The organism is Parafrankia irregularis (assembly GCF_001536285.1).
Taxonomy (GTDB): domain Bacteria; phylum Actinomycetota; class Actinomycetes; order Frankiales; family Frankiaceae; genus Parafrankia; species Parafrankia irregularis.
The window spans coordinates 57,672-288,357 of the sequence record NZ_FAOZ01000001.1; the positions used below are offsets into that span (position 1 = coordinate 57,672).

Annotated in this window: 191 protein-coding genes and 3 pseudogenes (2 of these 194 only partly in view); 84 read left to right on the forward strand and 110 right to left on the reverse strand. The window is 71.2% G+C overall.

Annotated features, from left to right (window positions below; all coding sequences use genetic code 11):
• The 6 genes from AWX74_RS00235 to AWX74_RS00260 form a co-directional block, all read left to right on the forward strand.
• Window positions 1–1,656, forward strand: partial view of a class I adenylate-forming enzyme family protein gene (locus tag AWX74_RS00235; protein ID WP_091270318.1) — the 3' portion only. It extends 360 nt beyond the left edge of the window; 1,656 of the gene's 2,016 nt are visible here — the last part of the coding sequence; its start codon lies off the left edge, out of view; its stop codon occupies window positions 1,654–1,656.
• Window positions 1,653–2,384: a carboxymuconolactone decarboxylase family protein gene (locus tag AWX74_RS00240; RefSeq protein ID WP_091270320.1), complete on the forward strand. Its 732-nt coding sequence runs from the start codon at window positions 1,653–1,655 to the stop codon at window positions 2,382–2,384. The genes AWX74_RS00235 and AWX74_RS00240 overlap by 4 nt, the downstream gene beginning before the upstream one ends.
• A 101-nt stretch (window positions 2,385–2,485) precedes the next feature.
• The gene (locus AWX74_RS00245) at window positions 2,486–3,415 is read left to right on the forward strand and encodes an NAD(P)-dependent oxidoreductase (protein ID WP_091270322.1); all 930 of its coding nucleotides are present in this window, start codon (window positions 2,486–2,488) and stop codon (window positions 3,413–3,415) included.
• 656 nt (window positions 3,416–4,071) lie between these two features.
• Complete coding sequence (locus AWX74_RS00250; protein ID WP_131799370.1) at window positions 4,072–5,421, forward strand: hypothetical protein; 1,350 nt, start codon at window positions 4,072–4,074, stop codon at window positions 5,419–5,421.
• A gap of 70 nt (window positions 5,422–5,491) precedes the next feature.
• Window positions 5,492–7,723 (forward strand): AfsR/SARP family transcriptional regulator, encoded by a 2,232-nt coding sequence (locus AWX74_RS00255; protein WP_091270327.1) that lies wholly within the window; start codon window positions 5,492–5,494, stop codon window positions 7,721–7,723.
• A 72-nt stretch (window positions 7,724–7,795) separates the two neighbouring features.
• The gene (locus AWX74_RS00260; protein WP_091270330.1) at window positions 7,796–9,361 is read left to right on the forward strand and encodes an amidohydrolase family protein; all 1,566 of its coding nucleotides are present in this window, start codon (window positions 7,796–7,798) and stop codon (window positions 9,359–9,361) included.
• A gap of 116 nt (window positions 9,362–9,477) precedes the next feature.
• Here the strand turns inward: AWX74_RS00260 and AWX74_RS00265 are convergent, their stop codons facing one another.
• Both AWX74_RS00265 and AWX74_RS00270 read right to left on the reverse strand, forming a co-directional pair.
• Window positions 9,478–11,280 carry an ABC transporter ATP-binding protein gene (locus AWX74_RS00265; RefSeq protein ID WP_091270332.1) on the reverse strand — a complete coding sequence of 601 codons (1,803 nt, stop codon included), beginning with the start codon at window positions 11,278–11,280 and terminating at the stop codon, window positions 9,478–9,480.
• Between the two features lie 44 nt (window positions 11,281–11,324).
• On the reverse strand, window positions 11,325–13,199 hold the full coding sequence (locus AWX74_RS00270; protein ID WP_091270334.1) for an ABC transporter ATP-binding protein: 1,875 nt from the start codon (window positions 13,197–13,199) through the stop codon (window positions 11,325–11,327).
• Between the two features lie 577 nt (window positions 13,200–13,776).
• On the opposite strand from AWX74_RS00270, the gene AWX74_RS00275 reads away from it, so the two are divergent.
• Window positions 13,777–14,652 carry a PAS domain-containing protein gene (locus AWX74_RS00275; RefSeq protein WP_091270336.1) on the forward strand — a complete coding sequence of 292 codons (876 nt, stop codon included), beginning with the start codon at window positions 13,777–13,779 and terminating at the stop codon, window positions 14,650–14,652.
• Between the two features lie 50 nt (window positions 14,653–14,702).
• Window positions 14,703–15,698 (forward strand): non-homologous end-joining DNA ligase, encoded by a 996-nt coding sequence (gene ligD, locus AWX74_RS00280; protein ID WP_091270338.1) that lies wholly within the window; start codon window positions 14,703–14,705, stop codon window positions 15,696–15,698.
• A 118-nt stretch (window positions 15,699–15,816) separates the two neighbouring features.
• On the opposite strand, the gene AWX74_RS00285 is transcribed toward ligD, so the two are convergent.
• From AWX74_RS00285 to AWX74_RS00350, 14 genes are all read right to left on the reverse strand, one after another.
• On the reverse strand, window positions 15,817–16,170 hold the full coding sequence (locus tag AWX74_RS00285; RefSeq protein ID WP_091270340.1) for an antibiotic biosynthesis monooxygenase family protein: 354 nt from the start codon (window positions 16,168–16,170) through the stop codon (window positions 15,817–15,819).
• A complete protein-coding gene (locus AWX74_RS00290; RefSeq protein ID WP_006538104.1) occupies window positions 16,167–16,490 on the reverse strand; it encodes an antibiotic biosynthesis monooxygenase family protein in 324 nt (107 codons plus the stop codon). Before AWX74_RS00290 ends, AWX74_RS00285 begins: the two co-directional genes overlap by 4 nt.
• A complete protein-coding gene (locus AWX74_RS00295) occupies window positions 16,490–17,227 on the reverse strand; it encodes an SDR family NAD(P)-dependent oxidoreductase (protein ID WP_006538103.1) in 738 nt (245 codons plus the stop codon). Before AWX74_RS00295 ends, AWX74_RS00290 begins: the two co-directional genes overlap by 1 nt.
• A gap of 75 nt (window positions 17,228–17,302) precedes the next feature.
• Window positions 17,303–18,610: a beta-ketoacyl synthase N-terminal-like domain-containing protein gene (locus AWX74_RS00300; protein WP_091270343.1), complete on the reverse strand. Its 1,308-nt coding sequence runs from the start codon at window positions 18,608–18,610 to the stop codon at window positions 17,303–17,305.
• Entirely contained in the window at window positions 18,607–19,899 is a 1,293-nt protein-coding gene (locus AWX74_RS00305; protein ID WP_091271052.1) for a beta-ketoacyl-[acyl-carrier-protein] synthase family protein, read from the reverse strand. Before AWX74_RS00305 ends, AWX74_RS00300 begins: the two co-directional genes overlap by 4 nt.
• 50 nt (window positions 19,900–19,949) lie before the next feature.
• On the reverse strand, window positions 19,950–20,381 hold the full coding sequence (locus AWX74_RS00310) for a cupin domain-containing protein (RefSeq protein ID WP_091270346.1): 432 nt from the start codon (window positions 20,379–20,381) through the stop codon (window positions 19,950–19,952).
• A gap of 11 nt (window positions 20,382–20,392) precedes the next feature.
• Window positions 20,393–20,881 (reverse strand): SRPBCC family protein, encoded by a 489-nt coding sequence (locus AWX74_RS00315; protein ID WP_091270348.1) that lies wholly within the window; start codon window positions 20,879–20,881, stop codon window positions 20,393–20,395.
• Window positions 20,882–20,923: 42 nt separating this feature from the next.
• The gene (locus tag AWX74_RS00320) at window positions 20,924–21,181 is read right to left on the reverse strand and encodes an acyl carrier protein (RefSeq protein ID WP_091270350.1); all 258 of its coding nucleotides are present in this window, start codon (window positions 21,179–21,181) and stop codon (window positions 20,924–20,926) included.
• Window positions 21,182–21,676: 495 nt separating this feature from the next.
• Entirely contained in the window at window positions 21,677–22,054 is a 378-nt protein-coding gene (locus AWX74_RS00325; RefSeq protein WP_054567153.1) for a TcmI family type II polyketide cyclase, read from the reverse strand.
• A 324-nt stretch (window positions 22,055–22,378) separates the two neighbouring features.
• Window positions 22,379–23,377: a LuxR family transcriptional regulator gene (locus tag AWX74_RS00330; protein ID WP_091270353.1), complete on the reverse strand. Its 999-nt coding sequence runs from the start codon at window positions 23,375–23,377 to the stop codon at window positions 22,379–22,381.
• 63 nt (window positions 23,378–23,440) lie between these two features.
• On the reverse strand, window positions 23,441–24,064 hold the full coding sequence (locus AWX74_RS00335) for a GTP-binding protein (protein ID WP_054567152.1): 624 nt from the start codon (window positions 24,062–24,064) through the stop codon (window positions 23,441–23,443).
• Window positions 24,045–24,416, reverse strand: a complete 372-nt coding sequence (locus AWX74_RS00340; protein WP_006538094.1) for a DUF742 domain-containing protein — start codon at window positions 24,414–24,416, stop codon at window positions 24,045–24,047. The genes AWX74_RS00335 and AWX74_RS00340 overlap by 20 nt, the downstream gene beginning before the upstream one ends.
• Before the next feature lie 259 nt (window positions 24,417–24,675).
• Entirely contained in the window at window positions 24,676–25,095 is a 420-nt protein-coding gene (locus AWX74_RS00345; RefSeq protein WP_006538093.1) for a roadblock/LC7 domain-containing protein, read from the reverse strand.
• A complete protein-coding gene (locus tag AWX74_RS00350) occupies window positions 25,095–28,409 on the reverse strand; it encodes a sensor histidine kinase (protein WP_091270355.1) in 3,315 nt (1,104 codons plus the stop codon). Before AWX74_RS00350 ends, AWX74_RS00345 begins: the two co-directional genes overlap by 1 nt.
• 1,167 nt (window positions 28,410–29,576) lie before the next feature.
• Here AWX74_RS00350 and AWX74_RS00355 point away from each other — a divergent pair.
• The 6 genes from AWX74_RS00355 to AWX74_RS00380 all read left to right on the forward strand — a co-directional run bounded on the left by AWX74_RS00355 (window position 29,577) and on the right by AWX74_RS00380 (window position 39,179).
• The gene (locus tag AWX74_RS00355) at window positions 29,577–31,952 is read left to right on the forward strand and encodes a WD40 repeat domain-containing serine/threonine protein kinase (RefSeq protein ID WP_242666001.1); all 2,376 of its coding nucleotides are present in this window, start codon (window positions 29,577–29,579) and stop codon (window positions 31,950–31,952) included.
• A gap of 154 nt (window positions 31,953–32,106) precedes the next feature.
• Window positions 32,107–33,144: a hypothetical protein gene (locus AWX74_RS00360; RefSeq protein WP_091270360.1), complete on the forward strand. Its 1,038-nt coding sequence runs from the start codon at window positions 32,107–32,109 to the stop codon at window positions 33,142–33,144.
• A 328-nt stretch (window positions 33,145–33,472) separates the two neighbouring features.
• The gene (locus AWX74_RS00365) at window positions 33,473–33,823 is read left to right on the forward strand and encodes a DUF6343 family protein (protein ID WP_242666002.1); all 351 of its coding nucleotides are present in this window, start codon (window positions 33,473–33,475) and stop codon (window positions 33,821–33,823) included.
• A 161-nt stretch (window positions 33,824–33,984) separates the two neighbouring features.
• Window positions 33,985–35,289 carry a DUF445 domain-containing protein gene (locus AWX74_RS00370; RefSeq protein WP_091271058.1) on the forward strand — a complete coding sequence of 435 codons (1,305 nt, stop codon included), beginning with the start codon at window positions 33,985–33,987 and terminating at the stop codon, window positions 35,287–35,289.
• 213 nt (window positions 35,290–35,502) lie between these two features.
• Window positions 35,503–37,074, forward strand: coding sequence for a glycosyltransferase family 87 protein (locus AWX74_RS00375; protein WP_091270362.1), 1,572 nt, complete (start codon window positions 35,503–35,505; stop codon window positions 37,072–37,074).
• A gap of 665 nt (window positions 37,075–37,739) precedes the next feature.
• Complete coding sequence (locus AWX74_RS00380) at window positions 37,740–39,179, forward strand: DEAD/DEAH box helicase (RefSeq protein WP_091270364.1); 1,440 nt, start codon at window positions 37,740–37,742, stop codon at window positions 39,177–39,179.
• Window positions 39,180–39,389: 210 nt separating this feature from the next.
• On the opposite strand, the gene AWX74_RS00385 is transcribed toward AWX74_RS00380, so the two are convergent.
• Complete coding sequence (locus AWX74_RS00385; protein ID WP_165615411.1) at window positions 39,390–39,566, reverse strand: hypothetical protein; 177 nt, start codon at window positions 39,564–39,566, stop codon at window positions 39,390–39,392.
• A gap of 191 nt (window positions 39,567–39,757) precedes the next feature.
• On the opposite strand from AWX74_RS00385, the gene AWX74_RS00390 reads away from it, so the two are divergent.
• The 6 genes from AWX74_RS00390 (at window position 39,758) to AWX74_RS00415 (ending at window position 47,843) form a co-directional block, all read left to right on the forward strand.
• On the forward strand, window positions 39,758–41,176 hold the full coding sequence (locus AWX74_RS00390; RefSeq protein WP_091270366.1) for a pyridoxal phosphate-dependent decarboxylase family protein: 1,419 nt from the start codon (window positions 39,758–39,760) through the stop codon (window positions 41,174–41,176).
• A 343-nt stretch (window positions 41,177–41,519) separates the two neighbouring features.
• Window positions 41,520–45,056 (forward strand): DNA polymerase III subunit alpha, encoded by a 3,537-nt coding sequence (dnaE, locus tag AWX74_RS00395; RefSeq protein ID WP_091270368.1) that lies wholly within the window; start codon window positions 41,520–41,522, stop codon window positions 45,054–45,056.
• Window positions 45,057–45,129: 73 nt separating this feature from the next.
• Complete coding sequence (locus AWX74_RS00400) at window positions 45,130–45,915, forward strand: class I SAM-dependent methyltransferase (protein WP_091270370.1); 786 nt, start codon at window positions 45,130–45,132, stop codon at window positions 45,913–45,915.
• A gap of 16 nt (window positions 45,916–45,931) precedes the next feature.
• A complete protein-coding gene (locus AWX74_RS00405) occupies window positions 45,932–46,366 on the forward strand; it encodes a PPOX class F420-dependent oxidoreductase (protein WP_091270373.1) in 435 nt (144 codons plus the stop codon).
• Between the two features lie 49 nt (window positions 46,367–46,415).
• Window positions 46,416–47,351 (forward strand): NAD(P)-dependent oxidoreductase, encoded by a 936-nt coding sequence (locus AWX74_RS00410; protein ID WP_091270375.1) that lies wholly within the window; start codon window positions 46,416–46,418, stop codon window positions 47,349–47,351.
• Window positions 47,352–47,429: 78 nt separating this feature from the next.
• Complete coding sequence (locus tag AWX74_RS00415; RefSeq protein ID WP_091270378.1) at window positions 47,430–47,843, forward strand: VOC family protein; 414 nt, start codon at window positions 47,430–47,432, stop codon at window positions 47,841–47,843.
• A gap of 30 nt (window positions 47,844–47,873) precedes the next feature.
• Here the strand turns inward: AWX74_RS00415 and AWX74_RS00420 are convergent, their stop codons facing one another.
• The 5 genes from AWX74_RS00420 to AWX74_RS00440 all read right to left on the reverse strand — a co-directional run bounded on the left by AWX74_RS00420 (window position 47,874) and on the right by AWX74_RS00440 (window position 54,756).
• Window positions 47,874–48,464: an HAD family hydrolase gene (locus tag AWX74_RS00420; protein ID WP_207550223.1), complete on the reverse strand. Its 591-nt coding sequence runs from the start codon at window positions 48,462–48,464 to the stop codon at window positions 47,874–47,876.
• A 111-nt stretch (window positions 48,465–48,575) separates the two neighbouring features.
• Window positions 48,576–50,075 (reverse strand): AAA family ATPase, encoded by a 1,500-nt coding sequence (locus tag AWX74_RS00425; protein WP_091270380.1) that lies wholly within the window; start codon window positions 50,073–50,075, stop codon window positions 48,576–48,578.
• A gap of 204 nt (window positions 50,076–50,279) precedes the next feature.
• Window positions 50,280–53,078: an ABC transporter permease gene (locus AWX74_RS00430; RefSeq protein WP_091270381.1), complete on the reverse strand. Its 2,799-nt coding sequence runs from the start codon at window positions 53,076–53,078 to the stop codon at window positions 50,280–50,282.
• Window positions 53,075–54,016, reverse strand: coding sequence for an ABC transporter ATP-binding protein (locus tag AWX74_RS00435; RefSeq protein ID WP_091270384.1), 942 nt, complete (start codon window positions 54,014–54,016; stop codon window positions 53,075–53,077). Before AWX74_RS00435 ends, AWX74_RS00430 begins: the two co-directional genes overlap by 4 nt.
• Window positions 54,013–54,756, reverse strand: coding sequence for a PadR family transcriptional regulator (locus AWX74_RS00440; protein ID WP_091270386.1), 744 nt, complete (start codon window positions 54,754–54,756; stop codon window positions 54,013–54,015). Before AWX74_RS00440 ends, AWX74_RS00435 begins: the two co-directional genes overlap by 4 nt.
• 1,035 nt (window positions 54,757–55,791) lie before the next feature.
• Between AWX74_RS00440 and AWX74_RS00445 the strand changes: the two genes are divergently transcribed.
• Window positions 55,792–57,210 carry a class I SAM-dependent methyltransferase gene (locus tag AWX74_RS00445; protein ID WP_226930737.1) on the forward strand — a complete coding sequence of 473 codons (1,419 nt, stop codon included), beginning with the start codon at window positions 55,792–55,794 and terminating at the stop codon, window positions 57,208–57,210.
• 27 nt (window positions 57,211–57,237) lie between these two features.
• Here the strand turns inward: AWX74_RS00445 and AWX74_RS00450 are convergent, their stop codons facing one another.
• Both AWX74_RS00450 and lat read right to left on the reverse strand, forming a co-directional pair.
• Window positions 57,238–58,839, reverse strand: coding sequence for an aldehyde dehydrogenase family protein (locus tag AWX74_RS00450; protein WP_091270388.1), 1,602 nt, complete (start codon window positions 58,837–58,839; stop codon window positions 57,238–57,240).
• Window positions 58,836–60,377, reverse strand: a complete 1,542-nt coding sequence (gene lat, locus AWX74_RS00455; RefSeq protein WP_091270391.1) for an L-lysine 6-transaminase — start codon at window positions 60,375–60,377, stop codon at window positions 58,836–58,838. Before lat ends, AWX74_RS00450 begins: the two co-directional genes overlap by 4 nt.
• 242 nt (window positions 60,378–60,619) lie before the next feature.
• On the opposite strand from lat, the gene AWX74_RS00460 reads away from it, so the two are divergent.
• Entirely contained in the window at window positions 60,620–62,335 is a 1,716-nt protein-coding gene (locus AWX74_RS00460; RefSeq protein WP_091270393.1) for a protein kinase domain-containing protein, read from the forward strand.
• Between the two features lie 304 nt (window positions 62,336–62,639).
• Window positions 62,640–64,739: a serine/threonine-protein kinase gene (locus tag AWX74_RS00465; RefSeq protein WP_091270395.1), complete on the forward strand. Its 2,100-nt coding sequence runs from the start codon at window positions 62,640–62,642 to the stop codon at window positions 64,737–64,739.
• Here the strand turns inward: AWX74_RS00465 and AWX74_RS00470 are convergent.
• The 3 genes from AWX74_RS00470 to AWX74_RS00480 form a co-directional block, all read right to left on the reverse strand.
• Window positions 64,726–65,214, reverse strand: coding sequence for an Rv3103c transmembrane domain-containing protein (locus tag AWX74_RS00470; RefSeq protein ID WP_131799371.1), 489 nt, complete (start codon window positions 65,212–65,214; stop codon window positions 64,726–64,728). The two genes, AWX74_RS00465 and AWX74_RS00470, sit on opposite strands and share 14 nt — an antisense overlap.
• 11 nt (window positions 65,215–65,225) lie before the next feature.
• Window positions 65,226–66,134, reverse strand: a complete 909-nt coding sequence (locus AWX74_RS00475) for a mechanosensitive ion channel family protein (protein WP_193209623.1) — start codon at window positions 66,132–66,134, stop codon at window positions 65,226–65,228.
• 544 nt (window positions 66,135–66,678) lie between these two features.
• Window positions 66,679–68,340, reverse strand: coding sequence for an acyltransferase family protein (locus tag AWX74_RS00480; RefSeq protein WP_091270399.1), 1,662 nt, complete (start codon window positions 68,338–68,340; stop codon window positions 66,679–66,681).
• A 409-nt stretch (window positions 68,341–68,749) separates the two neighbouring features.
• On the opposite strand from AWX74_RS00480, the pseudogene AWX74_RS00485 reads away from it, so the two are divergent.
• Window positions 68,750–69,850, forward strand: a pseudogene (locus AWX74_RS00485) (ATP-binding protein); the annotation flags it as partial.
• Between the two features lie 125 nt (window positions 69,851–69,975).
• Here AWX74_RS00485 and AWX74_RS00490 read toward each other — a convergent pair.
• Window positions 69,976–70,869 carry a LysR family transcriptional regulator gene (locus tag AWX74_RS00490; protein WP_091271062.1) on the reverse strand — a complete coding sequence of 298 codons (894 nt, stop codon included), beginning with the start codon at window positions 70,867–70,869 and terminating at the stop codon, window positions 69,976–69,978.
• A 222-nt stretch (window positions 70,870–71,091) separates the two neighbouring features.
• On the opposite strand from AWX74_RS00490, the gene AWX74_RS00495 reads away from it, so the two are divergent.
• From AWX74_RS00495 to AWX74_RS00505, 3 genes are all read left to right on the forward strand, one after another.
• Entirely contained in the window at window positions 71,092–72,027 is a 936-nt protein-coding gene (locus tag AWX74_RS00495; protein ID WP_091271064.1) for a TIGR03564 family F420-dependent LLM class oxidoreductase, read from the forward strand.
• A gap of 98 nt (window positions 72,028–72,125) precedes the next feature.
• A complete protein-coding gene (locus AWX74_RS41065) occupies window positions 72,126–72,353 on the forward strand; it encodes a carboxymuconolactone decarboxylase family protein (RefSeq protein WP_226930735.1) in 228 nt (75 codons plus the stop codon).
• Window positions 72,308–74,155 (forward strand): recombinase family protein, encoded by a 1,848-nt coding sequence (locus tag AWX74_RS00505; RefSeq protein ID WP_091270401.1) that lies wholly within the window; start codon window positions 72,308–72,310, stop codon window positions 74,153–74,155. Before AWX74_RS41065 ends, AWX74_RS00505 begins: the two co-directional genes overlap by 46 nt.
• Before the next feature lie 887 nt (window positions 74,156–75,042).
• Here AWX74_RS00505 and AWX74_RS00510 read toward each other — a convergent pair.
• The 3 genes from AWX74_RS00510 to AWX74_RS39380 form a co-directional block, all read right to left on the reverse strand.
• On the reverse strand, window positions 75,043–75,846 hold the full coding sequence (locus AWX74_RS00510) for a hypothetical protein (RefSeq protein ID WP_091270403.1): 804 nt from the start codon (window positions 75,844–75,846) through the stop codon (window positions 75,043–75,045).
• A 234-nt stretch (window positions 75,847–76,080) separates the two neighbouring features.
• A complete protein-coding gene (locus AWX74_RS40590) occupies window positions 76,081–76,293 on the reverse strand; it encodes a hypothetical protein (RefSeq protein ID WP_131799372.1) in 213 nt (70 codons plus the stop codon).
• A 131-nt stretch (window positions 76,294–76,424) separates the two neighbouring features.
• Window positions 76,425–76,634, reverse strand: coding sequence for a hypothetical protein (locus AWX74_RS39380; protein WP_131799373.1), 210 nt, complete (start codon window positions 76,632–76,634; stop codon window positions 76,425–76,427).
• 1,491 nt (window positions 76,635–78,125) lie between these two features.
• Between AWX74_RS39380 and AWX74_RS42330 the strand changes: the two genes are divergently transcribed.
• Window positions 78,126–78,581 (forward strand): HNH endonuclease, encoded by a 456-nt coding sequence (locus AWX74_RS42330; protein WP_091270407.1) that lies wholly within the window; start codon window positions 78,126–78,128, stop codon window positions 78,579–78,581.
• Between the two features lie 440 nt (window positions 78,582–79,021).
• Window positions 79,022–79,717, forward strand: coding sequence for a recombinase family protein (locus AWX74_RS00525; RefSeq protein ID WP_165615413.1), 696 nt, complete (start codon window positions 79,022–79,024; stop codon window positions 79,715–79,717).
• A 163-nt stretch (window positions 79,718–79,880) separates the two neighbouring features.
• Here the strand turns inward: AWX74_RS00525 and AWX74_RS00530 are convergent, their stop codons facing one another.
• Together AWX74_RS00530 and AWX74_RS00535 are read right to left on the reverse strand one after the other, a co-directional pair.
• A complete protein-coding gene (locus AWX74_RS00530) occupies window positions 79,881–80,147 on the reverse strand; it encodes a hypothetical protein (RefSeq protein WP_091270412.1) in 267 nt (88 codons plus the stop codon).
• Between the two features lies 1 nt (window position 80,148).
• Entirely contained in the window at window positions 80,149–80,382 is a 234-nt protein-coding gene (locus AWX74_RS00535; RefSeq protein WP_091270415.1) for a hypothetical protein, read from the reverse strand.
• 86 nt (window positions 80,383–80,468) lie between these two features.
• On the opposite strand from AWX74_RS00535, the gene AWX74_RS00540 reads away from it, so the two are divergent.
• Entirely contained in the window at window positions 80,469–80,765 is a 297-nt protein-coding gene (locus tag AWX74_RS00540) for a helix-turn-helix transcriptional regulator (protein ID WP_242666003.1), read from the forward strand.
• 1,139 nt (window positions 80,766–81,904) lie between these two features.
• Window positions 81,905–82,399: a NucA/NucB deoxyribonuclease domain-containing protein gene (locus tag AWX74_RS42335; protein WP_423212957.1), complete on the forward strand. Its 495-nt coding sequence runs from the start codon at window positions 81,905–81,907 to the stop codon at window positions 82,397–82,399.
• Window positions 82,400–84,355: 1,956 nt separating this feature from the next.
• On the opposite strand, the gene AWX74_RS00555 is transcribed toward AWX74_RS42335, so the two are convergent.
• Both AWX74_RS00555 and AWX74_RS00560 read right to left on the reverse strand, forming a co-directional pair.
• On the reverse strand, window positions 84,356–84,727 hold the full coding sequence (locus AWX74_RS00555; protein ID WP_091270419.1) for a hypothetical protein: 372 nt from the start codon (window positions 84,725–84,727) through the stop codon (window positions 84,356–84,358).
• The gene (locus AWX74_RS00560) at window positions 84,724–85,590 is read right to left on the reverse strand and encodes a DUF2637 domain-containing protein (RefSeq protein ID WP_207550224.1); all 867 of its coding nucleotides are present in this window, start codon (window positions 85,588–85,590) and stop codon (window positions 84,724–84,726) included. The genes AWX74_RS00555 and AWX74_RS00560 overlap by 4 nt, the downstream gene beginning before the upstream one ends.
• Before the next feature lie 199 nt (window positions 85,591–85,789).
• Here AWX74_RS00560 and AWX74_RS00565 point away from each other — a divergent pair.
• Window positions 85,790–86,095 (forward strand): annotated as a pseudogene (locus AWX74_RS00565) (carboxymuconolactone decarboxylase family protein); the annotation flags it as partial.
• A 55-nt stretch (window positions 86,096–86,150) separates the two neighbouring features.
• On the opposite strand, the gene AWX74_RS00570 reads toward AWX74_RS00565, so the two are convergent.
• Window positions 86,151–86,333, reverse strand: a complete 183-nt coding sequence (locus tag AWX74_RS00570; RefSeq protein ID WP_091270424.1) for a hypothetical protein — start codon at window positions 86,331–86,333, stop codon at window positions 86,151–86,153.
• A gap of 43 nt (window positions 86,334–86,376) precedes the next feature.
• Here AWX74_RS00570 and AWX74_RS00575 point away from each other — a divergent pair, with 43 nt between their 5' ends.
• Together AWX74_RS00575 and AWX74_RS00580 are read left to right on the forward strand one after the other, a co-directional pair.
• Window positions 86,377–87,897, forward strand: coding sequence for an MFS transporter (locus tag AWX74_RS00575; RefSeq protein ID WP_207550225.1), 1,521 nt, complete (start codon window positions 86,377–86,379; stop codon window positions 87,895–87,897).
• Window positions 87,898–88,003: 106 nt separating this feature from the next.
• On the forward strand, window positions 88,004–88,453 hold the full coding sequence (locus AWX74_RS00580; protein ID WP_091270427.1) for a peroxiredoxin: 450 nt from the start codon (window positions 88,004–88,006) through the stop codon (window positions 88,451–88,453).
• Window positions 88,454–88,557: 104 nt separating this feature from the next.
• Here AWX74_RS00580 and AWX74_RS00585 read toward each other — a convergent pair whose 3' ends face one another.
• On the reverse strand, window positions 88,558–90,072 hold the full coding sequence (locus AWX74_RS00585; protein ID WP_091270430.1) for an MFS transporter: 1,515 nt from the start codon (window positions 90,070–90,072) through the stop codon (window positions 88,558–88,560).
• The gene (locus tag AWX74_RS00590; protein ID WP_091270433.1) at window positions 90,069–90,452 is read right to left on the reverse strand and encodes a cupin domain-containing protein; all 384 of its coding nucleotides are present in this window, start codon (window positions 90,450–90,452) and stop codon (window positions 90,069–90,071) included. The genes AWX74_RS00585 and AWX74_RS00590 overlap by 4 nt, the downstream gene beginning before the upstream one ends.
• A gap of 194 nt (window positions 90,453–90,646) precedes the next feature.
• On the opposite strand from AWX74_RS00590, the gene AWX74_RS00595 reads away from it, so the two are divergent.
• From AWX74_RS00595 to AWX74_RS00605, 3 genes are all read left to right on the forward strand, one after another.
• On the forward strand, window positions 90,647–91,348 hold the full coding sequence (locus AWX74_RS00595; RefSeq protein WP_242666004.1) for a TetR/AcrR family transcriptional regulator: 702 nt from the start codon (window positions 90,647–90,649) through the stop codon (window positions 91,346–91,348).
• Between the two features lie 143 nt (window positions 91,349–91,491).
• Complete coding sequence (locus AWX74_RS00600; RefSeq protein WP_091270439.1) at window positions 91,492–93,909, forward strand: protein kinase domain-containing protein; 2,418 nt, start codon at window positions 91,492–91,494, stop codon at window positions 93,907–93,909.
• Window positions 93,910–94,072: 163 nt separating this feature from the next.
• A complete protein-coding gene (locus AWX74_RS00605; RefSeq protein WP_091270441.1) occupies window positions 94,073–95,875 on the forward strand; it encodes a multicopper oxidase family protein in 1,803 nt (600 codons plus the stop codon).
• A gap of 54 nt (window positions 95,876–95,929) precedes the next feature.
• Here the strand turns inward: AWX74_RS00605 and AWX74_RS00610 are convergent, their stop codons facing one another.
• Window positions 95,930–96,121 (reverse strand): hypothetical protein, encoded by a 192-nt coding sequence (locus tag AWX74_RS00610; protein ID WP_091270442.1) that lies wholly within the window; start codon window positions 96,119–96,121, stop codon window positions 95,930–95,932.
• 22 nt (window positions 96,122–96,143) lie between these two features.
• Here AWX74_RS00610 and AWX74_RS00615 point away from each other — a divergent pair, with 22 nt between their 5' ends.
• Together AWX74_RS00615 and AWX74_RS00620 are read left to right on the forward strand one after the other, a co-directional pair.
• On the forward strand, window positions 96,144–96,764 hold the full coding sequence (locus tag AWX74_RS00615) for a GNAT family N-acetyltransferase (protein WP_091270444.1): 621 nt from the start codon (window positions 96,144–96,146) through the stop codon (window positions 96,762–96,764).
• Between the two features lie 6 nt (window positions 96,765–96,770).
• Window positions 96,771–97,259 (forward strand): hypothetical protein, encoded by a 489-nt coding sequence (locus tag AWX74_RS00620; RefSeq protein ID WP_091270446.1) that lies wholly within the window; start codon window positions 96,771–96,773, stop codon window positions 97,257–97,259.
• 69 nt (window positions 97,260–97,328) lie between these two features.
• Here the strand turns inward: AWX74_RS00620 and AWX74_RS00625 are convergent, their stop codons facing one another.
• A complete protein-coding gene (locus AWX74_RS00625; RefSeq protein ID WP_091270448.1) occupies window positions 97,329–98,558 on the reverse strand; it encodes an MFS transporter in 1,230 nt (409 codons plus the stop codon).
• A gap of 207 nt (window positions 98,559–98,765) precedes the next feature.
• Window positions 98,766–100,112 carry an erythromycin esterase family protein gene (locus AWX74_RS00630; protein WP_091270450.1) on the reverse strand — a complete coding sequence of 449 codons (1,347 nt, stop codon included), beginning with the start codon at window positions 100,110–100,112 and terminating at the stop codon, window positions 98,766–98,768.
• Between the two features lie 131 nt (window positions 100,113–100,243).
• Between AWX74_RS00630 and AWX74_RS00635 the strand changes: the two genes are divergently transcribed.
• A complete protein-coding gene (locus AWX74_RS00635; protein WP_091270453.1) occupies window positions 100,244–100,729 on the forward strand; it encodes a MarR family winged helix-turn-helix transcriptional regulator in 486 nt (161 codons plus the stop codon).
• 31 nt (window positions 100,730–100,760) lie between these two features.
• Here the strand turns inward: AWX74_RS00635 and AWX74_RS00640 are convergent, their stop codons facing one another.
• The 7 genes from AWX74_RS00640 to AWX74_RS00670 all read right to left on the reverse strand — a co-directional run bounded on the left by AWX74_RS00640 (window position 100,761) and on the right by AWX74_RS00670 (window position 110,521).
• On the reverse strand, window positions 100,761–101,168 hold the full coding sequence (locus AWX74_RS00640) for a type II toxin-antitoxin system VapC family toxin (RefSeq protein WP_091270455.1): 408 nt from the start codon (window positions 101,166–101,168) through the stop codon (window positions 100,761–100,763).
• Entirely contained in the window at window positions 101,165–101,410 is a 246-nt protein-coding gene (locus tag AWX74_RS00645; RefSeq protein ID WP_091270457.1) for an AbrB/MazE/SpoVT family DNA-binding domain-containing protein, read from the reverse strand. Before AWX74_RS00645 ends, AWX74_RS00640 begins: the two co-directional genes overlap by 4 nt.
• 221 nt (window positions 101,411–101,631) lie before the next feature.
• A complete protein-coding gene (locus tag AWX74_RS00650; protein ID WP_242666005.1) occupies window positions 101,632–103,971 on the reverse strand; it encodes a diguanylate cyclase domain-containing protein in 2,340 nt (779 codons plus the stop codon).
• 259 nt (window positions 103,972–104,230) lie between these two features.
• Window positions 104,231–105,583, reverse strand: a complete 1,353-nt coding sequence (locus tag AWX74_RS00655) for an FAD-binding protein (RefSeq protein WP_091270462.1) — start codon at window positions 105,581–105,583, stop codon at window positions 104,231–104,233.
• A complete protein-coding gene (locus AWX74_RS00660) occupies window positions 105,580–107,496 on the reverse strand; it encodes a ferritin-like domain-containing protein (protein ID WP_091270464.1) in 1,917 nt (638 codons plus the stop codon). The genes AWX74_RS00655 and AWX74_RS00660 overlap by 4 nt, the downstream gene beginning before the upstream one ends.
• 134 nt (window positions 107,497–107,630) lie before the next feature.
• On the reverse strand, window positions 107,631–109,109 hold the full coding sequence (locus tag AWX74_RS00665) for a radical SAM/SPASM domain-containing protein (protein WP_207550227.1): 1,479 nt from the start codon (window positions 109,107–109,109) through the stop codon (window positions 107,631–107,633).
• A complete protein-coding gene (locus AWX74_RS00670; RefSeq protein ID WP_091270466.1) occupies window positions 109,106–110,521 on the reverse strand; it encodes a hypothetical protein in 1,416 nt (471 codons plus the stop codon). Before AWX74_RS00670 ends, AWX74_RS00665 begins: the two co-directional genes overlap by 4 nt.
• 959 nt (window positions 110,522–111,480) lie before the next feature.
• Here AWX74_RS00670 and AWX74_RS00675 point away from each other — a divergent pair.
• Together AWX74_RS00675 and AWX74_RS00680 are read left to right on the forward strand one after the other, a co-directional pair.
• Window positions 111,481–112,797, forward strand: coding sequence for a hypothetical protein (locus AWX74_RS00675; protein WP_091270469.1), 1,317 nt, complete (start codon window positions 111,481–111,483; stop codon window positions 112,795–112,797).
• Window positions 112,798–113,079: 282 nt separating this feature from the next.
• The gene (locus tag AWX74_RS00680; RefSeq protein WP_207550229.1) at window positions 113,080–114,432 is read left to right on the forward strand and encodes an APC family permease; all 1,353 of its coding nucleotides are present in this window, start codon (window positions 113,080–113,082) and stop codon (window positions 114,430–114,432) included.
• A 149-nt stretch (window positions 114,433–114,581) separates the two neighbouring features.
• Here the strand turns inward: AWX74_RS00680 and AWX74_RS00685 are convergent, their stop codons facing one another.
• From AWX74_RS00685 to AWX74_RS00700, 4 genes are all read right to left on the reverse strand, one after another.
• Window positions 114,582–115,577 carry an aldo/keto reductase gene (locus AWX74_RS00685; RefSeq protein ID WP_091270471.1) on the reverse strand — a complete coding sequence of 332 codons (996 nt, stop codon included), beginning with the start codon at window positions 115,575–115,577 and terminating at the stop codon, window positions 114,582–114,584.
• A 400-nt stretch (window positions 115,578–115,977) separates the two neighbouring features.
• Window positions 115,978–116,511 carry an NADPH-dependent FMN reductase gene (locus AWX74_RS00690; RefSeq protein ID WP_091270474.1) on the reverse strand — a complete coding sequence of 178 codons (534 nt, stop codon included), beginning with the start codon at window positions 116,509–116,511 and terminating at the stop codon, window positions 115,978–115,980.
• Window positions 116,512–116,810: 299 nt separating this feature from the next.
• Complete coding sequence (locus tag AWX74_RS39790) at window positions 116,811–118,292, reverse strand: hypothetical protein (protein WP_091270477.1); 1,482 nt, start codon at window positions 118,290–118,292, stop codon at window positions 116,811–116,813.
• Window positions 118,289–120,517 (reverse strand): hypothetical protein, encoded by a 2,229-nt coding sequence (locus AWX74_RS00700; protein ID WP_091270479.1) that lies wholly within the window; start codon window positions 120,515–120,517, stop codon window positions 118,289–118,291. The genes AWX74_RS39790 and AWX74_RS00700 overlap by 4 nt, the downstream gene beginning before the upstream one ends.
• A 369-nt stretch (window positions 120,518–120,886) precedes the next feature.
• Between AWX74_RS00700 and AWX74_RS00705 the strand changes: the two genes are divergently transcribed.
• The gene (locus AWX74_RS00705; RefSeq protein ID WP_226930733.1) at window positions 120,887–121,435 is read left to right on the forward strand and encodes an SRPBCC family protein; all 549 of its coding nucleotides are present in this window, start codon (window positions 120,887–120,889) and stop codon (window positions 121,433–121,435) included.
• A 168-nt stretch (window positions 121,436–121,603) separates the two neighbouring features.
• On the opposite strand, the gene AWX74_RS00715 is transcribed toward AWX74_RS00705, so the two are convergent.
• Window positions 121,604–122,149: a MarR family winged helix-turn-helix transcriptional regulator gene (locus AWX74_RS00715; protein ID WP_091270481.1), complete on the reverse strand. Its 546-nt coding sequence runs from the start codon at window positions 122,147–122,149 to the stop codon at window positions 121,604–121,606.
• A 118-nt stretch (window positions 122,150–122,267) separates the two neighbouring features.
• Between AWX74_RS00715 and AWX74_RS00720 the strand changes: the two genes are divergently transcribed.
• Both AWX74_RS00720 and AWX74_RS00725 read left to right on the forward strand, forming a co-directional pair.
• The gene (locus tag AWX74_RS00720; protein ID WP_091270484.1) at window positions 122,268–122,795 is read left to right on the forward strand and encodes a hypothetical protein; all 528 of its coding nucleotides are present in this window, start codon (window positions 122,268–122,270) and stop codon (window positions 122,793–122,795) included.
• Window positions 122,796–122,884: 89 nt separating this feature from the next.
• Window positions 122,885–123,130, forward strand: coding sequence for a hypothetical protein (locus AWX74_RS00725; protein WP_131799376.1), 246 nt, complete (start codon window positions 122,885–122,887; stop codon window positions 123,128–123,130).
• Here AWX74_RS00725 and AWX74_RS00730 read toward each other — a convergent pair.
• The 3 genes from AWX74_RS00730 to AWX74_RS00740 form a co-directional block, all read right to left on the reverse strand.
• Window positions 123,115–124,266 carry an Rv3169 family protein gene (locus AWX74_RS00730; RefSeq protein ID WP_091270488.1) on the reverse strand — a complete coding sequence of 384 codons (1,152 nt, stop codon included), beginning with the start codon at window positions 124,264–124,266 and terminating at the stop codon, window positions 123,115–123,117. The two genes, AWX74_RS00725 and AWX74_RS00730, sit on opposite strands and share 16 nt — an antisense overlap.
• Before the next feature lie 87 nt (window positions 124,267–124,353).
• Entirely contained in the window at window positions 124,354–125,346 is a 993-nt protein-coding gene (locus AWX74_RS00735) for a phosphotransferase family protein (RefSeq protein ID WP_165615416.1), read from the reverse strand.
• A 135-nt stretch (window positions 125,347–125,481) separates the two neighbouring features.
• On the reverse strand, window positions 125,482–126,708 hold the full coding sequence (locus AWX74_RS00740; protein ID WP_091270492.1) for an amidohydrolase family protein: 1,227 nt from the start codon (window positions 126,706–126,708) through the stop codon (window positions 125,482–125,484).
• A gap of 256 nt (window positions 126,709–126,964) precedes the next feature.
• On the opposite strand from AWX74_RS00740, the gene AWX74_RS00745 reads away from it, so the two are divergent.
• The 3 genes from AWX74_RS00745 (at window position 126,965) to AWX74_RS00755 (ending at window position 128,267) form a co-directional block, all read left to right on the forward strand.
• Window positions 126,965–127,612 (forward strand): TetR/AcrR family transcriptional regulator, encoded by a 648-nt coding sequence (locus AWX74_RS00745; protein ID WP_165615417.1) that lies wholly within the window; start codon window positions 126,965–126,967, stop codon window positions 127,610–127,612.
• A gap of 218 nt (window positions 127,613–127,830) precedes the next feature.
• The gene (locus AWX74_RS00750; protein ID WP_091270497.1) at window positions 127,831–128,049 is read left to right on the forward strand and encodes a type II toxin-antitoxin system HicB family antitoxin; all 219 of its coding nucleotides are present in this window, start codon (window positions 127,831–127,833) and stop codon (window positions 128,047–128,049) included.
• Window positions 128,049–128,267: a type II toxin-antitoxin system HicA family toxin gene (locus AWX74_RS00755; RefSeq protein WP_091270500.1), complete on the forward strand. Its 219-nt coding sequence runs from the start codon at window positions 128,049–128,051 to the stop codon at window positions 128,265–128,267. Before AWX74_RS00750 ends, AWX74_RS00755 begins: the two co-directional genes overlap by 1 nt.
• Before the next feature lie 13 nt (window positions 128,268–128,280).
• On the opposite strand, the pseudogene AWX74_RS00760 reads toward AWX74_RS00755, so the two are convergent.
• The 8 genes and pseudogenes from AWX74_RS00760 to AWX74_RS00795 all read right to left on the reverse strand — a co-directional run bounded on the left by AWX74_RS00760 (window position 128,281) and on the right by AWX74_RS00795 (window position 132,567).
• Window positions 128,281–128,496, reverse strand: a pseudogene (locus AWX74_RS00760) (flavodoxin).
• A gap of 51 nt (window positions 128,497–128,547) precedes the next feature.
• Window positions 128,548–128,889, reverse strand: a complete 342-nt coding sequence (locus AWX74_RS00765; protein WP_091270501.1) for a hypothetical protein — start codon at window positions 128,887–128,889, stop codon at window positions 128,548–128,550.
• A gap of 263 nt (window positions 128,890–129,152) precedes the next feature.
• On the reverse strand, window positions 129,153–129,725 hold the full coding sequence (locus tag AWX74_RS00770) for a hypothetical protein (protein WP_193209621.1): 573 nt from the start codon (window positions 129,723–129,725) through the stop codon (window positions 129,153–129,155).
• A gap of 317 nt (window positions 129,726–130,042) precedes the next feature.
• Window positions 130,043–130,444 carry a type II toxin-antitoxin system VapC family toxin gene (locus AWX74_RS00775; RefSeq protein ID WP_091270504.1) on the reverse strand — a complete coding sequence of 134 codons (402 nt, stop codon included), beginning with the start codon at window positions 130,442–130,444 and terminating at the stop codon, window positions 130,043–130,045.
• Window positions 130,441–130,686: a hypothetical protein gene (locus AWX74_RS00780; protein WP_091270507.1), complete on the reverse strand. Its 246-nt coding sequence runs from the start codon at window positions 130,684–130,686 to the stop codon at window positions 130,441–130,443. Before AWX74_RS00780 ends, AWX74_RS00775 begins: the two co-directional genes overlap by 4 nt.
• 288 nt (window positions 130,687–130,974) lie before the next feature.
• A complete protein-coding gene (locus tag AWX74_RS00785; protein WP_091271077.1) occupies window positions 130,975–131,379 on the reverse strand; it encodes a flavodoxin family protein in 405 nt (134 codons plus the stop codon).
• Window positions 131,380–131,483: 104 nt separating this feature from the next.
• Window positions 131,484–132,137 carry a formylglycine-generating enzyme family protein gene (locus AWX74_RS00790; protein ID WP_207550236.1) on the reverse strand — a complete coding sequence of 218 codons (654 nt, stop codon included), beginning with the start codon at window positions 132,135–132,137 and terminating at the stop codon, window positions 131,484–131,486.
• Between the two features lie 61 nt (window positions 132,138–132,198).
• Complete coding sequence (locus tag AWX74_RS00795; RefSeq protein ID WP_091270511.1) at window positions 132,199–132,567, reverse strand: diguanylate cyclase domain-containing protein; 369 nt, start codon at window positions 132,565–132,567, stop codon at window positions 132,199–132,201.
• Between the two features lie 29 nt (window positions 132,568–132,596).
• Between AWX74_RS00795 and AWX74_RS00800 the strand changes: the two genes are divergently transcribed.
• From AWX74_RS00800 to AWX74_RS39795, 5 genes are all read left to right on the forward strand, one after another.
• A complete protein-coding gene (locus tag AWX74_RS00800; protein ID WP_242666008.1) occupies window positions 132,597–133,877 on the forward strand; it encodes a CoA transferase in 1,281 nt (426 codons plus the stop codon).
• A gap of 420 nt (window positions 133,878–134,297) precedes the next feature.
• Window positions 134,298–135,626: a wax ester/triacylglycerol synthase domain-containing protein gene (locus AWX74_RS00805; protein ID WP_091270516.1), complete on the forward strand. Its 1,329-nt coding sequence runs from the start codon at window positions 134,298–134,300 to the stop codon at window positions 135,624–135,626.
• Between the two features lie 387 nt (window positions 135,627–136,013).
• The gene (locus tag AWX74_RS00810; protein WP_165615418.1) at window positions 136,014–138,149 is read left to right on the forward strand and encodes a bifunctional phosphatase PAP2/O-acyltransferase family protein; all 2,136 of its coding nucleotides are present in this window, start codon (window positions 136,014–136,016) and stop codon (window positions 138,147–138,149) included.
• Window positions 138,150–138,234: 85 nt separating this feature from the next.
• The gene (locus AWX74_RS00815; protein ID WP_091271079.1) at window positions 138,235–139,122 is read left to right on the forward strand and encodes a DMT family transporter; all 888 of its coding nucleotides are present in this window, start codon (window positions 138,235–138,237) and stop codon (window positions 139,120–139,122) included.
• A gap of 350 nt (window positions 139,123–139,472) precedes the next feature.
• The gene (locus tag AWX74_RS39795) at window positions 139,473–139,640 is read left to right on the forward strand and encodes a hypothetical protein (protein ID WP_165615419.1); all 168 of its coding nucleotides are present in this window, start codon (window positions 139,473–139,475) and stop codon (window positions 139,638–139,640) included.
• Between the two features lie 107 nt (window positions 139,641–139,747).
• Here the strand turns inward: AWX74_RS39795 and AWX74_RS00820 are convergent, their stop codons facing one another.
• The 4 genes from AWX74_RS00820 to AWX74_RS00835 all read right to left on the reverse strand — a co-directional run bounded on the left by AWX74_RS00820 (window position 139,748) and on the right by AWX74_RS00835 (window position 144,284).
• Window positions 139,748–140,047 carry a hypothetical protein gene (locus AWX74_RS00820; protein ID WP_054567085.1) on the reverse strand — a complete coding sequence of 100 codons (300 nt, stop codon included), beginning with the start codon at window positions 140,045–140,047 and terminating at the stop codon, window positions 139,748–139,750.
• Window positions 140,048–140,671: 624 nt separating this feature from the next.
• Window positions 140,672–141,757, reverse strand: a complete 1,086-nt coding sequence (locus AWX74_RS00825) for an AIM24 family protein (RefSeq protein WP_091270522.1) — start codon at window positions 141,755–141,757, stop codon at window positions 140,672–140,674.
• 28 nt (window positions 141,758–141,785) lie between these two features.
• Window positions 141,786–142,463: an AIM24 family protein gene (locus AWX74_RS00830; protein ID WP_091270524.1), complete on the reverse strand. Its 678-nt coding sequence runs from the start codon at window positions 142,461–142,463 to the stop codon at window positions 141,786–141,788.
• A 111-nt stretch (window positions 142,464–142,574) separates the two neighbouring features.
• Window positions 142,575–144,284 (reverse strand): TerD family protein, encoded by a 1,710-nt coding sequence (locus AWX74_RS00835; RefSeq protein WP_091270526.1) that lies wholly within the window; start codon window positions 144,282–144,284, stop codon window positions 142,575–142,577.
• 261 nt (window positions 144,285–144,545) lie between these two features.
• On the opposite strand from AWX74_RS00835, the gene AWX74_RS00840 reads away from it, so the two are divergent.
• Window positions 144,546–145,562, forward strand: coding sequence for an aldo/keto reductase (locus tag AWX74_RS00840; protein ID WP_091270528.1), 1,017 nt, complete (start codon window positions 144,546–144,548; stop codon window positions 145,560–145,562).
• 80 nt (window positions 145,563–145,642) lie between these two features.
• Here the strand turns inward: AWX74_RS00840 and AWX74_RS00845 are convergent, their stop codons facing one another.
• Together AWX74_RS00845 and fdhD are read right to left on the reverse strand one after the other, a co-directional pair.
• The gene (locus tag AWX74_RS00845; protein WP_091270530.1) at window positions 145,643–146,221 is read right to left on the reverse strand and encodes an Ntn hydrolase family protein; all 579 of its coding nucleotides are present in this window, start codon (window positions 146,219–146,221) and stop codon (window positions 145,643–145,645) included.
• A gap of 127 nt (window positions 146,222–146,348) precedes the next feature.
• Window positions 146,349–147,209 carry a formate dehydrogenase accessory sulfurtransferase FdhD gene (gene fdhD, locus AWX74_RS00850; protein WP_091270533.1) on the reverse strand — a complete coding sequence of 287 codons (861 nt, stop codon included), beginning with the start codon at window positions 147,207–147,209 and terminating at the stop codon, window positions 146,349–146,351.
• Between the two features lie 333 nt (window positions 147,210–147,542).
• Between fdhD and AWX74_RS00855 the strand changes: the two genes are divergently transcribed.
• The gene (locus tag AWX74_RS00855; RefSeq protein ID WP_054567078.1) at window positions 147,543–148,322 is read left to right on the forward strand and encodes a sporulation protein; all 780 of its coding nucleotides are present in this window, start codon (window positions 147,543–147,545) and stop codon (window positions 148,320–148,322) included.
• 35 nt (window positions 148,323–148,357) lie between these two features.
• On the opposite strand, the gene AWX74_RS00860 is transcribed toward AWX74_RS00855, so the two are convergent.
• Window positions 148,358–149,005 carry a LuxR C-terminal-related transcriptional regulator gene (locus tag AWX74_RS00860; RefSeq protein ID WP_091270536.1) on the reverse strand — a complete coding sequence of 216 codons (648 nt, stop codon included), beginning with the start codon at window positions 149,003–149,005 and terminating at the stop codon, window positions 148,358–148,360.
• Entirely contained in the window at window positions 148,996–150,921 is a 1,926-nt protein-coding gene (locus tag AWX74_RS00865; protein WP_226930730.1) for a sensor histidine kinase, read from the reverse strand. Before AWX74_RS00865 ends, AWX74_RS00860 begins: the two co-directional genes overlap by 10 nt.
• 346 nt (window positions 150,922–151,267) lie before the next feature.
• On the opposite strand from AWX74_RS00865, the gene AWX74_RS00870 reads away from it, so the two are divergent.
• Entirely contained in the window at window positions 151,268–152,503 is a 1,236-nt protein-coding gene (locus AWX74_RS00870; RefSeq protein WP_242666010.1) for a lipase family protein, read from the forward strand.
• Between the two features lie 400 nt (window positions 152,504–152,903).
• Here AWX74_RS00870 and AWX74_RS00875 read toward each other — a convergent pair whose 3' ends face one another.
• Window positions 152,904–153,656: a DUF5317 family protein gene (locus tag AWX74_RS00875; RefSeq protein ID WP_131799377.1), complete on the reverse strand. Its 753-nt coding sequence runs from the start codon at window positions 153,654–153,656 to the stop codon at window positions 152,904–152,906.
• Window positions 153,657–153,948: 292 nt separating this feature from the next.
• Between AWX74_RS00875 and AWX74_RS00880 the strand changes: the two genes are divergently transcribed.
• Window positions 153,949–155,265, forward strand: coding sequence for an HNH endonuclease signature motif containing protein (locus tag AWX74_RS00880; RefSeq protein ID WP_091270544.1), 1,317 nt, complete (start codon window positions 153,949–153,951; stop codon window positions 155,263–155,265).
• Between the two features lie 82 nt (window positions 155,266–155,347).
• Here the strand turns inward: AWX74_RS00880 and AWX74_RS00885 are convergent, their stop codons facing one another.
• From AWX74_RS00885 to AWX74_RS00905, 5 genes are all read right to left on the reverse strand, one after another.
• Complete coding sequence (locus AWX74_RS00885; RefSeq protein ID WP_050795763.1) at window positions 155,348–155,773, reverse strand: GNAT family N-acetyltransferase; 426 nt, start codon at window positions 155,771–155,773, stop codon at window positions 155,348–155,350.
• A 111-nt stretch (window positions 155,774–155,884) separates the two neighbouring features.
• A complete protein-coding gene (locus tag AWX74_RS00890; protein ID WP_091270546.1) occupies window positions 155,885–158,242 on the reverse strand; it encodes a S9 family peptidase in 2,358 nt (785 codons plus the stop codon).
• Window positions 158,243–160,024, reverse strand: coding sequence for an N-acetylglutaminylglutamine amidotransferase (locus AWX74_RS00895; protein WP_091270548.1), 1,782 nt, complete (start codon window positions 160,022–160,024; stop codon window positions 158,243–158,245). It lies immediately after the preceding gene.
• Window positions 160,025–160,263: 239 nt separating this feature from the next.
• Window positions 160,264–162,906: a carboxylate--amine ligase/circularly permuted type 2 ATP-grasp protein gene (locus AWX74_RS00900; RefSeq protein WP_091270550.1), complete on the reverse strand. Its 2,643-nt coding sequence runs from the start codon at window positions 162,904–162,906 to the stop codon at window positions 160,264–160,266.
• A 705-nt stretch (window positions 162,907–163,611) separates the two neighbouring features.
• A complete protein-coding gene (locus AWX74_RS00905) occupies window positions 163,612–164,559 on the reverse strand; it encodes a LysR substrate-binding domain-containing protein (RefSeq protein ID WP_091270551.1) in 948 nt (315 codons plus the stop codon).
• A gap of 112 nt (window positions 164,560–164,671) precedes the next feature.
• Here AWX74_RS00905 and AWX74_RS00910 point away from each other — a divergent pair, with 112 nt between their 5' ends.
• The 4 genes from AWX74_RS00910 to AWX74_RS00925 all read left to right on the forward strand — a co-directional run bounded on the left by AWX74_RS00910 (window position 164,672) and on the right by AWX74_RS00925 (window position 168,191).
• Entirely contained in the window at window positions 164,672–165,232 is a 561-nt protein-coding gene (locus AWX74_RS00910; RefSeq protein ID WP_091270553.1) for a peroxiredoxin, read from the forward strand.
• A complete protein-coding gene (gene ahpD, locus AWX74_RS00915) occupies window positions 165,232–165,771 on the forward strand; it encodes an alkylhydroperoxidase, AhpD family (RefSeq protein WP_091270555.1) in 540 nt (179 codons plus the stop codon). The genes AWX74_RS00910 and ahpD overlap by 1 nt, the downstream gene beginning before the upstream one ends.
• Before the next feature lie 747 nt (window positions 165,772–166,518).
• The gene (locus AWX74_RS00920) at window positions 166,519–167,343 is read left to right on the forward strand and encodes a FadR/GntR family transcriptional regulator (protein ID WP_091270557.1); all 825 of its coding nucleotides are present in this window, start codon (window positions 166,519–166,521) and stop codon (window positions 167,341–167,343) included.
• A gap of 209 nt (window positions 167,344–167,552) precedes the next feature.
• Window positions 167,553–168,191 (forward strand): hypothetical protein, encoded by a 639-nt coding sequence (locus AWX74_RS00925; protein WP_091270559.1) that lies wholly within the window; start codon window positions 167,553–167,555, stop codon window positions 168,189–168,191.
• Here AWX74_RS00925 and AWX74_RS00930 read toward each other — a convergent pair.
• The 4 genes from AWX74_RS00930 to AWX74_RS00945 all read right to left on the reverse strand — a co-directional run bounded on the left by AWX74_RS00930 (window position 168,137) and on the right by AWX74_RS00945 (window position 173,116).
• Window positions 168,137–168,712 (reverse strand): hypothetical protein, encoded by a 576-nt coding sequence (locus AWX74_RS00930; RefSeq protein WP_091270562.1) that lies wholly within the window; start codon window positions 168,710–168,712, stop codon window positions 168,137–168,139. The two genes, AWX74_RS00925 and AWX74_RS00930, sit on opposite strands and share 55 nt — an antisense overlap.
• A 240-nt stretch (window positions 168,713–168,952) precedes the next feature.
• Entirely contained in the window at window positions 168,953–170,119 is a 1,167-nt protein-coding gene (locus AWX74_RS00935) for an alpha/beta hydrolase family protein (RefSeq protein WP_091270564.1), read from the reverse strand.
• 266 nt (window positions 170,120–170,385) lie between these two features.
• Window positions 170,386–172,335 carry a bifunctional diguanylate cyclase/phosphodiesterase gene (locus AWX74_RS00940; RefSeq protein ID WP_091270566.1) on the reverse strand — a complete coding sequence of 650 codons (1,950 nt, stop codon included), beginning with the start codon at window positions 172,333–172,335 and terminating at the stop codon, window positions 170,386–170,388.
• Between the two features lie 214 nt (window positions 172,336–172,549).
• Window positions 172,550–173,116 carry a pyridoxamine 5'-phosphate oxidase family protein gene (locus AWX74_RS00945; RefSeq protein ID WP_091270568.1) on the reverse strand — a complete coding sequence of 189 codons (567 nt, stop codon included), beginning with the start codon at window positions 173,114–173,116 and terminating at the stop codon, window positions 172,550–172,552.
• 105 nt (window positions 173,117–173,221) lie between these two features.
• Here AWX74_RS00945 and modA point away from each other — a divergent pair, with 105 nt between their 5' ends.
• From modA to AWX74_RS00965, 4 genes are all read left to right on the forward strand, one after another.
• Window positions 173,222–174,055: a molybdate ABC transporter substrate-binding protein gene (modA, locus tag AWX74_RS00950; RefSeq protein WP_054567299.1), complete on the forward strand. Its 834-nt coding sequence runs from the start codon at window positions 173,222–173,224 to the stop codon at window positions 174,053–174,055.
• 41 nt (window positions 174,056–174,096) lie between these two features.
• Entirely contained in the window at window positions 174,097–174,918 is an 822-nt protein-coding gene (locus AWX74_RS00955) for an ABC transporter permease (RefSeq protein ID WP_091270570.1), read from the forward strand.
• Window positions 174,915–176,042: an ABC transporter ATP-binding protein gene (locus AWX74_RS00960; RefSeq protein WP_091270572.1), complete on the forward strand. Its 1,128-nt coding sequence runs from the start codon at window positions 174,915–174,917 to the stop codon at window positions 176,040–176,042. The genes AWX74_RS00955 and AWX74_RS00960 overlap by 4 nt, the downstream gene beginning before the upstream one ends.
• Before the next feature lie 99 nt (window positions 176,043–176,141).
• Entirely contained in the window at window positions 176,142–176,921 is a 780-nt protein-coding gene (locus AWX74_RS00965; RefSeq protein ID WP_091270574.1) for a CAP domain-containing protein, read from the forward strand.
• 90 nt (window positions 176,922–177,011) lie between these two features.
• On the opposite strand, the gene AWX74_RS00970 is transcribed toward AWX74_RS00965, so the two are convergent.
• From AWX74_RS00970 to AWX74_RS00985, 4 genes are all read right to left on the reverse strand, one after another.
• Window positions 177,012–177,338 (reverse strand): Rdx family protein, encoded by a 327-nt coding sequence (locus tag AWX74_RS00970; RefSeq protein ID WP_091271082.1) that lies wholly within the window; start codon window positions 177,336–177,338, stop codon window positions 177,012–177,014.
• Window positions 177,339–177,482: 144 nt separating this feature from the next.
• The gene (locus tag AWX74_RS00975) at window positions 177,483–178,193 is read right to left on the reverse strand and encodes an MBL fold metallo-hydrolase (protein ID WP_091270576.1); all 711 of its coding nucleotides are present in this window, start codon (window positions 178,191–178,193) and stop codon (window positions 177,483–177,485) included.
• A gap of 137 nt (window positions 178,194–178,330) precedes the next feature.
• A complete protein-coding gene (locus AWX74_RS00980) occupies window positions 178,331–178,705 on the reverse strand; it encodes a thioredoxin family protein (RefSeq protein ID WP_226930729.1) in 375 nt (124 codons plus the stop codon).
• Window positions 178,706–178,898: 193 nt separating this feature from the next.
• Window positions 178,899–179,501, reverse strand: coding sequence for a MerR family transcriptional regulator (locus AWX74_RS00985; protein ID WP_091270578.1), 603 nt, complete (start codon window positions 179,499–179,501; stop codon window positions 178,899–178,901).
• Between the two features lie 204 nt (window positions 179,502–179,705).
• Here AWX74_RS00985 and AWX74_RS00990 point away from each other — a divergent pair, with 204 nt between their 5' ends.
• The 3 genes from AWX74_RS00990 to AWX74_RS01000 all read left to right on the forward strand — a co-directional run bounded on the left by AWX74_RS00990 (window position 179,706) and on the right by AWX74_RS01000 (window position 183,753).
• Entirely contained in the window at window positions 179,706–180,353 is a 648-nt protein-coding gene (locus tag AWX74_RS00990) for a hypothetical protein (protein ID WP_091271085.1), read from the forward strand.
• 176 nt (window positions 180,354–180,529) lie between these two features.
• Complete coding sequence (locus AWX74_RS00995; RefSeq protein WP_226930728.1) at window positions 180,530–182,257, forward strand: NAD(P)/FAD-dependent oxidoreductase; 1,728 nt, start codon at window positions 180,530–180,532, stop codon at window positions 182,255–182,257.
• A gap of 20 nt (window positions 182,258–182,277) precedes the next feature.
• Entirely contained in the window at window positions 182,278–183,753 is a 1,476-nt protein-coding gene (locus AWX74_RS01000; RefSeq protein WP_091270581.1) for an ATP-binding protein, read from the forward strand.
• A 33-nt stretch (window positions 183,754–183,786) separates the two neighbouring features.
• Here the strand turns inward: AWX74_RS01000 and AWX74_RS01005 are convergent, their stop codons facing one another.
• Window positions 183,787–184,197: a winged helix-turn-helix transcriptional regulator gene (locus AWX74_RS01005; protein ID WP_091270583.1), complete on the reverse strand. Its 411-nt coding sequence runs from the start codon at window positions 184,195–184,197 to the stop codon at window positions 183,787–183,789.
• Between the two features lie 111 nt (window positions 184,198–184,308).
• Between AWX74_RS01005 and AWX74_RS01010 the strand changes: the two genes are divergently transcribed.
• Window positions 184,309–185,766, forward strand: coding sequence for a DHA2 family efflux MFS transporter permease subunit (locus tag AWX74_RS01010; protein ID WP_091270585.1), 1,458 nt, complete (start codon window positions 184,309–184,311; stop codon window positions 185,764–185,766).
• Window positions 185,767–185,786: 20 nt separating this feature from the next.
• Here the strand turns inward: AWX74_RS01010 and AWX74_RS01015 are convergent, their stop codons facing one another.
• The 7 genes from AWX74_RS01015 to AWX74_RS01045 form a co-directional block, all read right to left on the reverse strand.
• A complete protein-coding gene (locus AWX74_RS01015) occupies window positions 185,787–186,032 on the reverse strand; it encodes a DUF2630 family protein (RefSeq protein WP_006539263.1) in 246 nt (81 codons plus the stop codon).
• Between the two features lie 141 nt (window positions 186,033–186,173).
• Entirely contained in the window at window positions 186,174–188,714 is a 2,541-nt protein-coding gene (locus AWX74_RS01020; RefSeq protein ID WP_091270587.1) for an MMPL family transporter, read from the reverse strand.
• A 199-nt stretch (window positions 188,715–188,913) separates the two neighbouring features.
• Complete coding sequence (gene bfr / locus AWX74_RS01025) at window positions 188,914–189,393, reverse strand: bacterioferritin (RefSeq protein WP_054567060.1); 480 nt, start codon at window positions 189,391–189,393, stop codon at window positions 188,914–188,916.
• A 183-nt stretch (window positions 189,394–189,576) separates the two neighbouring features.
• Entirely contained in the window at window positions 189,577–189,771 is a 195-nt protein-coding gene (locus tag AWX74_RS01030) for a (2Fe-2S)-binding protein (protein ID WP_091270589.1), read from the reverse strand.
• A gap of 571 nt (window positions 189,772–190,342) precedes the next feature.
• On the reverse strand, window positions 190,343–191,572 hold the full coding sequence (locus tag AWX74_RS01035; protein WP_091270591.1) for an OmpA family protein: 1,230 nt from the start codon (window positions 191,570–191,572) through the stop codon (window positions 190,343–190,345).
• Window positions 191,573–191,721: 149 nt separating this feature from the next.
• Entirely contained in the window at window positions 191,722–192,771 is a 1,050-nt protein-coding gene (locus AWX74_RS01040; protein ID WP_091270594.1) for a phosphatase PAP2 family protein, read from the reverse strand.
• 234 nt (window positions 192,772–193,005) lie between these two features.
• Window positions 193,006–194,340 carry a L,D-transpeptidase gene (locus tag AWX74_RS01045; RefSeq protein ID WP_091270596.1) on the reverse strand — a complete coding sequence of 445 codons (1,335 nt, stop codon included), beginning with the start codon at window positions 194,338–194,340 and terminating at the stop codon, window positions 193,006–193,008.
• 838 nt (window positions 194,341–195,178) lie between these two features.
• Here AWX74_RS01045 and pucL point away from each other — a divergent pair.
• On the forward strand, window positions 195,179–196,087 hold the full coding sequence (gene pucL / locus AWX74_RS01050) for a factor-independent urate hydroxylase (protein WP_091270599.1): 909 nt from the start codon (window positions 195,179–195,181) through the stop codon (window positions 196,085–196,087).
• 12 nt (window positions 196,088–196,099) lie between these two features.
• Here pucL and AWX74_RS01055 read toward each other — a convergent pair whose 3' ends face one another.
• From AWX74_RS01055 to AWX74_RS01065, 3 genes are all read right to left on the reverse strand, one after another.
• Entirely contained in the window at window positions 196,100–197,110 is a 1,011-nt protein-coding gene (locus AWX74_RS01055; RefSeq protein ID WP_226931448.1) for an SAM hydrolase/SAM-dependent halogenase family protein, read from the reverse strand.
• A gap of 25 nt (window positions 197,111–197,135) precedes the next feature.
• Complete coding sequence (locus AWX74_RS01060; protein ID WP_091270602.1) at window positions 197,136–198,317, reverse strand: CaiB/BaiF CoA transferase family protein; 1,182 nt, start codon at window positions 198,315–198,317, stop codon at window positions 197,136–197,138.
• Between the two features lie 219 nt (window positions 198,318–198,536).
• Complete coding sequence (locus AWX74_RS01065) at window positions 198,537–199,475, reverse strand: RNA polymerase sigma-70 factor (RefSeq protein ID WP_091270604.1); 939 nt, start codon at window positions 199,473–199,475, stop codon at window positions 198,537–198,539.
• Between the two features lie 215 nt (window positions 199,476–199,690).
• On the opposite strand from AWX74_RS01065, the gene AWX74_RS01070 reads away from it, so the two are divergent.
• Window positions 199,691–200,176 carry a carboxymuconolactone decarboxylase family protein gene (locus tag AWX74_RS01070; protein ID WP_054567292.1) on the forward strand — a complete coding sequence of 162 codons (486 nt, stop codon included), beginning with the start codon at window positions 199,691–199,693 and terminating at the stop codon, window positions 200,174–200,176.
• A 136-nt stretch (window positions 200,177–200,312) separates the two neighbouring features.
• On the opposite strand, the gene AWX74_RS01075 is transcribed toward AWX74_RS01070, so the two are convergent.
• Window positions 200,313–200,903 (reverse strand): DUF3099 domain-containing protein, encoded by a 591-nt coding sequence (locus AWX74_RS01075; RefSeq protein WP_091270607.1) that lies wholly within the window; start codon window positions 200,901–200,903, stop codon window positions 200,313–200,315.
• A 316-nt stretch (window positions 200,904–201,219) separates the two neighbouring features.
• On the opposite strand from AWX74_RS01075, the gene AWX74_RS01080 reads away from it, so the two are divergent.
• The 4 genes from AWX74_RS01080 to AWX74_RS01095 are packed head-to-tail and all read left to right on the forward strand — an operon-like array spanning window position 201,220 to window position 205,185.
• Window positions 201,220–202,365: a glycosyltransferase family 4 protein gene (locus AWX74_RS01080; protein ID WP_054567291.1), complete on the forward strand. Its 1,146-nt coding sequence runs from the start codon at window positions 201,220–201,222 to the stop codon at window positions 202,363–202,365.
• Window positions 202,362–203,549: a glycosyltransferase gene (locus AWX74_RS01085; protein WP_054567052.1), complete on the forward strand. Its 1,188-nt coding sequence runs from the start codon at window positions 202,362–202,364 to the stop codon at window positions 203,547–203,549. The genes AWX74_RS01080 and AWX74_RS01085 overlap by 4 nt, the downstream gene beginning before the upstream one ends.
• A gap of 13 nt (window positions 203,550–203,562) precedes the next feature.
• Window positions 203,563–204,387: an SGNH/GDSL hydrolase family protein gene (locus tag AWX74_RS01090; RefSeq protein WP_091270608.1), complete on the forward strand. Its 825-nt coding sequence runs from the start codon at window positions 203,563–203,565 to the stop codon at window positions 204,385–204,387.
• 30 nt (window positions 204,388–204,417) lie between these two features.
• The gene (locus AWX74_RS01095; protein WP_054567290.1) at window positions 204,418–205,185 is read left to right on the forward strand and encodes a hypothetical protein; all 768 of its coding nucleotides are present in this window, start codon (window positions 204,418–204,420) and stop codon (window positions 205,183–205,185) included.
• A 68-nt stretch (window positions 205,186–205,253) separates the two neighbouring features.
• Here the strand turns inward: AWX74_RS01095 and AWX74_RS01100 are convergent, their stop codons facing one another.
• The 4 genes from AWX74_RS01100 to fabG all read right to left on the reverse strand — a co-directional run bounded on the left by AWX74_RS01100 (window position 205,254) and on the right by fabG (window position 208,576).
• Window positions 205,254–205,769, reverse strand: coding sequence for a DUF3090 family protein (locus tag AWX74_RS01100; protein WP_006539249.1), 516 nt, complete (start codon window positions 205,767–205,769; stop codon window positions 205,254–205,256).
• 18 nt (window positions 205,770–205,787) lie between these two features.
• The gene (locus tag AWX74_RS01105) at window positions 205,788–207,137 is read right to left on the reverse strand and encodes a ferrochelatase (protein ID WP_091270610.1); all 1,350 of its coding nucleotides are present in this window, start codon (window positions 207,135–207,137) and stop codon (window positions 205,788–205,790) included.
• A gap of 56 nt (window positions 207,138–207,193) precedes the next feature.
• A complete protein-coding gene (locus AWX74_RS01110) occupies window positions 207,194–207,499 on the reverse strand; it encodes a hypothetical protein (RefSeq protein ID WP_091271090.1) in 306 nt (101 codons plus the stop codon).
• A 360-nt stretch (window positions 207,500–207,859) separates the two neighbouring features.
• The gene (gene fabG / locus AWX74_RS01115) at window positions 207,860–208,576 is read right to left on the reverse strand and encodes a 3-oxoacyl-ACP reductase FabG (RefSeq protein ID WP_091270613.1); all 717 of its coding nucleotides are present in this window, start codon (window positions 208,574–208,576) and stop codon (window positions 207,860–207,862) included.
• 96 nt (window positions 208,577–208,672) lie between these two features.
• Here fabG and AWX74_RS01120 point away from each other — a divergent pair, with 96 nt between their 5' ends.
• The 3 genes from AWX74_RS01120 to AWX74_RS01130 all read left to right on the forward strand — a co-directional run bounded on the left by AWX74_RS01120 (window position 208,673) and on the right by AWX74_RS01130 (window position 212,927).
• Window positions 208,673–208,981, forward strand: a complete 309-nt coding sequence (locus tag AWX74_RS01120) for a DUF167 domain-containing protein (protein ID WP_054567046.1) — start codon at window positions 208,673–208,675, stop codon at window positions 208,979–208,981.
• Between the two features lie 30 nt (window positions 208,982–209,011).
• The gene (locus tag AWX74_RS01125; protein WP_091270615.1) at window positions 209,012–211,936 is read left to right on the forward strand and encodes a thiamine pyrophosphate-dependent enzyme; all 2,925 of its coding nucleotides are present in this window, start codon (window positions 209,012–209,014) and stop codon (window positions 211,934–211,936) included.
• A 265-nt stretch (window positions 211,937–212,201) separates the two neighbouring features.
• Window positions 212,202–212,927 (forward strand): DUF5701 family protein, encoded by a 726-nt coding sequence (locus tag AWX74_RS01130; protein ID WP_091270617.1) that lies wholly within the window; start codon window positions 212,202–212,204, stop codon window positions 212,925–212,927.
• A 136-nt stretch (window positions 212,928–213,063) separates the two neighbouring features.
• Here the strand turns inward: AWX74_RS01130 and fabI are convergent, their stop codons facing one another.
• The 3 genes from fabI to AWX74_RS01145 all read right to left on the reverse strand — a co-directional run bounded on the left by fabI (window position 213,064) and on the right by AWX74_RS01145 (window position 215,625).
• Entirely contained in the window at window positions 213,064–213,837 is a 774-nt protein-coding gene (gene fabI / locus AWX74_RS01135; RefSeq protein ID WP_091270620.1) for an enoyl-ACP reductase FabI, read from the reverse strand.
• Window positions 213,838–213,904: 67 nt separating this feature from the next.
• A complete protein-coding gene (locus AWX74_RS01140) occupies window positions 213,905–215,119 on the reverse strand; it encodes a cation:proton antiporter (protein WP_091270623.1) in 1,215 nt (404 codons plus the stop codon).
• A 23-nt stretch (window positions 215,120–215,142) separates the two neighbouring features.
• A complete protein-coding gene (locus AWX74_RS01145; protein ID WP_006539240.1) occupies window positions 215,143–215,625 on the reverse strand; it encodes a cation:proton antiporter regulatory subunit in 483 nt (160 codons plus the stop codon).
• Window positions 215,626–216,063: 438 nt separating this feature from the next.
• Between AWX74_RS01145 and AWX74_RS01150 the strand changes: the two genes are divergently transcribed.
• A complete protein-coding gene (locus tag AWX74_RS01150; protein WP_091271095.1) occupies window positions 216,064–216,594 on the forward strand; it encodes a PGPGW domain-containing protein in 531 nt (176 codons plus the stop codon).
• Here the strand turns inward: AWX74_RS01150 and AWX74_RS01155 are convergent.
• Complete coding sequence (locus AWX74_RS01155) at window positions 216,588–216,989, reverse strand: hypothetical protein (protein ID WP_054567041.1); 402 nt, start codon at window positions 216,987–216,989, stop codon at window positions 216,588–216,590. The two genes, AWX74_RS01150 and AWX74_RS01155, sit on opposite strands and share 7 nt — an antisense overlap.
• 212 nt (window positions 216,990–217,201) lie before the next feature.
• On the opposite strand from AWX74_RS01155, the gene AWX74_RS01160 reads away from it, so the two are divergent.
• Both AWX74_RS01160 and lhgO read left to right on the forward strand, forming a co-directional pair.
• Entirely contained in the window at window positions 217,202–219,091 is a 1,890-nt protein-coding gene (locus AWX74_RS01160; protein WP_054567040.1) for a glycoside hydrolase family 15 protein, read from the forward strand.
• A gap of 223 nt (window positions 219,092–219,314) precedes the next feature.
• Window positions 219,315–220,598, forward strand: a complete 1,284-nt coding sequence (gene lhgO / locus AWX74_RS01165; RefSeq protein ID WP_091271098.1) for an L-2-hydroxyglutarate oxidase — start codon at window positions 219,315–219,317, stop codon at window positions 220,596–220,598.
• 21 nt (window positions 220,599–220,619) lie between these two features.
• Here lhgO and AWX74_RS01170 read toward each other — a convergent pair whose 3' ends face one another.
• Window positions 220,620–221,645, reverse strand: a complete 1,026-nt coding sequence (locus tag AWX74_RS01170) for a 2-dehydropantoate 2-reductase (protein ID WP_091270626.1) — start codon at window positions 221,643–221,645, stop codon at window positions 220,620–220,622.
• Between the two features lie 233 nt (window positions 221,646–221,878).
• Between AWX74_RS01170 and AWX74_RS01175 the strand changes: the two genes are divergently transcribed.
• Both AWX74_RS01175 and AWX74_RS01180 read left to right on the forward strand, forming a co-directional pair.
• Window positions 221,879–223,267, forward strand: a complete 1,389-nt coding sequence (locus AWX74_RS01175) for an aminotransferase class V-fold PLP-dependent enzyme (protein WP_091270627.1) — start codon at window positions 221,879–221,881, stop codon at window positions 223,265–223,267.
• A 207-nt stretch (window positions 223,268–223,474) separates the two neighbouring features.
• A complete protein-coding gene (locus AWX74_RS01180) occupies window positions 223,475–224,116 on the forward strand; it encodes a response regulator transcription factor (RefSeq protein WP_091270630.1) in 642 nt (213 codons plus the stop codon).
• 396 nt (window positions 224,117–224,512) lie between these two features.
• Here the strand turns inward: AWX74_RS01180 and AWX74_RS01185 are convergent, their stop codons facing one another.
• Entirely contained in the window at window positions 224,513–225,295 is a 783-nt protein-coding gene (locus AWX74_RS01185; RefSeq protein ID WP_091270631.1) for a hypothetical protein, read from the reverse strand.
• A gap of 220 nt (window positions 225,296–225,515) precedes the next feature.
• The gene (locus AWX74_RS01190) at window positions 225,516–226,439 is read right to left on the reverse strand and encodes a hypothetical protein (RefSeq protein ID WP_165615421.1); all 924 of its coding nucleotides are present in this window, start codon (window positions 226,437–226,439) and stop codon (window positions 225,516–225,518) included.
• 2,893 nt (window positions 226,440–229,332) lie between these two features.
• On the opposite strand from AWX74_RS01190, the gene AWX74_RS01195 reads away from it, so the two are divergent.
• Entirely contained in the window at window positions 229,333–229,839 is a 507-nt protein-coding gene (locus tag AWX74_RS01195; protein ID WP_006545339.1) for a pyridoxamine 5'-phosphate oxidase family protein, read from the forward strand.
• A 296-nt stretch (window positions 229,840–230,135) separates the two neighbouring features.
• Here the strand turns inward: AWX74_RS01195 and pyk are convergent, their stop codons facing one another.
• Window positions 230,136–230,686: the 3' end of a pyruvate kinase gene (gene pyk, locus AWX74_RS01200; RefSeq protein WP_076825605.1), read on the reverse strand. Its footprint extends 865 nt past the window's final position; 551 of the gene's 1,416 nt are visible here — the last part of the coding sequence; the start codon falls outside the window, past its right edge; the stop codon is at window positions 230,136–230,138.

A 230,686-nucleotide genomic window follows, 5' to 3' on the forward strand; every position in this document is an offset into this window, starting at 1 on the left:
GCCATCCTCAAACGGAACCATCTCGACATTCACCTGCTGCACCTCGGCGTCGTGCGGGCCGGTGGCGTCGCCTGCCCCATGAACGGCGCGTTCGCCGCGGGCAAGGTCGCGCCCTACCTGCTCAACATCGACGCCCGGATCCTGTTCGCGGACGTCCCGACCCTGCTGCGGGTGCTGCGGGAGGGCGGAACGCCCGGCGGCGTCGACGCCGTCGTGCTCGTCGGGCGGGCCGCCGACGTCCCCGCGGCGGACGTGCGGGAACTGACCGCGGCGCTGGGTGGCGTCACGGCGGCCGCCGTCCACTGGATCGAGGACCTGCTCGCCGCGGCCGGCGAGCCCGCCGCCGCGGTCCACCGCGGACCCCGGGAGCCGCTCCTGCTGGTGCACACGTCCGGGACGACCGGGTTCCCCAAGGCCGTGATCCTGCGCAACGGTCCACAGTCCCGCGCCGTGCGGGGCTGGCTGTGCTACGTCCACGTCTCGCCGCGGCGTGACCGTGGGTATCTGGCCGTCCCGAACAACCACCAGGCGGTCATCCTCACCTTCAACTCGATGCTGCTGCTGGGGATCCGGGCGCACTGGACCACGGCGACCGGACGCGACTTCGACGCCCACCGCGTCGTCGAGGAGCTGGCCCGGGAGCGGTACACCGGCTTCTTCGGCTTCCCCATCACCTACACCCAGCTCAAGGAGGTGCCCCTCGCCGCCCATGACCTGCGTGCCATGCGGTTCTGGGCGAGCACCGCCGACGCCGCGCACGAGGAGATGATCCGGCCGTGCGTGCGGGTGGGTGGCACCTTCCGCCGGCTGGGACTGCCCATGCGCGGATCCGTCTACCTCGACGCGCAGGGCTCCAGTGAGGTCGGGACCCCGTCGGTCCTGCGGTACTACTCGCCCGTCACCCGGCGATACGACCGCCGGATCGGCCGACGGCACTCGGCTCCCTTCGGGCCGAAGGTGCGCATCGCGCGCGACGGCGTGCCGGTCGGCCGCGGGGAGGTGGGACGGCTCGAGGTACGTGGGAAGACGCTGTTCGAGGCCTACTGGAACAACCACTCCCTCACCTACGAGGCGGTCCGGGACGGCTGGTTCTTCACCGGGGACGTCGCCCGCTGGTCGGGTGGTCACGTCGTCCAGCTCGACCGCGAGGTCGATGTCATCCACACCGGTGACGGCGACGTCTACAGCCTGCCGATCGAGGAGCGCGTCCACCGACACAGTGCCGTGTTCGACGTCTGCGTCTACGGGGCGCGCCAGCCCGACGGAACGCAGCGGCCCGCCGCGGCGGTGGCCCTTCGGCCCGGCGTCGAGATCGGCGCCGAGCGGCTGCGGGAGGAACTGAACGCGCTGCTCAGCCCGGCGGAGGAGCTGGTCGCGCTGCAGATCATGCCGTGGTCGGAGTTCCCGATCGGTGTCACCGGCAAAACCCTCAAGCGGGAGTTCCGGGATGGGACGGAGCCGTCGCCGGTGCCCGAGGCGAACCGCCCGGTCACCTTGCGGACCTCCCCGCCGCCTCCGCCATCGTCCCCGCCGTCCCCGCTGGCGATGGCGGTCCCCGCAGCGGGTGCGGCCGCTGGGACCGCCCGGTCCGAGGGGGCCGTCTCGCCGGCCCAACCCGCCGGCCAAGCCCTCGTCGCCAGCAGGTCGGACCGGTGACCGCGGCGCCGCCCGCCCAGAGCGGGGAGAGGACGGAGGAGCCGACTGCCGCGGCCACCGGTCGCGGGGGCCTCGGGGCTCGGGACCGGCACCTGGTGCGGCTCGTGTGCCTGGCGTCGTCCGGGGCCACCGAAGCGCTCGCCGCCAGGGTGCGCGAGGTCCTGGAGCGGGAGGAGATCGGCCTGGGCGATCTGCTGGAGTTCGTGCTGCACTACGCCGTCTACGCGGGCTGGCCGCGCGGATCCGAGCTCGAGGCGATCGTGCGGCTCCAGTGGGCGTCCGTGCACGGCGAGGGCTCGGAGCACCGGGCGACCTGGCCGGTGCTCGAGTCCGACACCCCGCTGAACGAGGAGACCACGCGGGAACGTGTTCGGGCGGGCGAGGAGGCGTTCCGCACGGTGAACCGCGTCGAGGCACCACGCCCGGACAGCCCCTTCGTCGAGGCCGGCATGCTCGCGTTCGTGTTCGGGCACGTGTGGCGCAGACCGGGCCTGACCGTGCGCGAGCGCCGCCTCGTGGCGATCAGTGCCTGCGCGTCCGCGGGCGCGGTCCATCCGCTGCGGCACCACCTGCGCTCAGCCCTCGCCTCCTCGGACCTGTCCACCGCCGACCTGCGGGAGCTGATCGCGGAGATCGACGGCCAGGTGCCCGCCACCGCCACGGCCGCTCTGCGGGACGGGCTCCGAGACGGGCGGCCGGACAGGCCGCGCGGGCCCGACCACCGCTGAGGCCCGATCACCACTGAGGCCCGACCACCACTGAGGCCCGACCACCACTGACGAAACTCCGCCAGGCCCCTGACCAGAAACCATCTTGAGGAGAGCCCGCCATGCACACCGCGCACACCGCCGCGCAGGGAGACGGTCCGTCGGACACCGAAAGCTACGGTTTCGTCGGCCTCGGGCACCAGGGTGCCCAGATCGTCCAGGCCTGTGTGGCGGGCGGACTGCGGCCGATCGTGTACGACCTGCGAGCCGACCGGGTCGAACAGGTCCGCTCCGCACGCGTCGAGGTGGCCGGGAGCCTGTCCGACCTCGGCCGCCGGGTCACGATCGCGTCCGTGTGCGTCTTCTCCGACGACGACGTCCGCACGGTGGTCGCCGGGCCCGGCGGCCTGCTGGAGACGATGCCCTGGGGCGGCCTGATCGTCATCCACAGCACCTGTTCGCCCGGGACCTGTGCCGAGCTGGCCGCCCTCGCCCACGAGCGCGGACTCGTGCTGCTCGACGCACCGGTCAGCAACGGAGCGCGCACGGAGTCCGGCCGGGCGCTCGTGGTGCTGGCCGGTGGTGACGAGGAGCAGGTACGTCGGTGCGCCCCGATCTTCGATCTGTTCGCGCACACCGTGCTGCACACCGGCGAGGTGGGCAGCGCCCAGCTCGTGAAGCTGCTGAACAACGCCGTGTTCGTCGTGCACCGGGGCGCGACGGTCGACGCGCTGCGGGCCGCGCGCGAGCTCGGCCTGGACCCGGACCGGGTGCGGCTCGCCCTGCAGGCGTGCAGCGCCAGCGCCCGGGCGCTGCCCCCCGGCGACCGGCCACTGGGTCTCGCCGGCGGCGGGCCCGATCTGAGCGCACTCGCCGCGCTGCTCCGCAAGGACCTGTCGCTTCTCGGCTCGGCCCTGGCCGACGTCCGCCAGGACGCCGGCCCGTTGGGCGCGCTCGCCCGGCAGGCCCTCGACACGCTGCTCGACCCGCTCGCCGCCACGGCTCGCCCCGACCCGTCGTCGCGGCTGGCCGTCGCGGAGCTTCCGGGCTGATCACGGACGCGGTGGGAGCACCCGGGGAGACCTGACCGTCGTCCCGGCGATCGCGGCGCGGGCCGGGCACCGGACATCCGCTTCCGCCCACGCCGGTCAACCGATTTCGCGGATAACCGCGAGATCGCACGCCGCCCCACGGGCCGGTGGTTTTCCGATACGGACATCCGCAGAACCCGACAGTAACCGAAACGGAGAACAACACCCCCCGGGCGGCGTCATTCGCTGCGACGCGGGCGGTCTGACGAGTTGACAGCTATGCGCACACAGATGAAACTCCTAGTCGACTGACGGGAGAAAGCCGATTCACGACCGGCTGGGCGGACCTTCGACGGCAGGCCGGAATGCGGGCCGATTGCGCCTCTGGCGGTCCACGAACAGGCACCGCAGGAACCATAGTAGGAAGGGTGGACTCGCCCGTGTCGCAATGCGGCGACTGCCAGAACACGGCCCATTTCACCTCGACACCGCCCGGCACCACGTGGAATCGGGGCGGACGACGGCCGGCAGGACGGGCCTTGTTATTAGATTTGCGACGGCGAAAACCGCCGGCCCGGGAAAGAAAGGCGACCCGACTGCTGCAGAAGGCCCGGCTCGCGCAGAACACCGGAGACACGAACCGGGCCGTGGAACTCCAGTCGGCGGCCGCACAGGTTATGGCAGAACTGCACGCGGAATCGCCGGACGACCAGCGGTGCACACGGATTCTCGGTGGCATCAGCTACGACCTGGCCGGTTTGTGCCATCGGGCCGGTGACGCGTCAGCCGCGATCCGGGCGCTGGACACCGGCGAGCGGCTCTACGCCGCTCTCGCCGACCGGGCACCGGCAGCAGCCGGCCAGCTCGCCGACGTGCGCGTGCGGCGCGGCCTGATCCACGCCGGGCAGGGGCACGGCGCCTCCGCACTGGCGGACGTGCAGGCGGTGTTCCACCCATGGTCGCGGCCGGGCGGGTCCTGCCGGCGAGGCGGCTCCTGCCAGCAGGAAGGGGCGCGCCCGCCGGACCCGCCCGCCGTGCCCGACGGGCCTGACGGGGCGCGGGTGCTCGCTCTCGCCAGTGACGTGCTCGCGGCGTTCGGGGACCCGGACCTGGCACTCGTGGCGGCCGACCTCGCGATCCGCGCCGGGCTCGGCACGCTCACGCCGGGCGGCACCGCTGCCCCGGCGATCATCTCCAGTCACCCTGCCCATCCCGGCCATCTCACGCATCCCGGCTATCTCGCGCGCGCCTGCCGGGTGGCGGCGGTCATCAGGCAGGCCCGCGGTCCCGCCGAAGCCGACCGGGCCGAACGGCTGGCGGCCGCCGCCGCACATCTCGGCGTGCCGCCGGCCGTGACCGTGGTGGAGCGTCGGCTCGCGACGCGGAACCCACCGGACCTCGCCCTCGGTCTGGCGGGCGCCCTGCGGGCCGCCCGGCGCCATGGCGACCGACATGCCGCGGACCATCTGCTCGAGACGGTGATCGAGCCCTGGGCGGGCGAGGCCAATCAACCGGCCTCGCCGGCGCTGGCACCCGCGCGAATACCCGCACCGACCTGGCACAGCCGGATCACGGCACTCGATCCGGCCGGGCCGGCCGGGCCGGCGCGGGACGCGAGGGCGGCGGGCCACGCCGCCGTGCTGGCCCGGCTGGCGGGCGATGTCCTGCCCGCCGACCCGTCCGCCGGTATGCGGCTGGTGCTGGAGGCCCACAGCCTGCGCACCGCGGCCCCCCGAGCGGGCCTGCGCGGCCTCGCCGCGGTGTCGACGGACTCGGACTGGGCAGGCCTTCTGCTCACCGCGAGCCGCCAGGCCGCCGCCGCGCAGGATCCGGAGCTCGCCGCCGATCTGGCGGTCTGGGCGGCACGGCCGGCCGCTGCCCGGACAGCGCCCGAGGCCGGCGGCCGGGTCGCGATCGGCGGCCGGGTCGGGGCCGACCGACGGCCGGAGACCCCCGGCCAGGGCACACCCAGGCACCCGACGCACGCGCCCGCCCGGGCCGAAGCCTGGTGGGCGCTGCCGTGCTGACGTCCCGGAACGATCGAACCCATCGAACCCGTCGGAACCGGTCAGCTCCGCCGACAGTCCTGGAGGACCGATGAAGACAACCGGACGGACACCGGTGGCCGGCGGCCCCGGCTTCGCCTTACTCGGCCCGCTCGAGGTCCGCGACGAGCTCGGCCGGCTGGTTCCGGTCTCCGCTCCCAAGCAGCGCGGCGTCCTGGCGGCCCTGCTGGTCGACGCCGGCACCGTCGTTTCGGCCGACCGCCTGGCGGACCTGCTCTGGGACGGATCGCCCCCGCCGTCCGCGCGCAAGACCCTCGAGAACTACGTCAGCCGGCTGCGCCGGTTACTGGAGCCGTCGTCGGCCGGCCGGATCGTGACCCGCTCCCCGGGGTATCTGCTCGAGCCACGGGACACCGCCGACATCGACCTGGTGGCGCAGGCCGCTCTCACCGCGCGGGCGCAGGACGCCGCGGCGCGCTCGGACTGGGTCCACGCGGCCGCGGACGCGCGAGACGCCCTCGCGCTGTGGCGCGGTGACCCCTTCTGCGACGTGCCGGTGGAGCGCCTGCGGCGCGAGCAGGCGCCGCATCTGGCCGAGGCCCAGCTGCGACTGCGGGAGCTGGCGCTGACCGCCCAGGTGATGACGGGCGACCACCACGGCGCGGTGACGGGCCTGCGACGCCTCGTCGAGGAGACCAGGATCCGGGAGCATCCCTGGGAGATGCTGATCCTTGCCCTGTACCGCTGTGGCCGCAAGGCCGAGGCCTTCGACGCCTACCGCGCGGTCGGGCGCGTCCTGCGGGACGAGCTCGGGGTCGGCCCCGGCCGCGGCCTTCAGCGGCTGCACCGGATCATGCTGGCCGACGACCAGCCCGCCCCGCCCTCCGCCCTCGACCCAGCCGACCTCGAGGGTGCCCACCGGACCGCGGCGCCCGTCGCCGCGGTCGTGCGGCGACGGGTGCTGGACGAGCATCCGGCGAGGCCCGTCCGGGCCACGGTGGGAACGCCGCAGGAAGCCCCCTTCCGACCGCCGGCGGTGGTGCACCAGTCCCTGGCGCTGCGGTACCGGAACCTCCCGGCGCCGCGGGCAGCCACCGACCCCGATCCGTCCCGGGCGCTGCGTCTGCTCAGCGAGTGGAACGGCGCGGACCTGCCGCTTTCGGCGATCTGCGCGATGCTCCGGCGTCCGCGCGGGCTCGTCCGGCGCGACCTGGGCGCCCTCGTCGACCAACAGCTCGCCGAGTCGCCGACACCGGACCGATACCGGCTGCCCACGACGGTGCGGGTGTTCGGCCGGACGCTGGCCGGCGACGGGAACGACGACATCGCCCCGGGCCTGGCCCTGCGGCGGCTGGTGGGGTGGTACCTGCGGACCGCGGTGGGGGCCGCCAACCTGATCCACCCGCACGGCCGCCGGCCGGCGGCGTACCCGGCCTCCGACGAGTGCCCACCGGACATCTTCGGCAGCTACCGCCAGGCCTCGGTCTGGCTCACCACCGAGCACCCGAACCTCATGACCGCTGTGCGCGCGGCCGCCTCGGCGGGCGAGCACGCCCTCGCGTGGCGCCTGGCGGCCGCGCTGACCGGTTACTTCCACGTGAGCAAACGGTGGGCCGACTGGATCACCTGCGCGCAGATCGGTCTGGCCTCCGCACGGCATCTGAACGACCGGCTCGGCGAGTCCACCCTGCTGATGAGCGCGGGGCTCGCCTACGAGGATCTCCGCATGTCGGGGCGCTCCCTGGACATGTTCGAGCAGGCGCTGGCGATGGGCCAGGTCACGGCGGACCAGTGGAGCGAGGCCGTCAACCTGCTCTGCATCGCCCACGTACACGGGGCGGACCGGACGATGGTCCACCACCAGGGCGCGCTGCGGATCTTCGGCGAGGTGGGGAACCTGTGGGGCTTCGCGCTGACCCAGCTCGAGCTCGGTCGGGCCCACCGCCGGCTGGGCGACCTGGACCAGGCGATCACCTGCCATCGGTCCGGAGCGGACATCCTGGCCGAGCTCGGCGACGACTGGGGGCTCGGCCTGGCACAGCTCGGCCTCGCCGAGGACCATCTCGCCCGCGGCGACCACGCCCAGGCCGCCGCGGTGTGCCGCCAGACGCTGGCGCTGTCCCGCGAGATCCGCGACCGTCACACCACCGCACGGGCGCTCGCCTTTCTCGGGGAGAGCTATCTGCGGGCGGCCGACCAGACCGCGGCGCGGCGTTCCTGGGCCGAGGCGCTGCGGATCTTCGAGGATCTCGCCGACCCGCGGGCGACCCAGCTGCGGGTCAGCATCGCGACGCTGGACGCGGTCACGGCACTCGCCTCCTGACCGCGCGCCGAGGCCGCGCGCCGTAGGCTGAGACCGCTCGTTCCCAGCCCAGGCCGCAGACGAGGTGATCGTGTGCTGGTCCGACGTGCCGAGGTCCTCACGGGCTCCGCGGGCGGGCGCGGGTTACGCGACGTCCGGATCGACCGCGGGTTCGTCACCGCGGTCGGGCCGCCGGGCCAGCGCCTGGAGCGCCGCGCCGGCGAGGCCGAGCTCGACGCGGCGGGTGGCGCGCTGCTGCCCGGCCTGCACGACCACCACGTCCATCTGATGTCGCTCGCCGCGTCGCTGGCATCCACCCAGCTCGGACCGCCCGCGGTCACCGACCGGCCGGCGTTCGCCCGGACGCTGGCCACGGCCGCCGCAGCCGCCGCGGCGGCCCGGAGCCGGGGCGGTGACGGCTGGGTGCGCGGGATCGGGTACCACCCGTCCGTCGCCGGGGACCTCGACCGCTGGTCACTCGACGCGCTCACCGGCGACGTGCCCACCCGGGTCCAGCACCGCGGCGGCGCGCTGTGGGTTCTGAACTCGGCCGCGCTGCGGGCGGTCGGCCTGAGCTCCGGCTCCGGCTCGGCCTCATCCTCCGGCCCCACAAGTTCCTCCCGCTCCTCCAGCCCGGCGGGTTCCTCCGGCGCCGCGGGCGGTGAGGGTGTCGAACGCACCGCCGCCGGAGCGCCGACCGGGCGCCTGTGGCGCCTGGACAGCTGGCTCGCCAGCCGGATACCGCGGATCGCGGCGGACCTCGCGGCGGTCGGCCGGACCGCGCTCGCCGCCGGAGTCACCGGTTTCACCGACGCCACGCCCGAGCGGCGGCCCGCCGACGCCGCGGCGCTCGCACGGGCCGTCGCCACCGGCGCCCTTCCGCAGCGCCTGGCCCTGATGCTCCCCTCGACCGAGCCGGTGCCACCCGGCCCGCTCGATCCGTCCGGCGCGGGCCCGCACGACGTCCGGCTCACCGCCGGGCCGGTGAAGATCATCCTGGATGACACCGACCTGCCGAGCCCGGACGCCCTCGCGCCGCGGATCCGCGCCGCCCACCGGGCGGGGGCGGCCGTCGCCGTGCACTGCGTGACCCGGGTCCAGCTCGTGGTCGCCCTCGCGGCGATCCAGGAGGCCGGCCCCGATCCCGGCGGCCGCGCCCGGCCAGCCGACCGGATCGAGCACGGCGCGGTGATCCCCCCGGAGCTGGCCGAACTCGTCCGCGCCGCCGGCCTCACCGTCGTCACCCAGCCGAACTTCGTGGCCGAGCGCGGCGACGTCTATCTCGCGGAGGTCGACCCGGAGGACCTTCCCTGGCTCTACCCGTGCCGGTCACTGCTGGCCACCGGTGTCGCCGTGGCCGCCGGTACCGACGCGCCCTTCGGCCACCCGGATCCGTGGCGGGCCGTACGGGCGGCCACACGGCGGCGCACCGCGGCGGGCGCCCTGCTCGGCGGGGACGAACGGGTCGACGGGCGCACCGCGCTCGACCTTTTCCTGGGGCATCCCGACACCCCCGCCCAGCCCCGCCGGATCCGGCCGGGCCTTCCCGCGGACCTCTGCCTGCTGCGCGGCTCGCTCGACGAGGCCCTCGCCGACCCGGACGCGGCCCGGGTCGCCGCCACCCTCATCGACGGAGCCCTCGCCCACACCGCCGGCTGATCCACACCGCCGGTTGATCCACACCGCCGGCTGATCCATGCCGCCGGCTGGTCCATGCCGCCGGCTGACCCATGCCGTGCACGGACCGACGCCGCTCACCGGCCGCCCGGCCAGGCTCAGACCGCGGTGGCGGGTTCCGGAGCACCCATGGACGACGGCGGCGCTCCGGACGACGACCAGGCCGACCACATCCGCGCGTACCGCCCGGACGCGGCCACGAGCTCGTCATGGGTCCCCCGCTCGGCGACGCGGCCCTGCTCGAGCACCAGGACGTCGTCGGCGGCGGCGGCCTGGGTCAGCCGGTGCGCGACGACGATCACTGTCCGGCCTTCGAGCGCGCGCCGCGCGGCCCCCTCCAGCCTCCTCGCACCGGCGCTGCCGGCGTCGGCGGTGGCCTCGTCCAGGACGACGACCGGTGCGTCCACCAGCAGCAGGCGGGCCAGCGCGAGCTCCTGTGCCTGCGTCGGGGTGAGGCGGTGGCCGCCCCGGCCCACCACCGTCCGCTCGGCGGAGGGCAACGCGGCGACCCAGGACAGCGCGCCCGCACGCTCCAGCGCCTGCTCGACGTCCGCGTCCGAGGCGTCGGGCCGGGCGAGGCGAAGGTCGTCGATCAGCGGGCCCGCGAAGACGTGGACCTCCTGGGTCACCAGCGCCACCGTGTCACGCAGCTGCTCCGGCCCGAGCTCACCGACGGGCACGCCACCGAGGCGTACCTCGCCCGCCGCCGGTGGATGCAGCCCAGAGATGATCTTGACCAGGGTCGTCTTGCCGGCCCCGCTGGCGCCCACGACCGCCGTCCACGTGCCGGGACGGACGGCGAGGTCGACGCCATGGAGGATCTCGCGGCCCTCGTCGTAGGCGAAGTCCACGCCGCGGACGTCCACGGACGGCTCGCCGAGGGCGGCCCGCTCCCGCGGCGGCGGCGGGGCGACCCGGGCCACGCCGACGAGGCGGGCCAGCGCCGCACCGGCCTCCTGGGTCGTGTCGATCATCATCAGGATCATGTTGACCGGTTCGAACAGGCGGCTGAAGTAGAGCGCCGCCGCGGTCGCCGCGCCGACCGTCACGGCACCGTCGCGTACCAGGTAGAAGCCCGCGACGAGGACGACGCCCACACCGATCGCCTCGGACAGGTGCATGCGCCCCCAGAAGCGGGTCCGGAAGTGGATCGCCCGGTAGGCGACCTCCACCGCCTCCTCGGAGCGACGCGCGGACCGGCGGAGGTGGTCGGGGCCGAGCCGGAACGCCCGCACGGTGTCGACGCCACCGACCGAGTCCAGCAGCTGCTGGGCCCGCGCGCCCTCGGCGATCCGCTGGTCCGCGAAGACCGGTCCCGACCGGCGCAGGTACCACCGCAACGCGTAGATGTCGGTCGGCAGGGCGAGCAGCGCGACGACGGCGAACCTCCAGTCGATGACAGCCAGGCCGACGGCCGTCATCCAGACCAGGAAGACCGACATCGCCAGGGTCGGCACGGTGGAGCGGATCGCGGCGGTCACGACCTCGACGTCGCCGCTGATCCGGGCGACCAGGTCCCCCGAGCCCCCGCGTTCGACCTCGCCGGCGGGCAGCCGCAGGGCCCGCTCCAGAACGTCCTCCCGCAGCGACGCGAGGACGGGCTCCCCGACGAGCGCGATGAGCGTCCTGGTCAGCGCCTGGAGGATTCCGGCGGCGATCGTCACGAACACCAGCACCTGCACGGGCCAGACCACGGCGCCGCGGTCACCGTCGATCGCGGCGTCGACGACCCAGCCGAGGGCGCGTGGCGTGACGAGCTGGAGCGCGGTCCCCGCCGACAGCACCAGGACCGTGAGCACCACGAGCGCCCAGCGCGGCCGAAGCAGCCGCACCGCGTACCGCCACGTCTCGCCCGCGGTGGCGGTGGGGAGAAGGCCGTCGTCCGATAAGGGTGTCTGCACGTGCTCTCCTGCTCTCCTCGTCCGGGGACCATTCCTGAGGGCGGTCAAGCGAGGACCAGCTCGCGGTAGCGCCCGTCGGTGCGGACGAGCTCCTCGTGCGTTCCCTCGGCCGTGATCGCGCCACCGTCGAGGAGCACGACCCGGTCGCAGGACGCCAGCACGGCGGGGCTCGCCGTCACGCACACCGTGCTCAGACCGGCGCGCAGGTCCCGCAGCCCACCGGCGATCCGACGCTCCGTCAGTGAGTCGACCGCGGTCGTGGGCTCGTGCAGCACGAGCACGGGGGCGGCGGTGGCAAGGGCACGGGCCAGGGCGACCCGCTGCCGCTGGCCGCCGGACAGGGACGCCCCGCCGGAGCGCAGCCGGGTCTCCAGCCCGTCGGCGAGAGCCTCCCGCAGATCGTCGACGCCGGCCGCCGTCACCACCCGGTCCAGGTCGGCCGCCGGCGCCACCGACCGGATGTTGTCGAGCACGGTCCCGTCGAACAGGACGGCATCGTGTGGGGCGACGACGACCGACCGGCGGCTCGCGTCGGGGTGCAGCCCCGTGACGGGCGTCCCGTCGAGCAGCACGGATCCGGCCACCGGGTCGGTGTCCCGGGCGAGGACGGACAGCACCGCCGCGGCCTCGCCCGGGTCGGCCGCGACCAGGCCCAGGAACTCCCCGGCGCGGACCTCCAGGTCGAGCTCGCGGACGCTGCCTACGGTGATCCCGGCCAGCCGAAGACGCGCCTCGCCCCGCCCGGGGCCGTCCTGCGACCCGGCGCCCTTCGCCGGCCGCGGACGTCCCTGCTGGTCGCCGGCGCCGTCACTTTCGTCGTGGCCGTCGCTTTCGCCGTGGCCGTGGCTGTGGCCGTCAGGCGCCGCGTGCTCGGGGCCGTCGACCGCCCAGGGGGCGTTCAGGACCGTGGCGATGCGACCGGCCGAGGCAACCGCCTGTGCCCGCTGGGCACCGAAGCCGGTGATCCGGTTGAGCGGGTCGATCAGGAACTGGGCCAGGCCGAGCGCGGTGATCAGCGCTCCGATGCTGATCGAACCGTCGGCGGCGAGCCGACCGGCCACCAGCGTGACGGCCGCGAGCAGGCCGCCCGCCAGCACCACCGCCAGCGCCCGGACCGTCGACTCCACCGCCGCCGCCCGCAGGGTGGCACCCAGCGCGCGGCGGCTTGCCGCCCGGTAGCGCCCGACCGCGGCGCGTTCGCCGCCGAAGCCCTGGAGGACGCGCAGACCGGCGATCAGGTCGGCCGCCATGCCGGTCGCGGCCGCCATGGTCGCGCGCTCGGCGCCGCTGCGCCGTTCCAGTGGCCGCCCGAGCAGGTGGGTGATCACCATGAGGAGCACCGTGCCGGCGACGACGATGCCGGTCAGCGGCAGGGAGAACCGGGCCAGGGAGACCACGGCGACGCCGACCCCGGCCACTCCGGACACGGCCATCGCCAGCGCGTAGTTCAGCATGCCGACCTTGAGGGTGTCGCCGGTCGCCAGGGCGACGAGCTGCCCGGGAAGCTGGTCGGCCTCGGCACCGCCGCGCGGGTCGAGGACGCGGCCGGCCAGCAGCATCCGCAGGTCATGACCGGCGCCCTGGACCGCGCGCAGGTTCGCGCGGAAACCCCAGCGCATCGCGCAGGTCAGCGCCACGAACAGCCCGAGCAGCACGGCGAGCCAGCGCAGCATCGACGCGCCGTCCCCGGTGGAGATCGCCCGGTCCACCGTGAGACCGATGGTGACCGGCACGAGGGCCTCGGCGACCTGGTGGCAGGACAGGAAGAACGACGACGCGCCCACCTGGCGCAGCTGGCCCCGGCGGGCCAGGTTCAGCACCGACGCGGCGGTGTGGGTCGTGGTGGTCGCAGTGCCGTCGCTGCCACCGCTGGCGCCTCCGGCGGGGGTGGCGCCGGCAGGCGCGACGGGGTCGGTCATGACGCTCAAGGCGCGCTCCCCGTCCCGGCGCGGGGCCTCGCCCGCCGACCGACCACACGTTCAGACAGGATCACGGCTCTCCTCGGGGTCGGGTGCTCGCGAGCAGGAGGGGTCACAGGACGCGGGGGCGGGAGTGTCGCGGGGCGCGGATGGTCCCCGAGAGGGATTCGAACAGTCGCCGACAGCGACCGCGGCTGCGTAATGTCACTTTTACGCGCCACCACTCTGGCCGTCGCGGCACATTCGGCCATAAAACACGCTTGAACGGCCAACGGTGCGGTCGGGGCCGTGACGTGCCACCGGGAGCACCCTGCGCCGCCGCCCGCCGCCCGCCGCGCCACCCGGGGCCGCCCGGGGCCGCCCGCCATCGCCCGCCGCCCGCCATCGCCCGCCGCGCGCCATCGCCCGCCGCGCGCCATCGCCCGCCGCGCGCCACGGCCCGCCACCGCGCCGCTACCGCCGCTACCCGTCTGCGGGCGGCGCGCTACCGGCCCCGGCGATCCTCACCTGGCATCAGGCCCGGCGGGCGCCGAACGCCGCGGCCCCGACGATCCGCGCCCTGGAAAGGCTGGCCGCCATGCCGATCGACGCGTCGCAGTACACCGGTGTCCCCGCCACCGACTACCTGCTGGAACTCGTGGACCTCTTCGACAACTCGAACATCGGCATCGGGGTCACCGGCGCCGGCGGGGCCATCAGGCGGGCGAATCCCGCATTTCGCCGCCTCGCCGGCTGGCCGGCGGTGGGCCAGGTCGAGCCGTCCGCGCGGGCGCTGCTGGGTGAGCAGACGTGGGGGCGGGTGACCGCCGCCGCGCTCGACGGGCGCGCGCTGCACAACCTGCCGGTCACCTTCCACCGCGCGGACGGGTCGACAGCCGACGCCCTGCTCGACGTCAACGGGGAGGCGGACGGCGCGGCCCTGCGCCTCGTCGCCCGACCCGCGTTCCGGGGCTCGCTCCCGGGCCCGGACGGGACAGCCGAGACGGATGTGCGGGACTGGCTCGGCCAGTGCGACCGGACCGACGGCGCGCCGCTCGTCGAAGGGCTCGACGAGGCCGGGGTCACCGCGCTGACGAAGGAGCTCGAGGACCTCTTCGAGCTGCTGCCCGTACCCCTGCACGGTATGGCCCGCACCGCCGAGGTGAAGCGGACCAACCAGATCCATCTCGAGTTCCTCGGCTGCCCCGACGAGCCCACCAGGTTCGTCGGCCAGAACCTGCTGGCCATCTTCGCCGTCGAGGCGGACCTGGTCGCGCTCGGCGCGAGCCTGACCGGCGTCGGCGCGATCCTCAACTTCCCGACCACGATCCGCCGTCTCGACGGCTCCGAGCTGCCCATGCGGGTCTACTCGAGCACGGTGACGCGGGGCGACGACTTCGTCGGCACCCGCTGCTACCTCTTCTTCGACGACGCCGCGGACGCCCCCGGCGGACTCGCCCCGGCCTCGACCTGACCGATCGGACGCACGGTGAGTGATGGGCCGGTGGCGTATCGTCGAGGTCGATGCCGGCTCTGCCTTCTCCCATGCTCGCCACCGCCGGGAAGCTGCCTCGCGGGGCAGAGTGGGCCTACGAGATCAAATGGGACGGGGTCCGGATCCTCGCCTCGGTGGCGGGCGGCCGGGTCCGCGCCCGCGGCCGGTCGGAGCGGGACGTCCTGACGGCCTACCCCGAGCTGGAAGCCCTCGCGGCCGACCTCGGGCCCGCCGACGCCGTCCTCGACGGGGAGATCGTCGCCTTCGGGCCCGACGGCGTGCCCGACTTCGGGCGGCTCGCGCACCGCATCCACATCGCCGACCCGCACCGCGCGCGCCGGGCGGCGGCAGCCGTACCCGTCCGCTACCTGGTGTTCGACCTGCTCGCGCTGGCCGGGCGCGAGACGGTCGATCTCCCCTACGACACCCGGCGGGCGATGCTGGCGGAACTGCCCGGGATCGACGTGCCGGAGTCCTTCCCCGGTGGGCCCGCGGGCGCCGCCGCGCGCGAGTCGGTGGACGTCGGAGAGTCGGTGGACGTCGGAGAGTCGGTGCTGCGGGCAAGCGCCGCGGCGGGCCTGGAGGGGGTGGTCGCCAAGCGCCGCGCGTCCGTCTACCAGCCCGGTCGGCGCAGCGCCGACTGGATCAAGGTGAAGAACGTGCGGCGCCAGAGCGTGGTGGTCGGCGGCTGGGAGCCCGGCCTGGGCCGTCGCTCGGCGCGGATCGGCGCGCTGCTGGTCGGCGTGTCCACCCCCGCCGGGCCGCGCTACGCGGGCCAGGTCGGCACCGGCTTCTCGGAGGCAACCCTGGACCGGCTCGCGGAGCTGCTCGCACCGCTGCGCACCGACCGCCCGACCTTCCCCGACGTCGGCCCCGAGCAGGCCCGCACCGTGGTCTGGGTCCGTCCCGAGCTCGTCGCCGAGGTCGAGTTCACCGCGTGGACGGCGGATGGCCGCCTGCGCCACCCGTCCTTCAAGGGCCTTCGCGACGACCTGAGCCCGCTCGACACCGCCCGCGACGAGTAGCTGTGGCGGCGGCGGTGGCCGCCAGAACGACATCCGGCGGCAACGGACGGGGCCGAGGCCCCGCCGTGCCGCCGGATCATCCGCGTCGTGGGTCGGCGCGGTCTGCCGTCCAGTCAGATCATGTGCCGTCCGGGTCGTCGAACGGGCCGTCCGGGCCGTAGGAGGCGACCTCGGTGTAGATGACCGCCCGCATCGCCGGGTCCTGCAGCGGGCGCAGCGGTGAGGTGGCCGGCTTGTGCTCCGCCCCGCTCTCCCAGGCGGCGAACTCGGCCATGCCGGTCCACTCGCTGACCACGGCGAAGCGGGACGGCTCCGCCGCCGAGCGCAGCAGCCGGTTGCCGAGCAGGCCGGGCGTGCCCACGAGCTTGGAGCTGATCTCGTGGTAGGCCCGCTCGACCGCGCCGGGATCGTCCGACGGGTCGACCGCCCACAGCATCACCCGGACCCGGCCGCCGGCCGCGCCGGTGGTCATGCGGACGCCGCGCCGACCAGGTGGGTGAGCACCGTCCCGGTCACCATCGACCCGCTGGCGCGCAGCGGGTGCAGGATCTTGCGGTGCTCCAGGTGGCCCGGGCTCTGCTCGAACGCGCGGAACTGGGCTTCGTCCACCCAGTCGCTGATGATGAAGTAGGTGCTCGCCTCGTCCTCGGAGCGGATCAGCCACTGGCCGAGGTTGGCCGGGTGGCTGGTCACGCCGTCCCCGATGCGCAGCCAGGTCTGCTCGAACTCCTGCTCACGGCCCGGGTGGATGTGCATGGTGAGCATGATGCGGAACGGCTGCGGGTGACCCATCAGATTCCTCCGTCGACCGTGAAGGTGGCGCCGTTGACGTAGCTGGACACGTCGCTGGCCAGGAACAGCACGACCGCCGCGACCTCGTGCGCCTCGCCGAGCCGGCCGAGCGGGATCCGGTTGGTGTAGGCGGTGCGGGCGGCCTCGGGCATGCCGGCGGCCTGGTCGGTCTCGATGACGCCCGGCGAGACCAGGTTGACCCGGATGCCCTTGGAGCCGAGCTCCTTGGACAGCGAGCGGGTGAGGCCGATCAGACCGGTCTTCGCCGCGGTGTAGTGGGCGCGCAGCGGCACGCCCACCACACCGGCGCCGGAGCCGATGTTGATGACGGTGCCGGAGTCGCCGAGCAGCTCCAGCGCGCCCTGGGTGACCAGGTGCGTCGCGGTGAGGTTGGTGGACAGCACCTGCGTCCACGCCTCCAGCGGCAGCTGCGCGTACGGGACGTGGCTGATCGTGCCGACGCTGTTCACGACGATGTCGAGACCGCCGAGGTGGGCACCGGTGGCCGCGATGAGCTCGGTGATCTGCGCGGGGTCGGCGACGTCGGCCTGCACCAGCAGATGCTCGTTGCCGGTGGCCTTGAGCTCGCGGCGCAGGCTCTCCGCCTCCTCGGTCTCCCGCTGGTGACCGACGACGACGGTGGCGCCGGCCTGGGCGAGCCCGAGCACGACGGACCGGCCGATCCCGCGCGTGCCGCCGGTGACCAGGGCACGCTTGCCGGCCAGGTCTGGGAACATCAATGGTCCTCTCTACCGCCGAAGCGGATGACTCTGATGATTCGGATGAAGCGGGCCCGGCCAGGCTGAGCCCGGTCAGGCTGGGTCGACTGCCCGGAGCACCAGCGAGCTGTTGAAGCCGCCGTAGCCGCGCGCGTTGACCAGCGCGACCCGGACCCGGCCCTCCCGCGGCGTCCGGACCAGGTCCAGGCCGTGGGCGGGGTTCGGTTCGTCCAGGTTGCCGACCGCGGGGATCACACCGTCCCGGATGGCCAGCAGGGCGGTCGCCGCCGCCACCGCCGACCCGCCGGCGCACAGCCGTCCGATGAGGCCCTGCGGCGCGGTGACGGGCACCGCCCCGGCGCCGAACACCGAGCGGATCGCCTCCGCCTCCAGCGCGTCGAGGTCCGCGGAGCCGGCGCCGTCGGCGAAGACGACGTCGACGTCGGCCGGTGCCAGGTTCGCGTCGGCGAGCGCCCGGCGCATCGCCGCGGCGAGCCAGCGGGCGTCGCCCGGGGCCTGCTCGTGGTGGGCGCCGTCGTGGGTGGCCGCGTAGCCGGCGATCTCGCCGTACACCCGGGCACCACGGCGGGCCGCGGTCGCCGGGTCCTCGACGAGCAGCGTCGCGCCGCCCTCGCCGGGCAGGTAGCCGTTCGCGCGGACGTCGAAGGGCTTGTACCCGTCCGCCGCCTCGGACGCGGTGCTGACCCGGCCGCTGCTGAGGTGGCAGGTGAGCGCGTACGGCGTCAGCCCGGCCTCGGCCCCGCCGGCGAGCACGGTCGGTGTGCCACGCCGGATGGTGCGCCGGGCCTGTGCGAGGCTGTCCAGCCCACCGGCGGTGTCGCTGACCAGCACACCGGACGGACCCTTGAGCCCGTGCCGGATGGAGGTCTGACCGGTGGTCGCCGCGTAGAACCAGGCGATCGACTGGTACACGCTGACGGCGGTGCGCCCCCGCGACCACAGCCGGGACAGCTCACGCTGCCCGAAGTCGTTGCCGCCGGAACCCGCGCCGAACACGACCGACGTCTCGTAGGGGTCGTGGTCGGCCGGGTCGTAGCCGGCGTCGGCCATCGCCAGCCGGGACGCGGCCATGCCCAGCCAGGTCCACCGGTCGGTCTGGACGATGTACCGGTTGTCGATGAAGGCGTCGGCGGCGAAGCCGGGGACCTCGCCGGCGAGCCGGGCGTCGTAGCGGCTGGCGTCGAACCGGGTTATCGGCGCGACGCGCAGCTCGCCGCGCAGCGTCGAGGCCCAGTGCTCCTCGGTGCCCAGGCCGCTCGGCGCGATGACGCCGAGCCCGGTGATGACCGGGCGCACCACCGGATCGGGCCGCGCCGATCCGGTGCCGGTGTCCGTGCTGGCCGACGCGCCGGTTGCCGCGCCGGTGTCGAGAATCGTCACGGCCGGTCCCCCGCCGCCAGCACGATCGCGGACTGGAAGCCACCGAAGCCGCTGCCGACCGACAGGGCGACGTCCACCTTGTGATCACGGGCGATGTTCGGGACGTAGTCCAGGTCGCACTCGGGGTCGCGGGTGGCCCAGTTCGCCGTCGGCGGCACGACGTTGTGCTCGATCGCCAGGGCGCAGGCGGCCAGCTCGATGGAACCGATGGCGCCCAGCGAGTGGCCGACCATCGACTTGATCGAGCTCACCGGGGTCTCGTAGGCGTGCGCGCCCAGCGAACGCTTGAAGGCGGCCGTCTCGTGCCGGTCGTTCTGTTTGGTGCCCGAGCCGTGCGCGTTGATGTAGTCGACCGCGGTCGGGTCCAGACGCGCCTGGTCGAGCGCGATCCGGACGGCCTCGGCCATCTCGACCCCGTCTGGGCGCAGGCCGGTCATGTGGAAGGCGTTCGACCGCGACGCGTAGCCGCCGACCTCGCAGTAGATGTGCGCACCGCGGGCCCGCGCGGACTCGAGCTCCTCCAGGACGAGGACGGCGCTGCCCTCACCCATGACGAAGCCGTCGCGGCTGGCGTCGAACGGCCGGGAGGCGTGCTCGGCGTCGTCGTTGCGCGCCGAGGTGGCCCGGATGGCGTCGAAGCAGGCGATGGAGATCGGTGACAGCGGTGCGTCCGACGCGCCGGCGATCACGATGTCGGCCTCGCCGTCGACGATGAGCTGGTGGCCGTAACCGACGGCGTCGATGCCGGAGGTGCAGCCGGTCGAGACGACGAACGACGGGCCGTGCGCGCCGAACCGGCAGGCGATCTCCGTCGCCAGGCAGCTCGGCACCAGGGCGTGGTAGAGGAACGAGCTCGCGTAGCGCGGGTCGACCTCCCACAGCTTGCCGCTGTCGCTGACGACGACGTACTCGTTCTCCAGCCGGGTGGTCGCCCCGACGGCGCTGCCCATGCTGACGCCGACGATCGGGCCGTCGCCCGGCTCGCCCTCGCCCCCCTCGCCGTCGAGCTCCAGGCCGCTGTCGGCGACGGCCTCGATCGCGGCGGCCAGCGCGAACTGGACGAACCGGTCGTTACGCGCGATCTCCTGGCGGCTGAGGCCGGCGGCCAGCGGGTCGAAGTCGCATTCGGCCGCGATCTGCGACCGGAACGGCGACGGGTCGAAGAAGGACAGCCGCCGGGTGGCGGTGCGGCCGTCGGTGAGCAGGGTCCAGAACTCCTTGCGGTTCGAGCCACCGGGAGCGACGACGCCGATCCCGGTCACCGCGACGCGGCGCGGGCCCCCGCCCAGGGACGCCGGCCCGCGGGCGTCGTCCGGCCGCGACCGCTGGGTCGGCTCGTTCACGGCTGCGGCTGCTCGGGGTGCGGCAGCGGCTCGGTGTCGACATGGCCGAGGTCCGGCCGCGGGGCGAGCGGGCTGAGGTGGAACACCAGGAAGGCCACCTCGTCACCGGTGTTCACGATCCGGTGGCGCATGCCGATCGGGATGAGCAGGCCGTGCTCGGCCGGCAGAGCGGTGTGCTCGCCGTCGAGGCGCGCGGTCACCGACCCGGAGACGCAGTAGAGGAACTCCTCCGAGTACGGGTGCCAGTGCTCGGTCACCACTTCCTCGGGCTGCAGGGTCAGGGTTCCCAGGAAGCCCGACTTGGCACCGACGGTCGCCGGCGAGAGCAGCGTCCGGATGTCACCGCCACGACGCCGGTTCGCGGGAACGTCGTGGATCGAGAGGACCTTGGGGACCGTCAGGGCGGCGGTCGGGGTTGCGATGCTCACCGGGATGCTCCTCAGACCTGCTCGGGAACCGCGCTGCCCACCGGTACGGCGGACCGGGCGGCCAGTTCGACCTTGTCGCGGATGGCTGCCATCTCGCGGGGGGTGTTGGTGTTGATCCGGGCTGCCATCTGCTCGTCGTTCGCCGGGGCGGACGGGCGCATCTGGAAATCCTGGACCCAGCGCATCCGGGTGCCGGTGCCCTCGGGGGCATAGGTCCACTCGATGTGCATGTACTCGAACGGGCCGGTCTCGACCCGATAGGCGCGGACCTTGTGGTTCACCGGGTCGAGGATTCGCTCGGAAACCCAGCTCCAGGCGGTGCCCGACTCGTCCGGATGCATCGTGAGACGGAACTTGAACGTGTTGTCCGTACGTTCGAGAATCTCGACCGACGCGTACTCGGTGAACAACGTCGGCCAGGATTCCAGGTCGTTCGTCATCGACCAGACCAGGTCGATGTCGGCATCGATGAAGATCGAGTTGTCAGTATGTGCGCTCACGTGCTGCTCCGGTCTGCTCTCTGGCGGAAGTGGGTGTGCGGCTCAGGCGAGCTCGGGCTGCAGAAGCGCGTTGTTCACGGTCGCCATGATGTCGGCGAGCGTGAGGCCCTCGGGTGCCTCGTTCGGCAGCTCCACGTCGAAGCGCGCCTGGACCTCGGCCTGAAGCTGAAGGTAGGCGAGCGAGTCCAGACCAATGTCGGTGAAGGTCACGTCAAGGTCGGCCGGACGGTCCTCCGGCGGAAGGCCAGCCTGCTCCACCAGGAAGCCGAGCAGATCGTCTGCGGTCCACTGCATTGACATTCGACTTTCCTCCCCATCGTTTCCGCGCACGCGGAACAACCCTGTGACGCATGTCTTAAAACCGCGACGGCTCTCACCTCGAAAGCAAGTGGTGAGGGCACGAGAACGCAAGAAAGTGTGGTGACGCGTGGCACGCACCGGCGGCTCTGCACGGCGGTGTGCGTCAGCGGTTCTGCCCGGCGGCGGGCGCTGGCGGCCCTGGCCATGGGCCCTCCGGCCGCGGTGCGCGGGCTGGGCGTCTCTGCTCAGGGCCCCGCTCCCACGGCGGCCGGCAGCCGGGCCACGACATCCGCGCCATCGCGGACCTGCGGACGAGCCGCGGTCGAAGCGGCCGTCGCGAGGTAGGTGGGTGGCCAGACGGCACTGCGGGCACGTCGGGGCAGGAAAATCCGTCAACGGCTCCTCGGGCCGCCAGACGATCGGACTGTCTGGCGGCCGAAGGACACGCGGAAATCCGCTGTCGGAGCCTTCTGGCGGGGCTTGATACGGCGCTGCTCAGGGACTTTTCTGATCGGCCACCCAGGTGTAGAAGCTGTGTGCCATCGCGTCCCGAGGACCGCGCCAGGTCTGTGGGTCGTACGCAGCGACGTACTTCTCGAGCTTGCTGTTCACATCCACGAACAGGGGATGTTCCCGCACCGGCGGCAACGTGCCCTTGATGTCGGCCCGACTCTCGATGAGATGGAAGTACAGGCCGTGGAAGTGAAAAAGGTCACGCCGGCCGACGCCGACTAGGTGCGGAAGCTCACCGGCGTCCGACTCCGCGAAGATGTCGGCGACCGCGTCGGCGTCGGCGGAGTTCATCCGGGCGACGATCAGCGTTCGTTGCGTGGGTGTGCTCTGGTTCGGAACCGAGCCGGATTCCGTCGGCACTCGATGCCTTCTTTCGGAGGTCAGGGTGAACAGACCGCGTCGAGCACTCCTGGACTGCTGACCCACTCCGCGGAGACCGGAGTATTCCGGGCAACGGAGCCGGCCGTCCTCGACACGGACGCGCGCGCGACCGGGACCGCGTGACCGCCGATCGGCGGCGTCGCCTGACATGTTCCTGCTGTGGTGGACCGTGTCAGGTGAACGCGATTCCGGTTGCTCATCGGAATCATGCGGCGCTTCGGCACTTCTGTCCCCCAAACCGGGTGGCAGGAAGTTGCCCTGACCATCTACTGCCAACACTTGCACCAGCCGACAACAACATGTTTACAACCATCCGCGCCGAGCCGCGACGGTGCCGGCCTGAAAGCGACTGCGGGCGTCGAGCCGCAGCATCAGGTCGGCGACCATGCGCCGCACGGTGCGGACGGAGACCCCGAGGTGCCGGGCCGCGGCCTCGTCCTTCACCCCCAGGCTGAGCAGCCGCAGCAACAGCCGCTCGGAGTCGCTGGGGAGGTCGTCGGATCCGCTCTCGCGCTCGCCGTCGGCTTCCACGGCAAGCGGTTCGGCGGTCTCCCAGATCTGCTCGAACAGCTGGGTGACCAGGTTCGCCAGCGCCGGTGAACGCACGATCAGCGCGAGCGACTCGGTGCCGGGTGCGGCGAACTGCACGAGGCCGATCCGGCCGTCCACCGTCGTGGCGTCGATGCGGGGATCGTCGGTGAGGCGGGCTTCCAGGCCGTGTGACGCCACCGTCCGGACGTACCCGACACCGGTCTCATCGGCGCTGACCGCTCGTGGCAGGACGCTGCGCATGGTCACGCCACGCCTTAACGCGCGCAGTTCGACCGGGAGGACTTCTGTGGTGAGCGCGGGCACCAGGCCGTCCCGCGTGTGCAGGGTCAGCACCTCCTTCTCCGCCCGGCCGAGAAGGGCCAGCAGTTCGACCCGGGCCTGGTCGGCGCTGTCGATGTGCTCGACCTCCGCGCCGTCCCCACCAGGCCGGTTGTCCAGGTACTCCGAGACGAAGGTGCTGACCTGCGCCCTGGCCCGGACCAGCCGCTCGTGCCGGCGGATCAGTGACTCGTGCTGGGCCTGCAGGAGATGTTCGAGACCGGCTTCCGGATGCACGGCCACCAGGTGGCCCGGATGCTCGGTCGAGGGCAGCAACAGTGACAGCTCGACGAGCCGATCGCGTGATCGGCGGACCGTCCCGGTCGCCTGGCCGACGGCGGTGGCAACCCCGTCGACATCCATCTCGGGATGTCGTAGCCACTGCCGGTAGGCCGCGAGCGTGACGTCGTCAAGTCCGAGGAACTCGAGCAAGGTCCCCTTCCCGGGTCGGATCGGAGGGTCCGCGGGGCGCCGGGGTGGCACTCGCGGCTTCTCTCATCGCGAGCCGGTCGGCAGCCCCGGTCGCTGGCTCTCCGCCGACACCACCTCCAGCGCATGGCGGACGAGGGCGATGAGGGACTGGCGGACGGACTCCCGCTGACGGGCATCGCAGTGGACCATCGGCCGGCGGGGGTCGAGGTCCAGCGCGGCGCGGATGTCCTCGCTGCGGTGCTGACGGGCACCGTCGAAATGGTTGAGCGCGATGAGGAACGGGATGTCGCGTTCCTCGAAGTAGTCAATCGCCGGGAACGAGTCGGCGAGCCGGCGGGTGTCCACCAGCACGACCGCTCCGATGGCGCCGAGGACGAGCTCGTCCCACATGAACCAGAAGCGGTCCTGGCCAGGTGTACCGAACAGATAAAGGATGACGCTGTCGACCAGAGTGATGCGGCCGAAGTCCATGGCCACCGTGGTCGTCGTCTTCGAGGTCACCGCACTGGTGTCGTCGACACCAATGCTTGCGGCCGTCATCGCGGCCTCGGTCGTGAGCGGTGGAATCTCGCTCACCGCGCCGACGAAGGTCGTCTTCCCAACCCCGAAACCTCCAGCCACGATGATTTTGACCGGATGCGGCGCCGCTGTTTCCGGCGCTCGGGGCCTAGAGAGCCTGGAGTCCACTGAGAACCTTCTCGATAATCGCCACGCTGGGGCGGTCCGCCGGTTGTTCGGGCCGGTAGACGGTCACCAGCCCGGCATCTAGCATGTCGCCGACAAGAACACGTGCCACGCCGACCGGAAGATTCAGCCGGGCGGAGATCTCCACAATCGACTGGTGCCGACCGCAGAGCACCGCGATGGCGCGCTGTTCCGGCTCCAGCGTGTTCGTCATTGCACGGCCCTGTGGCGAGGTGGTCACCAACGCCACCAGATCAAGGGCCCGGTTACGGGGACGGGTGCGCCCCCCCGTGACGGCGTAGGGCCGTACGACCGGCCCGGCATCGTCGTCGAACCATTCCTCATCCCCTGACACCGAGGTCCTCCTGTCTTGGATCGTCATGTGCCGACGGTCGGCGCGGCGCGGTGCCCAGGGCGGTCCAGCCGCCCTGGGCACCGCGCCTTCTCCATCTCACGGCCCACGGCCAGGGAACGCCGCGGGTCCGAGTCGAACGACGGAAAAGGCTCATCGAGCCCTTTTCATCTCACTGCGCTGATCGCGATGCCGCAGATCCGGGCCGATAATGAAAAGGGGTCATTCGTGACGCGCCGCCGCGCGTGCATTCGGACAGGTCCTAGATCGGGAGCGCCGACTGGATCTCGGCGCGCAGCTCTGGTGTCAGGAACTCACCCACCCTCGTCACCAGCAGTGCCATCTCGTACGCGATCAGCCCGATGTCGGCGCCCGGACTGCTGAGAATCGCGAGACAGGACCCGTCGCCCACCGCCGTGACGAACAGGAATCCCGCTTCCATCTCCACGATGGTCTGCCGCACGTTCCCGCCACCGAAGAAACGACCGGCCCCCCGTGCCAGGCTGTTGAATCCAGAGGCGACCGCGGCGAGCTGGTCCGCGGTGGCCCGATCCATACCCCGCGAGGTCGCGAGCAGCAGACCGTCCGAAGAAAGCACGATCACATAGGTGACCTCGGGGACCTTCTTGACCAGGTTGTTCAACAACCAGTTCATGTTCTCGGACGGCCCCAGCGGACGCATCAGGTTACCTTCCCCACATCATCTCCGTCGTTGGACAGCGTTCCGTCCTCAAGCCCGCGGCCGAAGTTGGCCTGGAAGGACGACATCATGCTGCGGATCTCCTCGGGAGAACGCGGACCAGCGGCCATCGCCGTACGGTTCGTGTCCGTGTTCTCCCGCCGCAGCTGAGGTGCCAGACTCGCGCGGCGCCGCCGCTTCGGCAGGCCGAGCTCGTCCAGCTCGATGGGCGGTTCCCCGGCCCCGCCCTCCATTGCGACGCCGGGCTGGCCCGGCCCGGAATCCGCACCGTAGGGCGGCCGGGCGGTGTTCCCCTCGGGCACCCGTGACGATCGACCGCCCGTACGGTAGCCGTCGCCGGAAGCACCTCCGTCGTGGGGCGCGGATCCGGGATAACCCGGCGTCGTGTACTCGCCACTGCGGTATCCGCCGTCGCCTCGGCCGCCTTCACGGGGCGAGCGGCCGTAGCCCGCTGCGCGGTCGGCGCGTGGGTCGCGCTGGCCGGTTCCGGCGTCGGCGCCTCCGTGGTACGCGGACGCCGAGCCGTTGCCGTTGGCGTTGGCGTCGCCGCGGGATGTCCCGCGCCGGCGCAGTGGTAGTGCGTCGTCGGGCGCGGGCGCACCGTATCCGTCGCCACCACCCGGCCGGAACCCGGAGCTGTCGCCCGCGAAGCCCCCGCCCAGGCCGAATCCGCCGCGGCCGGTCTCCGCGGTCGGGTAGTCCGTGTTGGCGAACCCACCGGGACCCGCCCCGTTGGCGCCACGTCCATCGTCACTGCCGGCACCGGTGCCGTTGTCGAAGCCGCCCGGCCCGAAGCCGGGGAACTGGCCGGTGTCCGGGGGCGCGTTGAACAGCGAGCCGGTCGCGGGCGGGCTGAACAGCGAGGACGGCGGCCGGTAGCGCCCATCGGAGGGCTCCTGCTCCTGGCGGCCGTACCCGCCGCGCGACCAGCCGTCAGAGGGCTCGTCCGTGGCCTGCTGGTCACCGGCGGCCTCGTCGTCGGGGTCGGTGACCTCCGACAGCGGCATCGGGCTCGTCCAGTCACCGGTGCCGTTCGGTGGCAGCGCCGAGTCCTCGTCCAGAGGCCGTCCGCCGCGGGGCCGGTCCGCCACGAACCAGCTCGACCGGGCGGTCGCGAAGACGGGAAGATCGTCGATCAGGGTCTCGTCCGCGGTCGGGCCGGCGGTCGGCGTGCCCGCGACCTTGGACTGGGCGCCGGCCCCGTCGGCGGAGTCACCGCCGAGGTCGCCGTGCCACCGGCCGTTGCTCGTCGAGGCGGCCGGGCCCAGCTCGCCGAGCTCGGAGAGGTCCGCGGGAATCTCGGTTTCGGCGTTGAGAGACGCGGCGCTGCCGTTCAGCGCACCGGCGTTCGCCGCTCCCACCGCGGCGAACTCACGGGGGCCGCTGTCCTCCGCCTTGTCGTCCGAGGCGCGCAGCAGGGCCTCGGGCAGCAGCACGATCGCGAGCGTTCCGCCGTAGGGCGAGGAACGCAGCTGCACCTGGACGGTGTGCCGCTCGGCCAGCCGGCCGACGACGAACAGCCCGAGCCGCTCGCTGGTGGACAGGTCGAACGGCGGCGGGTTCGCCAGCCGGTGGTTGAGCGCGTCCATCTCCTCCTGGCTCATCCCCAGCCCGCGGTCCTCGATCTCGACGACGAAGCCGTTGGAGACCGGGTGCCCGGCGACCTGCACCGGAGTGTGCGGCGGCGAGAAGGAGGTGGCGTTCTCGATGAGCTCGGCAAACATGTGGATCACGTCACCGACGGCGTGGCCGCTGACCGCCCCACCGGTGATGGGCAGGACCTTGACCCGGGTGTAGTCCTCGACCTCGGCGACGGCACCTCGCACGACGTCCTTGATCGGAACCGGGCGGCGCCAGCCACGGGCGGGCTTGGAGCCGGAGAGGACGATGAGGTCCTCGGCGTGGCGTCGCATACGGGTCGCCAGGTGGTCGAGACGGAACAGCTCCTCGAGCTCGTCCGGGTCGGTCTCCTTGCGCTCCAGCGCGTCAATGATCTTGAGCTGACGGTGGATCAGGGCCTGGCTGCGGCGCGCCAGGTTGAGGAAGGTGTCCCCGATGCTCTTGCGCATCGCGGCCTGCTCGACGGCGGTGCGAACAGCCACCTCGTGCACGGTCGCGAACGCGTCCGCGAGCTGCCCGATCTCGTCCTTGCTGGTCGCGGGGATGGGGAAGGCCTCGGCGTCGATGTCCACCGGCTCACCCCGGTGCAGCCGGTCGACGACCGCCGGCAGCCGCTCGGACGCGACCTCGAGGGCACCGCCTCGCAGCCGCCGCAGCTGGCTGATCATGGGGCTGGCGACGAGCAGCGAGATGATGATCGACACGATCAGAATCGCCGCGACGCCGATACTTCCGAGCAGGGCGCCCCGCGAGGCGTCCTGCGAGATCTTGGCGCTGGTGGCCCCGAGGTCGGAGGCGACCCGACGCTCGACCTCCCGCATCTGCGCGATCTTCGCGTTGGCGAGCTCGACCCATTCCGCCGGGGCCATGGTGAGTTCCCCTGAGCCGGTCAGCGTGGAGATGATGCGGTCACGCGTCTGGTCGACGGTGGTCTTCGACCGACCGACCGTGGTGTTGAAGAAATCCTGCTGGCCGGCGGTCGCGGTGGTGCGGAACTGCTCGATCCAGGCGTCCTCGGAACCCGCTGTCGCCTGCAGCGCCAGAACGGTCGGCCAGTCCGCCCCCTTCTTGAAGAGGATCTGCGCGATCGCACCACGCTGCTGGGACGCCTGTTCCTTGGCCTGCGAGATCCCCGCGAGGGTGGTGGCGCCGTTGACCAGGTTGGCGTCGGAGCTACCCGAGGCGACCCGGGCGTTGAGCAGCATCAGGTCCTTCACGGCGGCGTCGTAGAAGGCGATGTTCGTGGTGACCTGGAGCTTGCGGTCGTCGAACTGCTTGCGATGCTCGGGCAGCTGGTTGAGATGCTCACTGATCGCGGACAGCGTCACAGCGAGCTGTTCACGGGCCGAGGCGGGTAGCCCCTGCTCGCCCGTCCGGTACACCGCGAGTGCCTCGTCCACGGGCCCGCGGGTCGTCTCGACCGCCTTGGCGAGCGGCGCGGCGAGGGCATTGAAGTTCGAGCCGGCGAAGGCGTTGGTCGCGTACCGTTCGTTCTGCAGCGCATCGACCAGGTCGCTCGCCTTGATCGAGAAGTTGGCGAGCGCCTCGATGCGGTCCGCTTCCCGGACGTTGTTGACGTCCCCGCGCACCTGTATCGCGCTCAACACGGCCAGCGCGGCCAGTGGGACGAGGAGAATCACCACCAGCTTCGAGCGGATGGGCCAATTTCGAAGCATCCAGTCCTCTCGTCCGACGCCCCGCCTGGGCGCCTCGTGTGCGGGGTGAGCGAATCGCTCATTCGATGCCTGATCCGCGACGGACGGCGCGCGACAAGAACGGCCCGCGCATGATTGCCGCCCGGTCCGCGCTCGGCTGAAAGCCTCCGACGCCGGACAACTCTAGCGACCGAGCTGACAAGCCCTTCAACATGTCCCGCTCGCACACCGATGACGCGGGCCACCGCCGCCGGCATTGTCAACCGCTACCTACGGAAGCCGTATTCCCAGCAGGAATCAATTAATCACAGGCTGTAAGCACTCACCGCATCGGCAGTCCCTATTACCTGGGGCCTGTTGATATAACGGAATGCTCGCGGTGGCGGTGAGGCATCTCACATTGAGCAGGTCCGAACACTGTCCCGGATGCCGCTGGGCAGACCTTCTACCTGCGCAGACGCAAAGAAGCGCGGCTGCTCGTGACAAGTCCTGCGGCACCGGGCAGCCCGCCGGAGCGGCACAGGCCGCCGGCACCCGACCACACGATGCGACCTACGCCACATCCGGCGACCCACAGTACGAATCTGCCGGCTTCACAGGTTCCGGAGCGCCGCAGGTGAGCAACTCCGGCGCCTGTTGTGTTCAGGTCGGGTGTGAGTTCGCGGTCCGGAGCGAACCGGCCCGGGCAGCCGGCGGCCGAACGTGAGGCATTCGTCTTCAGTTCGCGCCGGGGCCCGCACTCACCGAGCCCCGGCTCCTTGCGCGGACAACCGGCGTCGACCGGCCCATGGCGTGAACAAGCCAACACGTGCCGACACAGCAGCACAACCAGGTGTCGGTGCCACGACACGAACTCGCCGGGATCATCCGATAACCACGCAAGGTGTCAAAAACGGCATTTCGCGCGTGATGCGGCGACCGAGACCGATGCCGGCCACCACCCCGGCCCGCCGCATCCCCGGCCCCCGCCGACACATCCACCGACCCCTGGGCCGCCGGGATCGATCGGGCATAGTGTGGTGACAGGTTCGATGCGGCACCGGGGGGTGCACAGACCGCATGTCGGGAACCACACCGTCTTCCGTCCCAGGCGCCCCGTTATCGGGCGCCGCCGTAACGCCTCTCGGTCCCCACGACCCACGCGAGATCGGCTCCTATCGAACGGTCGGGCTTCTCGGCCGCGGCGGCATGGGCGCGGTCTACCTCGCCGCGGCTCCCGGTGGCCAGTGGGTCGCCATCAAGGTGATCCGGCCGGAGCTGGCCCAACGTCCCGAGTTCCGAGCCCGGTTCCGGCGGGAGGCCGAGAACGCACGCCGCGTGCGCCGGTTCGCCACCGCGGCCGTGCTCGACGCCGGTACCGAAGGGCCCAGCCCCTACCTGGTCACCGAGTTCGTCGAGGGGCCGACCCTGGCCAGGAGAGTCTCCACCCGTGGCCCTCTCGGCCACGGTGACCTGGAACATCTCGCCCTGAGCGTCGCGACCGCGCTGGGCGCCATCCACGCCGCCGGCATCGTCCACCGCGACCTCACGCCGGCCAACGTGCTGCTCTCACCGGTGGGCCCCAAGGTCATCGACTTCGGGCTGGCCCGCGCGCAGCTCAACACAACCACGGTGAGCCAGCAGATCGGCCGGGTCGTGGGAACCCCCGGCTACATGGCACCGGAACAGATCCTGGACGAGCCGATCACCCCGGCGGCGGACGTCTTCGCCTGGGGCGGCGTCGTCATCTACGCCGGCACGGGCCGGCCTCCCTTCGGCTCCGGCCCGACCGACGCGGTCCTGTACCGGATCGTCCACGAGCCCCCACGCCTGGACGGACTGCCCGACGAGCTGCGCGGCCTGGTCGAGCTCGCGTTGTCCCGAGACCCCGGCGCCCGGCCGAGCGCGGAGGAGCTGCGCGAACAGCTGGCGGGGACCGGCGGGGTGACGGCGGCTCCCGTCCCCCGGTCCCGGCCCCGGGGTACCGGCGCACGCCGCTGGCAGCGCCGCGGGCGGCCCGAGCAGACCACCACCGCCGTTTCACCCGGGCCGACATCCAGGCAGCCCGAACGCGAGGAGCCGGTCACGGTGGTGACGCCCGCGCCAGCGCCAGCACCGCCACCAGCAGTACCACCACGGGTGTCGGCACCGGCACCGGCACCAGCTCAGCACCAGCGTCCCGGCCGCTCCCGGCGCACCCCACTGCTCGTCGGCACGGCCGTGGCCGGCGCCGTCCTCGTGACCGCGGTCGGTACCACGCTCACCGTGACCGGAGGGCAGCGGCACACCGGCGTCCAGGCCACGACCGCGGATTCCGCGGCGATCTCCCGCGAGCTGGCGAGCCGCTCCGATCTGGCCCGAGCGAGCGATGCCGTGCTGGCCGGCCGGCTCGCGCTCGCCGCCTACCAGCTGTCACCGACGCCGGAGGCCGGGACCGCCGTCATCGCCTCGTTCGCGGCCCGCACCGCGCTCACCACCCGCGCCGCGGGCCCCGGGGCGGTCGACGTCGCGCTCAGCAGGTCGGGCGAGCGCCTGGTCGAGGCCGGCGCCGACAACCGCATCCGGGTCTGGGACCTGCGCTCCTGGCTTTCACCCACGGCCACGCCGGCGGAGCCGCCGGCACCTGCGTCCGCGATCGTGGCGTCGTCACCAACCGCATCATCTCCGCCGACGGCACCGGTGCTCCCGGCACCCCTCGACCTCGGCGCGCAGGGTGCCCTGGCCGTGGCGATGAGGCCCGACGGGGCCTGGGTCGGCTGGGCGACCGCCGACGGGCTCGGGCATCTCGTGGGCACCGACCTCGGCTCGACACAGGCCGCGGCCGGCACCCTGACCGGCAACATCAGCCCGATCGAGCGGATCACCTTCAGCTCCGACGGAACCCTGCTGGCGACGGTGACCCGGGACGGATCCGTCGGTGTCTGGGACGTCAGCCAACCTGCCCGGCCGCTGATACTCAGCCGTCTCACCGACCACAGCGCACCCGTCACCGACGCGGCGCTGCGTCCCGACGGCGCCGTGTTGGCCACCGCGGGAATCGACCAGAAGGTCCAGGTGTGGAGCCTCGCCGACCGGCGCCGGCCCGCCCTGCTGGCAGAGCTCACCGGGCACCTGGGCGCCGTCGACGCCACGGAGTTCTCCGCGGACGGCCGCACGCTGGCGTCCGTGAGCGGCGACGACGCCACGTTGCGCCGCTGGGATCTCTCCGACCCCGCGCACCCGCGCGTCCTGGACTCCCGCCGGGTCACGGCCAGCGGCTCCCTGACCGATGTCGTCGTCGGCATTCACGGCAGCACCGCCACCGCCGCGGACGACGGTTCCGCGGTCGTGTGGTCCGCACCTGGTCCGGGCGGCGCCACGGACCTCGTCCGCCTCGCCACCGGAACGACCGGCCAGTCAAGGATTGTCACCGACGGACCAGGTACGACCTTCGCGATCGCGGGTGGCGGGCGCGGCCCCGTCGTGTTCACCGTCGACCCGCTGCGCCTCACCTGGCTCGCCTGCGCCCAGGGGCTCGGCCCGGACCGGCGGTGGTGGTCCCGCGAGATCGCGGACGTCCCGTTCGAGGACCCCTGCCGCCGCTGACCTGGGCGGATCTGCGTCACAACGCTTTCGTCTCCCGGCCTGGCACGCCAACGTGGACGAGGAGGACACAAGGGCGTGCCAACGGCCGGAACGGATCCGACGCCGGACCGACGCCCGCTCCCCCGGTCGATGAGGAAGAGGAGCGTTCGCGGCGATGACTTTTGGAGAGTTGCTCATCTCGGTCGGAACCGGCCATCTGGTCACCCTGCCGGGTTCTCGGGCGGCGCGGACGCTGGCCGCGGGATCAGCCTCGCCCCGGCTGGTCCCGGCCCCGGACGAGATCTGCGCGCGCCTCATCGCCCTGGCGGCCGCGGAGCTCGACCACGGACCGGGTGCCTGCTGGGACGGCGCGGTACTCACGCTGCTGTTTCCCACCGACGCGCCCCGGGACCCCGCGGTGCCCGGCCCACGCGGGCCGGTGGAGGAGGTGGCGACGCCGGCGGAGTTCCTTCGCGCGGTCAGCGCCGCTAGATCCGCCGGCACCCACGAGATCCGGCTGCGCCCCACCTTCCGTCTGGACACACCCCTCCCGGACGCCGTACCACTCCCGGACACCACGTTCCCCACACCCGGCACCCACGTCACGGCCACACCGGGCGTCACCGCCGACGACACTGCGGACAACCCGATCTCCCGGCGGCTGGCCGAGATCGTCGGCACGCTGACGGCGCAGGACGAGGCACCGCTCAATCCCGCCCGTGCCGCCGCCGATCTGGCCGAGACGCTGCCTACCAGCGGATTCGTCGTGGCGGGGGCCGGCCCGGCCGGGCTCTGGATCGAGCACGCCATGCGACCGGCCCACGGCCGGGTGCGGGTCCTGCGAGCTGGCGGCCCGGTCGCGCTGGCCGGCGCACTGCTGGCCGGCCTGCACGGCGACATCGGCGTGGCGGTGGTCGAGGACCCGCCCGTGGGGCCGGCGGCGACCCTGCTGCATCTCGCGTCCGCACTGGACGTCGACCTCGTTGTGGAGGTGTGGGGACAGCGAGGCGGCCTGCGCCGCGCCGCCGACCATCGGCAGCGGCTGCGAGCGGCGCTGCGGGGGCACGGTGTGCGGGTGATCGAGGTCCCGGTGGATTTCACCAGCACAAAGCTGCTCGTCGACGCACTCACCGACGGCACCGAGGACGCCCCGGACGCAAAGGATTCCGCAGGTACGGGCGATCCTCAGGCAGACTTCGAGCAGAAGCGGTGACTCGCGAGATATTCTACGGCCACCCCGGAGATTCCACCACCAGCTCCCCCCGGGCGGCCCACCGACCCGTCCCGAAATCAGGGATACCTCCCGGAAATGGGCTTCTTCCGCCAAAGCCCGACACTCCCGCACCGAGCGTTCCACCGCTCCCCGCACTTGATATCCATACTCCGGACGAGGCTTTTACCACACGCAATACAGGCCGCCACCACCAAACATCCGCATGGCAACTTCATGCCAGGTCGTTTTCTCCCTGTTGACAGGAGGCGCTGACGCGGAACGCGGGCCAGGTGCACCGCGGCTGCGGAGAACAATCGCCCACGCCGGCGTGAGGTGGTTCATCGGTGCGAACGAGGGCACACCGCAGGACGTGACCCGTCAGGTACCCAGCCAGCGCACCGAACGCACACCGCGGCAGCAGCCGTGGTGGCGTTCGCCGGGCACCTGGGGGGACCGCCGCACCGGTGCCCCACCGGCCGCCAGCGCGCTTGGGCTCCGGCGCGCGCTGGCACTGTTCGGTGTGGTCTTCTGTGGCGTCGTGGGTGGCCTCTTTGCGGTCGCGGATCACACCGCGCCAGCGGTTGCCCTCATGGTGATCGGGGCCACGGCGCTCATCGATCTGATCGTGATCCATCGCCGGATGGTCACGCAACGACGGAGCGGGAGCCCACGCCCGTAGGCTGTTCGGAGATCCCCGCCGGCGCGGCACGCTCGTTCCTGATCGCGCCGGGCACCTGCCGGCGGGACCACGGGGAGGGTGGGCCGGCGCGGATGGCACGTGACGCGGCGCGCACGGAGCCGGCTGTGGGTGTGGATGTGGGTGTGCCGCCCGGCGCCGCGATGCCCGGGGGCCTGTCCGGCGAAGGCCTTCCCGGCGGAGGTCTTCCCGGCGGCGACGCCGACGCGGAGTCCCGGATGCGCGGTGGGCTGCGCCGGATGCGTGCGATCGCCACCACGCTGCTCGCCTTCATGGTCACCGTCTACGTCCTCACCTGGCGGTGGGACGTCTCCGGCGCACCCGGCTGGGTCAGCTACGTCGCCGCCGCCGCGGAGGCCGGCACCGTCGGCGCGCTCGCGGACTGGTTCGCGGTCACCGCCCTGTTCCGGCATCCGCTGGGGCTGCCGATCCCGCACACCGCGATCATCCCGCGCCGCAAGGACGCGCTGGGCCGCGGGCTGCAGAACTTCGTCGGCACCCACTTCCTCTCCGAGGAGGTCGTCCGCGAGAAGGTCGACCAGCTCGGGGTGGCGGCCCGGGCCGGCGATTGGCTGGCGCGGCCGGCGAACGCCGAACGGGTCACCACCGAGATCTCCACCCGGGCCGCCACGATGATCTCCGGTATCGAGGACGACCTCGTCCGCGAGCTCGTCGAGAAGTCCGTTCTGCCCCGGCTGCTGGAGCGACGCTGGGCCGGCGCCCTGGGGCTCGCCCTCGACCGGGTGGTCTCCGAGGGCACACACCATCATCTGATCGACCTGCTCGTCGATCAGCTCGCCGACTGGCTGGCCGCCAACCCGGAGACGGTCCTGCGCCTGGTGCGCGAGCAGGCACCCGCCTGGACACCGAGGTGGCTCGACGAGGCGGTCGCCGCGCGGGCCTACGCCGAGGCGCTGCGCTTCGCCGCGGATCTGCGGAACGATCGCGGGCACCGGCTGCGCCGCGCCCTCGACAGCTTTCTGCTCACCTTCGCCGAGCGGCTGCGCACCGATCCCGAGCTCGGCGACAAGGTCGAGGCACTCAAGCGCCGGATCGTCGCCCATCCCGAGGCCGACCGGGCGGTGACAGCGATCTGGGTGACCGCCCGGGGCGTGCTGCTGGACCTCACCACCGACCCCGCCGGCGCCGCCCGCACCCGGGCCACCGAGGCCCTGGCCGCCTTCGGGGCCCGGCTGGTGAGCGAACCCGATCTGGCGGCCACCGTGAACCGGGCCGCCGCCGACGTCGCCACCCGTGCCGTCCGGCGGTACCGGGCGGAGATCGCCGCCGTGATCGGCGACACCGTGGCCCGCTGGGAGCCGGACGAGACCTCCCGGCGGATCGAGCTGCACGTCGGGCGCGACCTGCAGTTCATCCGCATCAACGGCACGGTCGTGGGTGCGCTCGCCGGTCTGGTCATCCACCTCGTCACCGAGGTCCTGCTTTGATCCGAGGTCCTGCTCTGATCCGGGGCGGCTCACCACCCGATCCGGGCCCCGTGCCACCGTCACCGCACCCGCCCGGTCCACCTGGTGTGACGTAGGCGGCCGGCTGCGTCACCGAGCGCACCAGTGAGGTGGGAACATGGCCGTAGCAGGCGCCGAACGGCCGCGGGCCGAGGAACCGGGAGACTGGGTGGAGCGCAGACCGAAGCGGGCGTCATGACAACGGCCCCGGGCCGACCGGCAGGGAGCACCCGCCCGGCCACGCGACGCCAGCCGGCCGGGCCGGCCGGCCTCGTCGGCGCGAGCGTCACGAACGCGGCGGGCCCACTCGTCCTCGCGGGCATCATCGCCCTGGTCTGGGTCGGCTTCGTGGCCCCGATCGCCCACTTCGACGTGGACGTCTTCCTGCGGGCCGGCGCGGCTGTCGCCGACGGGCGGGATCCGTATCCGGTTCCGGGCACCCCCGAGGTCTACTCCGGGTTCTCCTTCGTCTACCCGTACCTGATGTCCCTGCCGTTCGTCCCGCTCTCCGGCCTGCCGCGAGCCGACGACCTGTTCATCGCGCTGTCGGTTGTGGCCCTGTTCGTGGCCTGCCGGCTCGCCCGGGCCGGCTGGTGGACGTCCGCCCTGGTGCTCGGTGCCTCCTGCACCATCACCGGCCTGCAGATGGGCACCCTCAACGCGCTGCTGTTCTGTGGGCTGGTCGCCCTGTGGCGCCTGCGGGACACCCCCGTGGCGGCCGGGGTGCTGGCCGCGCTCCTGGTGTACAGCAAGCTCTTCCTCTTTCCGGTCGTGCTGTGGCTGGTGCTGACCCGCCGGTGGCGCGCGACGGTGCACGCGCTGGTCTCGCTGGCCGCGCTGGCCGCCGTCGGGGAGGTGTACAGCCCGGTCGAGGCCCGCACCTACGCGGACATGCTGGGGGTGCTGGCCCGCGAGGAGGCCCCGGACGGCCTGAGCCTGACCGGCCTGCTGATGAACATCGGGCTGGGCACGGGCACCGCCACCTGGGCGGCACGGATCACCGCCGCGGCCCTGCTCGCCGGATGCCTGTGGTACGCGCGGCGGTCCGGCCGCGCGGAGGCCGACGGCCTGCTGTTCGCCGGTGTGATCGCGGCGGCGCTGGTGGCATCGCCCATCGTGTGGAGCCACTATCTCCTGCTCCTCGTCGCCCCGCTGCTCGCGATCACCCGTGGCGTCCCCGGGCCGCGGGCGGGCGCCGGCGCGGGTGATCCCAACCGCCCGCTGGCCCTGTTCACCGCCGGTAGCTGGCTGCTGGTGACCCCCCACCTGAGCACCCCGATGGACCTGCTCGTCGCGTCGGTCGTCCTCGTTCCCCTGGTCGCCGTCCCGTTCCTGCGTCCGCTGCGCGCACCGCACCCACCGGGCGAGGGACGGCCGAGGGGCCCGGGGCATCCGGCGGGTCTGGCCGGGCTCCCCCGCACGGCGGCCCGGGCCGCCCTCGCCGCAGGGCTCGTCGCTGCCCTGGGAGCGGCGCTGTGGGCTGTGGCACGCGTGCACGGCGATGACCACCGGGTGATCGGCGCCTACGGCACGCTTGTCGGAACGATCGTGCTGGTGGCCTGGGCCGTCCGCGCCTGCCTCCCCACCGGGGACGGCCCGCTCTCCGACCTGGCTCCCGCTCCGGTTCCGGGCCCGGCCGCGCACGCAGCCACAGGCCAGGCCGCGGCCGCGGCCTCGGATCCGGTGGCGGATCCGGATCCGGTGGCGGATCCCGCGCCGACCGCGGGTGCGTCGCGCACCCGAACGGGCCGGATGCACCCCCAGTAACAGATGCATGCCGGGCATGGGCATTCCGGCGTGTGGCCACGTCGCCATGGTCATCCGAGAAGGAAGTGTCGTCCGGGCGACTGCGAACCGCTGTTCGGCGGTTCACCGGGGCAGATGTGACGTAGAACGTCCTCCCCTGATGGTTAAGCACACACCGCACGGCCCCCGATCACGCCCGGGTAGGAGGTAACGTCTTCCTGTCGGCGTCACCGAGGGCAACCAGCCCACGAGGCGCCGACAAGATCTCGGGACATCCGATCAACCAGGTCGGATGTCCAAGGTCGGTGCGAGCGCCATGGCGGTCCGAAACCGCGGTTGGGTCCGGTCGCGTGAAACCGGCCGCCCCCCGGCCGCCGGATGACACTTTCCGCGTTCGTGAACCACGCCGCATGGCGCGTGGAACCGATGTGGCGTGTGTTCTGTCGGCCCTGACCTGATCGGCGGATCCCCTGACTCAGCCCCGCAGCACCCAGCCCAGCCCCGCCCACCGTTCGGCCCGTCCCACCCGGGGCAGCCGTCCTCGTCCCACCGGACACGGTCGCGGCGGGTCCCGTCCTGCCCCGTTCCGAGCTGGCGAGCGGCCGGCCGCCCGTCCGGCGCTGGCCACCCGCGAACCCCGTCCGCCCGCCGAGTCGTTCGAGGCTGCCGGGCTCCCTCCGAAGCTTGTGGCGGCCCTGGCCGACCGCAAGATCCTCGCGCCGTTCCCGGTGCAGGCCGCCACGCTGCCTGACGTGCTGGCGGGCGAGAACGTGCTCGGCCGGGCCCGCACCGGCTCGGGCAAGACCCTGGCGTTCGGCCTCCCGCTGCTCGCCCGGCTCTCCGCGACCGGCCCCGCCCGGCCGCGCCAGCCCCGTGGGCTGATCCTCGTCCCGACCCGGGAGCTCGCCCAGCAGGTCAACGACGTGCTGGCGCCGCTCACCCGGGCGCTGGGGCTGTGGATGACCCCGGTCTACGGCGGTACGTCCATCAGCCGGCAGATCTCGGCGATGCGCCGCGGTGTGCACCTGGTCGTGGCGACCCCCGGCCGGCTCACCGACCTCATCGAGCGGGACGCCTGCCTGCTGGACGAGATCGAGATCACCGTGCTGGACGAGGCCGACTTCATGTGCGACCTCGGGTTCCTTCCGGCGGTGAAGGCACTGCTGGACATGACCCCGTCGGGCAGCCAGCGGCTGCTGTTCAGCGCCACGCTCGACCGCGAGGTCGAGGTCCTGGTCCGCAGCTACCTGCCCGAGCCGGTCCTGGTCGCGATCGACCCGGAGGTCTCGCAGGTCTCGACGCTGGCGCGGCACGCGCTGGAGTCCGTGGACCGCGCGGCCCAGCTCCGTCTGGTGACGGCGCTGGCCGGTGGCGCCGGGCGCACGCTGGTCTTCGTGCGCACCCAGCGGGACGCCGACCGCGTCGCGCAGGCGCTCACCGAGGCCGGGGTGCCGGCCGAGCCGCTGCACGGCGGGATGCCCCAGGGTGCGCGCACCCGGGCGCTGGCCGGCTTCACCGACGGCTTCTACCGGGTGCTGGTCGCCACCGACGTCGCCGCCCGCGGCATCCACGTCGACGGCATCAGCCTGGTGCTGCACCTCGGTCCGCCCGACGACCCGAAGACCTACCAGCACCGTGGTGGCCGCACCGCGCGGGCCGGGGCCGACGGCGCCGACGTCCTCGTCACCGTGCCGGCCGAGCGCGGGAAGGCCCGCTCGCTGCTGCGGGCCGTCGGTGTGCCGGCCCAGCCGGTACCCACCCTGCCCGACGACCCGATCGTCACCGAGCTCGCCGGTCCGCCGGCGCCGCCGGTCGACCCGGCCACCATCCAGGCCCGCCGTCGGCGGGACGGGGGGCGCCGGGAGGGCGGGCGTCGTGAGGGCGGTTTCCGCGAAGGTGGTTTCCGTGACGGCGCACGGCGCGACGGTGCCGGGCGTGAGGGCGGCTACCGGCGTGGTGCTCCAGGTGCCGGCCAGGCGGGCTCGGGGGCGAGCGGCTCCGGGCGTGAGGGCGGCGACCGCGACGGCGGTTCGCGCCCCCGCTTCGACGGCCACCGGCCGGCCCGGACGGGCCGTGGCCTGAACCGCGCCCCGCGGGTCGAGGCCGCGCCGGCCTCCGGCAGCTGAGCCCGGCCAGCCGGGTAGAACCGCGGTAGGCGACCGCGACGCTGCAGGCCCATACGCGACAGTGCCCCGGAACGCTTCGGCGTTCCGGGGCACTGAGCCGTTTCCGTCGTCGGCTCGGACTCTATGCATCCGCTGACCGAGGGCCGTGAGACGGAAACGGCTCACTGGTGGTTCGTCCCGATCGTCCGGCGCGAGGCCGCGACGGTCCGGTCACAACGAGCGCGATACGCCCAGTCGCAGCCGCTTCGGGTTCGCCAGCGACCCGAAGGACAGCCCGTCGCTGCTCTGTTCCGCGAGCTCGACGCCATCCACGGTGCCCGGGACCGCCTCCCGCTGGCCGTGCGGCGCGGACCCCGTCTGGGGAGCGACCGACTCGTCCTGATCCATGCGCAACACCTTTCGAAGAGTTACCGAATCGGCACTGAATACCAAAACGGTATCCAGTGGGCGCGTCGGCCAGTGCGGGAGGTGTCGGCGGTCACAGTGAGGTACGTCCACACATCGAACTGCACCCGAACGGCAGCCGAACCACGCCCGAACGGCGTACAGACGACGGGGAACGACGGAGAAGGAGCACGATGGCGCCACGTCCGCGGTGGGAGGCCGGCACCGCTGCGGAGCGGGCCTTCGCCCACATCACGGACTACCTGGCCGGTCTGCCGGAGCGGCCGGTCGCCGCGGCCGAAGGCTACGCGAAGATCCATGCCCGGCTGAGCATCCCGCTGCCCGCCGGCAGCACCGATCCTCTCGAGATCGTCGACGAGCTCGCCGCGGCCGCCGAACCCGGGCTCGCCGCCACCGGATCACCGCGCTTCTTCGGCTACGTCATCGGCGGAACCGTCCCGGCGGCCCTGGCCGCCGATCTGATGGCGGTCGCCTGGGACCAGAACGCCGGCCTCGCCAGTCTCTCCCCCGCCGCCGCGGCCGCCGAGGCGGTCGCCGGCGAGTGGATCAAGGAGCTGCTGGGCCTGCCCGCCACCGCCTCGGTGGGCATCACCACCGGCACCCAGATGGCCCATGTCACCGCGCTGGGCGCCGCCCGGCACCGTGCCCTGGCCCGGTACGGGTGGGACGTCGAGGCCGACGGCCTGCACGGCGCGCCGCCGGTACGGGTGTTCGTCGGCGCCGCCCGCCACACGACCGTGGATGCCGCGCTGCGCCTGCTGGGGTTCGGCTCCCGCCGCCTGACCGTGGTCGACACGGACGACGCCGGCCGGATGCGACCGGAGGCGCTGCGGGTCGCGCTCGCGGCCGGCACCGGCCCGGCGATCGTCGTCGCGCAGGCCGGCGAGATCAACACCGGTGCGTTCGACGCGATGGGGCAGATCTGCGCGATCAGCCACGAGCACGGCGCCTGGGTCCATGTCGACGGCGCGTTCGGGCTGTGGGCGGCCGTGTCCGCCTCCGCCCGGCGCCGCGCGCTGGTCACCGGGATCGACCAGGCCGACTCCTGGGCCACGGACGGGCACAAGTGGCTGAACCTGGCCTACGACTGCGGCATCGCGATCGTCGCCGACGAGCGGGCGCACCGGGCCGCGATGTCGACCCGCGCCCCCTACATCCCGCCCCCGGCCGTCGACGAGCACGACCCGTTGGAGTGGACACCCGAGTTCAGCCGGCGGGCCCGCGGCTTCGCGCTCTACGCCGCGCTGCGATCGCTGGGCCGGGCGGGCCTGACCGACCTGGTGGACCGCTGCTGCGCGCACGCCCGGCGCCTCGCCGACGCGCTGGGCGCGCTCGACGGGGTCGCGGTGCTCAACGACGTCGAGCTCAACCAGGTCCTGGTCCGGATCGACGACGACGACGCGACCACGGCAGCGGTCATCGAGCTCGTCGTCACCGGCGGCGAGGCGCTCGTCTCCGGCACCGTGTGGCATCGCGCCGTGGCGATGCGGCTGTCGGTCTGCAACTGGATGACGACCGAGGCGGACGTCGACCGGGCCGTCGCGGCGATCGCGGCCGCCATAGCCGACGCACGTGGCCGTTGTCACGGGTGAGTGGCCCGGTGGTGCGCGGCCGGCATGTTCTCTTCAGGCCTGTCGGCGGGCAGCGCTAGGCTGCGTCAATGCCGCCGGATCCCCGTGCGACAGCCGTCGACCGCCTTCACCGCCACCGAGAGACCACAATCCTTCACCGAGAGACACATTGAAGCCACACTAACGACCTGAAGTAGCCGGGAACAATAGGCGAGTAGGTCGGCGGACTTTTCGGCCGGCTTTCTTTCCGCCCGCCCTGCCCGCACTCGTATCGTCGCACCGATATCGCCCCACCCCTGCCCCCGCCCCGTCCCCGCCCCGCATCGACCGGCGTGCCCTCCGCGCGCGGGAAGGTCCCGACGACATGCCGAACTCCTTCGTCCACCTTCACGTCCACACCGAGTACTCGATGCTCGACGGGGCGGCCCGGCTCAAGGACATGTTCTCGGAGGTCTCCCGGCAGGGGATGCCCGCCGTCGCGATCACCGACCACGGCTACATGTACGGCGCCTACGACTTCTACAAGCAGGCCACGGCGGCCGGGGTGAAGCCGATCATCGGGTGCGAGGCCTACGTCGCGCCGGAGTCGCGCCTGCTCAAGCAGCGGGTGCGGTGGGGTGACCCGAACCAGAAGAGCGACGACGTCTCCGGTGGTGGCTCCTACACCCACATGACGATGTGGGCACGGAACGAGACCGGGCTGCACAACCTGTTCCGACTCAATTCCCGTGCGTCCATCGAAGGCCACTACATCAAATGGCCACGCATGGACTCCGAAATCATCGCCGAGCACGCCGAAGGGCTGATGGCGACAACCGGGTGCCCGTCCGGTGAGGTGCAGACGCGGCTTCGTCTGGGGCATTACGACGAAGCACTCAAGGCCGCCGCGAAATACCAGGAGATCTTCGGCCGCGAGAACTTCTTCTGCGAGATCATGGATCATGGCATCGAGATCGAGCGCCGGGTGCGGGACGGGCTGATCGACATCGCCCGCGCGCTGGACATGCGCTTCGTGGTCACGAACGACTCGCACTACACCTACGAGTCGGAGCGGGCCACCCACTCCGCTCTGCTGTGCGTCCAGACGGCGTCGACGGTCGCGAACCCCACCTTCCAGTTCGAGGGCTCGGGCTACTACCTCAAGAGCGCCGAGCAGATGTACGCGATCGACACCTCCGACGCCTGGCAGCAGGGGTGCGAGACCACGCTGATGATCGCCGAGCGGGTCGAGCCGGCCGGCATGTTCACCAAGCGCAACCTGATGCCCCGCTTCCCCGTCCCCGACGGCGAGACCGAGGAGTCCTGGTTCCGCAAGGAGACCTGGGCGGGCATGGACCGGCGGTTCCCGAACGGGTTCGACGAGGAGCATCGCACCCGGGTCGAGTACGAGCTCGGCGTCATCCTCTCGATGGGCTTCCCGTCGTACTTCCTGGTCGTCGCCGACTTCATCATGTGGGCGAAGAACCAGGGCATCCCGGTCGGCCCGGGCCGTGGCAGCGCCGCGGGCTCGATGGTCGCCTTCGCGATGGGCATCACCGACCTCGACCCCATCCCACACAGTCTGCTGTTCGAGCGGTTCCTCAACCCCGACCGCGTCTCCATGCCGGACATCGACATCGACTTCGACGAACGTCGGCGCGGTGACGTGATCCGCTACGTGACGGACAAGTGGGGTGAGGACCGCATCGCCCAGATCGTCACCTACGGCACGATCAAGGCGAAAGCCGCCATCAAGGACTCCTCCAGGGTCCTCGGCTACCCGTACGCGGTCGGCGACCGCATCACCAAGGCGATGCCCCCGGCCGTCATGGGCAAGGACATCCCGCTGTCCGGGATCTTCGACCCCAAGCACGCCCGTTACAGCGAGGCCGGTGAGATCCGCGGCCTCTACGAGTCCGACGCGGACGTCCGCAAGGTCATCGACACGGCCAAGGGCCTGGAGGGGCTGATCCGCCAGGCCGGCGTGCACGCCGCCGGCGTGATCATGTCCGCCGAGCCGATCATCGACCACATCCCGGTGTGGCGCCGCGACGCCGACGGCGCGATCATCACGCAGTTCGACTACCCGACCTGCGAGAACCTCGGCCTGCTGAAGATGGACTTCCTGGGCCTGCGCAACCTCACCGTCATGGACGACGCGGTGCGCAACGTCGAGTCCAACCGCGGCCACAAGGTCGACCTGATGGGCCTGGAGCTCAACGACCCGCCCTCCTACGAGCTGCTCGCCCGCGGCGACACCCTGGGCGTGTTCCAGCTCGACGGCGGGCCGATGCGCTCCCTGCTGCGCATGATGCGGCCCGACAACTTCGAGGACATCTCCGCCGTGCTCGCGCTCTACCGGCCCGGGCCGATGGGCGCGAACTCGCACATCAACTACGCGCTGCGCAAGAACGGCCAGCAGGAGATCACCCCGATCCACCCGCAGCTCGCCGAGCCGCTGGCCGACATCCTGGACACGACCTACGGCCTGATCGTGTACCAGGAGCAGGTCATGGCGATCGCGCAGCGGGTCGCCGGCTACACCCTCGGTCAGGCCGACCTGCTGCGCCGGGCGATGGGCAAGAAGAAGAAGGAGATCCTCGACAAGGAGTTCGTGCCGTTCTCCGACGGCATGAAGACCAACGGCTTCTCCGCCGAGGCGATCAAGATGCTGTGGGACATCCTGGTCCCCTTCTCCGACTACGCCTTCAACAAGGCGCACACCGCCGGCTACGGGCTGGTCTCCTACTGGACGGCCTACCTCAAGGCCAACTTCCCCGCCGAGTACATGGCCGCGCTGCTCACCTCCGTCCGCGACGACAAGGACAAGAGCGCGATCTACCTGAACGAGTGCCGGCGGATGGGCATCCGGGTGCTGCCCCCGGACGTGAACACCTCCGACGCCGACTACACCGCGCACGGCGACAACGAGATCAGGGTGGGCCTCGCCGCCATCCGCAACGTCGGCGTCAACGTCGTCGAGTCGATCGTCCGCAACCGGAAGACGAAGACCCGCTTCGCCTCCTTCCCCGACTTCCTGGACAAGGTCGACGCCGTCGTCTGCAACAAGCGGACCGTGGAATCGCTCATCAAGGCCGGCGCGTTCGACTCGCTCGGGCACACCCGCCGCGGCCTCGCCGAGAAGCACGAGCAGGCCGTCGACGCGGTCATGGGCGTGAAGAAGAAGAACGCCGAGGGCCAGTTCGACCTGTTCGCCTTCGACGGCGAGGACGGCGAGCCGGACGCCGCCCCGATCTTCGGCGTCCAGGAGTTCTCCGACCAGGAGTGGGACAAGTCCCTGCTGCTCTCCCTCGAGCGGGAGATGCTCGGCCTCTACGTCTCGGACCACCCGCTGCTCGGCGTCGAGCACATCCTCGCGGCCAAGGCCGACTGCAGCATCGCCGCGCTCAACGGCGGCGAGTACCCGGACGGCTCCGTCGTCACGATCGGCGGCATCATCTCCGGCCTGCAGCGGAAGGTGACCAAGCAGGGCAAGCTGTGGGCCCTGGCCACCGTGGAGGACATGGGCGGCGGCCTGGAGGTGATGTTCTTCCCGGCGACCTACGAGACATGCTCGACCCAGCTCGCCGAGGACGCCGTCGTCATCGTCAAGGGGCGCATCGACAAGCGGGAGGACACCCCCCGCCTCGTCGCCTCCGACCTGACCGTCCCGGACCTGAGCGATCACGCGCTCAGCCCGCCCGTGGTGATCACCCTGCCGGCCTCAAGGGTCAACCCCCCGACCGTCGACCGGCTGCGTGAGGTGCTCGGCGACCACCCCGGCACCACCGAGGTCCACCTGCGCCTGCAGTCGTCCAGCCGGGTCACTCTCCTGCGACTCGACGACGCCTACAAGGTCCAGCGGACACCCGCGCTGATGGGCGACCTCAAGGCCCTGCTCGGTGCCTCCGCCGTGGCCTGATCGAGGATGAAGGGCCGGATCACGGCCGGTCGTGCGGAGGCGGCCGCCGCCATGAACGGCTACAAATCAGAACATGGATGCGAGTGACCACACGCGGACGGTACGTCAGTCCTTCAGCCGTCAGACCCGCCTGTTCACCGACCGCGACGCGGTCTTCGCCGCCCGCGAGCCCGCCGTCCCCTGGCTCGAGCCGCTACACCCCGACATGATCATCCTCGACGTGGCCTGCGGAGCGGGCCACGTCGCCGAGCTCGTCGCACCGCGCGTCCGCCAGGTCGTCGGCCTCGACGTCACGACCGAGCTGTTACGGATCGCCGCCACCCGCCTGCGGGACGCCGGTGTGGCCAACGTGCTGTTCCAGGAGGGCGACGCCGCCCGGCTGCCCTTCCTCGACGCGTCCTTCGACGTGGTCTACTGCCAGGCCGCCCTGCACCACTTCCCGGACCCGCGACCGTACGTCGCCGAGATGGCCCGGGTGTGCCGGCCCGGCGGACGGGTGGTGATCTCCGACATGGTCGCCCCGAGCCCCCGCCTGCGCGGCCCGTTCGACGACCTGCACCGCAGGATCGACCCGTCCCATGCGGCCACCCTCCTCGACACCGAGATCACCACGCTGCTGCGCGCCACGGTGGGCCCGCTCGCCGCGGACCCGGCCCGCCGGCGCGCCACCCTGCCCATCGACCGGCTCCTGACCCCGGTCGCCGACCGCGAGGCGGTGTTCGCCGCCCTGCGGGCCGAACTCGCAGGCGGCCCGACCACCGGCTTCGCCCCGACCGAGCAGGACGGCCAACTCCTCATCAGCGTCACCACCGTCGCCGTCACCGCAACCCCGGCCGGCCCCTCACCGACCCACCGCTGACCAGGAGGACGAACACATGACCACCACCACGCCGTTCGACCCGCACACGCTGCTCGCGGAAAGCCGACTCGGGGTGCTCGCCACCATCAAGGCAGACGGGCTTCCGCAGCTCTCCCCCGTCCTGCCCTTCTATCACCAGCCGGCCGGTGTCCTCTATGTGTCCATGACCGAGGGCCGAGCCAAGACGGTGAACCTGCGCCGGGACCCGCGCGCGGCCCTGGAGGTCACCAGCCCCGACGGCTGGGCCTGGGCCACCGCCGAGGGCACGGTGACCCTCGTCGGCCCGGGCACCGACCCGCACGGTCCCGAGGTCGGGGCACTGGTGGACTACTACCGCCTCGCCGCGGGCGACCATCCCGACTGGGACGAGTACCGCTCGACGATGGTGTCGGACCGCCGCGTCCTCATGACCATGACGGTCGACCATGTGTACGGCGCCAGGCTCCGCTGACTGCATCCCCGCTGACAGACAGCCTCGAATCGATCGGGAGGGAACCCTGTTGTCGCAGCACCGCCAGCCGCTGGTCGTGACCGTGCCCACCGAGGAGCTCCGCGAGGCGCTCGCCTCCACACCCGGAGCCGAGGTGATCGTCTGGGACCTGTCGGGCGCGCCGCCACGGCGGGACCCTGACATCGTCGTGGTGCCCTACATGTCCGATCCGGCCGTGCTTGGCGCACTCGACGGGCTGCGACCCCGGCTCGTGCAGAGCCAGTCCATCGGCTACGAGCGGGTCGCCGACGCACTCCCCCCAGGCCTCACCTTCAGCAACGCCGCTGGCGTGCACGAGACGTCCACCGCCGAGCTGGCGATCGGCCTGATGATCGCCAGCCAGCGCCGGCTGCCAGCGCTGGTCGCCGCCCAGCTGGATCATCGCTGGGCGCACACCGCGTCCCGGTCGCTGGCGGACTGCAGGGTCGTCGTGGTCGGGCAGGGCGGCGTCGGACGGGCGATCATCAGCCGCCTGCGGCCGTTCGAGGTCGACATCACCCGGGTGGCCGCAACGCATCGCCAGGACGCCGACGGCGTCATCCGGTCGGTCGACGAGTTGCCCAAGCTGCTGCCCGACGCGGACATCGTCACGCTCGCCGTCCCGCTGAACGCCTCCACGGAGGGCATGGTCGACCGGGATCTGCTGGCCCTGATGAAGCCGGGTGCCCTGCTCGTGAACGTCGCACGGGGCAAGGTCGTCGTCACCGCCGACCTCGTCGAGGCGGTCCGGGCCGGCCATGTCCGCGCCGCGCTCGACGTCGTCGACCCCGAGCCACTACCGCCGGAGCACCCCCTGTGGCGCCTCGACGACGTCCTGCTCACCCCTCATGTCGGCGGGCACAGCGCCGCGATGCTGCCCCGGGTCGTTGCCCTGGTGCGCCGCCAGATCGCCGCGCTGTCCACGGGCCATCCCCCGCACAACGTCGTCATCCCGGCCCGGGCCTGAGGCCGCGCGGGACACGGGCGCGGGTCGTCTGCGGCTACCCTGAGCCCGGGGACACCGGGCGTTCGGGAGGCATCCTCAATGACCAGCGTCGACATGAACAACGTCGTCAGCGCGCCCTACACCGGCGTTCTCGGGCTTCATCATCTTCAGCTGGCGATCCCGGCCGGGGCGGAGGATGCCTGTCGGGCCTTCTGGTGCGACCTGCTCGGCCTCACCGAGGTGCCGAAGCCGCCACCGATGGCCGCTCGGGGCGGCGCCTGGTTCCGCGGAGCCGGCTTCGAGCTGCATGTCGGTGTCGATCCGGCGTTCACTCCGGCGGCCAAGGCGCATCCGGCCATCCTCGTCGACGACATCGACGCGCTGTCCGAACGCCTGGCGGCCGCGGGCATCGCGGTGACCTGGTCGCACGACTTTCCAGGCCACCGCCACTTCTACAGCCCCGACCCGGTCGGTAACCGAATCGAGTTCATCTCGCCCGACCCGGTGTCCTAACGCCACTGGTGGTGGGAAGACCGCGAGCCGTCAGGGCGTCAGGTACGCCTCGACCTCGGCGATCGCCTGCGCCGTGTCGCGGAAGAGGACGCCATGCCAGCCGGCCGCCCGAGCACCCTCGACGGCCGCCGGTGTGTCGTCCAGGAACACCACCTCATCGGGAGCGACGCCCAGCCGTTCGCAGGTCAACGTGTAGATCCGCGGATCCGGCTTGGCCAGCCCGACCTCATGGGAATAGACGATCACTTCGGTGACGTCCGCGAACCCGTATCGCTCCTGCTCACGTTCACGCGCACCGACGAAACTGTTACTGAGAAATCCCGTACGAAACCGCGGCGGGAGTGCCCGGAACCACGCGAACAGCTCGACGTTCAGCGTGCCCAGATACTCGTCCCACATCAGGCTCCAGAAGTCCTCCAGCTGTTCCTCGGAGACATCCAGGCACGCGCGGGCCATGGCAATCACCTCGCTCTCCGACATCGTCCCCAACGAGCCCGCGAGGAAGACGTCGGCCAGACGCCCCAGCACGGTGCCCGCCGCCAGACCGGCCCGCTGTTCCCAACGCGGCATCCACCCGGTCTGCGGCGTCACCTCGAGCACGCCCCCGATATCAAGGACCACACAGCGCGCACCCATTCATCCGCCTCTCCGAGACAGGTCTCGCCGCGGTGTCGCTTGGCTCTGACCGGCATCTGTTGGAGGGAACAAGGCGGGCGCGCCGCCCCTTGCACGTCAGTTGCCGGTATAGAGATCCGACGGGCCGACCAGCAGGACGTCCGGTGACTGCGCGGCGGCCGTCACCAGCGATTCCCCGAAACCCGCGGCGCTGAAACAGACGAGTCGGGCGGTATCCGCACCCGGGCGCCCCTGTGCGCTCAGCAGCTCCCGGATCCGACGGAGCCGATCGACGTGGGCGAGCCCCATGGTTTCACCCCATTTGGCCTCGCCGATCGCCAGAAGTCGTTCGTGCCCCTGGTCGTCCTCGTCGAACCCGAAGGCGACGACGTCGAGCTGGTGACTCGCGCGGGCGGACGGATCGCTGACGACGCCCGAGGTAACCCGGCTCACCAGAGCTGCGCCGATCCGTTCCGGCGCGGCCAGGTGCGCGGTCCAGTACCGGCATACCTGCTCGAAGTGCGGCCCGAGCACGTTACCGACGAACCTGCGCTGGCCGATCCGCCAGAGCTGGGCAAGCCTGCGGCTGTCGCGCGCATGCTCCAGGTCCGCCCACATGGGACGCATCACCGCGTGGTAGAAGGTCACCAACGGCTCGGCGATGCGGAACTGGGTCCGATTGTCGCGAAACGCGTCGGGCTCCCGCGTGATCAGCCCGCAGTCGGCCAGAACGGTGAGCGGGTGCGCAAGGTCGCCCGACTTCCGCCCCAGGTAGGACGCGATGCCGCCACGCGTCGCGTTACCCTCCGCGATCGCGGCTAGGACCGAATGATAAAGCGCGGTGTCACGCAGGTCCGGCTCGTCGGAGAGCAGATAGCGCCCCTCACGGAAAAGCGCACTGGTCGGCGAGAGCACAGTACGGGTCACCCAGGCGTCGAAGTCGCCGGGGCCGGCCGGGACGTCGTCGCGCGCGAACTCGCGCCGGTAGGCGGGGGTGCCACCGACGATCGCGTTGACCTTCAACGCGGTGACCGGGTCGTCGATGCCCCAGAACCGGGCCGCGAGCTGGTGGTCGAGCGTCGGGACGACGAGCTCGAGACCGGCCCGGCCGCGCAGCGGAGCGCTTCCCGCGAGCAGACCGCCCATGAACGACATCGCGGACCCGCACAGCAGCAGCCGGGCCCGGCTGGCGTCCCGCTGCGCCCGGCGCGGCGCCAGCACGTTCTGGACGATTGACGGCAGCCGTGGGTTGGCCCGCACGAGGTAGGGAAACTCGTCGATCACCACGGGCACCGGGCGATCGCGGCCCAGGTCGAGCAGTGCGTCGAACACGGGATACCAGTCGTCGACCGCCAGCGGCGCCGGCGCGCCCAGCCGCTCGGCCAGCGCGGCACCGACACGGCGCAGGGACTCGCCGTCCGTGGCCTCGTCCGAGCCGAAGTAGAACCCGCCGGTGGCCTCGCACAGCGCACGGAGCAGGAACGTCTTGCCCTGCCGACGCCGCCCGGACACCACTCCCAGCGCCGCGCCCGTCCCGGCGTCGAGCGCGAACCGCGCAAGCGCCTCCCACTCGAACTCCCGGTCGAACATGCCCACCGGCCGCGCCAGCGTAGCCAACCAACTACCTCCCGCAGATTTTCATAAGCACAGTTATCATAACCGCACTTATGAAAAGCTGGGCGGCTGGCGATGCCGACCTGCGCCGACATCGCGTTCAGCCCGGACGGCCGTCTGCTCGCGACGGCCGGGGTCAGCGGCGACAGCTACCTGAACAGTGTCGAAAGTCCACGACACCACGGCCCGCGGCCCCGACGGCGCTCATCAGAGGATGGCGCGGCGTGTCATCGGGAGCCGTGACCGCGTGAACAGCCAGCCGGCGGCGACCGCGAGCAGCGGCACGGCGACGGTGACGATCAGCAGCGTCTCCCAGGGGATGACCAGCCGCCAGGGCGGGCCGACCACACCTTCGCCCTGCCGCATCATCAGGACCGTGGCCGCGCCGGGAAGGAAGCCGGCGATGCCGCCGAGGACGGTGCCCAGGCCGGCCACCACGCCGGCCTGGCTCGCCGCGAGCCGCCGGCGCAGGCCGGGGCTGGCGCCGATCGAGGCCAGGGTGGCGAGGTCCGCACGGCCGTCCGCGGCCGCCAGCCCGACCGTGATCACGGTCGCGCTCAGGGTGATCAGGCCAGCGCCGGCGGCCAGTGCCAGCAGGCCGATACCGAACTCGCTGGCATAACCGCGTTCCACCACCGGGGAGCTGAGCCCCAGGTCCTCCGCCGCCGCGTTGAGGCGCTCCACCTCGGTCTCGGTGGGCATGCGGTCCGTGGCGGCGACGATCTGGGCCGGGCCGCTGCGCAGGCCCAGGTCGCGTGCGGCCGCGGGGGAAAGGAGCAGGCCGCCGAAGGTGAGGTCGGAGGAGGGCGCCGACGTCGGGACCCGCGTGGCGGGCACCACGATCTCCCGCAGGGTGCCGCCGTCCGCGTTGTCGCCGTCGACGGTGACGGCGATGTGCACTGTTCCGTCCGGCCAGCGCAGCCGGTCGTCGAACACCGCCGCACCGCCTCCCGCCAGCACCCGGCGCAGGGCGGGTTCGGCGCGGCCAAGTGCCACCTCCACACCCGTCCCGTCGTCGACCACCACCTCGCTGCCGCCGAGGGTGACCGGGTAGGGGCCGGTGCCGTCCCAGCCACCGAAGACCTCCCGACACCGCGGCTCGTCGACGGGCGGCCCCCCGGCCGGCGAGGAACAGCCTGCTGGCAGGGGTGGTGACAGCGTCATCGACAGGCTCTTGCCGGAGGCGTCGACGGGCGTCTCGACCACGTGCACCGCCCGGATGGGCAGATGCTCGCGCAGCACCCGCTCCGCGCCGGCCAGCTCCCGCGCCACGTCGGCCTGGTCCCGCGAGTCGTCGACGAGGCTGATCAGTGCCACGCCGTCGCCCAGCATGGGCTGGTAGGCACGGCGATCGTGATCATCCATGGCGGCGACGAACAGGGAGACGGCGACCGAGGCCGACACCGCCGCCATCACCGCGCCGATCGCCGGGGTGGTGCGGCCACGCTGGCGGGCGGCGTCGCGCAGGGCCAGCCGCCCGGCGACGGGCAGGGTCCCGGCGAGACGGGCGACCAGGCCCACCAGGACGCCACCGACGGCGATCAGGCCGAGCATCGTCAGCGTCGTCCCGGCGAGGATCAGCAGCCCACTGCGGTTGCCGGCACCGAGGAGCGCCACGGCCGTTCCGGTGCCGGCCAGGACGGTCCCGGCGACCGGGACGCGGCGCCGCATCCGGGCCGGACTGCCGTGCCCGTTCAACGCGGCGAGCACGTCCAGCCGGCTCGCGGAGATCGCAGGGGCGGCCGCGGCTGCGATCGCGGTGAGCGTGCCGACCGCCACTATCGCCAGCAGATCCAGGATTCGGACGTCGGTGCGCACGATGTCGGCCCAGCCGTGGTCCACCAGGGTCGGGATGAGCGCCACGCCGAGCCCGGTACCGACGGCCGCCCCGAGCAGCGACGCGGCCAGGCCGATGACCACACCGCCGGCCAGCACGATGTCGCGCAGGTGCGCGGGTGCCCCGCCGCCGGCCGCGATCAGCGCGAGCTGGCGGCGGCTGCGCCGGGAACCGATCGCGAACGCGGGGCCGGCGAGCAGCGCCACCACCAGCAGTGCCAGGCCCGCGGCGAGCACCGTCGCGGCGACCATATCGGCCGCGGGGCCGGTCGAGAGGGCCGCCGGCAGCTGGGCCTCGGGGGGCGGGTCCGCGAGCACCGCCCGGCTCACCACCACCGCGCCCACGGCGTTGGCGGCACGTACCCGCGACCAGTCGATGGGATGCGGACCGACCACGTACAGCATCTGGGTGACCTCCGAGGCCACCGGAGCCAGCGTGCCGGGTGGGACCAGCACCGTCCTCTCCTGAGGTCCGAAGGTCTCCTCGACGACCCCGACGATCGTCAGCACGGGCCCGGAACCCGGGGCCTCGCCCGCGGCGAGCGCCGCCGCCGTGAGCGTGTCGCCGACCCCGAGGCCGGCGTGGCGTGCGAGTGCCCGGCTGACCGCGGCCTCACCCACGGCGGCGGGCAGCCGGCCGGACCGGACCGTTGCCAACGCCGCGAGCTCAGGACGGGTCCAGTCGGTCTCCCGCACGTTCGTGCCGACGGACCGGTCGCGGTGCGACCCGTCGCTGATCCGGAACCTCAGGTAGCCACGCAGCTCGGTAACGGCCGTGTTCCCGGCGGGCAGGGCCGACAGCGCCTGCCGCTGCGAGTCGGCGGGATCTGGCGCGGCGTCGCCCGCGCCGACGGCGTCGACGGCGCCCGGCGGAGGCATGGGGAGGTCCTCGGTCCGTATGTCGTTGCCATCGGGACTCTGGGTCAACGGACTTTCCAGCCCGAAGAACGAGACCTCGGCCTGCACGGACGGATCCTTACCCAGATGGCGGTAGGCGATCTGGGCCGGGCCGTCCTGGCTGGACCGAGCGATCACGTCGACCGTCGACACGAGCGTCACCGGCACCGCGATCATCGCGAGGACGAGTGCGGTGCGCCCGCGGGCACGCAGGGCGTCGCGCCGAGCGAGGCGCAGCGCCGCCCGCCAGGCCCGCAGCCGGCCAGCCGTCACCGCCGACCCCCGTCGAACCCGCCGGACTCGCCGGACTCGCCGGACTCATGAAACTCATCGAACTCGTCAAAGCCGTCGGAACCGTCGGCACCGCCGGCACCGTCCCGCGCCGCGTTCGGCCCGTCCGACGCCGGGTTCGCCGCCGTACCGCCCCTCGAACCGTCCGCAGGGACGGGGACCGGGGCGCCCAGCAGGGACTCCGGCGTCGCGGGCGTGCCGGTCGAGTCCACGACCAGGCCGTCCCGCAGGAAGATCACACGGTCGGCCCAGGCCGCGTGCCGGGCCTCGTGCGTGACGAGCAGCCCCGCGGAGCCGGCGTCGCACCGGGCCCGCAGCACCCGCAGAACCGCCTCGCCGGTGTTCGAGTCCAGCGCCCCGGTCGGTTCGTCCGCCAGGACCAGGCCGCGCGGGCCGACCAGCGCGCGGGCGATAGCCACCCGCTGCTGCTGGCCACCGGACATGTCGTCGGGAAACCTGTCGGCGAGGTCGGCGACACCGACCTCGCCCAGGGCCGCCTGCGCCTCCCGCCGGGCCGCCCGGGCGGAGATCCCGTCCAGCTCGCGGGGAAGCATGACGTTCTCGACCGCGGTCAGCGCGGGAATCAGATTGAGGTTCTGGAAGACATAGCCGAGCGACCGCCGCCGCAGCGCGGCCAGGGCCTTCGGCGACTGGCCGCTCAGCGTCGCACCCGCGATGAGGACCTCACCCGAGGTCGGGGTGTCCAGACCACCGGCGAGGGCGAGCAGGGTCGACTTGCCCGATCCGGACGGGCCCATCACCGCCACCAGCTCGCCGGCGCACACGGTGAGATCCACCCCGCGCAGCGCCTGCACCCTGTTCGCGCCCCGGCCGTGCTCCCGGTGCACGCCGCGGAGTTCCAGGGCGGGTGCCCGTCCGACCTCCACCTGGGCGTCCGGGCTGGTCAGTGCCGTTGTCATCGGATGTCCTCACGATCGGGTCCGGTAGGAGCGCCGGTGCGGTGGCGGATCAGGCGCAGCTCCACATGATCGAGCCAGCGGATCTCCGCCTCCGCGGTGAAGATCAGGTTTTCCAGGACGAGGAGCCAGGCGAGGTCGGCGCTGTCGTCGGCCGGCTGACGCAGCCGGGTGTACTCCTGCATCGCCCGGAGCGTCTCCACCCGCTGCCGCTGGAGCAGCGATCGGACGTCCACCTCGGGGAGCGTGACGGCGAGCGCGAGCTTGATGGCGAGCTCGTCGCGGCCCGCCATCCGCCGGCTCACCGGGGTCGACCACCAGCGCAGCGCTTCCGCCGCGCCGGCAGCGGTGAGCCGGTAGACGATCCCCCGGCCGTCACCGCTGTCGCCGTCGCCGTGCTCCGGGTTAATGACCGCAGTCCTCGCCACGGGTGCGGCGGTGACCGGCGCGTCCGCGGCGACGGCGCTCGGGGCCGGCGTCCGCGTGCCAGGCCTTTCCGCAGCCGAGGCGTCCGCCGCCGTGCCGTCTGTAGCCGCGGCGTTCGGGTCGGTCGGGTCCGCTCGGCTGGGAGCGCGCTCGCCCACCACGAGGCCGTCCCGCTCGAGGCGACGCAGGGTCGTGTAGACCTGCCCGATGTTCAGCGGCCAGGTCGATCCCGTCCTGGCCTCGAACTCCGCCCGCAGCTGGTAGCCGTACATCGGGCGCTCCGCCAGCAGCGCGAGCAGCCCGTTCCGGACCGACATCCCGGATCTCCCTCCTCTGCATACCGAGTATGCACGGCGGACAATACTCGGTATGCAATCAAGGGATGCTTCCGTGGGCTCGCGAGCGGGGGCCGTGCCCTGGAGCGTGCTCGCGGTTCCGCACGGTGACCGGGAGGCTCGAAGCCTGGCGCCACCCCCCACCGGAGACCCACGACCTGCGACGCGAGCGAGGCGCACCGCGGCCGCCGAGCGGCTTCGGCTGACCACGACCGCCCCGACCGGCCGGGGAAATCTCGCGCCGACTGACGTGATCCCGACACTCTCCCGGCATGCGCCCACCGACGGACACGACATCGCCTGAGACCTTCAGACCGGCTCGGCAGCGGATCGTCTGCGCCCACTCCGGCACCCGCCGCCTCGACCTGGACGGCTGCCTCGCCTTCGCCTTCGCCTTCGCACCGCACAGCGTCGGACCTCGGCGCCGCTGGACGACCCCGTCCTCCTCACCGGACTCGCCGCGCCGCGGTCAAAAAGTCGGCGAACCCGGGCATCGCCAACGTCGCCAACTCCGGGGTACGGCGAGGCCTCGACACGCGCCTGCGTCACCAACTCCGGCCCTGGGCCACGTTGCCGCGGCGCGCTCGACATCAGGCATCACTTCCGCCTCATTGAACTCGGCGAAATCTATGACCGAAGCAAAGAATGGCACTCTTCGTGCACGGGCAATGCCCCAGACGAGTGGACCGGACAAGGCCGGAGCAGCCAGAACAGGACGCCAGGATGGTGTGAGGCAGGAAACACCCGCGGCACGGCACTCGGGTTGTTTGCACCACCCATTTGTTGGGGGACCATGCGATCAGGAAGGGCCTGCGTCGCCCTGCTCCAGCTGACGCCGCCCTGGCACAGACTGAGCAGGCAGGGCCGGTGCTCCCCCGCGGCCGCTCGCCGCATTACCCGTGTCGTGTGGTCGCCGCGCGGGCGATCTGGCGGTTCCGCGGTGACCACAGGCCCCGGCGCCCGCAGGGACCGGAGGAAAACGTGACGGTCGATCACCCCGTCAGGTCGGAAGCAACCATGTCAACGCCGCGAGAAACGCGCCCGGCCGACACCGCGCCGAGCAGGCCGGAAGGTGCGCGTGAATGGGCGCCGGGCGACCCGCGCCCGCCCGGTTTGGACTGGCCGCCGGAGGTCGAAAAGGCATCCCGTGATCTTCTTGTCGAGCTTTTCGGGACGGATCCCGCGGTCCGGGTCGAGATGTGGGACGGCTTCGCGTTGGGGCCGCGGACGTCGACGCGGGTACTGATCCGCAACCCGCATGCGCTGCGCCGGGCGCTCTCCCACCCGGGTGAGCTGGGATTCGCCCGCGCCTTCGTCGCCGGTGACATCGAGATCGACGGCGAAGACGGAGCCAGGGGCGACATCTTCGAGGCGCTGGCCCTGCGCAAGCAGATGGCGACGATGCGCCCGTCGGCGGCGGTTGCACGGGCGGCGGTCGTACTGGCCAAACAGTTCGGGGTGCGTCCGCCGGAGCCGCCGCCGGAGGAGGCCCGCCTGCGGGGACGTCTACACAGCCGCGCCCGGGACGCGGCGGCGATCTCGCATCACTACGACGTCTCGAACGAGTTCTATCGGCTCGTTCTGGGTGAGTCGATGACCTACTCCTGCGCGGTGTGGGAGCCGCAGGCCGCAGAGGGTCCGCTGCCGGCGGGGCTCGCCGGGGCGCAGGCGGCGAAGCATGAGCTGGTCTGCCGCAAGCTCGGGCTGCGGCCCGGTGAGCGGCTGCTGGACGTCGGCTGTGGCTGGGGCAGCATGGTGCTGCACGCGGCCCGCCATCACGGGGTCCACGCCGTGGGCATCACGATCTCCGAGGAGCAGGCCGCGCTGGCCCGCCGCCGGGTGGCGGAGGCCGGGCTGGGCGACCGGATCGAGATCCGCCTGCAGGACTACCGGGAGATCACGGACGGCCCGTTCGACGCGATCAGCTCGGTGGGGATGGTCGAGCATGTCGGCCGGGCCAAGCTGCCAACGTACTTCGAGAACCTGTTCCGCCTGCTGCGCCCGGGAGGGCGGCTGCTCAACCACGGGATCTCGTTCCCCGGTGACCCGGCCGGCGCCGCCCGCCGGCGCCCCCGGATCGGGCCGGTCCCGCTGCCCGAGAACGCCGACTTCCTGCACCGCTACGTCTTCCCGGACGGTGAGCTGCACGAGATCGGCACGCTGGTCACGCTGATGCAGGGCGGCGGGTTCGAGGTGCGCCACGTCGAGAACCTGCGTGAGCACTACGCACTGACCCTGCGGGCGTGGGTCACCAACCTGGAGCAGCGGTGGGACGAGGCCGTCGCCATGGTCGGCGCCGGCCGGGCCCGGGTATGGCGGCTGTACATGGCCGGGTCGGCGCTCAGCTTCGAAGGTGGCTTCTCGCAGATCCACCAGGTGCTGGGTGTGCGCCCCGACGGCGGCGACGCACACCAGCCACTGCGTCCGTCCTACTGAGTGGGCCCGGCCTGCGCAGGCCCGCGCTCAGCCGCGCAGGCGGAAGCTGAGGTCTGCGGCGGGGACGGTGACGTCCATCTGGGCTTTCTGCAGGCGGCCGGAGAGCTCCCAGGTCAGTGACTGCCAGCGGGTCATCTGGTCGAGGACCCACTGGCCGGACTGGCGGGCGCCGTTGCCGGACCGCCCGTTGCCGCCGAACGGCAGGTGCGCCTCCGCGCCGGAGGTCGACGTGTTCACGCTGACCATGCCGGCGCGGATGCCGCGGCGGAAGCGCCGTACTGTCACCGGGTCACCGGTGAAGATCGACGAGGACAGGCCGTAGCCGGGCAGGTTGGCGAGCTCGATGGCCTCCTCCAGGTTGCGGTAGCTGGTCAGGCCGACGAGGGGCCCGAAGGTCTCCTCGGTGAACAGGTCGTCGTCGGGGCGCACGCCGTCGACCATCACCGGGTGGTAGTACAGGCCGGTCTCGGGGTTGCCGAGGAAGCCCTGGCGCGGGCTGGACGGGCCGATCCGGCCGAGTGCGGTGGAGCCGAACGGCTGGTGGTGGTCGCGGATGTGCGCCAGGTGGTCCTCGAACCCGGCGGCGAACCGCGCGTCGAGCAGCGGTCCGTAGAGCACGTCGCGGGTCGGGTCGCCGATCGCCGCGGCGGCCAGCGCGGCGGTCATCCGGCGGCGGAACGCGCCGTGCACCGACTCGTGGGCGATCACCGTGCCGAGCGAGGTGCAGCGCTGGCCGGCGGTGCCGAAGCCGGCGAACAGCGCGGCGGCGACGGCGGCGTCGAGGTCGGCGTCCGGGGCGAGCACCATCGGGTTCTTGCCACCGAGCTCCAGGCACGGGGCCTGCAGGTGCCGCCCGCACAGCGCGCCGATGAACCGGCCGACGGACGTCGAACCGGTGAATCCGACCTTGTCGACGAGGCCGGCGTCCAGGGCGCGTTCGAGGCCGACGGAGGTGGTGGGGCCGTCGGCGAGGACGAGGTTGGCGACTCCGGCGGGCACGCCGGCGGCGGTCATCAGGTCCATCAGCGCCGCGGCGCAGGCGGCGGCGTACTCGGCGGGCTTCCAGACGACGGAGTTGCCGGTGAGCAGCGCCGGGACCAGGTACCAGGACGGGACCGCCACCGGGAAATTCCCGGCGGTGATCACCATGGCGACGCCGAGCGGCTCCCGGTAGGTGAACAGTTCCCGGTCGGGCATCTCGGAGTCCACCGTCTGACCGTGGGGGCGGCGGCCCTCGGCGCGGAACAGGGTGCAGGTGTCGACGATCTCGCGGACCTCGCCGCGTGCCTCGGCGAGCGGCTTGCCGACCTCCCGGGTGACCAGGCGTGCCAGCGCTTCGGCGTTCTCCTCGACGAGCCGTCCGAAGGCGCCGATGACCTCCCCGCGTACGGGTGCCGGGACCTGCGCCCATTCTCGCTGGGCGGCCCGGGCGGCCGCGGCGGCGGCGACGATGGACTCCGCGCCGTCGAGGACGACCTCGGCGACGACCTCGTCGAGGCGTGCCGGGTTCGTCGAGGTGATCACCCGGGTGCCTTCCGGCGCGATACCGGACGGGCCGGCCGTCGCGTACAGGTCGTGCTGACGTCCACCGATCACCGCGGCCACCCGGCGGGGATGAACGAGAGTCATCGCTGTCCCTTCTGCTGCGTTGACGACGAGGGTGCTGGCGAGTCCTGCGCGGACGGCGCCGGCGCCGGCGACGGCGAAGGGGCCGGCGACGGCGAAGGGGCCGGCGACGGCGTCGACGAGTCGGGCCCCGGGCTCGGCGCGCCGGTCTCGACACGTCTGATCCGGGTGCGCCCGAGCGAGGTGGCGACCCGGTCGAGGGCCGCCACGCCGCGCTCGAGCTCGTCGGCGCCGATGGTGAGGGCGGGCCGGAACCGCAGGGCCTGCTCGCCGGCGGGCAGCAGCAGCACCAGCTCGTCCTCGCGCAGCCGGCGGACGGCCTCGTCCCGCAGCGCGCTGTCCGCGACGTCGACGGCGCACAGCAGCCCGCGGCCGCGTGCGTTGCGCAGCAGCCGGGGGTGGCGTTCGACGACGTCCGTGAGCGCGGCGAGCAGGTCGGCGCCGAGTGTGGCCGCGCGGTCGAACAGCCGCTCGGACTCCATGATCTCCAGCATCCGCCGGGACCGGACCATGTCGACGAGCCCGCCGCCCCAGGTGGAGCTGATCCGTCCCGGTACCCGGAAGACGTTGTCGGGGACCTCGTCGACCCGCCGCCCGGCCATCAGCCCGCCGAGCTGCACCTTCTTGCCGAAGACGACGATGTCGGGGCGCAGCCCGAGCTGGGTGTGCGCCCACGCGGAGCCGGTGGCGCCGACGCCGGTCTGCACCTCGTCGACGATGAACAGCGCGTCGTGGCGTTCGCACAGCGCCGCCATCGCGCGCAGGAACTCGCCGCGCAGATGGTTGTCGCCGCCCTCCCCCTGGATGGGTTCGGCGAGGAAGCAGGCGATGTCGTGCGGGTGGCGGGCGAACGCGTCCTCGGCCTGGGCGAGGGCACGCCGCTCGGCGGCGACGACCGCGTCGAGCGCCGCTCCGACGCAGGGGAAGGTCATCGCGGGGCAGTCGATACGCGGCCAGTCGAAGATCGGGAAGCGTGCGGTCTTGACCGGGTCGGTGTTGGTCACCGACAGCGTGTAGCCGCCGCGGCCGTGGAACGCCGAGCGCAGGTGCAGCACCCGCCGCCCGAGCTCGGCGGGACGTCCATGTGCCTCGTTGTGGCGGCTCTTCCAGTCGAAGGCGCATTTCAGCGCGTTCTCGACCGCGGCCGAGCCGCCTTCGACGAAGAACAGGTGGGGCAGCTGCGGGTCGCCGAGCACCCGGGTGAAGGTCTCGACGAACTCCGCGTACGCGACGGAGGCCATGTCCGGGTTCGCCGGCTTGTTGACCGCGACGCGGGCGAGCTCGGCGAGGAAGGCCGGATCGCGCACGAGCACCGGTGGGCTGACCCCGAGCGGCGCGGACGCGAAGAAGCTGTAGAGGTCCAGGTATCTGGTCCCGGTACGGGCGTCGACGATCGTGCTGCCGGAGCTGGCCTCCAGATCGCAGACGACGTCGTATCCGTCGACGAGGACATGCCGGGACAGAACCGGGATCACGTCGGTGGGCCCGAGTTGGCCCCGGGTGCCTGTCGAGGTACCGAACTGGATGTGCCCAACCGCCACGGTCCGCCTCCTCGCATGCCGATCGACCACTGCACTCCTGCCCCGCTCGCGTGCGCTCACGTGCCGCGCCCGCTGGCAGCTTCCTGCAGCGTCCCGGTTACCGGGCGGAACCGCGATCCGATCAACCTCCGGCACCTCGCGGAGGGCCTGCCACGGCCCGCGCTGCCCGTCGGCCACCGCGGGTGAGAACATCGACATCTGGGACCAAACGGCACGAGACAGGAGACGAGGCCCAGGACGCGGTGCTGACCCCCCTGACCACGGACGATCCGCAACAGATCGGGCCCTACCAGCTCACCAACCGCATCGGCGCGGGCGGAATGGGCGTCGTCTATCTCGGCTTCACCGACGACGGCCGGGCCGCCGCGGTCAAGGTACCGGCCACGGCCCTCGTGGGCGACCCGAATTTCCGCTCCCGCTTCCGCCAGGAGGTCGCGGCCGCGAGCCGGGTCCGCGGCCGGACGGTCGCCGCCGTCCTCGACTCCGACGCGACCGGGCCACGCCCATGGCTGGCGACCGAGTACGTGGAGGGGCGCAGCCTCTCCGAGGCGGTGCTGGCGCGCGGCCCGTTCGACGAGCGTCTCGTGACCGCGGTCGCCGTCGGGCTGGCCGACGCGCTGGTGTCCATCCACGCGGCCGGGGTCGTCCACCGTGACCTGAAACCGGCGAACATCCTGCTCGCCTGGGACGGTCCGCGCGTCATCGACTTCGGCGTCGCCCGGGACGACGCCACCACCTCGCTCACCCGGACCGGCAGCCTCGTCGGCACGATGGCCTGGATGGCACCCGAGCAGTTGCGCGGCGAACGCGCCGGCCCGGCGGCGGACATCTTCGCCTGGGGCGCCTGCGTGGCGTTCGCGGCGGCGGGGCGGCCCGCCTTCCGCGGCGAGCAGCCGCAGGCCGTCGCGCTCGCGATTCTCAACGGCGCACCGGACCTGGAGAACCTGCCGCCTCTGGTGGCACCGCAGGTTCACGCCGCGTTACGCAAGAACCCGCAGGCCCGTCCGGGCGCCGCCGAGATCCTGGCGAACCTGCTGGGCCGGCCGGCGGACGCCCCGACCGACCCGGCCGAGACCGGCCGGCTGATGCGGAGCTGGTGGAGTCCGCCGCCCGGGACCGAGCAGGCCCCGCATCCGCCCCCACCCCGACCTCGGCCCACGCACACGCCCATGCCGGGGCCCGCACGGGCACCGCGTCCACAGGCACCCCCGCCGATGCGTGCACCCGCGCATCCGCGGGAGGGACAGCACCCATACCCGCGCGACGGGCAGCCGGCACTTCCGGCGAACAGACAGCCTCCTCGTCCTCGTGGCGGGCAGCCGGCACGCCCGCGGGACGGGCAGCCCGCGCCACGGGCGCGGCGACGGGCGCTGCCCGTCGCCGCGCTCCTCGCGCTGGGGCTGCTGCTGGCCGCCGGCGGCGCGGTCAGCGGCGCGCTGCTGATGTCGCACCGGAATCAGGGCGCCACCGGCACGGCCGCCACCCTGACGCCGACCCCCGGCTCCCCGGGCAGCCCGTCCGCGACGGCCAGCCCGGCCGGCTCCGCGACCGGGCCGTCGGCCTCCGCGACGACCACCCAGCCCGCGCGGATCATGTCCGCCGACGAGGCTGCCCGCGAGGTCCGGAAGCAGGGCTACACCCCCGACATGGGCTCCTACGACCCGCAACGGATGCTGAACCTCGTGCGCGGTACCCGGGAGAACGGCGGCCGGCAGCAGGAGATCGCGTTCGTCTTCGCCGACGGCGAGTACCAGGGCACCGACACACGGGATCCGAGCACGAGCATCAGCGTGGAGCCGCTGTCATCCGTCGAGGCCGCGGTGACGTACCGGACCTACCCCGCGGGCGGTTCGACGCCTACCGGTTCGGCGGTCGTCCGGTTCAGCTGGAACGGAACCAAGCTGCTCACCGACGGCCAATTCCCGACCGCGGACCCGGCGCTACCGGATCATCGTTGACCCATCCCGCGCCCCAGACGAACGCAACACAGGAAAAAGTCACCTTTAGGCCAAAAAAATGTGACCAGCACAACGAAGTCACCCGGACGGGCCTACCGCTATTCGGGTACCGATGTTGGGATGGTGATACATCGGGCCGAGCCGCACGGAATAGCAACGGTCTCGACAACGCGGGTACTCGTTCGAGGGTGCCCAGGGCAGTAGCCGGTAGTCAGTAGTGAGTAGCCAGTTCAGCAGTGAGTAGCCAGTAGCGAGTGCCAGGACAGACATTCCAGCCCACCCGGGCCGGTCACGAGGGGGAACGGTGCTGACACCGCTGGTGGCGGGGGACCCTCGGCGCATCGGCCCGTTCGAGATCCACAACAGGATCGGCGCCGGCGGCATGGGCTCGGTCTACCTGGGCTTCACCGCCGAGGGGCGGGCCGCCGCGGTGAAGGTGCCCGCCGAGGGCCTGGCCGGCGATCCGGAGTTCCGCGCCCGGTTCCGCCGCGAGGTGGAGGCCGCCCGCCGGGTACGCGGCCGTGCCGTCGCCGCCGTCGTCGACGCCGACCCGGACGCGAGCTCGCCCTGGATGGCCGTCGAATACGTCGAAGGCACCAGCCTCGCCGACGCGGTCATCCGGCACGGCCCACTGGAGCGGCGGCTCCTGCACGGCTTCGGGGTGGGCCTCGCCGACGCGCTCGTCGCCATCCACGCGGTCGGGGTCGTCCACCGGGATCTCAAGCCGACCAACATCCTGCTCGCCTGGGACGGACCGAAGGTGATCGACTTCGGGATCGCCCGGGCCAGCGGCACACCGACCCACACGCACACCGGAATCCTCGTCGGCACACCGTCGTGGATGGCCCCCGAGCAGCTGCGCGGCGAACGCGCCACCCCGGCGGCCGACGTGTTCGCCTGGGGAGCCTGCGTCACCTACGCGGCGACCGGCCATCCCCCGTTCGGCACCGGTGACCCGGCGGACGTGCTGACCGTGCTGCACCGCGACGAACAGCCCGACCTCGCCGGGGTCCCGGCGAACCTGATGGGCGCGGTGCGGGCGACCCTGTCCCGCCGGCCGGAGGACCGGCCGACCGCGGTGGAGCTGGTCCGCAGCCTCGTCTCCGACGTCGCGGGCGACGGCGTCCCGGATCCGTCCCGGGTCGCCGCGAACGCGCAGACCTCCTGGCAGTGGGATCCGCACGCGCCGGCCGCGCCGGCTCCGCGGCCGCCGGACGCACCAGGCGCGCTCGGCGGCGGCCAGGCCGGAGGCGCTGGCGGGGCTGGCGGCGCCAGCGGCGTTGCCGGGGCCGGGGCCGCTGCCGGGGGCGCCCACGCCGGCGGACCCGGTCGTTCCGGCGCCGCACGGACACCCGCGGTCGGGGCGGCCGCGGCGGCCGGCCGAGCGGGGTCGCGCGCCATCGACCGGCCCACCCAGCCGCTGACCGCCCGGCCCGACCTCCCGTTCTGGGAGGAGCCGCCCGGCGGGGACTCCTCGCTCGGCACCATCCCGGTGCCGAGGCTGACCGGCCTGATCGACCCGCGAAACGAGGTCACCGACCCGTCGATCCGGCCACGCGCCGGCGCCACCGCACCGGCCCACGCCGCCACCGGAACCGGAACCGGCACGACAGCCGGAACCGGAACCGGAACCGGCGCGAAGCCGGCCACAGCGGGAACCAGATCTGCCGGCAAACCAGCCGCTGCAAGCTCGGCGGCCACGGCAGCCAAGCCTGCCAAGACGGCGGGCGGGGCCCGGCCCACGGTGCCGACGGGCGGAGTTCCCACCGCCGGCACCGCCAAGTCCGCCACCGCCGACCCGCATGACCCGGGAACCCCGTCACGGGCCTCCCAGCCGGTTGTCGCCGGTGCGGGTGGAGACGGGCAGCCACTGTGGGCCGGCTGGCCGCCGGCGGCACGGCTGTTCCTGGCGAAACTGACCACCACCCGGCGACGGGACCGGGCTGCCATGGTCGCCGCCGTCGTCGCGCTCGGAATCGTCGTCGGAGCCGTCGTCGCGCTGACCGCCATGGACAGCCAGCGCGCCGAGGGCAGTCCGGGTCCAACCGCCCCGGAGCCGTCCTCGTCGCTGGGCGTCACGACAAGCCCCGTGTTCACGCCGGCGTCCCAGCCTGCCGCGGTCGTCACGCTCGCCGCCGCGCACACGAGCCGTCCCAACGGCTGGCCGGACGAGCTTGCCATGGTCGACGAGGCGGGCGCGGGCCCCGGCCACGCTGCCGGTCAGCCCGACGACCCGCGCACCCAGCCGGCGCCGCAGGCCTCCCCGACCGGCAGTGTCTCCCCCACCCCCGACGCCCCGGCGCCGACGAGCACGAGCGGCTCACCGAAGCCGACCTCGACCCCGTGCCCCTCGAACGGACGGGTGGACGAGCTCACCACCAACGCCACCATCAGCCCCTGCTGACCGCCGGGGGCGAGGTCGGCGTCGGTGTCGTGGCCGGCGCGGCGGAGGCGCCGAAGCCCGCCACGCCGGACGCTGACGCGCGAGGGTACGCCGACGGGCTCGCGGTGTTCTCGGCCCCCGGCGCGGCGGAGCCGGAACCCGCGGCGGACGGGGTGAGGCTCGGATCCGGCGACAGGGTCGGCGTCGGATCGGCGCTGGGCTGGTCGCCGGGCAGGCCGGACGCCTGGGATGCCGTGGGCGCCGCCGACGTGCGCGGCCGCGATGTCGGTGTCGGCGTCGGTGTCGGGCTCGATGAGGCGAGCTGTTGCTGCTCTCGCCGGAGCTCGGTCCTGGCCTGCTCGACCGCCGCGTCGTAGGAGCGCGACACCGGCAACGACTGCGGCCGCACGAACACGTAGAGGACGAACACGCCGACCAGCGCGGTGGTCAGCAGCGCCGTCGAGCGGCGCATCGGCAGACCCATCGGGAGTCGCATGGCCGGGCGTCTCATGAGGCGGTCGGCGGGGCCGTGTCGAGGACGGCGGGGATGTGGATGCCGGCCCGCAGCAGCGCGCCACTGATCCTGGCCCGCAGCGCCCGGCCGACCTCGAACTGCTTGCCCGGCAGGGTGCGCGCGACGATCTGGACCTTGAACTGGTCGAGGTCGAGGCTTTCGACGCCCATCACGGTCGGCTCGTCCAGCAGCAGGCCGTGCAGCGTCTCGTCGGCGTACGCGTCGACACCGACCTCGGTCAGCACGTCGGTGACCGTCGCGACGTCCACGTTGGACGGGATCGGGACGTTGATGACCGCCCTGGCCCAGTCCCGGGAGAGGTTGACGACCTGGACGATCTGCCCGTTCGGCGTGATCACGACCTCCCCGTTCGGTGTCCGGACCCGGGTGATCCGCAGCGTGACCTCCTCCACCGTCCCGGTGATCGCGGTCGGTGAGCCCTGCACGACCAGACGGACGAGGTCACCGAAGCCGTACTGTCGTTCGGCGACCATGAAGAAGCCGGCGAGGACGTCCTGCACGATCCGCTGGGCACCGAAGCCGAGCGCCACACCGAGCACCGTCGCCGGCGCGACGATCCCGGTCAGCGGCACGCCGAGCCGCCGCAGCACCAGCATGACCGCGACGCAGTAGACGAGCACCAGCGTCACCCACGTCAGGACCTGCACGACGGCGTGCCGGTGCTTGGTCGTCTCGGAGCGGACCGCCCCGTCGGTCACCAGGGCCCGCGCGTCGATGCGACGTTCGACCCGGGCACCCGCCCAGTTCGCGAACCGGGTCAGCAGGACCGCCCCGATCACGATCATGACGATCTCGAGGCCCTGACCGCGAGCCCACTCCGAGATGTCCGTCAGAGGTGCGGCGGCCAGGCGTTCCGTCTGATCCGTCTGAATTGTCCGCACACGTCCGAACCTACCCGCGTGCCGCGGTTCAGCCCCGCCATCAGTGCCAGACCGCGTGAGTCCCCGCGGTGATCAGGCGGTCGACTGCAGGACGATGCGCCGGCGCCCGCCCGCATGCACGCATGCACGCATGCACGGAGCGGACGTCTCAAGATCGAAAATGTGCGAGGCCGGTCGTCAACGTCGTTGACTATCTTGTCCAGGGGTCTTCCGCGGGATGGTACGACCGAGATCACCGCCGATGGTGGAGCCTCGGGTACTCGACCGAGGCGGTGACCTGGGATCCTGCGGTCCTGCTCGACGGCGGTAGTGGCGGTTCGTGGTCGCCGACCGAAGATCTGAGGATTCCGGTCGCTCCAGCAACCAGGATCCTCATGCCTTGCCAGGCAGCAATTACAGCCCGAATCCACGGCGCGGAAGCGGCGCGGAAGGTAGGAGGATTCCGGTCGTTCCAACAACCGGAATCCTCCTACCTTGTCCGGCAGCAGCGGCAGTTCGAAGCTCCGGATCCTGCGACAGGCTCCTCGGAGCCGGACCGCGAGCGCTACGACGACCAGGCCGGGCGGGCGGCTTCGCCGGCCTCCCGCCGCGCCGCACCGGGGCGGCGCCGCTGGATGGGCCGTTCGAGCAGGTAGTACGACGCCGAGGCCAGGCCCAGCGAAATCAGCCCGACCACCAGGATCGCCGGCCACCGGCCGACCGCGACGGTCAGATCGCGGCCCCAGTGGGCGACCACGGGGAAATGCCACAGGTAGAACCCGTAGGAGATCCGCCCGAGCCAGGCGAGGGGCCGCACCGCGAGCATCCGGAACAGCCAGCCGGTCGTCGCCCCCACCTCCAGCGCGAGGATAACGACTCCGGCGAGCAGGGCGATCGCGGTGTACCCGCCGCGGGCGAGCGCTGTCGGCCGCGGGCCCCAACCGCTCGGCGCCGCCACCATCGCCACCGCGAGCAGCACGAACGCGACCGCCCCCACCACCGGCAGCACCGCCACCGGACGCACCGACACCGGCCAGGACGCCGGCCAGGCGAAGGCCGGACGCATCCATACCGGACGCACCCATACCGGACGCGCCGTCTCGGGCAGCGCCGTCTCGGGCAGCGCCGCTTCCGGAGTCACCGCTTCCGGAGGCACGGGCACGGCGTCCTCGGGACGTCGTTGACGGCCAGGCAGTATCGTCCCGTGATCGCCGGCCTCCCCGGCCGCTTCAGTCGCAGGGGCCTCCCCGGCATCGCGCCGGCGGGCGCGCAGCCAGGCGGCGAGGGCGCAGCCGACCAGCAGGGCGTCGGCCCGGGTGTCCAGGCCGAAGTAGGTCCGCGTCGCCGACGCACTGGAGGCGTTCAGCGCGTCGCGCCACAGCATGACCACGACCACGCCGCCCAGCAGGACCACGGGAAGCCGGCGGTCGATCCACGGCCGGCGGCACAACACGAGCAGCAACAGCGGCCAGAGCAGGTAGAACTGCTCCTCCAGCGACAGCGACCAGGTGTGCCCGAGCCAGCCGGCCCCGGTGTTCTGCTGCACCACCTGGAAGTAGTTGTTCACATACAGCATGGCGGCGGCCAGGGTGTGCAGGAACTCGTCCCGCTCGCCGGCCGTGCCGATGCCGAGCACCACAACCGCGGTGAAGCCGACGAGGACCAGCATCCAGAACGCGGGCAGCAGCCGGTAGGCGCGCCGCAGGTAGAACCTCGGCAGGGACACCCGGCCCGTCCGATCCCGCTCGGCCAGCAGCTGCCGGGTGATCAGGAAACCGCTGAGCACGAAGAACACGTCGACGCCCAGGTAGCCGCCGGGCAGCGCGTCCATGTGGAACACGAGCACGCACAGCATCGCGAGCGCCCGCACACCGTCCAGCGCCGGGTTGTACCCGCCACGCCGGGCGGAGGCCCCCGCGCGCCGCGCGCCCGCGTCCGGCGGCGCGGCCCGCTCCCGTGGCACGTCCACACCGGTCGGACCAGCAAGGCCAGGCGGGCTGGACGGACTGCGCAGACGAGGCACACCGGGGCTGGGCGGACTGGGTAGACGGCCACCCCCGGCACGACCGGCCGGCGGGACGGCCGGTCGCGGCCGGCCCGGTGCCCTCGGTGGCGCCGGGCCGGCCAGCAGGACGCCCCCCGCGCGATCCGGCGACGCCGGACGACGGCGTGCCGTCTGGCCCGGACGACGCGATCGGTCTTCCAGGTCGTTCACGTGCTTCGCCATCCGCACTCCTCCGAGAGCAGCCGAGCTGTCGGTCCCTCGCCCTGTCCTCCGCCCCCTTGCTATCCGGCCAACCTTGGTGCCAGCTGTCAGGGCCACCTGGCAGAAGCGATCGAGATGCCACCAGCCGCGCCCCACGGCGACACCCACCCTGAGTGACGGGAAGTTACCCAGTGCATCGATCGGCACTCTCCGGCGAGCGAGGCCCACCCTCATTCCGATGCCAGCGCCGGCGGTCCACCCACCAGACGAGAGATCACGATCACCACGGCAAATGCATCACGATCACTGCGGCAGATGCGTCACGATCATGACGGCAGATGCGTCATATGATCAAGAGAGCGTATGCTGCGAGGTGCAGTTACACCTGAATGATGATCGAACAAAAGGGATGGGAGTGGGCGGCGACCAGATGGCCACCGAACCACGTCAGCTCGACCTCGAGCTCTTCCCGAGACACGCCTCCGCACTGGTAGCCTCCGCGCTCGCCGACACCCGCGTCGTCGTCATCAACGGCGCCCGCCAGGTCGGCAAAAGCACCCTCGCCCAGGCCACCGTCGACCAGCGTGACGACGCAAGGGCGTACTACCTGGACGAGGAACCGATGCGGGCTGCTGCGGCGGCGGATCCGATCGGCTTCCTGCACCACGACGGCCTGCTGTTGATCGACGAGATCCAGCGGGTACCCGAGCTGCTACTTGCGATCAAGCGGGAGGTGGATCGGGATCAGCGCCCCGGCCGCTTCCTCCTCACGGGCTCGGCGCGACTGTGGGGGTTGCGCGGGATTCCCGACACCCTCCCGGGGCGGTCCGAGACCGTCGAGTTGTGGCCGCTCTCCCAGGGTGAGATCGGTGGCGGCCCCGACGGATTCGTGGATGCCGTGTTCACCGCGGACGGTGTTGATCTCAGTGATCTCGGCCCCAACGAACCGCGACGCGACGACTATGTGGGACGTGCGCTGCGGGGCGGCTTCCCCGAAGCCGTCCGCCGGGCCGATCCCCGGCGACGGGCCCGCTTCTTCGAATCGTACGTTTCGGATCTGATCGCTCGCGACATCCGTCAGATCGCCGAGATCGAACGGACCACGGAACTACGCAGACTCGTCCAGGCTCTGGCGGCAAACGCCAGCGGTCTCCTCGTAGCCCGGAGACTCAGTAATGATCTGGACGTGTCCGCCTCCACCGTGAGCCGGTACATCGACGCGCTTGAGCTGGTCTACCTGGTACGTCGCATCCCCGCCTGGTCCAGCAACCTCACCACCCGGGCCGTCGCCACCCCGAAGCTTGTCTTCGTCGACTCCGGACTCGCCGGGCATCTGGTCGGCCTGACCCAACGGCGTGCGTCGCACCCGACGGCACCGGTCGGCCCTCTGGTGGAGAACTTCGTCCTCGGGGAGCTGGCTCGTCAGCTCACCTGGGCCGAGGAGCCGGTTTCGCTCTTCCACTACCGCGACCGCGACCGTAACGAGGTGGACGCGGTTCTTGAGCGGGCCTCCGGCGAGATTGTCGGTATCGAGGTGAAAGCCACCGAGACTGTCCGTGCCGAGGACTTCCGTGGCCTACGCCGCCTCGCCGAGCAGACCCAGGACCGTTTCCACGCCGGTTACGTGCTGTATGCCGGCTCGGTCGATCCGGCCGGTCAGCCGTCCGACGGGCCCGCACCGAACGCGACGCGCAGGCCCGCGACGCAGTCGGCGGGCCTCGTCGCCGGGACCACCACACAGCCTCGGGTGGTCAGCGGCGGGTCCACCGGGAGCACCGCGACCCGGGTCACCTCCGACGTCGGCACCGTGTCCGCGTGGAGCAGCGCCCAGCCCGGGGAGCCGTTCGCCAGCTCCAGCAGGACGTCCGCCGTACTGCCGGTCGGCCGGCCGAGCCGGGGCTCGAAACCCGCGTCGCGGCAGGCTTCGAGGACGAAGGCACGCAGCAGCGGGTCGCGCTCCCGCGCCGGCAGCCGTAGCGGGAGGGCGGCGAGATCACGCAGGCGCACAGCGGACCGCCCCGCGGCCGGGTGCCCGGCCGGCAGCGCCGCCACCAGCGGTTCAGGCCACAGGTCGATCACCTGGAATCCGTCGCCGGGTGGGGCGAGCCGTAGCAGGGTCATGTCCAGCTCGCCCCGGGCCACCGCCGCCGGCTGGTCGACGACCGGCATGCCGACCAGCTCGAGCTCGACGTCGAAGTGGGAGTGCGCCTGGCGCAGCCGTTCCAGGCCGCGGTCGAGCCGCGGGCCGAGCCCGGGGTTGGCCCCCACCCGCAGGACGCTCATCGGTGCGGACGTGAGGTCGCCGGCGACGGCTGTAACCCGGTCGGCCGCGGCGAGCGTCGCGCGCGCCTCGACGAGCAGGCGATCACCCTCCGGCGTGAGCCGGACCCGCCGCGACGAACGCTCGAACAGGCGCAGGCCCAGTTCCCGTTCCAGCCGGCTCACCTGCTGGCTCACCGCCGGCTGGGCTATGTGCAGGCGGTCGGCGGCCCGCCCGAAATGCAGCTCCTCGGCGACCGTGACGAAGTAACGAAGCTGCCTGAGTTCCACGTCCGCCTGCCCCTCCCCCGGCCACCCGGCCACCCGGCCACCAGCGCCGATGCCGATGCCGGTGCCAATGCCGATGCCGGCATCTCACCCATCGATCATCTTTCCTTATCGCTGCGCGTGGATGCCGGCCCTTGGTCCACGGTGATCCGCCCCGTTGACTGGACGAACCCGGCCGGACGGACCCGTCCGGCGCGCGGGCGGAACACGGAGAAGGCGGACTACATGCGGATTGGGCTGTGGCTCGACGACGACCAGCTGTCGGTCGGCGAGATCACGCAACGGGCACACGAGGCGAGCAAGGCCGGGTTCAGCTCGGTCTGGCTGAGCGAGCGCGGCGGCTGGGACCCGCTGACCCTGCTCACCGCCATCGGGCCCCTGCCTGCCGGCACCCCGGTCGGGACGTCCATCGTGCGGACGTACCCTCGGCACCCGCTTGCGCTGGCAGCCCAGGCTCTGACCGCGCAGGCCGCCACCGGAAACGGGCTCCTCCTCGGCCTCGGCCCGGGCCCGCAGCCCATCCTCGAAGGTCAGTACGGCTACGGCACCGCGAAGCCGGTCGAGAACCTGCGCGAGTACCTGTCGATCCTGCTCCCGCTGCTGCGCGGGGAGCAGGTGGCCCACGACGGCCCGGCCTGGCACGCCGCCGGCGCCCTCTCCGTGCCGACCGGCCCGGCCCTCCCGGCGCCGCCGGTCTACCTCTCCGCGCTCGGCCCCCGGATGCTGGCGCTCACCGGAGAGGTCGCCGACGGAACACTGACGACCTGGACCGGTCCGCGTTCCATCACCGACTACGTGCTCCCGGCCCTGACCCGCGCCGCCGAGGCTGCCGGCCGCGAACGCGTACCGGCCGTGATCGCAGGCGTGTGCGTCGGCCTGACGAACGATGTGGACAGCCTGCGCGGCTGGGTTCACGAACAGTTCGGCGCAGCGATCGGCCTGCCCAGCTACCGGGCCGCGTTCGAGCGCGAGGGCGTCGCCGGCCCGGCCGACACGGTGCTCGCCGGCGACGAGACGGCCCTGGAACGCGAGATCGACCGGTTCGCCGCGGCAGGAACCACCGAACTGCAGATCATCCCCTGCGGCACACCGGCGGAGAAGGAGCGCACGGTCGCCTTCGCCGCCGAACTGGCCGCCCGGTTCGGTAACGATCGCTCCTGACCTCCGACCTTCGGAGCAGCGACACGTAACCATCCGACTGCGGGTAGTCTTGCTATCGGCTGGCCGCTGGGCGCCAGGTCACGGTCCGGGAGGTCGTCATGCAACGTCTCGACATGGCCAGCGTCGTCCCCGAGGCCTACAAGGCCGTGATGCACCTGGAGAAGCACGTCCGGTCCACCGTGGACGGCACCGTCCTGGAGCTCGTGAAGCTGCGGGCGTCGATCCTGAACGGCTGGGCGCACTCCCGATCAAGCCACATCGTACGGCAGGATGTACAGGCATGTCTGCCAGTGCGCCCCGGGACGCGCCGAACCTCCACCCGATAGATAACGGAGAGCCCGCATACGGCTACGAAAGGCTGTCGCGGGACCGGGAGGGCAAGAAGCGGAAGGTCACCGAGCAGCGGGCGGACATCGACGGACACGGCCCGCTGCTCGGTTACAACCTGGTGCAGCACTTCGAAGACAACTCTGTGTCAGCGAGCAAATACGATATCGACCGGCCAGGGTTCGAAGCACTCTGTGAGGCACTGAACACGTCCGGCGTCCGGAACCTCCTGGTTACCGAAGTCACCCGGATCTCTCGCCAGGACGAAACCGGCGGGATCTTCATGGGCATCATGACCCGCGCCAAGGGCAAGGTGGTCAAGATCCCGGAAGGGATCACCTACGACTTCAGCACCTCCCACGGACGTGATCAGTTCCGCCAGGCCCTCCACGACGCGATCCGGGAGTCAGACAAGATCTCCGAGCGGGTGAGAAAGGCACAGACCAAGCTTCGCGAGAAGCAGCGGTGGACGGGCGGGCCCGCGCCATACGGATTCAAGAAGGACGTCTACCCCGAACTAGTCGATGGTCGTTACGAGACTCGAATCCGTTGGGTCGTCGAGGAATCCGAAGCCGAGCACGTACGCGAGATGTGCGCCGCGATCCTCCGTGGCGAGTCCCTGTCTATGATCTCCGACCGACTCAACCAGGCCGGAGTGAAACCGCGTCGTAGCAAATACTGGCAGTACAGCAGCGTCAGCGCCATTACCCAGAACCCGCGCATCTGCGGACTGTACGCACTTCAGGTTGACGGGGTCTGGGAAGTTCCCGACGTCCAGCCCGAAGAGCAGCAGTTCCCGCCGATCGTCGACTATGCGACCTGGAACGCGGTTCGGCTGAACCTTAAAGCCCGGGGCCAGAAACCCGAAAGGACCACGGCGCACGATGCTGTCACCGAGACAGCCGGACTCTTCCGCTGTGGAGCCTGCCAACAGACGCTATTCCGTCACGCAGCGAATTCGGACAGCGTTTCATCGTTCATTCGTCACCCCGGCCCCGGTAGGTCTCGCCCGTGCTCAGCCGGTCACAAGCTGAGCGCGTCCTATGACGAGACGTGGGATTACGTCGCAGGCCTGATCGACCGATTCATTCTCGCCACCCCCCTCATGCGGCGTACAGCGGAAGTCCGCGACTTTGACGACGAACTCTCACGAGTCGAGCGGGACCTACAGGAACTCAACACCGCGCTTGACGCCGGAGAACTCACGCTACGACTCGCCGGGGTCCGAGAGAGGGCGCTCCTACAGAAAGAACGGGAAATTAAACTCGCACGCGAAAAGGCGCGTACGAGAAACCGGCCGGTGAATAATTTTGGTGTCGCGGCGACCTGGCGGAACCTCCCGCTCACAGAACTCCGGGCCATCATTTTCGGGGTGTTTCAATACATCGAGATCTCTCCGGGAATTCAGGGACGGGATCCGTGGGACAGTCGCAGGTTCACTCCGCACTTCACCGAGGAAATGAGTCCGGCACTTAATGACCTGTTGATCGGGTCCGCCCCCGGGTGGGAAACCGTTGCACAGTGGCTCCGCGCGATGAAAGAGGATGCCGACGCCCCGAAGGATGACGCCGGAGCCCTACAGCTCTCACAGGCGATGGTGTCGAAGCTCCTGTTCTGGGCACGCGCCGCAGAAAGGAACGGGGTCGAGGATTTCTTCAGGACGCCCACGTGGTCACAGTGGGTACTGAAGTCCGGGAACTTCGTCGAGATGCCGGATCTCCCGCCCGCTGACGAAAACACCCCCCATGAAGAGGTTCTGTATTACCTCGACGTGCCCACCGACGTCTCCCCGTTCGACTGAGCCGAGACAGTGTGAGCCTCCCGTGGTTGACCTCCCATGCACCCGACTCCCCCACCGAGTGCATGGGATGCCCGTAAAAATGCCTAGAAACTCCGTAGAACGACGAAACCCGCGCGGTTGGGGAGAGGCTCGGCTCGGCTACCTCGCGGCTCCTGGGGCTTCTGAGCCCGTCCGCCAGGTCGACCGTCACCAGCTCGGGAACCTGGCGGAGCACCAGGCCGTGAACCACACCGTCAGCGCCGCCGATGGGCACCGACGCCGCCCCGGTAACGGGAAACGGCTCAGAGCCTCTCAGAGCCACGGCAACCGCACCGCCCGCCCCTTGAGACTAGCCCCGGACACTCTTCGTCGGTCTGTGACGTTTCTGGACACCGGCGTGAGCCTTCCCCGATACCGAGGACAACCGCGGTTCTCGGATGAAGCCGCGGTGAGCTGGTGGGGGCTGGCGGGTGGCGACCGAAGAGCGCCCCGCGAGCCGAGCACCACCAGGCGCCGGCGGTAGCCGGCGGAGACTGAGCAGAGCAACCCGCACTGAGCGTTTCCTCGTTTGCCGTTCCTCTCCTCATCGGTTTCGACTGTTGATCTTCCTCACGCTCGCGCGCTCGCGTCAATAACCACTTCAGTGGTTATTGAAAGATCCTTAAAAACCTTTAGATGCCTTACAAAGCCTTATGACTCCTTAGTGGGACATTGGCGAGACACCGGTGAGTCATCTGGCGAGACACTGGCGGGTCACACTTAGTGGGACATTGACGGGACATTCTGAAGGGGATGTCCCACTGAATGTCCCACTAAGTAAATGTCCCACTAAGTCAAAGACGAAATGAGACCCCCATCCTTCCCAAGGGCGGGGGTCTCGTCACGCGCTCCACTGGCGAACTCGGGAGCTACTTCCGGCGCCTCTCCCGTTCGATCAGATCCTTCTCGATATCCTGCACTATCTCAGGTCCATAATTCATGAAACTGGTCAAAATCGGGCCCTGGTGTATCTCCGTGAAGAATCCGAACCGGAAGATCGAAAGCAGCATCACTTCCGCCGTGTAGCTCCGAATCCAGCGCTCCATCTTGCGTTCCGCGTCGGCAATGTCAACATCGGATGTGTCGGAATTCTCATCGACGCGACTAATAAACTCCTTCACGAAAAGGGGCGGCAGCTCGTTTTCCGGGATATCCGGAAGATCCGCGGGCCCGATCGTGGGATACAGATATCTGTACTTCGGGTGCTCGCGACTCATGGGAGCCATGCCACCGAGGGTGACGAAGAAATCAGTCGGTCGCTTCGCAACAGCGGTGAATTCTCCGTCATGCCGAAGGGCGTACTTATCCAGATCGATCACGTACCGGTTCGACCGGCCACCTTCCCGGAGTCGAGGGGGCGGCGTGGGCCCAATGTCACGGTAGTCGACGACCTCGAAAACGCCCATCGTGCGGAATTCCTTGACGGCTCGGGAAACCGTTTTACGACTCAGGCCATCACCATTCTTCTTCTTCGTTTCCTTTCCGATCGTTTCCGCCCCGGCGTAGCATGCCCCGGTAACGTAATTCATGTGGAACACGAGCTGCTTGAGGATCCGCCCATTAGTGTGGGAGACGACCCGACTCCAATATTCGCCGTACATCTTCTTCGCCTCGACGAATTCGTCGGGGGTGAGGTGTGACCACGGCAACTCCACCGACGGCCGCCGGTCCATGCTAAGATTCATTTGCAATCAGTTGTTCTCTCTCGCGTTCGCGTTCGTTAAGGACCCCCGCTAAGCTGTCCAGGCCGGCGGGGGTCCTCTTTCATTGTCCTCCGGGTACGGCCGCACCCCCATGTGATCAAATGCACGGAAAATGTTCCCTTGCTTGGGAACAAAACCGTGTCGTAGCCGTCCGGAGTTGATCGACTCCAGACTCTCCGTGTACTGCACAGAGCCCATCGGCCGTCAATCCCACTTTCGGTGGTCCTGCGCTCCGGCCGGAATCTGAAGCTCGCAGCAGATCGTGATCACCTCGTCCACGGGCATACCGAGTTCCTCAGACTTCCCTTGGAGCCAATCCACCACGCCCCGGGGCAGGCTCACAGTGACGTCCTGGCGGTCGTCTGTGGCGTCTTCACCCTCATCCAAGGGTTCCAGCTCGGTGACCTCGTAGCCCACGAACGGATCCCGCGTGGGCCTGGTGGTCACCCTCGTGCCCGGGAACCTTTCGAGGGGCGTGTCAGCCCTTCTCACACCCCCGGGCAAGTCTAGGGAAAAGGCTTCCTCGGTGGAACCACGCCGGCCCCACATCAGTCTTTCCCTGTCGCAGAGACACCCGTCGCCGAGGCGCTGGCAATCCACAAATCGAGGGCAAGACGCAGAACCTCACTTATGGATGCACCCCTTTTCTCCCTGACCGCCTCCATGAATGTGATCTGCTCTGGAGTCAAGTCCACCGTGTGGCGCTGCTTGTAGACCCGATACGGGCGAGGAATCTTCCGATCTTCTTCGGTGATCACGTGCTCATTTCTCCTGGCATCGAAGTGCTTTTCGTTTAGCTTCGCACAGATTTACAGAGAATCATGAATTCGTGCCACGATATAGACAGAGCCCGAAACGCGGGCAACACAAAAGGAGAAGTAGTGCCACGAAAGAAGAATGACGAGCGGCTCCCCCTCGTCCCGGATCCGAGCACGCCAGTACGGATGAAGGACGGAAGGCTCCGCACCGAAATGGGAACTCCCGTACCGACTCGTGAAGCAATCGTTCCAGAATATGTCTGGGGCGACGTGTATTCGCCTGAGCTTCGCCCCGCGAAGACAACCACGGAGCGGGAAAAGCTCGTAGCCGAGTCGAGGTCGGGCCCCTTTGTCGAGGTAGACCAGATGGAATACCGGCCGCTAGCTCAGAAGGTGACCCGATTCCAGGCGACGATTCGGCAGTCAGGGAATGTGTTGAGCCAACAATTCCCACAGTCGGCTGTGACAGCGGCGCCACGTGACGAGGTTGGGGACATGGGGCTAGATGACCCGTCACCTTCCACTAGTTCGCCGAATAGGAACTTTAAAGGCACCGCGGCGATGTATTGGGAAGGCAGCAGGAATGACTAGTCCACTCGCGAACGCTCAGGCGTACATCGCGGGCTACGCGGCTCGTCTACAGCAGAGGACCAATGCGATTCCTCAGAAGGTCAACGAGGGGCGTCGCATTCTGGAGAAGTTCCGCGAGCCACAGAAATCGGGCCCGCGAGAGCCGAGTAAAGGAACACCAGGACGGATCACCACTAGTCCATCCTCAACACCGAAGTCACCTGCCCCCGCCCGTGCAAGTAGCCGGTCGTCCGGAGCCGAGAGAAGGCAGGGGTTCGTGGAAGGTGTCCAGGTTCGTGATTGGTAGATGCCGGCGTCGTAGCAACTCACCTCCCCGAATTCGGGGATCCGGAAAAGCGGAACTTTTCTCGATCACAGTTGATACGGCACCCACCGAAAACCGGAACTACACGGGGCGGACGAAATAGCCCGATTCATCCGGAAAATAAATAGATCCTGGCCGGAGAATGAGTCAGGTGTAGTTGCTACAGCAAAGAGAAAGAGCATGGAAATGAGCATTTCACTCGAACAAGGCGAACTTTACCGGCGCGCGTCGTCGTATGTAGCCGGGGGCATGCCCGCCGAAAGGGCCCTAGACCAGGCCTACGCGGACGCCATAGCCGATCGTCAGGACGTTCTGACCGTCTTCACCGAGGTAAAGGAAGCGGCAGGGCGAGCACCTCACACCGAAATGCCGAAGGGCACATGCCCACGTTGTGGATCAACCGAGCTTTTCGTTTTCGGGGAACTTCCGCAAGTTTTCGAGGGCAGAACTCAGGATCCGGCCGCCGCGGCTCTATTGGCTAAGCGAGATCCACGTAGCGGAATAGGAACCGTCCGGTGCCCCGACTGCAATTACCCAGCTCCTGAGAGCGGATTCACGGGCCCGTCAGGCCGAGGGTCAGCGGGAAGGTTCATGTAATGCCTACGGCTACGCTGACCCGTTCTGAGGGAAGGGAAGTCTCCTACAGCACCGCGTATTACAGGTCTCTGCCTGCCGAGACACGGCGTGAATGGAATCGTGCAAAAGCGCGGGCTCGACGTGCTCGACTTCGGGCAGGTGGAAGTTCTCTGTCAAACGAGGAGAGAAGACTAATTCGGCTCAGCTCAGGGTGCACATATTGCGGGGCTACGCTGCCGAACGGGGGCTCTGAGGAAACAGACCATCTCATGCCTCTGTCGAGGTCGGGGGCCGATGTCCACGATAACGTGGTCAGCTCGTGTGGTTCGTGTAATAAGAGGAAGTCGCGCCGGACACTTCTGGAGCTGGCGGATATCGAGTGGGCTATGGTAGGCCGGGCCCTGCTTTATAGCGAGAAGGTACAAAATGAATTCGCACGACTGCTAGCAGCAGAGCCCGACCCGATCCCTATGTGACGAGCCGTCCACGTAAATAATACCGCCCTCGGTCATTTCCATTGGTGCTGATGCCCACCCGTGGAGATGGCCGGGGGTTCTGCCTTTCGTGGCTCCTGTGCCCACTCAGACAGCATGAACGGGCCGCAGCATGAACAGGTCACGCTGCACAGCCCGTACCAACTTCCCGGGCGCGGAAATGCTCTCTGAACCTGGCCGGGGCCGGACGATCCGGCCTCCCGCGCGGTGGAAAGTGACGGCCTGGTGCTCGTGCTCGACGATCCCGGGGTACCTCTCCCCTTGGCTCACTGGTAGTCGCCACGTCACAGAACGTCGACTATCGGGCGTGTTGTGCGTGATTTGGGCGTTCCCGCTCGACAGCGATGCCTGTTGCAGCCCCTCTCGCCGTTACACTTATGCAAGTAGATGTAACACCGCAGGTCAGAGAGGTTGGTCACGCAATGCGAGTCATCGCCTACATTCGGGTGTCGACTGAGAAGCAGCTCGACGGGTACGGGCTCGACGTTCAGCGTGACGCCGTCCGGGCGTGGGCACGGACCAACGGTCACCGCCTTGTCCTGATCTTCACCGAGGAAGGTGTCTCCGGGAAGCTCGAAGAGCGTCCGGCACTCGCGGAAGCGCTCCGGGCCCTGAAGGACGGACAGGCTGACGGGATCGTGGTCCCGAAGCTCGACAGGCTTGCTCGTGACCTCGTGGTGCAAGAGCAGCTCATCGCGGAAGTCTGGCGGATGGGTGCGACTGTCTTCTCTGCTGTCGCCAGCGAGGCTGACTACCTGGTGGACGATCCGGCGGACCCCTCCCGGAAGCTCATCCGCCAGGTGCTCGGCGCCGTGTCCGAGTATGAGCGCGCGATGATCGCTCTGCGTCTGCGCTCCGGCCGTGCCAGGAAGGCAGCTTCCGGGGGCTACGCCTACGGTGCCCCCGCGTACGGGCAGAAGGCCGTAGACAAGGAGCTGACGGAAGACACACGCGAGCAAGATGCGCTTGCTCGCATGATCGAACTCGCGGACGACGGGAAGAGCTTGCGGGAGATCTGCGCAGAGCTGGAGAAGGAAGGCCACCGGCCGAAGCGCGGAGATCGTTGGCACCCGACCACGGTGAACCGCTGTCTCACACGGGCCCGCGCTGCTGCGTGAGGTATCTCACAGCTTGAATCGTCAGCTTCGTAACCGTCGGTCACCGAGGCTGACGGTTACTTTGCATTGACCCCCGGTACCCTTAAGTAATCTTCCCTCAAGATCATGTGTCAGGCATCGCGCACAGGATTTCCGCGATCACTTTGTGACAGTGCAGGCAGTGTCAGGCAGTGGCGTCCGGGCTCGTGTCTCCCGGGATCACGTCACCAGGGATCGGGGTTCCGTCCCGCGTGAATCGCTCCGACTCTGAGTGATCGTCGCTGACGACGGCGTACCCGATGACACGGTCATCCTCCGCGATCACTCGTGACGCCAGGGCGTGAAGGTCCACGATGCCCCGGGTGACCTGCCACTCGGGTACGTAGAACGGCACCGACCCGAACGGCGCGTGCTCACCCCGATCACGCTGCAGGACTAGGTAGGGCGCCATGTCAGGCCCTCCCGCCCAGAGCGCTGATGAGCGACTCGCCATCGTCAGGCTTCGGGAGCCACCACACACCGGGGGCTAGCTCCACGCTTTCTGTCTCGCTGCCCGCGTCGGTGTAGTCCTCCGAGCTGTCGGTCTCCGTATCGACCGCGCTCTCGTCTGCCTGCTTCTCGTGCGCCTGGTGCTCGTCTGCCTGCTTCTCGTGCGCCTGGTGCTCGTCTGCCTGTGAGTCGCGCATCTGCTCTCCCCGTCCGCGTAGTCACCGAACTCTCCGCCAGTGTCGCATGCAGCACTGTCGCATGTTCACTGCCTACGGTCGCGAGAGTGCCTGAAGTGAAGGACGATCCGGCGGAGAACTCCCCGGGCGACAGTCCGGAGCAAGCCCCGGTGCAGCTCTCCAGCGTCGGCTACGTGATGCACGCGCTTGGGGTCTCCCGAACCCGGGCGTACTACATCACCGACCGCCACGTGGGCGAGAAGGCCTTCCCTCTGCCCTTCGGGGTGCTCTACCAGGGAGCTGGAGACACCGACCGGAAGCACGCGCGGGTATGGCTCCGCAGTGACGTCGACGCATGGCTCGACCGCCACCACGCCGGGTGGCGCGACACCGTGGACACCTGAGGTCTAACGCCGTCACCCTCGACCGCGCACCCTCCGTAGCGGAGGGACCTGACCGAAGATCCGTGTGCGGATGAAATTCGCTGGTCGGAGCTGCTTTGAGTGCATTTGGCCGATGCTTACGCTGGTTGCGATCTGTAGTTTTCTGTGAACCGCTTGTGAGGGTCCTGATTTGCAACTAAAGTCCGTATTGCCCCCGGCCGGGAGCTGATGTTGACTGAAAACTGACTCCTGAAGGGTTCATCTTGAACCGAAGAGGCAAACGGCCCTCAAAGTTTCTCGCTCGGGGCACGCTACTGGCCTGCGCTTTTCTCCTGCCAACCGTCTGGATCACTCCCACAGCAACCGCCGCAACGGCAACGGCAATCGCCGCCCCCGAACCGGGTTCTGCAAAACCGGCAGGCGTTAGGGCGGTCTCGGAGAACGTGCCAGACCGGGATGGCTACGTTATCCCAGGTGCGCACTATACGGTGAATGACCAATCTTCTCGGGTCGCCCAATGCACGCCCCAGAAAGATGGGAGCTCTCTCTGCTCTGGCACGCTCGACGTCGATAAGCCGGGCCCAGAAGAAGCCCAGAAGGCTGCAGATTCTCTCCGGAGGCAAACTTCCCGGAGTTCTCAGGACGCAGGCGGAGCCACCACCTTCTTGGTGCCAGAATACAATCTGAGCTGTGTATATCTGGCCTTTAATGACACCGGCGCAGCCGTTCAGGAGTGGAGCGGAAACAGAACAAGTACCTGCCGCCTAGAACACCATGTCGTTGAACACTACGCCTCGGACGGAGTGATTCACGGGAGTTTCAGTTTCGATCTATATTTGTCTCAAGATCTTGATGGCTCCGGAAACGGTGTTCCCTGGAAAACGGAGCTAATTGGGCGTTATAGGAATTACTGGCCACAAGGAACTATTCAGTCTGTCTACCTTGGCGATCTTTCGTTGGCCACACTTTCGTATCCGTGCATAACTGGATATGGCGGTCAAGTTCCGATTGCGCTAAGTCCAGAGGTGGGCCAGGAAGAAGACGCTGCATTCTGGGGGCCCGCCTGTCCGCTGCCTAATACGGGAACTACAATCAACGTTGGGCGGCAGGCGATCAATTACAGAACCTACGCTGGACCTCTTAGTACGGGTGTTCAGAGTGTGCGGGTCTCGGACAATCAAGCTATCCGGTGCGACCGCGTCAGAGTTGACTACCCTGGATGCGTAGTACCAAAGGTAACTGGAATTATCCAGTTCGATCGTGCAGCGAAACCCCTCTTGCAAGTTCCTGCCACGAATTATCTAAACTGGCAGATTCAGTTTCCTAATCATGTCGGCTACTACAACGACTATTACGGCTACGGCGCTCCGCTCACCTACACGAACAGCTCGGCGACCTCAGATGCCAACTATGCAGCTGCGTGCGGCCCCAGTAGCGGATGGGTAGCACCGCCGGCTCCAAACAATTCATGCGATGAGTACCCTTTTGGGAGCACTCTTGAAGGAGCAGCTATGGCAGGGGGCTCCTACGGCGTGACCTGGGGTAGAAATGGGGTCACGCCTCAGGAAAACTCTTCTGGTGGGGGAACACTCAGCGTTGGGTACAGCAAGCTACATATCCTGAACGGCGACAAGTTCTTGGCGCAGGTCCTCTAGTAAGAGACTGACCGACTGGAGCCCCTCTTCGTGCGGCACTTTCCAGCCAGTATGAAGAGGGGCTCCTCTCTGAATATTCGAAGCCGTATGGCACTCCCTTTTGCTAGACTGCCATACATGCGATCAAGTGAGCATGTCGTCATCGCGGACCACCATCAGGTTGTCGTTTACAGTGGAAACTCGCCAGCGGTCACCGAGGACAGCATTAGCGAGTTCGGCGATGGCCTCGTGGCTGCTAACGACGGCGGCCTAAGGATTTTTACGGGAACTACTTACGGTCCCGTCACGGTCCAGGTCGAGCTACACGATGAAGAACCAGCCCTTCCCTCCACAGAGTGGACGGAGGTCTCCGAAATAAGCTTCGGAGTCAGGACTGGACCCGTTGAAATTGGAACCCTCATGGGTGGCCCTATTCCGGAGAGTCCAGATCTCGCATTTTCTGGCCCTGGCTGGTACAGGATTCGAGTGGCCGCGCAAGGAAGAGACCGAGGGCAAGCCGGCGAGGTTGGTGAGCGATATCTGCTCGCAACCTGGCTAGCGCCAGAGGCTGCCGCGAACCCAGTAAGAAAATCGGATCAAATCGGGAAGTCTTTTCGAGGAGAAGAGATCGGGGAAAGGCCCGAAGAAGCCTCCGAGGCTTCCGCAAAGAACGCTCTTCGAGTTTTGGTTGAGTTGCTGCAAAATGGGGCAGGAAATGTGCCACCCGGGAACGGCGGGATAGGGCTAGAGGTCGCGATAGAATCGCCGGTCGATCGGGTGGCTGGTTTCGTGCGCAGTCTTCCTGCCTGGCCCTCATGGCTGGGAGACGGAGGTATACCTGACCTTCAGGGTAAGTGGGTCTCTTGGTTTTCTTCCTTCGACGGCTTTCGGATAGAGGGAACACCTGTCGTCGAGGCGTCTTCCGTGACCACGACCTGGGAGTATTCACAGCTTTCGGCGCCACCGCCCGGAGAATCCTTCCCGGGATATCGACCGCTACTAGCGGCACCGTCGGTAGTGCGCATTAGTTGGAGGACTGACGCCAATGGAACAGTCGTCAGCTTGCACCACAATGATCTTCCGGAGCCACTTGAGGCGCCCATGACGGATCTCTGGCGCTACTACCTTGATCGACTTTCGAAGCTCTGCAAAACTGGCGCGTTTGCGCAGCACCCCTGGCAATAGTCTCTCGATCGGCAGGCCTCACTGCTTTGTGGTGGTCCTCTCGTGTTACCGGCGCCGAGGAACTCCCGCGAGTTCCCGAGCCACGGACAGCACCGCAGGACGGGCAGCGAAGCGCCCCAGCTGCGTCCGTGCCGCGTCGATCGCCCATGCCGGGGGTTCGGGCAGGGAGGACAGATCAGGCCGTGGCGTCGGCTTCAGCGGGTTGTCCGGGGCGTTGCTCGGTGCCTGCCACGGGTGACGCCATGTCCTCTTCGATGCGATCCCGCGCGTTCGCGCGGTGTTGTTCTTCCTGGGAAGAGCACTACCAGGGACCGTCCCGGCAGGCCGAACGCTTTCGACTTCATGATCGGTACCAGTCGAGGTACCCGACGGGCCGGACTGCGTTCGGGTAGCCGGTGCCTGTCCCTGGTTATCCACAGGAGCGAAGAGCAACCGGTAGACAGCGTTCCGCCCCCGGCGTGCCCTCTCGGCAAGGGAGACCAGGCCCCGGGAGACGAGACGGGCAATCGTGGTGCTGAGCTGTGTCCTGGCGAGTCCGGTACGGGCGCTCAGGAGCTTGTGACCGGGCGAGGCAACGTCCCTGCCGGTACGGCAGTCTTCCGCCAACGCCAGGAGGACAACCCGTTCCTGTGGCGACAGGACGCCCGGGAGAAGCTCCCACGCAGCTTGCTGTAGAGCAAAAGACATGACGCGGTATCCTTCGAGGTCTGTGGTAGGTGATCCGCGTGGTGAGACACGCGGTGAGGGAGCGCCCCGCCGGAGGATTCGTCTTCCGGCGGGGCGTCTTCCGTTTCAGGAGCTGGTGACGGCCTGGTCGGTGACGGCCTGGTGGCTGGTCAGGATCCGGCTAGCCATCGGGTGATCCTGGGGCCGCGTGATCCACTGCGACACGGCGACGTCCACCAGGGGCCGGAGAAGCTCCGGGACGTTCGCCAGGAGGCATCGACGCTTCGTCTTGCCGTTGCCGGTCGGGTAGCCCTGAATCCCCACCAGGGGCGCGACGTCGGAGCCCACAGGGATGTTCACGACGTAGAAACCGCCCGGAGCCCGACCCACCCACGCGGACGCGGTCCGGGGGTCAAGGTCGAACGCCCACCACAGACGCGCCTGCGGACGGATGGCCTGACGTCGGCTGTCGAGGTCCGTGCTGTCGATGGCTGTCATGCCGCAACCGCCACGACAACCGGCTCGTCAGCGGTGATGTCAGCCACCGGCGCGGGCATCGGCGCAGCCTTCTTTGCTGACGCGACGTAGCGACGGGCAGTGGACGGCGCAAGATCGATCTGAGCCGCGATCTCGCCCACGATCTGAGCCTCACTGCGCCGATCGTCGGGAGAAACCGCAGACCACAGGGCCAGAAGCTGAGCCTTCTTGGTCAACTTCGGCGCGGGAGTCGGCTTCGTGCCCCTCCTCACGGGTGACTGCTTCGGCGCAGATACGGCCGGCTTCGGCGTTTCGAGGGGCTCGACAACCGGCTCGTCTTCCGGCGCGGGCTCCGGCTCGGTGGGCTCGACGACAGGCGACTCGTCAACCGGGGCGACGTCCAGGACGACGGGGGCGGACGGGGCAACGAGAGCCGACTCGTTCGACTCGGTGATCGGCACCGACACCGGCGCGGGGGCGGACTCTTCCAACGCGCGGATCCGCCCACCGACCTCTACCAGGCAGACGGACGCGACCAGCACCAGGCCGTCAACCGAGATCGGGATCATGTGCGCGGACGTCACACTCTCGCCGTACCGCGCGGCTACGTCCGCCATGTGCCAGTACGACACCCACGCGGCGATCGAAGCCACCGCGACCGTGCTCACCAGGCGGGCCGTGGCGAGGTACCACCTGTGCACCGGAACGCGGGAGATCAGCTCCACCACGACCAAAAGGGCGACAGGAGGCCACGCGGCGATCGTCCGCCCGACGATGTTGGGTTCCGCGTGGAGCACGTTCGCGGCGAGGCTGGCGAACACGCCCAATGCGAGAGCACCACGGACGCCCCACCGGACTCGACGAAGCCGCCGGAGATCAGCCACCAGGGGCACCGGTGCGGGCACGGGGCTGACTTCTTCGGGCTGGACTGCTACGGACGGAACCGCTGGTAGCTCAGGCGTTTCAGGGCCCGCGCGTCGTACACTGCTGATCAAGGGGTGACCTCCAGAGTCACTCCGCCCCCGGGGTCTGCCAGGACCAACCGGGGGCGCCTACCCGTTAGTAAGTGATCAGCAGTTCGCCTGCGCGTTCTGTGTGGACCTGCACAGCCGCGACGCGCTCGCCGCCGGTGAATCCAGCCGGCGGCTGTTCTCCGTCGCCGCCTGGCACGAGTCACCGTTCTTCACCGAACAGGAACGAGCCGCCCTCGCCCTGACCGACGCCGTCACCCGGCTCGGCCCGGACGGCGTCCCCGACGACGTCTGGAACACCGTGACCAAGGTCTGGACCGAACAGGAAGCCGCCAACCTCATCGTGGCCATCGCCACGATCAACGTGTGGAACCGCTTCGCGGTCACCACCCGAACCCCTCCACCCACCACCGTCTGACCAATAGGCCGGCCGGTATCTCGAGGCGCAACGGGGACGGTGTCGCACGCCGGGGTCATCCCGGCTGATCCGGGCACTGGGCACCGGCCGCACCCAGGACACCGCAGAAGGTCCTCCGCGGCACCTGCCAGCCGGCCGCGGTCAGCACCGCCTCGCCCAGCAGGCGGTCCGCCCGCAGGTCGCCGCCGCTGACGTCGTACGCGCGCTCAGCCGCCGCCCGGTTCGCCCCGCCGGCCACATGCTGCCGGCGCCTACCAAACGCATCCAGCTACCTTCAGCACGTGACGGCAACCCGGGGGGCGGCGAGTCCGAACGTGGTGCTCGCCGTGATGTCGGCGTGTGTCGTCCTGGTCGTCGGCATGGTCGCCGCGGTCAACCTGGCGGTGCCCGACATCGCCGCGAGCGGCCTGCACCCGTCGGCGGCCGCGCTGCTGTGGATCGTCGACATGTACGTCATCGTCTTCGCCTGCCTGCTGATCCCCGCCGGTGCCGTCGGTGACCGCTTCGGGCGGCGGGGAACCCTGCTGGTGGGCCTCGCGGTGTTCGCGGTGGGCGGCGCGGTGTCCGCCGGTGCCCCCGTGGTCGCCGTCATGCTCGCCGGCCGGGCGGTCACCGGCGCCGCGGCGGCCTGCATCCTGACCAGCACACTCGCCCTGATCATCAGCGTGTTCCCGGTCGAGCGCCGGCAGGCGGCGGTCGGCACGTGGGCCGCCATGACGGGGGTCGGTGGCGTCGTGGGCAACGCCGCGGGTGGGCTGGCGGTGCAGCTCGGTTCCTGGCGTGCCCTGTTCGCCGCCGTCGTCCCGATCGCGCTGCTCCTGCTGGCACTGGCCGCGCGGACCACGCCGAATCCGCCCCGGCAGCCCCACCCGCTCGACGTCGCCGGCACGGTCGGCCTCACCGCGTCGTTCCTCGCCCTGCTGTACGGGATCATCGAGGGGCCCGACCGGGGCTGGGTGACCGTGCCGGTGCTCGGCGCCTTCGCGTTCGCCGCGGCCGGCCTCACCGGCTGGACCTGGTACGAACTGCGCCGGGCTCATCCGCTGCTGGACCCGCGGGTGTTCGCCATCCCCCGCCTGCGCGCGGCGACGCTCGGCATGCTGGTCGCCTTCTTCGGCCTGTACGCCCTGTTCTATGTCAACGCCCAGTACCTGCAGTACGGAAAGGGGTACTCCGTACTGGTCGCCGGCCTCGGAATCGTTCCGATGGCGGTGGCGATGGTGGTCGTCGCCCAGGTGAGTGTCGGGCTTGGCGACCGGATCGGCCACCGTGCGGTCGCCGGGCTCGCCCTCGGATCGATCGTGGCCGGACTGCTCCTGCTCTCGACAGCTACTCCGGACACCCCCTATCGGCTCTACGTGATCTTTCTGCTCGTCGTCGCGGCCGGTTGCGGGCTCGCCCTTCCCGCGCTGTCGAACGGGATCGTGCACGCGCTGCCGCCCGCGAAGGCCGGGGTTGCCGCGGGCATCAACAGCACCGCCCGTGAGCTGGGCAGCGCACTCGGGGTCGCCGCCGTCGGAACCGTCCTGGTCTCCCGCTTCACCGGCCAGCTGCCCGCCGTACTGCGCGAACCGGGCGGCGGCGACACCCCGCGCACCGTCTCCGCGGCGCTCGCCCGCCTCGACGCCGAGGGCGCCGGCACCAGCGCTGGCACTCCGGACGCGCACCAGGCCGTCGTCCATGCCTTCACCTCCGGAATGGACACCGGGCTGCGGGTCGTGGCCGTGATCGTGCTGGTCGCGGCCATCGCGGTTGTCACCTGGCATCCATCCCGGAACGAAAGCCCGGAAACCGGTGCGTAGATGAGGGACTACCGTGTACGGATGAGGCCGTCATGCCGGCGGCCCTGGGCGACAGAGCCGGTTCCGATACCGGTTCGGCGTCCAGCCCGAGGTGAGGAGCGCACAGATGCTGCGTGTCGGCGACACCGTGCCGGACTTCGAACTCCCCGACGAGACCAACACCCCGCGCCGGCTGTCCACCCTGCTGGCGGACGGCCCGGTCGTCCTGTTCTTCTACCCGGCGGCGATGACCAAGGGCTGCACCGCGGAGAGCTGCCACTTCCGGGACCTCGCGGCGGAGTTCGCCAAGGTCGGCGCGCAGCGGATCGGTATCAGCCCCGACACGGTAGCCAAGCAGAAGGAGTTCTCCGACAAGCACGCCTTCGACTATCCGTTGCTGTCGGACGCCGACGGTGTCGTGGCACGGATTTTCGGCGTGAAGCGGTCGATCGACCTGCTGCGGGTCAAGCGGGCCACCTTCGTGATCGGTACGGACCGGGTCGTCATCGAGGCAATCGTCAGTGAGCTGAACATGAACACGCACGCGGACAAGGCGCTGGCCGCACTGGGCGGATAGGCGGAGCCCGTCCACGGGACGTCCTGTTCCCGCGTTCCTTTGGCTCAGGCGGCTCCGCGTGACTCAGGCGGCTCCGCGGCACCCGCCTGGTGGGCGCCGCCGGGTCATACGTCCTGCTGGCTCGTCACCGGTGTGCGTGATCCAGCTGAACTGACCGGCAGTGCGAAGAACGCGAGAACGGCGGCCAGGCCGAGAAGCACGCCGCTGATGCCGACGGCCGTCGCGTACCCGGCGGCGAGAGCGGCAGGGCCGCCGCCGTCGCGCCGGCCGGTCACCCCCGTCGCCACGGTCGCCAGGGCCGCGAGGCCGATCGAGCCTCCGATCTGCCGGGAGCTGGTGATCAGCCCGGCGGCCATCCCCGCCTCGGCCGGGGCGACACCGACCGTCGCGGCCGATCCCATGGGCACCACACACAGGCCGATCCCGACGCTCGTCACGATCGAGGGCCCGAGGATGGACGTGAGGAAGCTCCCGTCTGCTCCGAGTGCCGCGGCGAACCAGCCGAACCCGACCGCGGCCAGTGCCCCGCCGACCGCCAGCAGGAGACGCCCCTCGACCCGTGCCGCCAGCCGGGACGCCGTGGTCGAGCCGAGCAGCATGCCGGCGCAGAACGGCAGGAAGGCGACCCCCGTGGCCACCGCCGAATAGTTCAGCACCTGCTGGAGGTAGAGCGAGACGAAGTAGAAGGCGGCGAACTGGCCGGAGAACAGGAGCAGCACGAACAGGTTGGCGACGACGACCAAGCGATGCGTGAGCAGCCGCATCCGCAGCAGCGGCGCCGCCGCTCGGGTCTCGACCAGGACGAAGGCCGCGAGCAGGACGACAGCCGCGGCGATGGTCAGCAACGTGGTCGCCGACCCCCAGGAGTGCCCGTCCGTCCGGATGACTCCGAGGACGAGTGCCGAGGTCCCGGCGGTGACCAGCAGCGCCCCGGCGACGTCCGGCCGCGGCCGGGGGGCGGCTTCCCTGGGGTCGGCGGGGACTTCCCTGCGGTCGGTGGGGATGCCGCGGCGGGCCGCGGCCAGCAGGAAGCCCACGACAGGCAGGTTGAGGAACAGCACGACCCGCCAGCCCGCCCACTGGGTCAACGCTCCTCCGGCGAGCACACCAACCGCGCCGCCGACGGCGGCGGCCGCCCCCCACAGCCCGAGTGCCCGCGCCCGCGCCGGCCCGGCGGGCACGTACACCGTGATGAGGGTGAAGGCGATGGGGGCGAGCACGGCCGCGCCGACGCCCTGGGCGGCTCGGGCCGCGATGAGCTCCCCCGGCGTCCGGGCGAGCCCGCCGGCCAGGCTCGCCACGCCGAAGACGACGAGCCCGGCGAGCAGCGCCCGGCGCCTCCCGACCAGGTCACCGGTGCGGCCACCCAGCATGATCAGGCCGCCGAACGCCAGGGAGTACGCGTTGACCACCCAGGTCAGGCCCCCGGGGCTGAAGTCGAGCGCGGACTGGATGTCCGGCAGCGCCACGTTCACCACGGAGGTGTCCAGCGCCACCATCGCCTGCACCAGCAACACGACCACGAGAAGCCACTGAAGGGTCCGCCCCGACAGGCCTTCCGGCGGCGCCGGGTTCGGCGGGGCAGCGGGAGCGGTGGTCCGGGAGCCCGTTCCCGTCATGCCCGCTGCTCCAGCCGGGATCCGGAGCGCAGCGCGATGCTCATCAGGTCGCTCGGAGCGTCCAGTTCGAATCGGTGCCAGCGCCCGCGCGGAACGACGAGCCCGGTCCCGGCAGCCAGGGCGACGACGGTCTGTGCGCCGTCCGTCTCCTCCGGCCGCAGCACGATCCGGGCCCGTCCGGACAGCACACACACGGCCTCGTCGCTTCCGGGATGCACCTCCCAGTGGTCACCGTGGACGTCCTGGTCGGTCTCCGCGTGTGTGACGGCGACGGTCCAGCCCTCGTCGTCGGCATCCATCCGCCGCGGCTCGGCGGTGACGGTTCCGCCCGGGCGCAGGCGCAGCACTGCGGTGAGGAGATCGACAGGGATCAGGTCCATGGGAGTGGCCTCCTGGGCGGGTGCGCGGATCTCCGGCAGACCAGCAAGGGGCTGGAGGTGCCGCCCCACCGGCCGGAGACTTTAGGAACATGTTCGAAAAGTAGCCCGCGCGACGATCAGGGTCGAGAGGCAACCGCACAGCGTGATCCAGGACACATGCCGGGGGCGCCGTACGGCCCGGGCATGATGAACCCGTGACAGCGGCAGAACCGTCGGCCTCGGCACGCGGGCGTATGGGCCGCCCGCCCCGCACCTCCCGCGCGGAGATCATGACCGCCGCCCGTCGCCTGATCGATCGGGACGGCTGGGAGAAGCTGACCATGCGCCGGCTCGCCGCGGAGGCCGGCACCGCGCCGACGACGCTCTACCACCACGTTCGCGACAAGGACGACCTGCTCACGCAGCTCCTCGACGACTACGCGGCGGGCATGCCCCGCCCGGCCATGCCCGCTGACCCACGCGAACGCGTCATCACGGCCGCGACGGTCATCCGGGACACCCTGGCCGCCTGGCCGTGGGTCGTCAGCGTGCTCGTCCAGGACGATCAGGTGGGCCGGGCGGCGCTGTGGATGGTCGAGACGCTGCTCGCCGGGGCAGTCGAGTGCGGCTGCACACCGGAGCAGGCCGTCGACCTGTACCGGACCATCTGGTACTACACCGCCGGCGAGGTACTCGTCCGCGCGAACCACGACCGTCAGCAGGCAGAGAAGCCCGGAGCGACCCGGCGCGACGCCCTCATCCGCGCGGTCGACGCCACCGAACTGCCGCACCTCGCGGCGCTCGCGGAGCGCTGGGCCACCCTGGCCAGCCGGGACACCTATGCCCTCGGCCTCCGCAGCCTCGTCGACGGATTCCTCCGGGCCCTACCAGCGGACGGCGAGCCCGATCACACGTAGAAGCCCGTGCGGTCACGACCGCCGACCCGCCCCGTTTCCACGGGAAGGAGGCACCTCATGGCGCTTCGTGGCGGACTATTACGCTCGATCCCGATGGCGCCTCATGGAGACGGTGTGCGACGACGGGCCCGGCGGGACGATCGGTGATCGTCGACCGGGACCGGGTGGCCAAGGCCCTGCCTGGTTATGTTCTGGGTGAGCAGCTCGGGTCGGGGGCGTTCGGGCTGGTACTGGCGGGCACGCACCGGCAGATGGGCCGGCCGGTGGCCATCAAGGTGATGGAGGCCCGGGGCACCGCGGCGGCCGCGGCCGATTTCGCCGCCGAGGCGCGGGTGCTGGCCAGGCTGGATCATTCACACGTCGTGCGGGTCTACGACTATGTCGAGGACCACGGCCTGTGCATGGTCGTGATGGAGTTGCTCGCCGGCGGCACGCTGACCGAGCGGCGGGCGACGATGAGCCCCGAGGAGATCTGCGCGGCGGCGCTGGCGATCGCCGCGGCTCTTGAGCACGCACACCGCCACAAGGTCCTGCACCGCGATATCAAGACAGACAACATCATGTTCGCCGGTGACGGCACGCTCAAGGTCACCGATTTCGGCATCGCCAAGCTGTTCGACGGGTCGGGGACGACCACCAGCGGCATCGCCGGCACCCCGGCCTACATGGCCCCGGAACAGATCGAGGGTGGCCAGCTGGGGCCGTGGACCGATCTGTACGCGCTGGGGATCGTGCTGTACAGCCTGTTCACCGGAAGGCTGCCGTTCGATCCGAAGCTGCCGCTGCTGTCGCTGCTGGGCCGCCAGCTGGCCGAGCCACCGCCGCCGATGACCGGTGTGGCCGCTCCGTTGGCCGAGGTGGTGTCACGCGCGCTGGCCAAGTCCCCCGCTGACCGCCCCCCGGACGCGGCCACGTTCGCGCTCGAGCTGGCGTCCGCTGCCACTGCCGTGTTCGGTGTCGGCTGGGCGGCGCGCGGGCGGTCACCGCTGCATCTCGACGCGACGGTTCGTGCCGCTACCGAGCGTCCGCCCGGGTGGGCGCACTGGGACTTCTTCATCTCCTGTGCCAGCGCCGATCAGGACTGGGCGGACTGGGTCGCCTGGGTCCTGGAATCCGCCGGCTACCTGGTTCTGCTTCAGGCACGGGACGGCATCGCAGGGTCGCGGTGGACCGCCGACGTGCGTGCGGGTGTCGGGCACTGTGCCCGCACGCTGGTCCTCCTCTCCGACTCCTACCTGGAGTCGGAGTTCGAGCAGGCCGGGTGGGGCACCGTGCGCGGCGCGGATGCGGTGACCCTCGCGCGGACGCTGGTGCAGGTGCGGGTCGAGAACTGTCCCTGCCCGGAGCTTCCCGGCACGATGCCGACTCTCGACCTGTTCAACAGCTCCGCCGAGGCGGCACGAACGGCGCTGTTGGAGCGGGCGACCGTCGCTCTGGCCGGGCGGGAGGATCGCGCGGGCCCAGGGGCGTCCGTGTCCCTCCCGCCGACCAGGGCGATCACCGGGTTCGTGCCCCTGGTACCGCCCCGGCTGCCGGGCACGACCGTCGCGCCGCCGTTCCCGGCGGGGCCCGGACTCCCACCGCGGCATTCCTGGGACGACCCGCCGCCACCAGCCGCGATGCCGGCGGACGGAATGCCGGCGGAGGCGACGCCACCGGCCGCAGCACCACCGGCCGCCGTACCACGGGCCGCAGTGCCACCGGCCGCCGCGCCACCGGCGGCGGAGTCTGGCCCGCCGGCGGCGGACAGCCGGGCGCCGGAGACGTCCGGGCTGGCGGCCGACGTCATCCCGGGTGCTCCGGAGCCGTCGGCGGACAGTTCGGGCGCCAGGCCGGGGACCGGTCCGCGGAGCAGGCGAAGGCGGCGGCGACGGCGGCCTGAGCGCAGGGCCGCCGTCATCGGCGTCGTCGTGCTCGTGCTGACGGTCGTGGTGGGAGCGCTCGCGCTGTCCCGGTATCCCGGGACGTCTCCCACTCGTCCCACGGCACGCATCTCCCCCGCCGCCTCGGCCGACACCACACTCAGGGCCGAAACGCCCCGGTCGCCGTCGCCGGGTCCGAGCGGACCGGTCTCACCGCCCACCGAGGCGACCATCTCGCCCAGCGCTTCCAGCCTGTCCGCCACCTCGAGCACCGGGCCGGCGAACACCGCCACGCGGTCCGCCGCCGCGCAGACCGGCCCGCACCTGACCTCGTCCTCGATCAACGGGATCAACGGCGGCGACGACACGACACAGGTTCCGGGCTCCGAGGCGGACACCTACTGGGTGGGCGACAACGCGACCTGTTCCGCTTGGCTGTCCGACAACGGCTCCGGCGCACTCGCGGGAGTGCTCAACACGTCGCTGACCCAGTCCTGCGTCGCCGAACTTTTCCGCAGCGACGGAATCGCGTACACCTTCTCCGCGTCCTGGGGCGCCAGGAAGACGAACTTCATTCCAGTCGCGGGATACACGATGTGGATCTGCGTGTGGCACGCGGATCTCCGGTCCAGCACCGAAATGTGCTCACCTCACTTCGGCATGCGCGGCACAACGCCCGCCAGGCAACCCGGCACCTGATTTTTCCGGATGGCCGTCTGGAAGAACCAGAACTCCGAATCGGTCAACCGCGAAGAGCCCCGGATGGTAGCGTCCCGCCGGAGGTATATGTGATCATATATTTGGCATTGGATCACCTCGCGCGGACGGGACGTCCGGTCTGGCGGCGATCGGGAGTGTGCGGATGAGTCGGCAGCAGCCACGGAGAACCGATGACGGCCAGGAACCCGACCCGCGGCCGATGAGTCGTCGCGGCGTCCTGCGGGCGGGCGCCGTCGCCGGTTGGGTGGGTGCCAGCGCGGGTGTCGGCTGGGCGCTGAACGCGGGCGCGGTCCGGTCATGGGCCGCGCCGCCCTACCCGGACCTGGTGTTCCACTCCCCGCCGCTGACGCCCTATGTGGACGAGCTGGCGATCCCGCCGGTGGTGACCGGCGACCTGACGCTGGCCGCGGCCGAGGGCACTCATCGCTTCCACCGGGACCTCGGCACGGCGCGCACCTGGGGCTACGGCGGGCAGCCCTACCTGGGCCCGACGATCGAGGTCCAGGCCGGGGTCCCGACGAGGATCGTTCACCAGAACCGGCTCGGGCCGCACATCTACGCCGCGGACGTCGACACCACCCTGGACGGTGCGAGCGACCTCGACCGCACGTCGCCGCGCACCGTTCTGCACCTGCACGGGGCTCCCAGCCCGCCGGGATCCGACGGCCACCCGATGGCGACGTTCCTGCCGGGCCGTGACGTCGTCTACGACTTCCCGAACCGGCTCGAGGCCACCGCGCTGTGGTACCACGACCATGCCATGGGGATCACCCGGCTGAACGTGTGCGCGGGGCTCGCCGGCATGTGCCTGGTGCGCGACCAGTACGACACCGGCCGGCCGGGTAACCCGCTCGGCCTGCCCAGCGGCGAGTTCGAGGTCCCGCTGGTACTGCAGGACAAGATGTTCAACGCCGACGGAACGCTCGGTTTCCGCGTCTTCAAGCTGGTCGCCGCCGGCACCTGGGAAGGTGGCATGACCGGCGACACGGTGGTCGTCAACGGGGTGGTCAACCCGAACCTCACCGTCGCCCGTGGGCTGTACCGGTTCCGGCTCCTCAACGCCGCGAACCTGCGCACCTACCACCTGTTCTTCGCCGACCGGATGCCGTTCTGGGTGATCGGCAACGACGGCGGCCTGCTGAACGCGCCGGTGCGCACCACGGACCTGCACATCGCCGCGGGCGAGCGTTACGACCTGCTCGTCGACTTCTCGGCGTTACCCCCCGGGACGCAGTGCGAGCTGCGCAACGACGAGGCACCGCCGGCCCAGTCGACGGTCATCGGCGTCGACGTCCTGCCGCGGGTCATGCGGTTCACCGTCGGTGCGGCCCAGGGGGTGACCGGCGGACCGCCCGCGTCACTGCGCGGCGGCACCGACCAGCCGGCCGTCCTGCCACCGCTGCCGACGCCGCAGAAGGTGCGTACCGTCACGGTCAGCCAGCTGGTCGCCGTCCGCTGGCCACCGGCCAAGATGACGCTGAACAACCTGCGGTTCCACGACACCGACATCGACCGGCCCCGTCAGGGCGCGGTCGAGCAGTGGGACATCGTCAACACCACCGACGACGAACACCCGATTCACCTGCACCTCGTCCAGTTCCGAATCCTGCACCGGCAGGCGTTCGACGCGACCAGCTATGTGCTGCTCAACCCCCGCCCGGCGCTCGGTACCCGGTGGGCGCCGCCCGTCGGTCCGTTCACCCTCGGCCGGCCGGCGCAGCGGCCAGCGGCGTGGGAAGCCGGATGGAAGGACACGGTCCGTGCCCCGAGCAAGATGGTGACCCGGGTCCTCGTGCGCTTTCCGACCGCGGACGAGCTGGGCTTCGACCCCGATTCGCCCTTCCTCAGCCCGGACGGCGAGACCCTGCAGGGATACGTCTGGCACTGCCACGTTCTCGACCACGAGGACGACTGCATGATGCTGCCCTTCCGCGTCGTCGACTGATCTCGCGCGCCCGCCGGATCCGGTCGCCGGGCGGCCGGCGGGACGTCAGTAGCGTCAGTAGCGGCTGAGGATCACCGTGAGATCCTGCGGCCGGGTCTCGGGGCCGCGCACCAGCGCGCGCGACTCGACGGCGCTGACATGCCGCAGGACCAGCTGCTCCGCCCCGTCGGCGTCCCCGGACTCGAGCAGGTTGACCAGAACCAGTCGAGGTATCGACTTCTGCGGTACTCCATACGGGGATGCCACCAAACCGGCTACTATGCCTGGTATGCGCGTCACGGCGTTGTCCGATCTCGATCCATCGCAGGTCAGCTCAGTGGAGCGAATTTATCTGGAGGCCTTCCCCGCGGGCGAACGGATGCCGTTCGAGGAGATAGTGCGAGATGTCAACGAGGGTGTTCGCATCGCTTACGTCGCACTTGACGAGGGAACTGCACTGGGCTTTGCGTCGGCCTACCTGCTCAGGTCGGTTCGGATGTTCTATCTTGAATACCTCGCGATCGACGAGAGGTACCGCGGTGGCGGGTTCGGCGGCGACCTCTGGTATCACATCTGCACCGATGCCCGGCATCATCGGGGGGTGACAGCGATTGTTCTCGAGGTCGAGGACCCCGACGAGCCGGACATCGACCCGGGAACGACCGCCGCACGCCAACGGCGTATCTGCTTCTACGAGAACAGAGGCGCCCGCAGGTTACCCACCGCCAACTTCCGGGTTCCACTACTCCAGGGAGACGGCGAACAACCGATGCTCCTGATGTGGGCGCCGGCCGCCCAGCCCGATCCGCCGACCGGCGACGAGCTGACCAATCTCGTTCGAGCACTGTACGAAGAGGGCTACGACCTCCCACCCGACCACCCACTTGTCATCGCGACAGCTGGAAAGTGACCTCGGATGGAAACCTCGAACATTGTCGCGGTCGTCGCGCTGATGCTTTCCATCGGCGCGACGGTGCTGTCCGTTTCGGATGCCAGGCAGAATCGGACAGTCACAACCTACAACAGTACAACCGATCTGGCGCTCCAAGTGGACAGGGTATTCATCGAGTACCCTCAGTGGCGACCCCATTTCTATGAGGACGAGCCGATCCCGACGGATTCGACACGTCAGGATCGCAATCAGGTACTGGCGATCACCGAGTTCTGCCTCGACATCCTGGAATGCATCTGGGATCGGAAACCCGAGTACTCCAAGAAGGATCTCGAATCCTGGCGCGCGTGGATTCTGGACCTCTTCAACTCGTCGCCGGCCATGAGGAGCTACTTCGCCGAGAACAGCAGCTGGTACCCCACTCTCAGGGGTCTGCACGAAGAGGAACGGTCGGCCTGGTGGCTCGACGGCCCACCTCCGACGCCCGCACCACCCCAGCCGCGAGCCAGCTGAGCACTCCGCGGACAGACGTCCGACGTGCTCGCCTGGGCGTCTTCGGTAGCAGCCGGGCTTCGTGTCTCATCACGGCGTCGCGCCACCGGCGCGACGTGCGGTGACGCTGCTGTCAGCCGCCGGCAGGCGCAGTAGCCCGAACCCGAGGCCGGCGGCGAGTGCTACCGCGGCGCCGACGAGAAGCGGCGACCGCGCACCATGCGCGTCGAGCAGCACGCCGCCGATCGCCGCGCCCGCCGTGATCGCGACCTGGAACGCCGTGACCTGCAGAGACATCGCGGACTCGGCGCGTTCCGGCTCGACTCTGGTGACCCACAGCTGGGTGGCGACCGGCACCATGTTGAACGCGAACCCCCACAGCACGATCCCGATCACGAGCTGCACGGGAGCATCCGCCATGGCGGTGACCACCAGGCTCAGTCCCAGCAGGGCCGGTCCCCCGGCCGCCAGCGGGCGCAGCCTCGCGGCGAGCGCGCCGGCGATGACGTTGCCCGCCATGCCACCGAGGCCCCACGCGACGAGCAGCCAGGTGGTGTGGGACGAGGTCACCCGTTCGATCGCGAGCCTGATGTAGGGATAGGCGGCGAAGTTCCCGAACGCGACGAGGACGACGCACCCGATCCCCGCCATGAGCCGCCGGTTCCCGACAGCCTCGCGCAGCATCGGCAGGCCGGCGGACGGATGCGCCGGCACCGGCGGAAGCGTGCACGCCAGCCAGGTCGCGGCGCCGGCGCAGATGACGGTGGCGCCGGCGAACGCGGCCCGCCAGCCGACGTCGTTGCCGACAAGGGCTGCGAGCGGCACACCCAGCACCGTCGCGAGGCTCACGCCGAAGGCGAGCGCGGTCGACACGACGCTCGACCTGCACGGGGCAACGGTCACGCCCGCGCCGAAGGCGAACGACCAGAAGCCGGCGAGCGCGATGCCGAGCAGGAGCCGGCCCAGCAGCAGGACCGCGAAGTTCGGGGCGGCCGACACGGTGATGTTGGCGACCGCGCCGGCGGCCAGCAGGGCGACGAGCACCGTGCGCCGGTCGGCCCGCGGGAGGACGAGCGCGATCGTGGGCGCGGTCACCGCACCGGCGATCGCGGTGACCGCGATCGCCAGGCCGGCGACCCCGTCGCTGACACCGACGTCCGCGGCCATCTTCGGCAGCACACCGGCGGGCAGGAACTCGCTGGTCACGAGCACGGTGGTCCCCGACGTGAGTGCGGCCACCGGTGTCCAGGTCGCCGCCGGTGTGACGTCCCCGCCGGTCGGCGAGGACGTCGGTGGGGACACCGCGATCTCGTTGCTCATGACGCCAACCTGCACCACCGCCGGACGACAGGCGTGCTCCCGTGACACTTCCGGAGATCCCGCCGTTCGCTGCACGTCCACCTGCGTGGCCACTTTCACCGGCGCAGACCTGCGGCGACGACAGCCGTGACGAACCCGCGATGTGCCGGGTGATCCGCGGAATCCCGTCGAAGTGGATCTTTCGGGTCTCCCACGCCGACGAGTGCCTCAGAGCGGCGTGGTCGCGGTGACCAGCCCCTGGTGGACGAGCACGTCGAACCAGCCGCGCAGGCTGCCCCCGGATATGAAGTAGGACGCGTCGCTGGCAGGGTCGTAGCTGGGGCCGACCGCGCGGAGGACGGCGGGGCCCCGAAGCCAGCTCCGCACGGCCGGCGGGGCGGGCGCTCGCAGGTCGAGCAGGTAGTCGGCCGGCGCGGCGGCCGGCGCGAGCGCGGTGTCGGTGAGCTGCGCGGCCGGCGGCGGGACGGCGTACCGCTGCAGCGGGTAGCCCGCGTTGACCTCCCCGTGGTCGAAGGTCATGGCGACCGACAGGTACCGGTCGCCGTAGCGGCGCCGCAGGATGCCGCCGGCGCTCGTCTGCGTCGAGGGCGGGAACGGCGGATAGGAGATGGTCAGCGGGTCACCGCAGGCGCTGTGAACGTTCGAGGCCCAGTAGATCGAGCGTCCGCCGGTGTACCCGCGCCAGAAGGCGACGGTGTCGGCCATGTAGCGGTCCCGGACGGCCACGGCGGAGGTGGCGTGGTACTCGTGGAAGCCGACGATCGCCTCGGCGTGCCGCGGGGCGAGCCGTCGCCCGGGGTCGGCGGGAAGGCTGGCGACGAGGTCACGCGCCGCGCGGGCGTGGTCGATGTAGGGCTTCTTGTCCGGCTGGCCGCGGTACCACGCGATGTGCGGGCCGATGGCGCCGGCCGGCCGGATCACGTCGTAGTGGGCGCTGAGGTCGGCGAGGCGGCGCGGCGCGCGGCGGGCCACGTGGTCGGTGACAGCGTCGTAGGCGAGGGCGCGGACCGAGACGACGTCGGCGCCGGCGAACCGCACCGGGTCGGTGGGATGGCGTTCGTTGTACTCCCGCATCCAGACGAGCAGGTCGAGAATCTCCCGGCACTGCCACGGTGTGCCGGCGTCGGCGAGCAGATCGCGCGGGTCGCCCCGGCCGTGACGGAGGAACTCGTCGATCTGGATTCCCTTGGTCCAGTCCTCCTCCAGCACCACCGACCGGAAGCCCGCCCGCTCGACCAGGAACCGCACCAGGCGGTGCTTGAGTCCGAGCTGTTCGTGCGCGCCGTGGGTGGACTCCCCGAGCCCGACGACCGCGACGTCACCGATCATCGTGCGCAGCGGCTCGAGGTCGACGGGCGCGGCGTCGGGCACGGTGCTGGCGATGCCGTGCGCGTGACCGCTGATCCACCTGGGGACGGGATCCGGCATGGCGGTCGGCTCGGCCGCGACCGCCGGCCGGGACACACCCGCGACGCCGAGTCCCAGGGCGCCACCGCCCACCGCCCGGAGCAGGCTTCGGCGGGACGTGCCGTATGAGTTCGGTTCGGTCGGCACCGGCGTTCTCAACGGACGGGTGGCGACGGGACGACGGCAGCACACGGTGAGGGCACGGCGACTCCTCGATCAATAGACACACGTGAACCATATACGAGTGTCTATTATTTTCAAGCTGTTAGTATTCGCTGGTGTCCGAGGACTGCGACGAACCGAACCAGAGCCAGGGAGGAGTCGCCTTCCTGCTCGCACAGCTCGGCGCACACGCGGCCGCACGCTTCGCCGACCGCGTCGCCGAACTCGACCTGACACCGGCGCAGGCCGGGCTGCTGCGCATGATCGCGGTGTCACCCGGGCTCAGCCAGCAGACCTATGCGGCTCGGCTGGGCACCCCGCCCAGCCGCTTCGTCGTGCTCGTCGACACCCTGCAGGGGCGGAACCTGGTGGAACGGCGCCGCGGCAGCCCCGACCGGCGGTCCTACGCACTGCATCTCACCGGCGACGGCGAACGCCTCATGGGTGAAATGGGTGCGGTGGGCATGGCACACGAGGGCGACCTGTGCGCCGCGCTGACCGCCTCCGAGCGTTCGGCCCTGCGCGGCATGCTCGCCCGCATCGCCGAGCAGCAGGGCCTGACCCCTGGGGTTCATCCCGGCTACCGGCGCCCCGCCGGCTGACACCCTCCCGCCGTGTCTCCGCGAATCCTGATCAGGAAACGAGTTGGTCCACGGTGACTCCCATGGCTTCGTAGGTCGCGGTAGCTCGCTGGTCGAGACTCATCAGGGTCGCCTGGTGTTCGGCCGCGGTGAAGGCGATCAGGGCGTCGTAGGCCGGGCCGCCCAGGATCTGGCTGGCCGCCAGTACAGCCAGGAGTTCCTGGTAGCCCGTCTCCGACAGGGTGAGGAACGGATCAGTGAACCGCTCGGTGATGAACGTGTGCACGGTTGACGGCTGCGCCCGGTGCGGAGGCGGAAGGCGGGTCAGGACCGAGTAGGACTCGATCGCCGCGTGTGCGATCAGGCGCGGATGGCAGGCCATGGCCTTGCGCGCGACGGCATGGTGCTCGTGCCAGCTGGCGAAGCAGGCCACGACCACGCTGGTGTCGACAGCCTTCATCGCCGGGTTCGCTCCAGCGTGGCGCGTACCAGATCAGCGGTCAGCACCGGCATGTCCGCCTCTGCGATGGCGACCACGCCGTCACCCTCGTCCACCAGCGTCATCGGTGTCGGCACCGGAACGATCTCGAGCCGCCCGTCTCGCTCGGCGATCTCCAGCGGCTGACCCGCCGTGAGCCCGAGAGCATCACGCAGCGCCTTGGGGATGACGACACGCCCCGCAGCGTCAATGGCAGTGCGCATGCCAGAAATCTACCATCGACTGCCCTGAAAGGCTTTCTCCACAGCCAGGGTCAGGACCACGACCAGAGTCGACATCCACGATCACCCGCGCGGTGGCGCCGAAGACGACAGTCCGCCCATCAGCCGTCGCGGCCGCACGGGGCTCGTGATTCGATTCTGGTGACACAGGACGCGAGAACAGAGCGACCAGGCCGACGAAAAGTCGCGTGCGCCGCGAGACGCTAGGCCGCCGGGCGACCGGTAGCCCCGGGCAGTGCGGCCGGTGGTCCGAACAGCTGTCCCTGTCCGAAGCGGCATCCGTGGCGCGCCAGTGAACGTGCCTGCTGCCGGCTCTGGACGCCGGTGGCGATGACCGTGAGATCCAGGTCTTCAGCGAAGGCGATCACCGCACGGCGGAGCAGGTCGGCCCGGCCCACGCCGCCAGGGACACGACCGCCGGGCGAGCTGTCGAACATGAGTATCTCGATGGGCAGCTCGTCAAGCGACAGAAGACTGTTGTGGTTGCCGGCGATGCCGTTCAGCGCGAGGCGCAGCCCACGGGCGGCACAGGTACGCAGGCTGTCGGCGGCCTGCTCATCGAGGCGCTCCGTTTCCGACAGCCTGAGGACCAGCGCCTGCACCGGGAGGTCGGACGCGGCCAACGCCGTCTCGATGTCGGCCGGCAGGTCGCGGGTCGGCCGCGCCACCGACACGCTGACGTAGACGGCGACGTTCTTTCCTGTCCGCCTTCGGTAGAGGCCGATGTCGTGGCAGGCACGGTCAAGGATCGCCTGTTCGAGCTGGTGGCTCAGCCCTGCGCCGGCCGCTACCGCGACCGTCCGTTCTCCGGTGAGATGCCCGAGGATCGGGTGACGCCACCGCGCCGAGGCCTGGTAGGCCACCGGGTGACCGTGGGTCAGATCGACGATCGGCTGGTAGAGAACGTCGAGGACGCCACCCGCGGGATCTCCCCGCAGCACCTGGTGCAGTGCACGGTGCGCGGGCAACGAGCCGCTGTGGGCGACGATGCCGGGATCGTAGACGACCAGTCGGTCCTTGCCCCGCTGCTTGGCTGCGTACATGGCGAGATCTGCCTGCTGGAGCAGACTCTCGGAGCTGATCGGAGATCCCGGCTCGGCGACTGCCAGGCCAAGGCTCACCTGGACGGCGTATGGCTGCCCGGCGAGGCGGCACGGCGCACCGACGGCCGCACGCACCCTCCTGCCGGCCGCCTCGGCGTCCACGGTCTCGTCCTCCAGGAGGACCGCGAACTCGTCGCCCCCGAGACGGGCAACCGTGTCTGACGGCGGGACGCAGCCGAGCAGCCGCCGAGCGACCAACCGCAACAGCTCGTCGCCGACGGAATGTCCCTGGGTGTCGTTGACGGTCTTGAAGTCATCAAGATCACAGAAGAGCAGCGACAGCCGGCCGCGGCTCCGCCGAGCGACCGCGTGTTCCAGCCGGTCGCCGAACAGGGCACGGTTCGCCAGCCCGGTCAGGGGATCATGGAGCGCCTGGTGGCGCAGCTGTCGACGGCTCTGCTCAACCCTGTCCAGCAGCCTCATGTTGTCCGCCAAGGTCAGCAGCTGACGGATCAGCACAACGAGCACAAGCAGGAGGACACCGAGTAGCACGCTCGGTCTGACCTGCGTCTGCGTCGCCATCTGGACGGCCACCAGCACGCCCAGGGCGGCCAGCGGAAGGTACGGGAGGAGCAGTCTCGCCCAGCGGGGGCCCTGCCCGGCCTGCCAGCCGGCCCAGCGGGCACGCCACCGGACCAGGCCCCCGGGAGCGGATCCGAGACCAACGGCGGCGGGACGGACAGCACGGTCGGTCCGCGGCCGCGACCGCGGCGGCACGATGCAGGCGAGCCCGATCATCATCGTGCCGACGGTGTTGCTGGCCACCAGTTGCAGGGGCTCCGGCCGGCCGCTCGCGATGAAGTACAGCGACACGTGCAGAAGTACGGTGATGGAACCGAGCCCGCCCCCGAGCAGCGCGAATGATTCCCTGCAGCGGGGTCGCCGGAACACCCCGACGAGCAGAACTGTGATCAGCAGCAGGAAACATCCGAGGCCGAACGCCAGCAGGATTCCGAGCGAGGCCGGCGCCGGTGCCCGCGCGCGCACCAACGGGCCGAAGACGACCACCCAGCCGAGCAGGCTCAGCGAGCCGACGAGAAGCACCGCGTCCAGTACGGTGACGATCTTCCAACGAGTGCCGTGAGTTCCCGCCGGTTCGTCCTCCGGCCTGAGCGGGTCGGCAGGGAAGGCGAGCACCGCGGCGATCGACGCTGGAATGTAAGCCAGATAGGCGGGCTCCGTCCCCGACAGCGGCGGCAAAGGGTTCTGCCCCAGGAACAACGCCCTGACGGATGTGATCAGGAGGCCGATCGCCACGCCGATCCATCCGGTGAGAAGGAGCAGCCTCCAGCGTCGCTCGGCGCCCCTCGCCCGCCGCGTCGACCAGAGCTCGCAGCCACCCTGGAGCCCCATCGCGGCCATGCCGCCGAGGCCGACGGCCAGATCGGCGACGCGCGAAGGCAGGACGAAGGGGGCGAGCAGGGCTACGGACGCGACCACCGCGCACACAACGACGATTCGGCGGAACCTGGCCGCGCCGCAGTTCGGCGCTTCCCGCTCCGGTGCGATACCTCGAGTGAGCTCCGCGTGCGACATCATCCTCTCCGCCTGGGCTCTTCGTCGGCTCCGCCGGCGAGGATCGTGCTGCCAGCCGGACCGGATCACGCCGGCGAGCCCCCGCCACCACCATCTGACTCAAGGTCAGCATATAGATGCGAACAGCAACAACCTCCACGCTAGTGCAGGAGGTAGAAGTCCGCTAATGCGCCGACCACGATCCTTTCGGGCCGGTCAGGCCACCGGATGGTGCACTTTGCACACCGCGAAGGTCCACAGCGGGCCCGGACATCGCCGCCTTGGCCTCGCGGTGCGGCCAAGAACTGTGCGGCACCAGTCTCCAGCCCGGTAGCGGGCCGGTCAGCGTGAACCTCGGAGCGGGGGCCGCGACCGGGCCGAACCCGCGCAGGGCGGCGGCCGTCAGGTCGATCTCGTCCTGCCAGGCTGCCGGGTCCAGGCCGGCGCGCCCGTCGCCCCAGGATGTCCGCTCGCTGCCCGGACCACCGCCGACCGGAACACCACCTACCGGACCACCGCCGGCCGGATCACCGCCGACCGGATCACCGCTGACCAGGGCGGAGGTGTAAAGGCCCAGGCAGGTGCGGACGTGCTCGGTGAAGGCGGTCAGGACCCGGTCCGTGACATGCGCGCGGACATCCCGCTCGTCGGCGCCGCGGTCGACCGCGTCGATGGCCGCCGCGGCGAGTACCGCTGTTCGGACAGCCTGCGCGGTCCCGGAACCACTGAGCGGGTCGAACCGGGCGGCGTGGCCGCCCACCGCGATCCAGCCGGGCCCGCAGGGCGGTTGCCGCAACCGTGGCGCCGCGGGCACCACGACGGCGGCCTCGGGCGGTGCCACGAGCCGGCGTCCCAGCTCCGTCCCGTCCAGGAGCCGGCGCAGCAACGGCACCGGGTCCGCGACCGGCCCAGGCACCATGGCCTGCACCAGCGCCCGCCGCTGTCCGACCGGTGCCAGGAAGATCCAGGCCGGACCGGCGGCCACCAGGTGACTCGCGGCGGCGGACTCGCCCGCCACGAGCCCCACCTCCGCGCTGATCATGTGTCGGCGCCCGATGTGAACCGGACGGCCCCCGGCCGGCCCCGCCGACGGGTGCCCGGCGGCGATCAGCCACTCGGCCGCCGACGGCGCGGGGCCGGCCGCGGTGAGCCGGACCAGGTCCGGATGGGTCTCGGCCAGCCGCCTGCCCAGCCGCTGGGCCAGTTGGGCCCCGTCGACCGCCAGACTCGGCTGTTCGAGGGGCTGGTCGGTGCTGGAGCCACCCCACCTGACGTACCGGCACCGAATCGGCCAGGCGCCGTCGAACAGACCGCTCCCGCCGTCCCAGACCTCCCGCAGCAGGTCGATGGTCAACTCGTTGAGCACCAGCCAACGCGCCGGCGGGGACGTCTCTCCCGGTGCCTGGCTGGTGCCGGATGCCCGCTCGGGGTCACCCGGACGCCATCCGGTGACCAGAACGCGGCGGCCCTGCCCGGCGAGCAGATAGGCGCAGGTCAGGCCCGCCAGCCCGGCCCCGGTGACGACGGTGTCGGTCACCCCTGGGTCCGGGGCGGTGGCGGCTGGGCCGGCGGGGCGATCGTGCCGCCTGCGGCGATCGTGCCGGCACCGGCGGCCTGCAGCTCGGCGAGCAGGGCCTCGTGCGCCGCGCCGTGCTGGAGGACGAGCCTGCGCTCCGGCGCGCCGCCCAGCTCGGCGACGGTCTCCTGGGCGCGGCGGATCCCGGCGGCGTGGTCGGCGACCGGGACGGGCAGGGTGACCGGGACGGGCAGCGCGAAGCGCGGCTGCACACCGCGTGCCGCGAGCAGGTGGTTCGTCTCGTGCAGGCTGAACATCGCCCGGCGGGCCTGTTCGAGCAGTTGACCGCCGGCCCTGTCCCCCAGTGCGAAGGTCGCCTGCAGGGCGTTGAGCAGCAGGGCGTAGTTCTGGTCGCTGAGATCGGCCAGGCCCTCGGTGAGCGCGTCGACCGGGTCCGCTCGCAGCGTGCGCAGGTAGCTCTCCGGTGCGAGCCCGGCGAGGTGGCCCTTGACCAGGCCGAACCGGCGGAAGTGCTCACCCCCCTCGTCGATGATCAGCTTGATGAGGTGGACGAGCCTGTCCCGCTCGGGGAAGAGATCGGGGCGCGCGTCGATCGTGGTCAGCAGCTGGACGTACATCCCGTCGACGCCCGAGGCCGTTCCCTGGCTCGGCCGCTCGACCTCGATGAACCAGTCCAGCTGCGCCGGGGTGAGCGGCTCGAGCTGGAACGGCCGGTCGAGCTGGCGGTGGATACGACTGGCCCGCCCGACGTTCGGCGGCTGGCCGAGCATGGCGAGCGCCTCGTTGACCCAGCGCAGGTGCCGCATCTCGTCGACGGCGATGGAGTAGACCTCGGTGGCCGCGGCGTGCACGCGGCGGGTGTGCTCGTCCGCGTCGTCGGGCAGCAGCCGGGGCGCGTCGAGCGAGTAGTGCGCGAACAGGTACTCCACCGAGAGGGCGTGTTCGACGGTGGCCAGGTAGTTCAGCTCGTCGAGCACCTCCTGGCGGGCCAGCTCGCCGGCGGTCGGCCCCGGCGGCGGTGGCGGCGCGACCCCGGCGGTCTCCCGGCCGCCCAGCACGACGGCCAGGTCGTTCCAGGCATGGAGCATCTCGGCGTAGTCCAGCTCCTGCTCCCGCCGCCCCGCCTCGGTCGGCAGATCCGCGGGCGGCGGGACGGCGGTGCGGTCGGCGCGCTGGAAGTTGACGTAGGGAACCTGCCCGTCCGCGCTGGTGACGACGTCGGGTTTGGAGGCCGCCCAGTAGAAGCAGCCGCAGTCCCGGAAGTCGTACTGCCACGGCGCGCACAGGCTGCGGGTCAGCTCGCCGGGCAGGTAGACCTCGGGGTCGATGACACCCTCGGGGTCGAGGTAGCGGGCCCGGTCGGCGACCAGGACCGCCAGCACCGTGCCGTCCGGGTCGCGTTGCACGACACTGCGGTCACCGCGGCGGAACCCGTTGAGCGAGCCGTTCACGACGTCCGCGCCGGGCGAGGAGATCCCGGGCGGCGGGCCGAGCAGGATCGCGATCCGCCCCGGCATGAGGTCGTGCACCAGCCTCCAGACGTCCAGCCCGCCGAGGTTCGCGCAGCTGAACGTCGGGATGTCCGCCTCGGTCTGGTCTACGGTCGTGCGCCCGCAGACGGCCCACAGGTGCAGGGGCAGGTCCGCGTCGGTCAGGCCGCGCTCGGCGGCGATGCCGGTGGCGTCGACGGCGCGCAGCACGGCACCGTCCGGGCGGTGGAACTCGAAGGTCAGCCCGGGGAAGAAGGCCTTGTCCAGGTTGCGCTGGTCGAACTCCAGCCCCGGATAGCAGTTGTCGACGCCGCTCTCGGGACGGGAGGCCGCCGGGTTGCCACGCACGACGTGGTCCGCCCGCGCCGTCAGGTTTCGGGGGAAGATCTTCCCCGCGGGTGGTCCGGTCACGGGTTCCGTCACGTTCCAGCCCCTTCCTCGCGCGCCACGCCTCGTCGGGCGGCGCGTCGGTGTCCGCGCGGCGCACCTGATGGGCGACGCGTCCTGCTCACGCGGCGCACCTGTGTGGTCCGCGCGTCCAGCTCACGCGGCGTCCGTCAGCGGGCGACGGTCGTCGGATCACTGCCGCTGCCGCCATACCCGGGAGACGCCGGCAGTCCCTCGAAGTAGTCGGGGCGCACCGCGGACAGCTCGACGTAGGCCCGCAGGCAGAAGGCGAGCCAGCCGCGGATGTAGTCGCACCCGGGCCGCCCGCGCCGGGCCACCTCGTGGTAGCAGCCGCCCCCGCACAGGTAGCGGGCCCAGCACGACCGGCACGGGCTCATCCGGTCGACGTGGCCGCGGGCCAGATGCTCCGCCCGGGCCGCCTGGTCCGGGCCGGCCGTCACCGAGCCCATCGCGAAGCCGGGGTCGTCGACGAGCCGGTGGCAGGCGAACAGGTCGCCGTTCGCGGCCGCGCTGAGATACCCCGCACCCGCGCCGCACGGGTAGGGTCGGTGGCTGCCCCGGTGAATCTGCGCCATGGCCGTCTCGAAGTTGCCGAACGGGTACCGGCGGCCGGCGGCCAGCTCACGCAACGCCACCTCGCCGCATTCGACCATGTGCGCGAGGAACTCCTCGAACTGCGGCCCGGTGAACTCCAGCGCCGGGTCCGGCGACGCGACGACCGCGGCGAACCCGACCTCGTCGAAGCCGAGGCCGATCACATGGTCCAGGACGTCGAGCAGCCGGCCGCCCGCCGGGGTGACGGTGACCCGCGCGGCGAGATGGCGCGGACGCCCGTGCCGCGCCATCAGGTCGAGCCCGGCACGCACCCGGTCGTAGGCGCTGGCCCCACCGGGCAGCCGGCGCAGCGCGTCGTTGCGGTCCCGGTCGCCGTCGAGGCTCACCGAGACGGCGAAGGGATACCGGGCGAAAAGGCGGGCGTCCGCGGGGCGCAGCTCGGTCAGGTTCGTGGTGAGGGAGAAGCGCGCCCGGCGCCCGGCGGCCTCGGCCGCCCGGGCAGCGTAGGCGGTGACCTCGTGCACGAGGTCCGCGGCGAGCAGCGGCTCGCCACCCATGAACCCCACGACCACGTCGGCGCCCGGCCGCGACTCGGCGAGGAGACGATCGACCGCGGCGAAGGCGACCTCGCGCGGCATCATCCGGGCCGCGCCGCCGAAGCGGCCCTCGTCCGCGTAGCAGTAGGCGCACGACATGTTGCACGCCTGCATGACGTTCAGAGAGAGGGCTGACAGCGGCGGCGGGTCGATCGGGCGGCCGTCGATGCGCCTGGACGCGCCGGGCTCCAGCCCCAGGGCGGCGCGCGCGCCGGGCCCGAGCTCGCTCGCATCATCCGAGTCCAGCCAGGACCGCACCTGCCCCTCGACGTCACCGGGCAGGTCGTAGACCCGGCTGCCGTCCACCACGAACAGGTGTGCCCCGTGCGCGCTGTGGAACAGGCGCGCCTCGGCGGCGGCGCCCGGCACCACGCCCGGGACCGCGCCCGGCACGGGCTGGTCGGCCGGCTCGGAGTGCCCGCCCGGGGTCGGGTCCGGGTCCGGCGGGCGGCGGCCGATCTGCAGCAGGACCGTCACGTGCCCTGCTCGATGTCCCGCCGCAGCGCTGCGCTCCAGGCCCGGAGCAGGTCGTACTGCCGTCGGGTGAGGTGCATGGGATGGCGGTCGGAGCCGCGCATCAGCGCCGGCATGCGGCGGTCGTAGTAGCGCTCGCTGGTCGCCGGCTCGCGCACAACCGTGGGGAGCAGGTCAGGCCGCTCCCGCAGCAGGTCCTCCAACACCTCCAGAGCCAGGAACCTGCGGTGGCGTGCCCGGGCCGCCTCTGTCAGCGGGAACGGATGTTCGGTCAACGGCTCGGCCGCCGGGAATGCCCGGTCCCGGGCCGCTGCCTCCGGTTCCCCCCGGCTGCGCGCGATCGCGAGGTTCTCGAAACGGGCGCGGCCGTTCTGGGCGTCGACGTTCACCGTGGCGACCGTCTCGAGGATCCGCTCGAACAGGTCGCGGACCTCCAGGGTGGTGCGGGCGGCGTCCGCCACGTACGCGGGGTCGCGGACGTCGGCGCGCCGGACCCGGTCGGTCAGGCCGTCCGCGGCCGAGGTGAACGGGCGCTGGTCGGGCACGAAGTCCGGCGGACCGACGACGATGCGTGCCACCGCGCTCAGCTCCGCCGGCTGACCCGGGCCCGCCGGCAGGAGGACCCGCACCGTGCCGTCACAGACGTCGTCGACGAGCCCGAGACCGGCGTTGCCCTCCGCGCCCGCGAACAGCCCGCCCGGGTTGGTCCGCGGGTCGTCTCCGCCCAGCGCGAAGCCGACCCAGGGCGACTGCGGGCTGAGGACGAGCCGGTCCGCGGGCAGGACGTAGTCGCTCGTGCGGTTCGGGAGGTCCGTCGGCCCGTACACGGCGCCGACGGCCGGGGTGAACCGCAGGCGTAGCTCCGGCAGCTCGGCGCTGGGCCTGGTCAGCTGCACACTGCCCAGCGGGACGCGGCTACCGGCGGGCACCAGCGGCGCCGCGGACCCCGCGGGCGAGCGCCCGTCGAGCGCCCGGCGCCCGGTGTCGTCCCCGGCGATGCTCACCGTCGCGACGATCCGGTCGTCGTCGACCTGGGTGTAGTGGTGCGGCTTGAGGTTGGCGACCTCGACCTCCCAGCGCACATCGCCGAGGGCGATGCCGGCGGCGGCGAGGACCTCGGCGGTGATCGGCCCCTCGTGGGTCACGCCGTCGGCCGTCCAGGCGCCGTGCAGTTCGAAGAACGGGCACACCGGGCGGAAGCCGGCGGCGTCCTTGAACGTCACCGTCGCGGGCTGCCGGAGGGTGACCGTCCCGTCCTCGGCGACGTCGAGCGTCTCGGCCGGCTGGACCGTCGTGCGGCCGGTGCCCCGCGACGACAGGTCATTGGGCCCCCAGACGTAGTTGTCACAGGGAGTGGGGGACGGGCCCAGCCGCCCGTAGGCGAGCGGCGGATACAACCACAGCCGGTCGATCACCCGGGTCTCCTGTTCTCCGTTTCCGCGCTTTCCGTTCCCTGCTGCCACGCGCACCCGTTCGGGTGGTCGATGCCGGTGACAGCGGATGATTCCGTGCATACCACACGGGAATCCGATGCCGTCACCGGATTTCGGCCATTCATCGATGTTCCCTGATGTTCCCTGGTGATTCCGATGCCCGCCGACATGGCGTGTCCGTTTCATCCCGAAGGTTCATTCCGCACGTCATCATCCCGCCGGCCACGGCAATCCCGAACTCCGGGCCGGACGACAGTACGGTGGTCTGAAAGCGAGATCGTTCGCGGTCACATGTATCACACCGACGCCGTCGGTCACCACCCCGGGCCGCGCCGCCACGCGGGCGGCTGTCGGCTCCCGGACAATGCGTGGTTCCAGCGGTCGCCAGCCTCTTCCCGTGCGAGGATCAGCCCGCCCCACAGGCGATGTCGACCGGATGAGAGACGCAGGTGCCCGTCGTGTTCGGGCCCCGGCGGTCTCGACGACCTCGCCTCCGCACCAGGCCACGCAGCCGCCAGGAACACGGCCCTGACGGCTTTCTTCGAGCAGGCAATCGTCCGAGCAGGCAATCGTCAGAACCGAACAGTACGTCGGTCGCGGCGACAGCCAGTTCTTCAATCCTGCACGCATCGACCCAGCGCCCCGGCGGCCCGGCGGCCCGGGGAGGTCAAAGGCCGTGACGGTTTTCCCGACAGCCTGCTCGACGGCACACACGGGGCCCAGGGTCACCAGCTGGCCGAACAGCTACCGGGCGGCCTGGTCGGCGACCGCAGGAAGCCACGGGGGGCGTCCGTGACGCCCCATACTCAACAGACCCGAGCGTCGCGCGGCCGAGCCGTCGAGCTCAGAGTGGCAGCGGTCCGGAGTACACCGCGCGCTTGTCTGTCACCCCAACCGGCGACAGCGAGGTACATCGACACCCATCCGGATAGGTTGTTCGCGTGGTAGGCGGTAAAGGGACGAAGCCGGCGCGGCGCGGGACGGCTGTCCTGTCCGCGGCTGCCATCGGCGGGGTGGCGGGGGCGGCTCTCACCGCCCATCGGAGCCGGCGGGCCACCGCTCTGGGCGCACTGGTGGGCGCGGGCGCGCTGGCGGCCGGCGAAGCCGTCGCGCGCGCCCGGCAGCGACCGGGCGAGATTCCCGCACTGTGGCAGCGGATCGCCACCAGCGCGGCACTTGTCGCACCCGCCGGGTGGGCGGCCGGCCGCCTGAGCGGCGCGGGCCCCGTCACGATCGGCGCGGTGACCGGGAGCCTCGGCGGCCTGCTCGGGCTCCGGCCGCAGAAGGTGCTGCTCGGCCCGCCGTTCGGCGCTGCCGTGGGAGCGGTGCTCGCGGCCCGCGACCGCCCGGTGCCGGCTGCCGCCGTCGCCGGCATCACGATGGCCGCATACCGGACCGTGTCGGCGTTGGCGTTCCGGGACGCGCAGGTCGCCCTGCTGGCCGAACGGGTCCCCGCCGAGAGGCTGCCCTTCGTCGTGCCCCGGCAGTCGCGCTCGCGCGTTGTCGGAACCGGCTTCGTCCGAGAGCTGGCCGAAGAGCTCGGCGGTCGCTACGTCGCGGACGCGACCGACGTCGGAATCGTGGCATCCATGGACGATCTGGCCGGCCCGGACGTCGACCCCGCCGCCGTCGACCCGCTCGTCCGGGAGTTCTACGAGCACACCACCCGCTTCTCGCTCGACATCGTGCCACGGTGGCGGCTGTGGGTTCGCCCCGGTTATCTGCTCTACCGCAACCTGTTGGCCCGCCCACTGGGCCAGGCGAACGTGCCGATGAACCAGCGAGAGACCCAGCGGGGCATCCGCAGCCGCATCGACACCATCACCCATGCCGGCACCGGCACCAATTCCGACGTGGTGGCGGTCCGCGGCTGGATTCGCTCGTTCGCCGACACCGACGAACCCATCTACGTCGGCATCTACACCACCTACCGGCATGACGGCCGCGGCTACGTCAGCGTCGGTTTCCCCCTCCCCCAGGCCAGTTTCACCGCCACCCTGCTGCCACGCACCCGGCCCGACGGCGGGCTGACCCTGACCAGCCGCAGCGGCGACCTGGCGCACCCCGGCCACTACCTCACCTACCGCGACCCCGCGGACGGCACCCTCACCGCCCTGGCCGTCCACGGCTTCACCGAACAGCTCGACGTGTACCGGCGGGACGGCGACCTGCGCGCCGACCACGCCTTCGCGCTGTTCGGGATCCCCTTCCTCGTTCTCGACTACCGCATCAGCCGCAAACCGCCCAGACCCGCGTAGGCGACGCGGCCCCGTTGGGCCGGCTCGAGTCCGCGAGCGCGCGGCCGGCAGGTTCCCCGCCTCACCGACGAGCGGAATCCCCCGGCATCCGACAGGCGGGCCGGCAGGCGCGGTGTCAGGATCCGGCTCAGGGGAGTCGGCCCGGTGCTCCCTGCGGCCTGGCGGGTTGCGACCGTCCCGCCGATCAGGGGCGGCCGCAGGATGAACGGGCCACCGGTCGCCGTCGGCCGGATGACGGCCAGCCAGACTCGCGGAGACGGGACTACCGATGACGAGACGGCGGTGACCGGGCGACCGCCCAACGCCGAACAACCCGCCCTGGCGCGCGTCCTGAGCGGACGGATGCTGGTGTTCCTGGTGCTCGGTGACGTCCTCGGATCGGGGATCTACGCGCTCACCGGGCAGATCGCCGCCGACGTCGGCGGGATGATCTGGGCACCGTTCCTGATCGCCTTCACGCTGGCGTTGCTGACCGGGACGTCCTACGCCGAGCTTGCCGGCAAGCACCCCCGGGCGGCCGGCGCGGCGCTCTACGCCGACCGGGCGTTCCGCCGCCCGTATCTCACCTTCATGGTCGGCTTCACCGTACTCGCCGCCGGGATCACCTCCACCGCCACGGCAGCGCGGGCCATCGGGGGCAAATACCTCACGGAGTTCGTGACAGCCCCGGTGGTCGTCGTCGCGGTCGTGTTCCTTCTGCTGACCGCGGTCCTCAACGCACGTGGGATCGAGGAGTCGGCCCGGGTGAACCTCGTGCTCACCGTGATCGAGCTGGCCGGGCTGTTGCTGATCGTCGGGATCGGCGTGTACGCGCTGCTCACCGGAACCGGTGAGCCGGGACGGGCCTTCGAGCTGCGTGCCGAGGGCCCTGCGCCACTCGCCCTGCTCGCCGGCACGACGCTCGCGTTCTACTCGATGCTCGGCTTCGAGAACTCGGTGAACCTGGTCGAGGAGGCCCGACGGCCGCGCCGGGACCTGCCGAGAGCGCTGTTCGGTGGCATGTGCATCGCCGGCATCGTCTATCTGTTCGTCGCCTTCACCAGTGCGACCCTGGTCGATCCCGACGTGCTCGCCGGTTCGAGCGCCCCGCTGCTGGAGGTGCTGAAGGCGTCCGACGTGCCGGTGCCGCCGAAGCTGTTCGCCGCGGTCGCGCTGGTCGCGGTCGCCAACACCGCCCTGATCAACATGGTGATGGCATCCCGCCTCGTCTACGGCATGGCCGCCCAGGGCACGATCCCGGCCGTCTTCGCGCGGGTGCTGCCCGGCCGGCGCACCCCGCCGGTGGCGATCGGCCTCGTGACGGCCCTGGCGGTGGCGCTGGCCTGCACCGGCCAGCTGGCCGGCCTGGCCGACACCACCGTCCTGCTCCTCCTGCTGGTCTTCCTCATCGTCAACATCAGCGCGCTGGTACTGCGCCGCGAGCCCGCCGTGCCGGGCGCCTACCGTGCTCCCACCTGGGCCCCGGCACTCGGCGCGCTGTCCTGCGCGGTACTGGCCACTCCGCTGGTCCACCGTGAAGGCACGGCATACCTGCGTGCCCTGGGCCTGCTCGCGATCGCCGCCCTCCTCGTCGTCACCCAGAAAGTCGTCAACGACAGGTTCCGCGCGTGCGCCGCCCGCCCGCCATCGCTGTGATCGGCGGCCGGCTCCAAACGCGTTCCGGATCACTGTGATCACTGGCGGGCTGCGGCCCGGTCGGCGGTGAGACGCCATGACCGGGCCGCGCGAACCTGCCGAGCCGGACCCCTGCGCGATGGCAGAACTCGGAGGGCGGACTTCGCCAGCTACCAGGCGAAATGCTCGGGGGCCGTCCGGTAGCCCGGGAAAATCTCGTCCAGCCGGGCCAGCGCCTTCTCGTCCAGGCGTACGTCGAGTGCCCGGACGGCGTCGTCGAGGTGCTGCGGGACGCGCGGGCCGACGATCGGCGCCGTGACGGCCGGCTGGTGGAGCAGCCAGGCGAGCGCGACGTCACCAGGCTCGTGACCAAGCTCGGCGGCGAAGTCCTCGTAGGCCTCGATCTGCGGGCGCCTGGCCTCCAGGGCCGTCGCGGCCCGGCCTTCCAGTCGCCGCCTGCCCTCGCGCTCCTTGCGGAGCACGCCGCCGAGGAGCCCGCTCTGCAACGGCGACCACGGGAGGATGCCCACGCCGTAGTGCTGTGCCGCGGGCAGCACCTCCAACTCGACCTCACGGGTGAGCAGGTTGTAGATCGGCTGCTCACTGACCAGGCCGAACGTCCCGCGCCGGGCCGCCGCGCTCTGCGCCTGGGCAATGTGCCAGCCCGCGAAGTTGCTGCTGCCGACGTAGAGAATCTTGCCGGCCGCGACGGCGACGTCGACGGCCTGCCAGATCTCGTCCCACGGGGTGCCGCGGTCCACGTGGTGGAACTGGTAGAGGTCGATGTGGTCGGTCTGCAGGCGGGCCAGGCTCGCGTCCAGGGCGCGGCGGATGTTGAGCGCCGACAGCTTGCCCTCGTTGGGCCACTCCCCCATGGGGCCGTAGACCTTGGTGGCCAGCACCGTGCGCTCCCGGCGCCCACCGCCCTGCGCGAACCAGCGGCCAATGATCGACTCGGTGTGGCCCGGGCCCTCGCCCTGACCTGACACGCCGGCCGAGCGCAGGCCATAGACGTTGGCCGTGTCGAAGAAGTTGATGCCGTACTCGTGCGCCGAATCCATGATCTTGTGAGCATCGGCCTCGTCGGTAAGCGGACCGAAGTTCATCGTGCCGAGACACAGGCGCGAGACAGACAGTCCGGAACGGCCGAGATGAGTGAACTGCATCCTGGGCGAAGTCCTCTCCGATGAGGGATCGCTCGGCGCCAGGCTCAGACGGGCGCCGCGCTGGCCTTTCCAGTCTCCACCTCCACGTGGGCCCCAGGTCAAGCCCAGCACGGCCGTCAGCATCGGTGGCCACGTCAGGAAGGCATTTCCCGCAGCGGTACGCGGCTTGACCCTGCCGCTCCGGAGGAATTGAGTTGGGCCATGGTCAGGACGAGCGTGGCTCAGACCATGTGGCGGCTGTTCGAGCCCGTGCACGCCATCACCTGTTTCGCACCACCCCCAGCCTGGCCGCGTGGGAGGACGCGGGGTTGCGGGAGTACTGGCGCGGCTGTTTCGCCGGCCGGGCGGCGCCCATGGGGCAGGTCGGGGCCGGTCCATCCAGGCCGCCCAGCACCGGCGATCAGGCGGGCGCGGCGGCCTGTCGGGCGACAAGCTCAAGCACTTCACGCAGGGCGCCCCGCACCCGTTCGTCGCCGACGAGCCCATCCGGCCCCACCACATCCCGCCCCACCACGATGCGCACCGGGCTGGGCACTGCGACGACCGCGCCGACGTAACCCAGCACCGTGGCCAGCGCCGCGTCCGCACCACCCCCTCGGCCCTCGGTAGCCACATTGACCCAGGCAACCGGCTTGCCGTACAGCTCACCGCCCCCAACCGTCCAGTCGAGCAGGTTCTTCAGGCTGCCCGGCAACGACCCCGCATATTCCGGCGTGCAGAACAGCACCGCGTCCACCGCGTCGAGGTGCTGCCTCAGTTTCGCCACCGCGGGGTGAACCGGCTCCTGGTCGCCGGGAACGAATGCCGGCAACTGCGCCAGTCCCCGGTAGAGGTCGGCGATGACGCCGTCGGGGGCGACGGCCTGGGCGGTTCGCAACGCGGCCGTATTCGTCGAGCCGCTACGCGTGCTACCGGAAACGAGCAGGATCCTCATCTGAACGCCCACCCGCCACGCCCCTTCGTGCCGCTTGGGACAACACGCTTCCGTACGGCCAACACTCGCACCGAGCCGGTTACACCGGATGGCATCGATCCTGCCCTGTCCGCCGGCGACACGCCCCCCGCGCCTCGTTCCGGCCTCAGGCGCCGCTGGTGTCCCTGCGCCCGAGGTTCTCCCGCGGTTCACCGGCCGCGGACAGGGCTCGGAACGCGACCGCTTTCCGTGATCGCCGTACTGGCCGATCCGTCGGCTACCAGGAACCAGCGACTCAGGAGACCAGGCGGCTCAGGAGACTAGGAACGCAGGGTGGGAACGGTCAGAGCTTGGGCGCGGGCCGCGGTGGCGAGCAGGGCCTGGGCCGTCGACGCGAGGCCCGCGACCATCGCGACGAGGATCCGTGGGTCGTTCTGATCGCCCCAATCGTCGACGGCGGTGTGCGCGTGCGCGGTCGTGAGGTCGACCGTCACCGAACCGGGGCCGTCGCCCTCGCCGTTGCCGAACCCACTCGTCAGAAGGCTTCGCGCGGTGTCGGCGATGCCGCGGGCGACGAAGTCACGGGCCGACGGCCGATCCTCGCCCTCGCCCTCGCCGGCGTTGCCGTAGCGGTCCAGCAGCGAGCCGGCGAGGCCGTGCGGGCGCCGCGGCGACTCACTCGCATCGTCCGGCGGCATGCCACCGTCATCCCCACCGCCGCCGTCCCCACCACCGCCGTCCCCACCACCGTCGTCCCCGCCGCCTCCGTCGTCCCCGCCGCCTCCGTCTCCCTCACCATCGTCGCCACCGCCGCCGCCACCGTTTCCGCCACCACCGGCGTTGTCTCCCCCACCGGCGCCAGCGGTGGAGCTGTCGCTGATCGCCTCGCCGTTCCGGTCGAGAACGGTCGTATGCCGGTAAACGGTGCCGTCCTCGCCTTTCGAGGTGGTCTCGATGGTTGTCTCGCCGGTGGTTTCGTCCTGGGTGACCTTCGTTTCGCTCTCGTTCTTCCCGTCGGTCGAGTAGGAGCTTTTCTGCTCCGATGTGACGTTTCCGTTCACGTCGCGGTGGACGTCGGTGCGGACCGTCGTCGTGGTTCCCGAGTCGCGGTCCTTCCAGGTCGTCTCGGTAGCCGTGTCCGTTCCGCCACCCGGGGACGGCGTGGTGACCGTCTTCGTCGTCCTGTCGACGGTGTGCCCGTCACTGTCGACGTAGGTCTTCGTGTCCGTGTCCTGGCGGACTACCAGGTTCCCCTGGGCATCGCGCTGCTCACGGGACTCGCTGACCGAACCGTCCGGGCGCTCGGTCCGCTCCTTCGTGCCCTTCACACCGTTCGGCGAGACGACGGTGGTACTGGTTCGGACGCTGCCGTCGGGCTGGCGGACCGGACCCGTGGTCGTGACCGTCGGACGGGCGTCGCCCATGGTGACGGCGAGGTCGGGGAAGGCTCCAGGAGCGGTTCTGCCGGCCACGGCCCAGCCGCCCGTCTCGGCCGTCCAGCTCGCCGTCCCGTCCGGGCCGAACGTCGCCGTGCCACGGCCCGTCACCCGTTCGCCGCTTCGACGGGTCCAGCTCGTCTCCGTGTCATGCGGGCCGACCGCACGGGCGACGGTCACGAGCGTCGCCGCCGGCGCGCCCCAGCGGCCCGGAGCCAGCTCGACCTCGGTCTGTGACCAGCCGGAGCCGTCGGTCACTGCCACGCTGACGCCGTGGTGGCTCGTCTCGACGACCGCGTACCGCTGGCCGGTCCCGTCGGTCAGGACGGCCGTCAGGCGGCCGTTCGAGCGCAGTGCCAGCCTCATGCCGTCCGGCTCCCGTTCCCGAAGGGGATCGCGACGACGAGTCGGTCGTCATGGATCGCGGCCACCCGGCCGTCGCGGAGCGTCACGCTGAACGGCGGGGGCTCGGCGCCCGCGGGCGCCTCACGCGGGCCGGCTCCCGCCACCTCACGGACCTCACCCGTCGGCGACCAGACGGTCAGGCCGCCGTCGACGGTGCGCACACCGACCCCGTCCTCGATGCGGAACAGGCTCGCCGCGGGCGCGGGCAGCGCGACGACCTGGGTCGGCAGCAGCCAGCGCTGGATCAGCCGGGCCCCGTCCGGGGCGGCCGGCAGGTCATGCTCGAGCGTGAGCTCGGTGGCGGCATCCGTGACGAGTTCTATCGCCACGGCAGTGCCGTCCGCGGGTGAGAGCGCCGCCAGCCTGCGGTCGTCCGCACCGTCGCGGTGGCCGGTGACGGTGACGGTCGCGCCCCCGGGGATCTCGCTCACGGCCAGCTGCCAGTGCCGCAGAGCGTCCACGCCGTAGGTGAACGGAGGCGGGTCGACGAGCCAGCCGATCCTGATCCGCGGGTCGCGCCAGTCCCGGCCGAACCGGCGACACTGGTCGACGGCCAGGATCTTGACTCGGACAGGGTCCGGGGCGGGAGGCGGAGCGGGGACCGGTCCGGTCCCTATCGGTTTGCCGGACGGCGAGCGCAGGTAGCCCGTCAGGTCGTAGCGGCGGATGCCCGCCGAGGTGTGCAGGAACGCCCGTCCGACGGACCCGGCAGCCGCTGGATTCCCCACGATGGCGATGCGTTGTTCGGGCCGCGCGCTCCACCCGTCGAACTGGAGCTCCCAGCCCTCTGCGGGCAGGACCGTGCTGGAGCGGAACACCGCAACCGGGACGTGCATGACCAAGGTGGCCAGGGCCATCGCGTCGTCGGTGACCCGGACGTTGGGAACCTCGAACGTCTGTTTCCAGCCTCCGCCGTGTTCGCAGGTGACGCCGCCGACCCAGTCGCCCTGCAGCTGTCCCAACGGTTCGGCCGCCGGGGCGAAGGTCGCCCGGTGGTTGATGCCGAACGGGACGCCCAGCTTTCCCGAGACGACGAGGCCGTCAGGCCCGGCCGACGCGGCCTCGATGAGGGCGGTCGGCAGCGGGGCGGGCAGGCCCTGGGTTCCCTCATAGGTCGCCGAAGAGTCGTCGCTCGCGACCTCCCGCAGGTCGCCGCGTGAGTCGCCACCCGTCACCTGGTTGCGCACCCCGTCGGCGATCATCGAGCCGACGAGGCTCAGGCTCAGTGCGGCGAACGCTATCGCGGGGACAGGGTTGACCACCGCCAGCAGGAGGGTGAGCGGGCCGCCCTTGGCCGCCCAGCATCGAAACGAGTCCCAGTCCGACGCGTTCGCGGCTATCACGAGCCGCGTGGTCAGGCTCTTCGCCTCGATATCGGGAACCAGCGCCAGCCGCGCGGTGACGTCGACCGAGAGGTCGACATCACCGAACGGGCCGGAACAGGCCTTGAGCTTCTTGACACCGAATCCGCCGACTACGCCCCAGTCGCCGGTCCCGAAGGGGCCGAGGGGCTGCCAGGTGGCTACCGGCTGCTCCTCGACGGCCATTCCCGCACCGAAGTCCGCGATCGCGGTCTTCAGCGCGGTGAGCAGCTGTTCCCGGAACACCTCGCCAGAGATACGGATGCACCATTCGGCCCCGTCGAGCGCTACCACGCGGTCGGCTGTCGGCGCGGTGAGCTCGCCGGGATCGCCGGTCACGAACCGGATGGTCACGGCCTGGTCGCTGGCGAGCACCGCGGCGCCGACCACCTTGACGCCGGCGGGCACCGGGAAGTCGCGGCGCGCGATGCCCAGCGAGAAGGCCGGCTCCGACGGCGGCCGGCCGGGAATCGCGAGCGCGACGAGGTCGATCCGCAGGTGCTGCAGCGCACCTTCGCCGGGGACGGCAGTCACGGTGAGGGTGGCCGTCCCGGTGGTCTTCGTCATGGCGGCGGGGTCGGCATCCAGCTCGGCGATCGACACATGGCTGATGGTCACGTCCGCCGTCAGGAGGAGGACGCCGAAACGCGCCGGCACGCCCGGCGCGGACGAGACGATGGTCGGCAGGCCCCAGTCGAGCCGGGCGATCAGCCGGTCATGACCGAGCACCGCGAGCGAGCCGGTCGGCAACCCCTCGATCAGCATCAGGCACTGGGCAAGCGCGGAAAACTGGTTTCTTGTGAACTCGGCCTCAATGACGCCCATGCCCGTTTTCCTCATTCCCCGTTGTACGCGCCCGCCCGCCGGAAACACACGAAGGCAGGCCGAAAGAAAGTCCCGTGACACCGCCGCGATGTCGGCCTCAAAATGCCGGCCGGGCACCGACGATACCGCTGGAAAAAGTCGGCGACCCCAGCATTGTCGGTATACCGACCAATGTCAGCGAGTCGCGCCTGGCCGCTGACGGTTGACGGCCCGGCCGGCGGTGACGCGGCACGACCGCGTTGCACGAACCTGCCCAGATGGACCGTGCCGCAATGACTGACCCGGAAGGCGACCTTCGCCGGCTACCACGCGAAGTACTCGGGGGCCGTCCGGTACGGCCTGACGACCGACGAACCGCCCCGCAACGGGTTGTTCCGGATCACGCGGGCATCAGGCCGTGTTCCGGCGGCCGCCTTCTCGCCAACCGCGGGTCAGAGGTCAACAAGTTGTGATGAAACTCGTTCAGCCACACCCCGACCAAAGGAGTCGACCATCGCCACGATCCAGCACGAAGTCGCTGTCGCCCTGCCTCCGCGGGAGGTGTGGGACGTCCTGCGCGACGTGGGAGCTGTGCATCGGCGACTGCTGCCGGGACGGGTGCTGGACGTCCACCTCGACGGGGACGTGAGAACGCTGACCATGCCGGACGGACACCTGGTGCGGGAGCTCATCGTCACCGTTGACGACAGAGCACGCCGGCTCGTCTACGCGGTCATCGAAGGAGCTCGTCCGCCGCTGTGCCACCATCAGGCGTCCTTCCAGGTCCTGCCCGACGGCGATGGGCACAGCAGACTTCGATGGACCACGGACCTCCTCCCCGAAAGCCTGGCGAGCCTGATCGAGGCCCGCACCGGCCACGGCATCAGGGAGATGAAGGAGGTACTCGAACAGTCCGCCGCCACCGCTCTGGACCGTTGACCCCCGAGATCACGCGGGCATCAGACTCGCCGCGACCCTGGCCCCGAGCTCCCAGCACGCCTCACGGCCCGCGGCGTCCACTCTCCGGTGATCGACAGTGGATCTCGCAGACGCTTCCACCGCAGACCGGTGGCGATGGCCTCGACCCCACGGATCACGCCCGTCCGCCTAGATCACATCGCCCGGCGCCACGTCTGACGTGGGCGATCCGGGCGATCCGGGCGTCGTCGCCGATCCCGGCGTCGTCGCCGACGCGGCGGCGTCGAGGGCCTCGGACTCCTCCTGGACGAGCCGCGCGGTCTGAGCCCTGAGGACCTGGATCGTGTTGCGCAGATAGTCGACGATCGCGGCTGTCTGATGCTCGTCATACCGGGTCATGAACGCGCCCATCTCGCGGCCGAGCTCCGCGAAAATGCCGGTCAGGTCGGGTGCCCGCTGCGAGTCCGCGCGGACCAGCACGCGCCGGCGGTCCGCCGGGTCCGGAGTCCGCTGGACGTAGCCGGCGCGTTCGAGACGGTCCACGATTCCGGTCACCGCGCTCGCCCCGACGCCGAGGGCGGGCGCGAGCGCACCGACGGGCATGGGCCCGGTCCGCACGATCACGCCGAGCGCCTTGTGCTCCGCCGCGCCCAGCCCGAGTCTGCGAGCGATCGCCTCGTGGAAGAGCACCACCGCGGTGCTCAGCTCCCATCCCAGTGTGTCGCCGTCCGTCACGGCCCTCGACTCCTCCGGCACGCCTCCAGCATGACCTCCGCGGGCCACCCTTGCGCACGCACCCTAAAATAGTTCATGATCGTGAAAAGTTCACGGGGATGAAAGAATGGGAGCTGGGATGGCAACGGGACTCACGGTGAGTGGTCGCGCGCTGCGTTGGGCCGCACGCTGTTACCGCGACGACGCGGCACTGCTGCTCGCCCTCGCGGCCGCCGCCTCGCTGCAGCGCTTCGGGTCGATCCGGTACGGCGACGAACTGCCCGCGGCGATCGGCCCGGCTGGCGAGGCCCTCACCGGCCTGACCCGTATCGCCGTGATCGCCGTCGCCCTGCGCGCGCTTGCCCGGGAGCCCGAGCTGGCCCCGCTGACACCCCGCGCGCGCCTTGACCTGTTCGGGTCGGCGGCGGGCGCCCGCTGGAGGGTGCTGGTCACGCCCGCCCTGCTGCTCGCCGCCGCTTTCGTGATCTTCGATGTCATCCCGAACGCCGCGATCACCCTGTGGGTCGAGCCAGTTGATCGCCGTGAGCTCATCCAGGCGATCCTGGTGGCTGTGAAGAATCCGACGGTGATCGTCCTGACCATGCTCTGGATGGTCGGCCTGGCTCGCGAGCTCATGACCCAGCACCTTCACGCCGCCGCCCGCTGAAGCTCCCGATCATCGCCACGCTGCCGCGGTTCATCGGCACCGAGCCGAGCGGTGTCGGCTCCGACATCGCGGCGATCTCCGTGGAGATCGTGCCGGTACAGGGGGTTCGCCTGGCTGATGGCGCCGTGCTCTGGGTGGCACAGACCAGCCCGGTCTTCGCGGCGCAGACAACGGCGGGCGGCTTCGCCTACGGCGTCGAGGCTGACGGTGTCAGCACCGTCGCGATCGAGCTGGCTACCGGCCAGAGGCACGGCCTGGGCATCAGGGCGCCCGTTCTCGCCGCCGGCGGCGGGCTGGCCCTCGCCGGCGGAGGAGAAGATCAGTGGATCGGGTAGTTGGACGACTTGTCCAGACCTAGTTCGGGGAAGACGCCGAGGTAGATGGACTCCTGGATGCCGTAGCCGACGGCGTCCCCGTCACGGACCTCGACCGGGAGGTCGCGGAACTGGCCGAGCCGGGGCAGTTCGGCGAGCACGTCGGGCAGGTACTCGCCGTCGGTGTGGTAATCGCCGCGCCACGCGGCCTGGTGGCCGTCCTTCCATCTGCCGTACTGGCCGGTGCGCAGGTAGAACCCGGCTGGGCCGAGCGGCCGAACCTCCACCGCCTTCTTCGCACCGTCGGGCATCGTGAAGGTGTAGGTCGCCCCCTCGAAGCGCCGAGTGGTCGACTCGAAGGTGATGTCGACGTGCAGGTCGCGCAGCTCGGTCTGCCGTACGTCGCCCTTGCCGTCTTCCTCGTTGAGATGCGCGGACATGTACTGCCAGTGGTCGGTCTGGTAAAGGAAGTGCATCAGCTCGTACTTCGAGCCATCAGGGCGGAGCAGCAGGGCCGGCCCCCAGAGGGTGCGCATCGTCCTGGTCCGGTTGAGCGAGGGCTGAAGATCGGGCGGCGGCGCGCCGACGGCGCTGCCCCGCATGCCCCAGCTGTGGTCCCGGGCGCCGAACCAGCCGTCGTCCACAATGTGCCTTTCGCCGTCCACTTCGACCCAGCCAGAGAGCCGCCCGCACTGGTGGTAGCGGACCACGTTCTGGGCGATCCGGTTCCCCGAGCGCAGCAGGCTGCGCTTCTCGAAGAACGGGGACAGTTCGCCCTCGAACAGGATGTCGAAGGAGATCGGCTGGGTGTCGTTGGCATCGAGCCGGAACCGCACCGCCTTCAGCGGGTCCACGACCTCGTAGCGGATCGGGCCAACGCCCAGATCCTGCAACCCGAGGTCGAGCCGCCGGCTGGCCCGGACGGTCCACTGCTCACGACCCCGGGAGACGCCGGCGAAGCCGTCGAACACGTTCCGGTTGTGGTATTTTCCGACGCCGAACGCCACAGAGATGCTGCCGTCCTTGCGGGCGAACGCACCCCAGATCTTCTGGGTCCAGCCGAAGTCCGACTCCACCACCGTGGCGAAGGTGTCGGCGATCTGGTGGTCGAGGAACTCGTCCGCGGGTGTCAGCTTCCCGATGTCGTCAATGGACACGTTGCACGGCCCTTCCTTGTCTTCCGTCTGGGGTACCTGCCGCCTGGGGCGCCTTCCGCGGGCTGATCCCGCGGGTCAGCCCACTACTCAGCCGGCAGCACAGTGCCGCCGCACCAGGTTCAGCGCGGCCGTGGTCATGCGGGGTAGCACCGCCGCGTACTCGCCGAACCTCGCGTCCGTCGACTGGCCCTGCTCGAACAGCCACGCGCCGTAGGTGACGATGGCCGCGTAACGCGCCCGCGCGGCCGCCTGGAACCACTCCAGATCGCCGGCGGCGCGCCCCGTCCGCGCCGACCACTCGCTGACGAGGCGCTGACCCGACCAGAAGCCCGGGGCGTCCATTCCCGGCATACCTCGGGAACCCGGCTGACCGAACATTCCCGCGAGGTTCGCGACATCCCAACGGGGGTCGCCGTTGAACGCCATCTCGACGTCGAGCAGGGCCGTGAGCCGGCCCTCGTGCCAGAGAGTGTTGGCCAGCTTCGAGTCGCCGTGGCATGCGGCCGGAGCGGCATCAACAGGGGCGGACGCGATCAGCAGCTCAAAGGCCTCCCGCAGGTCCGAGCCCGCGAGCTCGACGACGGGGGCGTACCACCGCTCGACCTCCTCCCGGGTGGAATAGGCCGGACCCAGGGCGTCGAGTGGTTCGCGGTGCAACTCAGCGTAGGCATCAACCAGCTGCTCACAGACCGCGGCACGCACCGACTCGGCCGCGGACGCGGTCCAGGCCGGCGCAGAGAACTCCGACCACGGCTCACCCGGCACCCGTTCCATCAGGAAGAACTGGTCACCGAGCACGGCCGGGTCAGCTTCCAGCCGTACAACAGCGGGCACCGGCAGCTTCTCGTGCCTGGCCGCCATCTCTTCGAAGATTCGGTACTGCCCTACAACATCGTGCACCCGGTTGCGCTCCAGCAGCGGGGCCTCCGACGGCGGCAGGCGCAGGACGAGGTCGAGCCCTTCCACCAGATATGTCTCGTTGGAGTTGCCCGCCGTGAGGGCGCGCACGCCCGTGATGCGGTCGCCGTCAGGTAAGTACTCGGTCAGTACCGCACAAATGGCCGTCAGGTCACGCGGCAACAGCGTTCTCCTCTGGTGATAGCTCGCGGTGATGAATGACTCCGCGACTGGTCTGTCCACCATCAATCCCGGCGTCCCGGCCCTTGGGCGTCCCGGGCCGTGGGCCTGGTCCCTGGTCCCTGGTCCTGCCGGCGACTACCCGAAGGTCAACTCCCGCGCGTTCTCGGCCATGATCTTCCGCTGGTCCTCGAGCGAGAAGTCGGCCACGTTCGCCAGAAAGTCCCGCGGTTTGGCGACGCCCTCGGCGTGCGGCCAGTCCGAGCCGAACAGGATCCGCTCGACGGGAACGGATCTCGCGAGTTCGGCGACGCTCTCCTCGACAAACGGCGAGACCCAGACGTTGTCGTGGAACTGGTCGACCGGGCTTTTCGTGAACATCCCCGGGTTCTGGCCGTGCAGCCGCTGCAGTACGTGCAGCAGGGACGGCACCCAGACGCCGCCGTTCTCGATGGACGCGAAGCGCACCCCCGGGTGTCGTTCGAACAGGCCGTGCGCGATCAGCGCGAAGACGAAGTCGTGGATGCGCCGGTCGTGCATGAGCGCGTCGACGAACGGCTCGTAGAACGACAGCGACGACACCGTGCCCTGGCGGCGACGGCTGGAATAGCCCCAGGTGTGCGCGAGAGCGTCCTCGAGTTCCCGATAGCCCTCGTCGAAGCCTGCATGCGCGGTCATGACGAGGCCGGCCTCGGCGACTCGGGCCCAGAACGGGTCGAACATCGGGTCGGCGGGCGACTTCATGCCCTCGGGAGTGAACACCGGCCCGGATCGGATTGTCACGATCCGGGCGCCGCGGCTGATCACCCATTCCAGTTCCCGCACCGCGCTGTCGAGGTCCGACAGGGTCAGGTAGGGCACCCCGAAGATCCGGTTCTGGTAGGCGAAGCCCCAGTCGTCGTCCAGCCAGCGGTTGAAAGCGCGGAAGATGTCGATCGATGCCTCGATGTCGGGCTGCATGGGACCTTCCATGCACACGCCCTGGGACGGGAACAGCCACATCGCCTCGAGGCCCTGCTCGTCCATGACCTTCAGACGGGCGTCGCAGTTGTACCACTCCGGATGGTCGGCCGGGTTCTCGCACGTCAGCATGTGGGCGAGGTCGGACTTGGGGGCGCGGCCGGCGAAGTAGTCGTACAGCGCGCCGGGTCTGGGGCGCGGGTTGACGTCGCCAGGGCCGGGGATCCAGGGGTGCGGCTCGTCGTGGACGAAGTAGCGCATCCGGCCGTCGACCTCCCGCACCACCACGCCGCGGTCGGCGAACTTCGGGCTCCGATGCCGGGTGAAGGCATCGCTGGGCTCCCAGTAGTGGTTGTCGGTGTCAAAGATGTCTGGCTTGGCGATGTCCGTGGTAGCGCTCGCCATGTCCTGCGGCCCTCCGTTTCCGTGCCGTGGCGGCCCGCCCGAGGCCCGGCCACACGCGCCGTCGGCACCGGCGAGGCGTGCCTGTCGCCGGCGACCGCCAGTAGTCCGACGCCGCCAGCGCCAAAGGTCACGCGCTCTCCGTGACGACTCGACCAGCGCCATACGCTACATGATCCAGAATTATGTATCGCAATGGCACTCGTAGGATGTTGGATGGATGCGGCGCGGTCAAGAGACGTCGCGGTCAAGGGACGTGATGCGACGACACGGTTGGGGTGGCTCCCCGCCCACGAGCGAGCACGAGGCCCGCGAGAGGATCCTCGACGCCGCCGTCCGATGCCTGGACCGGGATGGGGCCTCACACACCAACCTGTCCGACGTCGCCGCCGAGCTCGGCGTGGCCCGACCGACGATCTACCGGTACTTCCCCGGCCGCGACGACCTCCTGTCCGCTGTGACCGAGCGGGCCCACCGAGCCTTCAAGGGCGAACTGCAAAGCCGGTTCGCCAACATCAGGGAACCGGCCGAGTACGTCGTCGAGGTGGTGGCGTATGTCGTCGAGCAACTGCCGAGATCGCCCCACCTCGCCGTCCTGCTGGCAACTGGCCGCACGCAACGGTTCGAGCGCGACGCCGTGTCGACGTCGGCCGTCGCCCGCAACGTGTCGCTTCTGCGCCGGGACCTCGACTGGGCCGCCATCGGCTATGCCGAGCACCAGCTGGGCGAGCTGGTGGAGATCATGCACCGCATGATCGTCTCGCTGATCGTCGCGCCGCCGGACAACCCGCGCTCTGGCCCTGAGCTGCGCGACTTCCTGCGCCGCTGGTTCGGACCGAAGCTGGCCCCACAGTCGGCGGCACAAGGCCGGGCCTCAGAGCCGACGGTAGCTTCCAAGATCGGATAGTAGACGCAGCCGCAGAAATGCGCCGAACCGTGGTCACGGCGTCGTCATGACACGGAGTCACTACGGCTCCCCATCGGAGGACCGGACACGATCTTCCTGTCGGCCAGCCGCGACATCCTGCCCGCGGCGAGGAGGCGGCCGGGCCGCGGCCCGGCCGGCCCACGATCACGGCAAGCGAGCGATCCGCGCTCAGGGCCTCGTCGGGATACCGTGGGTACATGGCGGCGCCACGCACCACTACGGTCACGGTTCCGATCACTGTCGAGTGCGACGAGGACGGCGTCTGGTGCGCACATGCGCAGCTACGTCCAGGAGTAGGTGCCCATGGCGAGGGTGCCACCGAGCAGGACGCACTGGACGATCTGCGCGAGGCGCTCGTCGGCCTGATCGAGGAGTTCGGGGTTCCCCGGGAGTTGTCCGTCACCGTGGCGGCCTGATGCCCCCAGTGCCCTCCGTCCGAGGCATTCGGGTGGTCCAGGCGCTGGAGCGTCAGGGTTTCAAGGTGGCGAGGGTCAACGGCAGCCATCACATCATGCGGCACCCGGACGGGCGTGGCACGACGGTCCCGATGCACGGTACGCGGGACCTCGCGAAAGGCACACTGCGCGGCATCCTCCATGACGTCGGTCTGACGATTGACGAACTCGCCCCGTAACAGCCTTTTCAGGTCATGCGGGTATCAGGCTGGCCGCGACCGTCGCGCCGAGTTCCCAGCAGGCCTCGCGGGCCGCGGCATCCACCTCGCCGACGATCGACAGCGGCTCGCGCAGGCGCTTTCACTTCAGCCCCGTGGTGATGGTCTCGACGCCGCGGACCGCACCGGTGGTGTCGCTGTTGCCATGGACGTAGAGCGCGTACGGACGACCCACCGTCGTCTCAAGCACGGGATAATAGATCTGGTCGAAGAAGCGCGCCGAACCCTGGTCACGGAGAAGTCACTCTTGGCGACGACTGGTCCGACCAGGCGCCGTATTGTTCAGCGCGGTGACGCACTGCCGTAGCTCGTCGAAGAACACGACCTCGTATGAAGGCCCCAACTCCTGTGCTACGCGGACCGCCAGAGCGTAGCCTCGCCCGTTCCAGTCGGCCTGGACCTGTTCATTCGGCCAGTCGTAGCCGTTGTCACTCAGCGTGCGGGTGTACTCAGCCGACCACAGGGCGAGCTCGTCACGCAGTCCGTCGGTCAGCGGCAGCGCTTCGGGCGACAACATCCCGTCGCCGGTCCACAACGGAAAAGCGTAGTAGTCGGCCATCACCTTCACCTGACGCATGGCCATGTTTGAACCATAACGTCAAGCAGTGTTCTGAGCCCGGGAGACGCGCACCGCCAAACGCGCTCAATCCGCCAGATGGGCATCGATCGAGCGCATACGGCCGCCCGACCGTCGCGCCCAAGATCGGGTAGGACATGGTGTCGCGGAACTTCCGGAAAGTCGCGTGCGTCGAGTTGTGACGCTACGTTTCGGATGAGGGCATCGACGACGAGGACCGCGGGGTGCGGATCCACCCGGCTGCGCGGTGAAGCAGGCGTTCCACGCCTCTATGCTCCGTGTCCTTCCGCGCTGTCCTCCGTGACCTGGGCGGTGTTGCGCGCGGAGGCGGCGGACGCGCGCACCCGCGCCGCGCATTCGAGGATGATGGCAGCGGCCATCGCCGACTCCTGGATGTCGGTCTTCCACGACGAGACGCTGACGCGCATTCCGGTGACGAACGCGACGCCGGTGCCGGTCGGCAGCCCGAGGATCTCCACGAGCCAGCGCCGGGCCACGTCGTGCAGCTTCGCCGCCACCGGCGACATCACTGGCAGCGCCGAGTTCTGGTCCCAGGCGCTGACCAGCCAGGACGCGCCGAGCGCGACGGGGAGCGTGGCACCGTTGACGAAGCCGAAATAGCGAGCGCCGGCCGTAGCCATCGTCGCGGGGCTCCCGACGTCATGCAGCAGCCGAAGCGTCGCTTCCGCCGCCTCGCCGACCTCAGGCAACGGCTCATCGAAGGCGGCGAGCCCGCGCAACGCGACAGCGTCGGGCGCGACCCCGCGGTCGTCGACGGACGCCGCGTAGTCGAGCGCCATCGCCGCCGCCGCGCGCAGTGTCGCGGTGTCGTCGACGTCCATGGGCCGATCCTGCCCGTAGCCACGATCGCGGGCGAACGAATTATGCAGTGGTCGCGCCGACGACCGTGATCGCGGGAATCCGGTCGTGTCGCTGTTGCCATGGACATAGAGGGCGTACGGACGGCCGATCGCTGCTTCCAAGCAAGGAAGTAGGCTTGATCGAAGAACTTGCAGAAAGTCGCGTCCGTCGCGCGATCACACTACGTGCTTCTCGGAACCCTGCGGACCGCGGCCTCGAGAACTGCGGGGCGTCCCGACGCCCCGCTTCCCGGCCGGCCTCCGGCAGGCAGGACGAGAGAAAACCCGCCCCGTACCCGCTACCGGATGACGATGACCGTCGCGCGGTGTCCGGCAGCATTCTTAAGCTTGGTGTCGCCTGTGAGCAGGTTGCAGCCGAGTGCTTCGGCGAGCGCGATGTAGGCGGCGTCGTATGCGCCGAGGTTGTGCCGCAGCTGCCACATCCGGGGGTGGTAGGGCCAGACCGGATGACGGGTGATCCGCAGGCGCGCGTAGTCCGCCAGCATCTGCTCGCCACGATGAGCAGTGATCTTCTTTCCGGCGGAAAGCCCGCGGACTGTCGACGCGACCTCGACGTCGAGATGGTGTGGGGCGTGCAGCGTGCGCGGGGCGGACAGACGCTGCCGGAGCACCTCGTCGCCCTCGCGAACGGACAGCACATCTATGACGAGCGAGCAGTCGACCACGTACGTGAGGGTCAACGCCGCCCCTCGTCGCGCGCCGCGAGGATGTCGTCCATGGTGAGCCCCACCGGTTCCCTGTCGCGTGCGATGCGGGCGATGACCTCGGCGTTGGTCTCCGTGGCCGCATCGGCATCCATCAGGTCCCGCAGGTACCCGGACAGCGACTGCCCGAGCGATCTGGCTCGCTCACGGAGAACCTCGAGCGTCGTCGGATCGACATCGCGCACCTGGATGATGCCCCCGTCGGCAGACTCGCTCATATATCCACGCTACCACGGTTCATGCATCACGCATGAATCGTCGCGTCAACCTCGCCGGGAGCGTTCGTGGCACCTCACGACACCTCCGCTGCTCGCACGCCGTCCCGCCGGAACGTCGCCTTGAGCCGGCCACCAGCCCGGCAGGATCGCGTTCCCAGTCGTAGAACAGACGCGCGGGGCAACATCGGGGCCGATGGTCAGCCAGATCCGCCGCACCCGAGGCGGTCCGGGCGGCTGACCATTGGACCTGGACACGCGGGTGGAGCCCTGAGTCCGGCCCCGTTTAGATCACCCGGGCATCAGGCTGGCCGCGACCGTCGCCCCGAGTTCCCAGCAGGCCTCGCGGGCGGCGGCGTCCGCCTCGCCGAGGATCGACAGCGGCTCGCGCAGGCGCTTCCACTTCAGCCCCGTGGTGATGGTCTCGACGCCGCGGACCGCACCGGTGGTGTCGCTGTTGCCATGGACGTAGAGCGCGTACGGACGACCCACCGTCGCCTCAAGCACGGGATAATAGATCTGGTCGAAGAAATGCTTGAGGGCACCGCTCATGTAACCGATGTTGGCCGGGGTACCGAGCAGGTAGCCGTCGGCGGCGAGCACATCGACGGCCGTGGCGGCCAGTGCCGGGCGGACGACGACGTCGACGCCCTCGATCGCGTCGTCCCGTGCCCCGGTGAGCACTGCCTCCAGCATCGCCTGCGTCGTCGGCGACGGTGTGTGATGGACGACCAGCAACGTCGGCACCCCGACATGCTAGCCGTGGCCCGGTGCCCGCCAGGGAGCACTTCCTGGGACCGTCAGCGCGGGATCATCGAACGCGCGAGGCGGAAGCCGACGTCGTCGACCCGAAAGTCCGGATGGCCACGGCGCCGCACCGAAGCGCGGCAACTCCAGTGCTCGTCGAACCAGCCTCCGCCACGCAGCACCTTGTAGGAGCCGTAGACCTCGGCGTCGTAGGTGTCCCAGCACCAGTCCCAGACGTTGCCGAGCATGTCGTACAGGCCCCACTCGTTGGGCGCCTTGCCGCCGACCTCGTGCGGGCGCTCGGCCGAGTTGTCTCGATACCAGGCGATCTCGTCGAGTGGTCCGTACCGTGGGCCGGTCGTCCCGGCCCGGCAGGCGTGCTCCCATTCGGCCTCGGTGGGCAGCCGGTATCCCTCGGCGGAATCGTCCCGTTCGACGTGGCTGTCGCCGGCACGGATCACATAGGCGGGTGCCAGCCCCTCCCGGCGCGAGAGCTCGTTGCAGAATCGCACGGCGCCCCACCAGGAGACTCCCTCGACCGGCAGCCGCCCGCCCCGAACAGCGCTCGGAAACTCGCCGGCCACCTGGGTATACAACGCCTGGGTGACAGAGAAGGCGGAAATGGAATAGGGCGCGAGCTCGACCGGCCATGTCCGCCGTGTCCGCCGATCCGACAGGGTCACCTGCCCCGGCGGGATGACGACCATGGCGCCTTCCACGTCATAGTCCACAAGAAACTGATCTTATATTTCCGTGGGCGCCGCGCGCCTACCTGGAGATCGCGCCGCGCCCCGCCCGGGAGCGGCGGTGGCGTTTCGCCTGGTACATCGCCTGGTCCGCGGACCGCAGCAGTTCCTGTGCACTGACCGATCGCTGTGGCGTGACGGCGTAGCCGACACTGGCCGCCACCCGCCGGCGGGCTCCGCCGACCGGGCACGGCCGGCCGAGCTCGGCCATGAGGCGGGCCACCAGCGCGTCGGGGTCGGTCGCGCCCTCGATGATGGCCGCGAACTCGTCGCCGCCGAGCCGCGCGACGGTGTCGCCGGGCCGCACGGCGGCACGCAGCCGGATGTCCCGTCTGACCGCCGTCAGCGGAGCAGCCGGCGCGGATTCTCGGACCAGCGACCGACGCCCCATCGGCCGTGTTCCACTGCCATACTCCTCCGGTGACCGGTTCCTGGCTTTCCGCGACACTTCCGGTGCTGGGTCTGGCGACCGCCTCGGTCGAGGCGGTGCGGCTGGCTGCCGTCCGGGCCGGGGCGGCCGGGCCCGGAACCGACGCGGTCGTCGACCCCGAGCGCGTCGCCGCCGCCTTCGGGAGCGAACGGCTTTTCCGGGATGGCGACGCCCGCCCGGACGCGTTCGCACCACTGTCCGGCTTCTTCCGAACGCAGGACGGGTACCTGCGGACCCACGCGAACTATCCGCACCACCGCGACCGGCTGCTGCGGATCCTCGGACTTGCCGACGCCGACCGGGAAGCAGCCGCGGCCGTGATCGCGACCCGCGCCGCGGCCGAGATCGAGGACGCCGCGGCGCAGGTCGGCGCCATCGCCGTCCGGGTCCGGACCGAGGCCGAATGGCGCTCCAGCGCCCCTGGCATGGCCGCCGCCACCGGGCCGCTCGTCCGAACCACCGAACGTGACGACACCGTGGCCGGTGCGCGGTCCGCCCGGACATCGTCCGCCGGAACACCTTCCACCCGTGCGCCGGCCGGCGGGGCGCTGCCGCTGGCGGGGGTGCGGATCCTCGACCTCACCCGCGTCCTCGCGGGGCCGGTGTGCGGCCGCACGCTCGCGCTGTTCGGTGCGGACGTGCTGCGCGTGGACCCACCGGTGCCAGCCGAGATCACCTGGCAGCATCTCGACACCGGTCAGGGCAAGCGCTCGGCGCTGCTGGACCTCCGTACCGACCTGCCACGCGCCCAGGAGCTGCTCGACCGGGCCGACGTCCTGGTCACCGGCTACCGGCCGGGGGCCATCGAGGCCTTCGGCCTGCGGATACCTCCCGGGCTGGTCCGGGCCCGGATCAACGCCTGGGGCGACTCCGGGCCGTGGGCGGGGCGGCGCGGGTTCGACTCCATCGTCCAGGCCGCCGCGGGCATCGCGCTGATCGAGAGCCACGACGGGGTCACCCCCGGCGCCCTGCCCGCGCAGGCGCTGGACCACGCCACGGGCTACTTCCTCGCGGCGGCGGTCATCGACGCGCTGGCGGCCCGCGCCATCGACGGCCGGGGCCGCGACGTCGCCACCTCCCTCGCGCGCACCGCCACCTGGCTGCTCGATGCCCCGGGGCGCGACCCCCGCCATCCGGCGGCGACGACGCCCACCGACGCCGCGACGGTCACCCACGGCCGGCTGACCACCGCGCGCCCGGCGATTCCCGGCTTCGACGACTACGCCTTCCCGTCCCGTCCCTGGGGCCGCGACGAGCCCGCCTTCGGCTGACGTCGAGCGGCGGGACCGCCGCGCGGTCCGAGGCCAGCACACCAACCGGAGCTGGCCGCGCCGGCTGGTCGGTCGTCCTCGACTCCGGCACGGTCGCGCCGTTGCGACCGTCCGGGTTGAACGGCCCCACGATGGCCGTCTTCCTGGTCTGGGTTGTCTACGACCAGCGGGACCTGGCAGCGCATCCGGGCCTGGCGGCGCTCCGGCAGCGACCCGCCCCAGGGGGCCGTGTGCCGGGCCCCGCGCCCGCCCCGACAGCCTGGCCAGTTCGGCACTTTCGGGCGATTTGCCGGTTGTTTTCCGCGGGTGTTCTTGTTCGGGTGCGTATAGGCTGACCCGCCAGGCTGGACGGACCACTCGGAACCGGCGTCGACCCGTCATCCGTCGCGGTTCGCGGCATGACGCCGATCGGAGCTGCTCATGACTCAGACATTCGTCGACGGCGCCCCGCGAACCTCGCCGGCGACCAGGCCCCCGCTGACCGGACCCCCGCTGCGCCCCCTGACCAGCGGTGATCGTGCATTCCTGCATTTCAGTCGGCTCAACCCCGGGGAGCGGCTCGAGGCCGGGGTCGTGCTGTGCGTCGACGACCCGACGCTGACCGTCCACGAACTGCGCGCGCACGTGGCGACGCGGCTGGCCGAGGCTCCGGCGCTCACCGAACGGCTGTCCCCACCGACCGGGCGATCGGCGGCCGGTGTCGGCTGGCAGCTCGACCACGAGCCCAGCCTCGGGTATCACGTCAACGTCGAGGAGCTGCCCGCCGGCAGCGGGCAGGACGGCCTGCGGGAGGCGATGGACCGCATCGCCTCCCGGCCCCTCGACCTCAACCGCCCGCTCTGGCGGATCTGGCTGCTGCGCGGGCACCGTCCCGACGGGGTCGAGGTCGTTTACCGTTTCAGCCACATCCACCAGGACGGCGCCGCCCTGCACCAGGCACTGCACCTGCTGTTCGGGCTCGACCGCGAACCGGCGCTGCGGAACCTGCCCACCTTCGGCGCCCCCACCCGACGCGACTACGCCCGGATGGCGTCCGGGCTGCTGCGCGGCATCCCCCGTACCCGGCAGCTCACCTCCTGGGGCGGCCCGCCCCACGGCGGGGCCCGGCACACCTGGGCGATCGCCGAGCTCGACAGACTGCGCCGCATCGCGCGCCGCAACGCCGCGACGGTGAACGACGTCTATCTCGCGGCCGTCGCCGGTGCCCTGCGCACCTGGTCACGAACGGAATGGACCCGGTACGGGCGTCCCGTCCACGCGGTGATGCCGATCAGCCTGCGCACCCCGGCCGAGCAGGAGATCCTCTCGAACTTCACGTTCGGGGTACGGATACCGCTGCCCTGCGCCGAACCCGACCCACGCCGCCGGCTGGCCCGGGTCGCCGCGCAGACCCGGCGGATCAAGGCAGGCGGGCGGATGGGCACGATCGAGCGGCGGATCCTGGACCGGGTGCCGCCGAACGCCTCCCCCCGCATGCTCGCCGGGGTCGCCGCCTCCGGATCACGCGCACACGAGGTCGCTCTGGTCGCGAGCAACACCGGAACGATGCGCGGCCCGTACGCGATCGCGGGGCGACAGGTCCGCACACTGATCGGTATGCCCCCGCTGTTCGTCGGCCGGCAGCACCTGTCGGTGGCGCTGTTCGGTCTCGACGCGCACGTGTGCGCCGCGTTCACTGCCAGCGCCAGCGTGCCGCGCCACGCCGAGCTCGCCGACCGCTGGCTCGCCGAGCTCGCCGCCCTCGACTGACGGGCGCTGCCGGGTCGGCGTAGGAGGGCTGGGCCGACCGGCTGGGCCGACCGGCTCCGCCGCTCACTGGATCGAAGGCCTGCACACACCTGGCGTGACCAGTGCCGATTCGGGGCACTGTGCGTGGCAGGGGGACGTGATATGAGCCGTCGAGCGCTGAGCACACCGGACCGCGCACACGTCACCGCCTCGCCCGCGGGCGGGCCGTGGCCGTCGCCGCAATGTCCGGAACCAGCCGTGGAGCGGGCGTCGCGACGGCGACGGCACGAACACCCGACCGAGCACAGACACCCGACCGAGCACAGACACCCGACCGAGCACAGACACCCGACCGAGCACGGACACCCGGCCGGGCAGGTCCGCTTCGCCGGGCGGGGCGTCGACGCGGTGTGTCAGATCGCGATCGGGCTGGCGATCTTCGGCGTCTACCTGGGTGTGGCGCACGGCCTTGCGGTCTCCCGGTCCGCCGCGGACGCGCGGGGAGCGGACCTGCTCGCCGTCGAACGCTGGCTGCACATCGCCGCGACGGAGCCGCTCAACAACGCGCTGCGCGGACACACGGCGCTGGAGATCCTGGCGGCCTGGGAGTACGCCACCACCTACATCATCACGACCTTCGGCCTGCTCGGCGTGTTGTGGGCGCGAGCCGACCCGACGTACCGCTGGGCCCGTGACAGCCTGGCGGTCACGACCCTGCTCGGCGTCGCCTGCTTCGCGCTGTGGCCGACCGCTCCCCCACGGCTGCTGCCCGGGGAGCGATTCGTCGACATCGTCGCGATCCACCATCCGCCGCTGTCATGGGGAGGTGGGCCGGTGTCGGCGGGGGCGAACCAGTTCGCGGCGATGCCGAGCCTGCACGTGGCCTGGGCGGTGTGGATGGTGGTGGCCTCGATGCGCGCGCGGCGGGTCGGCCCGGCCGGCCGGGCGTTCGGCGCGGCCCATCTGGGCGTGACGATGCTGGTGGTCCTCGCGACGGCGAACCACTACGTGCTCGACCTGGTCGCGGGTGGCGCGGCCGTGGCGGTCGCCGCTCCGGTCGCCAGCGGGATGGGCCGGTGGGCCACCGCGAGCGGCACCCGGCGGGTGGCCGCGGCCGACGAACTGTTCCTCCATGTGCAGACCGCCACCAACCCCCAGTACGTCGGCGGGGTGGCGATGCTCGACACCTCTCTCGGACCAGCACCGACCCTGGACGCACTACGGCGGCACCTGGCGGCACGGCTGTCGGCGATGTCCCGCCTCACCCGGCGGGTGGTGCCGGCGGGCCGGCTGCGTCACCACCGCTGGGCGAGCGACGGCGACATCGATCTGTCCTGGCATGTGCGCGAGACGCACCTGCCCGCACCCGGGGGGCAGGTCGCCCTCGACGGCCTCGTCGCCAGGCTGAGCGTGACGCCGCTCGACCCGGACCGCCCGCCCTGGCGGATCTGGCTGGTCCGCGGCCTGGGCGCGCACCGGGTGGCGGTCGTGGTCATCGTCCACCATGCGGTGGCGGACGGACTCGGCGTCGTGGCGCTGCTGCGCCACCTCCTGGACCTGCCCTCCCCGCCGGACCCGCACTGCCCGGCCGACCTGCGTACCCCGACCGACCTGCACCCGTCGCCCGACCTGCACCCGTCGGCCGACAGCGTCACCACCAGCCCGGACGGGCCTGCCCCGGGACCGGAGCGGGCCCGACGGCTGGCCCGGGCCGCGCGCACACCCGTCACCCGACCAGCCACTGTCGTGAGTGGGCTGGTGAGCCTCGCCCGTGACGGCGCCGCGCCGCCGATGACGCTGTCCGGTCCGCTCGGCAGGTCACGCGCCTACCTCACGACCGCCTGGTCGCTTCCCGCGGTTCGGTCCTGTGCCCACCGGCTGGAGGTGACGGTGACCGATCTGCTGTTGGCCGCGGTCGGATCCGCCGCCACGGCGGCCGTGGCGGCGGCCGGCGAGGAGCCGTCCGGACAGGTGCTGCGCGCCGCCGTCCCCGTGACCATGCGCATGCCCGGTTCGGATCAGCACGGCGTTCCCCGCGGCCCCGGCAACCTGACCGCGGCACTGCGCCTTGACGTGCCACTCGGGCCGATGCCGCCGGACCGGCGCGCCGAGCAGATCACCCGCCGCGCGCGGGACCGAAGGGCGTCGGGACGTCTGCCGGCGAGCGCCGCGGCCCTGCGCCTCATGGGGGCGCTACCGGCTCCGCTGCACCGGGCGGCGGCCCGCTCGGTCTACCGCGCGCGGTTCTTCACCGCGATCGTGTCGAACATGCGCGGGGCGCCACGGCCGCTGGAGCTGCTCGGGTGCCCGTTGCGGGACGTCTTCCCGATCGTCCCGCTCGCCGCGCAGGTGCCGCTCTCGGTGGGTGCGCTCGGCTGGAACGACCGCTACTGCGTCGCCGCGACAGTCGATCCCGCCCGGCTCGACCCGGTGCTCTTCGGCACGGCGCTGCGGGCAGCGCTGGCCGAGCTGACATCACCGGAACTGACCGGCCGCGCCCGGACGTCGCCACCTCCCGGGCGGCCACTGGCCCGATCAGCCTGAACCGGCCCCGACACCCACCTGTCCGTCTGTGACAATTCCGATCACGTGATCTTGCCTGTCCGGTTGCCATCCTGGGTGGGTGACCATGCCCGCTGTCGTCCCCGTCGCTCTTCTCGCCGCGTTCCTGCTCGCCTCGTCGGCCGCGCTGCAGCAACGCGCCGCCGGCCGCAGCAGCTTCGCGACCCGCGCCGACAGCGCGCACGCCGTGCCCGGCATCGGGCTGCTGGCCGAGCTCGTCCGGGACAGGCTGTGGGTGCTGGGCTGGCTGGCGAACATCAGCGGCTTCTGCGTCCAGGCGGCCGCGCTGCATCTGGGGTCGGTCGCCGAGGTACAGCCGCTGATGGTCTGCCAGCTGCTGTTCGCGCTTCCCCTCGGCCTGATCGGCACCGGGCGGCGGATGTCCCCGAGTGCCTGGTGGGGCGCGGCGGGCATCTGCGGTGGCCTGGCCGCGCTGCTGTCGGCGCGGGGCGACCTGCCCGCCTCGGGCGGCATCGACGAGACGCGCCTGGTCGCGGCGATCGCGGCGACGGTGGCACTGGCCGGCCTGCTGGTCGTGATCTCACTCGGCCGGCCACCGGCCGCCCGCGCGGGCCTGTTCGGCGTCGCGGCGGGGCTGTTCTACGCCCTGACCGCGGTGCTGATGAAGGAGACCACGGAACTGCTCCTCACCGAAGGCATCCTGCATACGGCGATCAGCTGGGAGGGCTACGCGCTCGCCGCGGCGACGGCGAGCAGCCTGCTGCTCGGGCAGGCCGCCTACGCGAGCGGGCCGCTCGCACCGACGATCACGGCGATGAACATCACCAACCCGGTGATCTCCTATGTGCTGGCGGTTCTGCTCTACGGCGTTCCCGTACCGAGCACCGCCGGGCAGCTGGCGGGCGTCACGCTCGGCGCCACACTGATCACCGTCGGGGTCGTCCTGCTCGCCCGTACCCCCACGCTGCCGAGGGCCGGCAGCCAGCTGCCCTGACGTCCGCCAACGGACGGAAATCCTCCACGGCCCGGACCCGGCCCACCGGCCGGATCAACATATGCCGCGCCTGCCATTTCAGGCCGAATCAGATCGCCGGCACACGCTCGCGGTTTGATCGGCAGGCCAACCGTATCCGTTCTCTCGCCCGGGGCGATCAGGACCCGCGCCCGCCTCGCGATCTCCGCACCACACGAGGGGAATCATCCCGCATCGCCCGGGCGAGGGCCGGCACCCGTAACCGGCGAGCACTCCGCACGTAACACGGCCTACATTATTTCATGCAACAGTGAGGCATCCGGACATCCAGCTGGACATCCGTTCCCTTGACCCCTCACGGTGGTGATCTCGTGGTTGATATCGTGTCGCTGACGGCCTCTGTCGACGGCATCCCGACAGTGGCGGAGACCGACGCGATATTGGCGGAGCTTCGCCAGATGCCACGGACCGTGCAGAACACGTCGCTTATGGATGACCTTCTGGAGTTTCGGTCGCTGCTCACAGCAGCGACCGAATGATCGGGTCTCCTGGCGGGTGTGCCGGCCAGGCACGTGGGGAGAGGCGGGGAGGCAGAGTTCCCACCCATGAACTCCCCTCCGCACCTGGCCGGTTGTAAGCGGGGCTGTTACTGGTCGCCGAAGCGCTGCCCCTCCTGGCCCTGGTCCCCACCGAAGCGCTCACCGGACTGTCCGCCCTGGGCGCCTACGCCGACGAGCTCCCGCAGCCGGTTCTCGACGTACCGCTCGCTGTGGTGGGTCTTGTCGGCGATCCGGGCGATGAGGTCGTTGATGCCCGTCGCCGAATCAACGTCAGAGGTGCTGACCTGACCGAACTGGTCGAGCAGCCGGTAGCGAAGCTGCCGCCAGTTCTGGCGCAGCTGCCGCTCGATCTGCTGACGCTGCTGCTGCTGCTCCTGCTGAGTCATTTCAAAGAGCCCTTCCGCCACGATGGAAATTTACGAGGTGTTGACGCGGGGGGAACACTACCCGTCCCCCGCTGGAACGCATCCCAGGTCACCGAACGAGCGTGGCTGCAATCAGCCTCACCATTACCTCAGATCGGGCAAGAGGAAAACGGTGCACACACCGGGATGATTTCTTTCCGGCGGTGTGGATCCGAAACCTGCCGCTGATCAACCGGGCCCGTCACTTCGCGGCAAAGGCCGGCAGGTCGCGCAGTTCCGGCCGCGGACATGGTCACCGGAAGATGATCGATGAATCGTTGCCGGACCGGGGCCGGGACGCCGTGGCGAGACACGTCCCGGCCCGGTAGGGCGTCCCGGCCGAACCTGTCGACTACGGGCTGCTCCGGAGCCGGCAGCGTGACGGAGTCCGAAGTCCGGAGTCCGAAGGGCGGATGCCGGCTCAGCCGCAGCCACAGGCGGACACCCAGCCACGGGTGGGCACCGGAGTGCCGACAAGGAACGGACGGCGCTGGAGGGGCGTCAGCCCACGCCGCGGCCGTCCCGCACAGCCCGCGGGCACCCGACAGGCCGGGTGGATCGTCTCTCCCCCGGGCCGCCTACCAAAAGGGTCAGGGAGCTGGCTGGCTAGTGCCGGCCCGGGTTGCCGCCGAACAGGCCGCCGAACCCACCCGGGCCACCGCCGAAGCCGCCGAGGCCACCGAAGCCGCCTCCGTGACCTCCACCATGCCCGCCCCCGTGGCCTCCGCCGTGACCGCCCAGCTGGTTGCCGGCGAACCCGCCCTGACCGAGACCGAACTGCCCGGCGAGGCCCGAACCGGCCAGCGCGTCATAGGGCGGGAGCAGCTCACACGGCTGGACGATCACGTAGCCCTCACCGCTGAACTGCAGCTGCCAGCTCTCACCGGTGTTGCCCCGCGGCTTCCAGGCCGCGCTGGAGGTGACCGCCGCCTGCATCGAGACCTGCAGGCTCGACGACCAGCCGACCACGGCGTCCGCGTCCGCGAAGTAGTAGTTCTGCGAGGTCACCCGCATCACCAGCGGGGCCCCGGTGGTGCACACCACCACCTGGCCGTCGCCGCGCAGGTCGACCTGGTAGTTGCCGACACCGGCGATCCCGACCTGGCTGTCGATCCGGACGAGGTCCCAGTTCAGCGCCTTGTCGAAGGCGAGCACGTTCTTGCCGTCCACGGTCAGTCCGTCGCCGGCGAGATCGAGGATGTGGATGTCCTGCGCCTGGTTGGCGAGGTAGACCGTGCCGGAGCCGGCGACCTTCATCAGGTTCAGGCCCTCGCCGCCGCTGAAGAAGCTGCGGAACCGCGAGCCCCAGCCCTCCCAGTGGGCGTCGAAGGTCGCCGCACCCTGGTAGGCGACCATCGCGCCGCGCCGGGCGTAGAACCCGCGCATGCCCTGGGCGCCGAGAGTCGCCTTGAGCATCTTGCCGTTCTGCAGCGTGAACCGCTCGTTGCTGTTGACCTCGGGGTTGTCGAGCAGGCTGCTGCGGATGCCACCGCCCGGCCCGCCAGGACCTCCCGCGCCCGGAGGCATCCCGCCGGGTGGCATGCCCCCAGGTGGCATACCGCCCGGTGGCATACCGCCCGGTGGATAGCCACCGGGCATACCCGGGCCGGGCGGGTAGCCGCCGGGCATCCCCCCTGGCATCCCACCGGGGTTACCGCCCGGGTGACCGCCGTACATCCCGCCGTGCGTCATGATCAGATCCTCTCACCCACGCCGACGGTCAGCCGCGCACCGAGAAACTCGGGCGCTCGTCCTCGCTCGGTTGCACCACGACGAAGCCCTGACCGGAGAAGCCGAGCTGGAACGCCTCGCCCGAGCCGCGCCCGATCAGCCCACCGAGGCGGGCGGTGCGCCGTGGCTCCACCCGCAGGCCGTCGGTGTAGGCGACGAGCGCGTCGGTGTCGACGAAGGTGGCCGCCTCCCGGGTGTCCAGCATGATCGGGTTGCCCTTGGCCGTCAGCGCGACCCAGCCGTGGCCGCGCACGACGACGTTGAACATCCCCATGCCCGAGAGCATGTTGACGCCCTTGACCCGTTCGATGCCCCACTGCAGGCTGGCGTCGAAGGCCAGGATGTTCTTGCCGTTGATCGACAGGCCCTCGCCGGCGAGCTGGACGACGATGACCTCCTTGCCGTAGTCGGCCAGGTAGAGCAGGCCCTGCCCGGTGGCGGTCATCAGCGGCACGCCCTCGCCGGTCGCCCAGGACGACGCGATCCGGCCGAGCTGCGGCGGCTGCGGGTTGAAGTCGATGAGGCCCTCGTAGGCGATCATCGAGCCGACCCTCGCGAAGAGGTCCTGGCCCGGCATCATGACCACCTTGGCGATCTTGGATCCGTGCTTGCTCATCCGATCCATGACCGGCGTCGGACCGTAGTGGTCCATCAGGCTGCCCTGCACGGCACGCTCCCCTCTGCCCGTCCACCCTCTGCCCGTCCGCGCCCCGGGCCGTCGAGCCCCGCCACGCGACACATGTCAGACCTCGCACGCATGTCAGACGTCGGACGCATGTCAGACCTCGTAGGGCTGGACGACGACGAAGTGACCCGCGAACCCCATGAACTGCAGCGCGAACGACTCCCCGCTGGCCCCCGCGTAGATCGTGCGGGAGACGCGCACCTGGGTCGACACGCTCACCCGCATGCCGGACGTCCAGGCCACCAGCGCGTTCATGTCCGCGAACGTCGGCCCGGCGACGTTCAGGGTCATCGGTGTGCCCTTGGTCATCACGACCACCGAGCCCGGCCCGGAGACCTCGAAGTGGAAGAAGCCGCCACCCGGGATGCCGGGGCTCTCGATCCGGCGGACCTCGGAGCGCACGGTGGCGTCCATGGCCAGCAGATTCTTCGAGTTGATGCACAGCGACGAGTTGCCGAGATCGACGATGTGCAGGTCCGCGGCGTCGCGCGCGAGGAAGACCTCACCGTTGCCCCGGCAGGTCATGAGCTTGAGCCCCTGCCCGGTGAGCTTCTCCTCGATCAGGCCGCGCAGGCCCCCGCTCTTGTAGTCGAACTCGACGTTGCCCTGGTAGGCGACCATCGAGCCGCGCAGGGCGAGTGCGTCCGGCCCGAGGGTCACCTTGACCAGCTTGCCGTTCTGCTGGGTCCAACGGCCCGCCGTCGGCACCTCGCGGTACGGGTTGAGGCTGTTCATGGCGCCCGGCTGGATGGGCTGGGCCTGGGAGGGCAGGTAGGGCACCGGCCCGGGGAACCCGGCCGGCGAGTGCGGCTGGCCGCCCGGGCCGGCTCCGTACCCTCCCGGCACGGGACCACCGAACCCACCCGGCCCGCCGGGGCCACCGGGCATCTGCTGGCCTGGCATCTGCTGGCCTGGCATCTGCTGGCCGGGCATCCCCGGCCCGGGAGCGCCGTGGCCGTGGCCGGGGCCGCCGGGCATCCCTGGTGGGGCGGGCGGCGCCGCGGGCGGCTGGGCGTACCCCTGATGGGCACCGCCGGCCTGGCCATACGCAGGCTGCGGCTGCGGTTGCGACTGCCCGTAGCCCTGGTTGTATGCCGGTTGCGGCTGCCCGGGCCCCGGAACGGGAGCCGAGGGCGGGGGCGCGTTGTAGGCGGGCGCGGGTGCCGGCTTGGTCTGTGAGACGGGGGCGGGCGGCGCGCCGAACCCGGGGGCGCCGCCGGGGGCCGCGCCGGGCGGCGGCGCGAAGGACGGAGCACCCGCCGGGGGCGCCGCCGGCTCGTCCTCCACCTCTCCGCCGTAGCTGCGGATCAGCTCCGCGAGGCCCCCGCGGAACCCCTGGCCGACCGCGGCGACGCGCCAGACGCCCTTGCGGTAGACATCGCCGATCATGATCGCGCGCTCGTCCGAGAAGTCCGCGCCGGTGAAGGAGTAGCGCAGCACCTCGGTACCACCGGCGACGATCCGCAGGTAGCCGGAGGTGATCTGGGCGGCGCTGCCCGCTCCGTCGAGCGCGGCGCAGAAGGCCAGCTTGTGGACGGCCGCGGGGACCTGCTCCAGTGTGATCCGGAACGACTGGGTGTCACCGGACTGCGCTCCGAGCAGCTGGATCGATGACTCGGGCGACTTCGGCTGGTTGAAGAAGATGAAGTAGCGGTCGTCAGAAAGCCGGTCGGCGCCGTCCAGGCCGAAGCAGGACACGTCCCATTCACCCGGCGCGTTGATCTGGATCCCGATGTACAGGTCGGTGCCAGCGGTGATCGCCGACAGCTGGGACTTCTGCCCTCGACTGAACTGCGTTACCACCGCGCTCCCTCCCATCGGCGTACCGGCCCACCGCGGCACGAGCCGCACTAACCGGACTGTCCGGGAAACTAGCAGCCCGGGCCGCCGGTGGCAGGACCAGCATCCTGCCCGGTCCTGTCAGACCCCGGACATCGCCCACGCCGTACACCGGCCCGACAGGCGTACGCCGGCCCGGCAACATATGGGACGGGTCACCGCAGGATCCTCCGATGTTCCCGGCTCCCCTCGCCCTCGGCGCGTCGGTGGCGTTGACTGGATGCCATGCGCTATGTGGATGTCGTCTCCACAACGAAGAAGATCTCCAAGATCGGGCTGGGCACGTGGCAGTTCGGCTCGCGCGAATGGGGCTACGGCTCGTCCTACGCGCAGACGGACGCGGTGCTGATCGTCCGGCGTGCCCTCGAGCTCGGCGTGACGTTGTTCGACACGGCCGAGATGTATGCCTTCGGGCGCAGCGAGCGCATCCTCGGCGACGCGCTCGCCGAGGCCGCGGCGCTGGGCGGGGAGACGTCCACCGCGGTGCGGCCGGAGGAGGCGTTCGTCGCCACCAAGATCTTCCCGGTTCTCCCGGTGGCTCCGGTGGTCGAGCAGCGCGCCATCGCCAGCGCGAACCGCCTCGGCGTGCGCACGATCGACCTGTACCAGGTGCACCAGCCCAACCCCGTCATCCGGGACGGCACGACCATGCGCGGGATGGCCTCGCTGCGCCAGGTCGGCGTCGTGGACGAGGTCGGCGTCAGTAACTACTCCCTGGAGCGCTGGCGCGCCGCGGAGACCGCGCTCGGCAGCCGGGTGCTGTCCAACCAGGTCCAGTACAGCCTGGTCCGCCGCCAGCCCGAACGCGATCTGATCCCGTTCGCGCGCCGCGAGGGCCGTCTGATCATCGCCTACAGCCCGCTGGCGCAGGGGCTGCTCTCCGGGCGCTACGACGTCACGAACCGCCCGCGCGGGGCGGTGCGCAAGGCGAACCCGCTGTTCCTCACCGAGAACCTGGCTCGTCTCACACCGCTGCTCGACGTCCTGCGCGAGGTGGCGTCCGGGCACGACGCGACCGTCGCCCAGATCGCCCTGGCCTGGGCTGTTCACCACCCGAACGTCGTCGCGATCCCGGGTGCGTCCAGCGTCGCCCAGCTGGAGAGCAACGCGGCGGCGGCGGAGATCACGCTGACCGACGGCGAGTACGACGCGCTGACCTCCGCGGCGGAGAACTTCTCACCGCTCACCGGCCCGACGTCATGGGCGGCGATGGCCGCGGAGCGCGTCGGCAACCGGACCTGACCGACGGCCGCTCCCCCATCCGGGCGGAGCGGTCACGGCAGGGATTTCTGGTTCGTCAGCCGAAAACGGTCGCTGCCCGCCTAGAAGGACGTGCGGTCGTCGATGTCGCCGCCGTCTCGATGGGTGCCGTCGTCGGAGATGATGTGGAAGGGCGGGCAGACACCGGTGGAATGGTGCGCCGCGGCCTCCAGCGCCTTGCGGACCCGCTCCTCCGGCTCCTCGCCGATGGTGCTGTGCAGCGACCCGCGCGCATACTCCTCGCCGCAGCCGGCGGCATCGTAGTTGTCGACGGTCCGGCCGATCTGGTAGTCGGAATCGATCCGGTAGAGCTGACCCCGGATACCGACCAGGAACTGGCCGCCCGACTCGTTGCCGGCGTCGTTGCGCGCGTAGCCCCCCTCCCTCAGGCAGTCCCGGACGACCGAGACGAACTCGGTGGCCATGAAGCGGTCAAGGTCCCAGGTGTGAGGAACGGGCGGAACGAGGCTGTAACGCAGCAGCTGGCCCATCCGGAACGAATCCGTGAACCCCATGATGAACTCGCCGTTACGAAAGACCTTCGTGTCCGCACGGACCGTGATCGACCAGCCGGCGACGCCAGCGCTGTCTCCCCCGATCACGACCCGTCCGTCATGCTCCACACCGACGATGCAGGTCACGGTTGGAGATGTTATCGGGTGGTTCCGGCGGGCCGACCGGCCACCGCCGGCCAGCCTGTCATCGCCCGCCCATAATCCCATCGCACGACGGTTTTCTGGCTGCCGGACCACCGGACGGGCCGGCTGGCTAGCGGGCGGCGGCGACCGCGGGCAGGATCACCCGGTGCGCGCCCGTGTACAGGTTCATCGACGATCCGCGGACGAAGCCGGCGAGAGTCATCCCGCACTCCTCCGCCAGGTCCACCGCGAGCGCGGACGGCGCCGACACGGCCGCCAGCACCGGGATGCCGGCGAGCAGCGCCTTCTGCACCAGTTCGAAGGACGCCCGGCCGCTCACCAGCAGCACATGGCCCCGCAGCGGCACCCGGCCTGCCCGGGCCGCCCAGCCGACAACCTTGTCGACCGCGTTGTGCCTCCCGACATCCTCACGCACCACCAGGACCTCACCGTCGACGTCCGCCAGGGCCGCGGCGTGCAGCCCGCCCGTCGCGGCGAACAGGCGCTGCGCACGGCGCAGACGTCCCGGCAGGTCGACCAGGACCTCCGCGGTGATCCGCACCGGGTCGTCGCCGATCTCGTAGCGCCCGCGCAGGCGGACCGCGTCGATGCTCGCCCGCCCGCACACCCCGCACGAACTGGTCGTGTAGAAGTTGCGCCGCAGGTCCACATCGGGCTCGGGCACGCCCGGCGCGAGTGTCACATCCAGCACGTTGTAGGTCAGGCGCCCCTCGTCGTCGACGGAACCCTCGCTGCCGGCGCAGTAGCGCATGCCCGCGATGTCGGCGGCGGTCGCGATCAGGCCCTCACCGAGCAGGAAGCCCATCGCGAGATCCATGTCGTCGCCGGGCGTCCGCATCGTGACGGCCAGCGGGTGCCCGCCCACCCGGATCTCCAGCGGTTCCTCCCCGACGATGGTGTCGGGTCGCGACGTCGGCTCCGTCCCCAGAGTCACCCGCATGACCCGACGTCGCGTTGTTGCTCGCCCCATAGGCTCACCGTCCTCTAGGTGGGTCGAGAAATCCACCATGTCGAGCCATCGGCGGCGTAGTTCACTGACTCCACGCACCCACATCCCGACGCCCACGGACGATTCGGCACACGACGTGTCGCACCCCGTCGCACCGTGTCTCACCGTGTCGAGATGATTTCTCGTCAGGTGTATGGATTCCCGGCCAGTCCGGGGTGTCTGGTCCATGACGTGGCACGAGTAGACGCCCCGTACCTGCTACAGCTATGTGATGGCACGGGACGCACCCGCCTGCGTTCCACCCGAGAACACATCCAGTGACAACCCATCCAGGGACAAGGGGACGGAACAGCCATGGGAATGAAGCGGTTCATGTCGCGGCTCGGTGTCGGCGCCGCCGAGGTGGAGACAGTGCTGGATCGTCCGGACGCACTGCCCGGTGCGGTGGTGACCGGGCTGACCACGATCACCGGTGGCTCGGTCGACCAGGAGATCGAACGGGTGCTCGTCGCGCTGGAGGCGACCGTCGAGGTCGAGACCGAGGACTCCACCTGGCACGAGCAGGTCACCTTCGGCACCCAGCAGATCGGCGGCGGGTTCGTGATCCGGCCCGGCGAGAAGCAGTCCGGCCGCTTCGAGCTGCCGGTGCCCTGGCAGACACCCATCACCGACGTCGCCGGCTGGCATCTGCACGGCATGAAGATCGGCGTGCGCACCACGCTGTCGATCCCCGGCGCACTCGACCCCGGTGACCTCGACCCGGTGGCCGTGCATCCGCTGCCGGTGCAGGAGACGGTGCTCGCCGCGCTCGGCGACCTCGGCTTCCACTTCCACTCCGCCGACGTCGAGAAGGGCCACGTGCACGGCTCGGACCTGCCCTTCTACCAGGAGATCGAGCTGAAGCCGTCCGGGGAGTACGCCAACCGGATCAAGGAGCTGGAGGTCACCTTCCTCGTCGACGGCGCGGGCATGGACGTCGTGCTGGAGGCCGACCGCCGCGGTGGGCTGCTGCACTCCGGCGGCGACCAGCTCAGCCGCTTCCGGGTCGGCCACCACGACACCGACCGCCATGCCATGGCCGGCGCGCTGCACCAGCAGCTGCAGGCCCTCGGCGCCCGCCGCGGCTGGTTCTAGAGCCGCGGCTGAATCTGGACGAGCGGCTGGCGGACTCAGCGCAGCTGGAGATAGGCGAGGACCGCCAGGACCCGCCGGTTGTCCGCTGGTCCCGCCGGCAGATCCAGCTTCTGGAACACGGTGCGCACATGCGTGCTCACCGTGTTCGATGAGATGACCAGCCGCTCGGCGATACCCCGGTCGGACAGGCCTTCCGCGAGCAGCCCGAGGATCTCGCGTTCGCGTGCGCTGAGGCTGTCCAGCGGATCGACCCGGTGCACCGAGCCGACGAGCTCACCCACGACGTCCGGGTCGATCACCGTGCCGCCGGCGGCCAGCCGGCGCAGCGTCCGGCTGAGGTGGTCGGGATGCAGGACCCGTTCCTTGAGCAGGTAGCCGGTCCCACGGGCGCCTGCGGCCAGCAGCCGGGTGGCGTACTCGGGCACGGCGAACTGGGACAGCAGCAGGATCGCGAGATCGGGGCGGCGAGCGCGCAGCGCGACGGCGAGGACGACCCCTTCGTCGGTGTAGGTCGGCGGCAGGCGGATGTCCAGAATGACGGCGTCCGGTACCCCCGTGCTGACAGCCTGGTCGAGCTCGGCCGGGTGCGCGAGCGTCGCGGTGACCACATGGCCCTGCAGTTCGAGCAGGCGCCGCAGGCCTTCCCGGACGATGACGGAGTCGTCGACAACAGTCACCCGCACGGCAGCTCCGCTCGCAGGCAGGTACCCTCACCCGGCGGCGAGATGACGATCAGATGACCGCCGACCGTGTCGACCCGATCGGCCAGTCCGCGCAGCCCGCCTCCAGACCGAGGGGTGGCACCCCCCGGGCCGTCGTCGCCCACCTCCACGACCAGCCGGTCCGCTACCCGCTCGGCGCGAATCCGCGCCTGGGCGCCGGGGGCGTGTTTGGCGACGTTCTGCAGCGCCTCGCTGACGAGGTAGTAGGCGGTCGCCTCGATCATCGGATCGAGGCGTTCGGGAACCTGGACGTCGGCAGTGGCACGCACCGGCGCGCGTCGCGCGAGCGCGGCCAGCGCCACCGCCAGCCCGGCGTCGGTGAGCACCGCCGGACGGATGCCCTGGCCGAGGTCACGCAGCTCCCGCACAGCGAGGCGCAGCTCGTTGTCGAGCTCGTCGAGGAGCTGGCGCCCGGCGGGCGAGCCGACCTGGCCGCGTAACACCGCCAGGGTGAAGCCGATACCGAGCAGGCGTTGCTGGGCGCCGTCGTGCAGGTCGCGTTCCAGCCGCCGACGCTCGGTGTCCGCGGCCGCGGCGATGCGCTGCCGGGAGGCCTTCACCTCGACGAGCTGGTGCTGGATGCGTGCGTGCAGGCGGGCGTTCTCCAACGCCAACCGTGCGGCGGCTCCGGCGGCATGCAGGAGCTCCCGGTGCTCCACGAGGGCGGGGTCATGGATCATCACCGCAATCGGCGGGGAACCCATCACGGTGACCGCCCGCGACCCGTCCGTGGGTACGGTGTACCGCTCACCTGCCACGTCGACGAGCCCTTCCTCTCCCTCATCGGTAGGAAGGGCACCCGTGGTCAGGGCCTCGGTGTCCGGGGCACCGGTGGTCAGAACATCGGCGGTCAGGACATCGGTGGTCAGGACATCGGTGGTCAGGACATCGACGGGGAGGCGGTGGGTGGAGAAGGCAGCCGCAGGGAAGGCCTCGACGGGAAAGGCCAACCGCAGAGTGCGGTCGCGCAGCGTCCGTCCGAGCTCGGCCTCGATCTGGTGGGCCGGCACCCGTTCCAGCCGACGGACCAGATCACCGACGGCGGCGAACGCGAGACGCTCGCTGAGCAGGCCGGCGAAGAAGGGCACGACCAGCGCGGCGGCGGCCGCCCAGGTGTGGCCGTAGTAGAAGATCGTTTCCGGGACGGAACCGGTACCGGCGACGACCGTGGCGACCTCGAATCCGGCGAACATCGCGACAGTGCCGGCAAAGGCTCCGAGGGCGAACCCGAGGATCCGCCGTTCCCGGGCCGTGGACCGGGCGACCCTCAGGGCGAGCAGGGCCAGCACCGCGGTGGCCAGCACGACCCAGGCGACCAGCGAGCACCGTCTGAGCGCGAGATAGAGTCCACGATCCGCGACGAGCTGGATCGGACTGTCATAGCACCAGAAGACACAGGTCGTGTGATCCACGGTGCGGGTGACGAGCAGCAGCGGCCCACCGACGGCCGCGAGCGCGAACGCGCCGGCGACAACGCCGCGTGCGGCCCGGCCATGGACCCGGCCCGTGGGATAGCCGAGCAGTATGTGCGCGGACACCGCGTACTGGAACATCGTGAGCCCGGCGCCGACAACCGTGAAAAAGGCGTAGCCAGGAAGCTCCGCCGACGGCGCGAAGTCGTGCGGATTTCCCACCAGGACGAGGTAGCCCAGGCCGAGTGTCCAGGCCCCGTGGCCGCTACGGGGACGGATCCGCCAGATCACGAGACCAGCTCCGGCGAACCACACACCCACGCCGATCTCCGAGGCGGCATCGGGAAGCCCTGTCGTTCCGTAACCCACCGCCACCCAGAAATCCATCGCCAGCAGCGAACCGAGTAGCCCGGTATGCAGAGCAAGGAGCCGGGCGGAGTGTGCTGTCCCGCGTGCGGACACCATGCCCCGAACCTTAGCAGCGGCCACCGCCGGCACGGCCGCCAATTCCCTGCGCCGCTCCAGGCGGAGACGGATTCATGGTTTTCCATGAGGGCGCTTCACTGAAATCCGTGAGGTTTACCGGACGGCTCTGCTCCTACCATGACCGCCACGTCCGACGGAATGAGTGGGGTGCGGGATGAACGGAGCCTGGCGTAGCCGGGAACGGGCCGGCGGCTGCTCTGGTACCGAAGGCCGAACTGACGCTGCAGGCCGGACTCGCGCTACGGGCCGAACCGGCACCACAGACCGAACCGGCACCACAGACCGAACCGGTGCAGGCCGATTCGGGGCTGGGCTCGGGAGACTGGTGGCAGGCCTCCTCGCCCTCCTGGTGGCCACCGGCTGCGCGGACGGCACGACCGGTCGGACATCTGCCGTGACCGGCGACTCCCCGCGTACGGCGGCGTCAGCGTCGCCGCCGTCGTACCGCGGCCCCATCGCGGCACCAGCAGGCGACGCTTTCTACACCTGGCCGGGACCGCTCCCCACAGGTCGCCCCGGTGACATCCTGTGGTCGCGGCAGATCGCTCCGACCGGCCCGCTCGCCGGGCTCGGCGTCGACCTCCACCAGGTTCTGTACCTGTCCACGGACGCCGCGGGCCGACCGGACGCCGTCTCGGGCTCGGTCCTGCTGCCCACCGGGCCGGCACGCGCGAACGCGCCGCTGGTCGGATTCGCCACCGGCACCCACGGCCTCGGTGACACCTGCGCACCATCGAAGGGCATCGCTGCCGGTACCGACGACTGGCTCGACTACTTCGTCGCCGCGGCCCGCCAAGGCTGGGCTGTCGCGGCCACCGACTACGAGGGCCTCGGAACCCCTGGCACCCACACCTACAGCGTCGGACGTTCCGAAGGGCACGCGGTCATCGACGCGGTCCGCGCGGCACGCCGCCTACCCGACGCCGGACCGCCCTCGGACGGCCCGGTCGCGTTCTGGGGCTACTCCCAGGGCGGCGGCGCTGCCGCCTGGGCCGGGGAGCTCTCACCGGTCTACGCCCCCGAGTTGCACACTGTCGCAGTGGCGGCCGGTGGCGTCCCAGCTGACCTCAGCAAGGTCAGCGAGGGGGTCGATGGCGCCGAGTGGTCCGGAGCGAACATCATGTCGGGCATCGGCCTCGACGCCGCCTACCCGGAGCTACACCTCGCCGATCACGTCACCGCCACGATCCGAGATGAGCTGGACCAGCTGAAGAAGTCCTGCTCAAAGGAGCTGATCCCGAAGTTCGCCGGGAAGAAGCTGGCCGAAGCTCTCACCTCCGATCTACTGCACGACCCCCGGTGGCAGCAGCGACTTTCCGAGAACTCGCTGGGCGGCTCGGCACCGGCCGCGCCCATACTGCTCTTCCATGGCGGGCAGGACACTGTCGTCGATCTCGGGCAGGCCCGCGACCTGGCTCGCGCCTACTGCGCGGATGGAGCAGAGGTGACCTGGCGTGAGTACGCGGGCGACGACCACGAGGCCGCCTCGTACCGCCTCGAGGATGCGACCGCCTTCCTCGCCGACCGCTTCGCCGGGCGGCCCGCGACATCCACCTGTTGACGCCCCTCGGCTACCGGACCCGGGCGCCAGGCCTTGGATGTCGGACGCAGGCGGCGCAATGGACATCGCGGGGCGCGCGATATCCGTGGCAACGGCGCCCAGCGAGCCGCCTCGGCGCTCGTCATCCGCCGTGATTGTAGGGTGCGCCGACGGTGTACATCAGCAGCGCCAGCGAGATCAGTAACATTACAAGACGAATGCCGATTCTGGGTTTCATGTCGACCTGTCAACCCCCGTGATCGTACGGCGCACCGACGGTATAGGCCAGCAGCGCCAACGAAATAAGTGTCAGCATGATGCGCAGCCTCACCCCTGGCCTCATGCCGTTGATGCTAACAGCGGACATGTTCTTGTTCCTCCGTCCAGAGAAAACGGCACCCACCGGACCAGGTCACCCTGGTCATGGCACCGATGCCTGGCCGCTCTCGGACGAACGGCCGGCTTCCCTCCCGTAGCGGAGCGCCCGCCGCACTGACAGGGAGTGCCAGCGAGACCGGGCATCAGGACTGCTGACCACAGGCCGCGCCGGTCGATTCGCCGCCTCACGCGACTCCTCCCCCGCACGGTCCGGAACACCGGGCCTCGCGCAGTCCGACGCAGCATGACGCGAGCCGCGCATAACGAACACCACCACGGCAGTAACCCCTACCCCGATGAGAAGGTCACCCGGGCTCAGCACGCTGCGCAACGGTGAAAAGGGAATAAAATCCCCCAGGAATGCCAGCCGGGTGGCCGGATCGACAGGCTCGTTCTTCGGAGTCGTGAGAGCGGTAGGAAGACCTGCTGATGCCGCAGCCGCCGAGCTGTACGGCATTCGACCGTTGAGCGCGATGACAAGCCCGTTCAGGCCTGCACCGAGGGCGACGACAAGCCCCGCGATACGCACCTCCGCTTGCCATCCACGCAGGTTCGCAGCCAACCAGAGCAGAACGAGCCCGAACACAACCGCCAGCATGGGCACGCCAAGGCGCTCCTCCACGGCGGCCCGCACCCCGCTCACGTGGTACTGCAAGACCTGCACGAATGTCGCCAGCCACACCATCCAGAGCGCGGTGAGCCGCAAGAACCGAAACCCGGACAGCCGACCGCCGAGAATATAACCGACCACTACCCCGAACGCCGGGGCGATTGCCAGCGCCAGAAGCCCACGCAACAAAAACCCACCTCCGAGCAGGACCGGACCCGACAGCCCCGAGACTCCCTCATGTTCGGCATTCGCCTACAGACCACATGCGGATGGTGCAGACCCCCTACTGATCGATCCGGGAATGCGACGGTGACGGCTGGGGCGCCTGTCTGTCAAGGCGGTCTGGGTGGTGAGTGAACTCGTTGTGTCCTCCGTTCCCTGACCCGGCCTTGCTGGTCGTTTTCCGGTTTAGCATCGCCGTTGCGATCGAACGTCCGTTCGATCGTGTGGTGTGTTTCCGGACCGGAGGTGTGGTGCCATGACTCCCCGCACGCCCTCGACCATCATCAACGCTGCCGGCCCGTCCGCCGCGCCGGCTCCGAACGGCGAGCAGGAGGGGGTGCCGGTTGCGCATCGGGTGTTCGAGGGCTGGTTGAACGATCGGCTGGAACGGCTACGGATGGCGGTCGTGGGGATCGCCGCGGCGCAGGCGGCGGCGATCCGGGTCCAGGCGGAGCTTGCCGCTGCCTGTCCGCCGGAGGGCTATGACTCGGTGGGGCTGTTCGCGTCGATGGTCGCGGGGGATGTGGCGGCGGTGATGCGGATCTCGACGGGGTCCGCGGAGTGGCATCTGGATTTCGCCGACCAGGTGGTCCGGCGTCTACCGGCGGGGGTGGAGGCGTTGGCTGCGGGGGTGTTGGACCTGCCGCGGTTGAAATCGTTGGAGCATGCGACCGCCCCGTTGGACGCGGGGCTTGCGGGCCGGGCGGCTGACCTGGTGTTGGGGAAGGGGCCGCGGGCGCATCGGGCCGGGTTCACGGCGGCGTGCCGCCGTGGGGTGATCAAGGTCGATCCGGAGGGTGCGGCGGAGCGGTCCGAGGTGCGTCGTCGGGGGCGGCGGGTGTGGGTGGAGCCAGAGAGCGACGGGGTGGCGGTGTTGGGGGCGTTGCTGCCCGCGGAGGCGGCGTTGGCGTGTCAGGGGCGGATCGAGCGGGTCACCGACGCGGCGGTCGCGGGCAGGGGCGAGGGGGATGGTCGGAGTCGGGATGAGGTTCGTGCGGATGTTCTGGTCGATCTGATCCTGGGCCGGTGTGGGCAGCCCGGCCCGGCGGGTGCGGATGTGCAGGTGATTGTTCCGGTCGGGGTGTTACTCGGGTTGGACGGTGAGCCTGGCGAACTCGCTGGATACGGGCCGATCCCGGCAACCATCGCGCGGGAGATCGCGTTGCGGCCGACGTCGACGTGGCGGCGGATGTTGACCGACCCGCAGGGTCATCTGGTGGAGTTGGGGGAGCGGCGGTATCCGAGTCCGGCGCAGGTGCGGCATGTGCGGGCGCGGAATCCGTGTTGCATGTTCCCGCGGTGTTCCCGTCGGGCGTGGCGTTGCGATCTGGACCACACAAAGCCGTACGCCGGGGGTGGGAAGACGCTGGTGGAGAATCTGGGGCCTTTGTGCCGGCGGCATCATCGGGTGCGTCATCACGGCCGGTGGCGGGTGACCCAGCCCCGGCCGGGGGTGTTCCGGTGGACGAGTCCGACCGGCCGCCGGTACGAGGTCCGACCGCATTCGTATCTCGACGGGGAGAACATCACCCTCGACCAGGGCATGTCGGGTGAAAACGACCGACCGGGGTGACCGCATCCCCCATGAGAGGGCTCGGCCGACGAGCAGGGCAGAGCACAGCGATCTCGAAGGATCCCATCCCGCCTCACACCGCTCAAAGACGGCGGGCGAAGTGGAAGGACGGGATCGTGAAGCCGGTACGGAGGAAGAGCCGATGCGCGTCATGGCGGTGGGTGCCGGCGTCGAGGTGGATCTGCGCGCAGCCCAGGCGGCGCGCCTCACGTTCGACCCAGGCGAGCAGCCGGGTGGCATGACCGCGCCCACGCATGTTCGGCATCGTCGTCAGGTCATCCACGAGCAGATGCCTGCCATAGGCCAGGGAACTGCTCTCCCGGAACCCGGCGGCCGCGACGACGCGGCCCGACTCACCGTCCCACGAGCCCACCAGCCGGTACCCCTGCGGCCGCTGTTCCTCGTTCACCAGCCGGACGAAACCGGCCGAAGTCAGGTGAGGCCGCAGCTGCCTCATGGGATCGAACGCGAGCCAGGTACGTTCGGCCTCCAGCTCCTCTATCTTCACATTACTCATTGTTACAGCTCCATCGCGCGATGTGTGGACGGGCTCCCCCACGAGACGAGAGAAGCCCGGACACACCCCCGATGGAGGCCCGGGTGGCCGCGACCGCGCGCCTCAGACCGCCTCGCCGAGGGTCTCCGGCACATCCGCGGTCACCAGGTGGGCCGCGACGAACTCGACCACGGCGCGAACGAAGGCGAGCTTGTTACCCCGCTCGGAGACCTCGTGCCCCTCTCCCGAAAAGAGCAGGTACTCACACGGCACCCCGCGGGCCCGCGCGGCGGCGACCGTCTGCTCGGCCTCGAACACTGGAACGTTGGTGTCGTGGTCGCCGTGCACGACCATGAGCGGAGCCACGAGTGCGTCCATCCGGTGCAATGGCGAGAGAGCCCGCAGGAGATCACGATCGGCGACCGGGTCGCCGTACTTGGTGACGGCGGGTGCGGCGATCCACGGCTCGGTGTGCTGATAGAAGGTCTCCAGGTCCACCATGCCGCACACGTCGACACCCACGGCGAACAGCTCGGGAAACCCGACGAGCGCGGCCAGCGTCAGGTAGCCGCCGTAGGAGCGGCCCGCCACCCCGATCCGGCCCGGGGCAGCCAGGCCCTCGTCCACCAGATAGGTGACGGCGCTGGCGACGTCGGCGATTCCGGCGAACCGCCGCTCCAGGTGGTCGGCCTCCTCGAAGGACCGGCCGAACCCGGTCGAGCCCCGCACGTTCGGTGCGAAGACGGCGATGCCCCGTGCGAGCAAGGCGTGGAACAGCGGGTTCAGCACAGGGCGTTCCTGCGCCTCCGGGCCACCGTGGAAGTACAGCAGCGTCGGCACCGGGCCCGGGCCGACCTGCGGGCGGTACCACCAGCCGCTCAGTTCCAGCCCGTCGTGGGCACCGAAGCGGTGGGAGACCGGGCGGACCAGCCGGTAGCCGACGGCCTCGGCCGCCCACGCCGACGGGTCCAGCGCACCGTCGACGGAGGCGTGCTCAACCGACGCGAGCTCAACCGTGGGGTAGGCCGTCGGTGTGTGGGAGACCAGACATCGGTAGGCGGGCCCCTCGGCCGCGTCTGCATCACCCGGAGCCAGGCCTTGGCCCTGCTCCGCTACTCCCGCCTGCGCCAGATCCAGCGTCCACACCTCACCGGGGGTGGTGGACCCCGCGAGTCCCAGGATCAGGGTGGATCCATCGGGGCTGCTCAGAAGGCGGGTGACCACCTCTCTCGGAGGCGGCGGCAGGGTTCGGGTCACGTCGTTCGCGACGTCGAACAGCGCCAGCTCGCTGCGTCCGCCGACGTTCCAGCTCAGCACGGCCGTGGTCGGGTCGACCAGGATGAAGCGTTCCAGGTCGGCGTCGTCGCGCCCGATCAGCAGCCGCACCGAGCCAGGGGTGCCGTCGGGGCGCGGGATGACCTCCAGCAGGCCCGCCCGCTCCCGCCCCAGGTCACTGGCGAGCAGCACGCTGGAACCGTCGGCGGTGAACGTGCCGGCGACGGTGGTGGCGGTGCCACCGGGAACCACGAAGCGGGCCGCCACCGCGGCCGAGGGCAGCAGCACCTCGGTGGCGGGCAGCAGCACCTCGGTGGCGGGCAGCAGCACCTCGGTGGCGGGCAGCAGCACCTCGGTAGCTGGCCCCGGTTGCTCGGACGCCGGTACGGTCGCGGCCACTGCTGGGGCAGCGGCCGCGAAGTCGGGGACCGCAACCCTGCTCAGCAGGATCCGCCGAGCCCCACGGGGGCCCTCGCGCAGCAGCAACGACAACCGGCCGTCAGCGTCGCCCGGACCGTGCGCTTCCTCGTGCACGGCGCAGACCTGCAGGGCCAGTCCGACCGCGAGGTGACGACGATGGCCCGACAGATCGACGGCGAGAGCATGGGTGAGGCCGGATCGGACGGATTCGGTGATCAGCAGAAGCCGGCCGCCCGCAACCCACCGGACCGCGGTCGCCGCCGACGGTTCCGCGGTGCCCGCCGCATGCCCGCCGGCCAGGTGGCACAGGCCTGTGCCGTCGGGTCGAACCACATGGACCTCGGTGCGTTCCCCGCCGCCTGGCGCTACGACCAGGGCGATCCACGTGCCGTCAGGAGACCACAGCACGGACCGCACCTGGCCGGGGCCGGTGTCGACGGCCCGTTCGGTGCCGTCCCTCTCGCGGATCCACAGTGCGGGAGTCCCGGTGCGGTCGCCGACGAAGGCAAGGGCACCGTCCGGGCCGGGCGACGCCCCGCGAACGCTCGGCGGCGCGGCCCACTCGTCGACCAGGTCACGTGGGCCGCAGCCGGGTCGCTGCCAGGGAAGGTCGGTCCCGGCGCCTGCCGTGGCCTGCCCGGGGCCCGCCGTTTGTCGCCCAGCGCCAACCGCGAGCTGAGTGACCTCCGCCGCGTGCTGCGCGACGTCCACTGCGTCCTGCTCCGACCGCGGTGCGGCGGGCTGATGCGGAACGCCGCCGGAGACCGACTCGACCGGACGGAGCATTCACACCCCCTGTGTCTGCAACCACATCTCCAGCAGGGCGGCCTGCCAGAGCGCGTTGGCTCCCAACGTTGTGCGGTTCGAGTTCGGCTCGGCGAGCATCGTCTCGATCCAGTCCTTACGGAACAGCCCACGGGCCCGTGCGGCCGGGTCCGTCAGCGCGTCGGCCACCCGCTCCAGGAACGGGCCGTCGAGATGGCGGATGGCCGGGACCGGGAAGTATCCCTTCGGACGGTCGATGACGTCCACCGGCATCAACGGTCGGCTGAGGTCCTTGAGCACGCCCTTGCCCCCGGAGGCGAGCTTCAGCTCGGGCGGGCAGGCCGCGGCCAGCTCCACCAGCTCGTGGTCGAGGAACGGGGTGCGCGCCTCCAGACCGGCGGCCATGGTCATGTTGTCGACCCGCTTCACCGGGTCGTCGACCAGCATCACCGTGGAGTCGAGGCGCAGCGCGGCATCGACGGACGTCTCCGCACCCGGCTCGGCGAAACGTTCGGCGACGAGGTGGCGGCTCGCGTCGGCCTCGATGAGATGGTGCGCCTCGACCATCTCCGGCAGATCGGCATGTGGGCGGTCGGCGAAAACCCTCAGGTAGGCGTCCACGGCGTCGGCACGCGGTACCGCGGCCAGTGGCGGGTACCAGGCGTAGCCGGCGAACACCTCGTCCGCGCCCTGCCCGGACTGCACGACCTTGACGTGCCGGGCCACCTCCTGGGAGAGCAGGTAGAACGCGACGCAGTCGTGGCTGACCATCGGCTCGCTCATGGCGGCGACGGCCGCGTCGATCGCGGGCAGCAGCCCGCTGCCGGGCACCCGGATCTGGTGATGGTCGGTGCCGAAGCGGCGGGCGATGATGTCCGAGTAGTGGAACTCGTCCCCGGACTCGCCACCGACGTCCTCGAAACCGACGCTGAACGTGGCCAGGTCACGCTGTCCGGCCTCGGCGAGCAGAGCGACGATGAGGCTGGAGTCGAGCCCGCCGGAGAGCAGCACGCCTACCGGCACATCCGCGACCATGCGCCGGCGCACGGCGATGCGCAGCCGTTCACCGATCGCGTCCTGCCAGTCCCGCGCCGTCCAGGCGGCGTGCTCCGGGCGGCGGGTGAAGTCGGGGCGCCAGTACACCTCGTCGCGGGTGGTGCCGTCCGCCTCGACGATCCGGATGGTGGCCTGCGGGAGCTTGCGGACGTCGGTGAGGATGGTGTGCGGCGGCGGCACCACGGCGTGGAACGACAGGTAGTGGTGGAAGGCGACCAGGTCGATGTCGGAGGACACCTCTCCGCCGGCGAGCAGGGCCGGCAGGCTGGAGGCGAACCGCAGCCGGCGCGCGTCCCGCGTCACGTAGAGCGGTTTGATCCCGAGCCGATCGCGGGCGAGGACCAGCCGGCCGGTGTCGCGCTCGTAGACAGCGAAGGCGAACATGCCGGCGAAGTGGTCGACGCAGCGGGCGCCCCAGTGGTGGTAGGCCTTGAGGATCACCTCCGTGTCGGAGGTGGAGAAGAAGCCGTACCCGGCGTCGACCAGCCGGTCGCGCAGCTTCTGGTAGTTGTAGATGCAGCCGTTGAACACCGCCGTGAGCCCGAGCGCGGTGTCGACCATGGGCTGGGCGCCCCGCTCGGAAAGATCGATGATCTTCAGGCGGCGGTGACCGAAGGCCACCGGGCCCGCCGACCAGGTGCCGACCCCGTCCGGGCCGCGCGCGACCATCGCGGCGGTCATCCGCCCCACCGCGGCGACGTCCGCCCCGCGGCCGTCGAATCTCAGCTCACCGCTCAGCCCGCACATGTTCCAGCTCCCGTCGATCGGTCGGTCAGACGGTCGTTCTGCTCCCCCTCGGCCTGGTCCACGCATCCGGGTCACCGAAGTCACCGAAATCGGCGAAGGTCACAGGCAGACGCGCGCCAGGTTCGATCAGTGGGTGACGCGGCGCCTACCGCGCCACCCACCTTCGTGGGCCGAGGTTTCACCACGATGACAGTGGTGTTGCTGTGCGCAACACCACAGTGACCCGAAGCCTCGGGGTGTCAGGGCCGAAGCAGCCAGGTGTCCTTGGAACCGCCCCCGCGCGAGGAGTTGACGATCAGGCTGCCGACCGGCGCGACTCGGCTGAGCGCCGCCGGGGCGACGATCGTCTCCCGCCCGGCGTAGACGAAAGCCCGCAGATCCACCGCACAGGGCGCGAGCTCGCCGTCCACCCAGGTCGGGTGAGTCGACAGTGACACGACCTCCTGGCCGATCCAGCCCCGCGGGTCGGCCAGGATGCCCGCGCGGGCCTGGGCCAGTTCCGCGGGCTCGGCGGCCGGGCCGATCACGACACCAGCGCCGCCGTAGCCGTCGACGGGCTTGACGACCAGCCGGTCGAGGTTCTCCAGGACGTGGTCGCGTTGGTCGGGGTCCCCGCAGACGTAGGTCGGGACATCATCGAGGAGGGGCTGCTCACCCAGGTAATAGGTGATCATCCGGGCGACGAAGGCGTACACCACCTTGTCGTCGGCGACGCCGTTGCCCAGCGCGTTCGCCAGCGCCAGCGTGCCCGCGCGGACGGCCCGCAGCAGACCCGGCCCGAGCGGCGCCCCGTCCGCGCCGGGCAGCCCGAGCAGCTCGTCCTCGTCGACCCGCCGGTACAGGACGTCGACACGCCGGCGCCGGCCCCGGCCACCCGGCACGGCGTACAGGATGTCGTCGTCGACCAGGATGTCCGTCGGGGTCAACAGCGGCACCCCCATCTCCTCGGCGAGGAAGGTGTGCTCGTAGTAGGCCGAGTCCCGCGGCCCGGTGGTGAGCACGGCCACCGCGGGCTCGCCGTGCACCGCCGGCGGCGCCGCGGCGACCAGTGCCTCGTGCAGAAGTGCGGGCACCGTGCTGACGCTCAGGATGGCACCCGGTGGGCTGAGCTCGGGCAACGCCGCACGCGTCAGCTGCCGGGCCTCGATCGCGTAGGCGACCCCGGAGGGCACCCGCAGGTTGTCCTCCAGCACGAGCCATCCCCCGTCGCCGCCGCGGACGAGATCGATGCCTGCCACCGTCGCCCGGGCCCCACCGGACAGCGGTGCGCCGTCGCGGGACAGCACCCGACCGGTGTGCCGCAGACCTGGGGAGTCGTTGACCACCCACGGCGGGATGACGCCGTCGGCGACCGCGGCCCGTTCGGAGTACGTGTCGCGCAGGAAGGCCTCCAGCGCCCGTACCCGCTGGGTCAGCCCGGCCTGCAGCCGCTCCCAGTCGGCCGCGGCGACGATCCGTGGCACCAGGTCAAACGGGAACGGGCGTTGCTCGCCGTCGACGCGGAAGACCACGCCGCGTTCCACCTGCTCGCCCTGCATGGCCTCGCCGCGCTCCGCGAGCACGGCCGGCCCCAGGCGTTCCAGGGCACGCGCGACGGCGCGGTACGCGGGCCGCACACCCTCATCGACCGACATGACCTCGTCGAACCCGGTCGGCCGGTACTGGCCGAGGAGGGAGCGCGCGGCCCGGGCCGCCGGCGGCGGCAACGCCACGGCGCCACCGACACCAGCAGCAGCACCAGCACTGCCGCGGGTGCCGACCCCATCGAACGGATCCGTCGCCGCGGGCGGCGACTCGCGGGTCTCGGTCAGCAGCAGGTCGGCCACATCCGTCAGCAGCCCACGGCGGGCGTGGGCCCGGCGCTGGCGGGAGGCGGCGCTGCCGTGCCCGACCGCGGCTTCGGCCAGATGCCCCACCAGCTCCCAGTCTCCGAGCTGCTCGAGCTCGGGACGCACCTCGGCCAGCAGCCGCCGCAGCAGCTGCTCCGCCGGCACGCTGCCGGCGCCGGACGTGTCGACCAGGTCGCCCTCGATACCGGAGCGGGCCGCCCGCCAGGTGGCCGCCCGCAGCAGCTCGCCGCGGGGCGGTGGCGCCGGGTCGCCTGCCGTGACGGAGTCGATCGCCCGGCACACCAGCGCTCGGAACAGACCGGCGATCAGGATCACGGTGTCCACATCCGGGCAGGCGTCACAGATGCGCAGCTCGACCGTGGGCAGGTGCGCCGAGGGCCGGATGTCGAAATAGACCATTCCGGGGTCGCTGATGACACCGGTCTTGACCAGGTCCGCCACCAGCTGGTCGTATTCCGCGGCGGTCTGGAAGGGGCCGGCGACGCCGGCGGTGGGCCATCGCTGCCAGACCATCGTCCGCATGCTCGCGTAGCCGCTGTCCTCGCCGTTCCAGAACGGTGAGGAGGCCGAGAGCGCGAGCAGCATCGGCAGCCACGGTGCCACCCAGGAGGTGACCGCCATCGCCAGGTCCCGATCAGCCACGTCGACGTGGACCTGAGCGCCGCAGATGAGCTGCTCGCGGGCGAGGAGCTGGTATTCCTCCGCCATCTGCAGGTATCGCGGGTCCGGCGAGACGTCGTGGGCCTGGGTGGAGATCGGCACGGTCCCGGCGCCCGCCGGGCCCAGGCCGAGTGGCTCCGCGACGGCGGCGAGGCGACGACGCAGGTCGACCAGGTCCGCCCGCAGGTCCGCCAGGTCGGTACACGGCCTGCTGTTCGTCTCGACGACGGACTTCAGCAGCTCCTGGGAGAACTGGTCGTCGGGGAGCCCACGCAGTATCTCGGCGGCCCGCGGAACAAGTCGCCGTGTTTCGAGATCGAGGATGTGAAATTCTTCTTCTACACCGACCGCCGCAATCCGCGCGTCGCTCATGAATACCTACACTAGGGCCGACGGGTTACGGGGATATGTCCTGGGCGTATCACCGCTGCTCACCCGGGCCCGATTTATTCCGGGCGGGATGTCATGATTTGTCATGCCGCACAGATGAATCCCACGCACCGGAATCCTCGGCTCCACGGGCACCCCGCGGCCTCGCCTGTTCACATCGGGCCTGTTCACAGTCGGCTCCGAACCTGTTCGGGCGCGGTCCACCACGCATGGCGGATTCCATGCGGGCCAGATCCGCGGACGGCCACCCTGCCCCCGCTGCACAGCGGGCAGGGACGACGCCTGCGTGCCGGCCAGGGCAAGCCGCAGCCACCGCCAGCACGCCTCCCCTACCCGCAGAGAACCAGTTTAAACCGTGACTAATCGCCCTAATCGAGCCTCGGATCGTCAGGCGGCTGATAGCGCCACAGGCACCGGGCAGCCACCCGTCCGGGGACGGAACGAGGACGGAACGAGGACGGAACGACCCATCGGTCACCATCCGAGTCCGACCGGCACGAGCCCACCAGGACGGCCGTCGGGGTACGCGCCACGATCTCGATCGGGGATCGAGATCGTGAGGCGGTGGCGGGAATCGGCACATCAGAAATCGCGACAACCGAAGACGTCCGCCGGCGAGGAGAGAATCCGAAGGAAAACCACGCAGACGGAGACGAAATCCGTTGCCGGCGATACCCCCCGGATGCGTCAGGAACCCGCCGTCAGCGCCGCCGGTGTCACCGGCAGGCCGGTTCCCGGCAGCGCCGCACGGATCTCGGCGGCGAGCAGACTCCATTCGGCCACCCGGGCGGACGTCGCCCGATACGCGAGACCGATCCGCCGGCGGGGCGCCGGGGTGCAGAAGGTCGCCGTCGCGAGGCCGCGCCCCTCCCCCACCTCGACACCCACCGCGGCCGCGGGAACCAGCGTGAGCCCCAGCCCGCCGGCGACCATCTGCACGATCGTCGACAGGCTCGCGGCACGCAACGCGCTGCGCTCCCGCGCCCCCGCCTCCCGGCACACGTCGAGAGCCTGGGCCCGGAAGCAGTGCCCGTCCTCCAGCAGCAGCAGCTCCTGGCCACCGAGCGCGGCCACCGGCAGCCCGTCCCCGCCGGCCATCGGATGATCCACCGGTGTCACCAGGACGAAATCCTCGTCGTAGAGCGGCAGCTCGGCGACTCCGGGCTCGTCGGTCGGCAGCGCGAGCAACGCCAGGTCGAGCGCACCGCCACGCAGCTCCTCCAGCAGCGCCGCGGTCTGGGCCTCCCGCAGCCTCGGGCTCGCCTGCGGCCGCTGGGCGCGCAGCAGTGGGAGCAGGCGGGGCAGCAGATAGGGCGCCACGGTGGGGATGACCCCGAGCCGGATATCACCCGACAGCGGTGCCTGAGCACGCACCGCGACCTGCGCGATGTCGTCCACCGCCCCGAGGACCCCACGGGCCCGCGCGACGATCTCCTCCCCGACCGTCGTCAGCAGCACACTGCGGGTGGTGCGCTCGACGAGCTGGATGCCGAGCGTGCGCTCCAGCGCCGCCACCGCGCTCGACAGAGTGGGCTGACTGACGTGCAGCGAGGCCGCCGCCCGACCGAAGTGCCGGTGATCCGCCACACCCACCAGCGCCCGGAGTTGGGCGAGGGTGGGCTGAGGTTGAGCCATAGCCTAAAGCTATCAGATTCCCCAAATCTTTCGATTTCCCTTCTGAGTAGACGGTCGCAAGAGTGGAGCCCGTCGCCCCACCCCGGGGCACCAGAGACAGGAGATCGTTCGAATGCTGACCGTCGGCGACGTCTTCCCCGCCTACGACCTGACCGGGGTCGTCTCCCTGAACCCGGACACGGCGTTCGTGCAGGAGACCTCCAGCAGCCGTCCGGGCCAGTGGCGCGTCGTGTTCTTCTGGCCGAAGGACTTCACCTTCGTCTGCCCGACCGAGATAGCCGCGTTCGGCCGGCTCAACAGCGAGTTCGCCGACCGTGACGCGCAGATCCTCGGCGTGTCGACGGACAACGAGTACGTCCACCTCGCCTGGCGGCAGAGCCACGAGGACCTGCGCGAGCTGCCGTTCCCGATGCTGTCGGACATCAAGCGCGAGCTGACCCAGGCCTGCGGCGTGCTCGGGGACGACGGTGTGGCACAGCGGGCGACCTTCATCATCGACCCGGACGGCGTCGTCCAGTTCGTGATGGTCACCGCGGGCAGCGTCGGCCGCAACCCGGCCGAGGTGCTGCGGGTGCTCGACGCCCTGCAGACCGACGAACTGTGCCCGTGCAACTGGCAGAAGGGCGAGGCCACGCTCGGCGGTGGCAAGGCCCCCGCGGAGGTCGCGGCCTGATGGGGGTGGCTCGCCTTCGGGAGCTGCTTCCCGACTACGCCAAGGACATCCGGCTCAACCTCGGTTCGGTGACGTCGCAGTCCAACCTGAGCCCCCAGCAGCTGTGGGGAACGGTGCTGGCCTCCGCGATCGCCAGCCGCGGCCGCACCGCACTGGCGGAGCTGGAGGCCGAGGCCCAGGCGTTCCTCACCCCCGAGGCCGCGACCGCCGCCCGCACCGCCGCGGCGCTCATGGCCATGAACAACATCTACTACCGGACGATGCATCTGCTGGAGGACAAGGAGTACTCCAGGCTGCGGGCCGGGCTGCGGATGAACGCCATCGCCAACCCGGGCGTCGACAAGGTCGACTTCGAGCTCTGGTCGCTGGCCGTCTCGGCCGTGAACGGCTGCGGTATGTGCCTCACCGCCCACGAGCAGGAGCTACGCAAGCGGGACGTCTCCCGGGAGGTCATCCAGGACGCGATCCGGGTGGCCTCGGTCGTCCACGCCGCGGCGGTGACCATCGAGGCACACGAACAGGTCGCCGCGGCGACCTGACACAGGCCCAGCGGCCCACCCGGAAAGAACGGCCGGCGCAGCAGGCCCTGCAGGACAGCAGGCCCTGCAGGTTCGCATGAGGCCCGGCGTCGCGGTGGCACCGACCGCGACGCCGGGCCCGTTCGCGTTCCGCGGCACATCAACGGCCAACGGCCCGGGTGCGACACGCCGACGACGGAGGCACCCTGAGTGCCGCGACGCGCCGAGAGCGGAGTGGCTACCGAAATCGTTCTCCGATCCAGGCAGCCACGCAACGCGACCCTGTGTGATTGCGTGGCTTCGGCGGCGACGTCGCCGACGCCGCTCGACCATCGGCCACCCACAGTCGATGAATGCCGGTCGGCATGTGGATCCGGGGCCGAGCACTCTCCCGGGAACGCACCGGGAGCCGGGCGGCGACCATTGCGATCTCGCCACTTTGAGTAACGACGCGGCCGTATTACGCCAAGCCATTTGTGGTTTACACCGTGGTCTGATTCTCCCCAGCCCATCCAACCCAGTCCATCTGATGCCACAATGCAACTTCACAAGCACGCCTTGTAGTCAGGGCCTTGTAGTCGTCGTCGGGTTTCGATCGCTCGGCGCCCACGGTGGTGTCCGCCAGGCCAGTCGGACGTCATCGCGGGCGCGCCAGAACCTCCGGCGCGGCCGTTGCTCAACGACGAGCGTGGACATGGACACCGCCAATGCGGCCGGCCGCGTCAACCCGCGGATGCCGGTGGCATGAGGAACTGGGGGAGCACCGTCATGGCGTTACTGAATCCGGCCAACATCAGTGCAGTGCGCGGAGGGCATGCGCTGCGCGTACCCCGGCGCGGCAGCGAATCCGCCGCAGCGGGAGCAGCCGACGGAACAGGCGCCGGGTCGGCGGGCCCACCGCGCATCGGCCCGCTGCCCGAGAACAAGGTCGGGCAGCAGGTGCGGGTACCCAAGACCGCCGAGCTCGTCGCAGCCCAGCTCCGCCGCCAGATCGTCCGCGGCGAGCTCGTCGAAGGCGACGCGCTGCCCCCCGAAGCCGTCCTCATGGAGCAGTTCGGCGTCTCCCGCCCCACCCTGCGCGAGGCGTTCCGCGTCCTCGAATCCGAGGCGCTCATCTCCGTCCGCCGCGGCGCCCACGGCGGTGCCCGCGTCCACACTCCCGACGGTCAGGTCGCCGCACGCTACGCGGGCCTCGTCCTCGAACACCGCCACACCACTCTCGCCGACGTCCACACGGCCCACACCCTGCTCGAACCCGCGGCCGTCCGCCTGCTTGCGACCCACCACACCGACGCCACGCTCACGGCCCTGCACACGGCCCTCACCCATCCCGACCCCGCCCACTTCCACCACCAGCTCCTCGAGCACGCCGGCAACCAGACCCTCACCATGATCGCCGGGATGCTCCGCCACATCCTCGACACCCACACACCACCCCCGCACCCCGCGCCTCACAACCACCACGACCACACCCACCTGCTCGACCTCATCGCGCATCACGACCCCGACGCCGCCGAAACCCACTGGCGCACCCACATCACGACCACACCCACCCAGCCCCCCACCATCGTCCTAGACCTTCTGGGCGAGTGACGATGCGGCGGCGGCCCCGCTGTGTCCCTGACCGGGCACTCTGGGCGCGCCGCCAGGCATCGCCTGTCACCGATCGGGAAGCAAAGGTGACAGAAACGGCAGAAAAACCGACCGACCGGCACAGACGGGTAGGACGGGAAACGTAACTGACAACAAGCTTTCATCAACCCTGATGGTTAAAGCTCCCGCTCCGGGTTAGCGTGTGCGCCATGCCGCTGTCGGGACTTGCCTGGCAGACTCTCCCGGACGCGGGGGCGTTGGCCCTGGTAGATACCAGCTCACGGCGGGCCGCCGCGCTCGCCCGTCCCCATCCCCGTGAACTACCCATGATCGACGTCGTCGACATAGAGCGACTCGTCGTGGCATGGCTGTCAGTTCAGACCAGATTTGCCGCCGAGCAACAGCTCGTCGAACGAGTGGAGGATGACCCCCATCGCACGATGACAGCACTGTCCTGGCTGCTGGCGATGTGGACGGTCACGATCCACCTGCGGACGGGGCGCCCCCCGGCCGCGGTGGTCGCCGCGATGACCTATCGCCAGGTATGGCGTAGCCCGGAGGCTCCGGAGTCGGAGCGGGTCTGGGAGACGTTGACCGATCGAATCAGGTTGGGCACGCTGGCGGCGCTGACGTCCGACGCCGGTTCCGCGGTCGAGTTCCGCGCCAAGCTCGACAGCCCGCACGGCATGGCCGCCGTCATGCTGCGCCATGCCCTCGGCGTGATGGCCAGCCTCGCCGAGGACATGCGAATGATCGGAGTCGACCCTCAGGACATGGCCGGCACGCTTGCCCTCTACACCATCGACCCGGATGGTCCGACCGCGCCGTGCTTCCGCCCGCTGGCCTGAACAGGCAGGGCCCGGGCGGCACCACCCCGCGTGGCCGCCCGCCCGATGATCAGGCCGGCGGCAGCTCCCCAGGAGGGCCTGGCGATGCGCCCACGCCCGTTCCGGCCGGCGCCGCGTGCCACGGCGCCCCGCCTGCCGCCGACCCTGGCGGCTGCGGGCACCCGCCTGGCACGCGGCGCACCCACCGACGACCTGGGCGCGTCATGCGCCGCCGCACCGGTCGTGCCGGTCGTGCCCGTCAGGTCGGTCGTGCCGGGCTCGGGTGGCGCGAGGGCAGCGGCCCGGCCGGCCGCCTCCGGGCCGTCGATGTACACGGCGCTGGTCATCCCGCCGTGGCCGTGTATCGCCAAAAGTGACTGCATCGACGGGTAGATGGCGACGGATCCGTGGTCGGAGTTCCACCACAACACGCAGGTACCGTCCGGAGCCTGCACTCCGTAGGCCACCGCCCCGGTGCCCGAAACTCCGGACACATCTGTCTCTCGCTCCAGGTGAAACCGCCGGATCTGGCGAGCGGACATGCTGGTCGACCTCCTCGCGGGTCACATCGCCGTACCGCTGGACGCTGCCCGCCACACCGACGACGACCGGCCAGCCGCCGGGAGAGTCGGCACCGGCCGGTCGGGTCACCGTAGCCGCCGTGATCGGGGGCGGTCATCTGATTGGCCGTCCACGACGGTGGCATCGCCGTCGCTCGACGCGTCATCGCAGGTGAACGGCAGCGTAGCGGCTGATCAGACCACAGACGTTTCCTGCCGGGCTCAGCTCGCCACGCGGAGCTCGCCTTCGGGGTGGCGTTCTGCCGCCGCCGCCACGGTGAGATAGCTGTCGTAGCCCGGCACGCCGGCCAGCCGGCTCTCCAGAAAAGCCACCGTGTAGTAGGTGGCCAGGCCGTGCGCACGGTCGCTGTCGATGGCCGGTGGTCGGCAGGTCAGCTCCTCCGTCACCTCGAGCCGGACGCGCACTCCGTCCTCGACCTCGTGCCCGCGGGCCGCCGCGGCCTGCGCGCAGATCTCGGTGAACGAGTTGTGCGTCCCGCCCGCCACCGTGACCAGGTAGCGCGGGTGCGCGCCGGTGAGCTCGTCGAACGCACGTCTCGCGTTGCGCTCGAACGGAACCGCGCCGTCCAGATGACCTCCGATCAGAAGGGCCGGGACCCGAACCCGGCCGAGCAGCCGCGCCGGGACGACCTCGGTGGCCGGGGCGATGCCGACCACGGCCCGCACCCGAGGGTCGGCTGGCGCGCGCAGAAACCCGACCGTGGAGACGACCGAGGTCAGACCGCCGAAGGAGAAGCCGACCACCCCGATCGCATCTGCCCGGACGATGCTGGAGAGCGGGCAGTCGTCATCGGTGAACGCGCTGATGACGTTCGAGACGTCCACCGACCGATCGCTGGCCAGCTCCACCAGTGGTGCCTGCCGGCCCTCAGCGGCCTCGATCATGGTGTCGCCCGGATGGTCCGGCGCGGCCACGACAAAGCCGTGCGTCGCCAGCGCCTCGGCGAGATAGGCGAGCTGCACCCGGCTGCCCGCGCTGCCGTGCGAGATCACCACCAGCGGGAAACGACCGGGCGCGATCGTCCTCCCCTGCAGGGCGACTCGCGACGGCACCGCGATGTCGGATGCCACCGGGTAGCGGGCGGCGCCGTCCCGCGGTCCTTCGGCGGCAGACGTCGGCCCCTTCCAGGTCGGGTACCAGACCGACGTCGTCAGGGTGCGGTCGGGGCGATCGGGGTTGGGCACGATCAGGGTCTGGTAGCCCACCGCATACGGCCCTGGTTGGTCGGGGGGCGGCACCTGGTCGGGCGGCACCTGGTCGGGTCGCGACCGCACAGCGGCCGCGGCAGCCGGCGGAGGATGGCCCGCCGGCGCGCTGTCACCGGCGGGCGGAGGCCCGAAGGTGACCAGCAGTGTTCCCCCCAGCACCGCGGCTGCCGCTGCCCCTGACCAGAGTGACCCCGTCGAGGGCGGCCTTCGGAACGGGCGACCCCCACGCGCGGAGAACGCCCGGGAGCCCAGCCGGGCGCGCCGCGACGGCGCCGTTCCCGACGCCCCAACCACAGCCCTGACACTACGCACAGCGACCACTCCGGAGCGACCGGATCAGCGAAACCCGTGCGTGCTCCAGAGTGGTCCGAAGCGGCCCCGAACGGTCCCGCGAGGCCATGGGTACCTGGTCAACGGTGGCCTGCTCAGCGACGGCCGCCCAGGCTCATCACCGTCGTGACGTCATCCCCGTCCGGACCACCGAGCAGCTCGGTCAGGCGCCGTGGACGTCCGACGTGATAACCCTGCGCAATCCCGACACCGATGTCGAGCAACGCCGACGGCAGCGTGGCGCGGTCGACACCTTCGGCGATCACGATCATTCCTGCCGACCGTGCGATCTGGACGACCGCCTCGACCAGGGCCCGATCACGCGGACTGGTGTCGATGGTGCGAACAAGCCCCGTATCGATCTTCACCGCCCACAGCGGAAGGTTCCGCAGCGCCGTCACCGCCCCGGTGGTCATCCCGAAGTCGTCGAGCAGTACCGCGCAGCCAGCCGCGCCGAGCTGCTCGGCGAGGCGCCGCGCGGCATCCGGATTCGCCACCGCGGCGCTCTCGGAGATCTCCAGGCCCAGGCGGGAGGGGTCGACACGACCATCGCGCAAGGTCGAGAGGACGAAGTCACCGAAGGCCGGATCCCGCAGTGAGCGGGCCGCGAGATTCACGTAGAGCCGCCCGGACAGTCCACTGAGCAGTGCGTTCACGGCGCGCAGCACGACCCAGCGGTCAAGGTGCAGACCGAGGTCGGTGTGCTCGGCGGCAGCCAGGAAGCCGCGTGGGCCCAGCTCGGGCCAGATCCCGTCCCGCAGCCGGGAGAGCAGCTCGAAGCCGATCACCTCGCGGCTCGCGAGGTCGACGACGGGCAGGACGTCCAGCGACATCTGGCCGTTGTCGAGCGCCGCCGCCACCCTGCTGGTCACCGTGACCCGCAGGGCCGCCTCGTCGTACTGCTCACGGGTGAACAGCCGGGCCCGGTTGCGCCCCACCCGCTTGGCCTCCCGCAGCGCGAGGTCCGCCCAGGCGAAGGCGGCCTCGCTGCCGGCCGCAAGCTCCAGCGGGACCACGCCGATGCTGACGGTGGCCTGGACCGCGACCTCCTCGGCCGCGGCGGTGCGGGCGGCGACCGCGGCGCACAGGCGTTCGGCGATCGCGAGGCCCTCGTCTCCCCCGCCCTCGCCCAGGAGGACGGCGAACTCGTCCCCACCGAGGCGCCCGAGCACGGTGTCCGCCGGCAGTTCCTCCCGTAGCAGGCCGGCCACGGCACGGAGCACGGCGTCGCCCACCGAGTAGCCCTGCAGATCGTTGACATCGGCAAGATGATCGACGTCAAGCAGGAGCAGCGAGCCCACCGCGGTCTGTACGCCTGTGGTCCGGATCTCCAGGTCCTCCGCCATCGCGTACCGGGTGAGCAGCCCGGTCAGCGGATCGGTGGACACCCCGGCCGCCGCCGCTGCCCCGACCTCGGCCGCCGCTCCACCATCCGGCGCCGCTCCACCATCCGGCGCGGCTCCGTCAGACGGGGCGGCTCCGTCAGACGGCACCACCTCGCCCGCACCGGGCAACACCACTTCACCGGACGACCCGGCTCCGTCGCCCGGTGCGCCTGCGCTTCCCAGCGCGCCCACACCGCCCGGCGCCGCGGCACCGCCCGGCAGGTCGACGCCGTCCGCGGGATCATCCGGATCCCGCGTCGGAACACCCGGCGTGGCGTCGACGGCCGCGCCGGCGGATCCGGGCAGCAGGCCGAGGCCGCTCGCCACAGCCTCGTCCGCCAGATCCACGATCTCGAAGAGCAGCAGCTCCGAGGGCTGACCCGCGCTCATGTCACGGCAGGTGATCCGCAGCAGATGCGACGTTCCGTCGACCGCGGTCCAGTCGGCGACAGCCGGTGGGGCGCCTGGGTGCAGCCCGGTGAGCGGCAGCCCGGCTTCGGCGACCGCGAGGCGGGACTCGAACGGCGAGTCCGGGTCACGCGTGCCGGTGACCAGTTCGACGAGCGCGTCGTTGACCCACGCCACCCGGCCGTCGGCGGTGACGATCAGCATCCCGACCGATGACGCAGCCGCGGCCAGGCCCGCAACCCCAGCGATCACCGCACCTCCCGTACCGCGCCGCCCGGAGTGCGCAGTCTAATGTCCGCAACACCCCGGTCTGTCGGTCACCGCGCCGTGTCGGCCATCGCCACGGTCCACCCGCTGGCCCGCGTCACCCTTGATCGCCACCACGCCACTCCACACGTAACCCATCCGTAACAAAATCCGTGATCTGCATCACATCTCGCCGGGGAAGGAACTTCGAAACTCCTGGTCAGAGTGTGCCGAGAACCCGGGTTATCGAGATCTCCAGGACGACCCGTTCAGGGTTCACCCGCGGGGCTCGGTACCGCTCGGCGTAACGACGCACCGCCTCGGCGACCGCGGCCGGATCGTCCCGGACGACCGCCAGCCCTTCGAGGGTCGACCATCGAGGCCCGTCGATCTGACACACCGCCACGGGAACGCCGGGCGCCGATCCCGGCCGTGACGCGACCCGACCCGACGCGTTCTCCGCGGCGGCAATAGCGCCGCCACGCGCTTCAATTTCGGACAATTCGCCATCAAAGGCGTCGGCGTCGTCACCGAATGACAACCCTGCCGACCGCGCCTCGGTGAAACGCTCACCCGCCGTGACCCCGTCACGACCCTTTATCAGCGCGACCTTGCGTGAACGCCGAAAGGTGATCACCCTGGCCAGGCCGGCCGCCGGCTCCAGCGTCACACCGACCGGGACGACGTGGGCCGTACCGTCCGGACGCACCGTGGTCAGGCTGCACAGATGCCGCTCCCGCCAGAACTCGAGGAAGGCCGCGCCGCGCCCACTGAGATCAACCGTCATGGGGCCAGCCTCCCATGCGCACAGGCAGGCGGTTACCGATCCGTAAACGCGGCCTGAAGAAGGAGACAGATTCCGCGATTGCGGCTGTATCGTGCATCCGTGTCGATGATCCGTACAGGGCGCAAAGCCCGTGTCTCTCGCCTCGCCGTTCCCCTCGTCCTGGTCCCCGCCCTCGCGCTCGTCGCGGCGGGCTGCGGGTCCGACGACGATGACGACACGGCCACCGCCGCTCCCTCCGCCAGCGTCACCGCGTCGGCGGAGCCTCACAAGATCACCGTTCTGGCCGCGGCCTCGCTGACCGAGACGTTCACCACGCTGGGCAAGCAGTTCGAAGCGGCCCACCCCGGCACGACCGTCACGTTCTCCTTCGCCGCGAGCTCGGCCCTGGCGCAGCAGATCAACTCGGGCGCGCCGGCGGACGTGTTCGCCTCCGCGAGCGCGAAGAACATGACCGAGGTCGTCGACGCGGGCAACGCCACCGGTCCGACGACCTTCGCCACGAACTCGCTCGAGATCGCGGTGCCGGCGGACAACCCGGCCAAGATCGACGAGATCGGTGACCTCGACGAGGCCGGCGTGAAGGTCGCGCTGTGCGAGGCGCAGGTGCCGTGTGGCGTGGCCGCCACCACCGTCCTCGAGAAGGCCGGCGAGAAGGTGACCCCGGTGACCTACGGCGCCGACGTGAAGGCCGTCCTGACCTCCGTCAGCCTGGGTGAGGTCGACGCCGGCCTCGTCTACCAGACCGACGTCGCCTCGGCCGACCCGAAGAAGGTCATCGGCGTCGAGATCCCGGCCGACGTCAACGCGAAGACCAGCTACCCGATCGTCGCGCTGAAGGAGTCCAAGGACGCGGAGACCGCGAAGGCCTTCGTCGACTACGTCCTGTCCGCCGACGGCACCAAGGTGCTCACCGAAGCCGGCTTCGGCCCGGCGAAGTGACCACCCGCCGCCTGGCACGGCGAGCAGCCCGCACGCGGCCTGTGACCCGCGCACGCCGCGAGGCACGAGTCCGCGCGCCCTGGCCGCTCGCCGTGCCGGCGGCGCTCGCCACCGTCTTTCTGCTGTTCCCACTGGTCGCCCTGATCATCAGGGCGCCGTGGGAGTCACTGCCCGATCTGCTCACCGACCCGTCGACCCGGCACGCGCTGTGGCTTTCGGTGCGGACGGCCACCATCGCCACGGCCATCTGCATGGTGTTCGGCGTCCCGCTCGCGTGGGCACTGTCCCGCGCGTCCTTCCCGGGGCGGGACCTGATCCGCGCGCTGGTGACCATTCCGCTGGTCCTCCCGCCCGTCGTGGGCGGTGTCTCGTTGTTGCTCGTGCTGGGGCGGCGCGGCATCGTCGGTCGCCACCTCGACAACTGGTTCGGGTTGACCATCCCGTTCACCACCGACGCGGTGATCCTCGCGCAGATCTTCGTCGCGATGCCCTTCCTCGTCCTGTCGGTCGAGGGCGCGCTGAGCGCCGCCGACCAGCGCTTCGAGGAGGCCGCGGCGACGCTGGGCGCCAGCCGGGTGACGACCTTCCGCCGGGTGACACTGCCCATGATCCTTCCCGCGATCGGGGCGGGTGCCGTGCTGTGCTGGGCCCGGGCGCTGGGCGAGTTCGGCGCGACGATCACGTTCGCCGGCAACTTCCCGAAGACCACCCAGACCATGCCGCTCGCCGTCTACCTGGCCATGGAGGTCGATCCGGAGAAAGCCATCGCGTTGTCCCTCGTGCTGCTGAGCGTCAGCATCGTCGTGCTCGTGGCCCTGCGCGGCCGCTGGTGGAACAGCCGACAGGCCCAGGGGATCGCATGATCATAAAGTCCGACGGGAGCGGCCTCGTCGCCCGCATCGGCATCCAGCTGGGCACGCTGGACCTCGACGCCGAGCTGACCGTCCAGCCCGGGCGCACCCTCGCCGTCCTCGGCCCCAACGGCGCCGGCAAGAGCACCCTGCTGCGCGCCCTCGCCGGGCTTGTTCCGCTGCGGTCCGGGCAGATCGTGCTGAACGGAGTCGTCCTCGACCAGCCGGAGAACCGGCACTTCGTCTCCCCCGAGCACCGCGGCGCCGGGTACGTCTTCCAGGACTATCTGCTCTTCCCGCATCTGAACGCCATCGACAACGTCGCGTTCGGACCGCGGGTACGTCATCGGGTCCGCCGGGGGGCGGCCCGCGCCGCCGCCCGCCAGTGGCTCGCCCGGCTCGGCCTCGCGGAGGTCGCGCACCTGCGCCCGAACGCACTGTCCGGCGGGCAGGCGCAGCGGGTCGCGCTCGCGCGCGCACTGGCCCCCGACCCGGGCCTCCTCCTGCTGGACGAACCGCTCGCGGCGCTGGACGCGGGCACCCGCCTGGAGGTCCGGGCCGAGATCCGTGCGCTGCTGCCCACCCTGGACGTCCCCGTCGTCCTGGTCACCCACGACCCGGTGGACGCGTTGACCCTGGCCGACGACGTCGCCGTGCTCGAACGCGGCCGGGTGGTGCAGCGCGGCACCCCGGTCGAGGTGATCACCCGCCCGCGCACGCCGTACGTCGCGCGGCTGGCCGGGCTGAACCTCTTCCCCGGCACCAGCTCGGACGGCCTGGTCACCCTCGACACGGCCGGTGGCGGTGTCGGTGTCGGTGGCACGCCGGTCACGCTCCTGGGGCCTTCCGACGCGCCGGCAGGGAAGGTCCTCGTCGCGCTGCGCCCGTCGGATGTCGGTGTGCACCTGGAGGAGCCCCTGCGCGCGGAAGGCGTCCTGGTCCTCACCGGGCCGGTGACATCCGTGGAGCAGCTGGGCGACCAGGTACGGGTGCAGATCTCCACCACACCCGTGGTGCGCGCGGAGATCCCGGCCCGGCGGCTGGCGGAGCTGCGGCTCGTCCGCGGCACGACCGTGTGGCTCACGATCGACCGCAAGCACGTCGAGGTCTACGGCCAGGCCGAGCCCGGGATCTGAGCTCCGAACCTGGAAGCGACCACCCGACACGCGCACCGAATGCCGGGTTCGCTACAGTTCGAGGCGTTGCGAGGGGGGAGATCGCCAAAGGAGTCTCCAATGGCCCGGGTCCGTAAGACCGTCGCCAGCGCAGCAGTCGCAGCCGCCCTTGTCGCGGCCGCCTCGTCCTGCCGTACCGATCCGATCGACCTGGCCGACAACGGCGGCCAGCCGACAACCGCCGCAGCGACGCCGAGCGCGTCACCCGCCACGGCGACGCCAGCCGGGCCGACACCGGCCACACCGACAGCGCCAACCACGACCGCGGCCCAGGTGACAACGCCAGCCTCGGCCCCGGCCACATCCACCGCCCCCGCCGGACCGATCCCGGCGCCGGCGACCACCCAGGCGCAGGCCCCGGCGCCGGTACCGCCGCCCACGACCACCAGACCCGCGACGACGCCGCCGAGCGCATCGCCGCGACCGGTCCCGGCACCGTCCACGGCCCCGGCGGCGGGCACCCGGCAGGACGAGGTCGTCCGGCTGACCAACGTCGAGCGGCGGGCGGCCGGATGCGGACCGCTCGCCGTCGACGCCAGCCTGTCCGCCGCGGCCCAGGCCCACTCCGCGGACATGGCCGCGAACAACTACTTCAGCCACTCCGGCCTCGACGGCACCTCGGCGGGCGACCGGGCCCGGGCTGCCGGCTTCCCGTCCTCCTACGTCGGCGAGAACATCGCGGCCGGTTCGGCAACCCCGGCGGCCGCCATCGCGCTGTGGATGGGCAGTTCGGGCCATCGCGCCAACATCCTCAACTGCGCCTACACCCACATCGGCGTCGGCTACGCCGAAGGCGGCTCGTATCGCTACTACTGGACGCAGGTGTTCGGAACACGCTGACCGGCCCCGGCTCCAGGACCACGCCGGTGCGGGGGCACCCGACGACAGGGGACGTCGGCACTGGCCGCGGGGCTCGATGCGGCGCCGCGGTCAGTGCTCGACGTGCCCCAGCGGGCGCCCCGGCGCGACCCTGTCACGCAGGGCGCGCTTGACCGCGGACGGTTCGGGAAAGCCCTGCTCGCGCCGGTCCCACAGCACCTCGCCATCGAGCCGGACGGTGAACACGCCGCCACTGCCCGGCACGAGCGCGACCGAGCCGAGATCCGTTTCGAAGGTCGTGAGCAGCTCCTGGGCCAGCCACGCGGCGCGTGGAAGCCATCGGCAGCGGGTGCAGTACTCGATCTCCACGCAGGGCCGGCCCGGACCACCCAGCTCGGCGGAGCCGGCCCCAACCGTCGGCTCGGATTCAGCACCCATTGCCACCATCTCCATCACCCTGACAGCCGCGTCACCCGGCACCAGCCCCGTCACGCCCGCCAACCCCAACGTCCGGCCTCACAGCCGCGACGTCAACCGGTCCAGGCCGGGCCGTCCAGGCATCGGCCATCCAGGCCCCGGCCGTCAGGCACCGAGCATCGCGAGCCACTGCTTCGAACTCGTCGGCCGGAAGACGTAGTTCATCTTGCGCACGACGCTCAGCTCGGCGGAGGACTCCGCCGAGTACCGGTGGCCCGGGTAGACGGTCACGTCGTCCGCCAGGGCACCGAGCCGGCGCAGGCTGTCGTACATCGCGGCGGCGTCGCCACCGGGGAAGTCCATCCGCCCGCATCCTTCGAGGAACAGCGTGTCCCCCGCGACGAGGCGCCCGTCGACCAGGAAGCACTGGCTCCCCGGCGTGTGCCCCGGGGTGTGCAGCAGCCGGATGTCGACCGCACCGACGGTGACGACGTCGTCGTCGGCGTGCTCAACAAGCTCCGCCTGGCCCACACCGGTCCCCCGGCGCACCCACTCCGCCTCGTCCCGCTGCAGGTGGATCGGCACCGAGGTGCGTTCGAGCAGCTCACGGATGCCCTCCAGCTCGATGCCGAAGGCCGTGCCACCCACATGGTCGGCGTGGTGATGCGTCACCAGCGCCCCGGTCAGCCGCATGTCGTCGGCGGCGAGGATGTCGAGCAGGTCCCCGACCCGGTAGGCCGGGTCGACGACGACAGCTTCGCGGGTCTCCCGATCACCGATGAGGTAGACGAAGTTGACCATCTGCGTCGCGGCGGGATCCCCCACCGCGAAGTCACGACCGGACAGAAGCTGACGGAAGTACAGGCGCTCGCTCACACCGCGAGCCTACGGAGCACCGCCCCAACGCTCCAGAACCCCCAGGCTCCGGTGCGGACCGTCGCCGGCCATGCCTCGCGACCCGAGCGCCCTGCCGCGGGCGCCTCGCCGCGGCGTCGCGGCGGGCCCCGCGTGGCCTACAGATACGGGGCGAGGTCCTCCAGCAGTCGCCGTCGGCTGCGGGCTCCCACCATGGTCGCCAGCTGGGCGCCATCCCTGATCACGACCATGGTCGGCATCGCCAGCACGCCGTAGGCCAGGGCCGTTTTCGGGCTCGCGTCGACATCCACCTCGACCACTCGCAGACGCCCTGCCAGCTCGGCCGCGATCTGCCCGAGGATCGGCCGCATGAGCCGGCACGGCGGGCACCAGTCGGCGTGGAAGTCGACGAGAACGGGCATCGGTGAACCCAGCACGATCTGGGCGAACGTGTCATCATCCGCGTGCCGCACCGCGGCCTCGGCGTCGTTCTCCGCCAGATGCGGGCGGGCCAGGACGTCAGATGTGTTCATGAGATGAGAACTCCCTCGCGTCGGTGTCGTTATGGGGATTCGGCGTTCATGGAGCGGAGCCCGTTGCGGAATCCCGAGCCTCGAACTTCCGCCGCCCGCTGCTTCCGAGCAAGAAGTGAGGATTCTGGCTGCTGTAGCAACCGAAATCCTCAGTTCTTGCCGATTGCCAGGCGGCTCCGCGACCTGTTTGTTCCTATTGGGGGCGAATTTCTGGCGGTGTGCGGCGGCGGACGTCGATGACCGCGTGCACCTCGTCCCTCCAAAGCGGGCCGCCCGTGGTCTCCGGCCGATCCGATGCGTGACCGGGCGGCCCGTCGTCGCGCTGTGTGTCGGGCGGGAACAGCGCGCACCCCGGCCGCTCGGCGGAGGCACCGAGACCTCGGACATCCCGCCAGGGGCCGGGAGAGCCCGCCTCGGCCGGCGGGGGAGCCAGCGGCGCCCCGCCGGCCTGGCGAGCTGCCTCCAGTCGCGCGGCGAGCTGCTCCCGCGCCTGGAGAAGGCGAGCCACCTCGTCGTCGATCTCGGCGATCCGGCGTCGGTAGCCGTCGATGGAATCCGGGCAGGCGTCACCGCTCCCGTGCCCGGCCCGGAGGCATTCGACGAACGGGCGCGTCTCGGCGAGCGCGAAGCCCTCGGCTACCCGGGCCCTGATCTCCTCGACCGCGCGGAGGTCCGCGGCGTCGTAGTCCCGGTAGCCGTTGGACATCCGCCTGGCGGGGAGCAGCCCGTGTTGCTCGTAGTACCGCAGTGCCCGGGGACTCGTGCCGGCGAGCCGTGCCAACTCACCGATGCGCATCCGTGTCTCCTTCGCCGTCGTGCCGCGTCATCGTCGACGCTAGACGTTCACGTCGGCGTCAAGGCCAGCCTGATTCGGAGCCGACCGTTCGCCCGGACCAGTACCGACGCCAGCGCACCGCTGTCGCCGTCGCGGTAGGCGTGGCGACACCTCGGACGAGCCCGATACGACCCCGGCGGTTACATTCGCCGGGTGACGGACAGGATGCGCCGAACGGCCAGGCCTGCTCCGGAATCCTCCGACACCGGCCACGTCACGCCCAGCCAGCTGGCCTACTGGCGTCGCTCCGGCCTGGTACGTCCGGGGCGTGGCGAGCTGACCCAGGCCAGAGCTGTGGCCGCGCTGCGCCGCGCCGGTCTGAGCCCACGGCGTATCAGGGCGGCCGCGGAACGCCTGAGAGTCGCTGCCGATCTCGGTGCCGGACAACAGGACATGGGAATCGCCGTGGGCCGGGGCACGGGTGCGCCTGCGATCTCCGCCCGGCCGGGGCCGAGGCCGCTGCGCTTCGCGGTGTACGGGCAGGAGCTCTTCGTCCAACGGCCCGACGGTGCCTGGGAGGGAGACCGCGCGCCGGGACAGCTGATCCTCGACGGCATCGTTCCCCTCGTCCCGGTTGACACGGTGCTGGTCGGTTGTCTGCCCGGCGGTATTCCCCCGTGTTCCGCGCCAGCCGACGCCGACGCCAGCGGTGGCGGTGGCGGCAGGGCCGGGCGGTCGTCGGGAACCGCGGGCGGGCGGCGAGACGAGGGCCCGGCGCGGGCAGGCGCCATCCGGCCCACCGGTGCGTCCGCGAGCGATCAGATCCGCCGGTTCCTGGGCCGTCAGGAGGCTCTCGACCACCGGGACCACTGATCATCGCTGCCCCGGCGCTGCGCCACGTCGTCCACCCGTTACGCCCAGGTCCAGGGCATTCGTCCGGACCGGACGGCTGATGCGGGTGGGCAACCTAGACTGAGGCCCGTGACCGAACGCCGTCGACCACCTGTGGCCCGCCAGCCAGCTCACCCAGCAGCCTCGCCGGCACAGCGATGACGCCCACCGAGACGTCGGCTCATCCGGCGCCCGGCACCGGCGATGCCGCCTCGGCTGGGCGGGGCGGGGACCGGCCGGTGCTGCTGACGGTCGACGACGACGTGAACGTCTCGCGGGCGGTCGCCCGTGACCTGCGCCGGCGTTACGGCGGGTCGTGGCGGATCGTGCGGGCCGAGTCCGGGTCCCAGGGGCTGGAGGCACTGCGCGAGATCAAGCTGCGTGGGGGCGAGGTGGCCGTCATCCTGGCGGACTACCGGATGCCGGGCATGAACGGCATCGAGTTCCTGGAGCAGGCGATGGACCTGTTCCCCGCGGCCCGGCGCGTCCTGCTGACCGCCTACGCGGACACCAACGCGGCGATCGACGCGATCAACGTCATCGACCTCGACCACTACCTGCTCAAGCCCTGGGATCCGCCGGAGGAGAAGCTCTACCCGGTTCTGGACGCGCTGCTCGAAGCCTGGCGGGCGGCGGACCGTCAGCCCGTCGCCGAGGCCAGGGTGGTCGGGCACCGCTGGTCGGCCCGTTCCTACGAGGTGCGGGACTTCCTGGCCCGCAACCACGTGCCGTACCGCTGGTACCTGGCGGACGAGCCGGAGGGCGAGCGGCTGCTGGCCGCGGCCGGCGCGGAGCCCGACTCGATCCCGTGCGTGATCACCACCGACGGCACCGCGCTCGTCAACCCGAGCGACGTCGAGCTCGCGAACCGGGTCGGGCTCGCGACGGCGCCGGCCGGCGACTTCTACGACCTGATCGTGGTCGGCGGCGGGCCGGCGGGCCTCGGCGCGGCGGTGTACGGGGCTTCCGAGGGCCTGCGGACGCTCCTCGTCGAACGGCACGCGACAGGCGGCCAGGCCGGGCAGAGCTCCCGGATCGAGAACTACCTGGGGTTCCCCGACGGTGTCTCCGGTTCGCAGCTCACCGACCGGGCCCGCCGCCAGGCGCTCAAGTTCGGCGCGGAGCTGCTGACCACCGCCGACGCGGTCGCCCTGGAGGCCGCCGGCCCCGCCCGGCGGCTGGTGCTCGGTGACGGTGGCCGGATCGACGCCCACGCGGTCATCCTCGCGACCGGTGTCTCCTACCGGCAGCTCAACGCCCCGGGCCTCGGCGACCTGACCGGCCAGGGCGTCTTCTACGGCTCGGCGCTCACGGAGGCTCCGAGCTGCAGCGGCGAGGACGTCTACATCGTGGGTGGGGCGAACTCCGCCGGGCAGGCGGCGATGTACTTCGCCCGGCACGCCCGGTCGGTCACGATGCTCGTCCGGGGTTCCGGGCTTGAGGCCTCGATGTCGCACTACCTCATCGAGCAGATCGCGGCCGTCGCGAACATCACGGTCCGGACCTGCACCGAGGTCGTGTCCGCGCACGGTACCGACCATCTCGAAGGCCTCGTGCTGCGCGACAGTTCGACGGGCCAGACGGAGAAGGTCGACACCCACTGGTTGTTCGTCTTCATCGGGGCCGCGCCCCGCACCGACTGGCTCGACGGGGTCGTCGCCCGCGACGAGCACGGGTTCGTGCTGGCCGGGCCGGATCTCATCGTCGACGGCCGCCGGCCGGCAGGCTGGGCGCCGGATCGGGATCCGTACCACCTCGAAAGCAGCCTGCCGGGTGTGTTCGTGGCGGGCGACGCGCGCGCCGAGTCGGTGAAGAGGGTCGCGTCGGCCGTGGGTGAGGGCGCGATGGCGGTCGCGCTGGTGCATCGCTATCTGGCCGGGCGCTGATCGGCCACGGGGAGGCTGACATGGCGGACGACGTGGCGGAGAACAGGCTGCCCTGCGACATCGACGAGCTGCGCACCTTGTTCCTGTTCGAGAAGCTCACCGACGAGCAGCTTGACTGGATCTGCCGCAACGGCCACGTCGAGCTCATCGAGCCGGGGCCGGTGTTCCGTGAGGGCGAACCGGCCACCTGCTTCTACGTGCTGGTCGAGGGCTCGCTGGTACTCACCCGGCGGATCGGCGACGACGACGTCGAGGTCACCCGCACCGACCAGCGCGGGGTCTACGCCGGGGCCTGGTTCGCCTACCTGGGCGAGCGGGTGCCGCAGCTGTACAACAACTCGATGCGGGTGACCTCACCGTCACGTTTCGTCGTGCTGGACGGGGCGGCGCTGGCGCGGCTCATGCGCGAATGGTTCCCGATGGCCGTCCACATGCTCGAAGGGCTGTTCTTCGGGCTGCAGAACCTGCAGCAGCAGACCGGGCAGCGTGAGCGCCTCCTGGCTCTCGGCTCGCTGTCGGCGGGCCTGACCCACGAGCTCAACAACCCGGCCGCCGCCGCGGTGCGGGCGACGGCGTCGCTGCGCGAACGGGTCGCCGGTATGCGGCACAAGCTGGGCCTCATCGCCGCCGGACCGTACGACCGCCCGGCCCTGGAGGCGCTGATCGCCCTGCAGGAGGAGGCGGCGGAACGGGTCGGCAAGGCTCCGTCGCTCACACCGATGGAGACCAGCGACCGGGAGGACAGCGTCGCGGACTGGCTTGACGATCACGGCATCGCGGGCGGCTGGGAGCTGGCGCCCACCTTCGTCCAGGGCGGCTTCGACGTCGACTGGCTGGAACGGGTCGCGGTCACCGTGCCCGCGCAGATCCTGGAGGGCGCGGTCCGCTGGCTGACGTACACCGTCGAGAGCGAGCTGCTGATGAAGGAGATCGAGGACTCCACGAACCGGATCTCCGGCCTGCTCGCCGCGACCAAGCAGTACTCCCAGCTCGACCGGGCGCCCTACCGGCAGGCGGACGTCCATGAGCTGCTGGACAGCACGCTGGCCATGCTGGGTGCCAAGCTCGCGGGGGTCCAGATCGTGCGCGAGTACGACCGGGCGCTGCCGGAGATCCCGGTCCATGCCGCCGAGCTCAACCAGGTGTGGACGAACCTCATCGACAACGCCGCGGCAGCGATGGGGGGCACGGGCACCCTCACCGTCGTGACCACCGCCGACCACGACGACCTGGTGGTCGAGATCCGGGACAGCGGCCCGGGTGTCCCGGCGGACATCCAGGACCGGATCTTCGAGCCGTTCTTCACGACCAAGCCGGTCGGCGAGGGAACCGGGCTGGGCCTGGACATCTCATGGCGCATCGTCGTCAACCGCCACCACGGCAACCTGACGGTGACCTCGGTGCCCGGCGACACCCGGTTCCGGGTCTGTCTGCCGATACGTCCCGACCTCACGAGCCCCCTGGAATCCGCCGTGGAGGCCGCCGAGCAGGGCTGACCCGCCCTCGGCTCCCGATCTCGGCTCCCGCTCTCAGCTCCCGGTTTCCGCCGCCCGGTGGTCGTACTCGTGCCGGGCTGAGGCGATGGTCATCTGGTGGCGCTCCGCCCAGTCGCGGAGCGCGGAAAGCGGCGCGAAAAGCTCACGCGCGACGCTCGTGGCGGTGTACTCCGTCTTCGGCGGCACGGTCGGATAGACCTTGCGAGTCAGCAGCCCGTCTCGTTCCAGCCGGCGCAGGGTCAGGGTCAGCATGCGCCGGCTGATGCCGTCGATTCCGCGTTCCAGCTCGGTGAAGCGGACCGGACCGTGCGCGGCCGCGATCAGGATGCTGACGCTCCACTTGCCGCTGACCTGGTCAAGCACCTCCATGATCGGGCAGGCCTCGATGACAGCCTGATCCACGGTGAGGCCGTCGCCCGTCACATCGATGTTCCGCTGGGACATGAAAGTGCCTTCTTCCGCCGGTGTGAGCGCTCCCCCAGCATGGTCACTGACCGTTCCCCCCGCAACATGCAGTGGGCCCTGTAACAAAAGGTGCCCCGTTGGAGTGCACACATGTCCGAGCTCACGCTCCCAGCGCCGGTCCAGACACGCCCAGAGGTGGCCGAACCAGGTCCACCCCGCTGGCTCGCACTGATCGTCCTGTGCGCCGCCATGCTCATGGTCATCCTCGACGGCACCATCGTCACCGTCGCACTGTCCGCCATCCAGGACGACCTGGGCTTCTCGGAATCCGGACTGGCCTGGGTGGTGAACGCCTACCTGGTGGCCTTCGGCGGGCTGCTTCTGCTGGCCGGGCGGGTCGGTGACCTCGTCGGTCGACGGCGGGTCTTCGTCGGCGGTCTCGCCCTGTTCACCGTCGCGTCGCTGTTCTGCGGGCTGGCCGCAAGTCCCGAGATGCTGCTCGTCGCACGGTTCATCCAGGGAGTCGGGGGTGCGCTCGCCTCGTCGGTCGTCCTCGGAATGATCGTGGTGACCTTCCCCGAACCTCGGGCACAGGCTCGGGCACTCGGGGTGTCGAGCTTCGTCGGTGCCGCCGGAGCCTCGATCGGACTGCTCGCCGGCGGGCTGCTGATCGAGGTGCTCACCTGGCACTGGGTCTTCTTCGTGAACGTGCCGGTCGGCCTGGCCGCGGTCGGTCTGTCCCTGCGGGTCCTGCCGCAGGACCGCGGCCTGGGCCTCGCCGCCGGAGCGGACGCACTCGGCGCCGTACTCGTCACCGGCGGCCTCATGATCGGCATCTTCACGATCGTGGGCAGCGACGACGCGGGCTGGACGTCCGCCCGCACGCTCGGGCTCGGCTTCCTCTCGCTGGTGCTGCTGGTCGGGTTCGTCGCCCGGCAACTGCGGACCCGGCAGCCCCTGCTACCGCCCCGGTTGTTCTCCTCCCGGCCGCTGGCCGTGGGGAACGTGGCGCAGTTGTTGATGACCGGCGGGCTGTTCGCGTTCCAGTTCACCCTCGCGCTCTTCCTCCAGCGCGTCCTCGGCTACGGCGCGGCGGCGACCGGCCTGGCCTTCCTGCCCGTCGCGATCACGATCGGTGTGTTCTCGCTGGGACTCACCGGCTGGCTCGCCGAGCATCTCGGTCCGGGACTGGTCGCGCTGCCAGGCCTGGGGCTGCTGGCCGTCGGCCTCCTGCTGCTGGCACGGCTCTCGCCCGACGCCTCGTACGCGCTGGACATCCTGCCGGCGGCGATCATCCTCTGCTGCGGGGGCGGCCTGGCACTGCCTGCGTTCACGCAGCTCACCATGTCGGGAGTGCCCGCGGATGACGCCGGCCTGGCCTCCGGGCTGAGCAACACGACACTGCAGGTAGGTGGGGCACTGGGACTGGCCGCCCTGACGACGCTCGCGGCATGGCGCGCCGAGAGCGTGGCCGGCGAAGGTGCGCCGAACGCACAGGACCTCACGGCCGGCTACCACGCGACGTGGCTCGGCGGCGCGGCCCTGATGGTGGCCAGCATCGCTGTCACAGCCGGGCTGCTCAGGCCGCGCCGCCCCTCGGCCGGCTGAGCCGCCCGCACCTCAATGCGCTACTGAAGGTAGCCCTCGACCTGGTTGCCGGAGCCGGCGTGCGTGTCGTCCGGGTCCGCTCCGACGGAGCGGGCCGCGCGGCGCCGGCGGAGCAGATCCCAGCACTGGTCGAGGGTCTGCTCCAGCTCGACGAGACGGTCGCGCTCGGCGTCCGAGTCGATGTCCCCCTGGGATCGGCGCAGCCGCAGGCTGTGCTCCTCCGCCACCAGGGTGTCGATGCGCTCGAAGATCTTCGTGTCGTCCATCCGCCCCAGCAAAGCACGTTGCCCGGGCGGCGTTCCAGCCTGCCAGGCCGGGTCGGCCGGCCTGGCAGGCCCGGGCCTGCCAGGGTCAGGCCGGACCTGCCTGTGTCGGCCGGACCTGTCAGGGGCGGGCCGGGCCCCGGATCAGTCCACGCCCTTCGCCAGGGCGGACGGCCACCAGATCTTCTTTCCGATGTCGTGGCTGAGCGCGGGTACCAGGATGGAACGCACGATGATCGTGTCAAGCAGGACGCCGAAGGCCACGGCGAAGCCCACCTCGGCGAGGAAGACCAGCGGGAGAACACCAAGGACCGCGAAGGTCGCCGCGAGCACGACCCCCGCCGAGGTGATCACGCCGCCGGTCACCGACAGGCCACGGACGATCCCGGCACGGGTCCCGTGTTCGAGCGTCTCCTCCCGCACCCGGGTCATCAGGAAGATGTTGTAGTCGATGCCGAGAGCGACCAGGAAGACGAACGCGAAGAGCGGGAAACCCGGATCGGAGTCGGCGAAGCCGAAGACGTGGTTGAAGAACACCGCGCTGACACCGAGCGTCGCCGCGAAGGACAGGACCACCGTCGCGATCAGCAGCAGCGGGGCCACGAGTGCCCGCAGCAGCACGCCGAGCACGATCAGGATGACCACGAGGACGATGGGAATGATCAGGTTCCGGTCGTGCGCGGACGCCTGCTGCGTGTCGTAGTTGATCGCCGACGCGCCACCCACCAGGGCATCGGCCCCTGCGATGGGATGGAGCGCCGCGCGCAGCGCCCGGACCGTCTCGAAGGCCTCGGGTGTGTCGTAACGGTTGGTGAGGGTCGCATCGATGGCGATGCGGCCGCCGACGGACGTGACCTGCAGCGAGGGCGGCAGGCAACCATCCGCACCCGGCCTGATCGACGTGCTGTCGGCGGCGAACGCCCGCGCCAGCTTCGCGTAGTCCACCTGGACGCACACGGAGCCCGGGCCGGACGCGACGCCCGGAACCTTCGACGCGGCCGCGACGACCTCGTCCTGGCGGTCCAGGTTCGTGATGATCACGGCCGGGGCACCGGCTCCCTGGCTGAAGTGGGCGTCATAGATCCGCTGGCCGAGGATCGCATCGGGCTCGCTGGTGAAGCTGTCCGTCGTCGACAGGCCGTCGACCTTCAGCGTCGTCATCGCGCCGGCGCAGGCCAGCAGGATGACGGCGGTCGAGACCCAGGCCAGCCGCGGCCGGCCGGCGAGCCTGGCGGCGAACCGCGCCCACGCACCGTGCGTGGCCAGGTCGGCCTGCTGGTCAACGCGTGGAATCCGCGGCCAGAAGACCCACCGGCCGAACAGCACCAGGAACACCGGCAGGAAGGTGAGCATCACGAGCGCGGTGCAGGCGATACCGATCGCGGTGACGGGGCCGAGGCTCTTGTTCGAGTTCAGCTCGCCGAGCGCGAGGCAGAGCAGCCCGAGCACGACGGTGATCGCCGAGGCGGCGATCGCGGGTGCGGCGCCCCGCCAGGCCGCGATCATCGCGTCCAGTCTCGCGGGGTAGGCGTGCAACTCTTCGCGATAGCGGCTGATGAGCAGCAGCGCGTAGTCGGTTCCGGCGCCGATGACCAGCACGAACAGGATGCCCTGGCTCTGCCCGTTGAGGGTCAGCACATCGTGCTTGGCCAACGGGTAGACGATCAGAACCGAGACCCCCAGCGCGATGATGGAGCTGAACAGCGGAAAGAACCACAGGACCGGGCTGCGGTAGACGACCAGGAGGATGACGATCACAACCAGGCCGGCGGCCAGCAGCAGCACACCGTCAATGCCCTCGAATGCCTCGATAAAGGCCACGAAAAGGCCACCGGGGCCCGCGCTGTGCACGATCAGGCCGTCCGGCGCGTCCGCCTTCGCCAGCTCGACGACAGCCTTCTCGACGTCGACCAGCTCATCGCCCGGGACCTCGACGTCGCCCCTCTTGCCGATGAGCGGCACCGCCACGTTCGCAACGCTGCCGTCCCGCGAGAACTGGGGCGCGGCGATCTGGTTCGGGTCGACACCCCTGATGGACCGGAAGGCCCGCGCATCCGCGGCGATCTTCGCGCGGTCCTCCTGCGTCAGCCCGCCCACGCGCTGATAGACGATGAAACCGGGCAGCGTCTGCTCGGAGCGGAACTTCTCCGCCTCCTTGTCCACCCGGGTCGACTCGGCCGACCCGGGCAGGAACGCGGCGTTGTCGTTCTTCTGGACCTCTGCCAGCTTGGCCTGGAACTGGCCGCCGAACCCACCGAGCAGAAAAAGAACCACCGCGAGGCCGGCGAAGAGATACAGGATCACCCGAGCCGGCCGGCGCACCGCCGCGGCCCGCTCCACTCCCCCTCCGACACCGCCACCACCGACACCGCGACCGCTGACACCACCGCGACCACCGCCGGACAGAGCACCTGCCACTACCGTGGCCGGCGCCGGCGGATGGCCGGGAAGAAGCTGCCGCTCGGACTCCGAGGGCCCGACGGGTCTGGACGGGGCGTCCGGCGCCGATCTCCCGGACGGCACCACGGGCACCGTGGACGTGCTGGACCCGGATTCGGTGGGTCCGTCCTCCGGTGAGACGCCGGGGGCGACCACGGCCGGGTCGGACTGCGTTTCCTCACGTGGACTCGGAACTGTGGAGGATCCGTCGCTGCTGGTCGGCGAGCCGCCGCCGCTGTCGGTCATCTGGCGTCCCTCGATGCGCGTGGGCCAACAGAGCACCCACGTTCACCGGGCACCCAGGTGATGGTCCCCCGCATTGTCGCGCATGACCGGCGCGGCGGGCCGAGTGCACCGCCCGCGGAACGAGCCGCCGAATCCCCCCGGTCGGGGTACGACCCATCCGCAGGCCATTCGGCCCCGCGAGCCGCACCCCGATCTCTCCCTAGTCGTCGTGTTCGTGGATCTGCTGCGAGAGGTACTCGGTGGCGCCGAGCTGGGAGATGAGCTCGAGCTGGGCGTCCAGCCAGTCGATGTGCTCCTCCTCGGAGGTCAGAATGTCCTCCAGCAGGACGGCGGAGCCGATGTCACCCTTTGACCGGAACAGGGCGATCGCCTCACGGAGAACGTCGACGGCCTCGGATTCATGCTGGCGGTCGAGCTCCAGCTGCTCGGGAACCGTCTCCCCGATGCGGAGCGTGTTGAGGCGCTGCAGGTTCGGAAGACCGCCCAGGTAGAGAACTCGATGGATGAGTCGATCGGCGTGCTTCATCTCGTCGATCGACTCATGGTAGTAGTGCTCGGAGATGTGCTTGTAACCCCAGTTCCGCTGCATCCTGGAATGCAGGAAATACTGGTTGACCGCGGTCAGTTCATTTGTCAGAACTGTGTTCAGCCGCTCGACGATCTGTTCGTCGCCACGCATCGCCGACTACCTCCACCAATATCGCCCGGAAACCTCCACGGGCGATTCGACGGGCATGCGAAGGCATCACGAAGCCCTTGACCGGCGTGCCGGAACACCGCGCGAAAAAAGGCGGATCCCGCAGACGGCAGCGGGTTTCCGCTCCGACCCACCGAGATCACTCCCGGAGGCCCCGGTGGGTCCCTAGGCTGATCTGGCGACCGGACAGCGCCGAAGCGGCACCGCCGCATCGAGCATCTCGTCGATCTCCTCGAGGCATCCGCCGCACCCTGTGCCGGCGTCACACCTCGCACCGATCTCCTCTGCGTCACAGGCACCCGATGCGATCACGCTACGTAGCGTCCGATCGGAGACAGCAAAGCATGAACAGACGAGCACCGCACCTCACCACGCCCGGAGATGTCGACGCCGAAGCGCCGAGAGGTTGTCGTTACCGTTCCGGGATCCCTTCGCGCCGAGGCTCAGGCTTAGCTAAGGCTTCCCTAATCGCTAGAGTGCCACGGAGTGGGCGGCAGACGCAAGGCAGCCTTACCTACGCCACACACCGACCGCAAACACCTGATGCGCAGGGTGACAACCCCCGGCGCCTTCGGCGATGAAACCCACTCCTGGTCGCATCCGAGTCACCACACGACGAGCGACATCGCCCTTCTGGAAGCACCGCACGCGCAGCGGGCACAGCCGTCACCGCGAGTCCCCGCAAGTCCCCGCGAGCGCCGGCGGATCTCGGTGGATGCCAGCAGGAGCAGGGGATGCCAGACGGGTCATCGGCTCCCGGGCGGTCGCAGCGGGGTCCCACAGGCCCCCAGGCCGGCCGGGAAGGTGAGGCCGCCGGCTCCCCCCGCCCACCGCGAGAATCCGCGTTTGCTGTTCGGGCCCGAAGGCCGCGCCACCACTCGACAGCACGCCGGAAGTACCACCCGGACCGAAGGTGCCTGCGGCCGACTTCTCAGCCGGTGACCGCGGTCACATCCACCCGGCGGTTGGCGGCGCGACCTGCCACGGTCGCGTTGTCCGCGACCGGGCGCTCCGGTCCGAAGCCGGCCACCCGCACCCGCTCGGCCGGCACTCCCCGCTGCACCAGGTATTCACGGGCGACCCTGGCCCGGTCCATCGACAGCGCCTGGTTGAAGGCCAGCGGGCCGGTGCTGTCCGTATGCCCGCCGACCAGCACGGTGAGGTCTCCCGGCAGCAGGGCCTGGGCGACCTTGTCCAGACCCGCCCGCACGGACGCGTCGAGGGCTGACTCCCCCACCGCGAAAGTCAGGCTGGTTCCCTCGAGCGCGGCCTTCAGCGCGCCCTGGGTACGCCCGGCCTCGGGAACAGCGCCGGTGGAACCAGTGGCCGACGGGGCGGTAGCCGACGGAGCAGGAGCCGACGGAGCGGTGACCGACGAACCGGGGGCCGCCGAATCGCCGCTCGTGGAATCGGCCGCAACGGGGCTGACCGCACCTGTGGCCGGGTCGAGGGCCACCTCGGCACCGACCGTCAGCCGGTTGTCGAGCGAGGCGTCCGGAACCTGGTGCCGGACGGCCGCCAGCACCTCCGCCCCGATCGCGGTGCCCGCCGCCCGATCCGCGACCGTGCCCTGGAGCACCAGCGACGAACCGTCGATCGTCACGGACCGGACACCCGGCTGCTTTCCCAGCGCCCTGGCCACGTCACCGAACGACTCCAGCGCCGGTGTCGCCACCTTCGGATCAACGGTGACAGTCGCCGAGACGGCACCGCCGGAGACATCCGCTGCCGCGCCGAGCAGCTGCGCCCGCGTCGCGCTGTCCGGAACGGTGGCGCTGAAGGACAGGTCGGCCGGTGTGCCGCCGGTACCGCTCACCCTGATGACGACCGGCCGGGACGGCTCGGTGGCGACGACCGCGTCCCCGGACAGACGTACGGAGGCACTGCCGGACACGGCTGCCACCCGCTGGGCTTCCCGTGCCTCCTGCGGGCTCTCGAAACGGCCGTGCAGGACGATGTCACGGCCTTCGACGCTGACCCGCGCCCGGCTGACACCGGCCGCCCGGACCGCGTCCGCCGCCCGGGTGCCCAGGTCGTCCTCGATCGGGCCACGCCGTAGCCAGAGCGCCAGCAGCCCCAGCAGCACCCAGGCGACCACCAGTGAGACGACGAACGCGACCGGACGGGGGCGCCGAAGGAGCGCCACCGACAGCGAGGACATGGGTACTCCGTGCTCCCTACTCAAGGGGGGATACGCGATGGGGGCACTGCGAGACACCGCAGCGTACGGAAACTTTCCCATATGCCCGACATCGGGAACACACCGGGGGAAGGCTCACGCCTGCCCAGGAACCGCCACGTGCAGCCCCTTCAGGCCTCGCTGACGCGGGCGCGCGCAGCCGCCGCCGTGCCCACCGCCGTACCAGCCGACGTCGTGCCAGCCGACGCCGTCCCCGCCGCGGCTTCCTCCCGCACGGCCGCCTCCGCCGTCGCCACCCCCGCCTCGGCGTCCGCGGGGGCGGCCGGCGGGACGTCCGCGGCCCGCCGGCTGCGGTGGCGGACCGTGATCGCGAAAGCGAGAAGCGTGCTCACACCGAGCACGGCCCAGCCGGCCACCGCGTCCAGGATGTAGTGGTTCGACGTCGCCATCACGATGAAGACCGTCGCCGCCGGATACAGGCAGCCGAGCACCCGCACGACCGGCCGGCGGGCGAACCGGGCGAGCAGGAAGCCCGACCACAGGGCCCACGCACAGTGCAGCGAGGGCATCGCGGCGTACTGGTTGGCCAGCCCCTCCAGACCGTCCGGAGCGGCGCTGGCGCTTCCGCTCCACCAGCCCCAGCCCTCGAAATGGGACATCGTGTCGACGTAGGACGTCCCGGGCAGCAGGCGCGGCGGGGTGGTGGGAAACAGGAAGAAGCCGCACAGCGCGATCAGTGTGGTGAAGACCAGGGTCCACCGGGCGCGGACATACCGCCCCGGGTTGCGCCGGTACATCCAGACCAGCAGCGAGGGTGTGACCACGAAGTGCAGGGTCGCGTAGTAGTAGCAGCAGATGACCGCCAGCACCGGCACGCTCTGCAGCCAGTTGTTGAGGCTCAGCTCGACGTTGATGTGCAGCCGTTCCTGCAGGTGCAGGATGTCCCAGCCGAGTCGGTTCGCATCCGTGGCGGACGCGTCGGCCGCGCCTCTGGTCGCCGTGTAGACGTAGTAGAGCGACACCAGCAGGACGGCCTCGACCCACAGCTTCGGCAGGCCGGTGGCCGGGTTTCGCAGTCGCCGCCACCATCGCCCGCCGCTGGGCCCGCCCTGCCCGCCGGGGGCGCTCGACCCACCCGGCCTGGCCTGGCCGCTCTGCGCCGACCGGAGGGCCTCGTCACCCAGGTTGTTCTGAATGTCCCGGTTCGTCTGATCCACCACGCCTCGACTCCCGGTCCGTCCCGCGGCTCGCCGTGTCCGACTCTCTTCGTCCAGCTTGCGCCGACAAGCCAATCATGGGCAGCCGTTCTGGAGCGCAAGGGCGGGTGGCCACCGAGAGACGTCTCCGTGACCACCCGCCCGTCACCGACCGGGTGTTACCCACCCTTCACGGCCCCGCGGTCCGGGGAATCCCGCCCCGGAGCCTCACCCGCGCCGCCGAAGCGGCCAGGCACGTCAGGCGCCGCCGGCCGAGGCACCTGCACCGGAGGAGCCCCCGGCCAGCGTGGAGCTGTCCGTCGACTCGTCGACGGGCAGGGCGCTGCCGGCCTTCCAGGTCGCCCACGGGACGGACCACTCGTTCCCGAGCTGCGACGTGTCCGCCGGCCGCCCGGTGTTCTTGATGTTGATGATGTCGCCAAACTGACTGAAGTTGTAGAACCATTCCGCATCAGCGGGCGACGCGTTCACGCACCCGTGCGAGACGTTCGCCCGCCCCTGTGAGGCCACCGACCACGGGGCGGAGTGCACGTACTGCCCACCGCTGGTGTAGTGGACGGCCCACTGCACCTCCTCGCGGTAGTAGTCGGGGCTGCCCACCGGAATGCCCACCGTCGCCGAGTCCATGATCACCATGGGGGACTTGCCGAGCACGTTGTGCGGGCCTTCCATGGTCAGTGAGCCCGGCTTGCCGCCGCTGATCAGCATGGTCCGGACCAGCTGTCCGTTCTGGTAGACCTGCATTCTGTGGGTCGACGCGTCGACCTCGCTGACCTGGGCGGCACCGATGGTGAAGTCCATCGTGCGATCCTTGACGCCGATCCAGCCGGTGCCGGAGTCGTAGCCGGCCAGGTTCGCCGCCACGTGCACCTTGGTCCCGGGTGCCCAGTACTCCTGGGGCCGCCACATCACCAGGCGGTTCGACATCCAGCGCCAAGCGCCGAGCACCGGCGGGTCGGTGCTGACCGCGAGGCGACGCTGCACCGCGGCACGGTCCGTCACCGGCGCACTGAAGGTGAGGCTGATCGGAGTGCCCACCCCGACGGTCTGTCCGGCCACGGGCTCCCAGGAGACCTTGAACGCCTTGTCCGGGATGCCGGTGGTGAAGCTCGACGTGATGCTCTTCGTGCCGGTCAGGCCCGCCGTCTGGGCGGTGGTGGCCTGGATGTCGTAGCGGCTGTCCGAGAACAGCCCGCTCGCCGAGGTCCACGTCCGGTGGTCCGCGGAGAAGGTTCCCTCGAGCGTGCCCGCCTCGGTCTTCTCGGTGGCGCTCGCGCCGCGCGCGACCGCGACCGACGCGAGCGGCGCGTTGCTCGTCACCACGACCGACTCGGTCAGCGCGATGCCGGCCGCGCCGTCCGCCGGGGTGACGGTCAGCGTCGGTGTCGCCGGCGGGGGCGAGGTCTGCGGCGCCGCCTCGTCGCCACCGCCGCCACCGGACGAGCACGACACCAGCAGCGCCACGGCGAGCAGGAGGGCGGCGACCCCGGTGCCACGCCGGCGGACGGAACGGGAGGCGGGCAGCAGCCCGCCACGGAGAACTCGAGCCGGGCTCATCATCGAGCGGGACATGCGATGCCTTCTTCCGAAGACCGGAGCAACGACGAGGTGTAGGGCTTTCCGTCGGCTCGCGGATCGCCCGGCACCGGATCACCAGTGCTGGTGACCAGCGGGCGCCGCGACGCGGCGACGAAACGCAGCGGCCTCACCGAAAGGGATCGGCCAGAAACAGAAAGTGCACATGCTCGACCACCCACGAGCGGACCGTACCCACGACCGCGAACCACGTCCCGTCGATCATAGGAAAACCCGGCCCCACCCGGGACACAACTACCCGCCGCTAATATTCCGATCTCGGAGAGTGACGCTCCCCGGCCCGCTGCCATAAACCCCTCCCAGCGCCGTTTCGTCCGACGCACGACTCATATACAAAGTTGCGCGCCGACGAGAAGCCGCACCGGGGCCAGTACCGGATTTGTCCGCGAGTAGACACTAACCACTACCGGACGTGCCAGATATTGCACGCAGCGCAGTCACACCTTGGTGCCGTAGGGATTCGCGTGCCCGGATTTCCACCGGCCGCGCGCCGGGACACCCCGGGGCACTCCGACCGACGAGTCGCACCGGAAAGCCCCGGAGCGCGCCGAACACCGCCGCCGGAAGCGATGTACCGACCTCGGGCCGGAACCATCCCGTCGCGGAACCGACCGGGCACCGAAGTGCCGGCCGGTCAGCCCTCCGGACACTCACGCCGGAAACAGAGGCGAAACGCCACCACAACAGGTCGGCGCGGCCGGGCACCCCAGAATGGGGCTTCCCCGCCGGGTACGCCGGCACCGGGAGCCGGGATCGTCTGGCCACCAGCCGGCTGCCTCGGGCGGGCCAGCCGCCGCCGACCCGAAAGGTGCTCATGCCCATCGTTCTCGGACCGAACCAGTACGGCAAGGCCGAGGTCCGCCTCGTCCACGTGGACCGATCCACCCCGGTCCACCGGATCAGCGACCTGAATGTGTCCACCGCCCTGCGCGGTGACTTCACCGCGGCCCACACCCGGGGTGATAACAGCCACGTTCTCGCGACGGACACCCAGAAAAACGTCGTCTACGCCTTCGCTCGCGAAGGCGGCGTCGGCGAGATCGAACAGTTCGGGACCCGGCTGGGCCGGCATTTCACCGCCGCGTACGACTGGATCACCGGCGCGCGGGTCGAGATAGAGCAGTTCGGGTGGGACCGTATCGACGTCGCCGGGCCGGCCCAGGACCACTCCTTCGTCCGGTCCGGGCAGAGCCGGCGAACCACGGTGGTCACCATCGACGCCGACGACGTGCACGTCGTCTCCGGAATCGCCGGGCTGGTCGTGCTCAAGACGACCGGCTCGGAGTTCCACGGATTTCCCCGGGACCGCTACACAACACTGGCGGAAACCTCCGACCGGATCCTCGCCACCGAGGTCACGGCCCGGTGGCGCTACACCGCCACCGACAGTGGGATCACCGGCGCTGATTTCGCGCGGCTGTCCGCGGAGATCCCGCGCACGCTGGTCGAGACGTTCGCGGGCCTGCACAGCCTCGCCCTGCAACAGACCCTTTACCACATGGGCGAAAAGGTGCTGGCGACCTTCCCGGAGGTTGCCGAGATCCGTATGTCGATGCCGAACAAGCATCATTTCCTGGTCGATCTGGCGCCGTTCGGCCTGGACAACCCCGACAGCGTCTACCTCGCGGCGGACCGCCCCTACGGCCGCATCGAGGGCACCGTCCTGCGCGACGACGTTCCAGCCGCGCCGATCGCCTGGGACGCCACCCCGGGGTTCTGCTGACGTCCGGGCCGGTCAGGCCGGTGTGATCACCACCCGGTCGCCCGGCCCCAGCCCCAGCGCACGCGCCGCGTCCCCGTCCCGGGTGGCCAGTGCGGCGTGGCCATCCGAATCGGCGTAGAGCACGAGCTCCCCGGGCTCCACCGAGCCGAAGGTCACGCCCACCGCCACCTCCACCGCGATCGCCTCCACCGCGACCACCGGCGGGCCGGCCGCCGAGTCCGTCGCAGGGCGCGCCGCCGGCGCGGCGCTCGCGCTGCCGCCCGCCGGACCGGTCCCGCGCAACGCGGTCAGCCGGCTCCGGTCGCCGGGCCGCAGGCCCAGCTCGGCCAGCAGGTCCGCCGGTGCGGCCAGCGCCACGTTCCCGAAGCCGTCCACACACAGGACGTCCGACTCGAGGCGGGCGGCGCCATCCGGGCCTGCCGGCGCGACCCTCGCCACCAGCCTGGGCAGCGTGACCAGGCTCTCCGGATCGACCACGAGGCCGAGCGCCCGCAGCGGGCGACCGGTCACCAGGGCCGCCGCCGCGGGGGCGAACACATCCCGGCCGTGAAAGGTGGCGGGGACGTCCGGCGGCACGGTGAGCGCCACCGCCTCCAGCACGCCGCCCAGCACCTCGGCCGCGGGCACCAGCAGACCGTTGTCGGGGCCCACGAGGAAACCGGCCGGCGTGCGCAGCGCGAGCGCCCGGCGTGCGGTACCGACGCCCGGGTCGACCACAGCGACATGAACCCCGCGCGGCAGGTGGGCGACGGTGGAGGCGAGCACCGTCGCGCCGCGCCGGATGTCACCGCGTGGCACCAGGTGCGTGACGTCGATGACCGGCACCGCGGGAGCGAGCCGGAGCAGGACACCGTGGCAGGCGGCGACGAATCCGTCCACCAGGCCGTAGTCCGTCAGCAGGCTGACGCAGCGCGGATCGTCCGCGGCGCGCTCGTCTCCCCCGGCGCGCTCGTCTCTCCCGGCTCGCTCGTGTTCCCGTCCCTCGGCACGCTCGTGTTCCCGCGACGCCCCCATCAGCCCCATCGGCACCGTCAGCCCCTTCGAAACGTCAGATCGCGCCGTCGGCGCGCAGACCGGCGATCTCCTCGGCGGAGAGATCGAGCTCGCGCAGGATGGTGTCGGTGTGCGCTCCCAGCGCCGGAACCGGGTCCAGGCGGGCGTTCTCCCCCGGGAACTCGACCACCGGCCGGGACTGCCGGACCGGGCCCACCGGCGAGCCGACCTCAACCCAGCGCCCACGGGCCGCGAGCTGGGGATGCGCGAGCACGCCCGCGACCGTGTTGACCCGCGCGTAGGCGATGCCCGCGGCGTCCAGGCCCGCCTCCAGCTCGGCGGTGCCCAGCTTCGCGACCTCCGCGGCGACCACGGCGTCGGTCCCCTCCCGGTTGCGCACCCTGGCCACGTTCGTCGCGAACGCGGGGTCGTCGACGAGTTCCGGGCGGGCGAGCGGGCCCTCGGCCAGCCGGCGCCACTCCCCGTCGTTCTGCACCCCGATCAGGACGTCGTCACCGTCCGCCGTGCGGTAGGCGTCGTAGGGCGCGATCGACTGGTGGCTGATGCCCGACCGGGCCATCTCCTGCCCGGTGTGCTCCACTGTCTGCACCGGGTAGCCCATCCACTCCGTCAGCGCGTCGAGCATCGCGACGTCCAGCGCCGCGCCGGCACCGGAGCGCGCCCGCCGCAGCAGCGCGGCCAGCACGGCCTGGATGACGTAGCTGCCCGCGGCGACGTCCCCGGCGGCGAAGCCGGCCTTCGCCGGCTGCTGCGGGCTGCCCGTGACGGCGATCAGCCCGGACTCGGCCTGCACGAGCATGTCGTAGGCCTTGCGGGCGCGATAAGGCCCGGCCGGACCGTAGCCGGACACGTTCACGGCGACCAGCGCCGGGTGGCGGCCGACGAGGGTCTGCGCGTCCAGCCCGAGGCGGGCGGCGGCACCCGGCCCGAGGTTCTGCGCGACGACGTCGGCCCGGGCGACCAGCAGATCCAGCACCTCGCGGGCGCGCGGCACCTTCAGGTCCAGCGTCAGCGACTCCTTCGAGCGGTTGAGCCAGGAGAAGTGCGCCGACATCCCACCGCGCACCGCGCGGTCGTAGTCCCGCGCGAAGTCACCACGCCCCGGACGCTCGACCTTGATCACCCGCGCGCCCAGCTCGGCGAGGTGCCGGGTCGCGAACGGCAGGGCCACGGCATGTTCCAGACTGACGACGGTCACACCCTCAAGCGGAAGCACGCAGGTCAGGCTAGCGCCGCCCCCACCCGCCAGACCGCGGATCGATGCAGGTGGACAGGCCCTTTACGGCACAGAAGGGGAACCTGTCCGACGCAGCGGCGGAAATTCGGCCAGATCGCCCACCGACGACCTCCCGCGGCGGTGTCGAGGAGTGGATCCACGGCCGAAGCCGAGTGCGGGCAGAGGGCTGGAGCTGTCCGCGCTCGCTGGTAGCCACGCTCAGCGGCGAAGGGCGGTTTCCCGCTCGATGCGCGACAGCTTCTCGGGATTGCGGACGACGTAGAGCCCGGTGATGAGGCCGTCGTCGATACGTACGGTCACGACGCTGTCGATCTCACCGTCGAGCCGGAGGACCAGCGCCGGGTAGCCGTTGACCTGTACCTGCTGCAGCGACAGGACAGCGCCGAACCTGCCCAGCCCGGCGGCCAGCAGCCGGGCTACCTTGCCCGCTCCGGCGACAGGGCGCAACACGGCCTTCCTGACCCCGCCGCCGTCTCCCAGCAGGACGATGTCCGGGGCGAGGATGTCCAGCAGGTTCTGCAGGTCGCCGGTCTCGACCGCCCGCTGGAACGCGTCGAGCGCGCCCCGGGTCTCGGCCGCGGAGACGACCCCGGCCGGACGGCGTGCGGCGACATGCGCCCGCGCCCGGTGAGCGATCTGGCGGACGGTGGCCGGGCTCTTGTCGACGGCTGCCGCGATCTCGTCGTACCCGAAGTCGAACACCTCGCGCAGCACGAACACGGCCCGCTCGGCCGGCCGAAGCGTTTCCAGCACCAGCAGCATCGCCATGGAGACGCTGTCGGCCAGCGCGACGTCCTCGGCCACGTCGGGCGCGGTCAGCAACGGCTCCGGCAGCCAGGGGCCGACATAGGACTCCCTGCGCCGGCCAAGCGTGCGCAGTCGGTTCAGTGCCTGACGGGTGGCGATCTGCACCAGGTACGCCCGCGGGTCCCGCACCATGGCGAGGTCGACGCCTGCCCAGCGCAGCCAGCTCTCCTGGAGGACGTCCTCCGCGTCCGCGGCCGAGCCAAGCATCTCGTAGGCGACCGTGAACAGCAGGTTGCGGTGCGCGACGAACATCTCGGTGGCGGGGTCTGGCGAGTCGTCCTCCTTCTTCGGACTCCCAGCGTCGGGCGTCGTCGGCGAAGTACCGGCCATGGGCAACTCCTGTTCACGCGCGGCTGGACCATCCATGAGACGCCAGACCCCACCGGTTTGTGACACTCAGGCAGCCCTTCCGCCGATCACGATCCGACGGCGACAGTGACCTGTGGTCCAGATCACAAGGCCGCGTCGTCACGGAGACCGGGGTCGCCGGCATCTGGTGTTCGTCCGGTGCGGCAGCACGCGACACCACGAGTGAGGACGACATCATGGAAGCCCGATTCGACATGTTCGGCAACGAGCTCGCCACCAGGTTCGGCAAGCGGTTCGCGAACGCCAGCCTGGTGATCCACCAGTCGTCGCTGCCGAAGCCCACCCAGGAGCTGGTGTCGCTGCGGGCCAGCCAGATCAACGGCTGCGGCTTCTGCGTCGACATGCACACCAAGGAGGCCGCGGCTGCCGGTGAGACCTCCACCCGGCTCCACCTGGTCGCGGCCTGGCGCGAGGCAGACGTGTTCACCGAGGCCGAGCGAGCCGCGCTGGCACTCGCCGAGGAGGGAACCCGGCTCGCCGACGCCCACCTCGGCGTGTCCGACGAGACCTGGGCGCAGGTCCGCAAGCACTACGACGACGACCAGATCGCGGCCCTCGTCTGCCTCGTCGGCCTGATCAACGCGGCGAACCGAATGAACGTGATCATGCGCACCCCAGCGGGTGGCTACCAACCCGGCATGGCCGCCAGCTTCGCGAACTGACCGGGGGTTCCCCGGCCGGGGCGCCCCGGCCGGGCCTCCGCGTCGAGTGGCCACGACACCCGACCAGTGCCCAGGTGACCAGGTCACAGGTGACAGGTGACAGGTGACAGGTCTACACGGTCAGATCACTCACGTCTCAGTGCCCAGGGCCGCCGGCCGCGGGCCCGGCATCCGGCTCCCGGGCGGGCTGGGCGCTGTCAGCGAAGGTTGATGCGACAACGACCGCATCGATAATCGTCCCCGCGCCGGCGGTGCCGCCCGCGCCGCGACGCTCGGATCCCGGATCGACGTCATCGCCACCGCCGGGCTCCGCGGGGCCACCCGACACGCTGTCCGCAACGCCCACCCGGACATCATCATCGTGATGATCCACCGAGTCGGAACCGGCCGCCGCCGGCGGCGGGTCGCCCGGCTGCTCCCCGTCGACGACCGTGGCGTCGACGATGGTGTGGCCGGCGGCCAGGGAGAGCGGCTCGGTGGTGGTCGCGTCCTTGGCGACGAAGCCCGCCTGACGACGGTCGGACGGTGCCGGCCCGCCGTTGGCGACCACGACCGCGATCCAGGGCAGGATCACGGCGAGGGCCACCGCGACGATGCGCAGCCAGCCGGAGAACGCGACGACGGCGAGCACGAAGCAGACCACCCGGACCAGCATCGTGAGGACGTAGCGCTGCTCGCGACGGCGGATCTCCTCCGGCCTGGCCTCGGCCGCCGAAGTGATCAGCACGGGCTCGCCTCGTCGCCACCTCACGTCAACCGCCGCCTGCCCATGTCGACCGATCGCCCCACCGGGACCAGGCCAGCCGCCCGGCAGGGCCAGCAGGCCGAGAGTGGGTCGTGCCCCTCGAACATCCTGCCCCACTCGCGCCCGCGCGATACAACGATCCGCGGCGCGAGATCGGACACCCGACGCCGATCACGGGCGCCGGACCCGGCCATAAGTTCCCGTCGCACCAAGTAGTGTCCGAAAGTTTACGCGGCGGACGGATTGTAGTCCTCACGTGGGCGCCGGTCGCTGCCACCGTGCTCGTGTGCGAGTCGCGGTGGTAAGTGAGTCGTTCCTGCCTCAGATCGACGGTGTGACGAACTCCGTGTGCCGGGTGCTGGAGCATCTGCGCGACACCGGTCACGAGGCCCTCGTCATCGCGCCGGCGCCGGCGCCGGCGGCTCGCCGCACCGCGCCGCGCAGCTATGCCGGGGCGCCCGTGCTGTGGAGCCCGTCCGCGCCGATGCCGGGCTACCCCGAGTTCCGCTTCGCGACGCCGTGGACGGGGCTGCCGGCGGCGCTGCGCGAGTTCCGTCCGGACGTCGTCCATCTGGCCGCGCCGGCGGGTCTGGGGGCCCAGGCGGCCTACGCCGCGCGGCGGCTCGGGGTGCCGAGCATCGCCGTCTACCAGACGGACATCGCCGCCTTCGCGACCCGCTACGGGCTGGCGCTGGCCGAGCGGACGATCTGGCGCTGGCTGGCGACCGTCCATCGGCTCGCCAGCCGCACGCTGGCGCCGTCGTGGGATGCCGTCGACACGCTGCTGTCCGAGGGCGTGCAGCGGGTCGCCCGGTGGAGCCGTGGCGTCGACCTGGAGCGCTTCAACCCCGAGCACCGGGACGAGGAGCTGCGGGCGAGGCTGGCGCCGAACGGGGAGGTCCTCGTCGGCTATGTGGGGCGGCTGGCTCGGGAGAAGCGGGTCGAGCTGCTTGTGGGGGCCGCCGGCCTGCCCGGCGCCCGGCTGGTCGTCGTCGGCGACGGCCCGTGCCGGCCGGCGCTGGCCCGGGCGCTGCCGGAGGCGGCCTTCCTCGGCTTCCGCACCGGGACCGAGCTGTCGGCCGCCATCGCCAGCCTGGACGTCTTCGTCCATACCGGAATCAACGAGACGTTCTGTCAGGCCGCGCAGGAGGCGAAGGCCAGCGGCGTCGCGGTGGTCGGCCCGGCGGCCGGCGGCCTGCTCGACGTCATCGACCACGAGCGGACCGGCCTGCACTACGCCCCCGGGGACCCGGTGTCGATGCGCCGCGAGGTGCTCCGCCTCGTCGAGGACGCCGAGCTGCGGACCCGGCTCGCGACGGCGGCGCGGGCATCGGTCGCGGGCTGCACCTGGCACGCGATCGGCGAGGAGCTGCTCGGGCACTACCGGGACGTCCTGGGCACCCGGCTCCCCACGACCACGACGAGCGACAGGTGGCGACGATGAGGATTGTTCAGGCGGCGAGCTTCGTCGCGCCCGCCTCCGGCGGGATCCGGACGACCCTGCGGCACCTCGCGACGGGGTACACCGCCGCCGGCCACGAGGTGGTGCAGATCATTCCGGGAGTTGCGGACAACGAGGAGCGCACGCCACACGCACGGATCATCACCCTGCGCGCGCCGTTCCTGCCGCGGACCGGCTACCGGATCCTGGCCGACCCGCGGCGGGTGGCCGCGGTGGCCGAACAGGTCGGCGCGGACCGGATCGAGATCCACGACCGGGCGACGCTGCGCCCGCTCGGCCGGTGGGCCCGCAGGGCCGGCGTCCGTTCGCTCGTGGTCAGCCACGAGCGGCTCGACCGGCTGCTGAGCCTGTGGACGCCCGCGCCGCTGCGCGGGGTGCTGCCCGTCAGCTCCGCGGCCGACCACTCCAACCGCGCGCTCGCCGCCGCCTTCGACACGGTGGTCGCCACGACCCGCTGGGCCGCCACCGAGTTCGTCCGCATCGGCGCCGAGAACCTGGCCCAGGTGCCGCTGGGCGTCGAGCTCGAGCGGTTCACCCCCGCCAACCACGACCGCACGCTGCGGCGCGCGTTCGCCCGCGACCGGGAGATCCTCATCGTCGCGGCGACCCGTCTCTCGCCCGAGAAGCGGGTCGACATCGCGCTGTCCGCGGTGGCCGAGCTGGTGCGCCGCGGGGTGCCGGTCCGGCTCGTCATCGCCGGCGACGGTTCCAGTCGCGGGCGTCTGGAGCGGATGGCGACCGGGCTGCCGGTGACCTTCCTCGGGTTCGTCGCGGACCCGGCCCGCCTCGCCGGCCTGCTCGCGACCGCCGACCTGGCGTTCGCGCCCGGCCCGATCGAGACCTTCGGGCTGGCCGCGCTGGAGGCGATGGCGAGCGGCACCACGCCGGTCGTGAACCATTCCAGCGCGCTGGCCGAGATGGTCGCCGGGACAGGCGACGGCCAGGTCGCCGGTCTGAGCGCCGCCGGGACGGGGTTCACCTTCGCCGACGCCGCGATGGAGCTGCTCGCCGTCGACCCCGACCACCGCCGTGAGGCCGCCCGCCGCCGGGCCGAGCAGTTTCCCTGGGAGGCGACCATCACCGGCTTCCTGCGGTGCCACGACGCCGAGGCGCCCACTCCCCCGGCCAGCGAGCCGGCCCCGACGCGCGACCCGCTCGCCGCCTGACGTCCCCCGCGCCGTGAACGAGACCGCCAGCAACACAAACGGGCTGCTGCGCTTCGTGGCACTGGGCGACAGCCTCACCGCCGGTCTGGGTGACGGCGTCAGCATGGGCCGCGACCGGGGCCCGGCCGCCCTCGCCGGCCGGGGCTTCGCCGCGCTGCTCGCGGCCACCCTGGCCCCACCGGGGCATGTGCACTACGAGAACCTGGCCCGGACGGGCGCCACGGCCCGGGAGGTCCGCGTCCGCCAGCTCCCGGTCGCGCTGGCCCTGCGGCCCGCGCTGGCGTGCGTGGTCGCCGGCATGAACGACGTCTTCAAGCCGACGTTCGACCCGCTTCGGCTGCGCCAGGACCTGGTGTGGAGCATCGGCCGGCTGCGCACCGCCGGAGTGGTCGTGCTGACCGCGAAACTGCCCGACCCGGGTGGGCTGCTCCCCCTTCCGGGCCCCTTCGCACGGTTGCTCACCGAACGCGTCGGGCACCTCAACGCCGCGATCGACGCGGCCGCGGCGCGGGACCCCGGGGTGCTCGTGGTCGATCTCGGCCAGCATCCCGCCATCCACCGCCGGTCGACGTTCGACGTCGACCGGGTGCATCCGGGGCCACACGGACATCGCCTCATCGCACGGGCATTCGCCGAGAAACTGCGGGAGAGCGGGATGATCCTCGCCGACCTGCCGGATCCGCACCATGAGCCCCCGCCGCCGGGGACCTTGGACCATCTCCACTGGGTCGCCACGATCGGGATCCCCTGGCTGGCGGGCCGCGCGCGGGTCATTCGGCGAGATCCGCCGGCAAGAAACCACGGTTTCCGGCGGCTCGGCACCGCGTCGGGCCGGTGAATTCCCTACGGTAGGCATGTGCTTGCCGACATGCCCGCCTCCCCTCGCTCAGGTGTCCTCGCTGGATGGGGCAATGCCTGGCTGGCTGGACTCGTCGGCCTCGACGACGTGATCACCCGGGTGCACGAGGCCCTGGGCAGCGGTGCACCGCACACGCTCGGCGACGAGCCGCTGGTGCTCGGCCTCGGTGCCCTGCGCCGCGTCGGGGCCGAGCGGATGCGCCTGGTCCTGCCCGTGCCCGGCGATGTCAGCAGCCTGCCTGGCCCGTCCGACCTCAACCAGGACGCGCTGACCGCCGGGGAGGCACTGCTGGTGATCGGGCCGAACCCGCCGCTGGCGCTCGTCCCGTCGGTCGTCGTGCACGGCCCGGCCGTCGAGGGCGTGATGGAATCCGTCCACTGGCGGGTGCTGCGGGCCGCGCGCGTGCCCCCGCCGCCGGCGGGCCTGCGGGCCGCCGATCACGAGCTCTCGGTGGCGATCAGGCAGACCACGGCGGCACTCGTCGATCTGGACATCGCCAGCGCGCGGCCCCAGGTGCTCGCGCTGCTGCGGGACCGGGGCGAGCCCGAGCCCGGGCCCGGGCTGGGCCCCGGCTACCCGCCGAACGCGCATGCCCTGCTCGCGCGCGCCGAGCGGCTCGCGGAGCTGCTGGAGCTCGCCGCGCTCGACGACGGCGCCGCCGTCACCGCGAGCGAGATCGGCCGCCGCTCCGACGCGCTGCGCGGGCTGTCCGCCGCCGTCCGCCGGGCCTACGAGGCCGCGTACGACGCCTTCGACCCCGCCTACGCCACCCGCTGAGCGCCCTACGCCACCCGCTGAGCGGCGGCCAGTTCAGACGGGGGCAGATCAGTTCAGGCGGGGGCAGATCAGTTCAGGCGGGGGCAGAAATGCCCGGACGGATCGTCGGGCCGCCCGCACAGCACGCACGGCGGGCGCCCGGCGGCGACGATGCTGCGGGCCCGTTCGATGAACGCCTTCGTCTGCTCGATCGACATGCCGACACGCAGCGAGTCGACCTCGCTCTCACCCTCCGCGACCCGGGCCTCCCCGGCCGCCAGGCCGGCCGCCTCGACGAAGACCCGGTGACCGTCCCACGAGACGGTCAGCTGGCCGAGGTGGAAGTCCTCCTCGAAGGGTGCGTCCAGCGGGGCGAGGTCGACCTCGACCTCGGCGGCGGTGGGCAGCGGGATCCCCTGCGTCTGGCCCACCTGGCCGAGCAGCGCGGTCAGCCCTTCGGCGAGCGCGGTCACCTCGGTCTTCTCGAGCCCCACCGTGACGAGCTGGCCGCGGGCCGCGGCCTGGAGGAAGAACGAACGGTCCCCGGGCTGCCCGACGGTTCCGACCACGAACCGCTCCGGCGGGTCGAACACAAATCGCTGCATGTCTCGGATCGCTCCGTCTTATTCGCCTGCGGGAGGTGGGTCGGGCCGCGCTACGCTTGCCCGCTCCTCCACCAGTATCGTCGCTTCATCGCGGGGTCGACCATCCGCGGACCCCGGGTCGTTCGGCTGCCCGCAGAGCCCGGGCCCCGACAGACCCGGACGCCCGTGCCCCCGCCCGCACAGATCCGCGGGAACACCGGCGGCTGCCGGGCGCCTCACACCCGGCCGGCCGTGCGCGCGGGTGCCCGCGCCCCCAGCCATCACCACCCGGGAGCCGTTCACCCCCGTCCTCGCCCAGAACGCGAGCGGCCCGGCCGGGTCACAGCAGTGCAGCGGGCAGACGTCGTGCGCGGGGCCCTCGTCGCTCAGCGCCGGTCGATCCCAGTCAGGATGCCGCCGCTCGGCGAGGAGGTCGGCCACCATGTCGACGAAGCGCGGGTCCGTCCCGACGGTGCCGGCGCGGGCCACGGCGATGCCGTGCTCCCCGGCGGTGCGGACCGCCTCGACATCCAGATCGTAGACGACCTCCATGTGGTCGCTGACGAAGCCGACCGGCACGATCACGGCGGCCTGCTCACCGTCCTCGGCGAGCGCCACCAGGGCGTCGTTGATGTCCGGCTCCAGCCAGGGCACACCGGGTGGGCCGCTGCGGCTGCAGAAGGCGAGCTGCCACGGATGCGAACGGCCCAGCCGCGTGCCGACCCGAGCGGCGATCACCTCCGCGGTCGCCCGCAGCTGCCGTTCGTACGCACCACCGTCGGGACCGCTCACCACGGCCTGCTCGAGCGGGAGCGCATGGGCGGTGAAAACCAGCCGGGCGCCGTCCCGGACCGCGGCGGGCAGCGACCCGACCGCCCGGACGCAGTGATCGACCATCGGTTCGACGAAGCCGGGGTGGTCGAAGAACAGCCGCAGCTTCACGAAGTCGGGTGCGCCCGGGCCCACCTGCCGCAGCGCCTCGGCCAGGTCCTCGCGGTACTGCCGGCAGCCCGAGTACGACGCGAACGCCGCCGTGACGAAGCAGGCCGCCCGGCGCACGCCGTCGGCGCGCATGCGCGCCACCGCGTCGGCCAGGTAGGGCGCCCAGTTTCGGTTACCCCAGTACACGGGCAGCGGCGCGAGACGTTCGCGCAGCGCGGCGAGCAGCGCCCGGTTCTGGTCGTTGATGGGGCTGCGCCCGTCGAAGTGATCGTAGTGCGCGGCGACCTCGGCGAGGCGGAGCTCGGGTACGGCCCGGCCACGCGTCACGTTCCGCAGGAAGGGCATGACGTCACCAGGCCCTTCAGGGCCCCCGAAGGAGACGAGGAGCAACGCGTCCACATCCAGCCCACCCGGCCCGCCGCGGTCAGCACCCGCGCCGTTCGTCACCCTGTCCTCCTTCCCGCTCCTGCGCTTCCCGCTCCTGCGATGGTCATCGGCCCTCGTCAGCGTGGAACCCGCTCCCGGATCTCCTCCAGATACGACGGGAAGTACCGGGAGATCGTCGAGAGGTCGAAGGACTGCAGGATCGCGGTCGCCGGCTCACGGGCGAGCAGGTAGCCGAAGGATTCCCGCACCAGCGCGACCAGCGCCGCGTCATCGTCGGGATCGAGCTCCAGCGCCGTGATCACGTCGTCGTCCACCCACACACGATAGGAGAAGGTGAGCCCGTGCACCCCGGGCGCCGTCTCCTCCGCGACCTCCACCTGGTAACCACGGCCGCCCGCCGGTTCGACCTTGATCACACCCATCGCCGCCACCTCCGAGCATCCGCGTGTCGCCCGGCCTACCCCGCCGGTGGCGCCGGCTTTCCAGCCGCCTCGCCGCTTACCACCGTGGCCTATCCTGCACGCCGCGTCGACCGCTGGCCCGGACGGATCTGCGCCGGTGCGCGGGACCGCCACCATTCGGTGATCGACACCGGCCGGCGACCCGTCAACCGGCCCGTCGACGACCGCGGGGCCGGAGTCGACCGGATGCTCGGCTGGCCTGGGCGGCCTGGGCGGCCGGGCTGGCCCACGGTGGCCGGCCAACTGGTGGAACGCCGCAGGGCGGGGCGGTGAAAGGCGCCGGGCCTCGGAAGGGTCCCGGCGGTGAAGGTTCGGAAGGGGTCAGTGGCCCATGCCCGCGCCGCCGTCGACCGGGAGCACCGCACCGTTGATGTAGGCGGCGGCGGGTGAGGCGAGGAACACCACCGCCGCGGCGACCTCCGCCGGCTCGCCCATCCGCTTGGCGGGGGTGGCGGAAACGAGGTACTCACGCTGGGCGTCCGTCAGCGCATCGGTCATGTCGGTGCGAATCGGGCCGGGGGCGATCACGTTGGAGGTGATCCCACGCCCGCCGAGCTCGCGCGCCAGCGACCGCGCGAAGCCGACCAGACCGGCCTTCGATGCGGCGTAGTTCGACTGCCCGGGACCGCCCGAAAGCCCCACCACCGACGAGACGAAGATCAGCCGGCCGGAGCGCTTGCGGATCATGGAACGGGAGGCGCGCTTGGCCACCCGGTAGGCGCCGAGCAGGTTGGTGTCGACGACGTCCTGGAAGGCCTCCTCGGACATCATCGGCAGCAGCGTGTCACGCACCATGCCCGCGTTCGAGACGAGGATCTCGACGGGCCCGAGCTCCGCCTCGATCTCGGCGAAGGCCTTGTCGACACTGTCCGCGCTCGTGACGTCGAGCCGGACGCCGAACATCCCGGCCGGCGCCTCGCCACCGCGGCTGGCCACCGCGACCCGGTCGCCCGACGCGGCGAGCGCCGCCGCGCAGGCGGCCCCGATCCCGCGGTTACCGCCGGTCACCAGTGCCACTCGACCTTCGTTCTCGACCATGGGCCGGATCGTAACCGTCAGGCGGGAAGCAAGCGGCAGGTGGCGCCGGTGACACTCGCCCTCCCTCTGCACGGACGCGTCAGGGACGATAGCCGGGTGCACGTTGCCATCCGGGTTCGTCCCGCCTCCGACCGGACCGCTGTGGGGCCGGTGACCACCGACCCGATCCACGGCCAGCTGCTGGTCGTACGGGTACGGGAACCCGCGGTCGAGGGGCGCGCGAACGAGGCCGCCCTGCGCGCGATCGCGCAGGCGCTGGGAGTGCGGCGAGCCGATGTGACGTTGAGCCGCTCGATCGGGAGGGTCAAGTTCGTGGCCGTGGACGCGCCGGACGACATCGTCGCCGCGAGAGTCGCGGAACTCGCGCAACATTCCACTCCGCCTGCACGTCTGGACTCCCGGTAGTTCGTCGACGCGATGGGACGGAGACGAGGATTGCGCAGGACGGACGTCCGGGCCGGGGAGCACGGGTACGGCTACGGCGGGCGTGACGAGGTGACACTCGGCGCGGAGGGGTCACCGCGGCCCGCCGGCGCCGTCGACGACGAGACCGGGCCCCGCCGCGTCGCCGTTCCCGGGAACGGCGACGTCCCCGGGAACGAGGCAGCCGCCGGGAGCGGGCCGAAATCGGGGCCCGAATCGAGGCCGGAATCCAGGCCCGGAGCCGTTCCCGGGAGTGGGGCCGCTACCGGAACCGGGGCATTAGGCGTTCCCGGAGGAATGCCGGGAGGCGTTCGGGAAACCGGGGCTGGCGGCTCAGCCGGGGCCCACGCGGTCGACGGCGGATCCGTCGGCGATCTGGCGCGGCCCGATGATCCGTCCACGGCGGCGGAGATCGTTCCTGGGCCTCCCGGCGGTGTGCTCGACCTGGGGGCCCTGGCCGCCATCGAGGAGCGCCTGCGCGCGCTCACCGCGGCCGGCATCGACCACGCGGTCGCGACCGGCTCACGCGGGCCACGTGGAGCCGACGCCGACCGGGCGATGTGCGCGGCCGCCGCCACGATCGCCACGGCGCTGTGGTTCGACACCCTCCGGGTCGAGGACAGGGTTTCCGCCACACCGCATGCCGGGCCCCTGCTCGGCGCCGTCCATCAGGTGCTGCGGGGCGCCGCCGTCGACAGCACGGGCGCCATCGTCGACAGCACGGGCGGCACAGGCAGCACCCACGGCGCAGGCGGCACGGCCGGCGCGGCGCCCCACGCCGCGCCCACGGCGGCCAGGAAGTCACCACGCGCGACCGGCGTCGGCAACATCGGGCCGAACGGGACGATCTGGTCGGCGCTGGCCGGCCGCTTCGCCGGGCAGCGTTTCGACCGGGCCCCACACGGACGACAGATCTGCCTGATCGACTTCGCGGAGCTGCGCGACCCCGCGGTCTGGGAGGCGATCGCCGACGAACGGATCTCCCACCTGGGCGAGCTGTTCTGGGTGGTTCTCGTCACCGGCGCCCCGACCGCCGGCATCGGCGGCGGCGACGCCGGATTCGCCGAGCCGACCGCACCGGCCGGTGGGGTCGGGACACCCGCGCGCGCGGCACGGATGTTCGAGGCGGCCGGCTGGCAGGTGCTGACGTTGCGGTACGGCCGCCGGCTCAGCGCGCTCTTCCGCGCGCCGGGTGGTGCGGCGCTGCGTGCCCGCCTCGACGCGATGCCGCCCGGCGAGTACCTTTCGCTGCTTCTGCTCGAGGGTGCCGAGCTGCGGCGCCGGCTCGCCGGGCCGGGGGCCGGTGGCGTCGGGGTGAGCCGCCTGCTCGACGCACTCAGCGACGAGGAGATCCTGTCGGCGCTTCGTGACCTCGGTGGCCACGACCTGCCGCTGATCATCGACGCCTTCGACGAGGTCGCCGCCGACCGCCCCACCGTGCTCTTCGCCTTCACCGGTCCGTTGCCGAGCCCGGCGCGCCCGCCGGCCCCGCGGCCCGTCCAGGACGCCCGGCCCTCCTGGGAGGCGCAGCACGCGCAGTCCTCCCAGGCGCAGGACGCGCAGTCGTCCTGGGACGCGCAGTCCTCCGCGCCGCATCCCGGCGAAGCGCCGGTGGGACCGGGCCGTGAGCTGGTCCCGGGACCGGGCCGCCGGCCGGTCGTGCCGCTGCCCCCGGCCTCACCCGGTGGTCGCCTCGCCCGGCACGTGGCGGCGTACCTCGACCGCGTTCCCCCGGCTCTCGCCATCCCAGCGACGCTGCCGGTCGACACCGGACGTCCGTTTCTGGGTCACCGGTCGACCCAGGAGGTCTTCGGCGCCACGCTGCGGGACCTGCCGGCGCTGGCACCGGAGGCCGCCGCGGCGGTGGTGACGGTCTCGACCCGCGAGGCCGACCACGTCCTGACCGGCTGGATCGACGCGACAGCCGAGAACGGCGAGGAGAACGGTGCGAACCGGGCCTCGCCGGTCCTGCGCGGCACGACCGACCCCAGCGGCCCCGGCGGCGCGGGTGGCGCGGGTGGCGCGGGTGGCGGGCGCCATGTCGCCGGCGGGCTGTCGGCCACGGCGTTCGGTGGTGTGCTGGCCTCCCTCGGTGTCGCCTGGAGCAGGCTCGGCCTGCCGCTGCTGCCGATCGGCGTGGCCGACGAGATGGCGGCCCCGCGGGTGCTGCCGGGCTGGTCGACCAGCAGCGCCGGTGACGGGCGATCGTTGCTGGCCGTCGCGGACACCGGGGTGGACCCGGTCCGGCCGGGCGGCTGGCGCCACGGCCTGGTCGGCGTCGAGGGCATCACCTGCTGGGAACCGGCGTTCGCCCAGGATCTGGTCTGGTGCCTGTTGGAGGCCCTGGGCCGGCTCGGGCGTGTCGACGGCGCGTCCAGCCTGGTACGGCTCAGCGCACGGGTGGTGGACCAGCGCCTGGCCGGCCTGTCCACCGACCCCACGGCCTGGTGGCGGCGGCGCGCGGGTGTGCTGGCCGGCGGCTACCGGCTGCGCGACGGGGAGCCGGCGGCTCCGCTGACCCTGGTCGGGATGGGCGCTGCGATGCCGGAGGTGCTCCGGGCCGCGGACGAGCTCAGCGCGGGCCTGCGCCGGGAGATCGGCGTGGTCTGCGTGACCTCGCCCGACCTGCTGTTCGACGCGCTCTCGGCCCGGCGAGGTCTGGCGGACGCCGACGACGCGATCCTCACCGAACTGTTCCCACCCGGCCGGCGTGGCCCGCTGCTGACGGTCGTCGACGGTGACCCCAGGGTGCTGGGCTTCCTTGCCGGCGTGCACGGGGAGCACATCACGACGCTCGGCTCGGCCAGGCCGGTGGCGTATCCGGCGCCGTCGCCCGGTTTCCCAGGTGGCTCGCCCGCCGGCGGCCGGGTTCCGGTGGACACGGCGACGATCGTGGGAGCGGCCCTCGACCTGATCGACGAGGCCGCCACCGGCTGACCGCGCCTCCCGTCACGGCCGCGCCTCCCGTCACGACCAGGCCGCCCCGGCGCGGCCGGGCCGCCCGCCGCGGCCGGGCCGTGTTTCCGACACGGCATGCAGCGGCGCCACCCCTTTCCGTGGCTGCCCATCCCGACAACCGCCGGAACCCCCTGGGAACACTCGGCGTTGTGGGTGGGACGTCCGGTCACCGACCCGGGTTCCACGGCGGTGACCGGCGTCTCACACCGCCACAGATCGTCCAGGGAAACCGAGGGGATGCCGCATGCCGAGCCGCGCTGCGACGTTGAGCACCGCCGCGCGAAGCGCCTCGTTCGATCCGGGCGCGGACGGATCCGCCGCCTGGGCCGATCCGCTCGACCAGGCGTTCAACAGGCAGGTAGCGGGACTGGTGCGGTTGGGATACCCGGCACTGGCCGGCCTGGAGGCCACGGACTTCGAGGCGCTCTGCGAGCCGCTGCGGACCGTGGCCCACGCCGCCATGCCCGGTCCCTACCGCCCCGCGACCCGTTCCTGGGTTCCGTTCGTCCTGGTCGTGTCGGAGGAGCTCGTCCGGGCCGAGGACATCGTGCCGTTGCTCACCCTCTCCGGCCGGGCCGACGCCGGGACCGTGGACCGCAACCACGGTGAGGGAGGACTCGCGCCCTACCGACCACTGCCGATCCTGAACCTGCCGCGTTCCGACGTCTATCTGCTGACCGACGTCGAACGCGGTGAGGAGTTCCGCGGGATCCGACCCGCGGACGCGCTACCCGCCGTGCTGGAGCGCAGGCGCACACCGCTGACGATCCACGAGGGCATCGCCCTGGTCACCCATTTCCCGGAGGTGCTGGAGAAGAACAACTGCTTCATGCTCTCCGGATCACGGCGGGGGGACCGGAGGGTACCGGCGATGTGGATCTCCGGGCGGGCACCGAAGCTGGGCTGGTGCTGGGAGGGCAACCCCCACACCTGGCTGGGGACGGCCTCCGCCGCCGCCCGGCACGCCTGATCACCGCCCACATCGGAGCACCCGCGCGGACCTGATCCGACTCGGCCCGCCCGACCTGCTCAGCCCACCTGATCTACTCGCCCCCGTCCACCCGTGCCGGCCGCGGCACGGGTGGACGCACGGGTGGACGGCCCGGTCACACCCCCACGGCGTGGAAGCCACCGTCGACGTGCACGATCTCACCGGTGGTCGCGGGGAACCAGTCCGACAGGAGCGCGACGCAGGCCTGCGCGGCCGGCGTCGTGTCCTGGATGTCCCAGCCGAGCGGCGCGCGGGTGCCCCAGACCTCCTCGAACTGGCCGAAGCCGGGGATGCTCTTCGCCGCCATGGTGCGCAGCGGGCCGGCCGAGACCAGGTTGACCCGGACCCCGCGCGGGCCGAGGTCACGCGCCAGATAGCGGGTGGCGGAGGCGAGACCGGCCTTCGCGACGCCCATCCAGTCGTACGACGGCCAGGCGACGGTGGCGTCGAAGTCCAGGCCGACGATGCTGGCCCGCTCACCGAACAGCGGCAGGGTCGCCCGGGTCAGCGACGCGATCGACCAGGTGGACACCTGCAGGGCGGTTCCGACCTCGGACCAGGCCGCCTCGACGAACGGCTTCCCACCCAGGACGGACTCCGGTGCGAACCCGATCGCGTGCAGCGCGCCGTCGAGCCCGTCGACGTGTTCGAGGACCTTGGCGGAGAGCCCGGCCAGGTGCTCCTCGTCGGTCACGTCGAGCTCGATGACGGGAGCCTCGACGGGCAGGCGGCGCGCGATGCGGCGGGTGAGCGACAGGCCGCGGCCGAAACCGGTGAGCACCACCGAGGCGCCCTGTTCCTGGGCGATGCGGGCGACACTGAACGCGATCGACGCCTCGGTCAGGACACCGGTGACGAGAACGCGCTTGCCTTCGAGAAGTCCGCTCATGAACGTCATCCTGCCAAACATCGCGGGCGGTTCCCGGCACCGGGGCGAAGTTGCGCCGCCGATTTCCTCAGACGTCGCCGGTGACGGTGGGTCCCGACCGCCGCCGTGTCTGTGACCAGCGGCGGAAGGTCCGCACGGTCGGTTCCACGAACCGGGCCGCGAGCGGGCCGAGGACCGCCATCAACAGCACATAACACGCCGCCAGCGGCCCGAGCTTCGCGTTCACCCCGGCGGCGACGGCGAGACCGGCGATGACGATCGAGAACTCACCCCGGGCGACGAGCGCCGCCCCGGCCCGGTAGCGGCCCATCGACGCGATGCCGGCGCGGCGGGCCGCCCACCAGCCGGTGGCCACCTTGGTGATCACGCCGGACACGGCGAGCAGCGACGCGGCGGGCAGCGCCGCCGGGATCTGCGCCGGGTCGGTCTGCAGGCCGAAGACGACGAAGAAGACCGCGGCGAACAGGTCACGCAGCGGCGTCAGCACCTCCCTGGCCCCCACCGCGACCGGCCCGGACAGCGCGATACCCACCAGGAACGCGCCGACCGCGGCCGAGACCTGCATCCGCTGGGCGACCCCGGCCACGAACATGGTCAGGCCCAGCGACCGCAGCAGCAGCACCTCGTCGTTGCGGTCGGACCGCGCGCTGTAGACCAGCAGGGTCACCTTCTCGCTGTGCCGCAGCGCGATGTAAAGGACGGCGACGAGGGCGCCGAGCGCCACCGCGACGGTCAACGAGCCGCGGGCGAGCGTGTGATGGGCCAGCAGCGCGGTGAGCACCGGCAGGTACGCGGCCATGGCCAGGTCCTCCAGCACCAGCACCGAGAGCACCACCGGCGTCTCCCGGTTACCGATACGGCCGAGGTCTCCCAGCACCTTGGCGATGATCCCGGACGACGAGATCGCGGTCACCCCGCCCATGACCACCGCGGCCAGCGGCCCCCAGCCGAGCACGAGTGCCGCGACCACACCGGGCACGGCGTTGACCGTCAGGTCCAGCACCCCGGCGGAGGCCTGTCTGCGCAGGCCGTACAGCAGTTCCTCGGCGGTGTACTCCAGCCCGAGGGTGAGCAGCAGCAGGATGACGCCGAGCTCGGCGCCGATCTCGATGAACTCCTCGCTCGCGCCCAGCGGCACCAGGCCGCCGTGCCCGAAGGCCAGGCCGGCGACGAGGTAGAGCGGGATCGGCGAGACGCTGAAGCGTGACGCGAGGTGACCCAGCACTCCGAGCACGAACAGGACGGCGCCCAGCTCCAGGAAGGTCGTCGCGGTGTCGTGCACGGGTCTGCGGTCGCTCCCTTCGGTTAGCCCTCGCGTAGCAGTCGGCCGACGGCCGTGGTGTTCTCCGGGGTGCCGACGACGACCACCACGTCACCGACGCTGAACCGGAAGTCCGGGCGCGGGGACGCGAGCACCTGGTGGTCCCGGACGACGGCGACGATGGACGCACCGGTCCGGGTGCGTGCCTGGGTGTCGCCCAGGAGGCGGTTGGCGTAGGGCGAGCCGGCGAGGATCTGGATCTGGTCACCGACGAGCCCGGCGAACGCGCGTGAGATGTCCGCGAGCTTCTCCACGATGTGCGGGGCGCCGAGCAGCTCGGAGAGAACGTCTCCCTCCTCCGCGGTGAGCGTGATCGATTCGCGGGATGCGTCCGGGTCCTCGGCATCGTAGATGACCAGGTCACGACGCCCGTCATGGCGAGTCACGACACCGAGCCGGCGCCCCGATCGGGTACTGAAGTCGTGCCGCAGCCCGATTCCCGGCAGCGGGGTCTCCTCGACGTCCACTCATTTCCTCCGTCAGCACTGACGTTGGGCTCCGGGTGCACCCGATGCCCGGGGCGATGTTCGGCCCCCGCTCCACCGTCGCGCGGGCGTCCACGACCTTCAAGGCATCCACGACACCGGTGACATCAGGGGCACCTCTGCATGAGTGACGCAGACACCATGCCCGTGAGTTCCACCCGCCGTCAGATTAGCCCGGTGGGTCCGGCGAACCGGGTTGGCGGACCCACCGGACACAACGCCGCAGTCGCACGACCGACAACCCGTGCGACCGAATCCACTCCCCGCCAGGGGGCGCCATCGCGCACACTTCAGGGAGGACAACCCGGCAGCCAGCCAGGATGCGGGAACGCCGCACGCGGGACGAGCCGTTGATCCGGGGAGCCCGCGCACGCGGGCATGAGACACAGGCCCACCACTCGGGCCGAAGGGGACGACATCGTGCTCAATCGAAGCGGCCGGCTGATCCGGCGGATCGTCCTGACGGTGGTCGGTCTGGCGGTTCTCGGGCTCGGTGTGGCGATGCTCGCGCTGCCAGGCCCCGGCTTCCTCATCATCGCCCTCGGCTTCTTCATCCTCAGCCTCGAGTACGAATGGGCCCGGCACCGGTTCGAGCAGGCGCGCCAGAAGGCGGCCGACCTGGCGGACCAGGCCGCCGCCAACGCGCTGTCCAGCGCCTTCACCATCGTGTTCGGGCTCGGCATGATCGCCGCGGGGGTCGCCTGGATCGCCGTCGACACGCTGCCCGCCTCGTCGCCCTGGTCGGGCGGCAGCCTGATCTTCTCCGGCCTGGTGGTGCTGGCGACCATGATCGTGAGCCTCTGGCAGGCCAGGCAGGCCCGGGAGGCCGGGCTGCCGACCCCCGCCGAGCTGCTCGACCAGCGCGAGCGGGAACGAGAGCAGGCCGAGCACGAGACCAGGCACGGCCACGAGCATGGCCACGAGCCGGCCGGCGAGCGGGCCGGCTACTGACCCTGCGTGAACTCGCTCATACCCGTCACCTTCGGCTGCGCCTGCACACAGCGGTAGATCGCCGCGCGGTCTACCGAGGAGGCCTGCGAGATGTCATAGCGCAGCGGATAGACCCGGCTGGTCGCGAGACCGTTCCTGTCCGGTGGCTCCTGGATCGCCTTGCCCACCGTCGGGCAGGCGGCCCGCACGGCCTCCTTCTCCGCGGTGGTCGCCTCCGGGTCGAAGACGACGACCGCCTCCACCTGCGGCGGCGGGCCGGCCACGATGGCGTAGACACCGAAGGCCACCAGGCCGGCGGTTGCCAGCGCCCCCAGCACCACCGCCGTTCGGCGGCGCGGGTCCGCCAGATAGTCCAGCGTCTGGCGAATCCAGGTCGGACGGGAGGTCGTCGTCATCAGGCGGTTCCTGTCACCACGGGGCACGAATTCTGGTCCGGTGAAGTCTCTCGGTGACGGACACCGGTACCCCCAACGTAAACCGTGCGCGGGGTCCGTAAGGTGAACGACCTTGTGCGGCGTAGCACTGGCAGCCAGTTCCCCCCACCTGGCGTAACCCGCTCACGACCGTCAGACAACCGAGGTACCGACCCGAGCTAGGAGAACAAGCCGTGCCATCCCTGATCGAGGATTACGCGCTGATAGGAGACACACATTCGGCGGCGCTGGTCTCGCGCGACGGCTCGATCGACTGGCTGTGCCTGCCTCGGTTCGACTCACCGGCCTGCTTCGCGGCGCTGCTCGGTGACAACGAGTCCGGCCACTGGCGGATCGCGCCGACCGAGCCGGTGCTGGGGATCAGCCGTCGCTACCGGGGCGACACGCTGGTGCTGGAGACCGACATGACGACGGCGTCGGGCACGGTCCGCATCGTCGACGCGATGTTCCCCCGGGCGGGCGCGCACGTCGTCCTGCGCCTGGTGGAGTGCCTGGAGGGCACCGTCCGGATGCGTTCGGAGACGCGTTTCCGGTTCGACTACGGCTCGATCGTGCCCTGGGTGCGCCGGCTCGACGAGCACTCCGTCGCCGCCATCGCCGGGCCCGACTCGGTGACGCTGTGGACCACCGCCCCGATGGAGGGGCACGACATGGCCACCTACGCCGAGTTCAGCGTGTCGGCGGGGCAGTCCGTCCCGTTCTCGCTGACCTGGCGGCCCTCGCACGAACCGGCGCCCGCGCCGCAGGACATCCGGCGGATGATCAGTCAGACCGAGGCCTGGTGGTCGGACTGGATGGCCGGCTGCACCTACGACGGCCAGTGGCAGCCCGCCGTGCGCCGGTCACTGATCACGCTCAAGGCGCTCACCTACGCGCCCACCGGGGGAATCGTCGCCGCGGTCACCACGTCGCTGCCCGAGCACATCGGCGGCGTCCGCAACTGGGACTACCGCTACTGCTGGCTGCGCGACGCCACGATCACCCTGCTCGCGCTGCTCGACGCCGGCTTCACCAGCGAGGCGACCGCCTGGCGGGAGTGGCTGCTGCGGGCGGTGGCCGGCGATCCGTCGCGGGTGCAGATCATGTACGGGGTCGCGGGCGAGCGCCGGCTGCCCGAATACGAGGTCCCGTGGCTGCCGGGCTACGAGAACTCCTCCCCCGTGCGGGTGGGCAACGCCGCCGTCGACCAGTTCCAGCTGGACGTCTACGGGGAGGTCCTGGACGCCCTGCACGTGGCCCGGATGGCCGTCGCCAACCGCCGGCCGGGTTCCGCCCGGGACCTGTTCCTCTCCGGGATCCACTCACCCGAGGACGACGGCCGGGACGACTCCTGGCAGCTGCAGACCAAGCTCATGGACTTCCTCGAGACCGGCTGGCGCAAGACCGACGAGGGCATCTGGGAGGTGCGGGGGCCCCGCCGGCACTTCGTCCACTCGAAGATCATGGCCTGGGTCGCCGCCGACCGCGCGGTGCGGGGGATCATCGAGTCGGGGCTGCCCGGGCCGGTCGACCGCTGGTCCGCGCTGCGCGACGAGATCCACCACGAGGTGTGCGCACGCGGCTTCGACAGCGACCGCAACACCTTCACCCAGTACTACGGCTCGAAGGAGCTCGACGCCGCGCTGCTCTACATGTCGCTGGTCGGCTTCCTGCCGGCGACCGACCCGCGGGTCGTCGGCACCGTCGCGGCGATCGAGCGCGAGCTGATGGAGGACGGGTTCGTGATGCGCTACCCGACCGCCGAGGACGGTGCCGTGGACGGCCTGCCCGCCGGCGAGGGGGCCTTCCTCGCCTGCACCTTCTGGCTCGCCGACAACTACGCCCTGTCCGGCCGGGTGCATGAGGCGCAGGAGCTGTTCGAGCGCCTGCTGTCGCTGCGCAACGACGTCGGGCTGCTCGCCGAGGAGTACGACCCGAAGCTGGGGCGCATGACGGGCAACTTCCCCCAGGCGTTCAGCCACGTCCCACTGGTCAACACCGCGCGGACCCTCACCGAGGCGCTGCGCGGTCGGCCGCGTTCCCGCGCCGACCGCGCGCACCCGCCGGGCCACTTCTTCGGCTGAGCCCTTTTCGTCGTCGGTTCCGGCTCGCGGTGCGCCTGACGATGCGCCGTGGGGCGCACGGAGTCGGCGGCCGGAAACGGTCACGCAGGGTGCACCGGGATACTGAACCGGAGGTCGGCGGCGACCGCGGCGGCCAACGACTGTGGCCGGCGTGGCCAGTCACAGTGGACAGCGCGGCCAGTCACAGTGGACAGCGACAGCGGGACGAGTGGAGGCGGCACGGGTGGCGGAGCGGATCGCGGTCATCGGCGGCGGGATCCTGGGCCTGGCAGTTGCCCGCCGGCTCGGGCAGGTCGTGCCCGGATCGACGGTCACCGTGTTCGAGAAGGAGCACGACGTCGCCCAGCACCAGACCGGGCGCAACAGCGGCGTCGTCCATGCCGGCCTGTACTACAAGCCGGGCTCGCTCAAGGCGACGCTGTGCCGGCGCGGGGTGGGGATGCTTCGCGAGTACTGCGAGTCCCGCGGCATCCGCTACGACGAGTGCGGCAAGGTCGTGGTCGCCGTCGATGACAGCGAGCTCGACCGGCTCGCGGACATCGCCGGGCGCGCCGAGGCGAACGGCGTGCCCGACACCCGCATGCTGGACGCCGCCGAGCTGCGCGCGATCGAGCCGCATGCCCGGGGCGTCGCCGCGCTGCACTCCCCCACCACCGCGATCGTCGACTACCCGGCCGTCGCGCGGGCCCTGCGCGCGGACATCCTCGACGCCGGTGGCACGGTCCGCACCGGTGCGGAGGTGATCGGCGTCGATGACGGCGCGGCCGGTGTGCGGCTGCGGGTGCGGGTCCGGGGCAAGGCGTCGATCAGGCCGAACGGCACCCGGCACACGGCCACCAACGACAACGGCCTGGTGGAGACGGTCTCCGAGTCGGTCGGGCCGTTCGACCTGCTGATCTCGTGCGCGGGCCTGCACTCGGACGAGGTCGCCGCGCTCACCGGCGAGGACAGCTCGCCGCGGATCATTCCCTTCCGGGGTGACTACTGGCTGCTGCGGCCCGAGCGCCGTGGTCTGGTGCGTGGCCTGATCTACCCGGTGCCCGATCCGCGCTACCCGTTCCTGGGCATCCACCTGACCAAGCGGGTGGACGGGGAGATTCTGGTCGGCCCGAACGCCGTCCTCGCCACCGCCCGGGAGGGCTACACCGTCGGCACCTTCGACCGGGGCGACCTGCGCCAGACCCTGGCGTGGCCGGGCTTCCAGAAGATGGCGCGGACACACTGGCGCACCGGCGCCAAGGAGATGCTGCGCACCGCGAGCAAGCGGGCGTTCGTCGCCGAAGCACGGCGGTACGTGCCCGAGCTGCGGTCCGCCGACGTGGTGCGCGGGCCGGCCGGCGTCCGCGCCCAGGCGGTCGCGCGGGACGGCAGCCTCGTCGACGACTTCGTGCTCGCGGTGCGCGGGCGCGTCGTCCACGTGCGCAACGCGCCGTCACCGGGCGCCACCGCGTCCCTGGCCATCGCCGAGCACATCGTCGCCGACGCCGTCCCCGAGCGCGCCTCCTGACGCATCTCTCCCCGCCTGCCGTCAGCCTGCGGGGCTGGCGGCCACGTTGATGGCGGCGAGCAGGGGCAGCAGCGCGGAGCAGGTCGGGGTCGCCACCCCGACCTGCTCACCGATGCGGACGACGGCGCCGATCAGCGCCTCATGCTCCAGCGGGCGCCCCGCCAGCCGGTCGCGAAGCATCGAGGTCCCCGCGCCCGCCGGCTGGTTGCAGATCCGGTCCAGGGTGCGTTCGGGGGCGTCCGCGGGCAGCCGTGCACCGTCCGCGCGGCCCACCGCGGCGGTCTCCCGCATCACCGCCAGCGCGAGCGCGCCGACGTCGGGACGCCGCATCACCTCCAGGCCCCGGCTGGTCAGGGCGGTCAGGGAGTTGGCCGCGCTGTTGCTGAGCAGCTTCGACCAGGCGGCGGTGACGACGTCGTCGACGAGGCGGACGTCACCCACCGGCAGGACCCGGGCGAACCGCTCACCGAGCGCGCAGTCGGGCACCTGGAGCACGCCGTATGCCAGATGCCGCACGACGCCCGGCCCGGCCAGCTCCGCGTTGATGTAGACCACGGCGGGCAACACGCTGTCGTGGGGCACCGGCGGGCTGACCTGATCGGCCTGGCGCACACCGTTCTGCGCGACGACCACGCCGACGTCGCGACGATGCTCCAGGGCCGCGTGCAGCCAGCCCAGGGCGGCGGGGGTCTGGTGCGCCTTGGTGGCGACCACCACCCAGTCCACCGTCTGGCCCAGCTCGGCGGGATCCGTGATCACCCGCATCGGCCGCTCGGTGGCCGGGCCGCCCGGCGCGCTGACGACCTGAACCCGCTCGAAGCCACCGCGGCGGGCACAGAGGACCACCTGGGCGCCGGCCTCGCTGGCGCGTGCGGCGAGGTAGGTGCCGACCGCACCGGCCCCGACGACCGCCACCCGCGCCGGCCGCGGGCGCTCCGCTTTCAGCCGCTCATCCTGCGGGCGCTCCGGCCCGTTCCCCGGGCGGTCGCCCGGCACCACCCGCCCCTGGAACACGGCGGCGTCCCGCCCTGGCGCCGTCGCGGTCATACCACCCGCCCTCGCCCGAGGGGCCCCGCCGGCGGCGTGGTGGTCTCCGCCCCGAGGCGGTACGGCGATCCGGGCCGGACGCAGACAGACATCCGCGCAGAATAACGAAGCTCCGGGCTCCGATTCGCCCGCGGCGTCGCCCCGGGCGACCTGGGCGGCACGCCCACCTGCCGCCGTGGACAACGCCGACGACGGGGCTTTGCGGCCACCCGGACGGCTGCGAGACTGACGGGGTGGATCAGACGCCACCCGAACCGGACGTCGCGGCAGCCCCGACCGGCCGGCCGGACCGCGCGACGCCGCTGGTGCCGCAGGCAGAGCTCGGCCGGCGATGGCGCGCCGCCCGGGCGCAGGACGGCGTCGTCCACCTGGATGCGGCGGCGGCCAGCCGGCCGAGCATCGCCACGATCACCGCCCAGGTGGACCATCTGCGCCGGGAGGGCCTGGTCGGCGCGTATGTCGCAGAGATGGAGGCCGCCGAGGCCCTGGCGGAGGCACGTGGCCGGCTCGCCGCGCTGCTGGGGCCCGGGCTCACTGCCGACGATGTGGCCTTCCAGTATTCGGCCACGACGGGTTTCGGGGCGCTGCTCGCCGCGTGGCCGCTGCCGCCCGGATCACGGATCGGGGTCGTGCCCGGTGACTACGGCGCCAACCTGTTGCTGCTCGCGTCCCGGGCGGCTCGGGACGGGCTGGAACTGCTCGAGCTGCCAGTCGACGAGCTGGGGCGGATCGACCTCGGCCGGCTCGACCGCGCCGGGCTGCACCCGCCGGGCGGCGGTGCCGGCGGTGCCGGCGGTCGCGGCGGTGCCGGCCTCGAGGATCTTGCCCTGGTGACGTTCCCGCAGGTTCCCAGCCAGCGTGGGGTGGTCCAGCCGGCGGCGGAGGTGGCAGCCCGCTGCGAGGCGGCCGGAGTCGATCTGGTTCTCGACGTCGCGCAGTCACTCGGCCAGGTCGACGTCACCGGGATCGCGGCGTCAGCCTGGACCGGCACCTCGCGCAAATGGCTGTGCGGCCCGCGCGGCGCGGGCTTCGTCGCGGTGCGACCCGAGGTCGTCGAGCTGCTGGGCGTCGGTGCCCCCAGCCTGTACTCCGCGCATCCGGTGGGCCTGTGGGATCCCGGCGGGCGTCCCGAGTCAGCCGGGGCAGCCGGACGTCCGTTGGCGGGCATGGCGAGGCTCTCGGTGGGGGAGGCCTCGGTGGCGAGCCGGGTCGGGCTGGCCACCGCGCTCTCGGAGTTGTTCGCCGAGGACCTCTCGGCGATGCGCACCCGGATCGCCGCGCTCGCCCGGCACGCACGCCGGGCACTGGACGGGGTCGCCGGCTGGCGGCTCGGGGAGGAGGCCGACTCCCCCTGCGGGATCGTCACGCTGCGGCCGCCGCCGCACGCGGACCCACTCGCCACCTCGCAGGCTCTGTACCGCCGGGCACGGATTCTGACCAGCCCGATCCCGGTCGGCCGGGCGCCGGAGCTGACCGGGCCCGTGCTGCGGATCAGTGCCCACGTCGACACCATCCCCGCCGAGATCGATCAGCTCGCCGAGGCGCTCGACCGGTGGGGCCGCCCGGACGATGACCAGGAAGCCACCCCGGAGACAACCTCCGTGCGACAAATCTCCCCGTAGCATTTCAAACCGTCTCGGCAGCGATGGCGCCCAGGAACCTGTTGGTGGCATCCCGCGGAGATCTGCTGAAATGACTTCCCTACGGACATGGTGTCCGGTGGCGGACCTCTGTGGGGGGGCGGGACACGTCATGCCTAATGCCGCGATCGGGTAGAACCATGGAGGGATCGTGATCCACAGAGCGGCGAAGCAGGAAACGGCGGCGCGGTGAGCACGATCATCCCCGTCGCGGCGGTCGACGATCACCCCATCGTGCTGCGCGGCCTCGCCGACGTCCTCGCGGGCGTCGAGGGCCTGGAGCTCGTGGCAACGGCGACGTCGATCCGCGCGCTGCTGGCGGGCACTGGCCGCGACGCCGCCGTCGTCCTGCTCGACCTCGATCTGGGCGACGGGTCGCAGGCACCTGACAACATCCGGCGCCTCATCCAGGCTGGCGCCGCGGTGATCGTCTTCAGCGCGCTGGCCGATCCGGACGGCGTCCGCGCCGCCATGCGCGCCGGCGCGTGCGGCTTCGTGACGAAGACCGACGACGTCGAGGAACTGGGCACGGCGATCCGCGCGGCCAGTGAGGGCAACGGCTGGGTCTCGCCCCAGCTGGCCTTCATGCTGCTGACCGACAAGGCACCCGATCGGCCGCAGCTCTCGCCGCAGGAGCTGGAGGCCCTCCGGCTCTACGCCACCGGGATGCCGCTCAAGACCGTCGCCCGCAAGATGGACGTCTCTCCGGAGACCGCGAAGCAGTACATCGACCGGGTACGGATGAAGTATCGCCGGGCCGGGCGCCACGCCGACACGAAGGTCGATCTCTACCGCCTCGCGGTAGAGGACGGTCACCTCGACGGAACCTGACCAGCCAGCCCCCAGCCTCAGCCGACCTCGCTGGCTCGGCGTGTGAACGTGCAGGTGTGTGAACATGCAGGTGGATGTGTGCTGGGCACCGGCTCGGGCGGCCGGTGCCCACCACCTGGCGCACGCCGGATCCCCGCGTCCGGCGCATGCCTCGCGCCCCTCTCTGCCCGACAGAGTGCGCGCCCGAGGCCCACGAGTGTGACCAGAGCCCGGATCCCCCCAGGCCCGAAACTCCGATTCCCCCGTCACCCGTGTGCCTTGATACGAAGTCTTCCCGATGAGCCCCACGCCGTCATGACCCAAATCCGGCCCCCACCGGACCCCTGTTCGGGGGTCATACGGGTGGGGGCAACCCCGGGTGCGCGGCCCCGGGTTCTCCTGCGCGCACGCGGCCGGTCAGCTGTCCGTCGGCGCGGCGGCCCTGCGTACCAGCGCCGTGTAACGCACCAACACCCCCGCGAGAACCAGCACCACCCCGCTGGCACCGACCACGAACAGACCCGGGCCCAGATCGACGGTGGCGTCGATCCCCGAGCCGACGAGCACCCCGCCCGCGCGCAGCCGGGCCACGTCGACGACGGCGGTGACCGCCAGCATCAGACCCGCGACCGCGGCCAGCATCCGCCCCCAGTCGACCCGCCGCCCGGCCAGCAGCAGGCCCGCCGCCATCGCGAGGATGCCCAGCAGAATCGTGAGGTGGCCATGCTGGTCCGGATCCGTCCCCCGGACGGCGAACTCCATCAGGCCGAACGCGCGCACCGTCGCCCAGGTCATCGTCGAGCCGATGACCGCCGCACCACCGGCGACAACGACCAGCGGCGGGCACAGCGCCGCGAAGGTGTGTCTCGCCCGGTGAGCGGACCGGGCCGGCGCCGGATCGGCCTCGTCCCCCACCCGTGCACCGCGAACCGGTGCTCCGCGCTCTCCTTCGGAAACGTGCGCAGCGCCGGGGCGGTGGTCATCGCCCGCCGACTGCCACTCCCACTCAGGGAGCGAGAGCTCAGGCTCACCAGGTTTCCTCGCCCACCGGGGATCGGCCGTGGCGGCCGCCGCCGCCCGCCAGGCGGCCAGGCGAACGTCGCTCTCCGTCGCCTCCCCCACCTGAGCCGCCTCCATCGGGACCACCCGCTGTGCCCCGGCCGGGCGGGCCCAGGGACTCGCCTGCTGCTGCTCACCCACCGTTCCTCCCCCATCGACGCGGAACCGGCGTGCCCGCCAGGCGGCCATCTCAACCGGTCCCGACCCCGAATCACCCCCGCGGCGCGGTGAGCACCCGGGCGCGACCCTGGATCGGCCGCGGGCCGCGACCCTGGATCGGCCGCGACCGGCCGAGCGGCGCCACCATCCGCGATGGTGGTACCACCTGGCACGACCAGTCCCCGGCGCGTTGGAGGAGTGGTCAGCGACGCTTCGCGCGCCCGCCTCGATCGCGGCGGGTCGACGCGAACAGTGCGACAAGACCGGCAACCAGCGTGACACCCACGCCCAGTTCCGGGCGGAGCTCGAACACATCGGCCGAAATCCCCCGGAAGGACGCCAACGGCGGCGGGCCGAACGCCAGGTCGAAACCGGACACAGCGACGATCAGCAGGGCCGCCAGCCGGGCCATCGCGGTTCCGGCCGAACTCCCGTCGCCCAGCCATCCCGCCCCTGGACGTCCGGTCCCCGGACGCGCGGCGCCGCGCAGCCAGCTGACACCGACAGCGATGAGCACAAGCCCCGCGACGAGGGACAGCCGGCCATCACCGGCCGTCACACCGTCGAAGGTTCGCGTCTCGTCACCGCCCGTCAGGGTGCTCCACGGCAGAAACGCCGCCACCGCGGACGCGCCACCGGCGAGAAGCAACAGGCCGCCTTCTCGCCGCCGGGACGGTGGTGGCGAGGTCCTGGCGTGGGCCGGACCCGGACGGGTCTGCTCGGAGCGCGGCTCCGCCTCGGCGGACTCGGATGGATCATCGAAGGCGTCGGGGGTCTTCGTGGTCGGATCGGGTCGCGTCCGAACCGCCGGCCGCGGCTGCTCCACAGGCCGCGGCTGCTCCCCGGTCCGCGGCTGCTCCACGGGCCGTGACGGGACGGGATCGGCCGCGGTCGCCTCGGTGTGATGCCACGAATGGGCAACAGCGTCCCGGCTGACGACGGCACGTGGAACGCCGGTCGTGGGCGGCGCGTCCGCAACCGTCTCGCCGGCGCCGCGCCCACCCCCGTTGCCGGCGCCACCCCTGCTGGAGCCGATGCCGGGCTGTTCGGGTACCGGGACCGCACCCGGCTCGACAGCCGCGGGCGTGGCATCCGGGCGGCGGGCACTGACGCGACGCAGGTCCACCCGCATCGTCGGAGGGTCGACCGCGCTGGCCCCGGGCAGCGGCGCCGGTCCGGGTTCCGCCGCGGGCGCCGTCCTGCCGCCACCCGACGCCGCTGGCGGCCGATCACGTGCCGCACCCGCACCCGCACCCCCTGTCGCGCCGGGCGTGTCCGTACCGGTGCGCTCGAACCACGTCGGGCGCGCGTCCGGGGAGGAGCGGCGCGCGGCCTGGTCATCGCTCCGTCCGGGCCGCACCGGTGGGGCGCCGGTTCCGGTGGACGACGTGGGCGCCGCCGAAGGCGGGCGTGAGCCCGCGGACGGCGCCGGCCCCGAGGCCGCGCGCGGCGGCGCTGCCGCGGCCCGCGCACCCGGCGCCGGCTTGGCACCGGCTGCGCCACCCGGGGTGGAGGCACGGTTGCCGGGTGACGCCTCGGCGTGGCCTGGTGGTTCGGGCCGGGCACCCCTGGACGGTGCGGTGGGCGCCGCAGGGGCGGTGGCAGCCGGGGGTCTGGGTGCGAAAAGGGACTGCCGCGAACTGTCGCCGCGCTCACCCTCTGGGCGCCTGACCGGCTCCATCGGGGCGGATCCCGCCTGCGGGCCGGCGGCCGAGGACGCGCCTGGCGCAGGCCGGGCTCCCTGCCCCGTGCCCGCGGACCGCGCCGGTGGCCGGTCCGGTGTCGGCGCCGCGGGCGCCGCAGGCGCACCGGGCGCACCGGGCGCACCGGGAGTGCGCCCGCCTGCCGGCGGAGTCTGCGTGGTCTGCGGCGGGCGCACCGGGTCCCGCATGCTCTGCCCGGAACGGGCGGGCGGCTCAGGGGCGGCCGCGGAGCCTGTGCCCGCCCCCGGGCGCAGCGAGTCGCTCCGACCTCCGTCGGCGGCCCGCTGTGTCGGCCGCAGCGGCGAGGGCCACGAGGCGCGGTCGGCCGCGCCAGGCGCCTCCGACGGCCTGTTCACCTGGGCCTGCGCGGCGGCCCCCCTGCCGACCGGTGTCCCTGGCGGTCGATCGGCCCCGGCCGGCTTCCCGGTATCGCCCTTGGAACCGGCAGGACGCACGCCCGAGGCCCCGGATCCGCCAGCCGCGCCAGGTGAGGCCGGTGCGGCGGTCCGCCGGTCGGGCGGCGTCGCCGACGCCGGCGGTTTGTTCGCACCCGCGGCTCGGGTGGGTGCGGCCGAAGCGCCCGATGGCGATGCTCCCGGCTTCCCCACGCCCTCGGGCGCGGCAGGACGAGCGGGCGCGGCCGGCTGAGCGGGTGCGGCAGGACGAGCCGGCGCGGCCGGCTGAGCGGGTGCAGCGGGACGAGCCGGCGCGGCCGGCTGAGCGGGTGCAGCGGGACGAGCCGGCGCAGCGGGGGCGGCCGGAGGATTGCCCTGCGCACGCCCAGCCGGCCTGGACGGATCCGCCGAACGAGGCGGCGCCCCGGCCTGACCGGGGGGCGCCGCCTGAGGAGGCGGCACCTGCTGAGGAGAACGTGGTGGCACGCGGCCAGCCGGCGCGGACGGACCGGGCGCGGCGGGACGCGTCGGCCCGGCCAGGCCATCTCCGCCCGCAGGGGCCGTGGAGGCCGCAGGGGCGCCACTTCCGGGCGCGGCGCGAGTTCCAGGCGGCGCGGCGGGGCCGACGGGGCGCGGCGGGGTACCGCCCCGCGTCTGCCCGCGAGGCGGCGGAAGCACACCGGGCCTGGTGGGCGCCACCGGGCGACCGGCCGCGGAGGCGGCTCCCGGACCGACCCGGCTGACGCCCGATGTTCCCGAGGAGCCCGGCGCTCCCGAGCCAGCCGGCGCTCCCGGGGAACCCGGCGCTTTGGAGCCACCTGACGCAGCGGAGCCACCTTCGGCCCCCGCGGCCGCGGGGGCCGCAGGTGGGGTGGATCTCCCCGTCGGCGACCCAGATCCGGACGTCTTCCGTTCCGTGGCACCGCCCTGGGCCGCCCCGCGCTCACCGCCTCCGGTGCTGGCGGCCTCACCTTCCGGGGTGGCTCTGTTCGTTCGTGTGCTCCCGCCGGAGGGCGTGGGCCGGCCGGTGGACGCCGGCCCGCCGGTGGACGTGGGCCCGCCGGTGGCTGCGGGTTCAGGCGGAGCGGCCGGGCTTGGACGGCCGGAACCGTCGTGGTCACCCGTCTCGGGGCCGGGCAGGGGCTGCTTCGCTCGGTCGCCCTGGTCGGCCATGCACTCACTCCTGACGCGCGGCGCTTCCATCCGGCTGTCCTCGCGGGTAACCGGAGAACCCGGGCGACGGTATCCGGCCTGTCCGGCCCGCCTGCAGGCGGGCCGGACAAAACCGTCCAATTACCCGGACACCCACCGCGGAGCCCCAACCCGCCGCCCCGGCCCGACAGCCACGGTAGACCAGCAGGCCCACTCAGGGTCACGACCAACAGACACAGCGAATCGGCGGACGAGCCCGAGATCCGCCGCGCGCCTGAAGCTCGGGGCGCCCTCCGGGGACTTCGGTGACCGGCACGAGGGGCAGGGCCGGCGGGACCGGACGGCCCGGTCGGCAATCGAGGACCACCAAGCCCTAACGGCCTGAAGTACAGGACCAATTACACAGAGCACTACCATCAGACCGGCGGTTACCATACCCGCACAGCGCGCTCCGGATACGTGACGGACGTTCGGCCCGTACCGCCGGACATCCGCCACTCCCGGAGGTGCCGCGCCGATTCCCGCCTTCGATCCGCGAGTGCCGCCCCATCGAGAAGCGAGGAGTGAACACACGGATCAGGCAACCGTGTGACGAACGACACGTTGCCCTTTATTGTGGGCCGATATCGCCTCGCCATCCACAGAACAAAGATCTGACTAATTTCAGAATCCGGCGGCCAGCCGGTTACCCCGTCGGCGAAACTTCCGAAGTCCGACGGGGGCACTGTTCACGTTGCAGGGCCCACACCCGACGATTGGGAGGATTCCTGTGTCAACGTCAACCTCCGACACCGTCTCCGCCGACCTGACCCTGACCCGGAACTACGTCCGCGACGGAAAGGTGATGCAGATCGCGACGCTGGCGGAGAGCGGCGAGCCGGTTGTGTGCAACCTCTGGTACGCGAGTTCGTTCGATCCGGACCGGCTCCTGTTCATCTCCCGTCCCGATCGCGCGCACTGCCGGAACATCCGGGCCGACCGGCGGGTGGCCGGCGCCGTGCTCACCATCGAGCTCGACGGGCTGGGCCAGGAGGTCCAGGGGGTGAGCTTCGCGGGAACGGCGCGGCAGGTGCCGGACGAATCCGCGCCCGCGCTGCTCCCGATCTACCACGGGCGCTGGCCGGCAGGCAGTGAACTGGCCAACCGCGAGCTGATGAGGGCCGACGCCAACGCCCACCGGCTGTACGAGATCCAGATTCACCGCTGGATCCTGTTCGACGAGGTCAACCATCCGGACGACCCGCGGCGCGTCATCGAGCTCGCCACCACGATCTGACCCGCGCGCAGCCCCGGGCACCGGCCTTCCCCGACCCGGTCCACCTCAGACCGCGGCTACCTGGCAGGCCCTACTCGCTGGACAGTTCTCGTCGTGCGCGCCGCCGAAGCTGCAGATCGCCAGACGCTCGTCCCGCTTCGCCGGGCGGTGCGAGGCGGGCCCAGGCTCAGCCGCTGTCAGCACCGCCACGGCTGTCGCCACCACGATCGTGGTGGCGACAGCCGTGGCGGCACCGGTCGTGCGGGTGGCCGTGGCGGTGGTCCGGCGCGGCCCCGGGCCGGACCACCGCCGGGCGGTCAGACCGCCTCACCGATCCGGTGCACCCGCATCGTATTGGTCATACCGGCGACGCCGGGCGGGGTGCCCGCGACGACCACGACCAGCTCACCGGGCTGGAGATAGCCGTTCTTGCGCAGCGCCGTGTCCACCTGCCGGACCATCTCGTCCGTGCTGTCGGCGAAGGGCACGATGATCGTCTCGACGCCCCACAGCAGCGACATCTGGTTACGCACCGCGGGCAGCGGTGAGAAGGCCAGCACGGGGACCGAGCTGCGGTAACGGATCAGCCGGCGAGCGGTGTCACCGCTGAGGGTGTGGGCGACCAGGTAACGGGCGCCCACCGCCTCCCCGACGCTGACCGCCGCCTGGGCGATGGCACCGCCCAGTGTCCGCGGCTGCGTGCGCAGCGGTGGGATCCGGGCCAGGTCCGCCTCGGCGACCTCGATGATCCGCCCCATGGTGGCGGCGGCCTCGACCGGATACGAACCGACGCTCGTCTCGGCCGAGAGCATGATCGCGTCCGCACCGTCGAGCACGGCGTTGGCGCAGTCACTCGCCTCCGCCCGGG

Coding starts and splice junctions, on each gene's coding strand:
- AWX74_RS00245 (WP_091270322.1), top strand. CDS start 2,486: ATGCACACCGCGCACACCGCCGCGCAGGGAGACGGTCCGTCGGACACC.
- AWX74_RS00250 (WP_131799370.1), top strand. CDS start 4,072: ATGGCAGAACTGCACGCGGAATCGCCGGACGACCAGCGGTGCACACGG.
- AWX74_RS00255 (WP_091270327.1), top strand. CDS start 5,492: ATGAAGACAACCGGACGGACACCGGTGGCCGGCGGCCCCGGCTTCGCC.
- AWX74_RS00270 (WP_091270334.1), bottom strand. CDS start 13,199: ATGACCGACCCCGTCGCGCCTGCCGGCGCCACCCCCGCCGGAGGCGCC.
- AWX74_RS00275 (WP_091270336.1), top strand. CDS start 13,777: ATGCCGATCGACGCGTCGCAGTACACCGGTGTCCCCGCCACCGACTAC.
- ligD (WP_091270338.1), top strand. CDS start 14,703: ATGCCGGCTCTGCCTTCTCCCATGCTCGCCACCGCCGGGAAGCTGCCT.
- AWX74_RS00285 (WP_091270340.1), bottom strand. CDS start 16,170: ATGACCACCGGCGCGGCCGGCGGCCGGGTCCGGGTGATGCTGTGGGCG.
- AWX74_RS00290 (WP_006538104.1), bottom strand. CDS start 16,490: ATGGGTCACCCGCAGCCGTTCCGCATCATGCTCACCATGCACATCCAC.
- AWX74_RS00295 (WP_006538103.1), bottom strand. CDS start 17,227: ATGTTCCCAGACCTGGCCGGCAAGCGTGCCCTGGTCACCGGCGGCACG.
- AWX74_RS00320 (WP_091270350.1), bottom strand. CDS start 21,181: ATGTCAATGCAGTGGACCGCAGACGATCTGCTCGGCTTCCTGGTGGAG.
- AWX74_RS00345 (WP_006538093.1), bottom strand. CDS start 25,095: ATGCGTCCGCTGGGGCCGTCCGAGAACATGAACTGGTTGTTGAACAAC.
- AWX74_RS00350 (WP_091270355.1), bottom strand. CDS start 28,409: ATGCTTCGAAATTGGCCCATCCGCTCGAAGCTGGTGGTGATTCTCCTC.
- AWX74_RS00355 (WP_242666001.1), top strand. CDS start 29,577: ATGGGCGCGGTCTACCTCGCCGCGGCTCCCGGTGGCCAGTGGGTCGCC.
- AWX74_RS00360 (WP_091270360.1), top strand. CDS start 32,107: ATGACTTTTGGAGAGTTGCTCATCTCGGTCGGAACCGGCCATCTGGTC.
- AWX74_RS00370 (WP_091271058.1), top strand. CDS start 33,985: ATGCCCGGGGGCCTGTCCGGCGAAGGCCTTCCCGGCGGAGGTCTTCCC.
- AWX74_RS00375 (WP_091270362.1), top strand. CDS start 35,503: ATGACAACGGCCCCGGGCCGACCGGCAGGGAGCACCCGCCCGGCCACG.
- AWX74_RS00385 (WP_165615411.1), bottom strand. CDS start 39,566: ATGGATCAGGACGAGTCGGTCGCTCCCCAGACGGGGTCCGCGCCGCAC.
- AWX74_RS00390 (WP_091270366.1), top strand. CDS start 39,758: ATGGCGCCACGTCCGCGGTGGGAGGCCGGCACCGCTGCGGAGCGGGCC.
- dnaE (WP_091270368.1), top strand. CDS start 41,520: ATGCCGAACTCCTTCGTCCACCTTCACGTCCACACCGAGTACTCGATG.
- AWX74_RS00400 (WP_091270370.1), top strand. CDS start 45,130: ATGGATGCGAGTGACCACACGCGGACGGTACGTCAGTCCTTCAGCCGT.
- AWX74_RS00405 (WP_091270373.1), top strand. CDS start 45,932: ATGACCACCACCACGCCGTTCGACCCGCACACGCTGCTCGCGGAAAGC.
- AWX74_RS00415 (WP_091270378.1), top strand. CDS start 47,430: ATGACCAGCGTCGACATGAACAACGTCGTCAGCGCGCCCTACACCGGC.
- AWX74_RS00435 (WP_091270384.1), bottom strand. CDS start 54,016: ATGACAACGGCACTGACCAGCCCGGACGCCCAGGTGGAGGTCGGACGG.
- AWX74_RS00440 (WP_091270386.1), bottom strand. CDS start 54,756: ATGTCGGTCCGGAACGGGCTGCTCGCGCTGCTGGCGGAGCGCCCGATG.
- AWX74_RS00445 (WP_226930737.1), top strand. CDS start 55,792: ATGTCAACGCCGCGAGAAACGCGCCCGGCCGACACCGCGCCGAGCAGG.
- AWX74_RS00450 (WP_091270388.1), bottom strand. CDS start 58,839: ATGACTCTCGTTCATCCCCGCCGGGTGGCCGCGGTGATCGGTGGACGT.
- AWX74_RS00470 (WP_131799371.1), bottom strand. CDS start 65,214: ATGCGACTCCCGATGGGTCTGCCGATGCGCCGCTCGACGGCGCTGCTG.
- AWX74_RS00480 (WP_091270399.1), bottom strand. CDS start 68,340: ATGGCGAAGCACGTGAACGACCTGGAAGACCGATCGCGTCGTCCGGGC.
- AWX74_RS00495 (WP_091271064.1), top strand. CDS start 71,092: ATGCGGATTGGGCTGTGGCTCGACGACGACCAGCTGTCGGTCGGCGAG.
- AWX74_RS41065 (WP_226930735.1), top strand. CDS start 72,126: ATGCAACGTCTCGACATGGCCAGCGTCGTCCCCGAGGCCTACAAGGCC.
- AWX74_RS00505 (WP_091270401.1), top strand. CDS start 72,308: ATGTCTGCCAGTGCGCCCCGGGACGCGCCGAACCTCCACCCGATAGAT.
- AWX74_RS00510 (WP_091270403.1), bottom strand. CDS start 75,846: ATGGACCGGCGGCCGTCGGTGGAGTTGCCGTGGTCACACCTCACCCCC.
- AWX74_RS42330 (WP_091270407.1), top strand. CDS start 78,126: ATGCCTACGGCTACGCTGACCCGTTCTGAGGGAAGGGAAGTCTCCTAC.
- AWX74_RS00525 (WP_165615413.1), top strand. CDS start 79,022: ATGCGAGTCATCGCCTACATTCGGGTGTCGACTGAGAAGCAGCTCGAC.
- AWX74_RS00530 (WP_091270412.1), bottom strand. CDS start 80,147: ATGGCGCCCTACCTAGTCCTGCAGCGTGATCGGGGTGAGCACGCGCCG.
- AWX74_RS00535 (WP_091270415.1), bottom strand. CDS start 80,382: ATGCGCGACTCACAGGCAGACGAGCACCAGGCGCACGAGAAGCAGGCA.
- AWX74_RS00555 (WP_091270419.1), bottom strand. CDS start 84,727: ATGACAGCCATCGACAGCACGGACCTCGACAGCCGACGTCAGGCCATC.
- AWX74_RS00580 (WP_091270427.1), top strand. CDS start 88,004: ATGCTGCGTGTCGGCGACACCGTGCCGGACTTCGAACTCCCCGACGAG.
- AWX74_RS00585 (WP_091270430.1), bottom strand. CDS start 90,072: ATGACGGGAACGGGCTCCCGGACCACCGCTCCCGCTGCCCCGCCGAAC.
- AWX74_RS00590 (WP_091270433.1), bottom strand. CDS start 90,452: ATGGACCTGATCCCTGTCGATCTCCTCACCGCAGTGCTGCGCCTGCGC.
- AWX74_RS00605 (WP_091270441.1), top strand. CDS start 94,073: ATGAGTCGGCAGCAGCCACGGAGAACCGATGACGGCCAGGAACCCGAC.
- AWX74_RS00615 (WP_091270444.1), top strand. CDS start 96,144: ATGCGCGTCACGGCGTTGTCCGATCTCGATCCATCGCAGGTCAGCTCA.
- AWX74_RS00620 (WP_091270446.1), top strand. CDS start 96,771: ATGGAAACCTCGAACATTGTCGCGGTCGTCGCGCTGATGCTTTCCATC.
- AWX74_RS00625 (WP_091270448.1), bottom strand. CDS start 98,558: ATGAGCAACGAGATCGCGGTGTCCCCACCGACGTCCTCGCCGACCGGC.
- AWX74_RS00640 (WP_091270455.1), bottom strand. CDS start 101,168: ATGAAGGCTGTCGACACCAGCGTGGTCGTGGCCTGCTTCGCCAGCTGG.
- AWX74_RS00645 (WP_091270457.1), bottom strand. CDS start 101,410: ATGCGCACTGCCATTGACGCTGCGGGGCGTGTCGTCATCCCCAAGGCG.
- AWX74_RS00685 (WP_091270471.1), bottom strand. CDS start 115,577: ATGCAGTTCACTCATCTCGGCCGTTCCGGACTGTCTGTCTCGCGCCTG.
- AWX74_RS00690 (WP_091270474.1), bottom strand. CDS start 116,511: ATGAGGATCCTGCTCGTTTCCGGTAGCACGCGTAGCGGCTCGACGAAT.
- AWX74_RS39790 (WP_091270477.1), bottom strand. CDS start 118,292: ATGAGGCTGGCACTGCGCTCGAACGGCCGCCTGACGGCCGTCCTGACC.
- AWX74_RS00700 (WP_091270479.1), bottom strand. CDS start 120,517: ATGGGCGTCATTGAGGCCGAGTTCACAAGAAACCAGTTTTCCGCGCTT.
- AWX74_RS00720 (WP_091270484.1), top strand. CDS start 122,268: ATGGCAACGGGACTCACGGTGAGTGGTCGCGCGCTGCGTTGGGCCGCA.
- AWX74_RS00740 (WP_091270492.1), bottom strand. CDS start 126,708: ATGGCGAGCGCTACCACGGACATCGCCAAGCCAGACATCTTTGACACC.
- AWX74_RS00745 (WP_165615417.1), top strand. CDS start 126,965: ATGCGACGACACGGTTGGGGTGGCTCCCCGCCCACGAGCGAGCACGAG.
- AWX74_RS00750 (WP_091270497.1), top strand. CDS start 127,831: ATGGCGGCGCCACGCACCACTACGGTCACGGTTCCGATCACTGTCGAG.
- AWX74_RS00755 (WP_091270500.1), top strand. CDS start 128,049: ATGCCCCCAGTGCCCTCCGTCCGAGGCATTCGGGTGGTCCAGGCGCTG.
- AWX74_RS00765 (WP_091270501.1), bottom strand. CDS start 128,889: ATGGCCATGCGTCAGGTGAAGGTGATGGCCGACTACTACGCTTTTCCG.
- AWX74_RS00770 (WP_193209621.1), bottom strand. CDS start 129,725: ATGGACGTCGACGACACCGCGACACTGCGCGCGGCGGCGGCGATGGCG.
- AWX74_RS00780 (WP_091270507.1), bottom strand. CDS start 130,686: ATGAGCGAGTCTGCCGACGGGGGCATCATCCAGGTGCGCGATGTCGAT.
- AWX74_RS00785 (WP_091271077.1), bottom strand. CDS start 131,379: ATGCTGGAGGCAGTGCTCACCGGGGCACGGGACGACGCGATCGAGGGC.
- AWX74_RS00790 (WP_207550236.1), bottom strand. CDS start 132,137: ATGGTCGTCATCCCGCCGGGGCAGGTGACCCTGTCGGATCGGCGGACA.
- AWX74_RS00795 (WP_091270511.1), bottom strand. CDS start 132,567: ATGGGGCGTCGGTCGCTGGTCCGAGAATCCGCGCCGGCTGCTCCGCTG.
- AWX74_RS00805 (WP_091270516.1), top strand. CDS start 134,298: ATGACTCAGACATTCGTCGACGGCGCCCCGCGAACCTCGCCGGCGACC.
- AWX74_RS00815 (WP_091271079.1), top strand. CDS start 138,235: ATGCCCGCTGTCGTCCCCGTCGCTCTTCTCGCCGCGTTCCTGCTCGCC.
- AWX74_RS00820 (WP_054567085.1), bottom strand. CDS start 140,047: ATGACTCAGCAGGAGCAGCAGCAGCAGCGTCAGCAGATCGAGCGGCAG.
- AWX74_RS00825 (WP_091270522.1), bottom strand. CDS start 141,757: ATGACGCACGGCGGGATGTACGGCGGTCACCCGGGCGGTAACCCCGGT.
- AWX74_RS00840 (WP_091270528.1), top strand. CDS start 144,546: ATGCGCTATGTGGATGTCGTCTCCACAACGAAGAAGATCTCCAAGATC.
- fdhD (WP_091270533.1), bottom strand. CDS start 147,209: ATGGGGCGAGCAACAACGCGACGTCGGGTCATGCGGGTGACTCTGGGG.
- AWX74_RS00855 (WP_054567078.1), top strand. CDS start 147,543: ATGGGAATGAAGCGGTTCATGTCGCGGCTCGGTGTCGGCGCCGCCGAG.
- AWX74_RS00865 (WP_226930730.1), bottom strand. CDS start 150,921: ATGGTGTCCGCACGCGGGACAGCACACTCCGCCCGGCTCCTTGCTCTG.
- AWX74_RS00880 (WP_091270544.1), top strand. CDS start 153,949: ATGACTCCCCGCACGCCCTCGACCATCATCAACGCTGCCGGCCCGTCC.
- AWX74_RS00890 (WP_091270546.1), bottom strand. CDS start 158,242: ATGCTCCGTCCGGTCGAGTCGGTCTCCGGCGGCGTTCCGCATCAGCCC.
- AWX74_RS00895 (WP_091270548.1), bottom strand. CDS start 160,024: ATGTGCGGGCTGAGCGGTGAGCTGAGATTCGACGGCCGCGGGGCGGAC.
- AWX74_RS00900 (WP_091270550.1), bottom strand. CDS start 162,906: ATGAGCGACGCGCGGATTGCGGCGGTCGGTGTAGAAGAAGAATTTCAC.
- AWX74_RS00905 (WP_091270551.1), bottom strand. CDS start 164,559: ATGGCTCAACCTCAGCCCACCCTCGCCCAACTCCGGGCGCTGGTGGGT.
- AWX74_RS00910 (WP_091270553.1), top strand. CDS start 164,672: ATGCTGACCGTCGGCGACGTCTTCCCCGCCTACGACCTGACCGGGGTC.
- ahpD (WP_091270555.1), top strand. CDS start 165,232: ATGGGGGTGGCTCGCCTTCGGGAGCTGCTTCCCGACTACGCCAAGGAC.
- AWX74_RS00920 (WP_091270557.1), top strand. CDS start 166,519: ATGGCGTTACTGAATCCGGCCAACATCAGTGCAGTGCGCGGAGGGCAT.
- AWX74_RS00925 (WP_091270559.1), top strand. CDS start 167,553: ATGCCGCTGTCGGGACTTGCCTGGCAGACTCTCCCGGACGCGGGGGCG.
- AWX74_RS00930 (WP_091270562.1), bottom strand. CDS start 168,712: ATGTCCGCTCGCCAGATCCGGCGGTTTCACCTGGAGCGAGAGACAGAT.
- AWX74_RS00945 (WP_091270568.1), bottom strand. CDS start 173,116: ATGACGGTTGATCTCAGTGGGCGCGGCGCGGCCTTCCTCGAGTTCTGG.
- modA (WP_054567299.1), top strand. CDS start 173,222: ATGATCCGTACAGGGCGCAAAGCCCGTGTCTCTCGCCTCGCCGTTCCC.
- AWX74_RS00960 (WP_091270572.1), top strand. CDS start 174,915: ATGATCATAAAGTCCGACGGGAGCGGCCTCGTCGCCCGCATCGGCATC.
- AWX74_RS00965 (WP_091270574.1), top strand. CDS start 176,142: ATGGCCCGGGTCCGTAAGACCGTCGCCAGCGCAGCAGTCGCAGCCGCC.
- AWX74_RS00970 (WP_091271082.1), bottom strand. CDS start 177,338: ATGGGTGCTGAATCCGAGCCGACGGTTGGGGCCGGCTCCGCCGAGCTG.
- AWX74_RS00980 (WP_226930729.1), bottom strand. CDS start 178,705: ATGAACACATCTGACGTCCTGGCCCGCCCGCATCTGGCGGAGAACGAC.
- AWX74_RS00985 (WP_091270578.1), bottom strand. CDS start 179,501: ATGCGCATCGGTGAGTTGGCACGGCTCGCCGGCACGAGTCCCCGGGCA.
- AWX74_RS00990 (WP_091271085.1), top strand. CDS start 179,706: ATGCGCCGAACGGCCAGGCCTGCTCCGGAATCCTCCGACACCGGCCAC.
- AWX74_RS00995 (WP_226930728.1), top strand. CDS start 180,530: ATGACGCCCACCGAGACGTCGGCTCATCCGGCGCCCGGCACCGGCGAT.
- AWX74_RS01000 (WP_091270581.1), top strand. CDS start 182,278: ATGGCGGACGACGTGGCGGAGAACAGGCTGCCCTGCGACATCGACGAG.
- AWX74_RS01005 (WP_091270583.1), bottom strand. CDS start 184,197: ATGTCCCAGCGGAACATCGATGTGACGGGCGACGGCCTCACCGTGGAT.
- AWX74_RS01010 (WP_091270585.1), top strand. CDS start 184,309: ATGTCCGAGCTCACGCTCCCAGCGCCGGTCCAGACACGCCCAGAGGTG.
- AWX74_RS01015 (WP_006539263.1), bottom strand. CDS start 186,032: ATGGACGACACGAAGATCTTCGAGCGCATCGACACCCTGGTGGCGGAG.
- AWX74_RS01020 (WP_091270587.1), bottom strand. CDS start 188,714: ATGACCGACAGCGGCGGCGGCTCGCCGACCAGCAGCGACGGATCCTCC.
- bfr (WP_054567060.1), bottom strand. CDS start 189,393: ATGCGTGGCGACGAACAGATCGTCGAGCGGCTGAACACAGTTCTGACA.
- AWX74_RS01035 (WP_091270591.1), bottom strand. CDS start 191,572: ATGTCCTCGCTGTCGGTGGCGCTCCTTCGGCGCCCCCGTCCGGTCGCG.
- AWX74_RS01045 (WP_091270596.1), bottom strand. CDS start 194,340: ATGTCCCGCTCGATGATGAGCCCGGCTCGAGTTCTCCGTGGCGGGCTG.
- pucL (WP_091270599.1), top strand. CDS start 195,179: ATGCCCATCGTTCTCGGACCGAACCAGTACGGCAAGGCCGAGGTCCGC.
- AWX74_RS01055 (WP_226931448.1), bottom strand. CDS start 197,110: ATGGGGCTGATGGGGGCGTCGCGGGAACACGAGCGTGCCGAGGGACGG.
- AWX74_RS01065 (WP_091270604.1), bottom strand. CDS start 199,475: ATGGCCGGTACTTCGCCGACGACGCCCGACGCTGGGAGTCCGAAGAAG.
- AWX74_RS01070 (WP_054567292.1), top strand. CDS start 199,691: ATGGAAGCCCGATTCGACATGTTCGGCAACGAGCTCGCCACCAGGTTC.
- AWX74_RS01085 (WP_054567052.1), top strand. CDS start 202,362: ATGAGGATTGTTCAGGCGGCGAGCTTCGTCGCGCCCGCCTCCGGCGGG.
- AWX74_RS01095 (WP_054567290.1), top strand. CDS start 204,418: ATGCCCGCCTCCCCTCGCTCAGGTGTCCTCGCTGGATGGGGCAATGCC.
- AWX74_RS01100 (WP_006539249.1), bottom strand. CDS start 205,769: ATGCAGCGATTTGTGTTCGACCCGCCGGAGCGGTTCGTGGTCGGAACC.
- AWX74_RS01110 (WP_091271090.1), bottom strand. CDS start 207,499: ATGGGTGTGATCAAGGTCGAACCGGCGGGCGGCCGTGGTTACCAGGTG.
- fabG (WP_091270613.1), bottom strand. CDS start 208,576: ATGGTCGAGAACGAAGGTCGAGTGGCACTGGTGACCGGCGGTAACCGC.
- AWX74_RS01130 (WP_091270617.1), top strand. CDS start 212,202: ATGCCGAGCCGCGCTGCGACGTTGAGCACCGCCGCGCGAAGCGCCTCG.
- fabI (WP_091270620.1), bottom strand. CDS start 213,837: ATGAGCGGACTTCTCGAAGGCAAGCGCGTTCTCGTCACCGGTGTCCTG.
- AWX74_RS01155 (WP_054567041.1), bottom strand. CDS start 216,989: ATGACGACGACCTCCCGTCCGACCTGGATTCGCCAGACGCTGGACTAT.
- AWX74_RS01170 (WP_091270626.1), bottom strand. CDS start 221,645: ATGACCGCGACGGCGCCAGGGCGGGACGCCGCCGTGTTCCAGGGGCGG.